Raw genomic sequence first — 230,686 nt, 5'->3', positions numbered from 1 at the left:
GTAGATGATATCCGCACGCTGCTGGCGATCATGAAGAAGCAGGTTGATCTCCATGGCTAGAGCGGTCGCCGCCTTCGGGGAAGTGATGATGCGGCTGCAGGTTCCCGGCTACGCCCTGCTGTCGCAGAGCGATACCCTGCAGGTCTCCTATTCCGGAACGGGGGTCAATGTCGTCTCGGCGCTGGCCCGGTTCGGGCATACCGGCTACCTCGTCACGACGCTGCCCGCCAATGCGATCGGTGACGCCGCGGTCGCCAATCTCAGCAAGCTGGGCATCCAGCCCGCCCAAATCCGGCGGGCTGGCGCGTATGTCGGCATGTATGTGCTGGAGAACGGCTTTGGACCCCGGGCGAGCCGCGTTACCTACACCAACCGGCAGGAGAGCAGCTTCAATACGGCCCCGGAAGGCGCCTATGATTTTGCAGCCGTCGCCCGGGAATCCGATATCGTCCATTTCTGCGGCATTTCGCTCGCGATGAACGACACGGTCCGGCGTCATGTGCTGGCCTTCGCAAGGGCCGTGAAAGCGGCCGGACGCCTCGTCGCCTTCGACTGCAACTACCGGCCTGCCCTTTGGGGCGAAGGCGGGTATGCCAAGGCCAAGCCATGGTATACTGAAATGCTCAGCCTTGCCGATATCGTTATGATGAACGAAATGGACGCCCTGCACATTCTGGGAATGCAGAGTGAACGGGAAACCCGGCGGGAGCAGCTGGAAGAGCTGATCCCACAGGTCTCCGCAGCTTACGACATCTCCGTCATCGCCGGCACGCACCGCACGGTGAATCCGGACAACACGCATTCCCTGCAAGGGTATATATATAAAAATGCCGCCTTCCTCTATTCGGACAAGCTAACCTTCCCGGTCTATGACCGAATCGGAGCCGGAGACGCCTATACTAGCGGAATCATCCACGGAGAGCTGGAAGGCCATTCGCCCGAGACGACCGTCCGTTTCGCCGCAGCGGCTGCGATGCTCGCGCATACGATACAAGGCGATACACCCCACTCTTCCGAAAGCGCCATTCTCCGGGCCATGGATGAAGGGAACGGCGATGTAGAAAGGTAGGAATCCACCATGAATCTGTCCCGCAACAAGCGGCCCTTATACCAGCAGATCAAAAACATAATCAAAGACCGGATTCTCCACGGCTTTTACCCGCTGGAAACCAACATCCCGTCCGAGCCGCTCCTTGAGGAAGAATTCGGCGTCAGCAAGATCACCGTCCGCAATGCGATCAAGGAACTGGTCCAGGAAGGATACCTGGAGACAAGCAGCGGCAAGGGCACCAAAGTTATCCGTAACACCAGCACCTCGAAGCGCTCCACCTGGAAACGGTTTACAGAGGTGCTGGTGGAAGAAGGGCATGTCATTCATAAAGTGCTGCTTAGCGCGGAGAGCGTTACCCATGAGGAGGGCAGAAAGCCGCACAGCCTGTTCGGGTCCTCCGGCCTGCGGATCGAGCGCCTCTATGTGCTGGATGATTCGCCCTACATCCATTACACCCACTACTTCCCCGCCTGGATCGGCGGGGTCGACCCGGCAGAGCTTGATGCGCAATCCCTGTACGGCTGGATGGAGGAGCGCAAGGTCACCATCGCCAAATTCCGAGATGAATTCGCGGTGGCGCCTCCGCCGCCCGGCGTCGAAGCGCTGCTGAAATGCGGTAAGGACACGCCGCTGCTCAAAAGATACCGTTACGCCTATGATGAATCGGGCAGCGTCGTCGAATACAGCGAGGGCTATTACCGCTCGGAGCTCCAGCCCTATGTCGTCAATTACGATGTCTAAGTGACTAGAGGCGCTCCCGCAGCGGGCAGCGGGCAGCTTCACGACTGAAGCATTCCCCTAGGGTAGATCATGATAGAATGGCAATTGTTAATGGGGCGCACTGTAGCCATTTTGGCTACAGTGCGCCCCAAAAATCTGCATTCCAAAAATCTGTTGCTACAGTTTGGCTGAAATTTGAGTCCTTACACGTAAAAAACCCGCTCTAAGAGCGGGTTTTTAGTATGGAGCCGAGGGGAGTCGAACCCCTGTCCGAAGATAACGCCACATAAGCTTCTACGAGTGTAGTGACAGATTTGATGTCACCCTAGAGACTCCCTGTCACCGGATTCCCTTCAGGTCAGCCTGATTATCTTCTTCCGTTGACCCCAGGCGGAGACCAAGCGGCGTATCCCACTAAAGTTGAGCCCCTAGTCCGCCACATGGGCGATGGAAGGTAGGAGCTAGCTCACAGGTTATTAAGCTGCGAAAGCTAAGTTGTTGTTTTGTTTGCCGTTTAATTGGCTTTAGCGTTGATGAAGCGGACGCGTCCCCACTACTCGCTACCCATGCTCGAACTACCCCCGTCGAATCCAAAAACGGCCCCTCATTAAAAGGGCTTCTTGGATCAAGCGGAACCGCCGGCAAGAGCGATCCGTATCCATTATCCTTGCCGCTTATCGCGAAAAGGTAATCTGAAGCATTTTGTCTTACATAAAAGAGTATATCATATTTTGCAGCATAATCATATAGATCTTGCAGGAAACAAAGGTGGGGTTTGGCAGTGTCTTATCTTGCGATCTTCTGCTTCTCCCGCAGTGCCCGCTGGATATCGCGCTGTGCATCGCGTTTGGCGGCGGAATCGCGTTTGTCGTATTGTTTCTTCCCTTTACCGATGCCCAGCAGCAGCTTGGCATAGCCGTTGCGGACGTATACTTTCAGCGGCACAATTGTGTACCCTTCCTGCTTGGAATGCCCGAGCAGCTTGCTGATCTGTTCTTTATGCAGCAGCAGCTTGCGTGTACGCGTTGGGTCGTCCGGGTTAGCCCGGTTGCCCTGATCAAATGGGCTGATATGCATATTATGCACAAAAATCTCGCCGCCGCGGATTGTGGCGAACGCATCACCGATATTCGCGCGGCCATTGCGCAGCGATTTGATCTCCGTACCCGTCAGCACCATGCCCGCCTCGTAGGTGTCCTCGATAAAATAATCATGGGAAGCCTTTTTGTTCTGGGCGAGCACTTTCCCGTCTGCTGTTTTACCCATGACAATCACTCCTTGAATCGTAAGTTACGGCGTCTCTTCTCTTGCTGTTTCTGCGTGCAAAGCAATTCGAACAGAAAACGTCTGACTCTTATTGTATCAAAATCGTTCCAGCAAACGCAAGGATCGATAAAGCGTTTGCTTCCACCGCATTTCTCTGATTGTAGATATAATAAAGTCAAAGACTACTGTTTTGACAACATGCTGTCAGTAACATAGGGTGTGATCTTTGAAATCACCAGCATATCATCGTAATAAAAAGCGCTGGGTACCCGTTACCGGGAACCTCAGCGCTTGGGTTGTCTTGAAACGTTTAGTCCGGCACTTTATTTTTTCTTCTTCCGCTTTCTTCCTTCACCGTTGCCGTTTTTGGAGCCGGAACCTACGGCGGCCTCCACGTTGCCCGGCGTTACGGAGCCGCCGATGAAGACCCCGCTCTTCGACTTCTTCTTGCGGCGGCCTTTACCTCCGGCGGCTTTGCTGCCGCCGTAGTCACCGCCGAGGTCCTCGCGTGCGCGGAGTTTCGTGTCGCCGCCGACGCCGGTGTACACGTCGCCGCGGCCGTTCGACCCGTTAGGCTGCGCGCCGTAGCCGCCCTTGCCGGAGCCAAAGCCGAAGCTGATGCCGCGTGAACCGGCATCTCCGGCTTCGCCTTTCCGGCTGCGCGCGCCAGCGGCGATAGCGCCGTCGCTTCTGCCGCGGCCAGCCTTCGCGTCGTCGCTGCGCCCCCGGCCGCTGCGCTCAGCGCCGCCGAGTGCCGCGCCGCCTCCGGCCTTGTCGGCGCCGTGCACGCGCCCGCGCTTGCCGCGGCCTCCCGCACCGGCGGCGGCTCCGCCCTTACCGCCGCCGCGGCCCTTGCCGCCAGCGGTCGGCGCGCCGTGGCCGCCTCTGCGGTCGCGGCCGCCTTTGCCGTTCCGGCCGCCACCGCCAAAGCCTCCGTTGCGGCGCTCGCCCGCCGCACGCGGTTTCATGTCGACCAGCTCGAAGTCGATCGTATGGTCGTCCATGTTCACCTTGGCGACGCGGATCTTCACCTCGTCGCCGATGCGGAACACCTTTGAGGTGCGCTCGCCGATGAGCGCCATATGACCCTCGTCGAAGTGGTAATAATCATCCGTCAGATGACTCAGACGGATCAGACCTTCGACGGTATTTTCTAGCTCGACGAACATGCCGAAGCTGGTCACGCTGCTGATCATCGCCTCGAATTCCTCGCCGACCTTGTCCAGCATGTACTCCGCTTTTTTCAGCTGCTCCGTGTCACGTTCCGCTTCCACCGCGACGCGTTCGCGCTCGGAGGACTGCTGGGCGATGTCCGGCATCCGGCTCGCCAGGTACTCATGGCGCTTCTCGCTGAGGGCACCGCTGCTCTCAAGCACCTCGCGTATGACCCGGTGAATAACCAGGTCGGGGTACCGCCGAATCGGTGACGTAAAGTGGGAATAATACTCCGCCGCTAGTCCAAAGTGACCCGTGCTCTCCGCGTCGTACTTCGCCTGCTTCATAGAGCGGAGCATCATCGTACTGATAACCGTCTGCTCCTTCGTCCCCTGAATATCCTCCAGCAGCTTTTGCAGCGCACGGGGATGCACGGAATTACCACGGCCCTTGACGTGATGGCCGAAATTGGCCGCGAACGCCATGAAGTTCTGCAGCTTCTCAGGGTCCGGGTCCTCGTGAATCCGGTACAGGAACGGCACTTTCAGCCAGTGAAAATGCTCGGCCACCGTCTCGTTCGCCGCCAGCATGAATTCCTCGATGATCTGCTCCGCGATCGAACGCTCCCTTTTTACGATATCTACAGCTTTGCCGTTCTCGTCGACGATGATTTTGCTTTCTTCGAAGTTGAAGTCAACGGCTCCCCGCTTCATCCGCGCATCCCGCAGTTTCATCGCAATTTCGCGCATCAGCCGGAAATCCTCAATCAGCGGAGCGTAGCGCTTCAGCAGCTCGGGCTCTTCATCCAGCAGAATTTTGCGCACATTGGTGTAAGTCATCCGTTCCTTAGTACGAATTACGCTGGTAAAAATATCATGCTTCACGACCTTCATATTCTCGTCGAATTCCATCTCGCAGGACATCGTCAGCCTGTCCACCTGCGGATTCAAAGAGCAGATGCCATTCGACAGGCGGTGCGGCAGCATCGGAATAACCCGGTCGACAAGATAGACGCTGCAGCCCCGGTCATATGCTTCTTTATCCAGCGCCGAGTTCTCGCGCACATAATAACTGACGTCGGCAATATGCACGCCAAGCTTGTAATGGCCGTTCTCCAGACGGGCGACGTTGACCGCGTCATCCAAGTCTTTGGCGTCTTCCCCGTCAATGGTAACAATATTCAAGCCCCGCAGGTCGCGGCGGCCCTGCTTTACAATTTCCTCTTCCGTGATGGAGTCCGGCGCGCCATTCGCTTCTTCCATGACTTCTTCAGGAAAAGCCTCCGGCAGCTGATGCTTGCGGATGACGGATAAAATATCGACGCCGGGATCGTCTTTATGTCCTAGGATCTCGATAATCTCCCCTTCCGCCGCCGCGCGTCCCTCCGGATAGTTTACAATGCGGACAACGACTTTTTCTCCGTCGACTGCACCGTTAAATGATTCCTTCGGGATAAAAATATCACGGTTAATCCGCTTATCATCCGGCAAAACAAAGCCGTAAGTCTCCAGATTCTGAAACACGCCGACAGTCTGCAGCACGCCCCTGCGGACGATACGCACGACTTCGCCTTCCATCCGGCCCCCGCCATGGCTTCGAGAGGTCACGCGGACAAGCACTATGTCGCCGTTCATGGCGCTTTTGATATCGTTGGCATGGATATATACGTCGGGATGCTCCCGGTCATCGGGTATCAGGAAGGCAAAGCCCTTCGCATGAGCCTGCAGGCGGCCGCGCAGCAAGTCCATCCGCTCCGGCACACCGTAGCGACCGGTACGGGTCAGTACGATCCGCCCATCCTGTTCCAGGGTGCTCAGCAGAACGTTAAACGCCTTCAGCTCCTCTTCTCCCGTAAAATGAAAGTGTTCAATCAGTTCCTCATATGTCATTGGTTTATAAGCGGTTTCCCGCATGAAGTCCAGCAAATTCTCTTGTGTTATCATCTTCGTCACCTCGGCCCACCGCGGCGCAGGCCGCCGGCTGGTATGTATGCTATCGTCTATACTACTTCATACCCTAGTATACACGAAATCAATCCTCGGCATCCCTTTCCGCCGATTACAAAAAAACCTCCGCTCCATCGTAAGAAGCGAAGGTTCCATTCGTCTATTTTAGTCAATTACAACTGCAACAATAATGGACAGAATAAAGAATCCCGCCGCGAGTCCTACCGTCACACGCTGGAGCACCAGCTCCATACCGCGCGCTTTCGTCTTACCGAACAGATGCTCAGCTCCGCCGGAGATGGCGCCCGCTAGGCCTGCGCTCTTGCCTTTTTGCAGCAGAACCACCGTAATCAGACCGACAGAAAAAATCAGAAGCAGCACTTTCAGAAAAATTTCCATTCATTCCACCTCCTACGCTAAGCATCACTATCTATGGAAATTTAATATTTGATATTCATAAACAGCATTTTTATTGTATCATACAGCCCGCAGCAATACAACTTAATTCGGCTGCAATGACCAATCACACCATATAGAAAAAAGACTGCCCCTCCATCATTAGCTGACCGGGAGGCAGTCTCTATAGCACTAGCTCTTCATAAGATTCGGGTGAATCTTATTATCTTTTCAGGTTGTAGAAGGATTTCAGGCCGTTGTATTGAGCCAGTTCGCCCAGTTCGTCTTCAATGCGAAGCAGTTGGTTGTACTTGGCGATACGGTCTGTACGGGAAGGTGCACCCGTTTTGATTTGGCCGGCGTTGGTAGCCACGGCGATATCGGCGATCGTGCTGTCTTCGGACTCACCGGAACGGTGGGATACAACAGCCGTGTAGCCTGCGCGTTTAGCCATTTCGATCGCGTCGAAAGTTTCAGTCAGCGTACCGATTTGGTTAACTTTGATCAGGATGGAGTTGCCGATGCCTTCTTCGATACCTTTGCCCAGACGCTCGGTGTTGGTTACGAACAGGTCGTCGCCAACGAGTTGGATTTTGTTGCCCAGTTTCTCGGTGAGCAGCTTCCAACCTTCCCAGTCGTCTTCGGAGCAGCCGTCTTCGATTGTGATAATCGGGTATTTGTCAACCCAGGAAGAGAGCAGGTCTACGAATTCCGCAGGAGTAAAGGATTTTCCTTCGCCTTCCAGGTGGTATTTGCCGTCTTTGAAGAACTCGGTGGAAGCAACGTCCATGCCCAGGAATACGTCAACGCCCGGTTTGTAGCCAGCTTTTTCAATGGCTTCCATGATGGAGGACAGTGCATCTTCGTTGGAAGTGAAGTTAGGAGCGAAGCCGCCTTCGTCGCCAACCGCAGTGTTCAGGCCTTTGCCTTTCAGTACGGATTTCAGGTTGTGGAAGATCTCAGCGCCAGTACGCAGAGCCTCTTTGAAGCTTGGTGCGCCTACAGGCAGAACCATGAACTCTTGCACGTCAACGTTGTTGTCGGCATGAGCGCCGCCGTTTACGATGTTCATCATTGGAACCGGAAGCTGCTTAGCGTTGAATCCGCCAAGGTATGTGTACAGAGGCACGTCCAAATCCTCCGCTGCAGCGCGGGCTACGGCCATGGAAACAGCCAGAATGGCGTTAGCGCCCAGTTTGCCTTTATTATGCGTTCCGTCCAGAGCGATCATGGCTTTGTCGATGCCCAGTTGGTCCAGAGCGTCCATACCGATGACTTCAGGAGCGATGATTTCGTTAACGTTCTTCACTGCGTTCAGAACGCCTTTGCCCAGGTAACGGGATTTGTCGTCGTCGCGAAGCTCAACGGCTTCGTGAGCGCCTGTGGAAGCGCCGGAAGGAACGATAGCACGGCCTTTGGCGCCGGATTCCAGGTAAACGTCAACCTCTACAGTTGGATTGCCGCGGGAGTCAAGTACCTCGCGTGCATATACATCGGAAATAATAGTCATTTGAGTCATTCTCCTTTATTAACAAAATTGGGTCTTGCTTAAAACATTGTCTTGAACCTTACAGTCTTACCCTGTTACTTGCGGCTTACGATCATGGATTGTCCGGTCATTTCCGCAGGCTGCGGAATTCCCATCAGATCGAGAATCGTCGGCGCCACATCCGCGAGAATGCCATGCTCACGAAGCACAACGTTCTCAGCGGTCACAATGAACGGAACCGGGTTGGTCGTATGCGCTGTAAACGGACGGCCTTCCTCGTCGAATACCATATCAGCGTTGCCGTGGTCAGCAATAATGATTGTTACGCCACCTTTGGCAAGAACTGCGTCTACCACTTTGCCTACACATTCGTCTGTTACTTCAACCGCTTTAATGGTCGGTTCCAGCATGCCGGAGTGGCCGACCATGTCGGGATTAGCGAAGTTCAGAATGATGGCATCATGTTTTTCCGCTTCGATCTCGGCCACGCAAGCCGCAGCCACCTCGTAGGCGCTCATCTCCGGCTGCAGGTCATAGGTTGCCACTTTCGGGGAGTTGATCAGAATACGGGTCTCTCCCGGCAGTTCCACGTCGCGGCCGCCGCTGAAGAAGAAGGTTACGTGCGGATACTTCTCGGTCTCCGCAATGCGCAGCTGCTTCTTGTTGTTCTGTACCAGAACCTCGCCCAGCGTGTTGTCCAGATTCTTCGGCTTGTAGGCGACATAGCCCTGCACCGTTTCACTGAATGTAGTCAGGCAGACAAAGTGAAGATCCTGCGGGAACAGCGGTCCACGATCAAAGCCGCGGAAATCAGCGTTCGTGAACACCTGGGACAGCTGAATAGCGCGGTCCGGACGGAAGTTCAGGAACACGACGGAATCGCCGCTTTCGACAGTCGTTACCGGCTTGCCTTCGCCGTCCACGATAACGCAAGGCTCAACGAATTCATCATACACGGAATTCTGGTACGAGGCTGTGATCGCCTGCAATGCATCCGAAAATTTCGGTCCTTCGCCATAAACCATTGCACGGTAGGCCTTCTCCACGCGATCCCAACGTTTGTCGCGGTCCATCGCGAAGTAACGTCCGGATACCGTAGCGATTTTGCCTACGCCAAGTTCCTCGATCTTGGAGATAAGAGCTTGAACGAATTGCTGGCCGCTGCTCGGCGGTACGTCGCGGCCGTCCATGAAGGCGTGGATGAACACGTCGTTCATCTCTTCCTTTTTGGCAAGCTCCAGCATAGCGAACAGGTGATTGATATGGCTGTGTACCCCTCCGTCGGATACAAGCGCGTACAGGTGAAGCTTTTTGCCAGTCGACTTGGCATGTCTTACCGCTTCCACCAAAGTTTCATTCTCAAAAAATTCTCCGTCGCGAATGGATTTATCAATACGGGTCAAATCTTGATATACGATCCGGCCCGCACCGATATTAAGATGCCCCACTTCGGAGTTACCCATTTGGCCTTCCGGAAGTCCTACGGCTTCGCCGGAGGCGGTAAGCGTTGTATTGGGATACTGCTTCAGGTAACGGTCGTAGTTGGGTTTGTTCGCCTGAGCGACGGCGTTGCCTTCCGCAGTATTACGCAGACCGAAACCGTCCATGATAATCAATGCTACGGGTCTTGGTGCTGACATTACTTCGCCCCCTCAACAAGTTGAACGAAGGAACCAGGCTGCAGGCTTGCACCGCCGACGAGAGCGCCGTCGATGTCGCTTTGGCCCATGTATTCGGTAACGTTCTCAGGCTTCACACTTCCGCCGTACTGAATGCGGATTGCTTCGGCAGTCGCTTCGTCGTACAAGTCCTTGATCAGGCTGCGGATGTAAGCGATAACCTCGTTGGCATCCGCCGAAGTGGAGGATTTGCCGGTACCGATAGCCCAGATTGGCTCATAGGCGATAACGGTTTGGGCTGCCTGCTCCGCGCTGAGACCTTGGAACGCGCCTTCGGTTTGCACTTTGCAAACTTCCTTCGTTTGGTCGGCTTCGCGCTCTTCGAGCTTCTCGCCTACGCATACGATTGGAGTAATACCGTGGCGGAATGCCGCGTGCATTTTCTTGTTCACGATTTCGTCCGTTTCGCCGAAATAAGCGCGGCGCTCGGAGTGGCCGAGAATGACATAGTCTACACCGAGATCCTTCAGCATAACACCGCTGATTTCACCCGTATAAGCGCCGTTGTCTTCGAAATGAAGGTTCTGTGCGCCGATTTTGATGCTTGTACCTTGAGCCGCTTTCGTCAGAGCCGGCAGGTTGGTGAACGGAGCGCAGATTACCGTTTCCACGCCATCCACTTCGGCCTTGCCCTTAACTTCGGCGAAAAAGCCTTCGGCTTCCGGAACGGTCTTGAACATTTTCCAGTTTCCGGCAATAATTGGTGTTCTACTCATAGCAGAGCTTGCCTCCCTCTATCGTCTTACTTATCGTTCAGCGCCACTACGCCAGGAAGAGCTTTGCCTTCCATGAATTCAAGCGATGCTCCGCCGCCGGTGGAGATATGGTCCATTTGATCGGCCAGCTTGAATTTTTCGGCTGCTGCAGCGGAGTCGCCGCCACCGATAACGGTATATCCTTCAGTCTTCGCGCAGGCTTCAGCCACCGCTTTCGTACCTTCAGCGAAAATATCGATTTCAAATACGCCCATCGGTCCGTTCCATACAACAAGTTTGGAGTTCTTGATAACGTCCGCATACAATGCAGCCGTTTTAGGACCGATATCCAGACCGAGCCAATCCGCAGGGATTTCGCTAATGTCAACAGTCTTGGTGTTGGCGTCGGCGCCGAACTTATCGGCTACTACAGCGTCAACCGGCAGCAGGAAGTTCTTGCCAAGTTTTTTTGCTTTTTCGATAAAGACAAGAGCGGTATCGATTTTTTCTTCGTCGAGCAGGGATTTTCCGACTTCGTAGCCTTGAGCTTTGGAGAACGTGTAAGACAGGCCTCCGCCGATCAGCACGTTGTCTGCCAGAGTCAGCAGGTTGTCGATAACATCAATCTTGTCTTTAACTTTCGAACCGCCGATAATCGCGGTGAAAGGACGCTCCGGATTGGAGAGGGCTTTGCCCAGTACGTTCAATTCTTTCTCCATCAGAAGTCCGGATACAGCCGGCAGGTAATGGGCGATGCCTTCGGTCGAAGCATGCGCACGGTGCGCCGCGCCGAATGCGTCATTGACGAACAGATCGGCCAGCTCGGCGAACTGCTTCGCAAGCTCCGGATCATTCTTCTCTTCGCCCGGATAGAAACGGACATTCTCAAGCACCAGAACGTCGCCGTCTTTCAGTTCGGCAATTTTTGCTTTTACCGCTTCGCCAACCGCTTCGTCCGCTTTGGCAACCGGTTTGCCGAGCAGCTCGGACAGGCGTTCTGCGGCTGGAGTCAGTCGCATGGAATCGACAAATTGGCCTTTCGGACGGCCCATATGGCTCGCTAGAATAAGTTTGGCCCCATTTTCGATCAAATATTTAATCGTAGGAAGCGTTTCGCGAATACGCGTATCGTCGGTAATTTTACCGTCTTCGAGCGGCACATTGAAATCCACGCGGACAAATACGCGTTTGCCTGTTACTTCTACATCACGGACACTTTTTTTGCTCATGACTATTTCCCTCCATACCCGAAATTGTTCCACTTTTGGAATTCTGGGCAAACGCACAGAGTTTGCATCAAGAAGAAACGGCTGCGTCATTCTAGTAGGAACGGCATCCGTTTTTCCGAAAAGGCTTATATCATAGGAATTGTTAATAGCTGCGATTATCTAATATTTCGGAAAAGAGCGGAAACAATAAACTGCTGTTTCCGCTCTATGGATGATGCTATATAAAATCTCGAATTATTTAGCCAGTTTTGCGAAGTGTTCGAGCGTACGAACGAGTTGAGCGGTGTAGGACATTTCATTGTCGTACCAAGCAACAGTCTTAACGAGCTGTTTGTCGCCAACAGTAATTACTTTGGTTTGTGTAGCGTCGAACAGGGATCCGAAAGTCAGACCCTTGATATCGGAGGATACGATTTCGTCTTCAGTGTATCCGTAAGTATCTGGATCGGAAGCTTCTTTCATTGCTGCGTTGATTTCGTCAGCCGTTACAGTCTTGTTCAGAACAGTAACCAGCTCAGTCAGGGAACCAGTAGGCACCGGTACGCGTTGAGCGGCACCGTCGAGTTTGCCTTTCAGCTCAGGAATAACCAGGCCGATCGCTTTGGCAGCGCCAGTCGTGTTAGGAACGATGTTCTCAGCTGCAGCGCGGGCGCGTCTGAAGTCGCCTTTAGCATGCGGAGCGTCCAGCGTGTTTTGGTCGCCGGTGTAAGCGTGGATTGTAGTCATCAGGCCTTCAATAATGCCGAACTTGTCGTTCAGGACTTTAGCCATTGGAGCCAGGCAGTTCGTTGTGCAGGAAGCGCCGGAAATAACTGTTTCGGAACCGTCAAGAATGTCGTGGTTAACGTTGTAAACAACAGTCTTCATGTCGCCGGTAGCCGGAGCGGAGATAACGACTTTTTTCGCTCCGCCTTTCAGGTGAAGCTCAGCTTTTTCTTTGGAAGTGAAGAATCCTGTGCACTCCAGAACGATATCTACGCCCAGGTCGCCCCAAGGCAGTTCTTCAGGGTTGCGGTTAGCCAGAACTTTAACTTCCTTGCCGTTCACTTTGAAGAATCCGTCGTGAACTTCAACGTCGCCTTGGAATTTGCCTTGCGATGTATCATATTTTAACAAGTGCGCCAGCATCTTGGCATCGGTAAGGTCATTGATCGCTACAACTTCGATTCCTTCCACGTCTTGAATACGGCGGAATGCGAGGCGGCCAATACGTCCAAATCCGTTAATACCTACTTTTACAGTCATTGAATAGTTCCTCCTAAAATTCATTTTTATTTATTCAAGACAAACCATAGGGTTTGTCAAGACAACACTAAGTATGAAGCATAATAATGCTAGTGCTCGCCATAATAGGAAGATTGCGGGGCTGCGGCATTCTGTTCGTCAATTTGCTTGACGATTTCGGCCGCGGCGGCTTCATCTATGACAAGTATGTCTTCTTGGCCGAACCGCAGCACAGCGTGAATGGCTTTGGCCTTCCGCTTGCCTCCGGCGATGCCAATTACAATTTCCGTCCGCACGATATCCTCTAGGCGCAGTCCCATAGTCAGCATGGAGTGCACCACTTCACCCTGCTCGTTAAAGTAGTGGCCGAAGGATTCGGCAACGGCGCCGGCGTTCTTGATCTTGGTGATCGTCTCCTCGTCAAGTCTACGGCGACGGGTCATTTCCAAGGCATCTCCGATTCCATGAACGATAATTCTTGAACGGCGGATAATCTGTACGATTTCTGAAATGTTCGGTTCATGGGCCAGCGATAGAAAGGCTTCCTCGCTGAGCAAGTCCGGCACATGCAGTAGGCGGTAATGTGCTCCAATCCGCTTGGCTACCGTCGAAGCGATGGTATTGGCCTGAAATTCCACGCTCTCACCAAGTCCTCCTCTGGCGGGCACGATCAAGGCGTCCCGATAGGACACGGACAAGGGTGTGGTCATCTGCTCAGCCAATTCGGACAGCGTCGAACCTCCGGTGACGGCAACCGTGTCATCGGCTCTCATTACGCCGAGCAACGCTCTCGCTCCTGCTCTTCCGAGTTCTCTCTTGGTAAACGGTGACACTTCGCAATCGCCCGGAACCACAATAACTTTCTTCAAACCGTAACTCAAACGAATTCTTTCTTCCAGATCCTCCAGGCCAAACAAACTCTTGGCGAGCGGCTCCAACAAGTCAAGCAGTTTCCGGCCGGCATCGCTGATCCGCATGCCTACGCTCTCGATCTCGATGAGCCCCTGCGATTTCAGAAGGTCCGTTTCCGCACGCAGAACCCGTTCGGTCATATCAAGCGAAGCGGCGAGCGTTCTGCGGCCGATAATATCGGACAACAGGATCTGATGAAGAATCGTATACCGTCGTTTGAGGGTTTCCATGAGATCAGGCAGAAGCTGCTTTTGGATTTCTAATAAGTCACGCATACTTTCACTCCTGCAACTTCGTCTTTCTCTTCTGACCCCTTCTCTATGGTCTTAAAACGTCCCGGGATAACTTTTTAAGTCCCACTAAGTATTCTACCCAAATATTCCCCTGAACGCAAGGGCTCCGAAAGTAGAATTCTCACCCTCTTTTCTTCTTATACATAAACCTGTACATTTCGGCGGCGAAGAGCCGGTCCCTATGACCTATATGATTAATAAGAGTTGCATTAGTCGAAATTTTATATTATAATAATTTCTGTTGCGCCCGTGGTCCAATGGATATGACGTAGGCCTCCGAAGCCTGAGATCCAAGTTCGATTCTTGGCGGGCGCGCCACATTATTTGTTTAACCAAACCTAGATTATTTAACACAGTGCGCCATGAATTGGCGCTTTTTTTTATGATGAGTTTGACTTTCTTTGACTTTTCGTTTGACTTTCTTTGACTTTTTGTTTGAATTTGTTTATCATGTGGGTAATACGGTAACAGTTAAGAAAAAACGCTATAACGAAATCCATTTTTGAAGATCTAATTTAAGGAGGTTTTCCACGTGAGTTACATTCCTATGGTCGTAGAACAAAGCAGCCGAGGCGAGCGGGCTTATGACATCTATTCCCGCCTGTTAAAGGACCGCATCATTTTCCTTGGAACTGAGGTCAATGACGTGGTAGCCAATTCCATCATCGCACAAATGCTTTTCCTGGCCGCCGAGGACCCGGAAAAAGATATTTCTTTGTACATTAACAGCCCGGGCGGATCCATCACCGCTGGCATGGCGATTTTTGATACGATGCAGTACATCAAGCCGGATGTATCCACAATCTGCGTCGGACTTGCCGCTTCCATGGGCGCCTTCCTGCTTAACGCCGGAGCGAAGGGCAAACGCTATGCGCTGCCGAACAGCGAGATTATGATTCACCAACCGCTGGGTGGTGCCCAAGGGCAGGCTACGGATATTGAAATTCGTGCCCGCCGCATCCTGAAAATGCGCGACAAACTGAACCGTATTTTGGCAGAACGCACCGGTCAGCCGCTTGAGCGCATCGAGAAGGACACGGACCGCGACTACTTCATGAGTGCCGCGGATGCCGCCGAATACGGCCTCGTTGATAAAGTTATTGAAAAACCGCAGTCTGTCAGTGTGTAACATACCCGGCAAACCTTCACAAACACGCAAACACCCCTTGCCCACTAATCGTGAGCAAGGGGTGTTTTTCGTCCTTAGTAGGTCCGGAGCAGATTGCCATATCCAAGCTTGTGCAGCCGTTCGGCAATGATACGGTACCCTTTTCCGTTCGGATGAAGATTATCGATAGAGAGCAGTTGCCGCTCATGTCCCGTAAACGCTCCGTAAATATCGGCAAAGCCGCATACCCGGTTATTATACTGAGCCATTTGGCGGTTGAACTGCTGCACCCATCCCGAAGCCTCTTCCATCTGAGGATAGGGATTGTATAATCCGATAATCCGGATAATGTAAGGCTTGCCCGCTCCAGCCTTTGCCTGATAAATCTGCCCCATGATACCCGCAAAATGCTGCCGGGATTCCTTCAGGGTAGTCTGAAAAATGGAAAATGGCGGACTAGAGTGTCTAGCCACCGCTTTGGCAGCATGGATCAAATCGTTGCCGCCGATCGAAATGGTGATAATATCCGCCTCACGAAGCGATTGGCGAAACAGCGAGTTATACCGGACACGCTGCTCTAGTTCGGCTGTAGTCATGCCGTTGATCCCCAGATTCGTATAGGCGACAAAATTGCGGAGCGATACCTCTGACATCCGCCTATACACGGGAACAAAGCCGCTGCCGGGCATCGCCCCGAAGCCGGTCGTCAGCGAATCGCCGATCGCCGTATAATTATAAACCATGGCATTCCCCCCTCTCGCGCTTATAGCTCGGTCACCATTCAGCATATGAACGGCATTTCGCGCGCGCTACGGGGAAATATCCGGTATCAGAAGACTATTTTATGCCAGCGAACGGACTGCTTCCATTCGGGAGCAGTTCTTTAAAGGTGAAGGTGAACTCTGGGAAGCCCTCGGCATATGGCGTATATTCATATAATTGAAAGAAGAGCACGACCCGGCCATCTTTAAGATAGAAATATTTCTCGGTATTCAGTCCGTTAAAGCCGCCAAAATAACCTGCATCCGCCTTAAGCTGCTTGCCTACCTTCTCGTTCAGCAGTTTTTTGTAGTTCGGATTGGCTCTGAACAAATCGCCCAATAGCAGACGCTTGCCGTCCTTGAGCGAGAAAGTAAACGCCTGGCGCAGAGTCATTCCGTGGGCGCCTCCGGTATAGCCATATTGGCTCATGACCAGGCTAAGCACGCCATCCTGGTTGTAGGTCACCACGTAATTCGAGTCGAATTCGTACGGGCGGTCCTGTTCGTTTTTTTCGGCAATCGCCTGGCCTGCGTCGGCTGCAAAGCTCATAGCGGCCTTTTTTAGCGTATCATTGATGCTCTGCTGTGCAGACGCGCTCACAAGTCCTGAAATTTGCGGATAATCCAGCTTGATGGCTGCGCCGTCCGTCTCCTTGGCATATGTAACCGTCGTTAATGTCAGCGCGTTCAGCGGTCTGTTCATCACGTTCAGCCTACCGGAGGAGGCGTTAAAGTCTCCACGATAGCCCAAATAATCGCTGAGCAAACCGAATGGAACGTAGAGATGATTATTAATATTGCGGCCTTCATACTCGTTGATGAAATAACCGTTAACTGCAAGTGAAATTCCGTATTCAGAGACCATCAGCTTAGTTTGACGGACTCCCTGCCCGATCGTATAGGTATTTTCCGCCTTATTGTAAGTGATCTGCATGCCCAGTACACTCTTCAGAAATGTTATTGGAATCCATACTTTTCCCTGTTGGTGAATGCCCTGTTGCGGGGTAATGGTTCCATTCCATTTCAAGGTAATCAGAGAATAGTCAGCCTGTGACTTAACCGGCGCCGCCAAGCCCGTCCCTCCAGGAAGAAACGTCCCTCCCAGCAGCATCCCAGCAGCGATCATTCCGGCTCCCCATTTGCGTGCAAGTCTGTTCGTCTTGTTCATTGAATGTTACTTCCTTTCTGCTCTAGGAGATTAGAAAAGAGGTCTTCTCCGCCCCGATGTTTTCGGGTAAAAGCCTCTCTTTCATTCATCTTTGGGCACGCTTCCCTGCTAGTTTAATTGATACATAACGCTAAGCTGCGTCGTAATCTTTACCTCTCCCGGCTGAACCGCGGTACCGCTTGCGCTGTCGGCGACATTGGCCATCGCTCTGGCATTCTCTTCATAAAGTACAGGGCTAGCGCCTCCGTCGTTCTGGCTGACGGTCAGCACCTGTCCGAGCGTTCTCTTGGCGGCTTTGGCAATCGCGGCCGCTTTCACGTCGGCGTTGGCCATCGCCTTTTCAATGACTTGCGCTTCAAAGGCCGAGGTATCCTCCACCGCAAAACGGGCATTGCCTATATTATTGGCCCCTGCTTCAGAAGCTGCATCCAGCAGCGCTCCTACCTTGGCCAGATCGCGGTATGCGACCCGCAGAACATGATGTGCGTTATAACCTTTAACCTGCTGGCCCTCTTTCTCGTTATACGTGTAATTCGGCTGGACGTAGAACTCCGCGGTTTGGATATCCTTCTCACTGATGCCCCAGGTATTCTTCAGCAGAGCCGTCAATTTTTGAATTTTCGCTCCGTTGGTCTTCTGCGCTTCCTGGGCGGTTGACGCCGAAGCATCGACTCCGATCGACAGATAGACGATATCCGGCTTCATCGACAATTCTCCCTTTCCTACGACACTGACTATATTTTTCTGCACCTCTTCAGCGTAGGCCTTCTGGGGCTTATCCAATGAACCGCTCACCGTCATCCCTCCTACCATTAAGCTTCCCGCAACAAACACCGCCAGGGCCGGCTTAATCCATCCCTTCATTTGTTCCATCCTCCTCTATAGGTTTTGCGTGATTACCATCATATCTACTAGACGGGAGGGCCTGGCAAATGTTGCATCGGTACGCAAAATAAAAAAGCCCTTAAGGGCTTTTTTGGTCATACCATAAATAGGGCTGCTGCGGATATTGTTATTGATTCTCCAGCTCTTCTTTGCTGACAAGACTCGTCAAAGCGGTTACGGCCTGATCGGCGTCCGCGCCTTCCGCGCTGATATAAATCTCCGTGCCGGAGCTGATAGCAAGGCTCATAATCCCCATGATACTTTTGGCGTTAACTTTTTTATCGTCTTTTTCAACGAAAATCTCTGATGAGAATTTGTTCGCTTCCTGTACGAACAGTGCTGCCGGCCGAGCATGGAGCCCCGTCTTCAACCGGACGACTACCGGGTGCTTTGTCATGAAACGCTTACCCCCTAATTAAGATCTGCCCAAAAATTTCACAGTAAATTTTATCATATTATATCATTATAACCTAAACGACACTAGAAAAAAATAAATCATTCGCCGCGGAGCTTCTCCGCCAGCTCGTCGATTTTGCGGAGCCGATGGTTAACGCCGGATTTACTGACGTTTCCCTTTAGCATCTCGCCGACTTCCTTCAGATTGATATCGGGATGGGCCAGCCGGACTTCCGCTACTTCCCTCAGCTTGTCTGGCAAGTTATCCAGGCCGATTTCCTTCTCCAGAAATTTGATGTTCTCAATCTGCCGCACCGCCGCGCTGATTGTCTTGTTAAGATTGGCGGTCTCGCAGTTCACGATCCGGTTGACGGAGTTCCGCATATCCCGCATAATCCGAACATCTTCAAATTTGAACAGCGCCTGATGGGCGCCGATCAGATTCAGGAACTCGATGATCTTCTCGCCTTCCTTGATGTAAAGGATGAACCCCTTCTTGCGCTCGATGCAGCGGGCGTTAAGATGAAACTCCCCAGCCAGCTCGACCAGCGCTTTGCAGTGTTCCTCATACATCGAGGCGATCTCCAGATGGTAGGACGAACCTTCCGGGTTGTTCACCGACCCTCCCGCCATAAAGGCGCCGCGCAGGTACGCGCGTTTGCAGCAATTTTTACGGACAATGCTTTCATCAATGCCGTCCGTAAACACGAAGCCCTCCGAGACGATTTTGAGATCGTTCAGAATTTCCTCGACGCGGGCGGGGATTCTGACGATATATACGTTATTTTTCTTCAAACGCATTTTTTTACGCACGAGAAGCTCTATATGAGCGTGGTAATATTTCTTAAGCAAGGAATAAATCCGCCTTGCAATCGCGGCATTTTCCGTTGAGATGTCGAGAATGATCCTCTTGTTTGAAAGCTGCACCGATCCGTTCATCCGAATCAGCGCCGACATTTCCGCTTTCTCGCAGCAGGGGCCGCTCTCGACCATCGTCAGTTCTTTTTTAGTCAGCGCCGCAAAAGACAAGGTTCTCACCTCTTTCGTGTTATCCAATCCTGAACCAACTGATAAATATGATGGCTCAGCTTATCCGTATCATGCCGCAAATAGGTGCGGAATAAAACCAGCTTGTCGGCAATCAGCTTATAGCACTGATCTTCCATGGCTTTCCTGTCCAGCTCGACCGGACGCGCCCCTTGTTCGGCGTATTTGCGCTGCACTTCAGGCGGAATTTCACCATTATTTACGATGACATAATCGAACAGGTGCATTCCGATATGATCATACACCGCCTGCAAATGATCGCTTACCGTATAGTTGTCGGTTTCCCCCGGCTGGGTCATCACGTTGCAGATGAACATCTTGACGGCGCTGGAGGAGACAACCGCCTGCGCCAACTTCGGCACAAGCAGATTCGGCAGAATGCTGGTATACAGGCTGCCGGGACCGAGCAGTATTGCATCGGCTGACCGGATCGCCTCCAGCGCCTCAGGCAGCGGCTCGACATCGGGCGGCTCCAGAAAGACCCGCTTGATCTTGCCTCCGGCTTCCGGAATTTTGGACTCTCCGGTCACGATGCGGCCATCTGTCATTTCCGCATTCAGCACGACCGCTTCCCCGGCCGCCGGAAGCACCCTTCCCCTTACAGCGAATACCCGGCTCAGTTCACGGACGGCAGTGACGAAATCGCCCGATATATCGGTAAGCGCGGCCAAAATCAGATTGCCAAGACTGTGTCCGGCAAGACCCTCCCCGCTGCTGAAGCGATACCTCATAATGTCCGCCATCAGCGGCTCGACATCGGCCATTGCGGTCAGCACGTTACGGATATCGCCCGGCGGCGGCATCTGCAGCTCGCTGCGGAGTATGCCCGAACTTCCCCCGTCATCGGCCACCGTTACGATGGCCGTAATATCAAGCGGCTTCTCTTTCAAGCCGCGAAGCATAACGGACAGTCCGGTTCCGCCGCCCATAACGACGATCCGCGGACGCTGTCCCGATTGTACAGCCACGATTATACCCCTTCTCTCCTAATGCCGGTCGCGTTCGGCATCCCGGTGGCTGACCGATACCGTTTCCGTCTCGCTGACCCCCAGCATTTTGCCCAAGTATTCCGAGATGGCCACCGAGCGATGCTTGCCTCCCGTGCAGCCGATGCCGATAATGATCTGGGCCTTGCCTTCCTTATGGTATTGGGGAATCAGAAATTGAAGCATATCCAGCAGCTTCTTCAGAAATGCCTGCGTCTCGGGCCACTTCATTACATATTCGTAAACATCGCTATCCTGTCCCGTATGAGGCCGGAGATGATCCACATAATGCGGATTTGGCAAAAAGCGTACATCAAACACGAGGTCCGCATCAATCGGAATGCCGTATTTGAAGCCAAATGAGGTAATGTTAACGGAGAGCGTACCTTTTCCAAGATGGGAGAAGCGTGAGACGATCTTCTCCTTCAGCTGGGCCGGCTTCATATTGCTGGTGTCAATAACCTGAGTAGCCGAATTCTTGAGCTCCTCCAGCATTTTGCGTTCGAGCCGAATGCCATCGAGCGGCAGGCCCTTCGGAGCAAGCGGATGCCGCCGCCGGCTTTCCTTGTAACGCTGCACCAGCACGGAATCGGTAGCATCTAGAAACAGAATCTCGCAGCCGATCGTAAAGTGATCTTTGATAAAACTCAGCGATTCCGACAGAGCGGTAAAAAACTCGCGGCCCCGCAGGTCAATAACAAGCGCTACCTTCGCAATTTTCCCCTTGGACTGCTCGATCAGCTCCGCGAACTTAGGAATCAGGACGGGCGGTAGATTGTCGACACAGAAAAATCCGAGATCTTCGAGACTTTGAACGGCGATGGTCTTGCCCGCTCCCGACATTCCGGTAATTATGATCAGGGTGGCCGCCGCCGACGGAGTATTCTCCTCTTCGGTCATCAAGCTTCCCCCTCCCTAGAATTAGTGTATGAATAATTTCCGTTTCCATTTCTTAAGAACGCAACAAAAGGCCGGCAGCGCCGACAATGCCTGCATCGTTTCCGAGCTGTGCGGGAATGATCTTCACATCTTTTTGCAACGGTTCAGGCGTAACCTGAGCGTACACACGGCGAATTTCTTCGAACAGAATTTCACCGGCCTTGGACACGCCGCCGCCGATAATGAATACCTCAGGGTTCAGCACAGCCGCGACTGCCGCCATAGATTTGCCGAGGTAAAATGCCGCCCGGTTCACGATCCGCAGCGCCACTTCGTCTCCGGCCTTAGCCGCATCGAACACTTCCTTGGCGGCGATTTTCTCCACTGTGGCAAGCGTTGTCCGGTCGCCCCGCGCTACCGCGTCATTTGCCATACGAATGATGCCCGTTGCCGAGGAAACGGTTTCCAAACAGCCCATCTTGCCGCACCCGCATTGAATCGCTTCCAGATCGGGAACCACGCAAATATGGCCAAGCTCGCCGGCAAGACCTGAGAAACCTTGATAAACTTTGCCGTTAATAATAATGCCGCCGCCGACGCCCGTTCCCAGCGTATAGCAGACACAGTTGTCCACGCCCCGCCCGGCCCCGCTCCAAGCTTCTCCAAGCGCCGCCACATTGGCGTCGTTATCTATTTTGACCGGCTTGTTCAATCGATTCTCCAGAATGGCGCGGATCGGCACGTCTCTGAATCCAATGTTAGGCGCAAGAATAATGATGCCTTCACGAATGTTCGTGAAGCCGGCGACTCCCGCTCCAACACCGACAAGCTGGTCCCATTCATATGGTGAATCGGCCACAATCTGACGCAAGTATTTTTCGATGTTGTCAATGACAGTATCGACACCGATCTCAGTTCCAGTAGGCCCTTCATAGGTATGCAGCAAATGGCCTTCACTATTACAGATGCCCACCTTAATGGCGGTTCCGCCCAAATCCACGCCTACGTAGATATTTTCCGACATGTAACAAGCCACCTTTTCCTGTGCTAAAATAGTAAATCCCACGATACCCACTATAATAGAAGCCTTCCCTGCGGTCAAGGCAAGACGGCACACCCGGGTATGATGCGCCGCTCGAAAGTTCTTGGAGGTGTGGTGAAAAGGAAAAAGGCGACTAAGTCTGCTGTGAAATCAACCCATAAAAAAACCGCCGGGGGCGGATGGTCGGGCTGCCCCCAATTCCGGGAGACCTATGCCAGCTCTTGCTTATTCCATTTTTATATATGATTCCGACAAATCCGCTTTTGGCCTTCAAGCGCCCGGAGCGGCGCGATATTCTGCGTGAATTCCAGCGCTCCCATGTAACGGCCGCTGTCATCGCGCACGGCAAAATAACGAATATGAATGAACGGGTCCCGGATATGAATCTCAGCAGCTAGAACTGTGTAGTATGCCTTTTCCGGTCACGTTATAACGTTCTGCGAATTCTTTTTAAAGCCAAGGACCATATGTTCCCTCTCTCTCGCTGCAATTGCCTGCTCTTCTCGTTCTCGGCAGCCTGTACTCTCCACTGTCTGTCCGCCAGACATTCAAGCTCTTTCCGGTTCTTCTCCACCAGCATTTCCGCTATTGCAGGATGAATCACAATCACAATGATCCCGCCCCTTTCTTTGCCGGACCTCACATCCGGATGTTATTTTTAGTATACCTTTTCCAAAAGGGGTAAAAAGGGTATAATCCGAATTATCCGCTTCACCTTTTCTGCTGAATGAAGGAGGTTTTCCCTTTGCTGGCCGCTCTGCAATTCTTTGAGCTTCGATCGTCTTACGTCGACCGCGAACTGAATATTCCCTTTCCCGCCACGGTTCAAACGCTGACCGATATATGGCACTGCACTCCGCGCAACGTTAAAATGGTCCTGCGCAAGCTGGCCGATCTTGGATGGATTAGCTGGCAGCCCGGGCTCGGGCGGGGGAATTCCTCCATGCTCGCTTTTCTCGCCGACGCGCAGGATATACTGCTTGAAGAAGCCATAGCTCAAACGAAAAAAGGCGATGTCAAAGGAGCGCTCGAACTGATCGACCGCTTCGGCGAGTCCATGCAGGTCAAGAACGGATTCCTGGAATGGCTCTCAGGCGGAATGGGCTTTACCCGGACTTTGGGTACTGACACCGTGCTGGATACGCTTAGGTTCCCGGTGCAGCGCTCCATTGTAACGCTCGACCCCGCTTCGATCTATTTTGCTTTCGACTCGCATATTATCGGGCATATTTACGATACGCTGGTCGACTTCGATCCGATTAGCGAAACCTTTCGCCCTTCCATTGCCCATTTCTGGGAGAGCTCGCCCGACTGCAGCGAATGGATCATCCACTTGAGAAAAGGCGTCAGCTTCCATCACGGCAGGGAAGTGACGGCCCAGGATGTCATCTATACCTTCGACCGGCTGCGGCTGAATCCGGAGCGCTATGAGCAGAGCTGGATGTTTACGGGAATATCCGATATCCGCATGCTTGACCGCAAAACGGTCCACATTACGCTCACAGGACCCAATTATCTCTTTCTCCACCTTCTTTCCGTCAAAGCGTCTTCCATCCTTCCCGCAGACCTGTGCGGGGCCGATGAAGCCGCCTTTATGAAGCAGCCGGTGGGAACCGGGTCGTTCAAGCTGGTCCGGCACGATGAAAGCATCTGCGTATTGGAGGCTTTTTCATCCCATTTCCGGGGAAGGCCGCACATCGACCGGGTCGAAATCATACACCTGTCCGAGCAGGATGCGGGGATGCTGAAGGAACCGGACTGGTCCGGCGCCTCCTGCACGGAGCAGAACGTCTACAATGGATATTTGCGAAAAAGCGCCGGCCCGGATGCCGAATGGCGCGAAGTGGAGACGATTTCACCGGGCTGCAGCATGCTGGTCTTTAACCAGCGCAAGGAAGGACCCCAGAGCAGCCTCGCCTTCCGGCGGGCGCTTGATCTGATCATTGACCGCAAGCAGATGATCGCCGATCTTGGGGAGAACCGAATTTATCCGGCGCGGGGATTTCGCACTCAGCGAGGCGAAGCCGCAGACCCTGCGGCTAAAATGGAACCGTCGCCGGATGCAGCGGATATTTACCGGCAATTAGAGCAAAGCGGTTACCGGGGAGAGACTGTACTGTTGTCCACCCGCAGCAACCATGTCGCCGACGCGCAGTGGATTCAGCAGCGCTGCCGCGGTTTCGGCATCCGCATAGAAATTCAGGTGCGCAAGGCAGAGGATATGGCCGGTCCGGGCTTTTCGGCGGAGGATGATTGCCAGCTGTATGAGGTCGTTCTCGGCAACGACGAAATCCAAGATTTGGAATTATATCTGCAAAAAGGATTTTTCCCATCAGCCTTGGCGGACGGCATCCGGGAGACTGTAGAAGCTTCGGCTCGCGCAGTGATGTCCGACTCCGACCAACACAGCCGCTGGCGCAGACTCTATGAGCTGGAGGAACTGCTGCGTCAATCGTGCAGCGTTCTCTTTCTGCTGCACAAGAAGAGTAACACTCGGTTCCATTCCTCTATCCAGGGAATCAATCTGAATTCATGCGGCTGGGTCGACTTCCGCACTGTCTGGTTCCAGCCGCATTCCCTCGCGTAGGAAATGGAGAAAATATCAGCTTTGGACATAGTGTTTTTCACGCAAAAAAGCCAAGCTTCCCGTTTCAAGTGAAGCTTGGCTTTTTTAACTTTCGGATTAGCACCGCTTTAAGATTATTTATCCAGCGTCTCGCTCCAGTCGTGCACCATTGTGCCCTCAAGGTATTTCTCGGCGTCCATCGCTGCCATACAGCCCGAACCCGCTGCTGAAATAGCCTGACGATACCGGGTATCCTGAACATCGCCGCAGGCAAATACACCGGGGATGTTCGTCTCCGTTGTACCCGGACGAACGACGATATAGCCGTTCGCGTCGGTTGTGATCTGACCGCCGAGAAAAGCGGTATTCGGCGTATGGCCAATCGCCACGAAGACGCCGTCGGCTTCAATGAGTTCTTCATTACCAGTCTCGTTATTGCGGGCAAGCAGTCCCTTCATTCCGGTCTCGCCTATCACGACTTCAAGCGGAGTGCGGCCCAGCGCCCATGAAATTTTGCTATTCTCTTTCGCCCGGTCCTGCATAATCTTGGACGCCCGGAGCTCCTCGCGGCGGTGCACCAGCGTAACGTTGCTTGCGAACCGCGTCAGGAAGCCCGCTTCCTCCATCGCGGAGTCGCCGCCGCCGACGACAATGATCTTCTTCCCGCGGAAGAAGAAGCCGTCGCAGGTAGCGCAGGTGCTGACTCCGCGCCCTACATTCTCCTGCTCTCCCGGTATGCCAAGGTACTTGGCCGAAGCGCCCGTCGAGATAATAACCGATTCCGCTTCCAGTACGCCCTGCCCATCCACCTTCACTTTAAAAGGCCGCTGCGAGAAGTCGACGGACTCTACCCAAGCGCTCTTGAATTCGGCTCCGAAGCGTTCTGCCTGCTTGCGCATATTGTCCATAAGATCCGGGCCCAGAATGCCTTCCGGGAATCCGGGGAAGTTCTCCACTTCCGTCGTCGTTGTCAATTGTCCGCCCGGCTGCAATCCTTCAATCACCAGCGGATTCAAATTCGCGCGCGCTAAATAAATAGCGGCGGTCAGACCGGCGGGGCCGGTTCCGATTACAATCGATTTATACATCTTGAGTGCCCTCCTCGCAAACGGATTATTATAAAGTTTGGCTGTATGCCCAGCTTGTTATCCCTATTATGCCCAAAGGCAACGATCCCGTGGCTCCGCACGGAACTGCTAGCCGCGCGGAAGCCTCTCTTTTCCTTCGGGGCGCGGTTCCTTCTCCGCCTCCATACCGATAAGTTTCTGCAGGCGGAGAAGACCGGCTTCCTCCTGCTTTCCGTCCTGCACCGACTCGTTAAGCAGTTCCTTGAGGACCCCGGCCATCTCCTCGTCGCCGATCCAACTCAGCGCTTCGGTGACCTGCCGCTTCAAGTTTGCATCTCCGTATCGCAGAGCCCAAAAGAAGGACGAACGCAGCAGCGGATTTACTCTAACCTGCTCCACAAAGCTGCCCTTGTTGGCCTTCCACTGCTTAAGCTGCTCCTGAAAGGGGAGCTGATAATTATAGCTGACGGCCGGCAGTTCCGAACCCTCCGCCGTAGACTGATGCAGCTGGTTCAAGAAGAACCGGGGCACCGCCGACTCCGGGTCCAGCTTGGCGGCTTGCCGCCAGCAGCGCTCGGCTTCCAGCAGCAGTCCGCTGTTGCAGGCTGCGGCTGCGCAGTAATGATACAGCCCGGCGTCACCGCTGATCTCCTCGTCTTTCAGCAGACGGCGGAAATGACCATAAGCAGCTCTGTGCCGGCCCAGAATCCCCATTGTCGTCGCAAGCTTGAAGACATGCTCCCGGTGGATCGGAACGGTGACCTCCAGCATGCGCAGCAACTCATCCATCGTGCTCCGGTCCCCTTCATACTGCAGGAAAATCGCCAAATTGCAGAGTGCGTGCAAATTGCCCGGCTCCTGCTCCAGCACACGCGCAATGCATTCTTTCGCCTTGGCAAACCGGCCCATATAAAAATACGCCAAAGCCAGATTATTATGCGCCGCCAAAAAATCGGGTGTTCCCTCTGTGATCTCCTCCAAGAGACGAACCGCCTCCGGAAATTTCCCTTCTTCCAGCAGGCCGCGGGCTCGGTCATGTTCTACCGCCCCTTCCCGGCTGCGGATCCGTTTCAGCGCAACGGGACGGTCGAGCTCATAGTGCAGCAGCTCCATCAGCTCCTCCGATTCCGCGAGGAACTCCCCGGTCGCATCCTCCTCAAGATACGTCACGAGCGATCGCTCGGCCTCCTCGAAGCTTTCCATATTGGCGAAGTTATTGGCCATATAGAAATGGCATTCCGTCATGGATGGGTCAACCTGTTCCAGTACGTGGGCTAGAATGGCGTTAGACGCCTCGTAATCTCCCATCTCCGACAGTATACCCGCCATATTGCAATGATTAACCGGATTTTCCGGTTCATATTCAACCGCTTTGCGGAAATTTTTCAGTGCTTTTTCATATTGAAAGCGATCCAGCGAACGGACAGCTCTTTCAAAGAAAAAATTAGCGTTCAGAGCGACGGGGATAACATTTCCTGTCCCGCCATCGATCTCTGAAATCTTTTCTATCATGGAAGCTGGCACCTCCTTGTAAGCTCCCTAACCCTCTTTCCAACAGGAGACGCGCTTGCCCGAGCGGTTCTCCAAACTTCACGTTTGCCGCTTCCAGGTTTGGTCCCGGCTGTCTTCACACAGTATACCATAAAACCGAAAGAGGTTTTCAAGTTGAACGGGTGCCTGATTCCGTATCCTATTTCATTCTTGAGATGAAAAAAGACGGGGGAATGTTATATTCCCGCGTCTCCAAGAAGCTTGTCTATAGAACCGCCCTCAATAATAATGCTTGTGGCCCTCGCCAACATTGGAGCGACCGAGAGAACGGTGAAGCGGCCGGAATGGTCGGCAGGCAGCTCGATCGAATCGGTTACCACCACTTCCTCAATTCCGGGGTGATCCAGCCGTTCGATCGCCGGACCGGAGAACAATCCATGCGTGGCGCAGACGATGCTGTTCTTGGCCCCTCTCTCCTTCAGTCCTTCGACAACGTTGACAATGGTAGTTCCCGTATCGATCAGATCTTCGATAATGACCGGGGTCCGTCCCTCCACATCGCCAATGACGTGGGTTATGACCGATTCGTTATGGGCCGGCCGTTTCTTGATCATAATGGCAAATGGCGAATCCAGCTTGCTTGCCAGCTTCTCGGCCGTGGAAGCACGCCCGGCATCGGGCGATACAACCACCACATCGGACAAATTCTTTGCCTTCAGATAGGCGCTGATCAGGTCAAGCGCCGTCAGGTGATCCACCGGAATGTTGAAGAAGCCCTGGATCGCCGCCGCATGCAGGTCGATGGTGAGTACGCGCGTAGCGCCGGCTGTCGTCAGCACGTCGGCAACCATTTTAGCGGAGATTGGCTCTCTTGGTGCGGACTTGCGCTCTTGACGGGCATAGCCGTAGTACGGAACGATAATATTGACCGTTCGGGCCGACGCCCGTTTGGCGGCATCAATCATCACCAGCAGCTCGACGAACAGCTCATTGATGGGATGGGAGAGAGATTGCAGCAAAAAGACGTCGCAATTCCGGATGCTTTCTTCATAATGCACATAAATCTCGCCGCTCTTGAAACGGGTCAGCTTGATCTTACCCAGCTCCACGCCAAGCCTTGAGGCAATATCCGCAGCCAGCTTTGGGTTGGACGAGCCGGAAAAAATACGCAATGTATGGTGCTGCATAGCGCCCTCCTTAGTTAAATTATTATCCTTCAAAAGAGACCATTTCCCGGCGGCGGTCTTCAAACACCGCGAGTTCACGGAATCCCGTATCCCAGAGCAGCCTGCGGGCATCCGCAAGGCCTTCGCCAAGCTTCGCCGGATCATGGGCGTCCGACCCCAGCGTCAGCGGGATGCCCAGCTCAAACGCTTGCTTCAGCACATGCGGAGCCGGAAACATCTCCGCACAGGGCTTGAACAGGCCGGAGGCGTTCAGCTCCATCGCGATTCCCGCATCCGCTATTCTCCGCAGCGCGCTTAGCTCTAGTTTCTTCACTTCCGCCCTGCCTTCGGCAGTATCCGGTCCGTAGCCGAATCTTTTGATGACATCCATATGCCCTATTATATCGTATAATCCCGAAGACGCCGCCTGGATAATCGCTTTATAATAACGCCGGTAGACCGCAAGGGGATCTTTGCCCTCCCAGCCGTGAACTTGCCGGAAGTCGGTAATATCCCACTCACCAAGAAAATGCACCGAGCCGATCAGGTAATCCCAAGGGTAAGGAGCGAGCAGTTCGCGGATTTCCTCTTCATAGCCTTCAATATAATCGGCTTCAAGCCCTACCCGGATATCAATGACTCCCCGGTAACGCTCCTTCAAGGCCAGACATTCCTCCACATAGCGGGGAAGCTCCTCAAGCGGCATAGCCATCTCCGGATAATACTGCGCCGGATCGACATGAATCAGCGGCAGATGATCCGACAGACCGAGCTGCTTAAGGCCGAGTTCGATGCCCCGGCGAACGTAATCTTCGAGCTTGCCTACGGCATGTCCGCAGCGCTCGTGATGGGTATGGTAATCGATATGCATGGGAGGCTCCCTTCTGTACTAATCGCGGCGGGGCCGCTCGTGGCGCGCGCTCAACTCTTCCATAATGTCGTCGAGCGGAAGCTTGCGCTCCTGCAGCAGGACGAGCAGATGATAGATCAGATCGCTGACTTCCAGCCGGAGCTCGGCATTATCCTTGTTTTTGGCCGCGATAATCGTTTCCGCCGTCTCTTCGCCGACCTTCTTCAGGATCTTGTCAACGCCTTTGTCGAACAGATACGTGGTGTAGGCTCCTTCCGGACGCTCCGCCTCTCTCTCGGCGATAACGCGCTCCAGTTCGGCCAGCACGGCAAAACGGGCCTCGGTTGACTGACTGCCGCCGCTATGCAATTCGTCCGCCAGCGGCTTGCCAGCCGCGGCCTTGCTCCCGAGCGGAAGCTCGCGGTAGAAGCATGACACCTGGCCCGTATGGCAGGCCGGACCCTCCGGTTTGACCTTCACAAGCAGAGTGTCGCTGTCACAGTCGTAGTGAATCGAGGTAATCGCCTGTGTGTTGCCCGAAGTGCCGCCTTTATGCCACAACTCCCCCCGCGAACGGCTCCAGAACCAGGTCTGTCCGCTCTCCAGGGACAGCTTCAGCGATTCCGGGTTCATGTATGCGAACATAAGCACTTCCAGGGTAGTATCATCCTGCACAATAGCCGGCAGAAGCCCGGCCTCATTCCAGCGTATTCCTTCCAAAATTTCCTGTTGCTCAGATGTCGCCTTGTTTTGCTGTTCGTTCATCGGATCTCCACACCCTTTTGTTTTAAGTCGGCCTTTAAATCGCCGATCGCAATTTCCTTATAATGAAAAATGGTCGCTGCAAGCCCGGCATCCGCCTTGCCCGCAGTGAACACATCGTAAAAATGCTCAATCTTTCCCGCTCCGCCCGACGCGATCACCGGAATATCCACCAGATCACTGACAGCAGATGTGAGTTTTATATCAAAGCCGTCCTTGGTGCCATCGGCATCCATGCTGGTGAGCAAAATCTCGCCCGCCCCCAGCCTCTCAGCCTCCTTCACCCACTCCAGCGCCTTGATTCCGGAAGGCTTGCGTCCTCCGTGGGTGTACACTTCCCACTCGCCCCAATTTTCATTATATTTGGCATCTACCGCCACTACAATACATTGGGAACCGAACCGCCGCGCTCCTTCGAGAATGAGCTGCGGATTGTTTACAGCCGCGGTGTTAATGCCGATTTTGTCGGCTCCGGCGCGCAAGATCGTCTTCATATGCTCGGGGGCCGATATGCCTCCCCCCACCGTGAACGGGATGGAGATTTCGCCTGCGGTCCTCCGCACGACCTCGACCATGGTCGCCCGGCCTTCCACTGATGCGGAAATATCCAGGAACACCAGCTCATCCGCGCCTTCCCGGTCGTAAATCGCCGCGAGTTCCACCGGATCGCCGGCATCCCGCAGGTTTACAAAGTTAACGCCTTTTACTACCCGGCCGTCCTTAACGTCCAGGCAGGGTATGATGCGTTTGGCCAGCATGTTTATACCTCCTTGTAAAAGCGTTTTCGATCCCCCTAAATCCCCCTTAGCCAAGGGGGACCCCAAGGGCTCCGCCCTCTGGACACCCGGAAGTTTGGCGGGGGCAGGGGCGAAGGCGCTCCTTAGTTTATTTTTGTGGTGCGACCGCTTATCCCTGCGGGACCGCTTGGACTGCGGCGCTCCTGCGGTAAAGGGCAAAACCCTAAAACCTTCGCGTCCCGCGGGTTTGGCCCCTTCGGGGCGGCGGGCTTGCCCCGCCTGCGAAACAGCTAAAACCCTAAACCTTCGCGTGCCGCTGTTTTGGCCCCTTCGGGGCGGCGGGCTTGCCCCGCCTGCGAAACAGCCAAACCCTAAACCTTCGCGTGCCGCGGTTTTGGCCCCTTCGGGGCGGCGGGCTCGCCCCGCCTGCGAAACAGCTAAAATCCTAAACCTTCGCGTCCCGCGTTTCAGGCCCATCGGGCCAGGCTTACTTCAGCGCCGCCAATGCTTCGGCAAGCTTGATATTGCCGGTATACAGCGCCTTGCCAACGATGGCGCCGCCGATACCACTGTTCTTATGCGCACTGAGGCGAAACAGATCGTCCTGGATGGTAACCCCGCCGGAGGCGATAACGCTCTTGCCGCTGGCCTGCGCCATGGCGAGAATGCCCTCCACGTTCGGGCCCTGCATCATCCCGTCGCGGGAGATATCCGTATAGATAAACGTTTCCGCTCCCTTGGACGCGAGCTCCTTCGCCAAATCCGTAGCCAGCACCTCGGACGTATTGAGCCAGCCATGAGTGGCGACATAGCCATTACGCGCATCGATGCCAATCGCGACTTTATCGCCGTATTTTGCCAATACGTTTTCGGTAAATTCCCGGTCATTGATGGCAGCGGTGCCGATGATGACGCGGCTGACGCCGAGCGACAGCAGCTTCTCCACGTCCTCCAGTGTGCGCAGTCCCCCGCCTACCTGAACCGGCACGTTCACGCCAGCGGCGATGGATCCGATAATGTCAACATTGACGGGATGCCCGGCTTTCGCGCCGTCCAGATCAACAAGATGGATGAACTCTCCGCCCTGTTCTTCCCATGATTTGGCCATATCGAGCGGGCTGTCGCCGTAGACCGTTTCCTGATTATAATCGCCCTGCAGCAGCCTGACGCATTTTCCGTTCCGGATATCAATAGCCGGATACACGATAAAAGAAGACATTTGGCCGTTCCCCGCTTTCCCGTTACTAAAATCATTTATTGAGTCGCGGTCACCAGCCCTCTGAAAATGCCGATGATGTCCGCACATGTTTGCTAATAGATAACGCCCGGTTAGATTTCCAGCTTCAAAAACTGCTCAAGCAGCTTCCTTCCCAGCTCCCCGCTCTTCTCGGGATGGAACTGCATGCCGAATACATTGCCCCGCCCGACGATAGCCGTAACTGGGTGTCCGTAATCCGTCACAGCCAGCAGATCGCTCTTCTGCTCGACCAGCGCATGATAGGAGTGAACAAAATAGACATGTCCATCCTCCAGCCCCTTGAGCAGAGGGTTCTCCGGCTGAAGGTACTGCAGCTTGTTCCAGCCCATATGCGGCACTTTATAGCCTTCTCTCGGCTCGAAGCGCACCACTGTTCCCGGCAAAAGATCAAGCCCCTCATGGCTGCCGTATTCCTCGCCGCGGGTGAACAGGAGCTGCATGCCAAGGCAGATGCCAAGCAGCGGCTGCCGTCCCGCAGCAGCAACCTCTTTGACAACCTTGTCCAGTCCGCTCTGCCGCAGATGGTCCATCGCGTCTCCGAACGCGCCGACGCCGGGCAGGATGACGCGGTCCGCCGCGAGAATCTCACCGGCTTCCCCGGTCACGAGCGGCTCATGGCCCAAACGCTCAATGGCCTTGCTGACGCTGTGCAGGTTGCCGATCCCGTAATCGACGATAGCAACGGTCATGGGTTACAGCACTCCTTTCGTGGATGGAACGCCCTTCACCCGGGGATCAATCGCCGTCGCCTCATCGAGCGCACGCCCGAGCGCCTTAAATACAGCTTCGATCATGTGATGCGTATTAAAGCCGTAATGCACGATGACATGCAGAGTCAGCCGGGCTTCCAGCGCAAATTTCCATAGGAATTCATGCACCATCTCTGTCGAGAAGCTGCCGACCTGCTGTGAAGGATACTCCGCGCGATATTCAAAATGTGGACGGTTGCTGATGTCGATAATAACCTGCGCCAGCGCTTCGTCCATCGGCACAAATACGCTCGCATAGCGCTTGATGCCCTTCTTGTCGCCGAGCGCTTCGCGCAGAGCCTGACCGAGACAGATGCCGATATCCTCTACCGTGTGGTGATCGTCAATCTCGATATCGCCGCGCGCCTGGACAGACAGATCGAACTGGCCGTGCTTCGTGAACAGATCAAGCATATGGTTCAGAAAAGGGACATCGGTCTCAAGCTCCGCCTGACCGCTTCCATCTACTGTCAGCGACAGCTTAATGTCCGTTTCATTCGTTTTGCGGGAAAGACCCGCCTGCCTGGTTGGTTGCCCGTTATTCTCCATCCGCTTCTCCACCCTTCGCTTCGTTCTCCAGTCTGATTTCCACCGCTCTGGCATGAGCCTCTAACCCTTCGCGGCGAGCCAGTTCAATGATCGTCTTGCCGTCGCGCAGGAGCGCCTCTTTGCTATAATAAATCAGGCTCGATTTCTTAATGAAATCGTCCACATCCACCGGCGACGAGAACCGCGCCGTTCCGTTCGTCGGAATAATATGGTTCGGGCCGGCAAAATAATCGCCTACCGGCTCCGAGCTGTACGGCCCGAGGAAAATCGCCCCGGCGTTCCGGACCGCCCCGGTTAGCGCCATCGGGTCCTGCGTCACGATTTCCAGATGCTCCGGCGCCAGCCGGTTGACTACGGAAATTCCTTCTTCCAGCGTCTCTACTACGATAATGGCGCCGTAATTGTCCACGGAAGCACGGGCGATTGCCTCACGCGGCAACACCCGAAGCTGCCGCTCCACCTCGGCGGCGACCGCCTCGGCCAGCGCCTGTGAAGGCGTCACAAGAATCGCCGAAGCCATCTCGTCATGCTCCGCCTGCGACAGCAGATCGGCAGCGATATAAGCCGGTTCGGCGGTGTCATCCGCCAGCACAACAATCTCGCTCGGTCCGGCGATGCTGTCGATGTCTACGGCGCCGTACACCTCGCGCTTGGCCAGCGCGACGTAAATATTACCCGGCCCGCAGATTTTATCGACCGGCGCGATAGACTCCGTGCCAAAGGCCAGCGCGGCGACGGCCTGAGCGCCGCCGACACGGTAGATCTCATTAACGCCGGCCTCGGCTGCGGCGACCAGAATGTAAGGATCAATGCCTTCCTTTCCGCCTGTTGCCGGCGGCGTTACCATCACGATCTCGGGAACGCCTGCGATCTGGGCGGGAATCACATTCATCAGCACGGAAGAAGGATAGGATGCCTTGCCTCCGGGAACGTATACGCCCACGCGCTGCAGCGGCCGGATGATCTGTCCCAGAATCGTGCCGTCGGGCTGCAGATCCATCCAGGAGTTGCGCTTCTGTCTGGCATGGAAGGCACGGATGTTATCCGCTGCGGCCCGGATCGCCGAGACAAAAGAGTCTTCAACATGCTTGTAAGCGGCCTGAAGCTCTTCCTGGGTTACCCGCACATTGTCACGGCTGAGCCGGGCTCCATCGAATTTTTCCGTATAGCGGAAAAGGGCGGCGTCGCCCTCCTGTTTGATGTCGGCCACAATTTGCTTAACGGCCTTATTTTGCTCAGGGGTACCGTAATCGACATCCCGCTGCAGCTTGAAATCCCTGCTGGATTGCACCTTCACTGGTTTTCCTCCTTATATATCGCCGGATTGCCCTCCTATGGACCACCCGCTTTACGCCTCTCGTTTCTTCGGTTCTTCTCAAAAAATTGCTAGGGTAAGGCCGCCTGACGGCCGCCGCTTATTGCGCATCTGATGGTGACCCGGCTTCCAAGCTGTCATTGTGTCCATGGTGTACACCGGAGCAGCATACGCATTAACGCAATTACCTGGACGGCTGAGCGATAACGCCCTGCAGCCGGTCGCACAACTGCTGGATTTCCGCATTCTTCATCCGATAGCTGACCCGATTGGCCACCAGCCGGCTGGTAATCCCGAAAATGCTCTGAAACTCAACCAGTCCGTTGTCGCGCAGGGTCTGTCCCGTTTCCACCATATCGACGATCCTTTCAGCAAGCCCGATGAGCGGCGCCAGCTCTATGGAGCCGTTCAGCTTGATGACTTCTACCTGCTGGCCCTGCTCCCGGAAATACCGGGAAGCAACATTCGGGTACTTGGTCGCCACGCGCTGGTGAATACCCGGCTCCCAGTTCGGCAATCCAATGATCGACATCCGGCAGCGGGCGATGCCAAGATCCAGCAGCTCGTACACATCCCGGTTCTCCTCCAGCAGAACATCCTTGCCGACGATGCCGATATCCGCCGCTCCGTATTCCACGTAGGTGGGCACATCCACCGGCTTCGCCAAAATAAACTCCATTCCCGCTTCAGGCAACGGAATGACCAGCTTGCGCGAAGCCTCGCCTTCCGGAGGAATCGGCAGTCCCGCAGCACGGAACAGCTCCGCGGCCTTGTTATAAATGCGGCCCTTCGGCATAGCCACTTTAAGTATCTCCGCCATTTGCTTATGTCCGCCTTTCTGTTCCTATAATTATTGTTCTTTAATATATATCCGTTACGCTTATGTGCCGCTGTCTTCAGCTGCGCTCTCTGACAAATGAAACAAATGTGTAAATCTCTCCATACCGCTTGCCGCCATCCGTACCTGCATCAGCCTCAGCTTCGACTGTCGTTAGATCTCCGGGCTCCGATACCAGCCGCGTTACCACGACATGGCCTTCGGCCCGCAGCCGCGTCGACTCCTCTAGTCCTTCCCTGCGCCGCAATGCATCATATTGAACGAGGGTGGGCAGCTCTTGTCTTTCCTCCGCTCCCCGAACGCCGTCGAGGATGCGATTCGTCTTCAGCGAGAAGCCCGTTGAAGGAACCGACCGTCCGAACTGCTGCAGCAGATTGTCATAACGTCCGCCGCTGCAAACCGGGAACCCGAGTTCCGCTGCATAGCCTTCGAACGTCATGCCCGTATAATAGGTGAAATCTCCGACCATGGTCAGATCGATCAGCACATGCTGGGATACTTCATAAGCCTCCAGCACCTCCCATACCTTGCACAGATGCTCAATCGAGGCGCGGGCGAGCGGATGCCGGCTAAGCTCCAGCGCCTGACCGCAGATTTCCTTGCCGCCGCGCAGCCGCAGCAGCCCGTCCATCTCTTCTTTTTGCTCTTCCGTCAGGTTCAGCCGGTCGAGTGCGTCACGGAAAGCGACATAATCGCGGTCCAGCAGATGATTCTTAAGCTCTTCCTGCACCTCCGGTAGTCCCGGCGCCACTTCCTGGAACAGACCGTTCAGGAAGCCGACATGGCCCATGGCGATCTTGAACGTTTCCACTCCCGCCGCCTGCAGCGAAGCAATGGCCAGAGCCACAACCTCCGCATCGGCTTCCGGAGAATCGTCACCCACCAGTTCGACACCAGTCTGATAAAATTCAGCCTCGCGTCCGGCCTCCTCCTCAATCGCCCGAAATACATTGGCATGATAGGACAAACGCAGCGGCAGCGGCTCATCCTTAAGCAGCGAAGAGACAACGCGGGCCACCGGAGCCGTCATCTCCGAACGCAGCACCAGCGCCTGGCCGCGGTTGTTCAGCAGCTTATACAGCTTTTGGTCCGACGTCGAACTTGCAACCCCTACTGTGTCGTAATATTCCAGCGTCGGCGTCATAATCTGGCGATAGCCCCATTGGTTCATGCAATTCAGTACATCATTCTCAATTTTGCGCAGTTTGCTCACGGCATGCGGGAGATAATCCCGAAAGCCAATGGGCTTCTCAAAGCCCTTCGGTTTGGACATATTGAAATTCACCTCATCGGTTAGTAGAAAGTCAAAACTATAGATATTGCGTAAAAGACGCCCCTTATACTTTATCATGGTAAAGTGGTAGTAAAGTAAAGCATTTCTGATATCGTACCATGACATGTTATTTTTCGTCAATTACAGCCTTTAAATCGACTCTTGTGCCCTTATTATAGTTTCCATTATATCTTTTTTTCGATCGGCCTACCTATTTAAAAAAAGAGAATCAGTAATCGCTTACAAATTTCTCTTTACAAATTTTTGCCCCGGGCGTATTATACAGACAGAAGTTGTATACAGGTATACTTGCATTAATGAAAACGGTTAAAGGGGTGATTCGAGATGAAATTGGGTCTGATTGGACTCGGCAAGATGGGCTATAATCTGACTTTGAATTTGCTGAATCATGAGCATGAGGTTATCGTAAGCGATCTCAATCCGGAGCCTGTCCGCCAGCTTGAAGGGCTTGGAGCCATCGCGGCCCCCAGCATAGCGGAATTAACTGCACAGCTTCCTCGCCCGCGCATCATATGGGTAATGGTTCCCGCAGGGGCGCCTGTCGACAGCGTTGTGAATACTCTTTCCGGTCTGCTGGATGAAGGCGACATTGTCATCGAAGGAGGCAACTCCCATTACAAGGATTCCATTGCCAGAGCGGAGAAGCTGAGCGAGTCCGGCATTCATTTTTTCGATGCAGGCACTTCAGGCGGAACCGAAGGCGCGGCTCAGGGCGCTTGCTTTATGATAGGAGGTAATCCTGAGATATTTGGCACTATCGAACCGCTGTTCCGCGATCTTGCGGTAGAGTATGGATATTTGTACGCCGGTCCCAGCGGCAGCGGCCACTTTTTAAAAATGATCCATAACGGCATTGAGTACGGGATGATGCAGGCGATTGCCGAAGGCTTTGAGCTTCTGGAGAAGAGCCCCTTCGATTTTAACTATGAGGATGTTGCCCGGGTATGGTCGAACGGTTCCGTCATTCGGGGCTGGCTGATGGAGCTTACCGAAAGCGCTTTTTCCAAAGATCCGAAGCTTTCCGGCATTCGCGGAGTCATGCAGAGCTCCGGGGAGGGCAAATGGACGGTGCAGACGGCGCTTGACCTTGAGGCCAGCACGCCGGTAATCGCGCTTTCCCTGCTGATGCGCTACCGGTCACTTGAGGAGAATACGTTCCACGGCAAAGTAGTCGCCGCTCTGCGCAATGAATTTGGCGGCCATGCCGTTGTAAAAGAAGAGTAACGTTCTCCCTGCGGCTGAAGCCTAACCCATGTACCGCATTTCATACATAGAACCCGGATGCGCATGTGTGCTAAAATCGTAAATAACGAATGTTCGCATACAGCAAAATCGTCCGCAGAGGAGTCGTGTGAAATGCAGTATCCTACCGCCTGGCTGCAGGGTGTCTCGCTTGGAGAGTCTATCGCCTGCAGGCTAAGGCTGCAAATTATAGATGAACAGCTGAAAGCCGGAGAGGTTCTTTCGGAGAACCGGATCGCCGAGGAATTCGGAACGAGCCGTTCCCCTGTCCGGGAAGCGCTTAAATTACTAGCCGCCGAAGGGTTGATCCGATTGGAACGGATGGGCGCCGTAATTGTCGGATTGAATCTAGAGAATGTAAAAGAGTTATACGACGTACGCTATCTTATTGAGAGCTTTGCCCAGCAGCGGCTTGCGGGAAGCCCGCAGGATGCGCTGATTCAGCAACTTGAGCAGACGATTGACAGGATGAAGCTGGCCGTCAAATATAACGACTACGTGGAATTTGCCTATCAGGATTTTTCTTTCCATGAGACGATTGTCCTTCAGGCCCGTCATACCCGGATTCTTCATTTATGGAACAGCATTCGCCAGATTGTCATGACCGTTATCCTGGTGACGACCGAACAGGGCTTCGCCGAAGGCGAGGAGCGAATGAATTGGGTCGCGGATAAACACCGGAGCATCGTTGACGGACTGCGGTCGCAGAATGCGGAAACGATCCGCCAGGTGGTTCAGAATTATTTTGCCGATTCGGTTCTGACGCTTGGGCACGCTCTTCCATAATCTTAAAAAATCATCTGCCGAAATATGTCTATTGTTCGCTTTTTCTTGTCGACAAGTATACCAATGAACAAAACAATTTGTTGAAAACGCTTTACAGTAAGAAAATAAAAAACATCGGATGCCGCTCCATTGCCTGGCATCTATTGATTAAGGGGGAGTATCATGAACAGTTTGTTCGGACTTAGCCATAATGCGACACTGCTGGTATGGACACTGCTTGTTATTGTGTTTCTGGTTACATTGATTGCCAAATACAAATGGAATCCGTTCGTCACCCTGCTTCTTTCCGCGCTGTCTCTGGGTCTGCTTGCCGGTATGGAATATCAGAAGCTGATCAAATCAATTACCGGCGGTCTCGGCGGCACCCTTGGCACAATCGCCATAGTCATCGGCCTTGGGACCATGCTGGGGAAAATGATGGCCGAATCCGGCGGCGCCGAGCGCATCGCCACTACACTCGTGGACCGGTTCGGGGAAAAGCGGGTTCACTGGGCCATGATGCTCGTCGGCTTTGTCGTTGGGATTCCCGTATTCTTCGAAGTTGGCCTCATCCTGCTTATTCCGGTCGTCTTCATGGTCGCCCGTAAAACCAAAATGTCGCTGCTGCAAATCGGAATTCCGGTACTCGCCGGTCTTTCCACCGTACATGGTCTTGTGCCGCCGCATCCCGCGCCGATGATTGCCATTGACGCTTACGGCGCAAATTTGGGCAAAACGATTCTGTATGCCATCATCGTCGGTCTTCCAACTGCTGTGATCGCCGGACCGTTGTTCGGTAAATTTATCGGCAAACGCATTCAGGTGCAGCCGCCGGCAGAGTTGGCCGAACAGTTTGCCACCAAGAGCGTTAAGGTTCTCCCAAACTTTGGAATTACACTTGTGACGATTCTGATGCCCGTTATTCTGATGCTGATCGGCTCCATTGCCGACATTCTTGATCCGGAAGCGGTACATGTATTTACGCCATTCGCCAAATTCATCGGACATGAAGTCATTGCCCTGCTGATCTCGGCTGTCTTCTCCTTCTTCTCGCTCGGCTTTGCCCGCGGCTTTAAGAAAGAGGAAATCTCCCGCTTCACAAGTGAATGTCTCGCGCCAACCGCTTCGATTATCCTGATTATCGGCGGAGGCGGGGCATTCAAGCAGGTGCTGATCGACAGCGGCGTCGGCGGAGCTATCGCTTCGCTTGCAACGCAGACCCATGTGAATCTGATCTTCTTCGCCTGGCTTGTAGCCGCGTTAATCCGCGTCGCTACCGGCTCCGCAACCGTGGCGATGACGACGGCGGCCGGGATCGTCGCCCCGGTTCTTGCCGTAAGCACCGGCGCTCCCATTGAGCTTATCGTTCTGGCGACGGGAGCCGGCTCGCTTATCCTCTCGCATGTCAATGACGCCGGCTTCTGGATGATCAAGGAATTCTTCGGCATGTCTGTCGTCCAGACTTTGAAGAGCTGGACAGTTATGGAAACGCTCTTGTCTGTCATAGGCCTCATCTTTATCTTGATTTTGAGCGTCTTCATATAATTCAATATAAGAAAAGCACTTACCCGAAGTCTTTGCGAAGATGCCGTTCTGATCCTTTCTTAGAGGCGGAGAATCAGTTCGGCCCCCTTTCGCATCATTTTTGGAAAGAAGGTCTGAGTTATGAGTACTCAATACATGATTGGTGTCGATATCGGGACTACGAGCACCAAGTCTGTGCTGTTCGCGGAGAACGGAACCATCCTAACCAAGGCGGATCACGGCTATCCGCTCTATACCCCCTCACCGTCCATCGCCGAGCAGGACCCTGAGGAAATCTTTCGGTCCGTCATGCATACCCTTTCGGCAGTTATCCGGCAGAGCAAGGTGGATGCCAAGGATGTCCTGTTTGTCTCATTCAGCACCGCTATGCACAGCGTCATTGCCGTCGACAAGGACGGACATCCGTTGACGAAATGCATTACATGGGCCGACAATCGCAGCGCCGAGCAGACGCTGCGATTGAAGAACGAGCTTGGCGGACATGAGCTTTATCTCCGCACAGGCACGCCGATTCACCCGATGTCGCCGATCACAAAGCTGATGTGGCTGCGCGAGGAGCAGCCCGAGCTGTTCGAAAGGACGCATAAATTCATCTCGATCAAGGAATATATCTTCTTAAAGCTGTTCGGGGATTATATCGTGGACCACTCCATCGCCTCTTCCACCGGCATGATGAATCTGGAACGGCTGGAATGGGATAAGGAAGCACTGAATATTGCCGGCATTGATGAAAGCCGCCTATCCCGCCTTGTGCCGACGACCTATACCGCACGTGGACTGCTGCTGGAAGCAGCCAAAGAAATCGGGCTCTTGCCGGATACTCCCTTTGTTATCGGCGCCAGCGACGGCGTTCTCTCCAATCTTGGTGTAGGCGCCATCGAACCGGGCGTCGTGGCCGCCACCATCGGCACGAGCGGAGCGATCCGCACACTGGCCGACCGGCCGATAGTCGATCCCAAAGGGCGGATCTTCTGTTACGCCCTGACCGAGAAGCACTGGGTTATCGGCGGTCCTGTCAACAATGGCGGCATGCTCTTCCGCTGGGTCAGGGATGAATTTGCCGCCTCCGAAGTAGAGACGGCCAAACGGCTTGGCATCGATCCTTACGATGTGCTCACCAGGATTGCCGAACATGTGCCGGCGGGAAGCGAAGGCCTGCTGTTCCATCCTTACCTGACCGGGGAGCGCGCTCCGCTGTGGAACTCCGATGCCAGAGGTTCCTTTTTCGGACTCACCATGAACCACCGCAAGGAGCATATGATCCGTTCCGTGCTGGAAGGCGTCATCTTCAATCTATACACCGTTATGCTGGCAGTAGAGGAGCAAATGGGGCGCCCGCAGCGGATTATGGCGACCGGCGGTTTTGCCCGTTCCGCCCTGTGGCGGCAGATGATGGCCGATATTTTCGACCAGGAGGTTGTGGTTCCGGAGAGCTTCGAAAGCTCCTGTCTGGGCGCAGCCGTCCTCGGTCTGTACGCGACCGGTCGAATCGACTCCCTGAGCGCCGTATTTAGCATGATTGGCACAACCCACCGTCATTTGCCGAACCAGACCGACGCAAGCGTATATAAGCAGTTGCTGCCCATTTTTATCTCGCTGTTCCGCAGCCTGGAAAGCAACTATGAGGCAATTGCCAAATTCCAACGCGAACAGGCCGGGGAATAAATTCCCTTATCCAAGTAGTATCATCACGTTCCTAAATGCCCAAAAAGGGGCGTTCACAGTCACCAATCATGACCGTGAACGCCCCTTCTTTTGTTCGTTGATCCCATTTCAGTCCATTGCTCTATATTCCTGCCGTAGATTCTGCTGCTGCTTCACAGGACGCCGCGGGGACGAGCCGAACAGAAACCAGGCGTACTTGATGTACCGGAAAGCTATCGCCACAATGATCCAGGAAACAATCAGCGCGGCAAGCCAGCCGCCGGCAATCGAGAGCGCATAGGCAAGATAGCCGCCGTGAAAGTCGATCTTCCGGTATAAATAAAGAACAGCCGGATGAATCAAGTAAATGCCGAACGAGCAAACGCCGGCTGAGATCAACAACCTGGACCAGAGTCTTAGGCCCGTGCCATACAACAAAAAGGAGAGCTGAAAGACGACCAGACAGGACAGCAGCGCGTGAGCATTCGCAGCTCCTTCGAACCAAAAACTGTTGATAACCGTTTTTTGCGTATAATTGCTGTTCCACAACTCCACGTTAGAGATACCTGCGGCGACCCAAAGTACCCATAGCAGCGCCCACAGCAGCCACTTGCCAGACCGTAATCCTTCACGTGACGGAATGAGCCACGGCTTCAGCGAAGAATAGAAGGCCGCGATCGCCGCCCCGAGCAGAAAATACGAGAAATAGGTGATTGCCAGACTGCCTTTGGACACCTGCCAGTAGCCGTGGTTGACCATATACTTGTTGAGCACCACGAACCCCCACTGAAGCGCTAGCCCGATAAGCGGCGCCCATGCCGCCAGACGGCGGCTTTTTTGCAGGCACCACAACAGCAGCGGAAACAGCACATAGAACTGGATAATGATAATAACGTAGTACAAATGCGTATAAGCCGTTCCGGTAAGCAAATATTTCGCCAGCTTGACTGCCATTTCCTGAGGCGGCATGCTCCACTGATTCCCCGCATACAGCTTAAGCACAAAATAAAGCAGCGAGAATACGACATAAGGCACGATAATGTAGATCAGTCTTCTGCTGTAGAATTTGCCCAGTGTCTTTCCGGTCAGCGGCCGGTCGATATAATTGTAAAACAGCACAAAGCCGCTTAAAAACACAAAGGAAGGCACGGCAAACTGGCTGAATTTATTAATGAACAAAAACGGGTGAAACAGCGGTGTATTCAATGTTTCCGCGAGCGTCCGCGAAGTCGCGTGGATCGCCAGTACGGCAAGGATGGAGATCGCTCTAAAAATATCCAACTGCGGAATGCGTTCTTTTTGTTCCATGTTCTCCTCCTGTAACTCCTCCGCCAATACAAAGACAATCTTCCTTCGATTCATCTTTCTCCCAGCTAGCGCGGTTCTTGTTACTGCTCCTCCGCCGTCTCCGAACAGCGGCTTCCCTTTAACTCCCGAAGCGGATTTCCGCCCACAAACATTCCCGCCGCCACATCCTTGTGCACGACCGAGCCTGCGGCCACAACCGCCCCGTCTCCGATCGTTACCCCAGGAAGAATCGTCGTATTGGCCCCAATCATCACATTCTCGCCGATAACGACTTCGCCCAGACGATACTCTTTGATTAGATATTCATGCGCCAGAATGGTCGTATTGTAGCCAATAACAGAATTTTCACCCACGGTAATCAGTTCCGGAAAAAAAACATCCACCATAGCCATCAGCCCGAAGGCTGTATGCTTGCCCACCTTCATTCCGAGCACACGGCGGTAGATCCAGTTCTTAAGCGGAAGAATCGGACAATAGCGGGCAATCTGAATAAAAATAAAATTTCTGACACCCTTCCACGGGCTGACCGTCCGGTAAATGTACCATAGCGAATTATGCCCTTCCACCGGATAGCTGGTCACCTTTCTGCTCACGGTCTCGCTGTTCCCCCGCCTACAATTTCATACAGGTCAGTCATATCCTGAATAATATAATCTGGCCCATATTTTCGAAGCGTAGCTTCACCCTTCAAGGACCATGCTACACCGGCAGCCAGCACACCGGCAGCTTTGGCCGATTGGATATCAACCCCGCTGTCGCCAACCATCAGCGTCTTCTCCGGGTCTGCGCCCAGATTGCGCACCGCTGTCAGCACAGGCTCCGGGTCGGGCTTGAGCTTAGTGACATCGTTAAGTGTTACAACCGTATCCATGTACTGCTGCAAATCGAACATCTCCAGCGCCCGAATCGTTGTGGGCCGGATCTTGGTCGTTACGACCCCAAGCTTGATCCCGCGGCTGCGCAGCTCTTCCAGCGCTTCATTCACGTTCGGAAAAGACCGAATCAGCTCGTCATGATGCTCGACTTGGTAGTGGCGGTAGGAAGCCTCCAGAGCCGAGATATCTTCGAGATTGGTAAACGCCTTGAGCTGGTCCGAGAGACTGGTTCCCATATGGGGGATCATCTGCTCCCTGGTAATCGCAGGCTGCGCATGATGCTGCAGCGCGTACATAAACGAGCTAATAATCAGTTCATTCGTATTGACGATCGTGCCGTCCAAATCAAATAAAACACATTCAATCATAAGTGACTACTCCTTTTTATTTTCCTCCAACGGCGGATGGTTTAGATCAGATGGGGGAACGGGGGCGTTCTGCTCCGGGGTACCCGGTTGTTCCGTTACTACAGGATCGACGGCATGCGTCTTGGAGGACTCGATCGGGTCCGAATACTGGTCTTTGGCCGCTCCTGTCGTCCGCCGGATAATAATGAGCAGCACCGCAGCAACGATAATTAGAAGCGACAGCAGCTGGGATATGCGAATATTCCCATAATTCGGGTCGAGGTAACCCTGCTCGAAGCCGAGTCCCTTCATCGGGCTCCATAAACCGTTGATGAACGAGGCAAGGCCGCTGCCCCCTTTGAACGCTAAACTATCCGTACGCAGCCCTTCAATAAAGAAACGTCCAATGGAATACCAAATGAAATACGACAGAAATAATTCTCCGGCGCGCATAAACCGCTGTCTGCGAAGCACCATAAGCAGTACAATGCCCACCAAGCTCCAGATAGACTCATATAAAAATGTCGGGTGATGATAGGCTTGATTCGCTTCTATGTACATCTGATTCACAATAAAATCCGGCAGATGCAGATTGTTCCGCAGAAAGGTCTCATGAACAGGGCCGCCATAGGCCTCCTGGTTCACAAAGTTGCCCCAGCGTCCGATCATTTGCCCTGCCAACAGTGAAGGAGCGCAGATATCGGCGATACGCCAAAAAGGATAGCCTTTATAGCGGAAATAAATGATGCCGCAAATAATGGCACTGATAAGCGCACCATAGATAGCGATGCCGCCGTTCCATATTTTGAAGACATCCAGGAGATTATTTCTGTATTCATCCCACTTAAAAGCTACAAAATAAATACGCGCGCCGATAATCGCTGAAGGGACACCGAGCAGCAGCATATCCATAAAGAATTCCTGCGGTATGCCAAATCGTTTGCCTTCGCGGATCACAAGATACAGGCCCACCAAAGCGCCGAATCCAAGAATCAGGCCATACCAGTGCACTCTTAAAGCACCGATTGAAAAGGCAATCGGATCTAAAGCCAACGGAAACATACTCTCATCCTCCTAGTCCAGATCATCCATGTCTTCGGATATGGTAGCCGTAAGCTTGTGGGTGAATTGCAGCGCGGCATTGAAGCCCATCTGCTTCAACCGGTAATTCATCGCCGCTACTTCGATGATAACGGCAAGGTTCCGTCCCGGGCGAACCGGAATGGTCACCAGCGGAACATCGGTGTCGATAATGCGCGTCGTCTCCTCGTCCAGTCCAAGCCGGTCATATTGCTTGTCCTGCTGCCATGCTTCCAGCCGGACAACAAGCGTAATCCGCTTGTGGTTGCGAATTGCTCCGGCGCCGAACAGCGTCATAACATTAATAATGCCGACCCCGCGAATTTCCAGCAGGTGCCGAATCAGTTCCGGTGCGGTCCCGTGCAGTTGGTTGTCCGAGGTCTGCCGGATTTCCACGGCATCGTCGGCAATTAACCGATGTCCACGCTTAACCAGTTCCAGGGCCGTCTCGCTCTTGCCAATGCCGCTGCTGCCGGTAATCAGCATGCCGACGCCATATACGTCGCACAGAACCCCGTGAATGGTTGCTGTCGGAGCCAGTCTGCCTTCCAAAAAGCTAGTCAAACGGCTGGAAAAAATCGTCGTCGCCATCGAGCTGCGCAGCACGGGAAGTCCTTTTTCATTACTAACATCAATCAGCTCTTGAGGAATATCCAGACTGCGTGTGATCACAATGCAGGGAGTCTGTTCGTCGCAAATCCTGCGAATCCGGCTGATGCGTTCCTCGGCAGGGAGCATTGAGAAGAAGGCCAACTCTGTTTTACCCAGCAGTTGTACCCGGTCTTCAGGATAATATTCGAAATATCCGGCCATCTCGAGGCCGGGGCGGTTCAGGTCATCGACCGTAATCAGCCTTTTCAGGCCTTCTTGTCCGGAAATGACTTCCAGTTGGAAATGCTGTACCAATTCCGATACTTTTACCTTCTTGGCCATATCTGTTTCTTCCTTTCATCTCCTGCGGTACATTTCCCGCTTGTCCTGCTTCCCTTGACCGGCAGCGTCTATATAATCTTCCTTCCGGCAGGTAATTCTCCTGCTATCTTAAAGGATAACAGAGTCGATTGCAATCATAATGCCGGGGAAGGCGGCTCTAGAGGCACAGTCTTTTTGCCAATATCGAGACCGTGAAGACTCTGCATAATCCGGGCCCGTGAGTTTTCCAGAGTTTGTCGGAATTTACTTTTTCATAAGAGCTGCGCTTGCCGAACCTGTATCTAATGAAAAAAGCCGCCCGAAAGGGCGGCCTCTCAAAGGACCAAAGCTGGCTCTTATCCCAGCAGAATGTTCAGTTCGGATTGTTTGTCAAATAGATGCACTTTGTTCATGTCGATAGCCAGTTTCGCCTTGCTGCCTTCACGGGTTGTCGAACGTCCGTCCACGCGGGCGATAACGGAATCTTTGCCTACACCGCTCAGGTACAGCAGCATTTCATGACCAAGGTTCTCGGTTACGTCTACCAATGCGGTAAAGATTGTATTCGGCGATGCTTCAAGGAATACCGGCTCTTCATGAATGTCTTCCGGGCGAACGCCCATGACGACTTCCTTGCCAATATAACCTTTGCTGCGGAGCAGCTGAGCTTTGCCACCCGGAACTTCAACGTCCAAATTATCAGCGATGAAACGGACAGATCCGCTAACTTCGGACAAAGTACCTGAAATAAAATTCATTGTCGGGGAGCCGATAAATCCGGCCACGAACAGGTTCTTTGGATTGTTGTACAATTCTTCAGGCGAAGCGGCTTGCTGGATGATGCCGTCTTGCATAACGACAATACGGTCGCCCATCGTCATAGCCTCAGTTTGGTCATGCGTTACGTAGATGCAAGTGGTTTCAAGACGTTTAACCAGCTTCGTGATTTCGGCGCGCATCTGTCCGCGCAGCTTAGCATCAAGGTTGGAAAGCGGTTCGTCCATCAGGAACACTTGAGGATCACGGACGATCGCGCGGCCCAGAGCGACACGCTGACGTTGGCCGCCGGAAAGCGCCTTCGGTTTACGTTCCAGCAGATGCTCGATATCGAGGATTTTGGCAGCTTCGCGCACTTTTCTGTCGATTTCGTCTTTTTTCACCTTGCGCAGCTTCAGACCGAACGCCATGTTCTGGTATACACTCATATGAGGATACAGGGCGTAGGATTGGAATACCATCGCGATGTCGCGGTCCTTAGGAGCTACGTCGTTGACGACGCGTTCGCCGATGAACAGCTTACCTTCGGAGATTTCTTCCAATCCTGCGATCATCCGCAAAGTGGTGGATTTACCGCAGCCGGAAGGTCCAACCAGTACGAGGAACTCCTTATCTTTAATGTCAAGATTGACATCGATTACCGTTGCTTTATCGGAACCCGGATATTTTTTGAATACATGCTCTAAACGTACGCCTGCCATTTGAATTTCCCCCTCGGATTAAGTAATAGAGTTCGGAAATAATTCCTGTCACTATCTTACCCCAGACCACCCAAGCTGGCTATTTGTAACGTTCACAAAAAACTTATTTCCTTTTCGTCACTTTATACAATAGCATAGTGAGCTTCATAATCGCGGCGTCTCCAAAGCTCCGTACATCCGCTCCCGTCTCCTGCTTAATCTTGTCCAAACGATAGAGCAAGGTGTTACGATGAATGTATAATTTCTTCGCCGTTTCACTGACATTGCAATCCATCTGAAAAAAAGTTTCCAGTGTCAGCAGCATCTCCTTCTCGGCCAGCACGGCCGTATAGTCACCAAACTGTCCAAGCAGCTGCCGGCGCCGCCCGTCGGGAATACTGTTGACCAGCCGCTCCAGCTGAAGCCCCCAAGGCAAATGAATATATTCTCCCACCTGAAAAATACGCCCAAGGCTGATCGTCTCCCTCAGCAGCGCGATCACTCCCGCCAAGCCTTTGACTGGAATGATTGAGGAGGACACGCTTACATGAAATACTCCGACCCATTCAGAGGCGATCAATTCGTGAAGCCCCATACAGGCCTGCGCTAATAGCTCCTCGTCATCGCTTTCCTCAAGCTCTTCCTTGTCTTCCGTTCCGGTCAGCAGCTCTTTACGGGTCAGGATCAGCCATTCTTTTTCCTGCAAAGGGATAAGCAGCGCCGAACTATCGAAATAACTGCGTATCAATTTCAGCAGCGACCGGTAAGCAATTTCGGAACCATGTGCATTTTCGCTGATCAGCAGGAAAGGAATCATGTCGGTAAACAGACGGCTCTTTAAAGCAATTTCATCGGGAATTTCGCCGGCGCCATCCTCGAGCTCAAGCTGAGTGTTCAACCATGCGCTAAGCTGCCGCGCTTCCGTTTCTCCTTCTTCCTTGAAGCCCGAAGCCTTCAGCGCGGCAGCATAGTTCTCAGCGGCGAACTGCGCTAGCTGCAGCTCTAACGGGGAAAGCCCCTCCTTCTCAATCCAAAGGGCGGTAACCCTGCCTTCGCTTTCATATAGGGGAACCCAAAGACTCCCCTCATATACTACCGACTGCTCTTGCGCTTCCTGTCCAGCACCAAAAAGGGAAGCCGACTGCTGCCTCCCAAACTGCTTGATTCCTGTCTTGTTACCGGTGAGCTGCTCTAATTTTTGCCGCAACGTTTCAGTGTCCATTGTCAACTTACTCCACCACTTTGCTCTTTTCGCCTATTCTATCATATTTGCCGGGCTCCGGAAAAAAAGTGCTTTTTTGCAACTTCCGATAAATTCAAATAGCAAAAAACCATCACCCTAAGGAGATGGTTAGTTTAAATCAGGATGAGCCATGAAGGACTCGAACCTTCGACACCCTGATTAAAAGTCAGGTGCTCTACCAACTGAGCTAATGGCTCAAATACTGGTGGAGGCTGATGGATTCGAACCACCGAACTCGTAAGAGAACAGATTTACAGTCTGCTGCGTTTGGCCACTTCGCTAAGCCTCCAAGAAAGTGGCTCGGGACGGAATCGAACCGCCGACACGAGGATTTTCAGTCCTCTGCTCTACCGACTGAGCTACCGAGCCATAAGTTGACATAAAAATGGCGGAACCGACGGGATTCGAACCCGCGATCTCCTGCGTGACAGGCAGGCATGTTAGGCCTCTACACCACGGTTCCGCATTTGTGACAATGGTGCCGGCGAGAGGACTTGAACCCCCAACCTACTGATTACAAGTCAGTTGCTCTACCAATTGAGCTACACCGGCAAGATGTCATATGTCAATATTAAATTATCAAATGGTGGAGGCTGAGGGGATCGAACCCCCGACCCTCTGCTTGTAAGGCAGATGCTCTCCCAGCTGAGCTAAGCCTCCGTATGTATGGTAGCGGCGGAGGGGATCGAACCCCCGACCTCACGGGTATGAACCGTACGCTCTAGCCAGCTGAGCTACGCCGCCATACTAATATTAATGAATTTGAAATGGCGGAGAGAGAGGGATTCGAACCCTCGCACCGCTTACGCAGTCTAACCCCTTAGCAGAGGGTCCCCTTATAGCCACTTGGGTATCTCTCCAAACAAATCTCTACGTTTCTTATTGCCGAACCGTTAAAGACGGGTCTTTCAAATTCATTCAGGCTTGATCGCCTGAAAACTGGATCGAAACGAAACATTGCGTTATTTTTGGATAAGCCCTCGACCGATTAGTATTGGTCAGCTCCATGCTTTGCAGCACTTCCACCTCCAACCTATCTACCTCGTCGTCTTCAAGGGGTCTTACTAAACTGGGAAATCTCATCTTGAGGGGGGCTTCACGCTTAGATGCTTTCAGCGCTTATCCCGTCCGTACGTAGCTACCCAGCCATGCTCCTGGCGGAACAACTGGTGCACCAGCGGTACGTCCATCCCGGTCCTCTCGTACTAAGGACAGCTCCTCTCAAATTTCCTGCGCCCACGACAGATAGGGACCGAACTGTCTCACGACGTTCTGAACCCAGCTCGCGTACCGCTTTAATGGGCGAACAGCCCAACCCTTGGGACCTACTTCAGCCCCAGGATGCGATGAGCCGACATCGAGGTGCCAAACCTCCCCGTCGATGTGGACTCTTGGGGGAGATAAGCCTGTTATCCCCAGGGTAGCTTTTATCCGTTGAGCGATGGCCCTTCCATGCGGTACCACCGGATCACTAAGCCCGACTTTCGTCCCTGCTCGACTTGTAGGTCTCGCAGTCAAGCTCCCTTCTGCCTTTGCACTCTTCGAATGATTTCCAACCATTCTGAGGGAACCTTGGGACGCCTCCGTTACTCTTTAGGAGGCGACCGCCCCAGTCAAACTGCCCGCCTGACACGGTCCCCGTACCCGCTTAGGGTACCAGGTTAGAACCTAGATACGATCAGGGTGGTATCCCAACGATGCCTCCACCGAAGCTGGCGCTCCGGCTTCCAAGGCTCCCACCTATCCTGTACAGATCGTACCCAAGTTCAATATCAAGCTGCAGTAAAGCTCCATGGGGTCTTTCCGTCTTGTCGCGGGTAACCTGCATCTTCACAGGTATTAAAATTTCACCGGATCTCTCGTTGAGACAGCGCCCAAGTCGTTACGCCATTCGTGCGGGTCAGAATTTACCTGACAAGGAATTTCGCTACCTTAGGACCGTTATAGTTACGGCCGCCGTTTACTGGGGCTTCGGTTCACAGCTTCGGATTGCTCCTAACCGCTCCCCTTAACCTTCCAGCACCGGGCAGGCGTCAGCCCGTATACTTCGCCTTGCGGCTTCGCACAGACCTGTGTTTTTGCTAAACAGTCGCTTGGGCCTTTTCACTGCGGCCCCCTCGGGCTATTCACCCTACCGAGGCACCCCTTCTCCCGAAGTTACGGGGTCATTTTGCCGAGTTCCTTAACGAGAGTTCTTCCGCGCGCCTTAGAATTCTCTTCTCGCCTACCTGTGTCGGTTTGCGGTACGGGCACCTTCTCCTGGCTAGAGGCTTTTCTTGGCAGTGTGAGATCATGACCTTCGCTACTACAATTTTCGCTCCCCATCACAGCCCAGCCTTATGGTGTACGGATTTGCCTATACACCAGCCTCGCTGCTTGGACGGACATCCATCAGTCCGCGTCACTACCCTCCTGCGTCCCCCCATTGCTCATAACGGATTATGGTGGTACAGGAATATCAACCTGTTGTCCTTCGACTACGCCTGTCGGCCTCGCCTTAGGTCCCGACTTACCCTGAGCGGACGAGCCTTCCTCAGGAAACCTTGGGCTTTCGGCGGATCAGATTCTCACTGATCTTTTCGTTACTCATACCGGCATTCTCACTTGTATGCAGTCCAGCTGTCCTTACAGTCAACCTTCAATCCGCATACAACGCTCCCCTACCCCTGATGCAAAGCATCAAGCCATAGCTTCGGTGGTGTGTTTAGCCCCGTTACATTTTCGGCGCAGAGTCACTCGACCAGTGAGCTATTACGCACTCTTTCAATGGTGGCTGCTTCTAAGCCAACATCCTGGTTGTCTGTGCAACTCCACATCCTTTCCCACTTAACACACACTTGGGGACCTTAGCTGATGGTCTGGGCTGTTTCCCTTTTGACAATGGATCTTAGCACTCACTGTCTGACTCCCGGACGCAAGTCCATGGCATTCGGAGTTTGACTGAGCTTGGTAACCCTTGCGGGCCCCGCACCCAATCAGTGCTCTACCTCCACGACTTCAAATCCGAGGCTAGCCCTAAAGCTATTTCGGGGAGAACCAGCTATCTCCGAGTTCGATTGGAATTTCTCCGCTACCCCCACCTCATCCCCGCACTTTTCAACGTGCGTGGGTTCGGGCCTCCAGTGCGTGTTACCGCACCTTCACCCTGGACAGGGGTAGATCACACGGTTTCGGGTCTACGCCCACGTACTTCGTCGCCCTATTCAGACTCGCTTTCGCTGCGGCTCCGGCTCCTCGCCTTAACCTTGCACGTTAAACGTAACTCGCCGGTTCATTCTACAAAAGGCACGCCATCACCCCTAAAATGGGCTCTGACTTCTTGTAAGCACACGGTTTCAGGTACTATTTCACTCCCCTTCCGGGGTGCTTTTCACCTTTCCCTCACGGTACTGTTTCACTATCGGTCGCCAGGGAGTATTTAGCCTTGGCAGATGGTCCTGCCGGATTCATACGGGGTTTCACGTGCCCCGCACTACTCGGGATCCGTCTCGGAGGGAACGATTTTTCAGCTACAGGGCTTTTACCTCTTCCAGCGGGCCTTTCCAGACCTCTTCGCTTAAACCGTTCCTTTGTAACTCCATGTGAGACGTCCCACAACCCCGAAGAGCAAGCTCTTCGGTTTAGGCTGTTCCGCGTTCGCTCGCCGCTACTGACGGAATCACTCTTGTTTTCTCTTCCTCAGGGTACTTAGATGTTTCAGTTCCCCTGGTCTGCCTCTACCTACCCTATGAATTCAGGCAGGAGTGACTGTGCATTACCACAGCCGGGTTTCCCCATTCGGACACCCCCGGATCCACGCTTGCTTACAGCTCCCCGAGGCCTTTTCGTTGTTCGCCACGTCCTTCTTCGGCTCCTGGCGCCTAGGCATCCTCCGTGTGCTCTTACTAGCTTAACCAACTAAGCACTTTGACTTCACTTGTTCAATCGCTTGACACAAGCTCAGCTAAAAGATGTTCTAAAACGCAATTTTCGTTTCGGTATCCAGTTTTCAAGGATCAAGATTCTTGCATGTTATACGATTGGTGGAGCCAAGGAGGATCGAACTCCTGACCTCCTGCTTGCAAGGCAGGCGCTCTCCCAGCTGAGCTATGGCCCCATAAAAGGGAATTAAATTTTAAGTGGTGGGCCTTAGTGGACTCGAACCACCGACCTCACCCTTATCAGGGGTGCGCTCTAACCAGCTGAGCTAAAGGCCCTTAATCTTGCATATACTCTTATGGAAACCCCATAAGGATGCGCTTGGCAGCGTCCTACTCTCCCAGGACCCTTCGGTCCAAGTACCATCGGCGCTGGAGGACTTAACGGTCGTGTTCGGGATGGGTACGCGTGGAACCCCTCCGCCATCGCCACCAAACGCTTAAGAAAGAGGTTTGCTCTCTCAAAACTGAGCAACGAGTGAGCGTTGCCGGAAGCTAAGCTTCCGATTTGAATGTTTCCGCTGCGGGAAACGATTCTCCATAGAAAGGAGGTGATCCAGCCGCACCTTCCGATACGGCTACCTTGTTACGACTTCACCCCAATCATCTACCCCACCTTCGGCGGCTGGCTCCCTTGCGGGTTACCCCACCGACTTCGGGTGTTGTAAACTCTCGTGGTGTGACGGGCGGTGTGTACAAGACCCGGGAACGTATTCACCGCGGCATGCTGATCCGCGATTACTAGCAATTCCGACTTCATGCAGGCGAGTTGCAGCCTGCAATCCGAACTGAGACCGGCTTTATAAGATTGGCTCCACCTCGCGGCTTCGCTTCCCGTTGTACCGGCCATTGTAGTACGTGTGTAGCCCAGGTCATAAGGGGCATGATGATTTGACGTCATCCCCACCTTCCTCCGGTTTGTCACCGGCAGTCACTCTAGAGTGCCCAGCTTCACCTGCTGGCAACTAAAGTCAAGGGTTGCGCTCGTTGCGGGACTTAACCCAACATCTCACGACACGAGCTGACGACAACCATGCACCACCTGTCTCCTCTGTCCCGAAGGCCGCGCCTATCTCTAGACGATTCAGAGGGATGTCAAGACCTGGTAAGGTTCTTCGCGTTGCTTCGAATTAAACCACATACTCCACTGCTTGTGCGGGTCCCCGTCAATTCCTTTGAGTTTCAGTCTTGCGACCGTACTCCCCAGGCGGAGTGCTTACTGTGTTAACTTCGGCACCAAGGGTATCGAAACCCCTAACACCTAGCACTCATCGTTTACGGCGTGGACTACCAGGGTATCTAATCCTGTTTGCTCCCCACGCTTTCGCGCCTCAGCGTCAGTTACAGCCCAGAAAGTCGCCTTCGCCACTGGTGTTCCTCCACATCTCTACGCATTTCACCGCTACACGTGGAATTCCACTTTCCTCTTCTGCACTCAAGCTGCCCAGTTTCCAGTGCGACCACAGGTTGAGCCCATGGTTTAAACACCAGACTTAAACAGCCGCCTGCGCGCGCTTTACGCCCAATAATTCCGGACAACGCTTGCCCCCTACGTATTACCGCGGCTGCTGGCACGTAGTTAGCCGGGGCTTTCTTCTCAGGTACCGTCACTCTTGTAGCAGTTACTCTACAAGACGTTCTTCCCTGGCAACAGAGCTTTACGATCCGAAAACCTTCATCACTCACGCGGCGTTGCTCCGTCAGGCTTTCGCCCATTGCGGAAGATTCCCTACTGCTGCCTCCCGTAGGAGTCTGGGCCGTGTCTCAGTCCCAGTGTGGCCGTTCACCCTCTCAGGTCGGCTACGCATCGTCGCCTTGGTGAGCCGTTACCCCACCAACTAGCTAATGCGCCGCAGGCCCATCCCTTGACAGCAGATTGCTCCGCCTTTCAGCCTCTTGGCAGGTGCCAAGAGGAATTATCCGGTATTAGCTACCGTTTCCGGTAGTTATCCCAGTTCAAGGGGCAGGTTGCCTACGTGTTACTCACCCGTCCGCCGCTAAGTATTTTTGAGAGCAAGCTCTCAAAAATACTCCGCTCGACTTGCATGTATTAGGCACGCCGCCAGCGTTCGTCCTGAGCCAGGATCAAACTCTCCAATAAGGTATTGAAAGAGCGATTAGCTCAATTTGAAACATCTGACGAGAATTTGCATTCTCATGATGGCCTTTCCAAAGCGTGAACCGCTGTGAAATCCATCTCTTTTGGAACTCGCTAGAAGCGAATTCCCACTCACTCGTTGTTCAGTTTTCAAAGATCAATGTCTCTCTCAGTGCATCACTACGTCTCACGCAGCGACCTTTATAATATATCACAGGTTGTTTGTTATCGTCAAGCGTTTTTTTGTTTTTCTTTTTCAAATCGTTTTTCGATAACTGACTGTTCGATATGTTGTCCGAAGAGCCGAATATTAATGTATCACATAACGCGAATCCGCGTCAACTACCCAAATAAGGTAATTTTTAAGCCTGCAAGCATGACCACTCCGGGAAGACCTAGAACGGATACGGTTCCTATCGTTGCCGGGTTCAGCGGAATATACACCGTTCCCGCCAATTGAGTGAAATCGACGATGTACAGCCCCACTGCAGCCAAGATCAGGTGGGAGCCGAAAAGGCCCAGCCACCCCCAACCCAATCTTTTTTTAAATACGACTGCTACCAGTAACACTGCGGATAGAATAAGTATGCCTGCTGCTATTGGTTTCATTGTCACTGCCTCCTCATCTTCGAACGGTTCTTATAACTGGTTGCTCTTTAAGCCGATTCTTTTGGCATGCTTCAGGTGAATTTGATACTTCCGCTCCGCGGCCTCCAAAATATAAATGGCATAATCAATCTGGTCCTGACCGACAGCTTCATCAAACATCAGATGAGCTCTTTCCCATTCCATTTGAGCCTTCCTCACATCGGTGAACACATTCCAACTCTCATCTTGATCCTCCCCCAGTCCATTGCCGTCCTTCCGGCGCCACCCGCTCAACCAGCCCATCCTCGATTCCTCCTTTGTAATGAATTGTCTGTGACGGATAAACTTCACTCCGTACATTCTCATTCATATCGGGACAAGGACAAACTTAGAACCAGGAAGTAGCGCGTTCTCATGGACAGATATCCGTTGCATCCAGGAATATAATTACCTAATAGAGGTTCGGATGTCTTAAAAACTGCATAAAAAAAGAAGCCCTTGACGGACTTCTGTCGCTAAATTGGGTTCTGTTGTTTTTAAAAAAGCTCGCGTCGTCCTTCCAGCGCTTTGGACAAGGTCACTTCATCCGCATATTCGAGATCGCCGCCAACAGGCAAACCATGGGCAATCCTTGTTACTTTGACTTCAAACGGACGGACGAGCCGGGAAATATACATCGCCGTCGCTTCTCCCTCGATATTGGGATTTGTAGCAAGAATAAGTTCCTGCACTCTTTCATCACTGAGCCTTGTGAGTAGTTCTTTTAACCGAATGTCATCGGGCCCGACGCCCTCCATTGGAGAGATAGCACCCTGCAGCACGTGATAATATCCATTGAATTCTTTGGTCCGCTCCATAGCGACAAGATCCTTGGAATCCTGCACCACGCAAATTACCGAAGCGTCGCGTGCTTTGTCCTGGCAAATCCGGCACGGGTCGGTATCGGTAATATTGCAGCAGACCGAACAATAGTGAAGATTGCGTTTTACGCTGACGAGCGCTTTGGCAAAATCAATCGTCTCGTCTTCTTTCATGTTCAGCACATGAAACGCAAGCCGTGCGGCCGTCTTGGGGCCGATTCCCGGCAAACGCGTAAAAGCATCGATCAGCTTGGCAAGCGGTTCGGGGTAATACAATAAGATATCTCCTTTATGTTTAACTTAAGCTTCAACTTATTAGAACAGGCCCGGAATTTTCATGCCTCCGGTAAATTTGCCCATATCCGAACTTGCCAGTTCTTCCGCTTTGGTTAAAGCGTCGTTCACTGCCGTAATTACCAAATCCTGCAGCATTTCCACATCTTCCGGGTCTACCGCTTCCGGCTTGATTTCGATGGACAGCAATTTCTTGTGTCCGTTAACTTGAACGGTTACAACTCCGCCGCCGGAGGAGCCTTCCACCGTCTTGCTGCCAAGCTCCTCTTGAGCTTTCAGCATCTGCTCCTGCATTTTTTTGACTTGTTTCATCATTTGGTTCATATTGTTCATTTCTTATCTCTCCTTGTAAATGCGCGCAACCTGCGCGATTGATATGCTGCGGGTCAATCTTTTATGACAACGAGGTCTTCACCAAAAAGCTGAATGGCCTCGTCAATCCAAGGTTCTTTGGCGGCTTCCCCGGCCTCATGTTCATGCTCCAGTCGAAGTTCTTCCTTGAGCGCAGGCTGCGCCGATTTCGCGGAGGCTTCATTCCAATCTCGAAGCATGACAGTGACCAAACGGTACGGCTTACCCAGACGAGTCTCCAGTACGCGCTCGATAACCTGCTTATTAGCCGGCTTCTCGGTGGTTTCCCGGTGTATCGTGTTCTTAAACGCCACGAGCACCGCGTCGTCGGTCATAGATACGGGTTCGCCGTCAACAAACCAGGCGTGGACCGTAACCTTCTCTTCCTTAACCGCCTGAAGCACCTGACTCCATTGTGTATATGCGTTCGCAAAATCCCCGCTGTCCTTGCCTGCTATGAATTTATCCATTTGCGGCGGAAGCTTGGAGGTGGAGGATACGCGCGGAGCGGCGGAAGCACGGCCGCCCGCCGGCTTCGAAGCAGTGCTCTCCCGGCCATTTCCAGACACACCGCCGGACTGAAGCGCTTGCTCCAGCTTCTTCTCCAGAGCGGCAATCTGCCGCTTGAGCACATCCAGCTCCCCATGATCGACCGGTGCGGCACCGCTGCTTATATGTGCCTGCACTCCAGAGCCGCTCTCATTCTCCTGTGGACTGCAGAGTTTCATAAGCGACACCTCGAACAACGTCTGTGGATGCGTGGCATATTTCATCTCGCCTAAATAACGGTTCAGCGTGTCTACAATGTCGAACAGCCGCTCACGCGAGAAGGCCGCAGCCATATCCTGGAATTCCGCCGGATTCAGCACTCTGTCGGTCAGCCCGGCCGAACCCGGCACCATCTTGATCATAAGCAGATCGCGGAAATAGTACAGCAAATTTTCGAGACATTTGTCGGCGCTCTTCCCTTCATGCATCAGCTGCTCGACCAATTCAAGCAGCCCACCCATATCGCTCTCCAATATGGCTTTGGCCAGGCGGGCAAATTGCTCCGCAGGTATACCGCCGGTCATGCCGAGCACCTGCTGATAGGTTACATGTCCGTCGGTAAACGAGGAGATTTGATCCAGGACGCTGAGCGCATCGCGCATCCCTCCGTCCGACAGGCGGGCAATATACTGCAGCGCGTCATCCTCGGCGGAAATGCCCTCCTTCTCGCAAATAACCTTCAGCCGATTTGTCTGTTCCTCCAGCGAAACTCTGCGAAAATCAAAGCGCTGACAGCGTGATATAATCGTCGCCGGCAGCTTATGAGGCTCGGTCGTCGCCAAAATAAACATAACATGCGCAGGCGGCTCCTCCAGCGTCTTCAGTAGGGCATTAAACGCCTCCGTAGTCAGCATATGCACTTCGTCAATAATATACACTTTACGCCGTACCTCGGTAGGGGCGTACTTCACTTTATCCCGCAGGTCGCGGATTTCCTCCACGCCCCGGTTAGACGCAGCGTCGATTTCCTGCACATCCATCACCGCGCCCGAAGCAATCCGCAAGCAGGAAGGACATTCATTACACGGTTCCGGTCCCGGGCCCCGCTCGCAATTGACTGCTTTGGCCAATACTTTGGCGGCACTCGTCTTGCCGGTACCCCGAGGGCCGCTGAACAGATAGGCATGTGAAACCCGCTGCTCGCGAATCGCGTTCTGAAGCGTCTGGATAATGTGCTGTTGTCCGACCATGTCCTGGAACGCCTGAGGCCGCCAGGCACGGTACAACGCGATGTGTTCCACTTAAGCATTACCCTCTTTCAACCGCCGCTTCCCGGGCGTTTATCGCTTCATTATTATACTATATTCTCCGCCTCAAGACCAAAAACAAAAAGCATCTCCGCTTGTCGCAAAGATGCTTGATATGATCATAATTTAAACCGCGCACCTGTTATTGATGACTGCGATCCGAGCGGCAACCCTACGCGGCTGCTCGGGCTAGGCTGCCCTCCGGCACAAGAGCAAACTTGCTTATGGCTGCTTCCTTCCGGACCTGACCAGGTTCACAAGCGCTCATTGCGGAGGACCCAACCGTCAACACAGCGCGTAGGGACCAAACCTCACATCGACAGCACCTCTAACAGGAATTCAACCTCGCTATAGCGGATTGCGAGTTACAGGGCACCGCTACCTCCCCGTCTAGCACGGCGAAGATAAGTATAGCCTACGCCAAAGCAAAAATCAACTGGATAAGAAAACCGACTTCGTCATCCTTATAAGGACGCAGCTCTCAGGTCTTCATTAGAAAAAAACAAAACCCTCCGCCATAAGGCGGAGGGCTTCCTACCGATCATTGCCGACCAGCGGCAAACCGGATTAGATTCCGTATTTCTTCTTGAATCTGTCGACGCGGCCGCCGGCATCCAAAAACTTCTGCTTGCCAGTAAAGAACGGATGGCATGCGGAGCAAATTTCGACGCGCAGATCCTGTTTCACAGAACCAGCTTCGAACGTGTTGCCGCAGGCGCAAGTTACGGTTACGACATTATATTTCGGTTGAATTGCAGTTTGCATTTAAATTTCACCTCTTTTGCCCTGAGCCTCAGGCGGACCCAGAGTTAATATAAGACATATAGATACAGTTTATCACGAACATAGCTTAGAAGCAATAGATTTCCCCTCGAATTAAATATTACGGCTTTGCGGCGAAACCTGCGCAACGGCCTTCTTAGGCCGTGCTTCCCCATCCGGAGGAACATGCGTATACGAGCCGATTACCACTTCCGGCAGTTCCTCACGAAAGATCTCAAGCATTGTCTTCATTCCCAGGATCTCGCCTCGGGCCGGCGGAATCAGCTCAAGATAGCTCTCCGGGTCAATATTAAGATTGCGCATCTGGATGAGCTTGAGGCCGGTACGCCTCACAAATTCCACCATCGCCTCAACCTCTTCCTCCCGGTCGGTGACCCCCGGAAATACCAAATAGTTGATGGAGGCGTAAACACCCTGCGACGCTGCATACTTTAGTGATTTCTCCACATTGGCCAGCGTGTAGCCGCGGGGCTTGTAATAGGCGTTGTAGTGATCATCCAGCGCACTAATGGTGCTAACGCGCATCAAATCGAGTCCGGCGTCGACAATCCCGCGGATATGATCGCTGAGGCCAGCGTTAGTATTAATATTGATATAACCCATATCGGTAACGGACCGGACTTCACGAATGGCTTCAATAATCAGCTTCGCCTGTGTAGAGGGTTCTCCCTCGCAGCCCTGGCCGAAGCTGATAATGGATTCCGGCGTCTTCAAATGCTCCAGCATAACTTCCACAATTTCTTCTACTCTCGGCTTGAAATTCATCCGCGTCTGCGGCGAGACAAAGCCGCTGTCATCCGGCTGTTCCGAAATGCAGCCGAAACACCCCGCATTGCATGAATAGGATACCGGGACGCCTCCCTCCCAGCGGCTCAGAAAGGTATTGGATGAGGTCAGACATTCATAGCCGAGCGCGCAATTGGAGAGATGCCCGTACAGGCGGTTCTCCGGATATTTGCCAGTCAGGCTGTTCACCCCGCTGCGCACCGCATCGCGGTCGCAGTTGAGCGGATTCCATTTGTAAGGATCATCGGTCTGCTCGGCGGCCACATAGAAGCCTCCGTCTTTCCATACGACAGCTGAATAACCGAACAGCGGGAGCTTATACGATTTATCAGTCTTGATGTACCCCGGCAAACAGAGACGGGTAAAGCCCTGCGGAAGCAGCGCTCCCACCGCATGCGAGCCTTCCGGCAGCGGCAGCATTTCACCGGTAGACGGATTCATTCCGACGGCTCTCGTATTCGGCAGTAGAGAAAGCGTTGCCCCTTCAGGCAGCGGAATTAACTCTTCCTCCAGCAGTTCGACAATCATATCCCCGCTGCGGGCCAGCCCGTGCAGTTCGGGATGATCGTATACGTTTCCTTGCCCATCGGCATATACCAGATGCATAGTATTCTCCTCTTGAACTTATTTCTTAGGTGGTAGTCGTTACGGAAGCAGTCTTTGTGCGTATCGGCCGCCGCGCGGAAGCCCCGCTGTTCGATGTGCCTCCGCCGCTTGCGGTAGCCGCCGCCGAATCCTTGCTGCCTGAAACGTCGAAGGAAGCCAGGAACTCGGCGTTCGTCTTGCTGTCGCGCAGCTTTTTAATAAAGCTCTCCACAAAGTCGTAGGAATCGTTCATACTTTTGCGGATCGCCCAAATGGTATCCAGCTCTTCCTTGCTCAGCAGCACTTCTTCGCGGCGCGTACCGGAACGGCGGATATCGATAGCCGGAAAAATGCGGCGCTCCGCAAGCTTGCGGTCGAGATGAAGCTCCATATTGCCCGTACCCTTGAACTCTTCATAAATAATATCATCCATCCGTGAGCCGGTATCAATCAGCGCCGTCGCGAGAATGGTCAGACTTCCGCCTTCCTCGACATTCCGTGCCGAACCGAAGAACCGCTTAGGCCGGTGGAATGCCGCCGGATCGATCCCGCCGCTAAGCGTCCGGCCCGAAGGAGGAACAACGAGATTGTAGGCGCGTGCAAGACGTGTGATACTGTCCAGCAGAATAACGACGTCTTTTTTGTGCTCGACGAGACGAAGCGCCCGCTGAAGCACCAGTTCCGCCACCTTGATATGATTTTCAGGAAGCTCGTCGAATGTTGAGGCAACCACTTCGCCTTTTACGGAACGCTGCATATCGGTTACTTCCTCGGGACGTTCGTCAATCAGCAGTACAAACAGTTCGATCTCAGGATTGTTCGTGGAGATGCTGTTGGCAATCTCTTTGAGCAGGAGCGTCTTCCCGGCTTTGGGAGGAGCGACGATCAATCCGCGCTGTCCCAAGCCTACTGGTGCAAGCAAATCCATGATGCGGGTGGACAAATGAGTAGGCGAGGCTTCAAGCGAGAGCTTGTCCTGGGGATATAACGGCGTAAGAGCCGGAAAATGAAGGCGTTCGGCCGCGCTGGCCGGATTCTCGCCGTTGACGGCATTGACCTGAAGCAGTCCGAAATAACGTTCATTCTCTTTGGGGGTCCGGCATTTGCCGGATACCAAATCTCCGGTACGGAGATCGAATTTGCGGATTTGTGAAGCCGAAATATAAATATCCTCAGCGCTTGGCAAGTAGTTGATCGGTCTAAGAAAACCGTAGCCCTCCGGCAATATTTCCAGAACGCCTTCCATAAACATCAGACCGCTCTGCTCCGCCTGTGCGCGCAGAATAGCAAAGATCAGTTCCCTCTTCTTCATCTGCCCATAATAAGGAATCTGATATTTTTTTGCCAACTTGTATAAGTCGGTCAGCTTCATTTCTTCCAAGTCGGAAATTTGAAGATCCATGTAATAACCACCTATTCAATTTAGATAAGTTCGAAAAAAGTATATAACTCAAAAAAACAACAAAGCAATCCTGGCGTTTCAGAAAAAATAGGTGACAGAGGGTGGATGAGCGGCAACTGGACGCGATGGGCGCCGGTGGATAACCGCAGGGACATTATGCTGACTACTAGCATATGTCTGAATTCAGAAGCGAGGAATCGGTTGCACAACATCATATGATAGCTGGTTTAGCTACAATATTTGATTTCGCTTAAATAGTTGCAGTTGTATGGCAAAAATCCTCATTAGGATAGCATTACCCAAAACGGAAGAAGATATGCAGGAAGTCAAAAAATTTATAAAAATCGGGGGATTCCTTTACGGGTTGGCATGGCGGCCGCCAATAACCATGATTGGTTATTGGCGGAACACCATGCACTCCGCTTCAGGTATAAAAGCTCTCGAGGATTACTCTTGCTCCCGCCACACCTCAGCACCCAGTTCACGGAGGTTGGGTACGAGATTATCATAACCGCGGTCGATATACTCGACGCCGGTCACTTCCGTTATGCCGTCTTCTACGGTCAGTCCGGCGATAACCAGCGCAGCACCGGCCCTAAGATCTGCCGCTTTAACTTTAGCCGCATTCAGCCTGCTGCCTTCAATAATGGCTGATCTTCCTTCAACGCGTATCTTCGCCCCCATGCGCAGCAGCTCCGGAACATGCTTGAAGCGGTTGCTGTAGACGAAGTCGCTAAGCACGCTTACGCCTTTCGCCTGCGTCAGCATACTGGTCATCGGCGATTGCAAATCGGTAGCAAACCCTGGGTAGATAAGCGCCTTGACATCGGCCGGCTCGTAAGCCATCTTGCCAATCACCCGGATGCTCTCATCCAGTTCCTCTACTTCAACGCCCATTTCAAGCAACTTGGCCGTTAGCGCCTCCAGATGCTTGGGAATAACATTGTCTATCAGCACATCGCCGCGCGTGGCTGCAGCCGCGATCATATAGGTTCCTGCCTGAATCCGGTCGGGAATAATGGAGTGACGGCAGCCGTGCATCTCCGTAACGCCTTCGATCCGGATGGTTTCGGTTCCGGCGCCCTTAATGACAGCGCCCATGGAATTAAGTAAAGTCGCTACATCTATAATCTCAGGCTCTTTAGCCGCATTTTCGATAATGGTAGAGCCTTTGGCCCGGGAAGCCGCCAGCATAATATTAATAGTCGCGCCTACGCTGGATACATCCAGATATATCTTTGCGCCGCGCAGCTCTTTGGCATATAAATGAATGGCGCCATGTTCGTTGGTTACGCTCGCGCCGAGCGCCTCGAATCCTTTGATATGCTGGTCGATAGGTCTTGGCTCGAAATTGCAGCCTCCGGGAAGCCCGATGGTGGCTTCTTTGAAGCGTCCCAGGAGCGCACCCATCATGTAATAAGACGCCCGAAGCTTCTTGACGGGCCCATTAGGCATAGGAATTGAAACGATCCGTGAAGGATCGATTCGCATCTGGCTGCCAGACCATGATACTTCAGCGCCAAGCTCTTGCAAGATTTCAGAATAGACGGCCACATCACTAAGGGAGGGCAAATTATCCAGAACAACTTCCGATTCAGCCAAAATCGCCGCAGGAATGAGCGCAATCGCGCTGTTCTTTGCACCGCTGATCGTCACCATGCCTTGCAGCGGACGCCCACCGCCAATCATTAATTTTTCCATCGAATATCTGGTTCCCCCTAGATGTATTGCAGTTGCTGTTGGCAATACGAACTGCGGCATGTTGAATAAATGACAGGAAGGCACGCGGAGCCGCCTGCAACACGGCCCCGCTGCCCGCCATACCGGATTAAAACCGAAAGGGTATAAGGCATTAATTTTCTGTATTTAAACGGAAAGACACCGGCTAAGCGGTGTACTCTCCATATGACGCTATTCAGTTCATTATAACCGAATCAAGCGGACTTGCCTATTATACACGATTTACGCTTTGTTGTTGGAACCGAATTCGCGGATTTTGCCGATTACCGTTTGTTTGATGGCTTCGCGGCCTGGTGCGATGAATGTACGAGGGTCATAAGCGTCCGGTTTGGCTGCCAGCACTTCGCGGACAACCTTGGCGAATGCGATTTGGTTCTCGGTGTTCACGTTGATTTTGGAAGTTCCCAGGGAGATTGCTTTGTCAATGTCATGTTTCGGGATGCCTGTACCGCCATGAAGAACAAGCGGAATTTTAACCGCGTCGCGGACTTCTTCCATTTCCTTAAATCCAAGGTTAGGCTCGCCGAGGTAAGGTCCATGTACGGAACCAAGCGCAGGAGCCAGGGCATCGACGCCGGTTTCTTTTACGATAGCTACGCATTCATCCAGTTTGGCGTACATAATGCCGCCAATAACGTCGTCTTCCTGTCCGCCAACCGTACCAACCTCGGCTTCTACGGAAACGCCTTTGGAATGAGCGTAGTTAACGACTTTCTTGGTCATCTCGATGTTCTCTTCGATCGGATGGTGCGAGCCGTCGATCATGACGGAAGTAAATCCGGCGTCGATGGCTTCTTTACACTTGTCGAAACTCGAACCATGGTCGAGGTGAATAGCTACCGGTACGGTAATTTTCATATCTTGAATCAGACCCTCTACCATTTTCACCACAGTGTTGAATCCGCCCATATGACGAGCTGCGCCTTCGGATACGCCAAGAATAACCGGGGATTTCTCTTCTTCAGCGGCACCCAGAATCGCTTGGGTCCACTCCAGGTTGTTGATGTTGTACTGACCAACTGCATATTTTCCTACAAGAGCTTTGTTCAACATGTCTGTCATCGATACCAATGGCATAATTCATCCTCCTAAAGATAGTTTCTAGCTATTTAAAATGAAGCCGACATCACATACAGGCCTATTATAGCACAACCTGTCTCAAATACTAAATAGGGTAGACAAAAAAATGTCCCGGTGGGACGAAATTCATCCACCCCCCTTAATATTACGACTTCGTCTTCTTTTTTATTCCCCTTTGCTAACCTCCGGCATACATCCCATCGTACTTCCCGTCGCTCAATCTGGAGTAAACGATACCCCCCTAAAAAGGGACTCCGCTCACCGCAGAGTCCCCACTTTAGCTGCACTGGTCGATAGATCCAGTACTTAAATGCAGATTAACCGCTACCCTCATTTCATCAATATCGAACGGTTTCGTGAAATGCATAAGCGCTCCCAGCTTCGTCGCTTCCTTGATCATATCCAGTTCGCCGTATGCGGTCATCATAATTACTTTAACCCCCGAATTGATCTCTTTGATATGTTTCAGAATTTCCAGTCCGTCCATTCCCGGGATTTTCATGTCGAGCAGAACCAGGTCGGGGCAGTCGCTGCGTACGATGTCTAAAGCTGCTTTTCCGTTAGCTGCCTGTAAAGTCGTGTATCCTTCGCTATTAAAAACCTCCATAAGCAGGATTCGAATCCCATTTTGGTCATCGACAATTAATACTTTCTTTTTCTCCATTCGTAACCCTCCCTGAGTATAACGCAGATTCACCACACCGCTCCGACGGTCCTTCTCATAAATCCGTTACGAAGAACTATAATTCGTGCTTGACCGCCAAAATCCTGCTAACTGGTAAAAATGCGTAATTATACGGCCTAAAACAGTACAAATGAAGGTTGCCGAGCCTAAGCCAAGAGCAGCCCTACGAAGCGTGTCCCTGACATCAGAAGCATGACTTAAGTACACTCGGGTACTTTTCGGAGGCCCCCCGAATACTCCATAAACATAAAAGAGCCTCCCGCAAGGGAAGCTCTTCTATGCTCCGGAGGTCCGGATAATGAGAGTTTAGACTGCTTCTTATAATTGCTCCGCATGGGTAAGCGAGGCTTTGACAAATTCACGGAACAGCGGCTGCGGACGGTTCGGACGGGAGGTGAACTCCGGATGGAACTGTACCGCCAGGAACCACGGATGCCCCGGGAGCTCCACGATTTCGACCAGACGTCCGTCCGGGGAAGTCCCGGAAATCAGCAGGCCGGCTTTTTCGATTTGATCGCGGTAAGAATTGTTGAACTCGTACCGATGACGGTGACGTTCATATACCAGCTCTTCCCCGTAGCAGGACATAGCCAGGGAATTCGGCTGAAGCTTGCAGGGATAAAGACCCAGGCGCATTGTGCCTCCAAGATCCTCGATATCCTTCTGCTCCGGCAGCAGGTCGATGACCGGATGCGGTGTTGCCTGATCGATCTCCGAGCTGTTGGCTCCCGTAAGTCCCAGGATGGAACGGCCATATTCAATAACGGATACCTGCATTCCCAGACAGATGCCGAAGAACGGAACACCCTGCTCGCGGGCATAGCGAATCGCGGAAATTTTGCCTTCGATGCCCCGGTCGCCAAAGCCGCCCGGAACCAGGATTCCGCCAACGCCGCGCAGCATTTCGGCCACATTCTCGTCCGTTAGTTCCTCAGCGTTCACCCAGCGGATGCTGACTTCGGAATTGGCGTCAAATCCCGCATGGGAGAGCGACTCCACTACGCTGAGGTAAGCGTCATGCAGCGCCACGTATTTGCCGACAATCGCAATCTCCACATTGCGCTCCAGCTTGTTGATGCGCGCAAGCATGGCTTCCCATTCGCGCATATCGGGCGCTGGCGTAGTCAGCTTCAGATGGTTGACGACAATCTCGTCAAGTCCTTCGTCGCGCAGATTAAGCGGAACCTCATACAGCGTCGAAGCATCGCGGCATTCCACAACCGCATTGGCGTCGATATCGCAGAACAGCGCAATCTTGGCCTTCATGTCCGCGGAAAGCTCATATTCCGTACGGCAGACAATCACATTCGGCTGGATCCCGATGCTGCGCAGTTCCTTGACGCTGTGCTGGGTCGGCTTTGTCTTCACTTCACCCGCAGCCTTAATATAAGGGATGAGGGTTACGTGGATATACATTACATTTTCACGGCCGATATCGCTCTTGATCTGACGGATAGCCTCCAGGAATGGCAAGCTTTCAATGTCGCCGACGGTGCCGCCGATCTCCGTGATGACAACGTCCGAACCGGTCTCACGGCCGGCGCGGAATACGCGCTCCTTGATTTCGTTCGTAATGTGGGGGATGACCTGAACGGTGCCGCCCAAGTACTCGCCGCGTCTTTCTTTGCTGATCACCGAGGAGTAGACTTTGCCTGTCGTCACGTTGCTGTTCTTGGACAGGTTGATGTCGATGAACCGCTCGTAGTGTCCAAGGTCGAGGTCAGTCTCCGCTCCGTCATCCGTAACGAATACTTCACCGTGCTGATACGGACTCATCGTTCCCGGGTCCACATTAATGTACGGATCGAATTTTTGAATCGTCACCTTGAGTCCCCTGTTTTTGAGCAGCCTGCCCAGAGAAGCGGCCGTGATTCCCTTACCCAGGGAGGACACCACGCCACCCGTTACAAAAATATACTTTGTCACTGCATAACCCTCCTAAATAAAATCCGTGTGATTCAGGCGACGTATGATGTTATCGTAACCCGTTTTCAGATCGTCAAAACGAATAAATTCAAAAGCCGCTGAGTCCTGCCCTAGAAAGCTCCCACCGTAATTCGAATAGCTGAAAAACGGCGTTTATCCGGCATCAAAATGCCATCTAAAAAACAAAAAAGTGACACCCGTAGAGCCGGGGCACTTTTTATTTTTGAAATATAGAATTACCTTTCACCATAAGCCCATCAAATAGTTTACTCTGTCGGCTTTATTGATGTCAAGAACGAATTATTAGATGGAGGTTTCTTAAAATTTGTCGTCGTCTTCCTCATCCGAGCCTTCTTCTTCGGTCTCTTCCTCGGACTCCTCGTCGTCCAAATCCTCTTCGTCCAGATCTTCATCATCCATGACGACCTCTTCATCAACTTCCTCTTCGCTGTCATCATCAGAGTACAAATCGTCGCGGTCCTCGTCGATCACGTCGAAGTCTTCTTCGTCGCCCGAGTAAGCATCTTCTTCCTCGGTAAAATCGTCATCGTCTATATCGTCGTCTTCATCATTAATGATGCGCGGACGTTTGGAATTGCCGATCGGATCGTCGGAGCGTTCCAGCGGATACCAGCGTTTCAGGCCCCACAGATTCGTTCCGACACAGGCAAAACGTCCGTCGATGTTAATTTCGGTATATAACTGGGCGATTGTATCGTTGATTTGTTCATCGGACATTCCGCGCAGCTTGGCCACCTCAGCCATCAGATCACGGTAATAGAACGGCGTATTGGCCGCCTTCAGAATTAGAAAAGCCAAGTCTACCATCGGCATTTCTTTGATTTTTTCAGGATCGAGCTTCAAATTAAGTGGCGTACTCACTTCTCAGGGACACTTCCTCTCACGCATTGTTCACGCTATGGCTTCATTCGGGCGTTATATCATTAATATCCATTGACAAACCTAAGTAAAACCTATTTGGGAACAAAATGCAAGTCAATTCGGCGCATACGGCGGACCCAGCTCCTTATAGAACGATGTCGGCCGTTTGGCAGAGATTTCTCGGGTAATTACCGGCAGCTCCGAGGAACTTGTCCAGCCGGACGGCGGGTATAGGCAGACATAAGAAGAAACGCCTGACGGCGTCTCAGGCTGTCGAGAAAGTCTCGACAGCTATTTTTAAGTTCTGATAATTTCACACGACACCGCGTTAATGTTGTATAATATAGGTAACACATATTTTAGAACGGATGGTGTTCTTTATGCTGCGATCTAACCGGGAAAAACAACAATCTTACGAATTCGTTTCTATCGAAGATTTGGTGCCTCAGGATCATCTGCTCCGCAAAGTGGATCAACATATCGATTTCTCTTTTATTGATGAAAAGGTCCGTCCTCTGTACTGCGCGGATAACGGGCGGCCGGCGATTGATCCGGTAGTACTGTTCAAGATGATTTTTCTCGGTTATTTCTACGGCATTCGTTCCGAACGTCAATTGGAACGGGAGATTCAGACTAATCTGGCGTACCGTTGGTTTTTGGGACTCGGACTGACCGACAAAGTGCCGGACCACACGACCATTAGTTGGAACCGGCGAACCCGGTTTAAGGATACGAGCATTTTTCAGGATATTTTTGATGAGATTGTTTTGCAGGCCATCTCGCACCGGATGGTGGGCGGCCGCGTCCTAATTACCGACTCGACTCACATCAAGGCGAACGCGAATAAACACCAGTACACTAAGCAGCAAGTACTGCAAAACACGAAAGATTATATCGGTGAACTCAATGCCGCCGTGGCGGAAGACCGGAAGGAAAACGGAAAAAAGCGCTAAAACCGAGAGAGGAAGTGACCGAGGAAAAGGAAATTAAAGTGAGCAAGACTGACCCAGACAGCGGGTATATGATTCGGGACGGCAAACCGGAAGGCTTCTTTTACTTGGACCACCGCACGGTGGATATGAAATTCAATATGATTACGGATGTGCATGTCACGCCGGGAAATGTCCATGATTCGGTTCCTTATTTGTCGCGTTTGGACCGGCAAAGAGAACGGTTTGGTTTTAAAGTCGAGGCTGTAGCGCTGGATTCGGGTTATTTGACGACACCGATTTGTAGAGGTCTGAAAAGTCGAAAAATCTTTGCGGTGATTGCTCACCGGAGATTTCATCCCAAGCAAGGACTGTTTCCGAAATGGAAGTTTACGTTTAACGCAGAGCGCAATCTGTACGTCTGCCCGGCGAGTCACGAACTGGTCTACCGTACAACGGACCGGAAAGGATACCGGCAGTATGCTTCTGATCCGGAGCACTGCAAGGCCTGTCCGCTGCTCGAAAAGTGTACGCATTCCCGAAACCACCGCAAGGTGGTGACCCGACATGTTTGGGAGGACAGCAAGGAGTGGGTACGGAACAACCGGCTGAGCCGGGACGGCAAACAGCTGTACCGCAAACGAAAAGAAACGATTGAGCGAAGCTTCGCGGACGCCAAAGAGCTCCATGGGTTTCGCTATTGCCGTTTGCGCGGGCTGGCCAACGTCAAGGAACAGGCCTTGATGACAGCAGCCGTACAGAACATGAAGAAGATGGCGATCCACCTGGATCGCCTGGAAAAGCGGGGGTAACCCCCTCGATTTTCACTTCTTCGCGTCCTAAAACAAAAAGAGAAACCCAGGGTCTTTGAGGAAGACCGGGTTTCTCGACAAGCTGAAACGCCTGACGGCGTCTTTTTAAGACGCAGGTACGTTTCTCGAAAAATATAAGACCAAACGATAGGCGCGAAGCTTATAAAGTCTTATATTTCAAGTAGAAACGGCTGCGCCGCTCTTTATGAGTCTTAAATGTTTTGAAAAAGGCGGAGGAAACTCCTCCGCACCTGACTGTATCCACGCCAAGAATTGGCTCCGCGGCGTTTGTTTCAAAGAGGGCTTTTGCCTCTTTCGATATTTTATGTGTCCCGCACTCTTTTGACACGCCAGACGGCCTATTTCAGCAAAAAAGGGCAAGTTCCCATGCGGGCCCCTCCGCTCCCACATAAAATATCGGAGCATGGCAACAGGAGGGGATGGCGAAAACAATGGACTTTTACGAATTTTGGCAAGCGATGCTTAAAGAAATAGCGACCGCTCCCGCAAACGAACAACGCCGCATCGTCACTTTTCACGATCCCCGTCAGTATGCCGGAGCGCTGTCGCAGTGGAAGTCTCTGAAGCCCAGCCGGCCCGGACTGCGTAAAGTCAAGGTTTCTCCGCTGATCCGAGCCTTTGTTGTACCTGCCGCCGGCGCCGCGAAGCTGATGCATAAATATGCCGGAGCTCTCACTATCGAAGAAGATTTGCGTATACAGATCCATTCGCCTGCCGCATCCTCCACCACGCGTAGGACTTCCCATTACCTGCCTTGGGGCGTAAAGGCGATCCGCGCTCCCCAAGCATGGTCGAGATCGACCGGCGTTCACATTAAAATCGGTGTCATCGATACCGGCGCGGATTTCCTCCATCCCGACCTTAAAGCTTCGCTCGCCTCCGGGGTGAATCTGCTGCACCGGGGCATTCTGCCGCTCGACGACAACGGGCACGGCACGCATATCGCCGGAACGCTCGCCGCGGCGGGCGGTACGCGGGGCATGATGGGCGTGGCGCCGCGCTCCCTGATCTATCCCGTCAAAGCCTTCGACCATACGGGTTCCGCCTATGTGTCCGACATTGTCCTCGGTATTGATTGGTGTGTACAGAACCGGATCGATCTCATCAATATGAGCTTCGGAATGAAGACCCGCAGCAAAGCGCTGCATGATGTTGTCATCAAAGCATACCGCGCCGGCATCCCGATTATCGCCTCATCGGGCAACGACGGCAAGCGGGGAGGCGATTACCCGGCCCGGTACAGCGAAACAATCGCCGTCGGAGCTATCGATAACAAGCGCCGAGTCGCCTCTTTCAGCAACCGCGGTTCGTATATTGACGTATACGGGCCGGGAGAAAATGTGCCTTCCTGCTGGCCAAAGGAAGGCTACAGAGAAATGAGCGGCACCTCCATGGCAACCTCGCATGTGACGGGAGCCGCCGCTCTGCTGCTCGCTCTATGCCCGGGCCTTACGCCCCGGCAGCTGAAGCTGCTGCTGCGCCGCACCTCATCGCCTCTGCGGCTGCGCAAGGGCCAACGCCGGGCTGCGCTGGGCGGCGGCGCCGTGGACGCGGTGCGCCTGCTGCGGGCACGGACGCGGGTCCGCCGGGAAGCTGCGGGCACAGGTCCTGCCTCTACGGGATGAGGCGCTTCAGGGTGCCGGCGGTGCCTGGAATGAGGCGGCCCAAGGTTCTGGCTGTGCCGCGTGGGGCTAAAGCCCTTCTCCGGCCTTAAGTGAACCGCCTCCGGCGATTAATCTTCGGGAACTTTGCAGAAATCCGACAAAAATTTCCCCGGCAATAAAAAGATGCCGCCCCGCAGGACGGCATCAAGTTTATGGTTTGCGCGGCAGACCGCGCGAGCAGCGTCCCTTCCGGGCGCTACATCCGTTCCGGCGCAGTCACACCGACAAGGCGCAGCACGTTCGCAATCGCTTGGCGAACGGCGCCCAGCAGCGCGAGGCGCGCCAGCGTCTGGGCGGCATCCTCGGTGATTACACGCTCGGCCTTGTAGTAGCTGTGGAAGATCGACGCCAGCTCGTACACATAGCGGATCAGGCGGTGCGGAGCATAGCCTTCTGCGGCCAGATCAATCTCGGCCGGCAGCTCGCCGACTTTGCGCAGCAGAGCGTATTCATGCTCTGCGGTCAGCTTAGAATAATCAATTCCGGCGATCTCCGGCAGGGTGATGCCCTGCTCCTCGGCTTGACGGAATACGCTGCAAATGCGCGCATGCGCATATTGTACATAGAACACCGGATTCTCGTTCGAGGTCGAGACGGCGAGATCCATGTCGAAGTCAAGATGGGAATCCATGCTGCGCATGGTGAAGAAGTAGCGGATCGCATCGACGCCGACTTCGTCCATCAGATCCTCCATGGTGACAGCTTTACCGGTCCGCTTGGACATTTTGACCTTCTCACCGTCCTGGAACAGGCTTACCATTTGGGCAATCAGCACAACCAGTTTGTCCGGATCATTGCCAAGCGACGCCATCGCGGCTTTCATCCGCGGAATATAGCCATGGTGGTCGGCGCCCCAAATATTGATCATTTTGTCATAGCCGCGTCCGTACTTATCGCTGTGATAAGCGATATCCGGCGTCAGGTAGGTATAGGTGCCGTCATTCTTAATCAGCACGCGGTCCTTGTCGTCCCCGTATTTCGTCGTCCGCAGCCATGTGGCGCCGTCCTGCTCGTACACTTCCCCGCGGTCCCGCAGCTCGTCAAGCGCCCGCAGCACTTCCCCGGTCTCATACAGCGAGGTCTCGCTGTACCAGATGTCGAAGGCGACGCGGAAGCGTCCCAGATCGCGTTTGATTTTGTCCAGCTCTTTCTCTAGCCCATAGGTACGGAAAAAGGCGGCGCGGTCGCCAGGCGACAGCTCCAGGAGCGAGTCGCCCTTATCAGCGACAAGCTCTTTGGCAAAGCCCTTGATGTCTTCACCGTAGTAGCCGTCCTCCGGCATTTCAGCCTGTTGGCCAAGCTCCTGCAAATACCGGACCTCGATCGATTGGCTCAGGTTGGAAACCTGATTGCCTGCGTCGTTGATATAGTATTCGCGCGTGACCTTGTAACCGGCGAAATCCAGCACATTACACAGCGCATCGCCGACGGCCGCTCCCCGGGCATGTCCCAGATGCAAGCTTCCCGTTGGGTTGGCGCTGACGAACTCAACCTCGACCTTTTGCCCTTGACCGGCGTCCGTCCGGCCGTAATCGGCGCCCTGCTCCAGGACAAGAGCGATGACCTGATAAAGATATGATTTGGACAGCGTAAAGTTGATGAAGCCGGGGCCGGCGATTTCCGCTTTTTCAATCGAGGCTTGGCTTAAATCCAGATGCTCAACGATCGCCTCGGCGATCTGGCGCGGATTACGCTTGGCAATTTTGGTAAGCTGCATTGCGGCGTTGGTCGCCAGATCGCCATGGGCTTTGTCTTTGGGCACTTCCAGCACGATTGCCGGAAGCTCTTCCCGCTGAACCAGGCCTGCGGCGACGACCGCATCGGCGATGGCTTCTTTCACCCTTTCATTAATGAGGGCAAGCGGATTTGGACTTTGTGTCATACTAAAGGTTCCTCCTGTATATGCAAACTAATGGCGAACTGTCCCGACAACTCGTCGTACACGTATAAATCGTATTCCCATTTCACTGTCAGGGAACGTTCTTGCCGCGAGATCCCCAGCATCCTTGTCTCGGTGGACAGATTAAACTGGGTATAGGGAGACCGGTAAAATCCGGGCAAACGCACACCGTTCCGGAAAGATTGCTCCGACTGGACGCCGCCGTGGCGGATAATCCGCAGCTCGTCATCCAGAATCTTGACCGTTGTCCGAACTGCCGCATCGGCGCCATCCGGTCCCTGACCGGGTTCCTCAAAACGAATATACAGCTGCGGTCCCTTTTGCGTGGCTTCGCCGCTTACGTTAAGAATGCTAGTCTCTCCTTCGTGCCGGCTTATGAGTGTGACGGAGACGCCGTATTTATGCATAGGGTTATCAGGCAACCTGGCACCTCCCATTCTGCCTGGTTCGTTTGGGCCTTGATTCCGGTATCTTTCCCATTGTACTACTATATCCAGTTCACCGGGCCAATTCAATCGCTGTATTTATGTAGAAGTTTAACACACCGGGGGGCAAAATCACATTGTCGCCCGGATTCTGCCCCCTAATGCTGTCCTATTTCGTCTTAAAAGAGAGCTTCAGCTTCCAGGTGAAGCCTCCGTCGTGCGTGGCATACAGCGAGGACCGTTCCAGTCCCCTGACGGCAAGCCAGCCTTCCTTCGCGCCGGTAAAAGAAATCACACCATCAAACCCCGGTATGCCGGGCAGATTGCTCCACTGCTTGCCGCCCGTATAGGAGCGGCCCACGCCGACCCGTGCTCCGGCCGGCGAGTAGCCGAGCAGGAAGGCTCCGCCGCCGGCCAGCTGCATATTGCCGGGCTTGCCGGAGACTGGGCCTTTGGCACGCCCCTCGCTGCCGCTGCCGGGGGCAGGCCCGCCGCCCGCCGTCGATTGGGCGATGACGCGCCGCCATTTCCCGCCGCCTTCGGCGCTGGCGTACAAGGAATACGAAGTCTGTGACATGCCGGATTCGCCGTACAGAACCGCCCACACCTGACTGCTGTCCGCGTAAATCTCGGCGCCAATCGAGTAGCTGAAGGCCGATTTCAGCTTGAGCGCCCAGCTCTTGCCCCCATCCGTGGTCTTCATAATCCGGTATCCGGCTCCTGGAGCAACCGTTACCGCCCAGCCGCTGCTCCTGCTGGTGAACACCGCTCCTCGGGTGTTGGGCGGCGTCGGAATTCTGCTCCAGCTCTCTCCTCCGTCCGCCGTGTAGTAGGCAAACTCCCGGTCGTACGCGAAGCCGTGCTTGCGGTCCGTAAACTGAATCTTCGTGAAGGATACAGGCCCGTTCGACAGCCGCTTCCAATGCGAGCCGCCGTCCGTCGTCCGGATCAAATAGACCGGCTGTCCTTCCTGGACGGACGCAAGCGCCCAGCCGTATACGTTGTCAGGAAATTCGATTTTACGAAACGACCACTGCCCCTCATAAATCGTCTGGAACGTGCAGCCGCCATCCGAAGTACCGATCATAAAGCCGTTCCCGGCGGCGCGGCCGGTTGCTGCGCTAAGAAACTGGATATCCGCAAAGGAAAGCGGCGAACTGCCGGCGTTCATGCGCTTTTGCTGAAGCTCCTTCAGCAGCCCGTGATCGCCCGACCCGCAGACGGGAGCGGACGCCGCCCAAGCCGGCGCTCCCCCCGTATTCCAGCCGGATACCGCCAGTATTGCCGCGAAGAGACACAGCAGCACTTTCGTTCGTATTATTTTTCGGCCAATTGCTCTTGTTAAGTTCATGTTCGCACCTCCGTGATCTGTTGCCGTAATAGGTCTTCTCCTTTCATTACCCTAATTTAGCCCTTCTCTGAATATCCGAACTCTTCCTTCCCCATAATGAGAAGAAGAACCCAATTACGATAAAGGAGCATGGTGTCATGGCGTTACAATCTTCTGACAAGCCTGTACGGAAAAAAAACCGCTGGCGCAGGGCCCTGCTGCTTCTGACCGGCCTAGTGGTCCTGCTGCTAATCTCCACAGGCACGCTGATCGGCTATTTATACCAGAAGGATCTGCCGCCGATTCCGGAAGATGCCCGCTCCAGACTGATGGACTCCCGCGGAAATGTGATCGCCGTCTTCTCTGCAGATGGGCGCAGCCATGATCCGGTGGGATTAAAGGATATATCACCTCTGCTGATTCAGGCGACGCTGGCAGTGGAAGACCGTAAATTCTACGAACATGCGGGCTTTAATATTAGGAGCATGGGCCGGGCGGTCCTGGTCAATCTGGAAAATGGCAGCCGCGCCCAAGGCGCCAGTACGCTGACCCAACAATTGGCGCGCAACCTGTATCTTTCCCATGAAAAAACGTGGACGCGCAAAGCGAAAGAAGCGATGTACACCTTGCAGCTGGAGATGAAGTACAGCAAGGATGACATTTTACGGATGTACCTTAATGAGATTTATTACGGTCACGGCGCATATGGCATCGAGGCGGCTTCCCGGATGTATTTCGGTAAATCTGCCGCTTCGCTCGACCTCGCGGAAAGCGCGCTCCTGGCCGGCATTCCGAAGGGACCGACGTATTATTCACCGTACAATCATCTGGACAACGCCAAAAAACGCCAGAAGATCATTTTGTCCTCCATGGTGGAGATGGGGGAGATTACGCAGGCGGAGGCCGACCGGGCAGCCGGGGAAACGCTGGCTTTGAAGCCCCGGGAGGAGCAGACGGCCGCGCTGACCGCTCCTTACTTTCGCGACTATGTCGGCGCCGCGGCGGCCAAGCTGCTCGGCATCAGCACCGATGAGCTGGAGCTGGAAGGACTGAGCGTGTACACCACGCTTGATCCGGATATGCAGCAGGCGGCGGAAGCAGCGGTGGCCCAAGGGATGGCAGGCGCGGGAGGTCTGGAGACGGCGCTCGTCTCCATCGACCCCCGTACCGGTTATATCAAAGCCATGGTCGGCGGCGTCAATTACCGGGCGAATCAGTTCAATCATGCACTCGCTACGACCCGGCAGCCCGGTTCCTCCTTCAAGCCGATTATGTACCTGACCGCGCTGTCTGAGAAGGAAATGACGGGGCTTTCCGTCTTCAACAGCCAGCCGACCCTGTTCCATTATGATAATAACCGCAAGACGTATCAGCCCCGGAACTTCGGGGACAAATACCTCGGCCAGATCAACATGCGGCAGGCGATTGCGGCCTCGGACAATATTTACGCGGTCAACACGATTATGAAGGTGGGGCCGGAAAAAGTGATCGAGACGGCGCGCAAGATGGGCATCGTCAGTCCGCTTGCGGACGTGCCTTCGCTGGCGCTGGGCACCTCGCCTGTCAGCCCGCTGGAAATGGCCGGAGCCTTCTCGGTTATCGGGGACGGCGGCGTCAAGATGCCGACAACCGCTATTCTTAAGATCACCGATGCCAAAGGGAACGTATTATACGAAGCTCCCAGGGCGGAAGGGGACAGCGTCGTCTCGCCGGCGGCCGCTTATGTGTTGACCCGGCTGATGGAAGGCGTATTCGAGACGGGCGGAACAGGCAACCGGGTAGCCTCGTTGATCAAACGTCCGGTTGCCGGCAAGACCGGAACCACGGATACCGATGCCTGGATGGTCGGCTTCACGCCGGAGCTGTCCACCGCCGTCTGGGTCGGCTATGATAAAGGGCGCGATATTACGACAACCGAAGGGAGACGGGCCGCGCCGATTTTTGCGCAGTATACGGAAAAGGCGCTGGAGAACGTCCCGCCGAAAATTTTCCCGATTCCGGACGGCGTCGTCAGCGTCTATATCAATCCGGAATCCGGCAAGCTGGCCACTGCGGCCTGTCCCGACAAGGTGCTGGAGACTTTTATCAGCGGCACCGAGCCGACCGCCTACTGCGATTTGCACGGCAACGGCAAAGAAGCGGAGCAGGCGGCGGGAAAAGACGCAAAACAGGGTGACAGCTCTGACAAGGATCATTCCTGGTGGAGTGACATCAAGCGTTGGTGGCTCAATTAACTCCCTGTGCTTGCACAGCGGGCCAAGGACCGGTACGATGATACTCATCGAGCGAACAAGCTGCTTCTATCCGCTCTAGTGAGGGAGGTGTTCTCTACCGTGGTATCCGTGAACAGAAATGACGGCGGCGGTCCGGCAAGGCCGCTGTCTTCCCTTTGGGCCCTGCCCGCGATCAAGGCGGCACCGCTGCTGCTCGGCCAGCATCTTGTCCGCCTTACGGAGGACGGGGAGATACGCTGCCTGATTGTGGAAACAGAGAGCTACGGCGGGGCGGAGGACAAAGGGAGCCATGCCTATGGCGGGAGACGGACCAAGCGCACCGACGTTATGTTTCACGCGGGCGGCACCGCTTATGTCTATCTTATCTACGGAATGTATCACTGCTTCAATATAGTTACAGCGGAGGAGAATGACCCCCACGCGGTGCTGATCCGCGCGGTGGAGCCGCTGACTCCCCGGGATGCGCAGCTTGGCCGCCTACCGGGGAACCGCCATCCGCAAGCCGTCCGACCTGTCGGGCGGACCGGGCAAGCTGTGCCGGGCGCTGCGCATCGACAAAAGTCTTAACGGGCTGCGTCTTGACCAGCCTGGCGGTTCGCTCCGGCTGGAGAGCGGCGACGATCCGCGCAGCCTTCCGATTGTTCAGGCTGCGCGCATCAACATTCCCTACGCGGAAGAGTATGCTGGCCTCCCCTGGCGCTTCTACATCAGGGATAACCCTTATGTTTCGGCACATGACAACAAGGCCGAGCCCTTTATCTGGACAGAGAGCCTGCCGTAATATTATGATTCCGAATAAGCCTCTCCTTTTGTAGGAACAAATGGAGAGGCTTATTCATTATGCAACCTTTTTTATGCTACGTACGTCCATTATCGCACAGCACTCCCAATAATTTGATGTTAAAGTGAATTATCGCCATTTTCAAAGAGAAAGAGGTTGTGTCATGAATACCCGAAGCAAAGCCTTCAGACGAACCGCCGCTCTGTTAGCCGCTTCCACTCTCACCACCCTGCTGTTTGCCGCCGCGCCGTTTGAGGCAGCTTTCGCCTCCAGCGCTTCCACTCCGCCCGCCGTCCCGTCCGCAGCGGAATCTGCCGTCCTGAACGATCTGACCTTGGAGCATCCCGGCTTTCAGGAGAACGGAACTACATACGTGCCTTTGAAAGACATCTCTACCTTTCTGGATCTTCAGTTGCTGTGGAATTCTGGCAAATCCAGCCTCGAAGTGACGGGACTTTATCAGGCCGTCAGCCTGAAGGCGGGCCAGCCGAAGGCCTATACCGCAGCTGGGAAGGTGATTATGCTGGGAGCAGAGACGCTGATTCGGGGCGGAGTGACCTATGTGCCGGATAAGCTGTTCTCCAAAGCTTTCGGCGTGCCGGTCGTCTGGAAAGGCGACAATCGATTTGCGGTCCCTTATGCGGCAAGGTATATCAAGACGTCGACGGGACGCGAGCTGTTCTGGCTGAACCGGGAGCAGGGCGTCCTGTACACCGGACAGAGCGGTAGAGTGCCCCTTCGCGCAGGTATAATCCGGGTTGCCGATCTCGATTGGGTGAGCATGTCCGCGCGCCGGATCAACTCGGCTAGCTATGCCGTCGAGATTGAGAATGCAAGCGGCGAGCCGCATATCAACAACACCCGCTGGCGCGCGCTTGTTTCAGACGGTTCCCTGGTGGACCAGGCAAAGACCCACTACCGGAATCCCCGCATGATCGGAATGAAGCGGGATATTTTCGCTTTTCAGGGCAATGTGGTCATGGTCGACGGGCAGACGCTGACGCTTGTGAATCCGGACGGGCACATTTTTAAAACCTATGATCTGCTTGAGATTACCGGCATTAATGACGCCTTCGCGGTGGAAGCCGTCGATACTGACTTTCTGCTGGTACGGCCCTTCCAAAAAGGCACGCTCATTCTGATCGACCGCCGCAGCGGCCAGAGCGTTCAGTTATATAAGCAGCTGCTTAGCGCGGACGACCAGGCCTGGTTGGAGGCATATCCCGACACCGAAATCGACTATCCCGGCGACAATCTTGAGTATACCGGACGCTCGGGGGACACGCTTTCTTTTGAATGGACATCCTTCACTGGAGGGCAAAAGGTTCATTTTACGTACACGCTTTCCCCTTTATCTTAAAATACATTTACTGTTATAATAATTAAATACCACCAAATCTGAAGATATAAATGAGGGACATGGAATGAAGGATACAGGTATGATCCGGAGTTTGGACAATCTTGGACGCATTGTGGTTCCCGTAGAAATCCGTATGACGCGCAATATTGATATCGGGGATCCGATTGAGTTTTTCATTTTGGATGATCATATTATTGTTCTGCGAAAATACACTTCAACGGAATGCACCTTCTGCAGGAGTCTAGACAATGTCACTTATTTCAAGGACCAATTTATCTGCAACAGTTGTCTTCAGGAGCTTGTGAATCCCGATCAGGGCGATCACGCACCGGAGCAGGAGCCGGGTGAGGAAGTCCATGTTCCCTCTTCGGATCTTGGCGCAGGCAAAAAGAAAACCAAATCGGACGAACTTCGCGAGCGGCTGGAACAAACGATGCTGGAACATCCAGGTGCTAATCAGAAGGAACTTGCCGGGATACTCGGCATCAGCCAGGCAAGAGTCAGCCAGCTTAAGCGAAAGTTCGCAAGCGGCCGGTAGACACGGCCCACGGTTCTTCATATATTTAAAGGCTTCGCCCTTCCTTTAAACCAAGGAAAGACGAAGCCTTTTTATGCCTGTAACGGGTATCCATACCCGTAAAACTCTTAACCTCCCGCCGCCGCTTTAGCCTTCGAGAGCCTGCTTCAATTCCTCGGGCGACGCATTCCACCAGTCCGCATTATGCGAGACGAGCAGCGATTGGAGTGCTGCCTTCTCCTGTGCGCCAAGCCCTTCTACAATGATCCGCCGTTTAAGCGCCGAATCCAGCTTATTCACATGATCGGCAAGGATCTTCCAGCCGCGCTTCGCCTCGCTGTCAATCCACATCTCGCATGCGGTCAGGCCGGCATAGTGCTGTCCCTCCGGCGTGCGTTCAACCGCCACCCACACAACCCACACTTGTCTGCCTTCCGGCACATCCTCACGATTCGCGGAGAACTTGATGCCCTTCTCCACCTTGCTCTTGGCATGCATGGCACCAATGTCGATGACCGCCTCACCGCCGTCGATAATCACAGGCGACACGTTGTTCAAATCGATTGAGCCCGCTCCGAAGCCTTTATGCTTGCTCTTGGCGTTCACAATATTCAAGGCAATCTGTTTCTTGCTGTCCGGCTGCTTGTTGTCCATGCCGCACTCCCTTCCCATGTACAAATTTAGTGATTTACAGGCTTCGCGCCTATCTTTTGCCCTATACTTCTACCAGAACCGAAAGACCGCCTGCAAAGGGCGGCACAGCCGTTTCTTCTTGAATAATTTAATTTTAGCTAATAAAACAGCGGATGCCAACATATACATCCCGTAGAAGCTTGTCAACGGGAGGAATTACAGTATGATGCGACGATTCCGCACAACCTTTATCTTCGCCGCCCTGGCCCTCTGTCTGCTGGGAGGAGTGCTATGGGCGCTATCCGGATTCCCTCCGGTCACCCGGTCCGCCGCCGCCCCGGAACCGGCCAAGTCCCCGGCTAGTACCCGCCAGGGGACGGCTGTAAAGCCGGCTCTACCCGCCCCGCCGGTAACGCCATCCACCCAGGCGCTCAGCCGGAGAGTCGCGGAGTATCACATCAGCGTGCAGCTTGCTCCGGATGAAAGACGGCTAACCGCCGCCGAGACGATAACTTGGACTCATCCCGGCAAGAAACCGGTAAGCGACCTGTATTTCCATCTCTATCCCAATGCCTTTGCCTCCGACAAGACGACATTCATGAAGGAATCCGGCGGCAAGCTGCGCGGCGACAGCATGCCTGAGGACGGATTCGGCTCCATGACACTGACCGATGTGCGCTCGGAAGACGGGGTGTCCCTTCTGCACCGGATGCAGTACGTTCAGCCCGACGACGGCAATCCGGGCGACCGGACGCTGATCAAAATCCATCTCCCGCAGCCGGTAAACGGCGGGGAAAGCGTTACGCTCAGGCTCCAGTATGAAGTGCAGCTGCCGAAAATCTTCGCCCGGATGGGCGAATCCGGAGATTTTGTCATGGCCGGCCAGTGGTTCCCCAAGCTTAGCGTCTACGAACCGGCCGGAACGCGCGGCGTGAAGGAAGAAGGCTGGAACCTTCACCAGTATCACGGCAATTCTGAATTTTACAGCGACTTCGGCATTTACAGCGCAGCTATTTCGGTTCCCGCAAATTATACGGTGGCCGCAACCGGATTCCCTGTCAAAAACCCCAGAATCGCAGAGGGACGCAAAATCTATCAGTTTTATGCCGACGATGTCCATGATTTCGCCTGGGCTGCTTCCCCTAACTTTATCTATGCGGAGGAAGCGTTCTCTGCGGCTGAAGTGCCCGGCGTACGGATCAAGCTGTATTTGGACCCTCTGCACAAAGATCTGAAGGAGCGCTATTTCCAGGCCGCCAAAGCCGCATTGACCGCTTTCAGCAAATGGTACGGCCCGTATCCCTATACAACGCTGTCTATCGTCGTACCGCCCAAAGAGGGCAACGGAGCAGGAGGCATGGAATATCCCACCCTGATTACCGCCTTCGCCGCGAATAGGGACACTGCCGACACCTCGCTCGAGCGGACGGTGATTCACGAAATCGGACACCAGTATTTTTACGGCATGGTTGCAAGCAATGAATTCGAGGAAGCCTGGCTTGATGAAAGCTTCACCTCCTATGCCGAGGACAGGCTGATGGAACAGGAGTATGGGATCGCCTCCAATCTTCCTTTGCAGGCCAGTCTCGTCACTGCTCCCAAGCCGCTGACTCTGAATGCATGGAAATACGGCGGAGCCAACGCCTACACCCAGAACGTCTACGTGCGGGGCAAGCTGGTGCTCAAGGATATCGAAAGACAGGTCGGCATGAAGACGATGGATTCCATTATGTCCTCCTATGCCCGCAAATATCGCTTTCACCATCCGGCCACTGCCGATTTTCAAAAAATGGTGGAAAAGGCGACTAAAAAGTCGTGGCAAGCATACTTCGAACATTACGTATACGGCGGGGATGCTCCCGACTTCTCCGTTGAGGGCATTACCGTCAGCAAGAACAAAAACGGCGGTTACGTGTCACTGACAACCATCGCTAATAAGGGCAGCCTATACCCCGGCGTAAACGTTAAGTTCACCTTCGCTGACGACCGGACGCTGCAGAAAACGTGGAACGGCCAAGGGGGCGAAGTCACGTTCCGGCTCACTTCTACGGCTCCTCTTGTTTCGGCCGAGGTGGACCCGGGTCACGAAATACTGCTGGAGAACAAGCATATGAACAACTTCAGAAAAGCGTCTCTCCCGGCCGCCTTCGTTTCCCGCTGGACCCTCAGCCTGACAAACGCAATCGAAACTGTGCTCGGAACTTTCGTCTGGTGAGGTGAGGTCAAATGAGAATTTGGATAACCCGCGGCTGGGGCAGCGTCAAGGAACAGCTGTATATTCTGATTCTGCTGTTTATCTACCGGCTGCTATGGGGGTACTTGATGTACCGTTTTGTGAGATCGGCGGTTGTCCCGGCGCTGCTTCGCTATCCGTCGGAAAATGCCGGCGGCAGCGCGATAGGCAGAATGCTGTACTATATCGAGGCTCAATTGAGTCTATCTGCCAATCCCGACGTGCGGCGCTGGCTGTGGACGCTGCTAATTCTGGCCGCCGTGCGCCTGCTGGCTGCGCCGTTCATCCGCGCCGGCCTGCTGCATGAGCTGCATCAGGAGAGCAAGGGAGAACGCGGGCTGTTCTTTTTTCCCGGAATGAAAAAGTACGGGCTGCCCGTTCTGCTCTTCAGCGTCGCCGAATGGGTTCTGACCCTTCTCCCCCTGTACTGGCTCCTGCCGAAAGGTTACAAGCTAATTCTGTCGTCCTACTGGGAACCGGCGCTGCTCTTGCGGATTCTTCCCTGGCTTCTCGCATGGCTGCTGTATGGATTTATTATCCGTCTGGTCCTGCTTTATATGCAGTTCGGTTATACCGGCGGCACCGGAGTATTCGCTTCTTTGCTGGTGGCCTTACGCTGCATCCTGCATGCTTCTGCATTGCAGGCTCTGCTGGGGGCAGGCGGTCTCCTGATCGCTCTGATCTGCGCAGTAACAGGCTGGCTCTGCCCCGGATTGCCCGCGCTGTTCATAAGGCAGCTAGCGCCCCTGCCCTCCACTCTGTTCGATATGTGGGGATTGTCGGCGCAGTATCATTTGTGGCACAGCAAAACAGCAGCATAAAAAGAAAACCCTTTTATTTGCGAAAAATGGAAAAAAGAGTTCAAATTCCGTGACAGGGATCTGAACTCTTTTTTATTTCTCAATCTCCGGCAGCCTGCCTGCCGAAAATAGTTTGCAAAACCGTAAAGCCTCTGATACAATGATGCTTGTGTTGAGGTAACAAGTTTGTAATCTTTCAAATTATTTTGTTATTTTGTCATATGATGTTGAATCGAGTCGATATGCTGGTGCACAACAAGCCAAATCCCCGGGCACCGGGGAGCGGGGGAACCATTTTTTGGGTGAATTGATCTAGTATCAAAGAGATCATAGGGAACCTTCAAACCGAATCCTTAAGCTAACCACGCAGGCATTTGGAAGGAGAACATAAGCTTTGAGAGGTCGACACATAAAGAAAAAACTTGCAGCTGCTGCATTGGGCCTTGTGATGGCTTTCACTTTAGGGTCCGGAAGCGCTTTCGCAGACTCTAAAATGGATACGGTTATTGCAAAAACATTGGGAACCTCATATAAAACAGGCGGAATGAGCACAGCCGGCTTTGATTGTTCCGGATTCACCAAATACGTGTATAAAAAGATGGGACTCACCCTGCCTCGTACTTCCAAAGCGCAATTCAAAGTAGGAACCTCCGTATCACGAAGCAAACTGCGTTCAGGGGATCTTGTATTCTTCAATACGCTCGGAAGCGGCGTCTCCCATGTGGGCATTTATGTCGGTAACGGCAAGTTCGCGCAGTCCTCTTCTTCGCGCGGCGTAACCATCAGTTCGTTGAGCCAGTCCTACTGGGCCAATCGTTATGTTGGCGCCAAGCGGGTCATGAGCACAAAAGCATACCAGACCGTAGCTTACGATTAATCTTAAATAATCGCCCGGAGCATGATTACATGTGTAATCAAGTTCCGGGTTTTCCTTTTCCCTATAGTTAAGCTGTACACATGTTTCGACAGCCTGAAACACTTTTTCAAAAATGAAAAAAGAAAATTTAGTTTCTTAAGCGTGAAAAAATGGCTTTTACCTATGTTCCATAAACGAATCTATTTGCTAATCTATAAGTGTAATCACTGGAAGATAGTATTTTACTATATTAAAAGTGATTGCCAATCAACAAAAGGTTTGTTACAATAATCGCAATGAGTTTTAAGTAACATTTTTGTAATCAGTGCCCCCGTTTTAACAAAAAAATTGTCATGATTAGTCACTATAATTCGAACCTATGCAAATGCCGAATTCCCTAACGATAGGGAAGCGGGGGAACCATCTTTGGGTGAATTGACCTCCTATTTCAAGAGGGGTCATAGGGGACCTTCTACCGAATCCTTAAGCTAACCTCGTAGGCATGTGGAAGGAGTCCAGTCCCTTGAAGAAGAAGTTGGCAGCAGCATTCCTGAGTTTGTCCATCATTCTCACGCTAGGAGCAGGCAGCGCATTCGCTGATTCCAAAATGGATAAAGTGATCGGCGGCGCCATTGGAACCAAATACGTATCCGGTGGTACGAGTACCAATGGATTTGATTGTTCTGGGTTTACGATGTATGTGTTCGACAAGATAGGCATTAATCTTCCGCATCAGTCAGGCTCTCAATACAAAATGGGAAAAACGGTATCACGCAGTGATTTGAGGTCCGGGGATCTTGTATTCTTTAACACTTCCGGACGAGGCATTTCCCATGTCGGCATTTATGTCGGTGACGGCAGATTTGCACATGCTTCCTCTTCGAAAGGCGTTACTGTCAGTTCCCTGAGCGACAGCTACTACGTTAACCGTTATGTTGGCGCCAAACGAGTTATGGGCTCCGATGCTTATCAAGAAACGACCGTTGATTCTCAAGACAATGATGATGTGCAATAGCACTTTCATATGAGACCCCTTCCCGGATAATACTTTCCGGCGAGGGGGTTTTGTTCGTTTATCCTTCTTTTACCCCCTCCGAAATTTGTTAAACACACCCACGGGGCTTATGCCCATTTTCCGAATATTTTCTTTGTTTGTTTCCAGTTTTTCCTCTATTGCAAAGTTTTTGCGTCGCTATCCCCTTTTTATGTATATAATTTAAGTATTAAGGTTCCTTGCGAGGAAAGGAGGTCGCTGAACGTATGATTAGCTCTCCCGTTATCTTTCACGTCGTTCCCATGACAACTGCGCATGCCAAGGACATATGCGTGTGGAATTACAAGGCGCCCTATAATATTTACGGCTGGCTGGCGTGGGATAAAATGGAGGCCCTTGGCATTGAATTCGGAGATCCGCGGATCCGGAGGGAGCAGTATGTTTCGGTACTGGATCAAAAGGACAATCTCTGCGGGTTTGCACAGCTCTTTCCGATGGAGGGGACAGTCCGGCTTGGTATCGGTATGCGTCCCGACCTATGCGGTCATGGCCTTGGCCATTTATTTGTAGGAGCGATTGTGAGGGAAGCGCTGAAGCGTTACCCTAGCCGTGAGGTGGATTTGGAAGTTCTGACCTGGAATCAAAGAGCGATTCGCGCTTACCGTAAATGCGGTTTCACTATTACCGATACGTATGAACGCCGCACGCCAAATGGCGAAAAACCCTTTTACTGTATGGTCTATGATAAGCCCTCTGCTAAAATTTGAATTAGGGTAACCGACGTTCATCTTTTTGACACAAACGCTATGATAACGCTTCACCATCCGTTATAATAAGTGCAGCAGCTTACACAGGGGGGACGAATGGGATGCAAAAATGGATCATGAGCGGTTTGTTTTTCGCTGCCTGCGCCTTCGCGGTTATCCTGATGTTCACACTTCCGGGCAGGGAACAAGTTGCCAAGCAGAATAATCCGACTATGCCGACTGTTGAGGCGGATCCCGCCAAAGCGGAACAGACCGTAAAAGCTAACTGTATTAGCTGCCACGGCGATCAGCTTCAGGGCGGGGTCGGACCGAATCTGCAGCAAGAAGGAAACAATCATAATGCCGATCAGATTTACAGCATCGTTTCCAAAGGACGGGGGCAAATGCCTTCCTTCAAGGATAAGTTGGCCCCGGAGGAAATCGCCAACGTCGCCATGTGGCTGTCCGAGAAAAAGTGACCCTAACCGACAATACGCCTCTGCGAGGGAAGGCTTAGCTTTCCAGACGCAGAGGCGTATTTTAAAAAAAATTCTTCCCTTATCGTAGTCGCAGAAATTAACGGGTCTTCTCGAATGCTTCGTTGAACTCGTGGGCTTCGCGCACGTCGAGCGCGGTAATGCCAATACCGTCTTCCTCACTTGTCGCAAGCCGCAGGATTACCGTTTTATAATCGATTGTAATATGCGGATGATGGTCGAACGCTTCCGAGATGGTGGCGACCTCGTCCACGAACGCAATGCCTTTCATGAAATCGCTAAACATATATTTGCGCACCATGGCCCCACTTTCCAGCCTCCAGCCTTCCAGCTTGCCTACCTGCTCACGCAGTTCTCCATCGGTTAATAGCACTGTTTGTTTCCTCCCTTGATAAGCAGCCCCGCGTTACCTTAGCCTTCGCTAAACAAAACATCCCTCAGGTTCTTTCGTCCAAGGGATGCGCCAGGATAAAGGTTTATTTTCGGTTTAATGTATTCTTGAATCCCGGCAATTATAACCTTGGGCACTATCAATTTTACCATGGACCGCAGACTCCGGGCAAATGGGCGACTGTTCCATCCGTTTTTCGGATTAAATAAGTTCAACCGATTCCATATCTTCATCGCCGACCAAAATATTGATTCGGTGCGCCTCCTTGTCATAAATGACGACTCCGCTGCCGACATAAATGACCGGCTCGTTCCCCAAGGCGAAGAATAAATCCTCAGCCAGCGCCTCCCATACCTCCAGCTTCGACTCCCGCGGCAGCTCCTGCCATTCTTCCGGCTCCATCTCAAAAAACAGATAACTGTCCGGTATACACTCCACCGCTCTCGTGAGATCGCGCAATATATCCCCATAATCTCTTCCGTGCTTCACGCCCATATCGCCATCACTCCGCTTCATAGACATATGAATATATCCTTTCCTCATTCATTATAGCCGAAATGCCTTCACAAAAAAGGGGAGGCTGACGATAAATAAGAATAGACGTTATTGTTCTCTGCCATTAGCCCGCCGCCATTCATGGATGATAGACGCGGCATAGCGAGATCATATTTAAAACTCATGGACGAGGTGTATCAATGCAAATTTCATCAATTATTGGCTTAGTGCTTGGTATCGTAGCAGTCGTTTTTGGTATGTATCTCAAAGGAGCGCCGATAATCGCCCTCAAAAACTACGCCGCCTTTACGATTATTTTGGTAGGTACCGCCGCTTCCATATTTATGGCCTTTCCAATGTCGGAAATCAAAAAGGTTCCGAAACTGTTCAGAATTTTGTTTCTCGGCGGAAAGAAGCTGATTGATAAAGGCGAGGTCATCACCATGTTCATGGATTGGGCCTCGATTACCCGGCGGGAGGGCTTGCTGGCGCTGGAGTCCAAGGTGGAAGATATTCAGGATGATTTTCTGCGGAGCGGCATGCGGATGATTATCGACGGCAACGACCAGGAGTTTGTCAGAGACGTGCTGCTCGAGGATATCCATGCTACCGAAGAACGCCATAAAGTCGGCGCGCTTATCTTCTCCCAGGCCGGCATGTACGCTCCTACTCTCGGGGTGCTTGGCGCCGTTATCGGCCTGATCGCCGCCCTGGCGGACATGAGCGAGATGGATAAACTGGCGCATGCGATCGGCGCGGCCTTTATCGCAACGCTGCTCGGTATCTTTACCGGTTATGTACTGTGGCATCCAATGTCCAATAAGCTCAAGCGGCTCTCTAAACAGGAAATCCAAATCAGAATGATGATGCTTGAGGGTCTCCTGTCTATCCAGTCGGGAGTATCCACCATTGCTATCAACCAGAAGCTTTCCGTGTTTCTGACACCTTTGGAGCGCGACAAGCTGAACAAGAAGGAAGGTGCTTCAGGTGAGCAAAAAGACTAGACACGAAGAGCATGAGGAGCATGCGGACGAATCATGGCTCCTTCCCTATTCCGATCTGATGACGCTCTTGGTTGCCCTGTTTCTTGTGCTGTATGCCATGAGTGCGACGGACGCGAAGAAATTCGAAGAGATGGCCCAAGCCTTCAGTAGTGCCCTTAACGGAGGGTCCGGCGTCCTGGATTATTCGTCAATGTCTCCTACGAACAGCAATCTGGATCAGGGCAAAGCTGATAAAATGGATAATGTTGTTGATAAGAGCATCGGCGAATCTGATATTGCCAAACTGCGCAAAAAGGAACAGGAAGATCTGGAGAAGCTCAAGCAGCAGTTCGACCAGTATATCCAGAAAAATGGCCTTACCAATTTGCTGAGCACGAAGCTGAACCAATCACAGCTTACGATTACGATCAGTGACAATGCTCTGTTCGCCTCCGGACAAGCTAGAGTCAAGCCGGAATCCCAGCAGCTTGCAAGAGCCATCTCGCAAATGCTGCAGCAGTTCCCCGATTATGATGTGATCGTTCAAGGATTTACAGATAATATTCCGATCTCCAACGGCGAATACTCTTCCAACTGGGACCTCAGTGCCAACCGCGCCCTGCAGTTCATGAAGATTTTGCTGGTGAATCCTTACCTGAATCCGGAGAAATTCAGCGTGATTGGCTATGGGGAATACCGTCCGATTGCCACCAACTCAACCGCCGTCGGACGGGCCAAGAACCGCCGGGTGGAAGTGGCCGTTATCCGCAAGTATCAGGAAAATACGGAAAATCCGCCATCCTCCAAATGATGATAAAGAGCTGTTCTCAATCACCGGTATCCGGGTTGAAAACAGCTCTTTATTTGTGTGCGTGTCATTGCTTAGCAGCAAGCGGCGCTCGGTTCTTTTACAGAAGCTTATAATTTAGCATGTCTCCAAGCTCCGCCTTCTCTGCCTTCGTTAGATCGCGCCACGCGCCTACCTGCAGGCTGCCCAAGCGGATATTCATAATTCGGATACGCTGCAGCCGCCGGACTTCATACCCCAAAGCGCTGCACATCCGGCGGATCTGCCGGTTCTTGCCTTCGGTCAGAACAATGCGGAATACCCGTTCCGTTATCCGGGTAACCTGGCAGGGCAGTGTCTTCGCTCCGAGAATCTTTATCCCGCTGGACATTCCAGCGATAAAGGAAGGCGTTATCGGGCGGTCGACGGTGACGACATATTCCTTCTCATGCCGGCCTTCGGCACGCAGTATTTTGTTGACAATATCCCCGTCGTTGGTCAGCAGGATCAATCCTTCCGAATCCTTATCCAGCCGTCCGATTGGGAAGATCCGTTCATGATGCCCGACAAAATCCACGATATTCCCTTTAATATGACTCTCAGTCGTGGAGGTAATGCCTACTGGCTTGTTCAGCGCGATATAGACGGTCTGGGATTCGCTCACCAGTCTTTTTCCATCTATGCGCACATCATCTCCCGCCTCAGCCTGGCTGCCGAGCACGGCACGTTCGCCATTAATGGTCACCCGGCCGCTTTCCACCAGCTTGTCCGCCTCACGCCGCGAACAGAAGCCGGTCTCGCTGATAAACTTGTTAATTCTCATGCTGGTATTGTCACTCCGTTTCTTTTCCTCCGCCGGTCTCCTCATTGATAGGTTCCGCGCTCTCTTTGGCAGCTGGCAGCACAATCGTTACCGAGGTTCCCCGCCCGACCTGACTTTCAATCTCCATCATTCCTTTATGCGCTTGGATAATCCGCTGGCTGATCATCAGGCCAAGTCCTGTTCCCGTCTCTTTATTCGAAAAGAACGGCTGACCGAGCTTCGGCAAAATATTCTCGGGTATGCCTTCCCCCTCATCGGAAATGACAATAACGATTGAGTCTCCGATCCGTTTCTGCTCTAACGTTATCGTTCCGCCGGAAGACATCGATTCAATCCCATTTTTGATAATATTGATGAATACCTGCTTCAGCTGGTTCTCTTCACAGTGTACCATTGCCGGACTTACTTCAAACCGGTCCTTAACTTCGATATTATGCAAATGAGCCTGACTGTCCAGCAAGGAAATCACATCATGCAGAACATGGCGGACGTCCTTTTGCTGAAACCGCACCGCCTGCGGCTTGGCCAATATAAGGAATTCGCTGACGATCAGATTGATCCGTTCCAGTTCTGAGAGCATCAAATCCACATGCAGGGGGACAAGCATATTTTTCTCCCTCTGCAGCTGTAAAAACCCCCGGAGCGTTGTCAGCGGATTCCTGATTTCATGCGCCACGCCAGCGGCAAGCTGGCCGACGGTAGTAAGCTTCTCGGATTGTCTTAATAGTTCTTCCATCCGGTTGCGCTCCGTCATATCGCGGGAAACATGTACGAAGGACACCGGCTTGCCCTCTTCGTCCCGTATGACCGAGGTGCTTACGCTGACTTCAACAACGGTCCCGTCCCGTTTCAAGCGAAGCGTCTCTGTCGGGGCCAGCTGTGCCCCCTTGATCAGCCACTGAAGCCGGGTCTCCTCTTCTTTGAGAACGGAGTCCGGAACGAGACGGATGGTACTTCCCACGACCTCCCGCTCCTTCCAGCCATACAGCTCTTCAAAAGCCCGGTTCACGCTAATCACCGTTCCGCTCATATCCGCCGTATGAATCGCATCGGAAGTGCCGTTAATTACCGACTCCAGATGCTCTTTTACCTTCCGATTCTCCTCCACTGTCTGTCTGAGCCGGCTTGTGTGCAGGGCCAGATTCCGCGTCATCGCGTTGATCCGCAGCGTCAGCTGCCCCAGTTCATCTCTGCTTCCAACCTCGAGCGGCGGCTCGAACTTTCCCCGGGACACATCCTGAACTTTGGTAAGTATCGCTTGAATGGGCCGAATAATAAAGCCTGCCAGGATGTAGCTTCCCACCAGGAAGACCGCAAGCAGCAGGAGAGAACTCCGGATGTTATTCCACAATTGTAGCTTGATAACCGACGAAATGACCGAGTAGTCGATCACCACACTAATGACATAGGTGCCTGAATCCGGCAAGGTAACGGGAATAAAGCTCTTGAGCACCCTTGCTCCGCGCACCATCGTATCCATCATGACGGGCTCTTGTTTAGCCAGAGCTTCCTGCACTGCATTTATATCCTGCTCTAAGTTGCCGAAACGATAGGTGCCGTACATGATCGGCCGGTTGCGCAGTTTGACATTTACGTTGTCTGTTCCGTCCGGAGCCATGGTGGAAGAACCGAAGGTGGAGGGATTGATGCCCGTAATCTCCAAAATATCAGGGTTGACTTCCATGGTTTGCTTCACAATTTCTTCCGGACTCATTATTCTGACATAGTCGCTGATTGAAGTGCTGCGAATATACGGGTCGATAATGTAATTGCTTCGCCCGTCATAGTAATAGCCCCACTTCTCGATAAACTCGGGATTGGAGGAAGAGTATTCAAAAGGACCGGACCAGAAATGCTCCATCCTCTGTCCTTTGGCTACCGATACCTCCCGTCTTTCGAACAGGTCGACAAAAGCCGTATACCAATATCCCCAGCCTTTTGTGGGTAAGCCGAGTTCTTTGGGGTCGGAGGACCTCTTCACCACAATGTTATCCTTGGCTCTGATAAGCAGCGATATATTGGAAACTCCCACTTTCGAGGCCAGTGTCTTCAATTCGGCATTCGAAACGTTCACTATATCCGGGTCCAGTTCTTGGGATATTAAAATAGCAGCCATCCGCAAATTTTGCGCGAGCAGCTGTTCTGCATAATTGGAGCTGTAATTGCTCTGTTCTACGGAAACCGCAATCTGCATGGCCGCCGTCTTCATATTTCTCTCGATCTCGCTTCGCATATTATTGCGAGTCGCATAGGAATTAAGGGTCAAATTCAACGCCAAAATGAGCAACACGGAGCCAAAAATAATTGCCGAAAGCTTCGTTTTTATGGACAAGCTTCTTATTCACCTCTTACAGGACTGGTAAATCAACTGATCACTCAATAAATATCATACCTTTTGCCCATCCATTTGAAAAGCATTTATATGAAGCTTTCCGTTTATCAAATATTGAAAATCGCCTTCTCTTTCTCTACAATAGGATAGAAACCGTCCACAAGTTATGCACATATAAACAAAATTAACATCCCTCATGTGTATAAAATTGTGGACAACAACCGGGTTTTCCACAGAGTTATTCACAATTTGTTAAGAACGAATACTCGTTCGTAGAACAATCCGGCCCGGAGCGGAAAGGAAGAGAAGCTTGGACAATTGCGAGAACGGAACATGCCTTGGGCAGCAGGAGGAACATGAGCGGTGGATGCGCGAGGCAATCGCGGAAGCCCGCAAAGCGGAGGCGCTGGGCGAAGTTCCGATCGGTGCGGTCATCGTCCGGCGGGGCGAAATTATCGGAAGAGGGTATAATTTGCGCGAAACGACAATGGATTCCACCGCCCATGCGGAAATGGTGGCGATTCGGGAAGCTAGCGCCGCGCTGAACTCTTGGCGCCTGCTGGAATGCACCTTATACGTTACACTCGAACCGTGTCCGATGTGCGCGGGAGCAATCGTGCAATCAAGGGTTCCGCTCACCGTGTACGGCACGCCTGATCCCAAGGCAGGCTGCGCAGGCACATTGATGAATCTGCTGGAGGAACCGCGGTTCAATCACCGGACCGAAGTCATATCCGGCATCATGCGGGAAGAATGCGCAGAGCTCCTCACCTCCTTCTTCCGCCGGTTGCGGCAAGTACGCCTACAAAAGAGCGCCAGGGAGGAATAAGCGGCAATGTCTTTCATTTTAACTGATCAATTGGTCGGCATTTATCTTGCTCCGATCCGGCCTCAGAGCGCGGAGAGCCTGCTGGAACTGCGCTTGCGCAACCGCAGCGTCCACAGCCGCTACGAGCCAAAGAGGGAAGAAAGCTTCTTTACACTGAATGGCCAGAAGCAGCTCATTCTTCAGCGGATGGAGGAAGAGGAACTGGACAGAGCGTACATGTTCGGAATCTATTCCTCTGAAGAGGAATGTTTGATCGGACAGATTACAATCAACAATATTGTACGCGGGGTGGGCCAATTCGCCGATCTCGGCTATTTTATTGATTATGCGCAGCAAGGACGGGGTTACATGACGGGAGCTGTCGGCCTGGCGGCGAACTATGCCTTTCAGTCACTCGGTCTGCACCGGCTGCAAGCTGCCATTCTCCTGCATAACGATGCCTCCAGAAGAGTCCTGGAGAAGAACGGCTTTCAGGCGGAAGGGATTGCCCGTCGTTTCCTTAAGATTGATGGACAGTGGCAGGATCACCGGACCTACGCTCTTTTGGCGGACGAGGTAACCTCCGAGGGGAATCGGACGATGTAGACAGCTGCTTCGGGCTTAAAGGTTGCCTTGAACCATAAAAAGCCCCGTACAAAGCTCTTACGCTTTATACGGGGCTTTTGGGGGTTCGGCGCCTCTTACTTAGTTGGAACCAAGTGTGCTGAACTGCTGCTGCAGTTCTTCCTCTGTAATAACGTCGCCGCCTTGCGGGATACCGATTTTGAATACCGGCTTCTCATTGATCTTGCTGTATTGATTGCTGCCGGTCAGCGACAGCCCTACCTTTGTGCCGTCATCCGGATTATTTACGTTGACGTCCATCGTCAGATCCTGATATACAGGGAAATCATCCTTGTTGATCGCGGTGTTGAAATGGAACTGATTTATGGTCAGATACTGGTCGAGCTTAGCCAGTTCTTTATCGAACTCCGCTTTCTTCTCGCTATTCTGCAGAGCAGCCTTGGCTTCATCCAACTGCTTCTGGTCGATCTGGAGCGTGTTCTTATACTCCTCCTTGGATAGAATATCAAGAATTTTCGGCAGCGCATTATTCACAAAGATGGTAGTGGCTTCCTTCACATTATCATTGGTGATCTGGAACTGAATCACCTGTTTGGCGTCAACACCTTCTGGAAGATTCGCATCTTTAGCATTAATGTCTTTAAAATACTTGCTTTCGTCATATTCAGCCAGCAGTGCGCTCAAAATCTCGTTGGATAGCTTCTGGGTCTTCTGCGTATCCAGCATACCGGGATTAAATTCGGCGCCTTCCTGTTCCGCAAGCTTCTTCAGATCAAGCATCACGTACTTGCCAACAATATTTTCCGGAATAGGAAGGAACGGAATGCTTGGAATCTTCACATACAGCTTCTCCGCCGTCATCACCATCGGAACGGTAAAGCTCATCGCCATATCGCCTTTTAAATTCAGCACCAGCGTCAATTCCGTCTGCATCGGATCTGCCTGGTACACGCCATCGACCGTAATCTCCGCGTTCTTGAGCATGCTCAGCACCTGCGTCGTCATTGTTGCAGAGGATTGTTCGGTTGGCGTATCGATCGTCAGATTATTGATAACTAGTTTGCTCTTCATTTCATACGAAGTCATTGCAGCCGCTTTGACGGCAGCACCCTGCAGCGCTTCCTTTGGCTCCTGCTTGTTTCCGCAACCCGGCAGGATTACGGCTGCCGCAAACAGCATCGCCGCTGCGGAAAGGCCCCATTTTTTAAACATTATTTCTCTCCTCTCCCAATTGACAGAAAATACTCCCCCTTCCCATGATAAACGATTTACTTTCGCAGATAAACCATTTCCAGTAAAATGTTATCCTTGTGGATTATTATGACTGACGTGATTCGCTTGCTTCACCTTTTTGGAGCCGGAAAGCGGCTCGGGACCGTCATGGTCATGACGCTGCTGTTCCCTATCCCTAGGCGGCTGTGTTCCGGGAACCTGGATCGTCTTCGGCTTGCTCATGTTCGCTTCCTCCTTAACATTAGGAATGGGTCAGGCCTTTCAGCTCTTGGGCGCACTCGTGAATCTGCCGCGTATACCGCTGCGCCAGCTGCTGCACGGCGTCGGTGCGTTCATCGGTATGCTGACCGGCCCGCTCGACGTCAATCAGATTTACCGCTACCTCCCGGCTGTCTACATACGTGCAGCGGAAGTCCAACGTGTAGTTCTGGCGTCCCGAGGCATTGAAATGAATAAGCAAGCTCTTCTGGTCGCCTTCATCAGCCTGTACGGTATAGCTGTCTCCTTCATTCATAAATGAGGGAAGACGTTCCTGCCAAGCGGATACGAGCTGCTGCTGGTCCAGTTGTAGTTGTTGATCCATAAATGTGATCCTCCTCCTTCCCTAATACATTGCGGAGAAAGCGGGATTTTTATTCTCTGCTTCCTGCATCCATGTCTGCTTTAACAAGGCTGCCTCTGCATATAAAAAAGCCGTCTCCCAAAGGAAACAGCTTATATTCTCAATTATTTAATGATAAAAGGATATGGCGGAGAGGATGGGATTCGAACCCATGTGAGCTTGCACTCTAACGGTTTTCAAGACCGCCCCGTTATGACCGCTTCGGTACCTCTCCATATGCAGCAAATATCACATGCATTAGAGATTGTACCATATTATCCTCTACGGAAGCAACTCCAATTATTGGTTCGATTTTGGCCGGATCACCTTAATATTGCCCATATAAGGCTGAAGACGTTCCGGAATGAGGACGCTGCCGTCCTCCTGCTGATAATTCTCCAGAATCGCGGCCACCGTGCGCCCTACCGCCAAAGCCGAGCCATTGAGCGTGTGCACGAATTCAGGCTTGGCTTTCGGTTCCTTACGGAAACGGATATTGGCCCGCCGGGCCTGGAAGTCCTCGGTGTTCGAGCAGGACGAGATTTCTCGGTACATGCCGCTTTCCGGCAGCCATACTTCGAGGTCGTAGGTTTTGGCCGCCGTAAAGCCCATATCGCCCGTACAGAGCGCAAGCACACGGTAAGGCAGCTCCAGCAGCTGCAGTACGCTTTCGGCGTCCGCCGTCATTTTCTCAAGCTCCTCATACGAAGATTCCGGCGATGTCAGCTTGACCAGCTCTACCTTATTAAATTGATGCTGGCGGATCAGTCCGCGGGTATCCCGTCCCGCCGAGCCTGCTTCCGAACGGAAGCAGGAGCTATAAGCAACAAAATATTTCGGCAAGTCGGAAGCGTTCAGAATCTCTTCCCGATAATAGTTCGTTACCGGCACCTCGGCCGTTGGAATCAGATAATATTCCGTGTCGCGCAGCTTGAACAGGTCTTCTTCGAATTTAGGAAGCTGTCCCGTGCCGTACAGACTGTCTTTGTTGACAATATATGGCGGCAGCATTTCCTCGTAATGATGCTCCCCGCTGTGCAGGTCCATCATAAAATTAATCACCGCGCGTTCCAGGCGGGCTCCAAGACCTTTATAAAATACGAAACGCGATCCCGTCACCTTGGCAGCAGCCTCGAAATCAAGGATATCCAGGTTTTGCGCCAGTTCCCAATGAGACTTGGGTGTGAAGCCGAACTCGCGCGGCTGCGACCAGCGGCGCACCTCTTTATTCTCTTCTTCGGATTTGCCGACCGGCACCGATTCATGGGGAATGTTCGGAATGCTCAGCATCAGCTCGGAGATTTGATTTTCCAGCTCGCGCACTTCATCGTCCAGTTCTTTGATCCGGTCGGATACATTTCGCATTTCGGCGATCAGTTCGTCGGCCGGCTCTCCGCTCTTTTTCCGCTTCGCAACCTCACCCGAGACAGTGTTCCGGCGATTCTTCAGGCTTTCGGTCTCCTGCAGCAATTCGCGGCGACGAAGATCCAGCGCCGGAAATCCGGAGATCAAATCCTGTGATTTGCCCCGTTTGTCGAGCGCCTGCTCCACCTTGGCATAATCGGTGCGCAATATTTTAACATCTAACACGACATTTCCCTCCTGAAACAGCCTTAACTCTTTCAAGCAGCCAGCGAAGGCTTTGAAAGAGTCAGGATGTTTATATACAGTTCTATTGTTCGGCTGTCCGGGTGGTCTGCACCATATCCGCAAAGTACTGGTGAAGCCGATAATCATCCGTTAATTCCGGGTGAAAAGAAGATACGAGCAGGTTACCCTCGCGCGCGGTAACAATCTCTCCGTTATAGACTGACAGCACCTCAACGCCCGGGCCCACCTTCTCAATGAGCGGAGCCCGAATAAATACCGCCCGAATCGGCTCCTCGATCCCTTTTACGTCCAGATCACATTCAAAGCTCTCCCGCTGTCTCCCAAAGGCATTCCGCGCCACGGTAATGTCCATCAGCTCAAGATGTGCAGGCTCTCCACCCGCAATTTCTTTGGCCAGCACAATAAGCCCGGCGCAGGTCCCGAAGACCGGCTTGCCCTTACCTGCAAACTCGCGAATTGCTTCAATAAAGCCGTATTTACGCATCAGCTTGCCGATGGTTGTGCTCTCGCCTCCTGGGATGATCAGTCCATCCACCTCGGCTAGCTCCTCAACCCGCTTGATTGGCGTTCCTTCGGCTCCAGTCTTGTCGATGCTTACAATATGTTCTGTTACGGCACCTTGAAGCGCCAATACTCCTATCTTCATTCCAAAGCCCTTCTCTCTATTACCAGCCACGCTCGGACATCCGCTCGGCAGCGGTCAGAGTTGCAATATCAATGCCTTTCATCGCCGTACCAAGGTTCTTGGATACTTCGGCGATCAGCTTATAATCAGTGTAGTGCGTAGTCGCCTCAACAATAGCGCGGGCGAATTTTTCAGGGTTGTCCGATTTGAAAATTCCGGAGCCTACGAATACGCCATCCGCTCCCAGATGCATCATTAGTGCGGCATCAGCTGGAGTGGCTACACCACCAGCAGCAAAGTTAACGACAGGCAGCTTGCCTAGCTCATGAACTTCGACCAGCAGGTCGTAAGACACGCCAAGATTTTTGGCTTCGGCATACAGCTCGTCCTTCGACATATTTTGAACCTTGCGAATTTGGCTGTTGATATAACGCATATGGCGCACAGCTTCTACGATGTTGCCGGTTCCTGGCTCGCCCTTGGTACGAATCATGGACGCGCCTTCGCTGATGCGGCGCAGCGCCTCTCCCAGATCCTTTGCACCGCAAACGAAAGGCACGGTGAATTCACGTTTGTCAATATGGAACACTTCATCGGCCGGTGTCAGCACTTCACTTTCGTCCAGGTAGTCAACACCCAGGGATTCCAGCACCTTGGCCTCTACATAATGGCCGATACGGGCCTTTGCCATAACGGGGATGCTTACGACCTTGATGACCTCTTCCACGATTGTAGGATCGGCCATACGGGCTACGCCGCCTGCCGCGCGAATATCAGAAGGTACACGCTCCAGTGCCATTACAGCTACAGCACCTGCGGCTTCGGCAATTTTTGCCTGCTCCGCATTCATGACGTCCATGATGACGCCGCCTTTTTGCATTTCCGCCATACCTCTTTTAACTCTAGATGTTCCTGTTTCCATATCTTCAAGCCTCCCGATAATCTATCTTAATCTAACTTTTTATTTTACCGCATGGCGGATAAATATACAAGCCATTTACTCGGAATTAAGTGCTTGTCCCTTAATTTTAGAATAAATTTTTAATCCCCGAAAAAATATCGCTAAAAAAGCTTCCGATTGCCCTGAAAAGCAGCTTGAACCATCCGGCTTTCTCTGCTTCCTCGGATGTTATCAGATTGACCGTTTTTTGCTGGGGCTGTAGGCCGTTAACTTTATACGTATAGGTTACTTTCCCCACCTTCGTACCCTGGGCGATCGGCGCAACCAACGTCGACGGATCATTAATCTGTACGGCTGTCGTAATCTGCGGAGAGGCCGTTCCCTTCGGAACGATGAAGGTGGCGCCTGCGTCAGTCACCACCGGCACTTCACTCTTCTTGCCCTTCTCAACAGGAACCGTTTCATTGCCGGCGACGGTCGCTTTGGCTGAGACCACCTGCTTGACTTCGAAATTGTTAAATCCGAAATCGAGCACCTTCCTCGTCTCCGTAAAGCGGTGGGCTTCGGAGTTCGCACCCATGACCACGCTGATCAGCCGCATGCCGTCCCGTACGGCAGTACCCGTGAAGCAATTTCCCGCGTCGGAGGTATGCCCCGTCTTCAACCCGTCGAGGCCCGGATAAGCATAAGCTTTGAAATTGGCGATATTTTTATTCGCTTCGAGCATCCAATTGTAGTTTATCATTGGCGCCGCATCACGTTCGCGGAACTTGTAGGATTGAATGGTCGTATACTTCGAGAAATCGGGATGATCTGTAACGATGTGCTGGGCAAGAATGGCCGCATCCATCGCCGACATCACCGTTTCTTTATCCGTATCCGGACGGAATTTGGCCGGCATATCATCACGGTTAAGCCCGGTGGAGTTGACAAAATAGGCGGTTTTCATACCCATCTTCTGTGCCGTCTCATTCATTAATTTAACGAATTCCTGTTCCGACCCGGAGAGGGTTTCGGCCAGAGCAACAGTGGCATCATTCGCTGAGCCAACGGCCATGGCTATGTACAGTTCTTCAATAGTATGTTGGTCTCCTTCGGCCAAAAAAATCCGTGAACCGATTTGCTTCGCCGCATTTTCGGCAACGGTTACTTTCTGATCCCAGGACAGTTTGCCGTTCTTGACAGCGTCCGCGATCAGATATTCCGTCATCATTTTCGTCATGCTGGCCGGAGGGAGCGGCAGATCCGCATTCAAGGACAACAGCACCTGACCAGTAGTAGGCTCAAGCAGTACGGCTGATTTCAGATTCAAACCGAGCGACTGGACCGATGGAATGGTTACAGCCGTTCCAGGTGCAGCAGGCGTCGCTGTGGCTATATCAGCCCCTGCAGGGGCCGGTGTCTGCACACTTTCGGCCATCGCCGGAATAGGAGATAACACAAGCATATTTAAAAGCAGACCTGCTGTTACTGTCTTCACTGCCATCTGTTTCACACTGGATTTACGCTTGAACTTCAATGGATTTAAACTCTCCTTATAATCATCATCTCATTTGCTTGTTCTATTCTAACACAGGGGTACCTCCAAAAAAAGACGGACCGGGCGAAATTCGTCCTGTCCGTCCATATTTTAAAATGATATATCGCTTATACCGAATAATTAGGGGCTTCCTTCGTAATCTGCACATCATGAGGATGGCTTTCACGAAGCCCTGCTCCGGTTATCCGGATAAAGGATGTGTCATCACGCAGTTCGGAGAGCATTCCCGTTCCACAGTAACCCATACCGGAACGTAAACCACCAATCAACTGATGCACCGTATCGGACATCGGACCCTTGAAAGCGACGCGGCCTTCGATACCTTCCGGTACGAGCTTCTTGTCGTCGTCTTGGAAGTAGCGATCCTTGCTGCCTTGCTTCATGGCGCTCATGCTGCCCATGCCGCGGTATACCTTGAACTTACGGCCCTGATAAATCTCGGACTCCCCAGGGCTTTCCTCCGTACCTGCAAAGAGGCTTCCCAGCATAACGGCGTGCGCGCCGGCTGCGATAGCTTTTGTAATCTCGCCAGAGTATTTGATGCCGCCGTCGGCGATAATCGGCACTCCGTATTCACGCGCAACAGATGCGCAGTCGTAAATGGCCGTAATCTGCGGAACGCCGATACCCGCTATGACCCGTGTTGTGCAGATCGAGCCAGGTCCAATGCCAACTTTGACTACGGAAGCCCCCGCTTCGATGAGATCGCGCGTAGCCTCGCCGGTCGCTACATTTCCCGCCACAATCGTCAAATCCGGATACAGCTCACGCAGCTTACGTACGGCTTCAATAATATTGATGTGATGGCCGTGAGCCGAATCGACGACAATCAGATCGACTCCGGCGTTAACCAACGCTTCAGCCCGTTCAAAGGTATCTTTGGATATGCCGATGGCTGCGCCAACCAGCAGACGGCCCTGAGCGTCCTTCGCACCGTTAGGGAACTGAATCGCCTTTTCGATATCTTTAATGGTAATAAGACCTTTGAGAATGTAGTTGTCATCAACAAGCGGAAGCTTCTCAATTTTATGGCGCTGCAGTAGAACCTCAGCCTCCGCAAGTGTCGTGCCGACAGGAGCAGTGACCAGATTTTCCTTAGACATGACTTCGCTGATCGGAATATTGAAATCATGGATAAACCGCAAATCCCGATTCGTAATAATCCCTACCAGTTTATTGTTATCATCTACAACCGGGACGCCGGAAATGCGGTATTTGCCCATTAGACGTTCAGCATCGGAAACCATATGATTCGCGGTAAGTGAAAAAGGATTGGTAATAACGCCGCTCTCAGAACGCTTAACACGGTCAACCTCTTCCGCTTGCTGTTCAACCGACATATTCTTATGGATAATACCAATACCGCCTTCGCGCGCCATGGCAATCGCCATAGCTGCCTCAGTGACCGTATCCATACCGGCGCTGATGAGCGGAATATTCAGCTTTACATTCTTGCTTAACACCGTGGACAGATCCACTTCCTTGGGCAACACTTCCGATTTACGCGGCACCAGCAGCACATCATCAAAAGTCAGTCCCTCTTTGCCAAACTTATCTTTCCACACCTGAGTCATTCCTCCTTGTATTCTTTGTTCTTACGGCCCGCAAACTTTATAAATAAAGAACAAACTTCATCTCAAGTCCATCCGTGGAAGACAGATGTTCTGAGCTGGCAGTATAATGGTTCTTATCTTCAAAGTAGGTTGGAGCGGCATGTCCAAAAATATATTATTGCCATCTTAGCAAAGGGTTTATATACTGTCAAGAACATAACATGAGCAAGAATCCCCCTAAAAAAAAGGGCTCGGCACAAGTATATCCCTGGATATTTGTCCATCAACAGCGCACAAATTCTTCTGTTATAGCGATAGGAATTTAGGGTTTACACGGATCGCATACAATATACAAAAAACCACTGCTGAAATCTCAGCAGTGGTTCATGTGCTTGGCGGCGTCCTACTCTCCCAGGACCCTTCGGTCCAAGTACCATCGGCGCTGGAGGGCTTAACGGTCGTGTTCGGGATGGGTACGCGTGGAACCCCTCCGCCATCGCCACCAAACGGGCATTTGTGAAACAAATGCTGCCGCGAGACATTCGGTCCTTCACCTTCCGGTGCGGATGAATGTTGCAGCGTTCTTCAGGCTTGATCGCCTGAAAACTGGATCGAAACGAAAGATTGCGTTATTTTGGATAAGCCCTCGACCGATTAGTATTGGTCAGCTCCATGCATTGCTGCACTTCCACCTCCAACCTATCTACCTCGTCGTCTTCAAGGGGTCTTACTAACTTGGGAAATCTCATCTTGAGGGGGGCTTCACGCTTAGATGCTTTCAGCGCTTATCCCGTCCGTACGTAGCTACCCAGCCATGCTCCTGGCGGAACAACTGGTGCACCAGCGGTACGTCCATCCCGGTCCTCTCGTACTAAGGACAGCTCCTCTCAAATTTCCTGCGCCCACGACAGATAGGGACCGAACTGTCTCACGACGTTCTGAACCCAGCTCGCGTACCGCTTTAATGGGCGAACAGCCCAACCCTTGGGACCTACTTCAGCCCCAGGATGCGATGAGCCGACATCGAGGTGCCAAACCTCCCCGTCGATGTGGACTCTTGGGGGAGATAAGCCTGTTATCCCCAGGGTAGCTTTTATCCGTTGAGCGATGGCCCTTCCATGCGGTACCACCGGATCACTAAGCCCGACTTTCGTCCCTGCTCGACTTGTAGGTCTCGCAGTCAAGCTCCCTTCTGCCTTTGCACTCTTCGAATGATTTCCAACCATTCTGAGGGAACCTTGGGACGCCTCCGTTACTCTTTAGGAGGCGACCGCCCCAGTCAAACTGCCCGCCTGACACGGTCCCCGTACCCGCTTAGGGTACCAGGTTAGAACCTAGATACGATCAGGGTGGTATCCCAACGATGCCTCCACCGAAGCTGGCGCTCCGGCTTCCAAGGCTCCCACCTATCCTGTACAGATCGTACCCAAGTTCAATATCAAGCTGCAGTAAAGCTCCATGGGGTCTTTCCGTCTTGTCGCGGGTAACCTGCATCTTCACAGGTATTAAAATTTCACCGGATCTCTCGTTGAGACAGCGCCCAAGTCGTTACGCCATTCGTGCGGGTCAGAATTTACCTGACAAGGAATTTCGCTACCTTAGGACCGTTATAGTTACGGCCGCCGTTTACTGGGGCTTCGGTTCACAGCTTCGGATTGCTCCTAACCGCTCCCCTTAACCTTCCAGCACCGGGCAGGCGTCAGCCCGTATACTTCGCCTTGCGGCTTCGCACAGACCTGTGTTTTTGCTAAACAGTCGCTTGGGCCTTTTCACTGCGGCCCCCTCGGGCTATTCACCCTACCGAGGCACCCCTTCTCCCGAAGTTACGGGGTCATTTTGCCGAGTTCCTTAACGAGAGTTCTTCCGCGCGCCTTAGAATTCTCTTCTCGCCTACCTGTGTCGGTTTGCGGTACGGGCACCTTCTCCTGGCTAGAGGCTTTTCTTGGCAGTGTGAGATCATGACCTTCGCTACTACAATTTTCGCTCCCCATCACAGCCCAGCCTTATGGTGTACGGATTTGCCTATACACCAGCCTCGCTGCTTGGACGGACATCCATCAGTCCGCGTCACTACCCTCCTGCGTCCCCCCATTGCTCATAACGGATTATGGTGGTACAGGAATATCAACCTGTTGTCCTTCGACTACGCCTGTCGGCCTCGCCTTAGGTCCCGACTTACCCTGAGCGGACGAGCCTTCCTCAGGAAACCTTGGGCTTTCGGCGGATCAGATTCTCACTGATCTTTTCGTTACTCATACCGGCATTCTCACTTGTATGCAGTCCAGCTGTCCTTACAGTCAACCTTCAACCCGCATACAACGCTCCCCTACCCCTGATGCAAAGCATCAAGCCATAGCTTCGGTGGTGTGTTTAGCCCCGTTACATTTTCGGCGCAGAGTCACTCGACCAGTGAGCTATTACGCACTCTTTCAATGGTGGCTGCTTCTAAGCCAACATCCTGGTTGTCTGTGCAACTCCACATCCTTTCCCACTTAACACACACTTGGGGACCTTAGCTGATGGTCTGGGCTGTTTCCCTTTTGACAATGGATCTTAGCACTCACTGTCTGACTCCCGGACGCAAGTCCATGGCATTCGGAGTTTGACTGAGCTTGGTAACCCTTGCGGGCCCCGCACCCAATCAGTGCTCTACCTCCACGACTTCAAATCCGAGGCTAGCCCTAAAGCTATTTCGGGGAGAACCAGCTATCTCCGAGTTCGATTGGAATTTCTCCGCTACCCCCACCTCATCCCCGCACTTTTCAACGTGCGTGGGTTCGGGCCTCCAGTGCGTGTTACCGCACCTTCACCCTGGACAGGGGTAGATCACACGGTTTCGGGTCTACGCCCACGTACTTCGTCGCCCTATTCAGACTCGCTTTCGCTGCGGCTCCGGCTCCTCGCCTTAACCTTGCACGTTAAACGTAACTCGCCGGTTCATTCTACAAAAGGCACGCCATCACCCCTAAAATGGGCTCTGACTTCTTGTAAGCACACGGTTTCAGGTACTGTTTCACTCCCCTTCCGGGGTGCTTTTCACCTTTCCCTCACGGTACTGTTTCACTATCGGTCGCCAGGGAGTATTTAGCCTTGGCAGATGGTCCTGCCGGATTCATACGGGGTTTCACGTGCCCCGCACTACTCGGGATCCGTCTCGGAGGGAACGATTTTTCAGCTACAGGGCTTTTACCTCTTCTAGCGGGCCTTTCCAGACCTCTTCGCTTAAACCGTTCCTTTGTAACTCCATGGGAGACGTCCCACAACCCCGAAGAGCAAGCTCTTCGGTTTAGGCTGTTCCGCGTTCGCTCGCCGCTACTGACGGAATCACTCTTGTTTTCTCTTCCTCAGGGTACTTAGATGTTTCAGTTCCCCTGGTCTGCCTCTACCTACCCTATGAATTCAGGTAGGAGTGACTGTGCATTACCACAGCCGGGTTTCCCCATTCGGACACCCCCGGATCCACGCTTGCTTACAGCTCCCCGAGGCCTTTTCGTTGTTCGCCACGTCCTTCTTCGGCTCCTGGCGCCTAGGCATCCTCCGTGTGCTCTTACTAGCTTAACCAACTAAGCACTTTCACTTCACTTGTTCAATCGCTTGACACAAGCTCAGCTAAAAGATGTTCTAAAACGCAATTTTCGTTTCGGTATCCAGTTTTCAAGGATCAAGTTCTTGCTTTTGAGAGTTTGAGCTCTCAAAACTGAGCAACGAGTGAGCAACAGGCCTAAACCTGAGTTTTGGAAGCTAAGCTTCCGATTTGAATGTTTCCGCTCGGGAAACGATTCTCCATAGAAAGGAGGTGATCCAGCCGCACCTTCCGATACGGCTACCTTGTTACGACTTCACCCCAATCATCTACCCCACCTTCGGCGGCTGGCTCCCTTGCGGGTTACCCCACCGACTTCGGGTGTTGTAAACTCTCGTGGTGTGACGGGCGGTGTGTACAAGACCCGGGAACGTATTCACCGCGGCATGCTGATCCGCGATTACTAGCAATTCCGACTTCATGCAGGCGAGTTGCAGCCTGCAATCCGAACTGAGACCGGCTTTATAAGATTGGCTCCGCCTCGCGGCTTCGCTTCCCGTTGTACCGGCCATTGTAGTACGTGTGTAGCCCAGGTCATAAGGGGCATGATGATTTGACGTCATCCCCACCTTCCTCCGGTTTGTCACCGGCAGTCACTCTAGAGTGCCCAGCCTTACCTGCTGGCAACTAAAGTCAAGGGTTGCGCTCGTTGCGGGACTTAACCCAACATCTCACGACACGAGCTGACGACAACCATGCACCACCTGTCTCCTCTGTCCCGAAGGCCTACGCTATCTCTAACGTATTCAGAGGGATGTCAAGACCTGGTAAGGTTCTTCGCGTTGCTTCGAATTAAACCACATACTCCACTGCTTGTGCGGGTCCCCGTCAATTCCTTTGAGTTTCAGTCTTGCGACCGTACTCCCCAGGCGGAGTGCTTACTGTGTTAACTTCGGCACCAAGGGTATCGAAACCCCTAACACCTAGCACTCATCGTTTACGGCGTGGACTACCAGGGTATCTAATCCTGTTTGCTCCCCACGCTTTCGCGCCTCAGCGTCAGTTACAGCCCAGAAAGTCGCCTTCGCCACTGGTGTTCCTCCACATCTCTACGCATTTCACCGCTACACGTGGAATTCCACTTTCCTCTTCTGCACTCAAGCTGCCCAGTTTCCAGTGCGACCACAGGTTGAGCCCATGGTTTAAACACCAGACTTAAACAGCCGCCTGCGCGCGCTTTACGCCCAATAATTCCGGACAACGCTTGCCCCCTACGTATTACCGCGGCTGCTGGCACGTAGTTAGCCGGGGCTTTCTTCTCAGGTACCGTCACTCTTGTAGCAGTTACTCTACAAGACGTTCTTCCCTGGCAACAGAGCTTTACGATCCGAAAACCTTCATCACTCACGCGGCGTTGCTCCGTCAGGCTTTCGCCCATTGCGGAAGATTCCCTACTGCTGCCTCCCGTAGGAGTCTGGGCCGTGTCTCAGTCCCAGTGTGGCCGTTCACCCTCTCAGGTCGGCTACGCATCGTCGCCTTGGTGAGCCGTTACCCCACCAACTAGCTAATGCGCCGCAGGCCCATCCCTTGACAGCAGATTGCTCCGCCTTTCAGCCTCCCAGCAGGTGCCAAGAGGAATTATCCGGTATTAGCTACCGTTTCCGGTAGTTATCCCAGTTCAAGGGGCAGGTTGCCTACGTGTTACTCACCCGTCCGCCGCTAAGTATTTTTGAGAGCAAGCTCTCAAAAATACTCCGCTCGACTTGCATGTATTAGGCACGCCGCCAGCGTTCGTCCTGAGCCAGGATCAAACTCTCCAATAAGGTTTTTTCGTGCGGTTACTTCCTCGAATCACTCCAAGAAAATAACCATCCGAAAAGTCTATCGATAGAGCGATTAGCTCATGTTGAAACATCTGACGAGAATTTGCATTCTCATGATGGCCTTTCCAAAGCGTGAACCACGCTGTGAAATCCATCTCTTTTGGAACTCGCTAGAAGCGAATCCCCACTCACTCGTTGTTCAGTTTTCAAAGATCAAACTTGTTTGCCGTTCAACTTAATGTCTCATCAGCAACTTTTATAATATATCATATCCGACCGTTTTATGCAAGCTCTTTTTTTAATTTCTTTTTGAAGAAGAACTCGTATTTCTTGGCCGGAATTAGAATATACCATATCTATATATACATTGCAATAGTATTTTTAAAATATCTAAAAACAAAACCCGGGAAAGCAAGCTTTCACCGCCCTCCCGGGTTATAAGGCTTCTAAAATACGAGGAAACGTGCTGCCTTATTCCCCCGCGCGGTTGCGCATATGCGGGAACAGCAGTACATCGCGGATGGATGCCGAGTCGGTCAGCAGCATAACCAGACGGTCGACGCCGATTCCAAGGCCGCCGGTCGGAGGCATGCCATATTCAAGCGCACGGATGAAGTCCTCATCCATTTCATGCGCTTCATCATTACCCTGCTCCTTCTCTTGAAGCTGAGCTTCAAACCGCTGGCGCTGGTCAATCGGGTCGTTCAACTCGCTGAACGCATTGGCATGCTCGCGGGCCACGATGAACAGCTCGAACCGGTCGGTAAACCGAGGATCATGATCGTTCTTCTTGGCGAGCGGCGAAATTTCGACAGGATGACCCGTTACAAATGTAGGCTGAATCAGTGTCTCTTCGACAAACTGTTCAAAGAAAGCATTAAGAATATGACCGAAAGTCATATGCTTCTCAACCGGCACACGGTGTTCCTTAGCAAGACGATGGGCTTCTTCGTCAGTCATATGCACACCGAAATCGACACCGGTTACTTCCTTGACCGCATCGACCATCGATACGCGGCGCCACTCCGGAGTTAAGTCGACTTCGTGGCCTTGATAGTTGATTTTTTGCGTACCGAGCACTTCCTGAGCAATATGGGCAATCAAGCTCTCGGTCAGACGCATGATATCCGTGTAATCGGCATAAGCCTCATAAAGTTCAATCATGGTGAACTCAGGGTTGTGGCGGGTGGAAATCCCCTCGTTGCGATAGACGCGGCCGATTTCGTATACTTTTTCCAGACCGCCGACGATGAGCCGCTTCAAATGCAGTTCGATAGCGATCCGCATGTAGAGTTCCATCTCCAGCGTGTTGTGGAAAGTAATGAACGGACGGGCCGCGGCACCGCCTGCAATGGCGTGAAGAGTCGGCGTCTCGACTTCCAGATAGCCAAGCGAATCCAGGTAACGGCGCATCGACTGAATAATCCGCGAACGGGTGATAAAAGTCTGCTGAACCTCAGGATTGATGATCAAATCGACATAACGCTGGCGGTAGCGCAGCTCAACATCCTTGAGGCCATTGTATTTATCAGGAAGCGGGAGCAGCGATTTGGACAGCACTTCAATCTCGCTTACCTTAATGGTAGTCTCTCCGGTCTTCGTCTTGAAGACGGTACCGGTCACGCCGATGATATCCCCGAGATCAAGCACGCCGAACGCCGCATATTGGACCTCCGGCACGCTATCTTGACGGACGTAAATTTGAATTTTTCCGCTAAGATCCTGAATGTGGGCAAAGCTCGCTTTGCCCATTGTCCGTTTGGCCATAATCCGACCTGCGACGCTTACTTGAACGGCCTTCTCATCCAGCTCTTCATGGGTCATTCCGTCATATTTGGCTACAATATTTCCGGCATTATGTGTACGCTGGTACTTTTTGCCGAACGGATCGATCCCCAGTCCTCGCAGCTCGTCCAATTTAGAACGACGAATCTGCAGCAGTTCGCTTAGCTCGCTCTCCGTACCCGCCTGATTACTGATTTCTTCACTCATTGCGTGTCATCCCTTCAAAACAGATTTGAACCTCTTTAGACGTAAGAAGAAACGGCTGTCTCCATATCGCTCTGACAGTACCGTTCCTTTGAACATATAACGATAATTACATTGCGGGTCATACCCAGTATAATCGGTTGCGGCGTTCGTTTCCCCCAGAAATCCAGGGCCAAAGCTAGGCGCACAGTTATACTTTCTTATATCCTGAAAAAAGCTTCCCTAAGGAAGCTTTTTTCAAACGGTTCCCCGCCTGCATGATCCGGTATGATCAATCCTCGCTGGCTTCGCAGTGTGATGCGACCTTGACTACTTAGGTCCAATCTTATTTCATTTTAATATCAATGATTTTATATTGAATAACGCCTGCGGGCACGGTGACGTCGACGACAGTACCTTTTTTCTTTCCGATAATTGCTTTGCCCACAGGGCTTTCGTTGGAAATCTTGTTATTGAGCGGATCCGATTCGGCCGACCCGACGATCGTATACTCCATGATATCCCCGAACTCCATATCTTCGACGGTAACGGTTACTCCGACACTGACGCTCTCGGTGTCAATTTCATCGCTGTTAATGATGCGGGCATTGCGGAGCATTTTCTCCAGGGTAATGATGCGGCCTTCGATAAAAGCCTGTTCATTCTTGGCATCTTCGTACTCCGAGTTCTCGCTTATATCTCCATACCCGATAGCCACTTTGATCCGCTCGGCCACTTCGCGGCGCTTGACGGATTTGAGGTTCTCTAGTTCCTCTTCCAGACGTTTCAAACCATCCGGAGTGAGAATGACTTCTTTGTCGCTCATCTTAACCGATTCTCCTGTCGTATACATTTATTGAAAACACCATAACTATATGCGAATCCAAAGGGATAAGAACCCCTCGCTGCATTGCTTCAAAATTTGGAACGGCGAATTTATACTGTGAAATTATATGGGAACCATTACAAAATGTCAATGACAGCCTTCGTATTGTCAGGTGGATTCAAATCAAGCGCGACAGCAGGCGTTATACCGCGGAAACGGACGCTTCAGCGCCCTCCGGATCACCCGTTTCTTCTTCTGAGACCCGGTCGACAAAATCATTTAAAATCCGTACCATTTCGTCACGTTTCGTTTCTTCCATAATAACATCTTTTACGCGGGCGGCGCCTTTCAGACCTTTCAGATACCAGGCCAGATGCTTGCGCATTTCGCGGACAGCAACCGCTTCGCCTTTCAAATCAACCAGACGGTCCATATGCAAAATGGCGACCGCGATTTTCTCCTTCGGTGACGGATCGGGCAGCAGTTCTCCGGTGCTGAGGTACTGGACGGTACGGTACAGCATCCACGGATTGCCGAGCGCACCCCGCCCAATCATCACGCCGTCGCATCCGGTCTGATCGAGCATAGCCCGGGCATCCTGCGGCGTCTGTACATCGCCGTTGCCGATAACCGGAATCGAGACCGCTTCCTTAGCCTGGCGGATGTAACTCCAATCGGCATGACCGGTGTATAGCTGCTCGCGGGTGCGGCCGTGCACACTGATGGCTTGGCCTCCGGCCCGTTCCACCGCGCGCGCGTTATCCACGACGAAAATATGCTCGCTATCCCAGCCGATCCGCATTTTGACGGTAACCGGCTTATCGACGGCGTCGACCACTGCGGAGACCATTTCGTATATTTTGTCAGGCTCAAGCAGCCAGCGCGCTCCAGCGTCGCATTTTGTAACCTTCGGCACCGGACAGCCCATGTTGATATCAATGATATCGGCGTTCGTTTCTTTATCGACTACCTTTGCCGCTTCCACCAGCGACTCGCGGTCCCCGCCAAAAATTTGCAGGCTGAGCGGTTTCTCCCGATCATCGACAAACAGCATTTCGCGCGTTCGCTTGTTGCCGTGCACAATCGCCTTGTCGCTTACCATTTCGGCGCAGACGAGGCCCGTCCCGAACTCCTTGGCGATAAGCCGGAAAGCCGGGTTGCATACGCCGGCCATAGGAGCAAGCACAACCTGATTTTTCATTTCGATGTTGCCTATTTTAAGCATGCTGTTCACTTCCTTTTATATTGAGGATGAGTCGGTCAATTCCTTGACCCCGACCTCCAAAACTATCGCAATTTTATCTAAAATTTGATCTTCCAAGCATCGGTTGCCCCGCTCTACCGCCCCAAGCACAGCGAGTGAAATGCCCGCGCGGTCCGCCAGTTCCTCCTGTGTATAGCCTTTTAGCTTGCGGAATGCCCGGATCCGTCTTCCCATACGCTTGTTGTCCACAACTTGATTCCTTCCCTTCCGTCTAACTTGCCCAGCGCTTTCGTCATCAACTCCAGTAGGCCGGACGGTTCATCTTGCGGCACAATATCGCGGAGCGGAAAAAGCACGAATGCGCGTTCCTGCATACGGGGATGCGGCAGAATCAAATGCGGAGTGTCCAGTACCTTTCCATCCATCCACAGCAAATCCAAATCTACCGTCCGGGGGCCGTTACGTATAGTCCTCACCCGCCCCAGCCGGTCCTCAATCTCCAGCATCACATTCAGCAGCGCTTCAGGCATCAGCGAGGTGCGCACAGCCGCTGCCATATTTAAAAAATTCGGTTGGTCTGCATAACCGACAGGCTCGGTCTCGTATACGCCGGAACAGCGCAAGACTTCAATATCGGCATGAGCATTAAGCAGGGTAAGGGCATCATTAAGACTTTTCTCGCGATCCCCCAAATTCGCCCCTAAAGCAATATAAGCCTCTGACTGCTCAGAGGTGGAATGATTACTCATAGATCGGTTCTCACTTTCTCGCTCTATGCAGTTCTACGGTCACTCCCTGGAAATGAACGTCGAACGGCGGATGCGGTTTGGTCACCTTCACAGTTACCGCGTTGATAATAGTATAAGTGTGAAGTATCGCAGATGCAATACGTTCACCCAAAGCTTCAATCAGCTTATAGGACTCCTGTTCGACAATATTTTTAACCAGAGCATGCGCTTCGGCGTAGTTTACCGTCTGCTGCAGATCGTCGCTTCGACCCGCTCGGCTTAAGTCAAGTTCGAACTCCAGATCAATGTAATAACGCTGGCCCAGCCTGCGCTCCTCTTCAAAAACGCCGTGATAGCCGTAGTATTCCATGCGGTGAAGCTTCATTTTGTCCATGGTCGATGCCACCTTTCATTATTTAACACCGGAGTAGAGCATGGCGTCGCACATCGTAACCGTCCGCTTTATCAGCCGCACATCATGTACGCGCACAATCTGACATCCCTGGGCGATGCCAAAAGCTACGGTTGCCGCCGTACCTTCGACAACATCGTCTACCGGCAGGTCAAGCGCTGTGCGGATAAAACGTTTGCGCGATGTGGCGAGCAGCACCGGATAGCCGAGCTCCGTTAATGCGTCCAGCGACATCATTGCCCGCAAATTCTCATGATAATCCTTGGCAAATCCGATGCCGGGATCGAGAATGATATGCTCTGTCCGAACTCCAGCCTGTAAGGCTAAATCGATGCTCTCACGCAGATCTGCGATCATATCAGCTTGCAAATCGGTGTAATCCCTGTCTTTTCTGTTATGCATCAAAATAATCGGACATTCGGCTTCAGCGGCAACCTTTGCCATGAGAGGATCGGCCTTGCAGCCCCAGATATCGTTGATGATATGCGCTCCGGCGGCAATCGCCTGCTTCGCCACCTCCGCCTTATATGTGTCGATCGATAGCGGAATTTGCGGTGCAGCGCAGTGAATTGCCTCAATAACGGGAAGAATACGTGATAGCTCCTCATCAGCGCTCACCGGTTCGTGACCGGGACGCGTCGATTCGCCTCCAATATCGATAATGTCGGCGCCCTCCTCCGCCATCTGCAAGGCATGCTGAACGGCAGCTTCGGGCTTGTCCCATAATCCGCCATCAGAGAACGAATCGGGCGTCACATTTAGGATGCCCATAATCAATGTCCGCGTGCCTAAGGTAAGCTCCATAGGACCGCTGGTATATTTTCGCGTATACAATATAGGCTTCATTGCTCTACTCCCGCTCTCTGTCTGTATTTCTTTAGAAGCATGGAAGTGACGGGACCCGCCGACCCGCTTCCGACTACCGTCCGTTCATTCTCTTCCCATAGAATCGTCACAGGCACAATCTCCTGAATCGAATTGGTCAAAAAAATTTCTTCCGCCCCCCTCAGCGTCTCCCAAGGGTATAATCCGGTTTGGCCTTTAAGACCTTCGCTTCGCGCAAGCTGCATCACCATTTCCCGGGTAATTCCCGGCAGTAGGCCGGTCGACTCATCCGGTGTGAACAAACGCCCTGCTTGTACAAAGAACACATTGCTGACAATGCCTTCCGCCACTTCGCCGCGCTCGGTTAACATCAGCCCTTCAGCGCCACGGGCAGCGGACGGGTGCAGTGACAGCTCTCTTTTGGCCAAAATATTGTTCATATAATGTAGCGACTTGAACCGTACCAGGCCTTCCGGCGTATTCCGGCGCAGCTTGAGCAGTTGAAGTTCTTTCCCCTCTGTATCCAATTCGATAGGGCGCGGCGGCAGCGCTTTGGCGAACAGCACCTGATTCGGACGAGTATAGTCTCCCGCCGGAAGGCCGAGAACATCCTCGCCGGCGGTTACAGTGTAACGAATGTAGGCTTCTTGCAGCCCGTTGCGCTTCATCAGCTCCGCGATCCATTCCGTTAGGCCGACAGGGTCGGGCTTATAAGGAATGCCGAGCTGAATGCATCCCTCCACCATGCGCTTTAAGTGGCGTTCCAGCAAAAACGGCCTGCCTCCGTACGTCCGGAACGTCTCGAACAGTCCGATGCCATACAAAAAGCCGTGATCCCTGACGGAAACCACGGCATCTCCGGCGTCTACGACGCCGCCATTAACTCCTATATAATTCATACTGTCTTTCCGGCTTTTCGCTTCAGGAAATTGCGGAGCATCGTATGGCCGTGATCGGTAATAATCGACTCCGGATGGAACTGGACGCCCTCAATCGGATATTCCTTGTGGCGGAGTCCCATAATTTCACCTTCCGCCGTTTCAGCGGTGATTTCCAGGCAGTCAGGCAAGCTCTCGCGCTCCACTAGCAGGGAATGGTACCGGGTCGCCGTAAACGGTGATTCCAGTCCTTCAAAGACAGAACCGCCTTTATGATGGATCGGCGAGGTTTTGCCATGCATCAGCCGCTCTGCGCGAATAACATTGCCGCCGAATGCCTGTCCGATCGCCTGATGGCCGAGGCACACACCGAAGATCGGGATCACTCCTTTAAAATGGTTGATCAGTTCGAGACTGATGCCCGCCTCATTCGGCGTACACGGTCCCGGAGAGATCAGGATATGATCCGGCGCCAGCTGTTCAATCTGTTCGATGCTGATTTCGTCGTTGCGATAAACCTTGACCTCTTCACCAAGTTCCCCCAAATACTGTACGAGATTATACGTAAAAGAGTCATAGTTGTCGATAACCAAAATCATGTTTGTTTTGCTCCCTCCGCGCCGCCGCCAGGCTGCGATTCCCTCATGGATTCACTGCAAAGAACCGCTTTTACGATGGCCTTGGCTTTATTGTGGCATTCCCGGTATTCACGGTAAGGATCGGAGTCGATCACGATTCCCGCGCCCGTCTGAATATAGCCCGTTCCGTCCTTTACAACTAACGTTCGTATAATAATATTTAATTCCATATTGCCGCCATAGTCAATCCAGCCCATCGAACCGGTATACGGACCGCGCCGGACAGGTTCCAATTCCTCAATGATCTCCATCGTCCTTACCTTCGGCGCACCGGTAATTGTCCCCCCTGGAAACAGGGACGCGATCACATCGTAGGCATCCTTGCCCTCCGCAATCCGCCCGTTGACCTGGGAAACCAGGTGCATGACATGCGAGTAGCGTTCCACCGTCATGAGCTCCGGTACGTTGACCGTACCATAAGCGGAGACGCGGCCGATGTCGTTGCGCTCCAGATCGACGAGCATAATGTGCTCGGCCGTCTCTTTGGCGCTCTCGCGCAGCTCCGCCTCCATGGCGGCGTCCTCCGCGGGAGTCAGGCCCCGGCGCCGGGTGCCGGCGATCGGCCGCGCGCTCACCTTGTCCCCATGCAGCTTGACCAACAGTTCCGGCGAAGCGCTGGACAGCGCGAAGCCGGGCGAGCGCAGCAGCCCCATGTACGGGGACGGGTTGAGCCTGCGCAGCCACTCGTACACCGCCTCCGGCGAGGAGGTAAGCGCTGCTTCCTGGCGCAGCGACAAATTTACCTGGAATACATCGCCTTGGCGGATGTATTCCTGGATATCCAGCACGGCCTGCTGGAACTTCTCTCTTGTAAATGCCGAGAACATCCCCGGCCATTCACCGGATTCGGCTGCCGCGGGGATATCCGGAACACTGGAAGTGTCCGATTCAGCTTCCTCAGCAGCTTCCGCCGCTTCGCACATATGCCGCCACTGCTTCAGCATCTCCTCTGCTTTCCCCAACGTCTCTTCATAGAGCGCTTTAATTTCTGCAGGGGAGACGTTGGCTGAGATCGAAGTATGCATCGCGCAATACAGCTGCTCTTTCTCGTGGTCGTAGATCCACATCTCATCCAGCCGCATCCAGAGATAATCAGGGAATCCCGGATGATCCTCCGAGGTAGAAGGCAGCCGTTCAAGCGAGCGGACCACATCGTACGACAGGAAGCCGACACAGCCCCCCGTGAACGGCGGAAGCCCGGAATCATCCAGCCGGGGTGCTTTAAAAGGCGCCATCCATTCGCGCAGCACCTCAAGCGGCGCGCCTTCCAGCGCCTCGGCCCCATCTCCGGCCGCACTGTCCGCTTCTGCCCCACTTCCGGCGGAAATCCGCTGTACCTTGGCATGGATATCCTTGCCTGTCAGCACGGAAGAAGGGCGAAGTCCGACGTACGTGTAGCGCCCTGCCTTTCCACTTTCCAGCACTACGGAATAAGGCGATGCCATTCCCCACGCCTTTTTCCAAGAGCGGGGAAGTCCGACCGGGCAACGCTGCGATCGTATGATCAGAGGCAGGATATTCCAGCCTTCGCCGGCCCACTGCTCCCATTCCTTCCAACCCGTAACGATCTCCAAGTTCATCCTCCTAAACGCCTCAATAGCTATTTGCCTGTCAGTATACTTTATTTTCAGCAATTTTGAAAAGTCTATCCGAAAAGTAGCGCTTATTTTTGCCTGGAATAAGAGGATTACTCAGCCAGGCTCTACCGAAATGCAATAAGAAACGGCTTCCTCCATCCTCGTAAAAGCTTATGCACAACGCAAAAAGCCTTTAACAACCGCTCAAAGGCGGAAGTCCAAGGCTCTTTTTCGTACAATTATAGTATTATTCTAAAAGAATAGGGTTTAAGCTTCGTAGTTGTACAGCGGTGTGCTGAGGTAACGTTCGCCGTTACTCGGAACGATTGCAACCACGCGTTTGCCAGCGCCCAGTTCTTTAGCCACTTTGATCGCTGCAAAAATCGCCGCTCCCGAAGAAATACCGGACAGGATTCCCTCTTCTTTCGCTACACGGCGCGCTGTATCAAACGCTTCGTCATTTTCAACATGAATAATTTCATCGTAAACATTTTGATTCAGAATATCAGGGATAAAGTTGGCTCCGATACCTTGAATTTTATGAGGTCCCGGTTTGCCGCCCGCAAGAATTGGCGAAGCCGCAGGCTCTACCGCATAAATCTTGATGTCCGGATATTTATCTTTCAGCACTTCGCCGGCGCCGGTAATCGTTCCGCCTGTGCCAATACCCGCGATGAAAGCGTCCAACGACCCGCCGATCGAATCGATCGCTTCCACGATTTCCGGTCCCGTCGTTTCGCGGTGAATCTTCACGTTGGCCGGATTCTTGAACTGCTCGGCAACAAAGTAGCTCGGATTCTCAGCCAGAATGGCTTCGGCTTTCTTAACTGCGCCGTTCATGCCTTCTGATCCCGGAGTCAGAACCAATTCCGCACCATAAGCGCGAAGCAGGTTGCGGCGCTCCAAGCTCATCGTCTCAGGCATAACGATAATGGCTTTGTATCCTTTAGCCGCAGCTACCATAGCCAGACCGATACCCGTATTGCCGCTGGTTGCCTCCAGGATCGTATCTCCCGGTTTCAGACGGCCTTCCTTCTCGGCTTCTTCCACAATGCTGACCGCAATCCGGTCCTTAACGCTGGAGCCCGGGTTCTGGTATTCGAGCTTCACATAGATTTCCGCAGCGCCTTCCGGCACGATCCGGTTCAGACGTACAAGCGGGGTACCTCCAATTAGTTCGGTTACATTGTTGACCACTTTAGACATGAGCAAAAACCTCCTTAGAATAATGAACGAGATAGAAGATAGCGTAACTTGTGACATAAGTCTTCAGCATTTGCCCCTTGGGTCATCAGCGGCCGCCTTCAATTTAACATGGTCATACCGGATCTGCCCCCGAAAGTTCCAGGAAACGCCGCACGCCAAGCCGCGCGCTGCACAGTGGGGATACAAGCTGCCGTGCTATTCCGACTAAATCAGTAGGTTTTACGTTAATCTCATCTTATCAATCTTGAAGTCCCTTGTCAATATCTATTGCGGCACCATATTTGGCGCGGAGATCATTCTCGACCTTTTGCAGCGGCGGAGCCTGTTCCAGGGCAAGTTCCATGCGGACCTGCTCTCTTATTTCCCGTTCACTCGGCATCTTCGGAACGTTTACTTTGTCTGTCCGGATAACGGCATAACCGCCTTCTACCAGAAACGGACCAGCAACAGCGCCGGGGTCCAGCTCCGCCGCTGTCTTAAGCAGTTCCTGCGGCCAAAAAGGATTGTCTTCCTCCACTGTACCGATCCGGCCTCCGCGAAGCCTGCTGTCTTCATCAATTGAAAGCTCCTCTGCCAAATCGGTAAAATCCTCACCATCTTCCAATCGGTCCAGTACCCGTTCCGCTTCCCTTTCGGAATTTACCTTGATGATTGACAGCTCGATCTCCTTGACCGGGCGAAGAAGGTCCGGATCCTGCTGCAAATACTCATCGATTTCCTTGTCTCCGATTACAATTCCAGTCGTTGCCACTGCTTGCAGCAGGAGTCTGTAGCCAGTTTCTTCCCTGACTTCCTCCTTGGACAAGCCAAGCTCCGTTTCCATCTGCGAGTAATACAGCTCCTCCGAGCCGTATCCGGAAGCCGCTGCTTGCAATTCCCGGTCGATTTCCTGCTCCGAGACGGAGATCCCGAGTTTCTTGGCTTCCTTCTCAAGCGCGATCCGGTTAAGCATGGCAAGCAGTACTTCATCGCCATGTCTCTTTTGAAGCTCATCTCTCCACTGCCGCAGCGAGATGGATTGGCCGGCAACCTTCGCTATTATTTTTCCGTCTTCGTCGTTCCCTTCCGTCCCTTTTCCCTTGCGCCATTCCCATATGAGAAGGGCGGAAAGAAGCAGGACGAACCCAGCCAGAATAATAACGGATTTGCGCAGAGCGCGTTCCTGTCTTGTCATTCCCACACGATCCTATTTCGCTTGATTGAGAATTTCCTGCAGTTCCGCCTTGTTAAAAGAATAGGCTTCATTGCAGAAATGGCATACCACTTCGGCCTGACCGTCTTCCTCGATGATCTGCTCCAGTTCATGCATCCCGAGGCTTACCAGAGTCTGCTCCACTTTCTCGCGGGAGCAATGACACTTAAAGCTGATTTCCATTTCGTCCAGCACTTCCGTATCGGGCAAAATGCGGCTCAGCATCTCCTCCGGTTCCATACCCTGATCGAGCAGCGCTGTAACCGAAGGTGTCGAGCTTAAGTTTTGTTCGATTTCCGTAATCTCCTCGTCGCTCAGGCCCGGCAGCAGTTGAATAATAAATCCGCCAGCCACCTTGACGCTGTTATCCGTATCAACCAGTACACCTAGTCCTACCGCAGAGTTCGTCTGCTCGGAAACGGCAAAGTAATACGTAAAATCGTCGCCGAGCTCGCCGGAAACAATCGGCACACTGCCGCGGTAAGGCTCCTTCAGACCGAGATCCTTGATGACATGCATAAAGCCATCGGTTCCGACCGCCCCTGCCACGTCCAGCTTGCCAAGACTATTGCTCGGCAGATGGACATGAGGATTCTGGACATAGCCGCGAACCTCACCCTCCGCATTAGCCTCTGCGACAATCTGTCCGATCGGACCGCCGCCTTTGATCTGTATATTGATCATTTCCTTGCCTTTGAGCATAGCGCCCATCATGGCGGCTGCGGTGACCGTACGTCCGAGCGCAGCCGTAGCCGTCGGATAAGTATCATGCCTCCGCTGAAGCTCGGCTGTAAGCTCTGTCGTGCGAACCGCAAAAGCCCGTACCCTGCCGCCAAGTGCTGTTCCCCGTACCAACCGGTCTTTTTTATTTTGCATAGGTGCCTAGCCCTCCTGTCATAAATTGAATCCCAATGTTATTGATTTCGATCGTAAATAATGCGCAGCCCCTCCAGCGTGAGCATCGAATTGACCTCGTCAATGCAGTCCGTCTCACCAGCTATCATCGGCGCCAGTCCTCCTGTCGCGATGACCTTCAGTCTTGGTGCGTTCATCTCTGCCTTAATGCGCCTTACAATGCCTTCTACTTGCCCCGCATAGCCGAAAATAATCCCGGCCTGCATCGCATGCACGGTATTTCGGCCGATTACTTTCTTGGGCTTCTCCAGTTCGATTCTCGGGAGCTTGGACGCCCGCTGATATAACGCCTCGGTGGAAATGCCGATACCCGGCACAATGGCGCCTCCAAGATAATTGGCGCTTCCGTCAATGCAGTCGAATGTTGTGGCGGTTCCAAAGTCGACGACGACAAGCGGACATTGATAACGCTCTATGGCGGCCACGGCATTCACAATACGGTCCGCGCCGACCTCCCGAGGGTTCTCGTAACGCAGATTGAGCCCGGTCTTGATTCCGGGCCCCACTACCAGCGGCTCTTTGCCGATATATTTGACACACATTTCCACGAATACATGCACGAGCGGAGGTACGACGGAAGAAATGATGACTCCTTCTACATTTTTAACGGACAGACCCGACATATTAAACAAATTGTGAATCAAAATCCCGTACTCATCCGTAGTCGATTGCCTCGCCGTGCTCAGCCGGAAATGGTGCAGGAGTTCCCGCTGCCGGTATACCCCAAGCACAATATTCGTATTGCCGATATCCACGGCCAGCATCATGACAAGCCGCCCTCCTTCTTCTCATTCAGATCCAGACTGATATCCAAACTGGAAAAGGAATAAGTGAGCCGTCCAACGGAGATAACATCGACGCCCGTTTCTGCGATGCCGCGCACCGTTTCCAGCGATACATTTCCCGAAGCCTCCGTCTTAATATGCGGCGCCTTCGTCTTAATTTTGCGCACAGCCTCTGTCATTAATTCAAGAGACATGTTATCCAGCATAATAATATCCGCGCCTGCGGCCAGCGCCTCTTCCACCTGTTCCAGGCTTTCCGTTTCCACTTCAATCGTCATGGTATGCGGAATGTTGGCCCGGGCTCTGCTGACAGCCTTCTGAATACCCCCCGCACCTTTTATATGATTATCCTTGATCATAACGGCATCGTATAAGCCGAAACGGTGATTGGCGCCTCCGCCGACGCGCACCGCGTATTTCTCCAGCATCCGGTGTCCGGGCGTAGTCTTGCGCGTATCCACCAGCTTCGCCGGCAGCCCATCCAGCGCCTGCACGAACGAAGCTGTCCGCGTCGCCACTCCCGAAAGCCGCTGCATTAAATTCAGAGCAAGCCGCTCTCCGGTCAAAATCGAGTGGGTGCTGCCCTCCACTTCTGCAATCACGGTTCCCTTCGCCACACGTTCGCCTTCCTTTACGAATGAGGTAAAGGACAGACCGGGATCGACGACCTCGAATACCAGCTCCGCGACGGGAATGCCGCAGACCACGCCTTCTTCTTTTGCATGAATAATCCCTTTGGACTGATGTCCGGGCGCAATCGTCGTCAGTGTGGTCACATCACCGGAGCCGACATCTTCCTTTAGCCAGTTCTTGATGGATTGCACCAGCTGTTCGTTATATCCGTTAAACATCATCGCTTGTCTCCTCCACTATGCCCAGTTCGCGAATCTGGAGCAAATGCTTACGCCAATACTCATCATCCCGCTGCGGAAAATCTTCGCGGTAATGGGCTCCCCTGCTCTCCTCGCGTGTCAACGCCGATTCCGTGACAAGCAGGCTGCAGGTCAGCATATTGGCAAATTCATATTCTTCGCGCTTGGTCAGCGCCGCCCCAAAAATCGGCAGCTGCCGCTTCAGCTCTTCGAGCCCTTTGGACAGCATCTCCTCATTCCGCCGCAGTCCGACATAGCGGACCATGATCTTCTGCAGCTTCAGGCGGCGTTCGACGATTGCCTGCGTCGGATGTTCATGGCGGCCCAAATCACAGCCCGCGGATAGATCTCTCTCATCGAGTTTCGGCAGGCTGCGGATCCGCTCAACAATACGCTGTCCGAAGACGACCGCTTCCGAGAGCGAGTTGCTTGCCAGCCGGTTCGCGCCATGCACGCCTGTGGACGATACCTCGCCGCAGGCAAAAAGCCTTGGAATACTGCTCTCCCCGTTCAGGTCGGTCTTGATGCCCCCCATCAAATAGTGGGCAGCCGGAGCCACAGGAATCCAGTCGCTTGTAATGTCCAGACCATAGCCGATGCAGGTCTCATATATCGTCGGGAACCGGCGCTTCACCATTTCCGCGGATTCATGAGTAATGTCCAAGTAGACAAAAGTCGATTTCGTCTCTTCCATCTCGCTGACAATCGCCCGGGCGACGATATCGCGCGGCGCAAGCTCCAGCAGCTCATGATACCGCTCCATAAAACGTTCGCCCCGGATATTGCGCAGGACAGCTCCTTCGCCCCGCACCGCCTCCGAAATCAGAAACCGGGGGGCGCCGGGATAACTGAGCGCCGTCGGGTGGAACTGAATAAATTCCATATCGCGGATATGCGCTCCCGCCCGGTAAGCAATCGCTACCCCGTCGCCTGTCGCGACCTCGGGATTGGTCGTATAGCGGTACAGCTGACCCGCTCCGCCTGAACAGAGAATTGTCGCGGCCCCCTTCAGAAAGAGGCGCTCTCCGTTCGGTTTTTGTACAAGCGCTCCGACGCACTCACCGTCTTCCGTAACCAGGTCGATCACATAGTGATCATCCCACACCTCAATATTGTGGTGTTCCAATACCTGCTGAACCAGCGCTCGTACAATTTCATAGCCGGTTGCATCTCCGTTGGCGTGCAGAATCCGCCGGTGGCTGTGCGCTCCTTCCTGCGTCAGCGCCAAAACGCCGTTCTCCTTGTCAAAAAGGGTTCCTAGCCGGATCAGTTCACGCACGCCATACGGACCTTCATTGACGAGTGCATCTACAGCAGCCGAGGAACACAGTCCGGCCCCGGCCATCAGAGTATCCTGCCGATGATACAGCGGGGAATCGTCTTCCGAGATTACAGCGGCGATGCCTCCCTGGGCATAACGCGTGTTGCTCTCCATCAGCGATTTCTTCGTAATCATTATGACCCGCCGATCCTCGCTGGCTTTGATCGCTGTGAACAGTCCGGCGATGCCGGAACCGATGACAATGCAATCCGTCTCGACGGTGGGAAGCTCCCGCAGGTCGAAATCAACCAAATACTGTGGAATCATGACCACTTTTCACCTGTTTCAATGAAAGAGTAGCGCATGCTACTTGACTTGTAGCATGCGCTCTAGGGATTGTCTGGCTTTGTCTGCGATAGTTGGCGGCACATAAATCTGCGGCTTCATCGTCTCCAGACATTTTACCAATTTTTTGAGATTGTTAACTTTCATATTAGGACAAACCAGGAACTTAGAAGCAAAATGGAAGTCTTTATCCGGACTGTCCTTACGCAGCTGGTAGCCTGTCCCGTCTTCGGTTCCCACAATAAATTCCCGGCAGTCCGATTTCTTGCAGTAATCGATAATGGCGGTAGTGCTGCCGACAAAGTCACCCATAGCCACGACCTCCGGACGGCATTCAGGATGAACCACGAACTGGGCTTTCGGGTATTTGGCCTTCATTTCCACGACATCCTTGACGGTAAGCATATCATGCGTGTTGCAGTAGCCTTCCCAAATAATCAGCTTTTTGCCGGTTTTCTCCTGAACATAATGCCCCAGATTCTTATCCGGAACCCAAATGATCTCTTCCGCGTCCAGCGACTCAATGACCCGAACGGCATTGGCAGAGGTACAGCATATATCCGTCTCCGCTTTAATCTCGGCAGAGGAATTGATATAGGTAACCACCTTGGCATTAGGATGCTTCGCTTTCAGCTTGCGAAGGCCTTCTACATTGACCATGTCGGCCATAGGGCAGCCGGCACGCTCGTCGGGGATAAGAACCGTCTTGTCCGGAGCCAAGATTTTAGCACTTTCACCCATAAAATGAACGCCGCAGAATACGATAACTTCCGCTTCCGTTGCAGCGGCCTTTTGAGCCAGCAAAAAAGAGTCGCCGCGAAAATCGGCAACTTCCTGAATTTCATCGCGCTGATAATAGTGAGCCAAAATGATGGCATTCCGTTCCTTCTTAAGCTGTTCGAGACGTTCACGCAGTTGACGGTTTTGTTCTTGCTTGCGCTCCAGCGCCAGAGCTTCCACGGTACACGTTCCCCCTTATGTTTAACGGTATAGTCACCGGCGTATCAAATCTGAAATGAGGCAGATTGTAAGAAGATATTCAGCATCATGTAAACGATATATAGTTCGTAATATTTATCACTAATGTACACAACGTTCCTTGCCGTGTCAATCTAATGGATACGCTCTTACAGAAGCGGCTATTTCCGGCAGCTTGCTTCTTCACTATCAAGAAGAAACGGCTACGCCGTCCTTTTAGGGACGGTACCGTTTCTCGTAGAAATATAAGACCAAAGGATAAGCGCGCAGCTTATACTATCTTATATTTAAAAAAATCCGGAGAACAAATTCGTTCTCCGGATTTTATTGATCCCTGCTCTGCGGCAGAATATCGGACTAGCTCATGCTTGCTCCGCCGCCCTTATTCTCGTCATTTCCACTCTCTCCATCTTGCTGTGGATTGTTTGGAATATCTTTGGGCGAATCTCCCAGCGTAGCCTGAGGCTCATCAGTCTTACCCTGAATGCGGACTTTTACATCGCCGATCGAATCAATAACCGGCTCCGCACCTTCATTCGCAAGACTTTGGCCGTCAACCGGCTTGCCGTCTTCGGTCAGATAGCCCTGCTCGATCAGTTCCTTGATCTGTTCAAGCTCAAGCGTCTCTTTCTCCAGCAGTGTGCCTGCGATGAGATGCATTTCCTTCGAGTGCTTCTTCAGCAGCTCTCTGCATCGCTCATAGCATTCCGAGATGAAACGCTGCATTTCCTGGTCAATCTCGTAAGCGATCGAATCACTGTAATTCTGCTCGTGCCCGATATCGCGGCCCAGGAATACCTGGCCTTGGGAAGTGCCGAACTGCATCGGACCGAGCTTCTCGCTCATGCCGTATTCCATAATCATGCTTCGGACAATGCGCGTAGCCTGCTGGAAGTCGCTGTATGCGCCCGTGCCGATCTCGCCGATAAACATTTCCTCGGCTACCCGGCCTCCGAGCAGCCCGGTTACCTTGTCGAGCAGCTCCTGCTTCGTAACAAGCATGCGGTCTTCCTTCGGAAGCATAATGACATATCCGCCTGCGCGTCCGCGCGGGATGATCGTCACCTTGTGAACCATATCGGCATGCTCCAGGAAGTATCCGGCGATCGTATGCCCGGCTTCATGATAAGCGACGATCCGCTTCTCGCGGTCGCTGATCACGCGGCTGCGCTTCTCGGTGCCGACGATGACGCGGTCAATTGCCTCATCCACTTCCCGCATGGAGATGTCCTTGCGGTTGCGGCGGGCGGCGAGCAGCGCCGCTTCATTCAGCAGGTTCTCCAGATCCGCGCCGGTAAAACCGGTTGTGCGCTTGGCGATGACGTCAAGCTTCACGTCCTTGGTCAGCGGCTTATTGCGGGAGTGAACCTTCAGTACGGCCTCGCGTCCCTTCACGTCAGGGCGGTCAACCGTGATCTGACGGTCAAAGCGTCCTGGACGGAGCAGGGCGGGGTCAAGAATATCGGCGCGGTTGGTAGCCGCGACGATGATAATGCCTTCGTTGCCGCCGAAACCGTCCATCTCAACGAGCAATTGGTTAAGCGTCTGCTCGCGTTCATCATGCCCGCCGCCAAGTCCAGCGCCGCGCTGACGGCCAACGGCGTCGATTTCGTCGATAAAGATGATGCAAGGCGCATTCTTTTTCGCGTTCTCGAACAGGTCGCGTACCCGCGAAGCGCCGACGCCGACGAACATTTCCACGAAGTCGGAACCGGAGATGCTGAAGAACGGAACTCCGGCTTCGCCTGCCACCGCACGGGCAAGCAGTGTTTTACCTGTACCCGGAGGACCTACGAGCAAGACCCCTTTAGGGATACGCGCGCCCACGGCAGCGAATTTCCGCGGGTCTTTCAGGAATTCCACGACTTCGACAAGCTCCTGCTTCTCTTCGTCGGCCCCGGCTACGTCTTCAAAGGTGACCCGCTTCTTCTCTTCATTGTAAAGACGGGCTTTACTCTTGCCGAAATTCATCACCTTGCCGCCGCCACCCTGCGCCTGATTGAACAGGAAGAAGAACAGGATGAACATAATAACAAGCGGAATGATCGAAGACAGGAAGGTCAGCCAGATGCTGTCGCCCTCCATTTTCTTCTGGATGAACGGTATGTTGTTATTCTGACTGGCCGCAGTCAGTTCTTCGATAGCCGCGTCCGTAGGAGGAATATATGTGGAAAAGCTTTGCGATTTAGCCCATTCCGGCTTCTCTTTATAAGAGCCGGTTACATTAAAGGCGTTGCCTTCGAACTGAACCGTCAAATCCTTCACATTGTTACTCTTAAGCTCCTGCCGTAACTGGTCATATCTGGGGAAATCGGCGGCTTCATTTCCATTGCTGACGAATTGGACAATGCCCACCACGACTAGAAATAAAATCAAATAAAAACCAGAATTTCGGATGAACCGATTCATCCCCTACCTCCTCTCGCAACACTTAAGTTATTGTACCATAGCCTGTCGGAGCACCTCAAACGCGAGGCGGCTTCAGGTAAATAATCCGGAAGACCAAGGCTGTGAATGAACTATTTAGAGTAGATCTCCGGCTTCAATACCCCGATGTAAGGGAGATTCCGATACTTTTCGGCATAGTCTAGTCCGTATCCTACAATAAATTCGTCTGGAATGACAAAACCGGTATAATCCGCCTCAAGGCTTACGGTACGACCCGCCGGTTTATCGAACAGAGTCACGACGGAAATCGATGCGGCGTTGCGGTTGCGAAGCAGCTCAATCAGATAACTCAGCGTAAGACCGCTGTCGATAATATCCTCAACGATCAGCACATGGCGGCCATCGACCGGAACGTCCAGATCCTTGATAATTTTCACTACGCCCGAAGATTTGGTTGTCGCGCCGTAGCTGGATACCGCCATGAAGTCCATCTCGACCGGCACCGTTATGACTTTAACCAAATCGGCCATAAAAATAAACGCACCTTTCAGCACGCAAATGACCAACGGGTTGCGCCCCTCATATGCATCGCTCAGCTTGGCGCCAAGCTCTTTGACTCTCTGTTGAATTTCCTCTTCGCTGATCAAAATCTCCTGGATATCGTTCTGCAACCTGCGAACCTCCTAAGTTATACTATGAAAAACTGCCTGCGGCCATTACGGTTATCCTCTACAAGTCTTCAATCGACAGCAGCAGAACCGAAGCCGTATGATCCCCGACGGCGGCATGGACCGAACGGCGAATGCCCGGAATCCAGACAATGTTTCCGAGTCCGTCGCATACAAGGGGAATGCGTGAACGCTCGGTAGAAGGTATTTTGTCATCAATGTAAATATCTTTTACCTTTTTGCTTCCGTTTAATCCCATGACTTTAATGGTATCTCCAGGCAATCTGGAACGAATCGTGAGCGGGAAGACCAGCTCTTTATAATCGAACCGGGCTGACTGCCTGCTGCCTTCTCCCCTCAGAACCGCCTCATTCCCTCTCTCCGCCAGCGTCATTACGAGCGCCTTACCAATCTCGTTAAGCTCAAGACGAGGCTGGGGCAGAGGCAGACGATAGACGTAGCTTGCCTGATGATCCAAAGGAGCGGACAAGAAATAAATGGTATTATACTGCCGCAAACAGGTTAAGCCGCGCCCCAAATCGAGACTCCAGGCGGTAGGCATATCTTGCAGTATTCCCCGCCGCACAGCTTCAACCTTCGGAAAATCGATTTCCGGCATATCCGCCGACAGATAATTTAATATTAGTTTAATCAAACGCCGTTGTAAAGCGGAGGGCACGGCGGCAAAAGCCGCTCTGTCCAGCATGCATTTACCCTGTTCTTGCCGAACGGTCTCAGCAAAGCACTTAGCGGCCGCATCTTCCATAAAATCATCTTCAGCGCCGGCGATTTCCGCCAGCTGCGTCAGCGAGCGGCTCAGTCTCGGACTGTAGCGCGTCAAAAAAGGAAGCACTTCCAGCCTGATCGCGTTGCGCCTGTACTTGGTCTGCGAGTTGCTGGGATCTTCGGCATAAAGATAGCCTCGCCGCCGGCATACATCCACGAGCGCCGCTTTGTTAATACGAAGGAATGGACGGATAAGTTCCACGTTTTTTTCAGTTCTTATCCAGCGCATTCCCGCAAGCCCTGACAGGGCGCTGCCCCGCAAGAGTCGCATCAGAACCGTCTCGGCCTGGTCGTCGGCATGATGGGCCAGTGCGACGGAACGTGCACCCCGGCGCTGCGCCGTATCAATTAGAAAGCGGTAACGCTTCTCCCTGGCCGCTTCCTGCGGGCCGAGCCCGCTTTCCTTCATAAAGGAAGGAATATCGAACTCAGCGAGTTCAAAGGGTATTCCGAGCTCTTCGGCCATTCGGCGCACAAGCTCCGCCTCCTGCGCCGATTCGGCGCGGAAACCGTGGTTCACATGGGCGCAAATCAGTGTAAGCGGCATCCGGCTCAGGGATATTTCATGCAGAACATGCAAAAGAGCCACAGAATCCGGCCCTCCGGACACTGCGACTACAATGGCGTCTCCCGGCTCCCACAGCCTGTGTTCTGCCGCGGCTTCCATCACCGAATCCACCAGTTCATTCCACTCGACCATATCCGGCTTCCTTTCCTGCCCGGCCGCGGCTGTCCGCAGCTTGATGACAGCATGAATCGACATGCCGTCCGTATGTATAATCATAGAATATTAAAAATGATAAATCCAGTAGACGGTAAAAGCCAGCAGGCAAAGCGACAGCGCAAAGGCGCCGGTCAACCAACGCGGGGTCGCCATCGGCTCCGGCTTGCGGGGCCGTGATGTGTAAACATGGCTCTTCCACATGTCCCTGGCTTCCGCCGAAGTGGAAAACCCGCCCTTCAGCGCGAGCCTCAGCCAAGAGGCGAGCTTTTTATCGGGAAGCTGGCCCGTAAGCTTGATCAAATCGTCTCCGCTTCTTGTCTGCGGGAGCTGCCGCGACGCATTCTGAAGTCCGGTCTCGTCAAGAAGCCGCAAGCAGAGCACGGCGAAGGCGAACAGATCATAGCCTTCATCCCCGATCCGGCTGCCGGCATTCCAGTAGCCGCGGTCATGCCATTCCGTGAACTGCTTCACGCTGCGGCCGATGGGACCCGCTCCTCCGAAATCGATCAGCTCAGCTTCGCCGTACTCCGATACCATGACATTTTCCGGCTTCAGATCACCAAAGATAAACCCGCATTCATGCAATCCGCATAGTCTGTCCAGCAGCTGCAATCCAATCAGACCAAGCCAGGAGGAGCCTTTACGGGACAGAAAATAATGGAGCGGCGCACCTTGAACATAGCGCATGACGTAAAAAGGAAATCCGCCCTCCGAAGCGTCGTCCGATTCCAGAAAGTAGGCAGACATCGGCGATGCCCCCCTGGAGCGTTGATCCCGCCGCACGCGGCAGGATTGAAGCGAGGTCAGCACGTTGATCTCCGACTGAAGATCGAGCGCGTCGTATCCGATTTTGAGCGCATACTTCTCCCTTCTCCCCTGCCGGTTGACCAGATATACCGTACCGTTTGCGCCTTTTCCAAGCAGCCGGTTCACGATATAACGGTTGCCCCGCCACTTGCCGACAATGACTTCCCCCGGAGAACGGGGCGGATTAGACGACGTACCCACCAGGCATCCCTTCTCCTTCATCTGAATAAGCCGCCATGCGGCCTTGATGTTCATTTAGTGTATCATACCCGAAATGTTCAAGCACCTTGAAAATCGCCGGACCTGTCGGCGTCGCCCCCTTCATTCGGATTTTGCCGAACAGCGTACGGATGTCTGACACATTTCTGCTCCAATCCATATCAAGCACGGCCGGCTCACTGGATGAGCCCGGAAAATGGAACACGGAAATTTCGCTGCTGCCCTCCCGCGCTTCAAGGCTGAGCGCCAGATCACGGATCGCATCCTCCACCGCCGCGAGCTTCGGCTTCATGCTTGCGCTGGCGTCGATCAGAAGCGCCAGGCGCAGCGGAGTTGTCTCGCTGAGTTCATCCACCACCGTTACGACCTGCGAGCGTTTGGCCGGTGGCAGATCCTCCAGGGAGCCTTCGCCCAGAATTTTTTTTACCTCCTTATTAACCGCCTGCTGAATCGTCTGAACCACCGTCTTACGGGTCATCATCTGCATGGTCTGCGCCAGCTGCGGCGTGCCGACGATCCGGCTGAGTCCGCCGCCCGCTTTGGCGATGTCATCGATCTCCCTGCTCCCCAGCTCACCGATCGTCCCATAGTCGATGACCCCGATCACATTCACCGTTATCCCATCCTGACGGGCGTGCGCCGCCGCCATTACCGGGCTTTCTCCTACATTGGAGCATCCGTCCGTTATGAGCAAAATTTGCTTCATCTCTTTTTCCTCCCGTCTCATAAATGAATTCTCTCTTCCCTAGTATGATCCGGATTGAGAGATTCCAAACGTGGCGAATGCGGAAGAAAAAAGGATGAGAACGAGAATGGCGGTCAGCTCACCGTGCGCGGCCGTTCCATCCGGGAGAGTCCCGGCACATGCAGCGTGGACCATTCCGGCTGAAAGTGATCGACACGGCTGACCACAATGGTCATGTCGTCATGAATCTCATTGCCTTGGTAACGGATGACCTTCTCCAAGAGACTGTCTGCAATCTCCTGCGGATCGCTGGTTTCCAGCTCCTGGATCATCCGCTTCATCCATATTTCCTTGTTGACGGCATAGCCGGGCGCATCGTAAATACCGTCGGTCATCATGATCAGAATATCGCCCGCCTGCATCTGCATCGTTACGAATTCGACCTCGATATCCTGAATAATGCCGATCGGCAGGTTACTTGCCGTGATCGGTATGACCTCGCTTCCCCGCTTGATAAAGCTGGGGGCCGAGGCAATCTTCATAAAGGTGGTCTGCGCCGAGTATTGGTCAATCAGCGCCATGTCCACGGTAGCGTAGAATTCCTCAGGCGAGCGCAGCAGCAGAATCGAATTCACGGACTTCACTGCCAGCTTCTCATCCATGCCGGATTGCAGCAGCTTCTCCAGCATACCAAGCGCCGCGCTGCTCTCCATCCGGGCCCGCTCCCCGTTGCCCATTCCATCACTGATCGAAACCGCAAATGTTCCGTTGCCCAGCTCTACCGTACTGAAGCTGTCCCCCGACATCATGTCTCCGCCTTTGGCCGCGCCGGCCACGCCCGTGCTGACTTCATAAGCCTTCGCTGAGCCGAAGGTAACGGTCGACAGTCCGTCGCGGCTGTGCATCGCCGTCTCGCTCTTCACCGCAATATTTTCTCCCAATATGTCGGACAGCATGGGGGCGATCATTTTGCGGCATTCGTCAAAGCCACGGTTGTAAGCGTGAACGACTTCGATTTCCACGTGTCCGGGATCGAGGCTGACAATATCGATGCCGTGGATAGACAGGCCGAGCTTTTCCAGCGCTTCGCGAATTTGCGCTTCCTGCCGGTAGAGCGCCTGCCCTTCGCGTTTGATCTCCCTTGCCAGATCCTCCATAACCTGCGATACGCCGGAGAGCTGCTCGGCCACAAATTTGCGGCTGTCGTATATTTGCCGCTTCCAGCGCATATCATGCTCGTAAAGATAATATTGGCTTCGCATTACTTCGAGTACTTCATCCGTCTTGCCGCAGATCCGGGCCCACTCCGCAGGCAGCCTCGACGCCCGGATGTCCGGATTCTCCTCGACGGCGGTCATCATATCAGTCATGTATTTATAAGTCTGGTAGAACTTCGAATCCCAGCAGTGGGAGCGGCGGATGCAGTTCGAGCAGGTCTCCTCTGTGACCGCATTCATAAAATGCTCCATTTCCCGGTTCGATTTGCCCGCTTCGCTTGCGGACGGAATCTGTCCGAAGCTGGTGGAGAGCTGCCGGAACACCTGGGAGAACTGGGTCACCCGATCTGCGGTAATGTCGCGCACTCTCCGCGCATACTCATGCTGGGAACGGCTGTGATCCGTCGTGCCGGGCACATATTTGGCAATAGCCTTAATGATGCCGCGAGGGGTTGCAAGGAACAGCACCACTGCCGCGCAGGTCTCCCAAGTAGAGGTCATCATATCACCCGGCCCGCTGAAATAGACGGACAGAATACTGGAGCCGAGCAGCATACCGAGAGCAACCGCGCCTTTACGCCCGCCCTGGAGCATGCCCGCCAGCATGCCGGAGAACGCGAGCAGACTCATCTGATAGATCGCTCCAATGTCGGCCAGACTGAGAATCAGGCCCGTCACGACTCCGACCGCCGCTCCCAGGGGAGCCCCGCCCGCCATGGCGAACAGCAGAATCAGGTAGCGCGACAGAATATGTTCCAGCGATAGCCCGCCTACTTTCCAGCCTACCAGACCGGTCATAATGGAAGCCAGCATAATGATAAGACATAATATCTCCTCATTTCGCAGTACGCGGCTTTTTTGTTTATAGGTAAGCACGGGCAGAGCCTGCAGGAAGACGAGCGTCAGCACAAAAGAGAGCAGAGCATTCAGCGTTGTCATCATTAGCGGATACCAGGAGAGCGATGGACCGATAATCGTCTGAAAGAGCCCGACCATAAAAGAGGAGACGAACACCATGACCGGCGCATAGGCCAGATCGATTCGCTGGAAGGCCTCCATCCCTTTATAGAGAAGAATAAAGACGATTAGTTCGGCCGTAATCATCAGTACGCCGGGGAACGGAGTATACAGGCTGCCCGCAAGAATCGCCGCTCCGACCGGAAGGGTGCAATCTTTGCGCATAAAAACAATAATGGCGAAAAAAGCGGCGGCAAACGGAGACAGCTCGTCCAATATCATCGCTCTTCCCAGCAGAAAACCCATGCAGCTCAGCAGCAGCATCCATTTTCTCGTATCCAGCATACGAAGAATACGCTGACGCTTCCCCCAGGCCTTGAACCGCTCTCCCCATGGTGCCTTCTCTTCCTCAGCGCCATCTTCCACTCTTGTCCACTCCGGAAAATTCACCACATTGCTTTTACCCATAATGATTAGCACCACCCGTATAAATGTAAAACATAAGACCTTATAAGCTGCGCTCTTATCATAGGCCTTATATTTCCACGAGAAACGGTTGCCTGAAAGCGATACGGTTATATCGCTGACCTCGAAAGCATAAGCTTCGAAAGGACGGTGAAGCCGTTTCTTCTTGTGGTACTCATTATAAGCTCGGCCAAATTGGAAAGTTTGTCAGAACAAGAGGGCCGGCCATAAGAAATTTCCGACAAAAAAAGGCGCCCGCCCAAGCAGCCGCAAAACCGCTTTTTCCCTTGCGCGGCGGTCTGTAAATCGGTTAACATTCCAATTTTTTCCACAATCAGTAGGTTTCGATTCGTCAGCAAATGCTCCAAGCTTTAGCGGAAATCTCAAAGATGCTGTCGCAAATTTCCATCCGCCCGACAAAATATTAGGTATACCGGGGTAGGCTGAGGATGCCCTTTCAATAATCAGCAAAAAACATCCCTCCGATAAGAACACTACGGCGGGCTTGGGTCCAGAGCAACGTCCGGGCAGGCACAGAAAAAAACCGCATAAGGATCGACCCCTGCGGTTATTTGAACGATTGTAGTATGACGTTATACGCGTTTGGCTCCACGGCCGCCGCGCTTGCCTTCCGTATTCTTCTTGAGAGAAGAGATACGTTCTTCGCTGTCTTTAAGGAAGCGTGACATTTTATCCTCAAATGAAGGTTTACCGGCTGCAGGCTTGAATGGACGCCCTCCCCGTTCACGATTGTAGCCTCCGCCACCACCACCGCCGCCGAAACGGTCTCCACCGCTTGGACGATCCGGTCTTGGGGCTCTTGGCGGACGAACTTCCGATGCCGGCTTGTCGACAGCTTGCTTGATGGAAAGTCCGATCTTGCCGTCCTTGTCGACATTGATCACCTTAACAGTTACCACGTCATTAATCTTCAGATGATCGTTGACATCCTTGACGTAATTATCGGCGATTTCCGAGATGTGAACGAGACCTGTGACACCTCCTGACAGATCTACAAACGCTCCAAAATGCGTAATGCCTGTCACCTTGCCCTCTAACTTGGTGCCCACTTCAATTGCCATAGAATAAAATGATCCTCCCTTAAAAATATACAGACAAAGATGTCAAGATCCAGTCTGCGGTGATTTGATTATACAGTAAAGAGCAAAGCAAGGCAACAGAGTGAAAAGCCCCTTTTTGCCGGCTTACTGCTCAGGGTTGCTCTGTCCGGATAGGAACTTCGCCTTTAGGGTATATGTTAAACCATTTGCGTGCGAGCTGTCCGATATACTCGTTGTCGTTCAGACGGGACACCTCGTATTTCAGCTGGTTCAGCGAGTCATTCACTTGCTTGCTGCTCTGCTGCTTCCGGGCCAGTTCCTGACTCTTGTCCGAAATCAAGGCGCTTTGAGCGAAGAAAATATATCCCGCCCAGCTGAAAAATATCACCATCAGGGCGATCCAGATCAGCTTTCTTCTCTTTGCGCCCGCGGCAGCGGACCTTCCGCCAGCCTGTTTCTCTTCCGGGGAAAATCTGTTCATGCAAGCGTTCCTCCCGTTTCACGGTCAGCGTTTTCTTCTTGCGGTAATAAAATTGGTGAATTTGGTAAATGGAGCGCTGCGCAGCAGCCGATGATAGGCCGGGGACAACCATCTGACCGGAAAAATCCAGAGCGGCTTGGTCAGCCGAAGCAGCAGCTTCAGCGTAAAGCCCAAGATACGGCCAAGCAAACGCAGAATTCCCCACGCCAGCTTCCATATCCACAGCAGCGGCATTCCGATCAGTATTCCCAGCAGCTTCATCAGCAGCTTCCATATCCATTCCACCGTCTGAATTAACATTACCACAAATTTCTGCACCGTGACACTGAAGATTAAAAAATATGCCCACACGCCTACAAATAATCCAAGAAAAGCGTAAAAGCGCAGCTGCCCCTGGTTACCTGCGTACAGCAAACGAAACACTATTAGGGCGGACGCCAGCCAATAGAGGAGATCGAGAACCGCGTTCAGCCATCCGGGAAACCGCAGCTTCAGCGACAGTACCCGGTAGCTGTCGAAGGCCAGTCCCATCGCCGCTCCGGCCACGATCATGTACAGCAGCGTGATCCACTGGACGGCCGGATTCATTTGAACAGCTTGCCGAGCAGCCCTTTATTATTCCCCTTCGCCCCCGGATCAAGATAAATCAGGGAATGGACGTTGCCCTCCACCGACAACAGCCCGTTCTCCAGACTGAGGTTCTTGATATGTAAATGGGTTCCGCGAATGACCAGAATTCCAAGCTCCGTCTGGAGCTTAAATTCCTCGCTGTCAAAGCTCTCCACATTTTGCACGCCCGTTAAATCCACCGCCTTACGGCTTCGCATATGCAAATCATGCTGCTTTACGTTTTTTCCAGGTTCGATCATGGCATGTACCCCTCCTTCTAGTCCTAATCTATGGCGGGGACGGGAGCTTTAGAACATCACCGGGAGCTCAATTAACAAAAAAGCGCACCCCTGCTGAATGCAGGGGAACGCTCTGATGACAAAGTTAAGGCGCCTCTTACCAATCAAGACCGTTGCTCTTGGCAATCGGCTCCTCGCGAAGCAGCGTATACATACCGGCCGCTTCGTCCTTGCGGGTCGTTTCGACCAGCTTCTCCACGCGGACCGTTACCAGCTTCTGACCGAATTGAACCGTAATTTCGTCGCCGATTTTCACACTGCTGCTCGGCTTCGATTCCTTCCCGTTAATCAGCACCCGGCCTTGTTCGGACACATCCTTGGCCACCGTACGGCGCTTGATTAGACGGGATACTTTCAAAAATTTGTCCAGACGCATTAGTTGACGGCTTCTTTAAGCTTGTTGCCCGCTTTGAATGCCGGAACAGTCGATTCTGGAATTTCGATGGTTGTGCCCGTTTGCGGATTGCGGCCGGTGCGTCCGGAGCGCTTGCGCGTTTCGAAGGTGCCAAAGCCGATCAGCTGTACTTTGTCGCCACTGGCCAGCGCCTCGGTAATTTCGCCAAGGAGTCCGCTCAGCACAAGCTCCACGTCCTTTTTGGCCAATCCGTGCTTCTCGGATATGTTGTTGATCAGGTCTGTTTTGTTCATAGTCTAGTGTTCCTCCCAGGAATAAGAAAAGTAATGAAACGCGTTCTGGCAGACAATATTTTCCGCGAACCGCCGTTTCATCTTACTGGTATTCTGGATACGTTGTCAAATCCCTGCCGTACTGCCGTTTTAATATGACGCGCAAAGCAGCGGCATCGGCTACTGCCTTCCGCGTTCTTCAGCCTTGGCTTCCTGCCATAAAGCTTCCATCTCCTCAAGACTGCTGTCCTTTGGCCTGATTCCTTTGTCGTGCAGACGGCGTTCGATGTACTGGAACCGTTCGACAAATTTGCGGTTGGTGCGGGTCAGCGCTTCCTCCGGATCGGCTTCGATAAACCGGGCCGCGTTGGTCGCCGCGAACAGCAGGTCGCCGAGTTCCAGCATCTGCTCCTCCGCCGGAGCATCGGTATCGATCGCTTCCTTCAGCTCATCCAGCTCCTCGCCGATCTTGGCGAGCACATCTTGGACATTGTCCCAGTCGAAGCCGACTTTCGACGCTTTTTTCTGCAGCTTGTACGCCTTCATAAGCGCCGGCAGATCTCGGGGAACGCCGCTGAGCGCGGACTCCGCTTCCGGCTTGATGCCTTTGCGCCGCTTCTCTTCAGCTTTCATGCCTTCCCAGTTCTGCAGCGCAGCTTCCGCATCCTGGGCGTCCTTGTCGCCGAAGACATGCGGATGGCGGAAGATCAGCTTGCCGTTCAGTCCCTCAATGACATCGAACACGGTGAATGCGCCAAGCTCTTCCTCCATCTGGGAGTGCAGCAAAATTTGCAGCAGCAGGTCGCCCAGCTCCTCCTTCATATGCTCGGGATCGTCCTCGTCAATCGTTTCAAGCACCTCGTAGGTCTCTTCGATCAGATTTTTGCGGAGCGAATCATGGGTCTGCTCGCGGTCCCAGGGACAGCCCTCCGGACTGCGCAGGATGCCGACAATTTCATGCAGGCGGTCAAAGGTGCGGTTCCGCAAGCTTTCGGAGCGGTCTGCCGGAATGTAGATGAGCGACAGGTTGCCGTAGCCCTCCTGGCGGTCCAGTTCGTATAGAGGCACTTTGACGATTCGCTCCTCGCCCGCCACGCCGAGCGCATGGCCGACCGTCACCTCGTATTCAGACGGATACAGTTCCATCAGGCACAGCTTTGCCTCGGAGGCTGTAAAGGTGTCATAGACCTGTCCGATCAGCGTATGCAGCTCGGGACGAAGCTGCGAGCGCGAGATCCCGGAGGCGTCCAGCAATTGAAAGCCTTCGATCGGATCGAAGCCAAGCCGCACGAATGCCTCGTCAAGAAAGCTCTCTCCTCCAAGAATGTTTAAGCGGATTCCCTCCTCCGCGCAGCGCAGGCGAAGCTTGGAAACCGCGGATTCCGCAACCATCGGGTGTCCGGGTACGGCATAGACGATTTCCGTATCCTCATCGCCAGAACGCGCTTCTTCGAGCAGCTTCTGGGTTATCGCTTCATAAACTTCGGGAAAAGAGGAGAAGGACTCGTACAGTGTGTCGAAAGACTGCGACTCCACGCCGAGCTCCTCCAAAGCCTGCATCGCGGGATGCTCCTTGGTGCGCACGTAGACTTTGGAAGCCGTCCGCAGCTTGTTCACTATGCCAAGCGTCAGCCGGTCCGGATTGCCGGAGCCGAGGCCAACTACCGTTAATATTGCGCTCATGCCTTTACTCTCCTTATGCCGCTCTCTATACGGGAATGTCTTAAAATCGGGAATAGGGACAGTTTGCCTTGTCAGATTCCCCGGTACAGACCCGAGACTGCGGACGGCAGATGCCATTTCTGCCCCGCAGCTTCTCAAAGAGGCGGCTATATAATCTTCAAACCTGAATGAGTAAGGTTTAGTATATCAATCCCGGGGCCCGGAGCCTTACGGAAACAGGCCCAGCTTCCGGATCGCCCGGGCCAGTTTCGGGCCGAGCCCGGGCAGCTGGCGCAGCTCGTCCTCGTCCAGCAGCCGCAGCCGCACGGCAAGTGCGGCAAAGACGAGGCAGCCTGCGGCCACGCCGAGCAGGCTCTGCGCCAGCGCCAGGGTGCGGCCGGTAAGTCCAGCCGCACCCAGCAGAGCGCCGCCGCCCCACCCGGCGGCGGCTGCCGCTGCCGCAAGGCCCGCGATTAGCAGCGCGGGCCGCGCCAGCCAGTCTGCGGGGCGAAGCCGCAGACCGGCGGTCTTGCTCAGCAGCCGGACGTTCAGTGCGGCTGCAAGGAATTGCGCGGCGACGGCGGCGATGGCCGCGCCGGCAATGCCCTGCTGCGGGATAAGCAGCAGGTTGAGGGCCGCCTTCAGCGCAGCGGCGGCCAGGAAGTGCAACGCCGGGGCGCGCACACAGCCCAGGCCCTGGAGCAGCGCGGCGGAGATGATGCCGACCGTACCGCCGGCCGCGGTGAAGGCCAGCCAGCGGATCGTGCCGCTGCCGGAAGCGTCGCCGTACAAGGCGATGTTGACCGGCACGGCGAGTACGGCAAGGCCTGCCGCGGCGGCGAGGCCGAGCAGCCAGAACCAGCGCAGCGACAGGCGGCAGCGGCTCTCGATCTCGCTTAAGTTCCCGCGAAATTTGGACTCGGCCAAGGCGGGAATGAACAGGGCGGAGAGCGAGCCCGCCAGCATCGTTACAAGCTGGACAAGCGGAAGTCCACGGTTGTAGACGCCGAACTGCACCATAGCCTGTGCCTCGCCGCCGGCGGAAGCCAGCAGACGGGGCATGGTAAAGACATCCACCAGGCTGATCAGCGGAGCCGCCAGCGTCCCCAGCATGACCGGCACGCCGTAAGCGAGCAGCTTCCGTATGCTGCGGCTCTCCGCCCTGCGTACCCTAGAAGCGGCCTCATAGAAGAACCCCGCGGGGTTTGGCGTCACAAATTCCGACGCCGCCGAGATTTCCGAGGCCACGTCAGCCTTGGCTTTGCGGTGGCGGCGCCAGTACAGCAGCATGACGGCAAGTCCAGCCAGGCCGCCGCCGGCCGATCCCAGCATTGCTCCTGCAGCAATGCTCTCCGCATTTGCCCCATGATTGCTCAGAAAGAGCAGCAGTGCAATCATCACAGCGACCCGGGCCGATTGCTCGAACATTTGCGACACTGCGGTTGGCATCATATTGTGCAGCCCTTGAAAATACCCCCGGAACGAGGCCATTAACGGCACAATGGCAAGTCCCCAGGCTGCCGTACGCAGCGCTGTGACGACACGGCCGCTGCCGATAAAGCCGGCAATCAGCGGCGCGCCCGCATACGTCGCGGCGGCCAGGAGCAGCCCTGCCGTGCTGCTGACAATCGATGCCCGCAGCAGCACCGCCCGGCCCTCGCCCGGGCTTCCCTCGGCCTCCGCCTCTGCCACAATCTTGGATATGGCGGACGGCAGTCCGAGCATTGCAACAGTTACGAGCAGAGTATAGATCGGATAGACCGTGTTGTAAATGCCGAATACGGCATCTCCGCCCAAGTTTTGCAGCGGGATTTTTTGCAGCGCCCCAATCAGCTTGGACAGCAGAGCGGCGGCGCTTAAGATAAAAGCGCCCTGCAGCAGTTTCGAACCCGTCGCTTGTGATTTCATGAGATACCTGCTTTATAAGGTTTGGATAGAATGAATTTCTATATTATACCGCAACATCGCCCAGCACAACAAAATCCCGCTATCGGCATTCGCCCTGCGGCGAAATGGAAAGCGGGAATAAAAGGGGAGAGTAATTACTGCTCCATCTGTTTGCCCAAAAAACCGGCGGCCGTTTCAGCCATTTTAATTTCCATCTGCGACATTTTAACCGATTCGTCCTTATTCATCAGGACCACGGCTCCAATCGGATCTCCGCCGGAAATAATGGGCGAAACCACATAGGATGAAAGCGCATCCTGATGATCCTTCGTTATTTCGTACAAGCCGCTGTCCACTTCGAGTATCGTCTTGCGGCTATCCATGCATTTCTCCAGCAGAGCGCCGACCTGCTTGTCCAGATAATCCTTTTTGGAGCCTCCGGCCAGTGCAATGAAGGTGTCGCGGTCGGATATAAGCGTAATATGGCCCGTACTCTCATACAGTGATTCCGCGTACTCCTTCGCAAAGTCCCCCAGCTCGCCGATCGGCGAGTACTTTTTCAGAATAACCTCGCCGTCCCGGTCCACAAAAATCTCCAGCGGATCTCCCTCGCGGATGCGGAGAGTCCGTCTTATTTCTTTGGGAATGACAACCCGTCCAAGGTCATCAATGCGTCGTACAATACCAGTAGCTTTCATTCACATGTTGCCCCGCTTTCTAAAGAAGTATTTTGCCAACTACTGCTCGGGAAGGGATCGGATAACCCCAGCGATTGATCGTGATTGTCTGACCATAGTATTCATCTGTTCCCAGTTCCTTATACATGATGCCGACCGCTGTCCGCCTGATTTGCAGCATTTCCCTTTTCTTGCCGCATACATTGCCTTAGCGAGCCGACAGCAGCAGAAAAGAAACGATACCGCCCGGCTGGGACGGTATCGTTAAATCTGTTATCCCTCCTTATTTCCGGGATAACATAACGGGCCTATTGGTTTTACTGAGCGCTTTGCGTTGCCGCCGGAGAGGCGCTAGGCGATGCTGCCGGAGCGGATGCGCTTGGCGAAGCCGCCGCGCTAGCGGCCGGAGAGGCACTGCTCTTCGGCAGATCGATTTTTTCAATAATGCCATCGAGATCCTTCTCCATGAACTCCTGCAGCTTGTTCGAAGCAACCGTGCTCTTGAGCGTTTCCTTCTCTGCGTCCGTCAATTGGTCGAACGTCTTCTCCGTCCGCGACTCCACCTTCATGACATGGTAGCCGTAAGTCGTCTCGATCGGATCGCTGATCGCGTTCAGCGGCAGCGTCTGAGCAGCTTTTTTGAACTCTTCCACATAGGTTCCGAGCGTCTTGTCCGCATACAGTCCGCCGCTGTCCTTGGAACTGGGATCGTCTGAATACTCCTTGGCTACTGCCGCGAAGTCCGCTCCGCCGTCCAGCTTCGCCTGCACTTCTTTGGCACGCTTCAGCGCGTCCTCTTTACTGCGTTCTTTATTGTTCGCATCGGTAAAGCCAACGAGCACATGGCGCAGCGTAGCGACCGTGAAGTCTCCCTTTGTCGCTTCAAACTGCTTCTTGACTTCATCGTCCGTCACTTTAAGCAGCATGTCCTGATACACCGTCAGCACGCGCACCATATAGCTGTGGATTTGATCCTCCGTAATGCCCTGTTCCTTCAGTGAGCTTGCATAAGTATTGCCAAGTCCCTGCTTATAGGTATCAAGCTGCTTATCCGCCTGCTTCTTCGCTTCTTCTTCTGCCTTGTCGGAAGCTTGTCCGGCCAAATATTCGAAGGCAACCTCCTGCTTGAGGATCGTTTCTTTAAAACCATCCAGCTCCAGGTACTGCGCCTGCTCCGGCGAGAGGAATTTCATCACCTTCACATCGGTGTCGAATTCCTTCTGCGTTACCGCCCCGCCTTTATAAGTGGCAATAGCTTTACTGTTATCTTCGGCACCATTCTTACTATTGCTGCTGCACCCAGCCAGCATGGAGAACGAAAGGGCCGCCGTCAGCGAGACAAACAGCACCTTCCATGATTTACTTGACCGCATTGTGTAATTCTCCCTTCGATTTAAAAGACGGCTTGACTTCCTCCAGGAATCGCTCAAGCAAGCCAAGCAATTCCTTATCGTCAAGGTCTTTGGTCTTTATGCGAATGGCCGCTTTAGCATCCTTATCAAATTGTACACGTCTTTCAAAGCCTTTTCCAATCTTGGCGAGCTTGCCTGTATCGATCAATGCAATCCGGTCCTCGTAAAAATTCAGCAGCACTTCGTCGCCGCGCCGGTTCAAGGAGTCAATCCCGAACATTTTGCCGTATATTTTAAGCCGCGCCACGGATAAAAGATTGACAACCGCCTCGGGAAGCTCGCCGAACCGGTCGAGAAGCTCGTCTTCCAGCTCTGCCGCATCCTCGAAAGTAGAGACCGCCGCCACCTTCTTATAGATTTCAATCTTTTGCACACTGTCGTAAATATACTCGGAAGGCAGGTACGCATCAATTGCCAAATCAATGACGGTATTTCCTTCCTTGAGGGAATGATCTTCCTCGCCCAGGACGCTGACCTTCCGTTTACGGATCTCCTCCGCGAGCATTTGCGAGTACAGATCAAAGCCTACGGACGCGATGAATCCGTGCTGCTCCGCGCCCAGCAGATTGCCGGCGCCGCGGATCGAAAGGTCGCGCATGGCGATTTTGAAGCCGGAACCCAGCTCCGTGAACTCTTTGATCGACTGCAGGCGCTTCTCGGCTACCTCGGTCAGCACCTTATCGCGCTGGTAAGTGAAATAAGCATAAGCAATCCGGTTGGACCGTCCGACCCGCCCGCGCAGCTGATACAGCTGGGATAGGCCCATTTTGTCCGCATCATGCACAATAAGCGTATTGACGTTCGGAATATCCACGCCAGTCTCGATAATGCTGGTACTTACCAGTACGTCATACTCGCCGTCCAGGAAATCAAGAATCGTCTTCTCCAGCTCCGATTCCGACATCTGGCCATGTCCGATACCGACCCGCGCCTCGGGAACGAGCATCTGAATCTGGGACGCCATTTCCTGGATGCCCTGCACCCGGTTATACAGGTAATAGACCTGTCCTCCGCGCCCAAGTTCGCGTTCCACAGCTTCACGTACGAGCGTCTGACTGTATTCCACAACATAGGTTTGCACAGGAAAGCGGTTCTCCGGGGGCGTCTCAATAACCGACAGATCACGGACGCCCAGCATTGACATATGCAGTGTGCGGGGGATCGGCGTCGCCGTCAGGGTGAGCACGTCCACATTTGTCTTCAGCTTCTTCAATTTCTCCTTATGCGTAACGCCGAAACGCTGCTCCTCATCGACAATAAGCAGACCAAGATCCTTAAACACAAGATCCTGGGACAGCAGCCGGTGTGTACCGATTACAATGTCCACCGTTCCCTGCCGGACGCCCTTGATCGTCTCGTTCTGCTCCTTGCGGCTGCGGAAACGGCTGAGCACCTGGATGTTGATCGGATACGAGGAAAAACGTTCCCGGAACGTCTCGTAATGCTGCTGGGCGAGTATCGTTGTCGGCACCAGCACCGCCACCTGCTTGCCCTCGATCGCCGCCTTGAAGGCGGCGCGGATCGCTACTTCGGTCTTGCCGTAGCCGACATCGCCGCAGAGCAGCCGGTCCATGGGGCGGTTCTGCTCCATGTCCTTCTTGATTTCGCCGATGGCCCGGATCTGGTCCCGCGTCTCTTCGTAAGGGAACATCTCCTCAAATTCCTGCTGCTCCGGCGTGTCCTTATCAAAACCATAGCCCGGAGCGCTCTGCCGCTCGGCATACAGCTTAATCAGGTCATCCGCAATATCCTGAACCGAAGAACGGACTTTATTCGTTACCCGTGTCCATTCATTGCCGCCAAGCTTGTATATTTTCGGCTCCTTGTCTTCCGAACCGACATACTTCTGAATAAGGTCGATCTGCTCGATCGGCACCGATAGCTTGTCGCCGCCGGCGTACAAGATGTGCATATAGTCCCGGTGGATGCCGCTGACCTCCAGCGTGCCGATGCCCATATATTTGCCGATGCCGTGATTCTGATGAACAACGTAATCACCGATTTTCAGCTCGGTGTAGCTTTTGATGCGCTCCGCGTTATCCATATTTTTGGACGTTTTACGCGCTTTGCGCTGTTTCTGGGAGAACAACTCGCCTTCTGATATGACGGCGAGATGAACCGAAGGCAGTTCAAAGCCCGACCCCAAGCTCCCTTGGACAATGGCCGGTTCTTCAATCCCATAGTCGAGCAGTACCCGGCGAATCCGCTCCATGCGGTCCTCGCTGCCGGCAAGCATGACGACTTGGACGCCTGACTTGTGCCAGCGCTCCATTTCCGATTTCAGCACATTCATCTGCCCATGGAAATCCTGCATGCTCCGGCTGATAAAGCCGACAATATTCTGCGGCTGAACATGCGGTACCTGACGCAAAAAGATGGACATGAACACGCTTTGAAACGGACGTTGGTACATGACCGTGTCGCTGTCGACGGATAAATGCAGGTCAGGCAGCGTTTTGCCGTTCTGCAGCAGATGCAGGTTCCATTCCGATTCATCACGTTCCAGCTGCTTGGCCGTTTCCAGCAGACGGGCCGGCTCATCGAGGATCAGCAGGGTATCCCGTTCCATATAGTCGTATAGATGCGAGCGTTCCGGATGAAGCAGCGAAATATATTTATAAATCTCCGAAAAATAAGTCCCTTCGCGCAAATGTTCAATCTCCCGCCCGATTTCCTCGCGCAGACGTATTTTGGCCTGCCGATCGGCCGTCTTCTCCATTTGTCGCTCCAGCATGACGGACGCCTTATCCGCCGCAGCCTCCAGCTGCGATTTACCCGCGATAATTTCTTTGGCAGGTGTAATGGTCACACTCCGAACCTTGTCGATGGAGCGCTGATCGGACGGATCGAATGTCCGGATAGAGTCGATCTCGTCGTCGAACAGCTCCACCCGGTATGCGAGTTCGGTATTCATGGGATAGAAATCGAGAATGCCGCCGCGAACGCTCAGCTCACCGCGGTTCTCCACCCGTTCGACGCGCTCGTAACCCATTTCAATCATAGTTTTCAAGAAATTCTCAAGCTGGATGTTCCCGTCCTGGGAGACGGTTATCTGCGCTGCCGCCATAGCCTGCGGCACGGGCAGCAGCCGGCGAACGCCCGAATAAGGCGCGACCACAATGCCGCGGAAGCCCCGCGAGCATTTGTTCAGCACCTCGATACGCTGAGCAACCGTCTCCGGACTGGATACGGCCGTTTCAGCTGCGACCAATTCATTGGCCGGATACAGCAGCACCCGATCAGTAGAAAGCGCTTCCTGCAGATCATCGGCAATTTTTTGCGCCGAAAACATGTTATGCGTCACAATTAATATGGGACGGGATGTCTCCTCGTGAAGCGCGGCCAGCATTATCTGCCTGGCTGAACCGGACAATCCGGAGATCAACTGCTCTTTCATTCCGGCGGCGACGCCTCGGGTTACCGACTGGAAATCGGAATCTTTGGAAAAAGCCTCAATAAGACCTTGTAACAAAAGGCGCACCTCACTTACTGAATCGCTTCTAGCGAAATTTCCCTTAACGCTGTAGAAGCACAAAATAGTAACCTGTTTCAAGACGAAACGGCCGCGCCGCCTTACTTAAGGACGGTACCGTTTCTCGTAGAAATATAAGACTAACGGTAATCGCAGCTCATAAGTTTTAAACTCTTATATTTTAAAATAAGCCTCAGCTTTTGAGGCCAAGGCTTGCGGGTGACGATAGAAGCAGCGCCGCTTCACCTATTGAAGCGGACTGGCCAGAAGACTGAGTTCCGGATTGTTGTCCAAGGCCTCCTTGCAGTAATTGCAGGTAACCTTAACCGTAATTTCGCCGTCTGAATCATACGCTATTATATCTCTGCGTTCCGCGGGGGTCAAGGAATGAAGGCCGAGCTGCATCTCGGTAGCAGCGCTTCTGCGGATGCTTCCGAGAAAAGTTCGGCAGTGTCTACATACATAGTGTATTGCCATTTATATGCCTCCTGAAGGTAAAGTATACCTTCAGTATATCCCGTTCAGGCATCGGTTAGCCCCGGTAGGATCATAGCCGTTGCCCGGATGTCTTCAGAATCATGTTCCTCTGGACCTTTTTACCCGTTGAATTTAGCCATGGTCTGTTCAAAGGTATGGTCCAGACTATACTCAAGTGCGTCGCAGGTGCTGCCTACCATTGAGCCCAGCCTGTCGCCTTCCTTCTTCGGAAAACTGCCGAGTACATAATCAACGATCGCGTAACCGGGCTCAGGGCGCGAAATCCCCATCCTTACCCTGTTGAAAGTTTGGGTTCCCGTATGCTGTATAATCGACTTAATCCCATTATGGCCTCCGGCGCTGCCCTGATACCGCAGCCGGATCTTGCCGACCTCGGTGTCCAGGTCGTCGTATACGACAATCATATCTTCCAGGGAAACTTTATAGTAATCCATATAGGCGCGGACCGCTTCCCCGGACAAATTCATGTACGTCATCGGTTTGATAAGCACGGTCTTGATTCCGCCGATAACGCCTTCGCCGATAACGGATTTGCACTTGTTCTGATTAAAGACGATTCCATGTCTGCGCGCCAGTTCGTCCAAAGCCATAAAACCGACATTATGCCTTGTCTTGGCGTACTGCGGCCCAGGGTTGCCCAAACCGACCATCCATTTCATTTGTAAACCTTCCCTTTCTTGATACAATAGAAGCATAAGCGTTCCCGGAATGTCTATCCTAATTCCAAAGAAACGTCTATCCCATTCCAAAAGACAGGTGATGTTAATATGCTGCAGCAGGGCGAGCCTCTGACGCTTCACCGCCACTTTCAGTATCATCTACAATATGCCATACCTGTCGAGGTGTACCGCGGCGATGTACATGTTGACATCGGCGTACTTACCGCCGTAGACGCAAGCTTTGCGGAGCTGCAGGGAACGCTCTACAACCGCAGCCTGTTCACCTTTATCTCGCGACCGGGCTATTGATTAACTAAAGCTACGGTGCTGCCAGCAAGCCGACAAGGGTTACATCTCCTGGAAAAGGAGCTGTAACCCTGCCTTCGAAATATAAGGCATAAGCCGCGCGCTTGTCCATCGGCCTTATATTTCTACGAGTAACGGACGCCTTAGCATCGCCTTAATTAAAGGGAGCGGAGCCGTTTTTCTTGTATATCGCTATTCGATCTCGAACAGCTTGCTGATGGACAACTCCTCATGCACCCGGATAATCGCCTCGCCAAGCAGAGGAGCCACGGAAAGCACCTTCAGCTTGGAAGTGGGGTTCTCGCTGCGGATGGGAATCGAATCGGTAACCACAACTTCTTTAATCGGAGAATTCTCCAGACGCTCATGCGCCGGACCAGAGAGTACCGGATGCGTACAGCATGCATATACCTCTTTGGCGCCGCCTTCCTTCAAAGCATTGGCCCCCAGTACGATTGTACCCGCTGTATCGATGATATCGTCGATAACGATCGCCGTCTTCCCTTCGATGTTCCCGATAATATTCATAACCTCACTGACATTCGGTTCCGGACGGCGCTTGTCGATAATAGCGAGCGGAGCGTTCAGGAAATCAGCAAGCTTTCTCGCCCGAACCACACCGCCGTGGTCCGGAGATACGACGACCGGGTTCTGGATCTGCTTGGAACGGAAATATTGGGCCAGAATCGGTACGCCGAGCATATGATCGACCGGAATGTTGAAGAAGCCCTGAATCTGCATCGCATGCAGGTCCATAGTAATCACGCGCTGCGCACCCGCACGTTCGATCAGGTCCGCCACGAGCTTCGCCGTAATCGGATCACGCGAGCGGGCCTTGCGGTCCTGGCGGGCATAGCCGTAATACGGGATAACCACATTAATACTCTTGGCCGAGGCGCGCTTCAGCGCGTCAACCATGACAAGCATTTCCATCAGGTTATCATTGACAGGACCGCAAGTCGATTGAACGATGTAGACGTGACAGCCGCGTACGCTCTCCGACAGCTTGACCTGAATTTCTCCATCGCTGAAGCTTGTCGTATGCGACTCGCCCATTGGAATCCCGATGTAGTCGGCAATTTGGTGAGCAAGCTTGGGATTAGAGTTACAGGTGAAAATTTTCAACTTAGAATCAAGATAAGCCATAAAAGTTAAACCCTCCGTGATCGGTTCAATTGAATTTAGCTGTCCAAATGCGCCATACGCGGAAAATATCCGGCGTCAGGGCGCATCATGCGCACTTACGATGGATGAGACTGGCCCTTTTTCGCTTTTGCCCGGGATCGGATTTTATCCGCATAGCCCGGCTTGTTCTCCTGACGCTGTCTGGCAATAGCCAAATCCCCCTCAGAGACGGACCTGGTAATGGTGGAGCCGGCCACAACATATGCGCCTTTGCCCACCGTGACGGGAGCAATCAGGTTGACATTGCTGCCGATAAAAGCGTCGTCTCCGATTTCGGTTATCGATTTATTAAATCCGTCGTAGTTGACCGTGATCGCCCCGCAGCCCACATTCACGTTCTTGCCGACGGAAGCGTCTCCGACATAGCTTAAATGCGACACTTTCGAGCCGTCGCCGATGGTAGCTTTTTTGATTTCCACAAAATCGCCGATCTTGACATCTTCGCCAAGCACGCTTCCCGGACGCAAATAGGCAAAAGGCCCAACGGAAGTCCGTGCGCCGACCTCAGCGTCGTTAAGTACGGAATGCTTGACCTGGGCTCCGTCCATAATCCGGCTGTTTTCAATTTCACTGGAGGGGCCGATGACGCAATTTTCGCCAATTACGGTATTGCCCTTTAAAAGCGTTCCCGGATAAATTACCGTGTCCGCTCCGATGGTAACTTCGGCTCCTATATAAGTAGATGCTGGATCTATAATCGTTACGCCGCCGAGCATATGACGACGGGCGATGCGCTGGCGCATATGGTGCTCCGCTTCTGACAGTGCCACACGATCATTCACACCGATCGACTCTACGGCATCGTCCGTTTGGAAGGCAAGCACAATCTCTCCTTGCTCACGCAGAATACCGATGACATCGGTCAAATAGTACTCCTGCTGGGCATTATGGTTCGTCACCTTGTCCAAGGCAGCGAACATCTTGGCATTGTCAAAGCAATAAATTCCGGTATTGATTTCGCGTATGGCATCCTCGGCGGGCGTGCAGTCCTTCTGCTCCACAATCTTCAGCAGCTCCCCATCCTCGGTGCGTATAATCCGTCCAAGTCCCGCAGGGTCTTCCATAACGGCCGTCAAAATAGTGGCCGCCGCCTTGCGTTCCTCGTGCAGCGTCATCAGCTTGGTTAGTGTTTCCGGGGTAATGAGCGGCGTATCACCGTATGCGACAATCAGCGTACCTTCTTCCCCGCCCAGCAAATCCTTGGCCTGCTTTACGGCGTGGCCCGTTCCGAGCTGAGTTTCCTGCAGCACGTATTCTGCAGAATCGCCCAAATAAGCTTGGACCGCCTCAGCGCCATGTCCGACAACGACAATGCTCCGCTGGCAGCCGGTTGCTTTTACTGTATCAAGCACGTGCCCAACCATCGGCTTTCCGCAAACGGGATGCAGCACTTTGTATAACTTTGATTTCATGCGCTTGCCCTGGCCTGCGGCTAGAACAACAGCCATTCTCTTCAAGAATGCCAACCTCCTACTCCTAAACTCATTACTGAATATATCTCATTCCGGGCAAAAAGAAAAGAGAACCATCCAAAGGATCGTTCTCTTTTCTTCGAACCCCAATTCGAATTGCATATCCGAAACCTCTGCCCGATAATGAGAGCTGTAAACCAAGGAGACGTTTCTTATGCTCCTTCTTCAATCACTTCTTCTTCCGTTGCCGCGCGATCGTATTCTGCAAGAACCGCGGTTTGGATCTTCTCACGCGTTCCGGAAGAAATCGGATGCGCGATATCACGGAATTCCCCATCCGGCGTGCGTTTGCTGGGCATTGCAACGAACATTCCATTGTTGCCATCAATGACGCGAATGTCATGAACAACAAACTCGTTGTCGATGGTAATGGATGCGATTGCTTTCATTCTCCCCTCAGAGTTGACGCGGCGGAGTCTGACATCCGTAATTTGCATGTGTGTGTTCACCACCTTTTTCCATCAGAGACTTGGGTGTATAATTCCACACAGTTATGCAAACTCCTTCTTTTCCGCTCCATAAAATCCCCTACAGAGTAGATAAATTTGACAAAACAGTGTTTTCTACACTTTTCTGCCGAATTCCCATGGTTTTCTCACGAAATCGACATATTTCCCTGTCCCTAAACGGAAAATAAATTACCGGGATACGCCGATATGCGCCGCTCTTTCGAATCGACCTCGCCAAGTCTGACCAAGGAGACATAGTCATGCAGCAGACGTTCCTCAGTCCCTACCGCATCGGATTCCACAAGAACCCCCACGCCGGCCACTTCCGCGTTGAATTCGCCGAGCAGATCAACCATCCCGCCAACCGTTCCGCCCGCCTTCATGAAATCATCGACAATCAGCACACGCGACTTCTCCTTAAGCGCGCGTCTGGACAGTGACATCGTATGAATGCTCTTATGCGAGCCCGACACATAATTGATGCTGACCGCCGAGCCTTCCGTTACTTTATGATCCCGGCGCACCAGCACAACCGGCAGCCCCAGCTGCGCGGCCGTCGCGTAAGCGAGCGGAATCCCTTTCGTTTCCACCGTCATCACGGTATCGATCGGGACACCGTAGAATGCGGTGGCAATAATCTTGCCCGCCTGCTCCATAAGGGACGGTTGTCCGAGCAGGTCCGACATATATAAATATCCTCCAGGCAGAATCCGGTCGCTATGCTCCAGCTCGCTTATAAGCCCGCGGACAAAAGACAGTGCCATCTCCATAGGCATACGGGGGATGAACTTCACTCCTCCAGCTGCTCCCGCATGAGTCTGCAGCTCGCCCATGCCTTCGCCCTCGAACACCTCTTTAATAATCGCCAGGTCCTCGCTGATTGAGGACTTGGCTGCTCCGTACCGCTCGGCAAAGGTGGACAGAGGCAGAAGGTCATGCGGCTTTTCAAGCAAAAATTGGGTCATATCCACTAAACGCTGACTTCTTTTAAGTTTCTTCACGGGAGGCTCCTCGTCAAAACCGAATATTATAGAGAAATATATCACTTTTGTACGGGTTTACACAAGGGAAGCGGTTATAATTAGTTCCAGCCCCGTCAAGTCAGCGAACGGACGGCATAGACTTCCTTGCAAAATCCGCGCAGCCCGTTATAAATTCTAGCCACCTTGGACTGCTTGGACACAAGCCCGAATACGGTCGGGCCGCTGCCGGACATCAGCACGCCGTCGGCGCCGAGCCGGATCATCGCTTCTTTGAGCTGCTGCACCTCAGGATGCAGCTTCAAGGTTACCTCTTCCAGCACGTTGCCGAGCCGGCCGCACACCGCCTGGAAATCCCCGGCCTCAACCGCCTCCTGCATAAGCCGTGCGGAAGGATGAACGGCAATGCGGTCCGCCCGGAGCTTGCCGTAGACCTCTGCCGTCGATACATTAATCGGCGGCTTCGCCAGCACTACCCAGCACTGGGGCATGCTTGCGATAGGCGTAAGCTTCTCACCCCTGCCCGTTGCCAGGGCAGTTCCTCCGGTGACGCAGAAGGGCACGTCCGAGCCAAGCTCGGCGCCAAGCTCCTGGAGCTCTTCGCTTGACAAGCCGAGCTGCCAGAGCCGGTTCAGACCGCGCAGCGCAGCCGCGGCGTCGCTGCTCCCGCCAGCCAATCCGGCGGCCACCGGTATTTTTTTGTCCAGATGAATATGTACGCCCTGCTTCACCCCATAACGCTCTTTCAACAGCTTCGCCGCCTGAAAGGCCAGGTTCTTCTCGTCCAGCGGAATATAACCCGCCTGGCTTGATATAATAATGGTATCCCGCCGCAGCTCGGACATCTCGAGCCGATCCGCAAGGTCCACCATAGTCATAATCATTTCCACCTCGTGAAATCCATCCGGCCGCTTGTGCAGCACATCCAGCATCAGATTGATTTTGGCCGGCGCTTTCTCATACATTTTCAAGGCGTTCACCCTACTCTCATTTTTCCCCTAAAATAACTTAACATATTATATGAAAATCTTGTTACGAAGTCCATTCCGAGTTAATCTCTTTGAAGAAAGCGCTATAATCAAGAAGAAACGGCTGCGCCGTCCCCGTAGGAGGAGGGCATCCGTTTCTCGTAGAAATATAAGGACATCTATAAGTGTAAAACTTATAGATGTCCTTATATTTTAAGGCAAAACAGGGACGCCCTGCTCGGGACGCCCCCGCCTTCCTTGCCACTTTTCGGCTATTTCTTGCCTAAGATTTGCGTGCAGCCTGCTCGGCAAGCTGAATCGCTCTTTTCACCATGTTCCCGGCATCCTTCGCCCGGATTCCTCCCCAGCCCTCGCGCTCCACGGTGTCATAGAAGCCGAGCTCTTTTGCCAGCTCAGCCTTCAGCTCTTCGGACATCATGCTACGTCTTCTGCGGCTCATGCGGCATCCTCCTTGTGGGTTATAATGATGAGTTAATGCCCTCTTAGTATGGATTGCCTCTCCCCTGAACATACGCTTTCTGCTCTTTCACCTGAGAAGGCGCTCTCCGTTTTATAAAACAAAAACAGCCTTCCCTAAACGAGGAAAGGCTGTTTATGAATAAAGAGTTACGCTTTGGCATGCATGAGCGGCATTCGCACATCATCCTCACATACCGTAATCTCCACGGACTCGGTAAGAATATCGGCATAGCTGTAGGAGACGCGCTTGAATGACTGCTGCTCCTGATCCAGTTTGACAATAAATACAGAAGGGTACGTTTCTTCCAGGACACCGGTGCGCTCGACTGTCTTGCGTCGACCACCGTTTGCTCGTAACGTAATCTTAGAACCGACATGAGCTTCGAGACTGCGTTTAATTTCCAACAGCGCGTTATTAGCCATTGCCTGAAGACCACCTCTTTCCTTGTCCATTATAACCTCTTTAATACAATATGTCAAATCAAACAAATTATTATAGTAGATGCCAGTTATGTTTGTCAACGATATTTTTAGGGGCGAATGGACAAGCAAAAGGTCTCAGGCTCCGGGCCTTTTATATGGCGGAAGGCGTTACTTTCAGCGTAGATAAATCCTGCAGCCGCGGCATGCCGATCCGCAAGCTCCCTCGGGTTTCAATCCCGCCCAGTCCTTGGCTGCCGCTGATTGTATGGTTCAGCACGTCGCTTAAGTTGATCGTTTCCCTTATGGAAGTAAGAGCGGCCTTTGCCGCGATATACACCGGGTCCAGAGCATGAATCAGAATGCGTCCTGGAGAACTGGCAAAATTCGCGCCGGCCCCAAGCAGCGCTTCAAAATGCGACTGGCATGCGCCGGCGATAATCGTCAGCGCGTCATAGTGGCGTTCGTAATCCCTGGCTACCCGAATAGCGGCAACGAAGTTTTGCGAATTCTTATAACTGCTTAAGCTGTGCAGATCGTAAGATGGCAGCGACTTAAGCACACCGTCATGACCAGTAAGCACCACAATATTGGGACGGACACTGGGCAGCAGCCGGTACAGCACGGAGGCCATCTCCGCTTCCCGCACATGATGACCTTCGGCCGGAATGAGCAGCTGCTCATACAGGCTGAGGCTTTTATTCAAATAAGCCGGGTCACCGTCAAGATGCAGCACTTTACCGGGCAGCTCAAAGTAAGAAGCTTCCTTCGGCGCCTGCTCCCAAATCCCTGCCGGACTCAAGGCGCCAAGCCTATTCTGCTCCTGCCGGTCTTTCCTCAGCTCCGTAAGCGATTCAGCCGCTTTGATCCGTGCGCGTTGTCCCCGTTCCGTCATAGCCTCGGCAGGCACCTGAACCAGATCGTCCAGCGGAGAGTCCGCGAGCAGCCGAAATTCGGTTCCTTTGATGATGGCCTGATTTCGCACTATATGCTCCACCCGAAAAGTCACATCACCACCATAAGATTTTCGAACGACCAAGTCTCCCAAATTCATCAGAACATCACCTCTAACCCATCGTATGGGCTAAGGTCACGGATGGTTCATCTTTTGCCCGCTTAAGTTCTATGAAATGCCTGCCGCAAGCAGCACGTCGCTTAGACGGGCATACTCTGCCAGACTCAGCGTCTCGCCGCGGCGCGAAGGCTGAATTCCTGCCTCACTGAGCAGCGCCTCCAGCCGTTCCCTTCCCTCACCAGGAAAGAAGCGGGCTTTCAAATTATTGGATATGGTTTTACGCCGCTGTGTAAAGGAGGCACGCACCACTTCAAAAAAATGCTGCTCATCCTTCACCTCGACGGGCGGGCGCTCTCTGACCTTCAGCCGGATCACGGCCGACTCCACATTCGGCTGGGGGATAAATACGGTGTGCGGCACCGTGCAGATCAGCTCCGGCTCGCTGAAATACTGCACGGCAATGCTCAGGCTGCCGTATTCCTTGCCTCCCGGCGACGCCGCCATCCGCTCGGCGACCTCTTTTTGAATCATCACGACAATGTTCGCTAGCGGCAGCTTTTCCTCCAGCAGTTTCATCAGAATCGGAGTCGTCACATAATAAGGCAAATTAGCGACTACGCTGACCTTGGCCACTTCCGCGAAATCCTCGCCGAACAGTTCATGCAGGTCCACATTTAACACATCGGCATGCCGTATCTTGACATGCGGATACGGAGACAGCACCTCCTGCAGAATCGGAATCAGCCGCTGGTCGATCTCTACGGCCGTAACAGCCCCAGCCGCCTGCGCCAGACGTTCAGTAAGCGCGCCGATGCCGGGACCGATCTCAAGAGCACCAGTATCCTTATCCAGACCGGCGGCGTCTACAATTTTGTTTAAGATATTTTGGTCGATCAAAAAGTTCTGGCCCAAGCTTTTCTTGAACGAAAATCCGTGAGCCGCAATAATCTCCTTGGTACGTCTCGGGGACGAAATTTCTTCCCTTCCGCTCATGAGGATAGACCTCCCTGCTCAATTTGCGCAACCGCATTTGCAAACTCTTCAGGCGTAATGCCGAACATAGACAAGCGCTTGTACAGCTGCTTGCCGTTACAGTAACCGATGCCAAGTATATTGCCAAGCGCCATTCTCCGCTGTGCGGCTTTGGGATGCACAATCATACCTGCAGCCATGAGGTCTTCCATCCCAATCAGAATCGGCGCTCCCTCGAAGGATGTATGCACATTCTCCAGCGCATAGCGGATCGCTTCCGGTGAGGCGTTCTCGACACCGATATCTCCCTTTAATGTTGCGTCCTCCTCCGGAATGAAGGCGTGCTTGCATCCCGGCACCTTCGACGAGACAATCTTGCGTATCCTCTCTCCCGCATGATCCGGATCGGTCAGGATAATGACGCCCCGCCGCTCAACCGCAAGAGCGATCTTGGCGATTACCCGTCTATCCACCGCCGAACCGCCGGTTTCAATCGTGTCGGCATCAACCGCTCTTTTGACAGCGGCGGTATCGCTTTTGCCTTCCACGACAATCAATTCTTTAATCATTGTTTAGCGTTCCTCCCACAGCGGCCGCAGGGCCGCCTTTACCCCAAAAATAAAGCAAAAAGAAGAGGATTCGCTCCCCTTCTTTTTGGCTGAGAACTATATAAGTGATGAGCTTACATCAATATAGCGTATTGCCGCTGAATTTGCAAAATAAATACGGTTATTAATCCAGCTCCGGTTTAACCGGACCGATGACGTAAACGGCACGCGATTTGCGGCCGAAACTGCGCGCATGGCTCAATGAATCATAATAAACGTCAATCTTATTGCCTCTTATAGCGCCTCCGGTATCCTCTGCACGACGGAATCCCAGTCCCTCGATATATACCCACCAACCGATTGGAATCACACGAGGATCCACTGCTATGGTCCGGCCTTCTGTTACGCGTGTTCCGGAAGCTGTACGCGTGCCAATCCCCGGTTCTTCTGAAGAATATGCGGTCATCGAAACGTTCTTGATCATTTTTTTGTATTCGAAGTATACGTCGGCTTGGCTGGAGGAAGAAGTTTTCGCGGCTGCGGGTTTGGGAGCGGCTTTCGTACCTACGGCGATTACCTTATCCTTGGTCACCGTCTGTACTTCTTTGCCAACCATGCGCATTGAGACCAGCTTACCGTCCTGATAAGTTTTCTCAATATGCTGGATTATAACACCCGGCTTGCCGGCTTGCGCTACTCGTACTTTCCCTGTGGTGAGGGAGGGGTCCGCCGTCTTGATCACCCGGAAAGGCAAGTTTTTCGTCCGCTTCACAACCTGCTTGTTGATGCGGATAACCTTGACTTCCGTTCTGGCGGCAATTGCGGTGTCTAGCGAAGGAAATACCTTGTCGTGAGCACCCAGCGTGATGCCCAGGCTGCTAATCGCCTGACCGATTGTATCTTCGGTCGTATACAGTGTCTTTGTCTTTCCGCCTTCGGTCAGAATTAACTCCTGTGCCCGGTCAATGACAATCCGGTCGCCGTCTTCGATTTCGTCGCTAAGGCCCGCCGAAATTTTGTCATACGGTTTGAGCGGGATCGGTTGTTGGGCCAGGACTTCACCCAGAAGCGCTTCACGCGTCTCCAGAGTGTGAACCTTCCCGTCTATCTCTAAAATGATTTGTTTGCTGCTTTGAGAGCGTATATACAGCATAATAAGCAGCGCGATTGCTATCCCGATCACGCCCGCCAGTGACCACACGCGCAAAGACCATTCGCGTATATTCACTTGCTCCCACCATAACCTAAATGCATTAGACCTGCTGGATGATTGCGAATCATGGGATACTTCTGGTTGGAATACGCCCATCTTCTACATCCTCCTTACATAGTCCGCCTGAATTGTAAATCGCAATACTGTACCAAGGCGAAGCTAATAGAGATTGTAACAGAACGCGATACGATTCAAGTATGTTCGCATCCTGCTCATAAATCGCCTGCCCGACATGGCATGCATCCGCCTGTTATATAACAGTTCACAGGCAGAGCTCGTTTATTCCAAACAAAAAGAAGCCTAAAAAAGAGTCTTGATTAGAGGACTCTTTCGTGGCTTCCGGAAATGTCCGAATAAACGGCCAACGCACGAGGTTTCCTCTCTTACTTGCGCTTACGGGGTTAGCTGTCGGGTTTGGACGAAAGAGAGACGCCCTATCTCAGGTCAACCGCTCATGGCGGCTGCCTTCAAATTCACCCCAAAGACCACGTGAAGAAATCAAATACAGCCTGCGACGCCAACTTCTTGTGTCCAATGTACGGCCTAAGAGGCATTCGGCAAGGCGATATCGGTTCCCCCGTTCTCCATACGGAGACTCAGCGAGACGATTTATGATCAGTGGCTGTCACTGTAACAACAGCTCACTGCACTGAAAAGATGATATCCTGTTTCGATGCATGTTGTAAAGCGTCAATCAACCAGATTTACGCAAAAAATTGGTTAAATTATTGTAATAAACAACCGTTTTTTCGTTAAAAAACTTTAATCCTTCGCTCATCCTCACTTTTTTGGCTAGTTTTCTCCCGTTTTCAGTTAATGCCAAATAGTACCAGTGCGTTCGCGTACGTAATTTCAGCCAATTTTTCCACTTCAACGCCCTTAATTTCAGCTGCAGCTTCTGCCACCAATCTAACATGAGCACTCTCATTTCGCTTGCCCCGGTAGGGGTGGGGCGTCAGGTAAGGGGAGTCCGTTTCGATCAGCAGACGGTCCAGCGGAACCTGAGCCAGAACCTCTTTCGGCACCCGGGCGTTCTTGAACGTAATCGGTCCGCCAAAGGAAAGGTGAAAGCCGAGATCCAGGCACATTTTGGCTGTCTCCCAGCTGCCCGAGAAGGAGTGCATGATCCCGCCGATTTCCGCTGCCTTTTCTTCCCGGAGAATGCGGACAACATCCTCGTGAGCATCCCGGTTATGAATGACAATCGGCATATTCAGCTCTCTCGCGAGGCCAATCTGACGCCGGAACACGGTATGCTGGACCTCCTTGGGCGAAGTATCCCAGTAATAATCGAGTCCTATTTCTCCTATGGCGACAACCTTTTCATGGCTGCACAGCGAAGCAATCCAATCGAGGTCTCCGTCTTTCATATCAATCGCATCCGTCGGATGCCAGCCTACCGCCGCATAAATAAAATCATAGGATTCGGCGAGCTTCATTGTGGACGGAATCGTTTCCCGGTTAAAGCCAACATTGACCATTTTGGAGACTCCCGCCTCTACGGCACGGGCGATTGTCTCTTCGCGGTCGCCGTCGAATTGTAGCGCATCCAAATGGGTATGAGTGTCGAAAAGCTGCATATCCGCTTCCTCCTTTTTTTGCGGTTTTTGGCGTATATTTCTTAGCGTAAATCAAATAATTCCTTAATGGATTCCGGCAGCAGTGTCAGCGCTTTTTCCAGCTTATCCTGCGGATAATAGAGATGGTAACGGCCGCGGTGAATCCCGCTTATAGAGCGGACGATGTCCGACACCTCGGAGATTTCGCGAAGTCTTTCCTGACGATCGAGCAGGAGAATCTGCTTGCCGTGAAAGCCCTCTTCCGGACGAAATACATCGTAGGGCAAATCTGTCGGAAAATCAACTTCCAGGTCGTATTCCGGGTTCAGTCCAGCCGAGGCGAAACTGCGGCGAATGTCATCAATTGTCTCCATGTCGAGACTTTCCATTGCTACATATTTATACAGTTTACGATGAATGAAGCGGCTGCACAAGTCGCTCAGCAGTTCGTCCTGTTCCGAGGTCCACTGCATAAACGTTGCCTGCACGAGTGCTTCATCCAGCTGCAAATACTGCTGCACACTCACCTCGCCGCGAAATAAATCAGTCAGCGGTTCAACCATAAACCGGAAGGAGTAGCCCTCGTGGAACAGCTGCTTGGCCCGGCGGAATACCTGGCGCAAAATAATTTCCGAGCTGCGCGTTACCGGATGAAAATAGACCTGCCAATACATTTGGTACCGCGACATTAAATAATCTTCAATCGCATGCATCCCCGATTCCTTCACAACTACCCGTCCGTGATAAGGGCGAAGCACTCGCAAAATACGGTCGATGTCGATCGTGCCGTAGTTAACCCCTGTGTAATAAGCGTCGCGCAGCAGATAATCCATCCGGTCGGCATCAAGCGGACTCGACACCAAATTGACAACAATGTCATGCTCATACTTTTTGCGGATGACCGAAGCTACTTTTTGCGGAAAATCTTTCTCCACTTCCTTCAAAATCTCAGTAATTCCGGTATTCTCCAATATAATGCGGCAGGTCCAGTCTTCATGATTCATTTGAAAAGCTTCTTCTATAGAATGGGAGAAAGGGCCGTGTCCCAAATCATGCAAAAGCGCCGCGCACAGCGCAACCAGCCTTTCTTCGGGGAACCAGTCTTTATACCCGCTGCGTTCAAATTGGGAGATAATGCGCCGCGTAATTTCATATACCCCAAGCGAATGTGAGAACCGGCTGTGCTCGGCTCCATGGAAGGTCAGGTAGGTCGTCCCAAGCTGGCGGATGCGGCGCAGACGTTGAAATTCCTTCGTATTAATCAGGCGCCAAATAACTGTATCCTGTACATGAATATAGTTATGAACCGGGTCTTTAAATACTTTTTCTTCAGTGAGCGGCTGCTGCATGTAATCAGCTCCTTTATCCTTAACATCGAATTTTCTGATATTCTTTATGAAAAAAAGTTTTATCGTCATATTTTGTCGAAAAAAGTAGATTTTCTGGTTTCCAATTCGACAATCTTATTATATATTATGAATAGTTATCCAACAGATTGAAGTACAGCCATTCCAGAAAGCCAGTCATCGCTTAAAAATAATTCACCCGCTAAAAAGAGGTTGACTGTTTTGGGAATGGTTGGTATTATATGTATCATAAAACAGAGAAGATTGTCGAATCGTGACATTTTTTGATTATTTGAGAGGAGCAACGATTGTTATGATGAAATCAACGGGCATTGTAAGAAAAGTAGACGAACTGGGACGGGTTGTTATTCCGATCGAGCTGCGCCGTACGCTGGGTATTGGAGAGAAAGATGCTCTCGAGATTTATGTCGACGGTGAACGGATCATGCTGAAAAAATACGAGCCTGCCTGCATTTTCTGCGGCAATGCTGAGAACGTCACATACTTCAAAGGGAAAATTGTTTGCCATGAATGTATTTCAGCTATCCCTGCCCCTGTGACAAATTAAAATAAATCAGTTATAATAGGACTAATCAAATTGTTAATTCTAACCTTTTTTATATCTCCTTGGCCTCCCGTGAATACGGGGGGCACCTTTTTTTATGTGGGGGGGCCCCTCCTAAATCCTCCCCAAAGGGGAGGACCCCAAGGGCCGCGCCCTCTGGACACCCGCAATTGTTGGATAGGTGCAGCAGTTGGCGGGATCTAGCGGCTTGGGGCGGTGGAGCGGCCCTTCTCGGCCGGGTTCCTTGCGGAACCGGCCTCGGGGCCTTTCATGCGTGACTGACGGCGCTCCAACTGAAGAAAGGCGGAGACCCCGCTCTCCCTTCGGGAATCGCTTTACTTCGGCGCTCGAGTGCGGACTGCTGCTTCAGCGTGCTTCCGCGCTCTCCCTTTGGGATTCGCTTCACTTCGGCGCTTAGTGCGACTTGCTCGACTGCTACTCCGACGTGCTTCCGCGCTCTCCCTTCGGGATTCGCTTCACTTCGGCGCTTAATGCGACTGGCGTAGACTGCTGCTCCGGCGTGCTTCCTCGCTCTCCCTTCGGGATCCGCTTCACTTCGGCGCTTAATGCGACTGGCGCAGACTGCTACTCCGGCGTGCTTCCTCGCTCTCCCTTCGGGATTCGCTTTCTTCCGTGCTTGGTGCGACTATTCCTCCAGCAGCGCGTTATAAATATCACGCTTGGCGACGCCGCGATCGGACGCGGCTTTTTTCATAGCGTCCTTGCGGGTGGAGCCGGCAGCTTCGTAGTGGGCGACATGCTCCTCAATACTGAGCGGTCGCCACCAAGCGGAATCGGCTTCCTGCGCCTCTTCTTTACTCTCTCCCTCGACAACGATAACATATTCGCCCAGCGGCGGATGTTCCGCCAGCCATTCTGCGCATTCCAGGATGGTTCCGCGCAGGAATTCTTCGTAACGTTTCGTCAGCTCGCGGGCCATAACAATTCGCCGGTTGCCGAAAGCCTCCTGCAAATGGGCCAACGTTTTCACTACCCGGTGCGGCGATTCATAGAAGAGCAGCGTGCCCTGGGCAGCGCGCAGCGGGGTAAGCACAGCGCGGATATCCTTGCGCTCACGAGGCAAGAAACCGACGAAAGTAAACGTGGTGGTCGGTAAGCCGGAAGCGATGAGTGCGGACAATGCAGCGTTCGCTCCGGGTACGGGCACAACCGGGATTCCCTCGTCCACCGCGAGCGCCACCAGATCGGCGCCGGGGTCGGAAATGGCAGGTAAACCGGCGTCGCTGACCAGCGCTAGATTTTTACCTTCTATTATATAGCGGATTAATTCCGGTCCACTCGCTGCCTTATTATGCTCATGGTAACTGAACAGCTGGCCGGGAGAAATGTCGAAATGGCTGAGCAGCTTGCGCGTCTGCCGAGTATCCTCAGCTGCGATAATATCGCATTCCTTCAACGTCCGGACAGCCCGGAACGTCATATCCTCCAGGTTGCCGATTGGTGTCGCCACCAGAAATAAGGTACCAGTCTTCTGCTGAATGTCCGCTTCCTTATTTTGAAAGCTGCTTTGGCATTGAATCGTCATGGCTTTACCTCTTTTGAACCGTAATAGATGTCCATAATCTCCGGACAATATTCATTATCTTCATTGTATACGATCAGCGGCGGCTGTATCCGCACTTCCGGTTTACCGTCCCGCGCAGCCTCGATCAAGACCATGTTTGCCTCCAGATGCGCACGCGGATGCACAAAGCGGATCGACTTCGGCTCCAGCCTGTACTGGCGCATCAAGCTGATGATATCGGCCAGCCGCTGCGGCCTGTGAACCATGCTGACCTTCCCGCCGGTGCGGACAAGCCGGACGCATGCCTGAATAACCTCCTCCAGTGTACAGCCGATTTCATGGCGAGCCATTGCCTGATGAGTGTTCAGCTTGAGGTCGCTTCCGTTCAGCGGCATATACGGCGGATTTACTGTAATAACATCGTATACCCCATATCCTGCCGCAAGATGCAGCGTCCGCAAATCTCCTTCATAAATGGTGATCTTTTCCTGAAGCGCATTCATCACCACGCTTCGACGGGCCATATCGGCCAGACGGGGCTGGATTTCGATCCCTTCGATGACTGCAGCCGTACGTGTCGTCAGCAGCAGCGGAATCACCCCGTTGCCTGTGCATAAATCCAGCACCCGGCCGCGCGGAGGTACGGAGGCGAATCGGGCCAGCAAAACGGCATCCATGGAGAAGCTGAATACCTCATCACTCTGAATAATATGCAGATTATGCGTAAGCAGATCGTCCACGCGCTCCGAAGGAAGCAGCGGAACCTCATTCAAACGGTTGCTCATGATTAGTCCCCTATTCCAAAATTCAAAAAAACCGTAGGTGGCGTCCTCCTACGGCTGAATATTCTCATTTATTAAGGAAAGACAGGCAGAACAGACAGTCACCTTCCGTACGCAGATGTCCAAAATTCACATTGCAGATATGAAATCCCTCATGATACAGCCGAGCCAGATTATCATAGCCCTCGCCGACAACCTCATCCTGACCGCCTTCGTTCGGGACGGGAAGCTTCCCGGGATTCTGTTTCTCCGAAGAAGGACCTGGCGGAGCTTTTCTCTTCAAAATCTTGCGCAGCTGCTCATTTTCCAGCGTCAGACGCTGGTTCGCTTCCATCAATTCTTTAACTGTCTGCTTCCAATCTCCAAGATTAAGGCGCATCGTTTCCATTTGCGCTTCTATCTCCTGAATGTGTGCGAATATATTTTTCTTTTCCAAGTTTCCACCCCGAAAGTAACCTTAATGGTCTACTTGACGACAACATCATCCATTGGAAGTTCTTTTACTTTGCCCATTTCAAACAACTGGACATGCACCGAGCGGGTACCCGCATTGAAACCGACCACCTTGCCTTCACCCAGCGAAGTGATTACCAGCTTGCCTACCGCAGGCATTTCTTCTTTAACGCTTTCGTAATTATCATGCTCAAATTTCAGACAGCACATCAATCTTCCACAAAGTCCGGATATTTTGGTCGGATTAAGCGATAGGTTCTGATCCTTAGCCATCTTGATCGACACCGGCTCGAAATCCCCCAGCCATGAAGAGCAGCAGAGCACCCTTCCACATGGTCCAAGGCCGCCAAGCATCTTGGCTTCGTCGCGGACACCGATTTGGCGAAGCTCGATGCGAGTACGGAAGATACTGGCCAAATCCTTAACCAACTCCCGAAAATCAACCCGGCCTTCCGCAGTGAAGTAGAAAATGATCTTGTTGCGGTCAAACGTAAATTCCACATCCACCAGCTTCATTTTGAGGCCATGATCGCGGATTTTATTTAAACAGGTTGTAAAAGCGTCTTTGGCCGCCTGCTTGTTCTCCTCTACCACGCGCGCGTCAACATCTCCGGCGATACGCATGACTTTCTTAAGCGGCAGCACGACATCAGCTTCCTGAACCTCTTTTCTGCCTACAACGACCCTGCCATATTCAACCCCTCGCGCAGTCTCGACGATCACACACTGCTCACATTCAATCGGAAAGTCTAAAGGATCGAAATAATATATTTTACCCGCCTTTTTGAAGCGGACACCGACTACGCTGTACAACAAAATTAACCTCCTTGTCTGCCGGTGAAGGAACCCCCAGCAAGTCCGCTCCATGATGTTCCATGCTTGTTCTTCCTTAACCGTTAGCGCAAGAAGAAACAACTGCACCAACTTTAGCAAAGCAAATGCTTTCGTAGATAAGCGTACAGCTTATCCTTATATTTTGAGCAATATCAGGCTAAACTTGCTTTCTTGAAGGCTACTTCGCAGAAAGCATAAACAGACGGTATCCCTCAGCTTTCCAGACGTATCAAAAACTGCTCCAGACATAACTGGGCATTGACATTGAACCGCAGCTTCTTCTTGCTCTCAGCGGCATAATCCATATAGGCTACCCACTGAGAAGAAGTACGCATTCTGGCGTAATTGGAAATAAGGTCCAATTGATCTATAAAAACGATGCTTTCGTGTTTTCGGTACAGGAAGTAGAGCATGTCTTTAAACCATAGATGGAACATACTGAAACAGGTATCCAAGTGCTCACCAAGCCCGGTCTTGAACAGCTTCTGACCTGCGGTCGCCACCGCAGAGCCGTTCTTGCCCAAAGACTCCTTCGCTAATTGTAACACTAGATTTCTTATTTCTGCAAACCAATTCTGTTCCAAAAGCTCTCTGCATCCTTCCAATCCTGATGTCAAAGATGCCGCGCAGCGTGCAAGGGGAGCAGAGACCCCCTCATTTGACAATACCTGCATCATCATCTCCGGGGACAGTGGAGCAAACGGGATGCGCTGTGTCCGCGACTGAATGGTCGGCAGCAACGATTGGTTGTTATCGGCAATAAGAATAGCTACGGCAGGCACTGGAGGCTCTTCCAAAAATTTAAGCAGACTGTTGGCTGCCTGGACGGTCATTTTTCCCGCTTCGTCTATAATGTATACCTTGGGGTGGCCGCCCTCCGCCCGATAGGAAAAGACCCGCTGCAGGTCGCGGATCTGATCGATTTTGATGCTGTTGCCTTCCGGCGACAGTATCTTGAGATCCGGATGGTTGCCATGCTCCACTTTGCGGCATTCCAGACACTCGCCGCAGGCGTCATCCTCGAGTGCCGTACAAAAAATCGCTTGGGCCAATGTAACTGCCGTCTTCATCTGACCGCTGCCCGCTGGACCGCTGAACAAATAAGCATGACCGAGCGTACCTTTACGCAGCGAATTTTGCAAAATACGCTTGGCGGTTGTCTGTCCCAATATATCACCAAAAGGCATAATATCCTCCTATAGCCATCAAAAAGAAAGGTTGATCAGCATCCCGCGGATTTCTCCAACCTTGCTCAGCAGATTTATCCGCCCCTGCTCGCTCTCCAGCAGTTCGTCCGCAAGGGTCAGTAAAGCGGCATCGATTTCCTCCAGCAGCTTGTATCTTTTGCCCCGTCCTCTCCGGTCCCAGCCCTTTGTTTCTTTGAGCGTTACGCCCCGGCGCGCCGTTTCTTCCAGGAATTTTTTGACCATTACCCGGTAAATCGCCAGCTCGCGTATCGTCATGGATTTAGAGAGGCGCTCACCCTGAGCTTGAATCTCCTGAATCCGGCGGGTTATTTCATCCCGGGTCGCCTGTTCGCCATGCTGCTGAAACACATCGGAGAACGTTTTTTGCTGAACCGGCTTATTCATATTTTCGTTCAAAGGCAGTTCGTTCTTCAATGGCCTGAAGTTCGGATTAATCTTCAATGGTTCGCCTACCGCCTTTCATTGCAATTCCTAATCTATGGACATAAAATCTTACAGGAAACGGCCGCCGTCTTAAGGGACGGTCTGGCCATTTCTTCTGTTCTTTAATAGTGTTCGAACCGGTCGACAGGCAGCACGAACACGGTCGCTCCACCCACTTGAACCTCGACAGGAAGCGGAAGATAGGAATCCGTAGTTCCGCTCATCGGGGTTACGGGCGTAACCAGTTGTTCACGAACCTTGCAGCTATTGCGGATAACGCCGAGTACAGCTTCAACCTGACTGTCTTCCACCCCGATCATAAAGGTGGTATTTCCCGCCCGCAAAAATCCGCCCGTACTTGCCAGCTTGGTTGCACGGAAATTGGCCTTGACCAGTTCGCTGGACAGACGGTTGCTGTCCTTGTCTTGGATAATTGCAACAATCAGTTTCATCTTTCCATCTCCTCTTTGCGTTATTGTTAATCGGCAAAACGGCTGGTTTAATACATTATATTAGACAAAGATCCTATAAGTCCTTTAACAGCTTATCTTCAAGTTTACTTACAAGCTCACGCTCTACAACATGCAGCGGCCGATTGGCATCCAAAGTCACAATTCGTTCAGGGTCCGCTTTTGCGATCATCTGATACCCATCTCTTACTTTCTGGTGAAAAGCTAAGCTCTCCATATCGAGCCGGTTGATTTCCCGCTCTCCGTTTGCGGAAATTCTCGCTAGGCCTACCTCCGGCTCGATATCCAGATAGAAGGTGAGATCCGGCATTCGACCGCCGGTAGCAAACTGATTAATCGCCCGTACTTCTTCCATACCCAGCCCTCTGGCATAGCCCTGATATACAAGGCTGCTGTCCACAAAGCGGTCGCACAGTACGATAAGTCCTTCCTTCAGTGCCGGCTCTACTCTTTCGGCCAAATGCTGGCTTCTAGATGCTGCATAGAGCAGCGCTTCAGTGCGCGCGTCCATCGCCGTATGAGCAGGGTCCAGAATTATGGAGCGGATCTTTTCGGCAATCTCAATGCCACCCGGTTCGCGGGTAATCAGATAAGGGAGGGAGCGGTTCTGCAAATAAGCGGCCAGCCTGCCCATAATCGTCGTTTTTCCCGATCCTTCTCCGCCTTCAAGTGTAATAAAAAATCCTTTCCGGCCCAATTACGCTTCTCCGCCTTTCTTTCATCCAAAATTCAATAGTTCTTCGGGGTCCACGTAAAGTACCTGAATAGACTTCGCAGCCAAACCTTCACTTTGTGGAGTTGTTTAAATCTCTTCTTGAATTAAATATACTTGTATCATCCGCAAAGTCGGATCCGAAGCGGCCTGAAATCTGGCACCGGCAGCCGCCAAGCTCTGCAGCCTCTGGCTTATTTCCCCGGTAATAACTTCGCCTGGATACAGCAGCGGTATACCCGGAGGATAAGGAACAACCATCTCAGCAGCGATTCTGCCTTCGCTCATCCCAAGCATGATACGTTCTGTCTCTTCCTCCCGGACGGGTCTTAAAGAAAACTTTACCGGCTCCGAAATGAAGCTGTTGTCTAAATTGTTCCACGTGGAAACATGGACGGAAGCGGAGGGGATCGGTCCCGGAGGGAATTCCCTGTCAATCTCCCCCAGCGCCGTAAGCAGCCGGTTGGCATCTTCCACCCTCGAGCCAAGGCTAAACAGCAGTACCACATGCCGTTCATCGCTCATTTCTGGCACGCAGTCTCTCTTCTCGAGCTCTGCCTGCAGCTCGAATCCGCTCAGGACCCCGGTGGCGTCATATATGACGGCTTTGAAGGGGTCCTGCGTCCGGTAGGCGCCGCTCGTGCTTCGCGGCGCCAGCCCTGAGGCGGAGGCTTTCGCTTCGCCTCCGCCGGTCTGCAGCTGCGGCGGCTCCGGCCGCAGCAGCTTAAAGCGCGGCAGCTCCGCCAAGCCGCGCCGCAGCTTTTCCACGGCGGCCAGCCCCGCCGTGAAGGCATCGGCGCGCCGCGTGTGAAGCAGCCGGCGCGCCAGATCGAGCGAAGCCATCACGGGGTATGATGGGCTGGAGCTCTGCACCATGGCGAGCCGCTGCCGCAGCAGGGCGCGGTCGAGCCGCGGTCCTTGGACATGCAGCATGGCGCCCATGGTCATCGCCGCAAGCATCTTGTGCGTGGACTGCACGACGCCGTCCGCGCCGCAGCTTAAGGCACCCGGGGGCAGCTCCGGGTGCTGCCCATAGTGCGCCCCATGCGCCTCGTCGACCAGCAGCGGCACGCCGCTGTCGTGACAGGCCCGCGCGAGGGGCGCCAGGTCGCTTCCCATGCCGTAGTAATTCGGCATGGTCACCAGTAGGCCGGCGGCCTCCGGCCAGGCCGCCAGTGCCTTGCGCACCGTCTCTAAGGGCGGTGCGACCGCCAGGCCGCTGGCGTCATCCATCTGCGGTTCAAGGAATACCGCACGCGCTCCCGCCAGCATCAGCCCATGAATAACCGATTTATGCACGTTGCGCTGCACCAAGAGCACGGTGCCCGGTTCGGCGCATACCGTCAGGATCAGCGCAAGGTTCCCGGCTGTACTGCCGCCTACGAGCAGGAAGCTTTCCTCAGCCCCGAAACAATCCGCCGCAAGCTTCTGCGCTTCCAGAATGACGCCGTCAGGATGATGCAGATCATCGCTCCCCGAAATTTCGGTAATATCCGCCGTCATGACCTCATCCAACAAGCCGGCGCTTCCTTCCAACTTATATGCCTGCCCATTTTTATGACCCGGCACATGAAAAGAGCTCTTTCCTCCCGCTTTATAACGTTCCAGCATTTCATATAATGGCGCGCCTGCACGCTCTGTCTCTTTCATTGATTGCAATTCCTTCCACACCGGCTTATCTCTATTTTACCCCATAACCGCTTCTCCGCCTATGCCTTGAATTTACCGCCTGTACGCGCAGCAAAACGGCTTCACCCTACTTCTATGCAAGGGAAAGCCGCTGCGTTAAAAACCTGTATAAGCGAAGACAACCTTGTAACATCATCGGCAAAAACAGTTTACGGCAAATCGGCGGCTATTAAGCGTTCTTTTGCAGACCAATTTTTTTCATTCTTCCGATAAAAAAGCGGTATTTGGCATCCTCTGCCTCAGTCCTTACCATTTCCTCCTCGCAATCCTCGCAAATAAACTGCGAAACGATGCGAATTCCTTCTTCCTTTTCCTGCCCGCATATAATGCAGACTTCCGCCTTCGCATGATCTTGTTCCATAGTAATCCCACCTTGGCCCTTTTAAGAACAGTATGCTTCACTTCCTATCATTTTAAACCCTTTCATAGTTTTTTCATATCCTTGAATCCCTTTTCCTTCGCGGTTTGTCAGCCTCGAGCGATCTAGACTTATATGATTAAATGAATTCATCAAGAATGCCGATAGTATGGATATGAGATATGATATAAGCCCAAAGCCTGGAGGGAAGGTATGGAACCGACTATTAAAGGAGCGACTTTTTATCAATATAAACTTCTCAAAAAAATAAGCATATCCGTCAATGCTTTGCGGATTTATGCAGCGATTCCTATTCTGTTTATTCTATTGGAAACCGTTTTCGTTTCCCCTGCCAGTTTATTATTTTTTCTAATTGCTGTTCCGGTTATCTTTTGGGTTCAATATGTCGTCTCCCGCTCCGTCCTCTTAATTGCGGGTTACCCGGTCGCCAAACGTTGGCGCAACTCCTTCAGGCTTCCGTGGCTCGGCTTTATGCCGGATCAATACATCAGCTGCAGTCTTTTCCGCAGGGTACAACTTCATAGTCTCTGGATTGGTCTTTCCTTTACAGCATTATTTGTCGTATTATCCCCGTACGCCTTTACTCTCTCCTTAGCCTTTCTGCATTTATGGCTGCTGTTTCCGAGATTTTACGCTCTGCTGCGGACAGGTTGGAAGAGACAGGATGACATGCTGAAATTTAATCCGGCGGACGTCTCCTGTTATTCGCAATAACCACTTTGCATATCCCTGCTGTTCATCATTGAATCCTACTTACTTCCTTGTACGCGGCCTGTGTCCCTGAACAATAAAATCGCCATCCATCAAGATGGCGATTTTATTGCTATTGGCTGTTGAGGCTTTTGGCGCCCACCTTTTTATCCTTTGGAACCATAATAATGAAATAGCCGTCATGAATAGTTAAATGAACAATAAGCTGATCCTTCTGGAATATATGCGAACTAGCCGTGTTTTCTGCAAGCAGTTCATTCCAGCCCCAAGCTTGTATGGCTTCAGAATAGGGCTCCGGAATATTGTCATTCTCCTTTAACCCAGGCAGTGAATAACGCACGTAGTCCATAGCTGTGTTCGTTGTCGTCCGATCTGGCGAGTTTGCTTCCTTGGGTACGGGAAAGCTCTTCTCGTTAAGGGCACCCTCGAACGATTCCCATGAAGGTTCCTTCGAGGCGCATCCGGCCAGCAATACAGTTACAATACATAAAATAAGGAGCGTCCACAACGTTCGGGCTCGCTTCATACCTTAAATCCTCCTTACCCTCCACCCTGCAACTAAAGACACAGGAACAAATTCAACATATGAATTTTATGAGTAGTTCATTCGTATTAAGGTTATGCTTAATTTTGCACTTTTCTATTATACTTATATCTATTGCCCCGTCGGTAACAAAAATGTCATTCAATTGATGCCGGTTTTCACAATCCCTTCACTAATGCATTAATCAGATTAAGGTCCGGATTTCGCATATATACCTGATCAATCGGTCCTTTGCGTTCTCTTCGTGTTCATTGTGACCCAGGATTTAAAAAGAAACACAAAAAACCACTGCTGAAATCTCAGCAGTGGTTCATTGTGCTTGGCGGCGTCCTACTCTCCCAGGACCCTTCGGTCCAAGTACCATCGGCGCTGGAGGGCTTAACGGTCGTGTTCGGGATGGGTACGCGTGGAACCCCTCCGCCATCGCCACCAAACGGGCATTTGTGAAACAAATGCTGCCGCGAGACATTCGGTCCTTCACCTTCCGGTGCGGATGAATGTTGCAGCGTTCTTCAGGCTTGATCGCCTGAAAACTGGATCGAAACGAAAGATTGCGTTATTTTGGATAAGCCCTCGACCGATTAGTATTGGTCAGCTCCATGCATTGCTGCACTTCCACCTCCAACCTATCTACCTCGTCGTCTTCAAGGGGTCTTACTAACTTGGGAAATCTCATCTTGAGGGGGGCTTCACGCTTAGATGCTTTCAGCGCTTATCCCGTCCGTACGTAGCTACCCAGCCATGCTCCTGGCGGAACAACTGGTGCACCAGCGGTACGTCCATCCCGGTCCTCTCGTACTAAGGACAGCTCCTCTCAAATTTCCTGCGCCCACGACAGATAGGGACCGAACTGTCTCACGACGTTCTGAACCCAGCTCGCGTACCGCTTTAATGGGCGAACAGCCCAACCCTTGGGACCTACTTCAGCCCCAGGATGCGATGAGCCGACATCGAGGTGCCAAACCTCCCCGTCGATGTGGACTCTTGGGGGAGATAAGCCTGTTATCCCCAGGGTAGCTTTTATCCGTTGAGCGATGGCCCTTCCATGCGGTACCACCGGATCACTAAGCCCGACTTTCGTCCCTGCTCGACTTGTAGGTCTCGCAGTCAAGCTCCCTTCTGCCTTTGCACTCTTCGAATGATTTCCAACCATTCTGAGGGAACCTTGGGACGCCTCCGTTACTCTTTAGGAGGCGACCGCCCCAGTCAAACTGCCCGCCTGACACGGTCCCCGTACCCGCTTAGGGTACCAGGTTAGAACCTAGATACGATCAGGGTGGTATCCCAACGATGCCTCCACCGAAGCTGGCGCTCCGGCTTCCAAGGCTCCCACCTATCCTGTACAGATCGTACCCAAGTTCAATATCAAGCTGCAGTAAAGCTCCATGGGGTCTTTCCGTCTTGTCGCGGGTAACCTGCATCTTCACAGGTATTAAAATTTCACCGGATCTCTCGTTGAGACAGCGCCCAAGTCGTTACGCCATTCGTGCGGGTCAGAATTTACCTGACAAGGAATTTCGCTACCTTAGGACCGTTATAGTTACGGCCGCCGTTTACTGGGGCTTCGGTTCACAGCTTCGGGTTTAACCCCTAACCGCTCCCCTTAACCTTCCAGCACCGGGCAGGCGTCAGCCCGTATACTTCGCCTTGCGGCTTCGCACAGACCTGTGTTTTTGCTAAACAGTCGCTTGGGCCTTTTCACTGCGGCCCCCTCGGGCTATTCACCCTACCGAGGCACCCCTTCTCCCGAAGTTACGGGGTCATTTTGCCGAGTTCCTTAACGAGAGTTCTTCCGCGCGCCTTAGAATTCTCTTCTCGCCTACCTGTGTCGGTTTGCGGTACGGGCACCTTCTCCTGGCTAGAGGCTTTTCTTGGCAGTGTGAGATCATGACCTTCGCTACTACAATTTTCGCTCCCCATCACAGCCCAGCCTTATCGGTGTACGGATTTGCCTATACACCAGCCTCGCTGCTTGGACGGACATCCATCAGTCCGCGTCACTACCCTCCTGCGTCCCCCCATTGCTCATCACGGATTATGGTGGTACAGGAATATCAACCTGTTGTCCTTCGACTACGCCTGTCGGCCTCGCCTTAGGTCCCGACTTACCCTGAGCGGACGAGCCTTCCTCAGGAAACCTTGGGCTTTCGGCGGATCAGATTCTCACTGATCTTTTCGTTACTCATACCGGCATTCTCACTTGTATGCAGTCCAGCTGTCCTTACAGTCAACCTTCAACCCGCATACAACGCTCCCCTACCCCTGATGCAAAGCATCAAGCCATAGCTTCGGTGGTGTGTTTAGCCCCGTTACATTTTCGGCGCAGAGTCACTCGACCAGTGAGCTATTACGCACTCTTTCAATGGTGGCTGCTTCTAAGCCAACATCCTGGTTGTCTGTGCAACTCCACATCCTTTCCCACTTAACACACACTTGGGGACCTTAGCTGATGGTCTGGGCTGTTTCCCTTTTGACAATGGATCTTAGCACTCACTGTCTGACTCCCGGACGCAAGTCCATGGCATTCGGAGTTTGACTGAGCTTGGTAACCCTTGCGGGCCCCGCACCCAATCAGTGCTCTACCTCCACGACTTCAAATCCGAGGCTAGCCCTAAAGCTATTTCGGGGAGAACCAGCTATCTCCGAGTTCGATTGGAATTTCTCCGCTACCCCCACCTCATCCCCGCACTTTTCAACGTGCGTGGGTTCGGGCCTCCAGTGCGTGTTACCGCACCTTCACCCTGGACAGGGGTAGATCACACGGTTTCGGGTCTACGCCCACGTACTTAGTCGCCCTATTCAGACTCGCTTTCGCTGCGGCTCCGGCTTCTCGCCTTAACCTTGCACGTTAAACGTAACTCGCCGGTTCATTCTACAAAAGGCACGCCATCACCCCTAAAATGGGCTCTGACTTCTTGTAAGCACACGGTTTCAGGTACTATTTCACTCCCCTTCCGGGGTGCTTTTCACCTTTCCCTCACGGTACTGTTTCACTATCGGTCGCCAGGGAGTATTTAGCCTTGGCAGATGGTCCTGCCGGATTCATACGGGGTTTCACGTGCCCCGCACTACTCGGGATCCGTCTCGGAGGGAACAGAATTTCAATTACAGGGCTTTTACCTTTTCCAGCGGGCCTTTCCAGACCTCTTCATTTACCCTATTCCTTTGTAACTCCATGTGAGACGTCCCACAACCCCGAAGAGCAAGCTCTTCGGTTTAGGCTGTTCCGCGTTCGCTCGCCGCTACTGACGGAATCACTCTTGTTTTCTCTTCCTCAGGGTACTTAGATGTTTCAGTTCCCCTGGTCTGCCTCTACCTACCCTATGAATTCAGGTAGGAGTGACTGTGCATTACCACAGCCGGGTTTCCCCATTCGGACACCCCCGGATCCACGCTTGCTTACAGCTCCCCGAGGCCTTTTCGTTGTTCGCCACGTCCTTCTTCGGCTCCTGGCGCCTAGGCATCCTCCGTGTGCTCTTACTAGCTTAACCAACGCTCCGATTTGGATTCGCACCCAAATCTTCGCTCTCAGCTAATAACTATTTCAACTTGCTTGGACACAAGTTTCAGCTAAAAGATGTTCTAAAACGCAATTTTCGTTTCGGTATCCAGTTTTCAAGGATCAAGATTGAGAGTTTGAGCTCTCAAAACTGAGCAACGAGTGAGCAACAGGCCTAAACCTGAGTTTTGGAAGCTAAGCTTCCGATTTGAATGTTTCCGCTGCGGGAAACGATTCTCCATAGAAAGGAGGTGATCCAGCCGCACCTTCCGATACGGCTACCTTGTTACGACTTCACCCCAATCATCTACCCCACCTTCGGCGGCTGGCTCCCTTGCGGGTTACCCCACCGACTTCGGGTGTTGTAAACTCTCGTGGTGTGACGGGCGGTGTGTACAAGACCCGGGAACGTATTCACCGCGGCATGCTGATCCGCGATTACTAGCAATTCCGACTTCATGCAGGCGAGTTGCAGCCTGCAATCCGAACTGAGACCGGCTTTATAAGATTGGCTCCACCTCGCGGCTTCGCTTCCCGTTGTACCGGCCATTGTAGTACGTGTGTAGCCCAGGTCATAAGGGGCATGATGATTTGACGTCATCCCCACCTTCCTCCGGTTTGTCACCGGCAGTCACTCTAGAGTGCCCAGCCTTACCTGCTGGCAACTAAAGTCAAGGGTTGCGCTCGTTGCGGGACTTAACCCAACATCTCACGACACGAGCTGACGACAACCATGCACCACCTGTCTCCTCTGTCCCGAAGGCCGCGCCTATCTCTAGACGATTCAGAGGGATGTCAAGACCTGGTAAGGTTCTTCGCGTTGCTTCGAATTAAACCACATACTCCACTGCTTGTGCGGGTCCCCGTCAATTCCTTTGAGTTTCAGTCTTGCGACCGTACTCCCCAGGCGGAGTGCTTACTGTGTTAACTTCGGCACCAAGGGTATCGAAACCCCTAACACCTAGCACTCATCGTTTACGGCGTGGACTACCAGGGTATCTAATCCTGTTTGCTCCCCACGCTTTCGCGCCTCAGCGTCAGTTACAGCCCAGAAAGTCGCCTTCGCCACTGGTGTTCCTCCACATCTCTACGCATTTCACCGCTACACGTGGAATTCCACTTTCCTCTTCTGCACTCAAGCTGCCCAGTTTCCAGTGCGACCACAGGTTGAGCCCATGGTTTAAACACCAGACTTAAACAGCCGCCTGCGCGCGCTTTACGCCCAATAATTCCGGACAACGCTTGCCCCCTACGTATTACCGCGGCTGCTGGCACGTAGTTAGCCGGGGCTTTCTTCTCAGGTACCGTCACTCTTGTAGCAGTTACTCTACAAGACGTTCTTCCCTGGCAACAGAGCTTTACGATCCGAAAACCTTCATCACTCACGCGGCGTTGCTCCGTCAGGCTTTCGCCCATTGCGGAAGATTCCCTACTGCTGCCTCCCGTAGGAGTCTGGGCCGTGTCTCAGTCCCAGTGTGGCCGTTCACCCTCTCAGGTCGGCTACGCATCGTCGCCTTGGTAAGCCGTTACCCCACCAACTAGCTAATGCGCCGCAGGCCCATCCCTTGATAGCAGATTGCTCCGCCTTTCAGCCTCCCAGCAGGTGCCAAGAGGAATTATCCGGTATTAGCTACCGTTTCCGGTAGTTATCCCAGTTCAAGGGGCAGGTTGCCTACGTGTTACTCACCCGTCCGCCGCTAAGTATTTTTGAGAGCAAGCTCTCAAAAGTACTCCGCTCGACTTGCATGTATTAGGCACGCCGCCAGCGTTCGTCCTGAGCCAGGATCAAACTCTCCAATAAGGTATTGAAAGAGCGATTAGCTCATGTTGAAACATCTGACGAGAATTTGCATTCTCATGATGGCCTTTCCAAAGCGTGAACCACGCTGTGAAATCCATCTTTTTTGGAACTCGCTAGAAGCGAATTCCCACTCACTCGTTGTTCAGTTTTCAAAGATCAAACTTGTTTGCCGTTCAACTTAATGTCTCATCAGCAACTTTTATAATATATCATATCCGACCGTTTTATGCAAGCTCTTTTTTTAATTTCTTTTTGAAGAAGAACTCGTATTTCTTGGCCGGAATTAGAATATACCATGTTTGATTCTTATATGCAACACTTTTTTTATTAATTCATTGAAATTCTGCCCTTACGTCAAAATTTCCTGGATATAGAGATGACGTGAGTGTACCAAATTGATGATTTTACCTTCTACGCTTACTAATGGGCGTGTAGGATTGCTCCGATCAGAGAAGATGATTTCCCCATTCCGGCCATCATTTAGACGTATCTTCGTTCCATTGTGCAATTCTGTCGTCTTATGTATGAAGGTCTGTACAATGGATGGTTCCAGTTGGCCGAACCCTTCTTTTTGAATTTCCTCCAAAACCAGATATGGCGACTGCGCCTTCTTGTATATCCGCTTCAGCGTCATTGCATGGAAAATATCCGCCACAGCGACAATCTTCGCGTATAAATGAATTTGACTCCCCCGCAGCCGAAGCGGATAACCCGATCCGTCAATTTTTTCATGATGCTGCAAAGCCGCAAGCCGGACCCCTTCGTTAATAGCCGTTACTTTTCGCAAAATCTGATATCCATACGTTGTATGCTTTCGCACTTCATTTCTTTCGGTCATCGTAAGCGGCTGGGGCTTCTGCATAATCGAACTGTCAATCTTTGCATTTCCGATATCATGCAGCAAACCGGCAAAAGCCACTTGGAGCCACTCTTTCTGCGGATAGCCACACCACTGGGCAATCTTATAAGATGTGAGCGCAGAGAGCACTGCGTTATGATAAATGTAATCCTGCTCGTTAAGCGTGCGCGGGGAAAAATCGAGAACATGATAATCCTTGATATGGGCGAGCATGGCCTCCAGCCCGCTGCGCAGTTCATAGATCGGCAGAACTGCCGCGTCAGCCGAGCTGTAACATTTTTTGATGAGCGCCAGCATATGATCGTATTCCTCATGCAGCTGAGAACCGCTCTTGGCCAGCGCAGAAGCTGTAATGACCGATCCGGCTTTAACCGCACCCTTAGAAGGAGTTTTGGACGGCTCCATGGCTTGGGCGTCCTCCTCGGAGCCTTCAATATCCACCTGCTGAATCAGAAAAGCCTCCAGAATCTCCATATCTCGCGGCAGCAGTATTTTTCCTTTGACAAATAACATGCCTCCCAAGGGCGTAATAACGTCCTTACTCACTTTTGAACCCGGCCTTATTTCCGCCACCGATATACTCGGCATACGCTCAACTCCTTTACTCTCCCCCTATTCATGACAAATAGGTACTATTTACCTAATTATATTATGGATAAGGACAAGCGACTAGTATGAAAGCAATAAGACTTATATTTTTTTGAACAAAAAAGAGAGCGCCCACCAGAAATTAGTCTAGCGGCACTCTCTCTTTACATTACACTATTCCAAAGCTTCTCCGTCATTTTCCGTATCAGACTCGGCAGAATCAGCAGTCTCATTCACTTTCGCAATTTCGTTCGGCTCCTGATTGACTTCCGTAGTCTCATCAGACAGCGTATTCTCATCTCCGTCTTCGCTCTTATCGGTGCGGCAGACGGTAGATACAGCATCCTCATCGCGGATATTGATCAGCTTCACGCCCTGCGCATAACGTCCCATGGTCGAAATGCCGTCCATGCTCATGCGGATCAGAGTTCCGCCCGTCGTAATGATCATCAGGTCCTCTTCCTGCTTAACGACCTTGAGGCTGACTACAGGGCCGTTCTTTTCCGTAAGATTGATGGTCTTGATCCCCTTGCCTCCACGGGTCTGCAGACGGTAATCACCGGCAGGCGTACGTTTGCCGTAACCCTTGGTCGTGACGATGAGCACATCCAGGTTCTGGTCGATGCAATCCATGCCGATAACATGATCCTCTTCGTCCAGGGTAATGCCTTTGACCCCTGTCGCGCTCCGGCCCATTGAACGGACATCCTCCTCGGAGAAGGTAATGGACATTCCATCCGCCGTGCCCAAAATAAGCTTCTGCTTGCCGTCGGTAAGCTTCACATCAATCAGCTCATCTTCTTCCCGCAGATTGATTGCGATGAGACCGCCTTTACGGATATTGTTGTAATCCTCGAGCGGCGTCTTTTTCACAATTCCTTCGCGGGTGGCAAAGAACAGATATTTATCGATGTCGGTTTCCTCAATCTGGATAACGGCGCTAATCTTCTCTCCCTGCTCAATCTGGAGCAGATTAATAATCGGTGTCCCGCGCGCCGTCCGTCCAAGCTCCGGAATCTCGTAAGCCTTGATGCGATATACTTTCCCTTTGTCGGTAAAGAACATCAGATAGTTATGGGAGTTGCTGACGAAGAGATGCTCGACAAAATCCTCATCCTTCGTGTCCATGCCCACTACGCCGCGTCCGCCGCGTTTTTGACTGCGGTAAGTGCTTACCGGAAGCCGCTTAATGTAGCCGGTATGCGAAACTGTAATGACAACCTCTTCGCGTGGGATAAGATCCTCGTCAAGAATGCTCTCTTCGCCGATGGTAATCTCCGTCCGCCGCTCGTCGGCGTACCGATCCCGCAGCTCCTGCAATTCATTGCTGATAATTTCAAGCACAAGCGATTCATCAGCCAGGATGGCCTTGTACTCAGCTATTTTGGCCAGCAGCTCGTTGTACTCGTTCTCGATCTTGTCGCGTTCCAGACCGGTCAGACGCTGCATCCGCATGTCCAGAATCGCCTGAGCCTGCTCCACGCTGAGACTAAACGTCTCAATCAAGCCTTCACGCGCAATATCAACCGTACGCGAAGCGCGGATCAGCGCGATGACTTCATCCAGGTTATCCAGCGCGATGCGCAATCCTTCCAAAATATGCGCCCGGGCTTCCGCCTTCTTCAGTTCAAATTCCGTCCGGCGGCGGATAACCTCGATCTGATGATGCAAATAGTGGTACAGCACGTCGCGCAGATTCAGCACCTTCGGCTCATTGCCGACAATGGCCAGCATATTGATGCCGAATGAAGACTGCATTGAAGTGTGCTTGTACAGATTATTAAGCACTACATTCGCGTTAACATCCCGCCTAACTTCGATAACGATGCGCATTCCGTTGCGGTCCGACTCATCCCGCAGATCGGTGATGCCTTCAATCCGTTTCTCACGCACCAGCTCGGCAATTTTCTCCACTAACCGCGCTTTGTTAACCTGATAAGGCAGCTCGTTAACAACGATCCGCGCCTTGCCGTTATTCTCTTCCTCAATCAAAGCCTTTGCGCGCATCGTGACCGAACCGCGTCCCGTACGATACGCCTGGCGGATGCCTTCGCGGCCCAAAATATAACCGGCCGTAGGAAAATCCGGCCCCTTGATATATTCCATGAGCTCCATCGGCGTAATTTCGGGATTACGGATCATAGCCTGTACACCGTCAATGACTTCGCCCAAATTATGCGGCGGAATATTGGTAGCCATCCCTACGGCGATACCGGATACCCCGTTAACCAGCAGATTGGGGAAACGTGAAGGCAGAACGGCGGGTTCATGCTCTTCGCCGTCATAGTTAGGTATAAAATCGACCGTTTCTTTGTTCAGATCGCGCAGCATTTCCATGGCAATCTTGGAAAGTCTGGCTTCGGTATACCGCATCGCCGCGGCCATATCGCCGTCAATCGAGCCGAAATTGCCATGCCCGTCGACCAGCATGTAGCGCATGGAGAAATCTTGGGCCATCCGGACCATCGTTTCATAAACGGCCGAGTCGCCGTGCGGATGGTATTTACCGATTACCTCACCGACGATTCTCGCCGATTTCTTATATGGCTTATCCGGTGACATTCCGAGCTCCGACATCGCAAACAAAATGCGCCGGTGCACCGGCTTAAGTCCGTCCCTTACGTCCGGCAAAGCCCGGCTTACAATGATGCTCATTGCGTAATCCATGAAAGAATCACGCATTTCCACACCGATGTCCCGGTCCCTGATTTGCGGGTTATTTTGTTCAGCCATGAGTTGCTGGACCTCCTTCAGTTAAAAAACCGCTACCCTATATTATATTCCTTTCACAAAAACTGCACAATTAAACGTACTAGCTCAACTATTCATATAAGAGATTTTCTTTCCTGGTGCCCGGGTATTAGCCCTGTCCGCATATGATCACGGCTCATAGACTGTATGGAGTAACACTGCCTAACCGCCCCAAACTCTCGCCCAAGATATCATCCCATATCCTTCGATTATACCATTGTTTAGAACACTTGTCCTTATATTTCAGCAGTGTACAAGGAGGAATAACATGAGAATTCAACGGGTTCCCAGCAAATGGGCCAAGACCGAAGTCATACTGCTAAACCGCTCCTTGATGCCTTATATTCCCGATACCCGTAAATATGATCCTGCAGCGCTCAGCGAGATGCTTGGCCTGTATGAAACCGTCTATATCAAACCGGACCGTGGAACCTACGGAAGCGGGGTTATGCGAGCTGAGCGGCGGAGCTTGAACTTAACCCCAAGCGGCACGGAAAAGTCCGGAGGAAACGAAGAGGAAGGCTCCCATTCCAGTATTCTGTATATTCTCCGTTATGGCACAAAAGCACAGGCGTATCGTTCAATTGAGGAATTGCATCAAGCGATAGCCGAACGAACTCAGGAACGTTTCTATTTGATTCAAAAAGGTATCGGCCTGCTGTGCTACAAGAAACTTCCATTCGATCTGCGTGTGCTTGTCCAAAAAAGCCCCGAAGGACGCTGGGAAACGACCGGACTTTTAGGCAGAGTGGCGGCTCCGCAAAAAATTGTGACCAACTATCATAACGGAGGCCGCGTTTTATCAGTCGAACCGCTGCTGGCGGAACATATGAAGCATAATGAACTCTTAGCAATGATCACCCATCTGAAAAATCTTGGTGCAGATACGGGACGTCAGTTGGAAACGGCTTTTCCGGGGATGAAAGAAATCGGTCTGGATGTCGCCATGGACGATCATCACGATCTATGGATTCTTGAGGTCAATACACTGCCCTCTCTCGTGGTGTTTAAAATGTTTGAAGATAAAGCCATTTATCGAAAAATCCGCCGTTATGCCGCCGCCTACGGCCGTGCCGGCTTTGGAAGCCCGGGCATAGCCTCACGCCGAAAGCCCCTTGCACGCAGCCATTAATCCTTAGATCTCTTCATAATCATCCACCATACTTAAAAAAGCAGCCCCGAAGTCGCTCGCCCGCTGGGCGGCAACCGGAGGCTGCTAACAAGTGGATACTGGCATGGGCCAGTGCAGAATAACTAAATATCCAGATTTTTTACCGACTTGGCATGCTCTTGGATAAAATCACGCCGCGGCTCTACATTATCTCCCATCAGGGTATCGAAAATGCTGTCGGCCAGAATGGCGTCTTCAATCGTTACCTGCAGCATACTGCGGCTCTCGGGGTCCATCGTCGTCTCCCAAAGCTGAGTGGCATTCATCTCACCAAGGCCTTTATATCGTTGAACATTAAACTTGGCGTTCTCGCCGAAGGTGGCGATAATTTCATCCCGTTCCTTCTCAGATCCGGCGTAGCGGACAACCTTATTACGCTCTACCTTGAACAGCGGCGGCTGGGCGATGTAGATAAAGCCCGCTTCAACGATTTTGCGCATGTACCGGTAAAAGAAGGTCAGAAGCAGAGTACGGATATGGGCGCCGTCGACATCCGCATCCGTCATGATGACAACCTTATGATAACGGGCCTTGGACAAATCAAAGTCGTCTCCAATCCCCGTTCCCAGAGCGGTAATAATCGCGCGGATTTCGGCATTGGACAGAATACGGTCCAGGCGCGCCTTCTCCACGTTCAGAATTTTACCGCGCAGCGGCAAAATCGCCTGAAAATGCCGGTCGCGTCCCTGCTTGGCTGAACCGCCGGCGGAGTCGCCTTCGACGATGAACAGTTCGCTGATGGAAGCGTCCTTGGACGAGCAGTCCGCCAGCTTGCCTGGCAGCGAGCTGACTTCAAGAGCACTCTTACGCCGCGTCAGCTCGCGGGCTTTACGCGCCGCCTCCCGCGCGCGGGAGGCCTGCAGCGACTTCTCCAGCACGCGCCGGGAAATCGCAGGATTCTCTTCAAGAAACTCCTGCAGCTTCTCACCGAACAGCGATTCCACAATTCCGCGTACCTCGCTGTTGCCGAGCTTTGTCTTCGTCTGGCCTTCGAACTGCGGCTCGGGGATCTTCACGGAAATGATTGCCGTCAGTCCCTCACGGACATCGTCTCCCGTCAGGTTGGAGCTGTTATCCTTGATGATGCCGCTTTTGCGCGCATAATCGTTGATAATCCGCGTCAAGGCGCTCTTGAATCCGGATTCATGCGTGCCGCCCTCGTGGGTATGAATGTTATTGGCGAATGAGTAAATATTCTCGGTGTATGAATCGTTGTATTGAAGAGCAACCTCGACCTGAATCATGTCGCGCGAACCGCCAACATAGATGGGTTCCTCGTGCAGCACTTCTTTTTTCTCGTTCAGATACTTCACATATTCGATAATACCGCCATCATATTTGAATGTGTTCGCCGCACCGGTCCGCTCATCCGTAAGCGAGATTTCGATCCCCTTGTTCAAAAAGGCCAGCTCGCGAATCCGGGTAAGCAGCGTATTATAGTCATATACGGTCGTTTCGGTAAAAATCTCCGGGTCCGGATGGAAGGTCGTCTTGGTGCCCGTTTCATCGGTATCGCCAACCGTCCTAATATCATACTGAGGCACGCCCCGGCGGTATTCCTGCTGGTACGCATGTCCCTCGCGCTTGACGGTAACAATAACCTTTTCCGAGAGAGCATTTACTACCGAAATACCTACCCCGTGCAATCCGCCCGAAACTTTATATCCGCCGCCGCCGAACTTGCCCCCTGCATGCAGAACGGTCATAACGACTTCAAGCGTCGATTTCTTCAGCTTCGGATTCTCTCCGACAGGAATTCCCCGTCCGTTATCGATGACAGTGATGCTGTTGTCTTCATGCACAATAACCTGGATTTTGTCGCAATAACCGGCCAGCGCTTCGTCAATACTATTATCGACAACTTCCCATACGAGATGGTGCAAGCCCTTTACGCTGGTCGAACCAATGTACATGCCCGGACGCTTACGGACTGCTTCCAGCCCTTCAAGCACCTGAATCTGGCTCTCATCATATGTCGGTTGATTCATTGACATGCCTTCACCTACTTCTTTCAGATTATCACTTGTGCCCGCACGGGGCCTTAACTTTCAAGCAGCATTCTGGATCGTTTTTTGAGTGTGGAAGAAGAAATGGGGGAATAATACACAACGTTCTGAGTAACGACAATAGATTTGGCTTCTTCTTCGCCGATACGCTCCAGTCTTTTGTCATTTAAAGCGGCGGCTACGAACTGTTTGGACAGTTTGGAGGATTTCTCAATCGAAATATCAAATATGGCAATCAGTTCCGAAGACCGGATAATCTTTTCCCCGCCCAAATGAATATACATGGTCTTCCTCCGCTCGTTTAAGACTCTATGACCCCGCTGTGGACCCTATACTGGGTTGCACCTTTTAATTTATCAGCATTCAGGCTTTCAATTCCGGTGGCCGTTATGAAAGTCTGCACTTTGCTTTGAAAAGTTTCGATCAGCTGCGTTTGACGGTACGGATCAAGCTCGGACAGGACATCGTCAAGCAGCAGGACGGGATATTCGCCAATTTCCTCATGGATCAGTTCGATTTCGGCCAGCTTAAGCGAAAGGGCGGTTGTGCGCTGCTGCCCCTGCGATCCGTAGACGGAAGCTTCCCTATCGTTGATAAAAAAGGACAGATCGTCCCGATGGGGACCTGTCAGTGTCATTCCTCGCCGAATTTCCTGTTCACGTGTTTGTGATAACTTTAACATAAATTTGTCTAATAAGACAGCTTCATCTTCCTCCTCCCGCTCTCCGAAAGAAGGAACATAGGCTAGTTTCAGTTCTTCACCGCCGTTTGTAATCCCTTTATGGATCTCTTCAGCCCATATTTGCAGCTTCTTTATGAATTGTTTCCTTTTTTTGACGATTTTAACACCATGCTCCACAAGCTGGGCGTCCCATATTTCCAGCATATCCCCGCCTGCCGCATTTTTTGCCCACAGCTGCTTCAGCAGATTGCTTCTTTGGAGGAGCACCTTCTGGTACTGCTGCAGATGAAACAGGTAGCTTGGCTGAACCTGACCGATTTCCATGTCCAAAAAACGGCGCCGCACACCGGGTGTTCCCTTGACGATCTCCAGATCCTCCGGCGCAAACATAACGACATTCAGCGAACCGACAAACTCGCTCAGACGCCGCTGCTCCAGACCGTTAATTTTCGCTTTCTTCCCCTGCGGGGACAGTGACAGCTCGAGTTTCAGATTTCCGTATTTCCGCTGAACCTCCGCCTCGATATGAGCTGCGCCGTCCGGAGCATCAAAAGAGATCAACTCGCGGTCTTTGGAGGTCCGGTGGCTCTTGGTCATGGCAAGGCAATAGAGCGCCTCAACGAGATTCGTCTTGCCCTGGGCATTTTGTCCGAGGATCAGATTCACATCTCCCAGGCCCTCGAGCAGCAGCGATCCGTAGTTGCGGTAATGCCGCAGGCTGATTCTGTTAACAAACACGAAAGCGTTCCTCCCAAGAAGAAACGACTTCACCGTCCTATAAGGGCGGCATCGTTTCCCGTAGAAACTTAATGTATAGCAAACTACGCTTGTTCTTCTCCGCCGGCTACCTCGAATAGGCCTTCCCCTTTTACTTCGACTTTGTCACCCGGATACAGCTTTCTGCCCCGGCGATCCTCAGGTTCTCCATTCACGAGCACATGGCTCTCCTGCAGCAGAGCCTTCGCCATCCCGCCTGTGGATACGCAGTCCGAAAGCTTCAAAAATTGATCTAGTTTAATATATCCACTGTGGATAACTATTTTTTTCATGATTTCTTTCCTCTCCGCCATTTATCCACAAGAGGGAATTATGGCGTTAGTTGGTCGTACGATAAGGCAATATGACGTACAGAGCCTTGCTTGCATCCAGCGGCTTCAGAATAATCGGGCTCATCATGCCGGTAAAAGCGATCGTCAGCTGCTCGCTGTCGACCACTTTCAGCACATCCAGCATATATTTGGAGTTGAACGATATTTTCAGCGCTTCTCCTTTGAAATCTATAACTTCAAGCTCTTCCCGCACTTTGCCAAGCTCCGAAGAACTGGAGGATATTTCGATCCCCCCATGTTCGAGCGTCTGCAGGCGGACGATGTTCGTCTTCTCTTCGCGGGACAGCAAATAAGCCCGGTCGATCGATTCGCTTAATTTTTTTGTTTCCAGGGTCAGTTCTGTTTTGTAGACACTCGGAATAATTCTAGAAGTATCCGGATATACGCCGTCGAGAATGCGGGTGTAGAAAAGAACGCGGTCCAGCTTGAAAAGTACCTGATTATCGGCTACGACAATATCAACGAGCATGTTCTGGTCGGGAATGATTTTGCTCAGCTCATTCAGCGTTTTGCCGGCGATGACGACATTGGTAAATCGGACATCCTCCGTTCCTTCCAGCTTGGCCGCTCTTGTCGCCAGACGATGGCGGTCCGTTGCGGTGAACTTGAACTCACCGTCGGACAGATTCCATAGTATACCTGTTAAAATCGGCGTTGTCTCCTGGGTGGAGATGGAAAACGCCGTTTGCTTGATCATATTTTTCAGTAAATCTCCGGGTAAAGAGATCGTTTCATTGCCTTCAACATTCGGTAGGACAGGAAATTCCTCCGGATCAAGACCGACCATTTGAATCTCCGTCGCTCCTGAAGAAATGAAAGTCTGAAAGCCTTCCTTAACCTCCATGTGAATCTCTGTGGACGGAAGCTTCTTTATAATTTCAACGAAAAATTTGGCTGGAAGCACTACGCTTCCCGGCTGCTCCACCTTTACGATCTGCGTGCTGTCATTTTCTGCGGGAATGAACGATTGGATGGAAATATCAGTGTCGCTTGCGGTTAGCGTAACGCCCTGATAGCTGACTTCCAATTTGATGCCTGTCAGAATGGGAATCGTTGTTCTGCTGGATATCGCTTTGGATACGTGTTGGATGGATTCGTTGAGCTCATTTTTAAGAATGCTGATTTTCATAGTTTCACTCCTAGCTGAAAAATGGGGAAGCGTTAGATGAAGATTATTTAAAGATTTTAAATAGTATTAGTAGTAGGGGCGCGGGATATGTGGATAAGCTGCCCGGATCGCATAAAATTAAGCCTACGCACATGTGAATAGATTGTGTATAGGCTTGTTTATTCCTTCTGCTATGAAGGATTTTTTATTTTCTCTGAAATATTGTTTACCACTTTGTACAGCTCTTGGTCGATTTTGAGCGATTGACTTATTTTTTCGTGAGCATGAATGACGGTCGTATGATCCCGGCCTCCGAAGGCTTCGCCAATCTTGGGCAGTGAGTAATCGGTCAGCTCACGGGAGAGATACATGGCAATCTGTCTTGGAAAAGCGACGGCTTTCGTCCGCTTGCGCGCTTTGAAATCCTCCATCCGTAAGTTGTAATATTCACCGACTTTTTGTTGAATATCCTGTATCGTAATCATCTTCGGCCGGCTGGACGGGATGATATCCTTCAGCGCTTCGGCCGCTAAATGTGTCGTTACGTCCTGATTGGTCAGGGATGAGTAGGCAACCACCCGGATGAGAGCGCCTTCCAGCTCACGGATGTTCGTATCGATCTGATTGGCGATATACATCATTGCTTCATTTGGAATGTCAAGGTTCTCGGCTTTGGCCTTCTTGCGCAGAATTGCAATTCTCGTTTCCAGATCCGGCGGCTGAATGTCCGTTATCAGTCCCCACTCAAACCGGGAGCGCAGCCTCTCTTCCAGAGTCGGAATTTCTTTGGGCGGCCGGTCGCTGGAGATTATAATCTGCTTGCGTTCCTCATGCAGCGCATTGAATGTATGGAAAAATTCCTCCTGCGTTGATTCTTTGCCGGCCAGGAATTGAATATCGTCGATCAGCAGGATGTCGACATTGCGGTACTTGTTGCGAAAGCTTTCGCCGCGGTTGTCACGGATGGAATTGATGAACTCGTTGGTAAATTTCTCGGATGAAATATAAATTACCTTGTTGCTCGGATTATGTTCCAGTATATAATGACCGATCGCATGCATCAGATGAGTTTTGCCGAGTCCCACCCCTCCGTATAAGAACAAGGGATTGTATGCTTTGGCCGGCGCTTCCGCAACGGCAAGCGACGCCGCGTGAGCAAACCGGTTGCCGGAACCGATGACAAACGTATCGAACGTATATTTGGGATTCAGCATATGCGTCTGGGCTTCTTCACGGGATACAGCGGGCGGCCCGGACGAAATCTGCACGACAGGTTCCGCAGGTTTGTTCTCTTCTATAACAAACTTGACGTCTACCTGCTTCCCGGTCATTTCGAGAACCGTAGCTCCGACCAGCTTCGTATACCTGCTCTCAAGCCATTCGACAGCGAACGTCGTTGGCGCCGAAATAACAAGCGATTGGGAACTGAACGAGATCGCTTTGGTCGCCTTAAACCAGGTGTCGAAACTTGGCTTGCTTAGTTTGGTCTGAATAATCGATAAAATTTGCTGCCATAGTTCGGAAGTATGGCTGTCCACACACTGTCACTCCTTTAAATCTTCCAAATGTGGCTAAAGCCATGAAGTGGAAATATCGAAGAAAATAAGGTGATGGGGAGATATTATCCCCAATACGCAGGAAGAGAAGACAAAAAAATATGGATAAACTTGAATTGTTCACAACTTTATCCACAGCTTGTTGATAATATGGAGGACATTCAAATCTATTCACAATCAAAAGTAATACCATCATAGCAAAACTCCCCTTGATTTTCAATGAACCCACGGATTTTATCCACAAATTCAACCACTTGTGTATAATTAATAGCCACAATACTACATATTGTTGATAATTTGTTTAGCATTCGACATGATCCGGCAATCATTTATTTTTTTATGCACAGGTTGTCCTTGTGCCAAGGGCTTTTTCGTCGCTTGTTGGGCACAGGTGGATAACTTTGAGGAATTGTGGATTATTAAATTTGCCTTGGGCGCTGTGGATAAAACGTTAATTAGGAGAGGGAAAAGAGGGAGTAGGATTTCGGTTGACTTTTACTTCCGATTTATGCTTTAATATATAAAGGTGTTTTCTGTGAGGTAACTTCTCAGATAAATGAAAATGATGATCTTGTAGATACTGTCCTACCTGGGACGGCCAAGCCGTTTATAGACAGTCCATTAAGTTCCTGCAAGGGAGGTGCAACAATGAGACCGACGTTCAAACCGAATGTGAGCAAGCGCAAGAAGGTGCACGGGTTTCGCGCTAGAATGAGCACGAAAAACGGCCGCAAAGTGCTGGCTGCCCGCCGTCTGAAAGGCAGAAAAGTTCTGAGTGCGTAAGTCAGGCCAATAAGACCACTACGGTGGTCTTTTTTTACATATAAGAGGATAAGCTGCGCGCTTATCCTCTTATATGTCTGCGAGAAACGGGTGGCGTTCCTAAAAGGACAGCTTAGCCGTTTCTTCTTGCATAAATAGGAGGAATAACGAGTTGCTGTGGTGGGGAAGGCGCTTTAAGCCTGTTGATCTGCCATCGTTTAATGAAGTCCTCCGGTGACTATAATAATAAGAAGAAAAATTTTGGAGGCCCTTTCCGGCCTTTGAAACAAGGAGATTCCCGTGCATAAAAGCTTGCGTTTACGAAACCGCGCCGATTTCAGCCGCGTATACAGACATGGGAAGTCGTTTGCGAACCATCAGTTTGTGGTGTACTGGTTCAGCCGAAAGCAGGTCGAGCGGTTCCGGGTTGGCGTATCGGTCAGCAAAAAGGTAGGAAACGCCGTTGTCCGGAACCGGATGAGAAGACTCGTGAAGGAGATCGTGCGTCATCATGAAGCTGAGATCGCCAGCGGGCTGGATATGGTGTTCATCGTAAGAAAAGGAGCCCTGGACATGAGCTATGCGGAGCTTGAAAAAAGCGTGCTGCATGTGCTGCGCAAAGCCAAGCTGCTCAAGGCTTCGCGCAAATAGACTGGATGGCGGGGCTTGTTTATTTGTCTTCATAATTATGGTATGATTTACGGTGCAATTGAATGTTTAAGAGAGGGGTTATGAAGTGTCTCTATTGAAGACTAAACGAGGAAAATGGCTTCTCCTCATCGCCGTAATGGTCATGATGGTGGCCGTTCTGTCTGGCTGCGGTCAATCGGCCACGGTTACGCATACAACAGAGGATTTGAAGAACGGGAATTTTTGGGAAAAAAATGTTGTTTTTTATTTTGCCGAGGCGCTGGAATTATTTGCGAGATGGTTTAACGGAGAGTATGCGCTGGCCGTCCTTGCAATGGTGATTATTGTCCGCACGCTTATTCTCCCGCTGACAATGAAGCAGGTGAAGAGCTCCCGGGCTATGCAGGCCATTCAGCCGGAGCTTCAAAAAATCCAGAAAAAATATAAAGACAATCCCGAAAAGGTTCAGCAGGAAACCATGCGGCTGTTCCAGGAGAACAAAGTCAATCCGATGGCCGGCTGTCTGCCGCTGGTCGTACAAATGCCGATCTTTATCGCTCTCTACAACTCTATTTATTACAATCCCCATCTGCGGGAGCATTCGTTCCTTTGGCTGCAGCTCGGAAAGCCTGACCATTTGTTCATCCTGCCGGCACTTGCCGCGATAACGACATTCTTGCAAACGAAGATGATGTCGTCGATGAACCCGGTACAGCAGCAAGGCCCGATGCAGTTCATGCTGATGGTTTATCCGGTTCTGATCTTTATTATGTCTTACAACTTCCCGTCCGCACTGCCGCTTTACTGGGTATTCAGCAACCTGTACACAATCGGTCAGAATTATTTCCTATACCGGGGAAAGAATACTCCCCAACCTGCAGTCGCCGACTCTGACAGCAGCGGTAAGGCAGCGAAGTTGAAGGAGGCTAAAAAGTCGAAATGAACAAAGTCGTCGCGACAGGGAAAACCATTGAAGAAGCTGTGAAGCGCGGACTTGCCCAGTTGGCAGCCGAAAAGGACAAGGTCACGGTCACCGTGCTTGAACAGCCCTCAAAAGGATTCCTGGGATTAATCGGTGCGAAGGATGCGAAGGTGGAGCTCACCTTACTTCCTGAACCAGCACCGGTGCCAGCGGCGAGTGCTCCGTCACTGCCTCAGCAGAACGAAACAGAGACGACACAAGAGGCGATCGGGGGCACGCCCCGCCAGGATTCCGAAGAACCGGTAGAGGAAGCTTATCAGGAGGCCATTTGTTTTATTGTGGATGTCGCCCGGAGCATGGGACTCCACGTAGATGTAGAAGTCATTCACTCCAAGGATGCCGATACACTGCAAATCTCCGGTCCGGATTTGGGGCTGCTGATTGGCAGAAGAGGACAAACTCTCGATGCATTGCAATACTTGGCCAATATCGTTGCCAATCGTTATTCCGACAGCTTTATCCGTCTTGTGCTGGATGCGGAGAATTTCCGTGAACGGCGCAAGAAGACGCTTGAGGATCTGGCAGATCGTCTCGCGGGCAGGGTCATTCGTACTCGTAAAGAAGTTGTGCTGGAGCCCATGCCGCCGCAAGAGCGGAAGATTATCCATTCCAGACTTCAGGATCACCGGCAGGTGAACACCTACAGCAAAGGCGAAGAGCCAAATCGCCGTGTCGTTATTACATTGAAGTAGAGATTATAGCCGCAATGACTCCTTGACACTGAAAGGGGTCATTGTTTTTTTAACGTATATATGGTGCTTGATTATATCATGAGGAAAGGTGAAGGTAGACATGCTCAGTGATACAATCGCCGCTGTTTCGACGGCGGTGGGCGAGGGAGGAATCGCAATTATCCGGGTAAGTGGACCGGGCAGCATCACTCAGGTAGCATCTTTGTTCCGCAGCCGGATTCCACTGACGGAAGCAGAGAGTCACACCGTTCACTATGGACATATCATAAGTCCCGACAATGGTGAAATTATGGAAGAAGTACTCGTCACTGTCATGAGGGCCCCGCGTTCTTTTACGACTGAAGACGTGGTGGAGATCAGTACGCACGGGGGTGTCATCTCGGTGCGAAGAGTGATGGATGTACTGCTACAGCAGCAGATCCGCCTGGCGGAGCCCGGGGAATTTACCAAGCGGGCATTTCTCGGAGGCCGAATCGATTTGTCCCAGGCTGAGGCGGTAATTGACCTCATTCGCTCAAAGTCCGATCGGGCTTTTTCCGTCGCTTTGAAGCAGGTGGGAGGCTCATTGTCACAGCGGATCGGGAATCTCAGACAAAGTCTGCTGGAACTGCTCGCTCACATTGAGGTCAATATCGACTATCCTGAGCATGACGTGGAGCTGCTAACGGCGGAATATGTCAAAGACAAGAGCTGTGAAATTATGGAAGGGATTGACAAGCTTCTTAAGACAGCAACTCAAGGCAAAATTTTGCGCGAAGGGATTACGACCGCTATTATCGGCCGCCCCAATGTTGGGAAATCGTCGCTCCTTAATGCGCTGGCCCGAGAAAATAAAGCGATTGTGACGGATATTCCCGGAACGACCCGGGATGTCATTGAAGAATTCGTCACGATAAACAACATTCCGCTTAAGCTGCTGGATACGGCTGGTATCCGTGAAACGATGGATGTGGTGGAGAAAATTGGGGTGGAACGCTCCAAAGCCGCCGTCAGTGAGGCCGATCTTATTCTGCTTGTACTGAATGCCAGTGAGCCTCTCCATGAGGACGAATTAACTTTAATGGAACAAATCCACGGTAGACAAGTTTTATGTATCATGAATAAAATGGACTTACCATCGAAATTGGACAAAGGTGTTCTGTTTCAATATTTCGACGAATCCGCTATCGTTCCGATGTCCGTGTTGGAAGAGGAAGGTCTCGACCGGCTGGAGGAAGCCATTTCCGAGCTCTTTTTCGGAGGCAAGCTGGAGTCCGGCGATTTGACCTATGTCAGCAATGTACGTCATATCGCGCTGTTAAAGAAAGCGCATAAGTCGCTTCAAGATGCATACGAAGCAGCGGAACAGCTGATACCGATCGACATGATCCAGATTGACGTCAGGCTTGCCTGGGAACAGCTTGGAGAGATTGTCGGTGATACAGCGGCCGATTCGCTGCTTGACCAGATTTTTTCGCAGTTTTGCTTAGGAAAATAAGGCATACGGCGTTAAAGAGCCGTATTTAATATAAAGGAGGAAATGTAATGAGTTATGAAGGAGGAAGCTATGACGTGATCGTCATCGGCGCGGGCCACGCGGGCAGCGAAGCCGCCCTTGCCGCCGCCCGCATGGGCTGCAGCACCCTAATGGTGACGATCAATTTGGATATGATTGCGTTCATGCCCTGCAACCCGTCGATCGGAGGACCGGCTAAAGGCCATGTCGTCCGTGAAATCGATGCTTTGGGCGGTGAAATGGGCCGCAATATTGACAAGACTTTCATTCAGCTTCGTATGCTTAATACCGGAAAGGGACCAGCCGTTCACGCGCTTCGCGCTCAGGCCGATAAGTTTCTGTATCAGCATACAATGAAGGAAACGATGGAGAAGACGCCGAATCTGACGCTGCGTCAGGGAATGGTGGAACGCCTGGTTGTAGAGAATGGCGTTTGTGCCGGAGTAGTCACCAAGACCGGAACGATATACCGCAGTAAAACCGTTATTTTGACTACGGGCACTTATCTGCGTGGAAAGGTGATTATGGGCGAGACCACTTACGAGAGCGGTCCGAACAATCAACAGCCTTCGGTTAAGCTCTCGGAGCACTTGCGCGAGCTGGGCTTTGAACTGGTGCGTTTCAAGACCGGCACTCCGCCGCGTGTGCACAAGGATACGATTGACTTCTCCAAGACGGAAATCCAGCCCGGTGACGAGCATCCGAAATTCTTCTCCTACGAGACGAAATCGTCGGACAACGAGCAGCTTCCTTGCTGGCTGACGTATACGTCGGAGGAGACCCATGCGATTATCAATAGCAATCTGCATCGCGCTCCGATGTTTACCGGTATTATTGAAGGAACTGGACCGCGTTATTGCCCATCCATCGAGGACAAGGTAGTTCGTTTCAGCGACAAGCCAAAACACCAGATTTTCCTTGAACCGGAAGGGAAAAACACGGCAGAATATTATGTTCAAGGCCTGTCTACCAGCTTGCCGGAAGATGTCCAACTCTCAATTCTACGCTCGATTCCGGGGCTGGAAAAAGTAGAAATGATGCGTAACGGATACGCCATTGAATATGATGCCATGGTGCCTACCCAACTGTGGCCGAGCCTGGAAACGAAGCGTTTGCCAGGTCTGTTCACGGCTGGACAGATCAACGGCACTTCCGGGTATGAGGAAGCGGCGGGACAGGGAGTGATGGCCGGCATTAATGCCGCCCGCAAGGCGCAAGGTAAAGACCCAGTTATTTTGGATCGGTCCCAGGGCTATATTGGTGTGCTGATTGACGACCTTGTGACAAAGGGTACGAACGAGCCCTACCGTCTACTTACCTCCCGGGCAGAGTACCGACTGCTGCTTCGTCATGACAATGCCGACCTTCGTCTGACCCCGATTGGTTATGAAATCGGACTGATTTCCGAAGAACGTTATGCGGCTTTTATTGATAAGAAGCAGAAGGTGGAGCAGGAAATTCAAAGATTGCAGGATACAAAGGTCAAACCATCCGAAGTAAATTCCGTCTTGGAAGAAAAAGGATCGTCGCCGATTGTCGACGGCAGCAATCTGCTTATCCTGATGCGCCGCCCAGAAGTGGATTATGCATTTGTTGAGCGGATTTCTCCGCCACTGGTCCCATTGGATGGGGAAATGAAGGAGCAGGTTGAAATTCAAATCAAGTATGCCGGTTATATCGAGAAGCAACTTCAGCATGTGGAGCGGCTGCAAAAGATGGAGCAGAAAAAGCTTCCGGATGACATCGATTACAGCGATATTCATGGATTGGCCATCGAAGCCCGGCAAAAGCTGGCCAAGATTCGCCCGATTTCTATCGGTCAGGCATCCCGCATCTCCGGCGTGACACCAGCTGATATCTCTATCCTGCTGGTTCATTTGGAACACTATAACCGGGTGACCGCGGCGAAAGGATAAGAGACCGTTATGGATACAGTTCAAGATCAGTTTGCCCGGCGGCTGGAAGAGCGGGGGATTTCAATTTCCTCCGAGCTGGATCAGTTTGAGAGTTATTACCGGGAGCTTATCACTTGGAATGAAAAGATGAATCTTACTGGCATTACCGATCGCGAACAGGTATATACAAAGCATTTTTATGATTCCCTGTCACTTGCCTTTTTTGTAGATATGACTGCAGTTGAACGGATGGCAGATATTGGATCTGGAGCAGGATTTCCGGGTATTCCGCTTAAAATTGCATTTCCTCATATAAAGCTGACCATTGTTGATTCACTCAGCAAGCGTATCTCCTTCCTCCAGCATGTCTGCGACGAGCTTAAGCTGGAAGGGGTGGAGTTGATTCACGGCCGGGCAGAGGACATTGCAAGGCAAGCTTCGCATCGGGATCAATATGACTTGGTAACGGCGCGCGCGGTTGCAAGGATGGCTCTGCTGAATGAGTTCTGCTTGCCTTTTGTCCGTAAGGACGGTATTTTCGCTGCTATGAAAGGCAGTGATCCTATGGAGGAAATAAGCGAGTCCAAGTTCAGTCTTAAAGAACTGCGTGCTCAATTGGAAAAGGTGGAATCGTTCAGTTTGCCGATAGAGGATTCAGCCAGGCACATCGTTATCATCCGCAAGACCGGCGCTACACCGGTTAAATATCCACGTAAAGCAGGTATACCCGCTAAAACTCCGCTTCTCTAATTGTTTCACGTGAAACATTTGGAAACAGGATTTTGGCAATTATAGGAGGCCGTCTTCCTCAAGGGAGGCGGCTTAATGTAATTATAAGCACAGTTAAGCTAGTGCCTACAAAATGATCTTCTTTTTTGACGAGATAAGATGCACCTTTATAAGAAATATGGGAATAAGGACAACGCAGGCGCTTTCTATCCTCTTAATTGGACTAGTACTATAGTACGCTCGTAATTGAAGTTAGTTATCGGCTCATAAGCATTTGCTGTTAGGTTGTGGAGGGAAGAGAAAACTTTAAATGCCATTATTACGAAAGTGAATGGATCCGATACGCAGTTTGGAAAAGAAAATATTTTACATAACTTTATAAGACAGTGTTGAAAAATAACATCAGGGTAGGGAGTAGTGAATGGGAAGTTTGGAAATGTAGGAGCAATCGCGACCACCTGAAAGCTTTCCAGAGGAAAGCTCGCTTCTAGAGCATAGTCTGTCTCCGGATACCATCCACGAACATCGGTTAATTCAAGAAAACTGCTAAATGGGTAGCGGTCCGAAATCCAAAGAGTACTCGTAGTTACGACTGATATCTGGTGGCGAAATGTGAAGTTCATTTTAATTGAAGGAAAATAGGTCTATACGAAGAATAGGATTATGGACAGAAAAGTGATAGAATAATATAGTAACAATGCGGTGCCAAAAGCGCCGCCTAGGCACGTTGATGTTTTTTCATTCTTGCAGCATTATGTCACAGAACCGAACTGTACCTCATAGTTATTCGTCAATTACAAGGGTAATTAGAGGAGCATTTCGCCCGGCATAGAGCTGAGTTGTGCCTGAACCGCATAAAGTTTTTTGATTTGTACGATTGTTTTTCCGAATTGAGGTCAAGATCGTACTATAATGAAATTAGGTGGTAATGAACGGAATGAAAGAACAATTCACCAGACTGTTTGGATTTACCGAGCGAAGCAGCGGAGAAGAAATTAAGCAAATCCCGGTCAATGATGTAGTCAGCAGTCCTTATCAGCCTCGTACAATTTTTGATGATGAGAAGATTGATGAACTATGCCAGACGATTAAAACTCATGGAGTGATTCAACCGATTGTCGTTCGCATGAAAGATTCCCACTATGAGATTATTGCGGGTGAGCGGCGCTGGCGTGCGGTTAAAAAGCTGGGAATGGAGACTATTCCGGCAATCGTACGCGATTTCAACAATTCGCAAGCTGCATCAATTGCTCTTATTGAGAATTTGCAGCGGGAGAATCTCACTTCCATTGAAGAAGCAATTGCCTATCAGAAACTGATTGATTTACATCAATTGACCCAGGAGAGTCTCGCGCAGCGGCTCGGCAAAAGCCAATCCACCATTGCCAACAAAATCCGGTTGCTCCAACTGCCGGAAGAAGTTAAAGCCGCTTTGATGGAAAGGCAAATCACAGAAAGACATGCGCGGTCGCTATTATCGCTGGATAACGAGGAAATGCAGCTTAAAGTGCTTGGGGAAATTATATCCAAAGGATTGAACGTAAAGCAGACTGAAGCGCGAATTGCCTTTTATAAGGAAGCTTCCAAAATCAAAAAAACAAAACGAATCTCTTATACAAAAGATGTTCGGTTGGCTCTCAACACGATTCGCCAATCAATTGATATGGTAACCGGTTCGGGAATGGAAATAAAAACTTCTGAAAACGATCGCGGCGACCACTATGAGATCGTTATACAAATTCCAAAAAGATAAAATGATTGCATAGCTGAAGGCGGCCCTGAGGTGAATGGCCGCCTTTTCTGCGACTTATCCTGGAAGGTATGGTTTTTCAAAAAGAAATGCAATCTATCTCATCAATGTGAAACGACTACAAGATTTTTCCCAACTATTCGAGGTGAAATAAGTGTCCAAAATTATAGCCATAGCAAATCAAAAAGGCGGTGTCGGTAAAACAACGACTTCTGTGAACCTGGGAGCCGGTCTGGCTACTTTGGGCAAAAGGGTACTGCTTGTTGATATTGATCCGCAGGGTAATACCACAAGCGGCGTAGGCATTAATAAGGCAGATGTAGAGAATTGTATATATAATATTCTGATTGATGACATTCCTCCACATGATGCTATTCTAGAGACAAAAATTGATGGTCTTAACATCATACCGGCCACTATCCAGCTGGCAGGCGCGGAAATTGAATTGGTATCGACCATATCAAGAGAATTGCGGCTCAAGAAAGCGCTCGGTATTGTTAAGCAGAATTATGATTACATTATTATCGATTGTCCGCCGTCACTGGGCATTCTGACGATCAATTCGCTGACTGCGGCCGACTCCGTTATTATTCCAATTCAATGTGAATATTACGCGCTGGAAGGTTTAAGTCAGCTCTTAAATACTGTCAGGCTGGTACAGAAAAATTTAAATCCTCATTTGCAAATTGAGGGAGTCCTGCTAACCATGTTAGATGCCCGGACCAATCTCGGGATACAGGTTATTGAAGAAGTGAAAAAGTATTTTCAGGAAAAAGTGTACCGGACGATTATCCCACGTAACATCAGGCTAAGTGAAGCGCCATCTCACGGACAATCCATTATCACTTATGATCGGCGCTCCAAAGGTGCGGAAGTGTATTATGAGTTGGCAAAGGAAGTGTTATCTTATGAGTAAGCGTTTGGGTAAAGGGTTGGATGCCTTAATCCCATCCTTGTCCATTAATGAAGATGATAAAGTGGTGGAAATTCCTCTTTCACAGCTTCGTGCCAATCCTTACCAGCCTCGTAAAGACTTTAATGAAGAGAGCATTCAGGAATTGGCCGAATCCATTCGCCAGCATGGGGTTATTCAGCCGATTATCGTGCGAAGCGTACTTAAAGGCTATGAGATTATCGCTGGTGAACGCAGATTCCGTGCATCGCAGTACTGCGGAAAAGCAACGATTCCGGCTGTTGTACGCAGCTTTAGTGATCAGCAGGTTACTGAAATAGCACTGATTGAAAATCTGCAACGTGAGGATTTGAACGCTATGGAGGTAGCTGTTGCCTATCAAGGACTGATGGATCAGTTTTCACTTACACAGGAAGAACTATCCTTGAAGGTTGGGAAATCCCGCCCGCATATTGCTAACTTTCTGAGGTTGCTGTCGCTTCCGGAAGAAGTGAAGGAATTTGTTTCACGTGGAACAATTTCGATGGGACATGCGCGTGCAATTGTAGGTTTGAAAGAACCGGAACTGATCAAGCAGTTAGCTCAGCAATGTGTGGATCAGCAATGGAGTGTAAGGGAACTGGAAGAAGCGGTGAAAAACCTGGACCGTAAACCTTCCGGCGTGGTGAAGACTAAGATCGTTAAACGCGACCCGTACATCGATAATGTGGAAGAAATTTTGCGTGAACGGTTCAAGACAACGGTGAAAATTAAACAGGGCAAGGATAAAGGCAAAATCGAATTAAATTATTACAGTGCTCAGGATTTGGAACGTCTGCTGGAACTGCTCGGAAATTAATGAATACTACCTGGAAAACATATCCTGATCTATCCGTAAAGGATAATGATGGATATGTTTTTTGCACGAAAGAACGGTATGTTCAAAAATTAAGGAGGCGAGAACTTGAAGGAATTTGTCTATTTAGATCATGCTGCAACCTCATGGCCTAAACCTCCGGAGGTTGTGCAGGCAATGATGGATGCTCTGCAGCATGCTGGAGCCAATGCCGGAAGAGGGAACTACTCACTTGCTATGGGAACCGGAAGGGTGCTGGTTCGGGCGAGAATGGCACTAGCAGAATTGTTCGGAGTAACCAATGCGCAGGATATCGCGTTTACGCATAATACGACGATGTCGCTTAATATGGCGATTCAAGGTACACTCCGTTCGGGTGATCATGTCATTTCAACGATGACTGAGCATAATTCGGTTCGCCGCCCACTGGAATATTTGCGGAGGACCAAAGGGATTGAGGTTGATTATTTAAATGTCGACTTTCAAGGACAGCTTGATCTGCAGGAATTGAAAAAAACATTCAAGTCCAATACTAAAATGGTTATCTGCAGCCACAGCTCAAATTTGCTTGGAAGCATTCTGCCTATTGGCGAAATAGGGGATATTGCCAAAACGTATGGAGCCGTATTTTTAGTGGATGCCGCTCAAAGCGCCGGTTCACTGGATATCGATGTAGGCAAAATGAATATCGACCTTCTTGCCTTTCCCGGCCATAAGGGTCTTCTTGGGCCGCAGGGAACAGGGGGGCTGTATATTTCGCCGGAACTTGATTTGGAGCCGCTTATGCACGGAGGCACGGGAAGCCAATCAGAGAATAGTGAGCAGCCAAACGTAAGACCGGATAAATATGAAGCGGGAACGCAAAATACAGTAGGGATTGCGGGATTGCTTGCAGGAGTACAGAAAGTACAATCACTGGGTACGGAAAATATACGCAGGCATGAATGGAACCTTATTCAATCCCTAATGGAGGGGATGAGAGATATTTCGGGGGTAAGATTTCTTGGCCCGGCCGAAGGCGTTCTGCGAACGGGACTTTTGTCGTTTGTCATAGAGGGTGAAGAATCGGCACAAATTGCCCATCGTCTTGACAGGGAGTATGGCATTGCCGTACGGGCAGGGATGCATTGTACGCCTCTGGCGCATAAAGCTGCCGGTACGCTGCAGAGCGGCGCGGTACGAGTGAGCGTAGGTGTGGATACGACAGAACAAGATGTCGGTATGATGCTGCATGCAATGAGGGAACTCTATAGCGGGCGGCGCAGCAGATAAAGAAAAAGGACGGTCTTATCGATGTCAGAAATGAACCAGTTTATAGGCGATCAACTGCAATGGTTTATCCCGGGGATTGCCATTCTCTTGCTCGTGATGTTTATTCTTATTCTTGCGCAGGGAAGTAAACTGCGGTCCATGCGGCGGAAGTATGATGCCATGATGTCAGGTTCGGGAATTGAAGATTTGGAAAGCCTGTTGGTCGATTTGAAAACTCAGAACGACCTGCTGGAAGAAACCCAACAGCTGCAAAAGAACGCGATAGAAGCGCTCCAGTTAAAGTTACAGGGCATAAAGGGACATGTTGCTCTTAAACGCTATAATGCTTTTGGAGAGCGCGGGAATGACCTCAGTTTCTCGCTGGCCATTCTCGATGACCGCCGAACCGGTATGGTGCTTACCAGCCTGCACAGCCGTGACAACTCCTATATTTACGCCAAGACGCTTCAAGAAGGCGAACCGCAATATCCGCTTTCACCTGAGGAACAAGAAGTGGTTACTCTTGCGCTGCAGCGGATTTAGCGTGCACATGCCACTGCTTCATAGCCGAAAAGAGGCTGGAAGCGATAATTTCCGATAACTTCATGACAAGGCTAAGCCGTGTGTTTTGCAATACGAAATATTCCATAAAGCCGCCGACGTTAACGATGCCAGTTAAATGGATATCGCCTACCGGCGGCAGTTGTTTGTTTACACCCGCTCCAGGGCGGAGAGGACCCTCAACGACCTGAATCGAACCGACGCTTGTGGAATGACCCAGACAGGCATCTATGCCAATTATGTAGGGCTTGTCATGGCGTTCACGGATCAGGTTCAGCGTCTCCTCCAAATTGACGGCATGCACCGGATTATCGAGCGTCCCATATAGAGAGAACAGCGGGCTGTGAAAGCGGGCCAGGGCGGTGCCTACAAGCGGTCCGAGCGCATCTCCGGTCGAACGGTCGGTGCCGATGCAGACAACGACGATGTGAGCGCCGGCACGGGCACGGGAGAAATGAAATAGCAGCCGGTGAATGATTGCAGAATAGATTTCAGGGTCCGTATGTGATATTTTTAAACAAGACATTTCTTGCAATGGCATTGGATTAGAGGAATAATACATATAATCTTCCTTTCTAGGACATTTCTACTTGATGCTAGCTAGTATATGGATAGAAGGGCAGTTTTATACTTCAGGAAAAAGAGATGAGCCCTGAAGCCTATGAGGAGTGTGACCAATGAACGAGGAACTGTTGATAGCGTTTGACTCTACCCAGCAGGCACTGCGCGCCGAGATGCTGCTGGAATATGCAGAAATTGAGATTGACACCTGTCCAACGCCAAAAGATATTACCGCCGGCTGCGCCATGTCGATTCAATTTTTTCGCCGCGAGCTTGCTAAGGTTGAACAGATTATAAAGGAAGAGACAATCGAAATCCGTGGCATATACGGCAGGGATGACCATGAAGGCGGGTACAGATTAATTTCAGAGTGAGGAGGAGGAGGGAATGCGTCATTGGCAGGGCTGGCTGCTGAGTGCCGGCACCACGGAAGGGACAGTGGATCAGGCGGTAAATAAGGCGGTTCAATTTAGGGATAAAATATGGAACTGGGTAACCGATGCGGATATGTGGGCTAATGTTTTGTTTGCGGGACTGCGCATAATATTTCTATTCATTCTGACGCGCATATTGATTAAGGTTGTATACGGCGTTATTGATCGTTCATTAGACCGAAAGAGCAGCAGAGGGATGCTGGCAAATACGCGGCGCTTCTCAACGGTTGGCGAGCTGCTGAAGAATACGGTTACGATTGTCTGCAATTTTATCATGATTCTGCTCATATTATCAGAGTTTAATTTTAAGCTGGCTCCGCTGCTGGCGAGTGCGAGCGTACTCGGTCTTGCCATCGGTTTTGGCGCACAGAGTTTGGTGAAAGATGTAATTACCGGCTTTTTCATTATCCTGGAGGATCAATTTGCGGTAGGCGATGTGATTGCAACTGGCGGATTCAAAGGCACCGTTGAAATGATCGGGCTGCGTACGACCAAACTGCTTGGCAGTAATGGCGAAATGTATATCATTCCAAACGGTACGATAGCGAACGTGACGAATTACTCGATGGCTAACGCCTTGGCCGTTGTCGATGTTCCGGTAAAAATCGAACAGAGTCTTGAAGAAACGCTGGGTGTCATCCGTCAAGCTCTTGAAGGCATTGAAGAACGCAATAATAATGTTGTGGCATTTCCGAACGTTCTGGGGATACAGTCGATGAGCACTTCAGAGTATGTGGTTCGAGTAACCGCCAATACGCTGCCGAATAAAAGGGAAGTCGCACAGCGTCAGATTCAGAGCGATATTAAAAAGGCGCTTGAGCAGCAGGCTGTGAAGGAAGCGGAGCGGGCTGAACATGAACAGGCAGAGGCTGAAGCCAAGGCTCAACCCGAATCAGAAACGCAGTCAGGAGCTAAGGCGTTAGCCGATGAGGAACTGTCTGTGCCAGCTTCGGAGCAGCAAACCGCGCGTCAGGCGGCAAGAACGGGATTGCTGGAGCAGGCGGCTGGTGAAGTCAAAGAAAAGAGGGAGAAGCCTGATGGAACGTAAAAGCTTTCAGTTGGGTGATATCGTGCAGATGAAGAAGCCCCATCCATGCGGAACAAATGAAATGGAAGTCATCCGCATGGGGATGGATATCCGAATTAAATGTACAGGCTGTCAACACAGTGTACTGATTCCCCGGGCTAAATTTGAGAAGAACTTAAAAAAGGTGCTTAGATCGGCTGAGAATAAAGTGGATAATAATTAAGCTTGCAATTACCTTGGTTGGATGATACAATAAATCTTGCTGCGGAGAGGTACCCAAGAGGCCCAAGGGGGCTGACTCGAAATCAGCTAGGCGTGTCAAAGCGTGCGTGGGTTCGAATCCCACTCTCTCCGCCACTAAAGCCAAAGCTTAATAAATGCGATGAAATTAACCTTCTGCCTTGTATAGGCGGGAGGTTTTTTTGTCATAAATTTATAAGTTCTGGAGCTCCCGGATCTTAATAATTCTGGTAAGTTTATACTATGAAACGAACATGTTGAAAGCAACTTTTCAATAAGGCTGGGTGTGAGCGGGACTAATATAACCTGTCAGCCTGCCGGGGAAATTATTGCGGGAGGAAACGTTGTTGCAGCATCGCATATTGTTGGTCGAGGATGACGAAGCCATCAGTGAGATGGTTCGCTCGTATTTAGTGAAAGAGGGCTACCAGGTCGAGAGCGCCTTTGACGGAGAGGCGGGGGAGCATGCTTTTCGCGATAAAGGTCCCTTTGACCTTGTTCTGCTGGACCTGATGCTGCCGAATCGGAGCGGAATGGATATTCTTCAGAGTATCCGTAAATCCAGCCTGGTACCCGTGATGATTGTGTCCGCCAAGGATACAGATGTCGACAAGGCGCTGGGACTAGGCTTCGGAGCGGATGACTATATCAGCAAGCCGTTCTCCATGATTGAGCTTGCGGCGCGGGTGAAGGCGGCTATCCGCCGGGCGGAATATGCCTCAAGCCGCGGCCTGTCCGAAGAGACAGCCAATCAGAAGCACAGCATCACCCTGCGCGGACTTACGGTGGATTTTGATAGTTTCTCGGCGTTGAAGAATGGAGAAGAGGTGAAGCTGACAGCCAAAGAATTTCATATCCTGAAGCTGTTTATGACTCATCCGGGACGGGTGTTCACCAAAGCGCAGATTTACGTGATGGTATGGGAGGAAGAATATTATGGGGACGAGAATGTGATTAACGTACATATGAGAAGGCTGTGGGAGAAGATTGAAGACGATCCCTCCCACCCTGAGTATATCAAAACATTATGGGGCATCGGATACAAGCTGGGAGATGCGGTTCAATGACTGCGGTGCTTGGAGCTGTGATTGGTCTGCTTCTGTTGGGTCTTGTGATGCAGCATCGGAGGTCCCGTCATCATTCGCGCCAGTTTACATATATCCACGATAAACTGGACCAGATCATTTCACAGAGTACACAGGAACGATTGCTGATGTTCAGCAGCTCGCCCGAACTGCAAACGCTGCTGACCGATGTGAATCGGCTGCTGGATATCAACCATGAAGGCATCGCCCGGAGAAATAAACTGCAGAAATCAATGCGCCAGATGCTGGCGAATGTGTCGCATGACCTGAAGACGCCCCTGACCGTCGTCCTCGGGTATATTGAAACGCTGCTGCAGGACGGTGAAATGGACGCCGAAGAACGGGAGCGGCTGCTGAGGATGATACACCAGAAGGCCGGGGAGGTAATCACGCTGATGAATACCTTTTTTGACTTGGCTAAGCTGGAATCGGGAGATCATGAGCTTTCACTGTCAAGGGTAGAGGCCGGTGAAGTGTGCCGCAGAAATATCTTGGCCTTTTACGATATCCTAAGCGCGAAAGGTATGGATGTAGCGATTGAGATTCCTGATGAAGCCTGTTACATACGGGCGAATAATGAGGCGCTGGACCGCATTCTGTCCAATCTGTTGTCCAATGCGATCAGGTACGGGGCCGCCGGAGGGGTGGTTGGGTTAAAGCTTGATAGTGGTACGGACACCGTAAATATTGAAATTTGGGACCGGGGAAAGGGGATTTCCGAGGACCATCAGGATAAAGTGTTCGAGCGCCTGTACACTCTGGAGGATTCACGGAACCGGGTCTATCAGGGAAGCGGCCTCGGACTGACGATCACAAAAAGACTAACGGAACAGATGAACGGTAAGATTTCGCTGGTGAGTCAGCCTTGTGTCAGAACGGCCTTTACGGTCTCCTTCCCCAGAATAAATCTTTGAGTCGGCCGCCGGGTTTAGGTGATATCGGTCCTGGAGCCGCCTTCTTAAGATTTTCGTAAGATTACGTTAATAAAAAAGAAAATTCCGCTCTGTACAATAAAAACAAGGAACAGAAAGAGAAATCCGAAGGGAGCAGCGGAAATGACAGTAATTCTCCGGACACGAAATTTAAGCAAAATGTACAAGGGGAAAAATAGCGTAAGCAGCGTAAACATGACAATTAGGCAGGGTGAAATCTACGGCTTTCTGGGCCCGAACGGCGCGGGCAAAACAACCGTGATGAAGATGATTACGAATCTCGTAAAGCCGACGGAAGGCGAAATTGAATTTTTCGGTGAACCTATGACCAGCCGTTCCTATGAGATGCTAAAACGAATGGGCAGTATTATCGAGTATCCGGTTTTTTATGACCGGCTGACCGCCCGTGAAAATCTGCTGCTGCACGGTGAATATATGGGCTACTACAACCGTCAGGCGATTGCCGATGTGTTGGAACTTGTAAAGCTGACGGGAGTGGAAAAGAAGCCGGTGAAGGAGTTCTCGCTTGGCATGAAGCAGCGTCTGGGTATTGCCAGGGCTGTCATGACCAAACCCGAGCTGCTTATCCTGGATGAGCCGATTAACGGCCTGGATCCAGTCGGCATTAAGGAACTGCGCGATGTGTTTCGGATGCTCAGCCGGGAATATGGAATGACGCTGCTAATCTCCAGCCACATTCTTGGAGAAATTGAGCAGATTGCCGATACGATCGGTGTTATTCGCGAGGGTGTGCTGCTTGAGGAGATGGCGATGGATTCCATCCTCAGCCGAAACACGGAATATATCGAGCTTGTGACAAGTTCGGTCAGCAAAGCGGTTTATGTGTTGGAGTACATACTGCACTTGTCCAATTTTAAAGTGATGGACTCCGGAACAATCCGGATTTATGATGAAGGGGTTTCGCAGCATGAGCTGAATAAGGCGCTAGTGATGGAGGATGTGGAAATAGTCAGCGTCAGTAAAAATAAGCACACACTGGAAGATCATTTTTTAAGCCTGATCGGGGGTGAGGGCATTGCGTAAGCTTATTTCTCTGGAAATCCGCAAGCATAAGCTGGCTGGAATGCTGAAAGGTGTACTCATCGCCAATCTGGCAATCCTCGCCTTCATGATTCTGGTCGTATTCATTGACGGGAGTGAATTTACAACCTATCCTGAGGTTTTTGAAGGGCTGTATATCTCTATCAGGGGTACATTCATTATCTATGCTTCCGCCCTGCTTAGCAGGTTAATTATTGACGAGTATAAGAACAACTCGATAACCCTGCTGTTTACGTATCCTATTTCGCGGATGAAGCTGATGTATGCGAAGCTCATCATTGTGCTGCTGTTCACTTTCGTTAATATTGTGGTGTCGAATATCGTGCTCGGGGTGATCATAGTAGGCATCAATAGCTTCGTCAACGCCATTCCCGGCGAGATCACTGCAGATCTGCTGATTTCAGAGTTAATCAAGACGGGAGCCAGTGCCATATACGCGGCGGGTATAGGTCTGATCCCTCTCTATGTAGGAATGCGTAAAAAATCGGTGCCGGCAACCATAGTCAGCGCGGTGTTAATCGTCTCGCTTATCTCTTCCGGATTCGGCGAGTTCCGATTGGGAGATCTGGCACTTGTCTCGGTAGCCCTCGGCTTGCTCGGAATAGCCATCGCTTATCAATCCATTCGCAGGGTAGAACAGGATGATGTCGCTTGACGGCTTGCCTGAAGGATCTAATTTATGATAAGATGACAAAAGTGTATTTTATGCGGCAGTGGAGAGGTACCCAAGAGGCCCAAGGGGGCTGACTCGAAATCAGCTAGACGTGTCAAAGCGTGCGTGGGTTCGAATCCCACCTTCTCCGCCACTACCACTTGCATCAGCTTATTAATCCTTCGTCCAATGGGCGGAGGATTTTTTTAATATCAGGTCAAGGACAAGAAGAGCGTACAGCCGTTTCTTCTTACATGCATGCGGGAATGCTTGCTGAACACAGCAAAGAAGGACCCTTGCGGGCCCTTCCGAGGCAGCACTTGAATGATTTTTGGAATTTCTCTGTAAAAAGCTGCTAAAGCGAGTAAGGAACACTAAAGGCTTCGGTCTAAAAAGACTTTGCCGTCAGCACTCTCCTATGCCAACAATAGTTGCTGCAACAGAATTCCTGTGATTTTGTTCGACTGCATTGTCCAACGGAACCACACCTCTCTCTTGTGCTGCCTGATTATAATATGGGCCAAGGCATCTTGTTTTATTCATGACCGCTAAAAAAAATTAATGCACGCGCGCTTTCTCGACTTTTTTCCACTTGCGGTTTTTGTTCGTGGTCTCCGGAAATGTGTCGCCTCTTTTCATTTTAATCGACTTCGGGTTCTGAATCTCCGTATGAAAGCTTCGCGCCTCGCCTACCTCTGTATAGATTCCGGGATTCGGGGCTTTTTGGCCTTCTTCAAATTCGGTTTGTTCACCCATTTTTGTCTCCTCCTTTCCGCATTAAAAATGGATTGCAGTTCTATTCTGCACACTGCACTGCAGCTTCATGTAACGAAGGGCGGTCCATAATCAGACAGGACAAAAAGGAATAGAGCTTGCATCGGGTCCGCAGATTTGGTATATTATTATAGTTCGAGTTTGTGCTCGATCCTTGCTCCTGACCCGATCAGGGGCCTTAGACCATAAGGAGGTGAAAGTTATGCGCAAATACGAAGTGATGTACATTATTCGTCCTGACATTGAACAAGAAGCCGTTCAAGCTGCAGTCGAAAAATTCCAAGGCATCATCTCCAACGGCGGGGAAATTACGAAGCACGATGTGCAAGGTAAGAAACGTCTTGCGTATGAGATCAAGAAATTCCGTGATGGCGTTTATGTTCTGGTTAACTTCAATGCAGAGCCTGCAGTAGTTTCCGAATTGGAACGTCTCATGAAAATTTCCGACGAAGTTATTCGTTATCTCATCACGAACGACGTTGCCTAAGAGCACGAAGTTCGCTTTGTAAGGAAATCGCTCCAAGGAGGGGACCAAAGATGTTGAACCGTGTCATACTGATCGGCCGATTGACCCGCGATCCTGAGCTGCGCTATACGCCTGCCGGCGTTGCCGTAACCCAGTTTACGCTTGCCGTAGACCGGCCTTTTACAAGCCAAGGCGGCGAACGTGAAGCGGATTTCATTCCGGTCGTAACCTGGAGACAGCTGGCGGAGACCTGTGCCAATTACTTGCGTAAAGGTCGGCTGACGGCGGTAGAGGGACGTATCCAAGTACGGAATTACGAGAATAACGAAGGCAAACGTGTATACGTAACCGAAGTTATTGCCGATAATGTCCGGTTCCTGGAATCTTCCCAGAGCCGTGAGGGCGGAAACGCATCCGGCGGGGGGAATATGCCCGAGCCACCTTCATACGGCGGCGGCGGACGCGGAAACAGCGGAAATAGCGGTTTCTCGCGCAACAATAATCAGGATCCCTTTTCGGGCGACGGTAAGCCGATTGATATATCGGACGATGATTTGCCATTTTAATACGGAAGGACTGAAGAGACAATGGCTTTTAAACAAAGAGAAGGCGGAGACAACGACAAAAGACCTCCACGCCGTGGTGGCCGCAACAAACGTCGTAAAGTATGTTTTTTCACTGTGAACAAAATTACTCACATTGATTATAAAGATACGGAACTGCTGAAGAAATTCATCAGTGAGCGCGGTAAAATTTTGCCTCGCCGTGTAACCGGCACGAGCGCAAAATACCAACGCGCCCTGACGATCGCAATCAAACGCTCGCGTCAAATTGCGCTTCTGCCTTACACTACTGAATAAGACAGGCCCAGAGACAGCCGGTAACCCGGCTGTCTTTTTTGCTGCCGTAAATCTTTAAAGGTGGAACAGGCACTGGCCAACGGCCGCAGCTGGCGGATTGACGCAGCCAACCAAATGTAGTAAATTTAAACCATCCTATAACGAAGGGGAAATTTTGATGTCGGTGAGCGTTCTTAACTAAGCAATTTCATATCACCTAAAAGGCAGAACGGCGGCTGTTATTGAGCCGCTGAACCGCATGCTTATTCAAGTGCGCCCAAAGCGCATGATAACATGTGTTCCTGATACAGCTCAGCTGTGCCGTGCCTATGGTGAATGATTTAGTTAAGAACACGCGACGCGTCAATGGCCTCTTTACGGCTGTTATCCCGTCTAAACAAACAAACCGTGCTCTTGGAGCACGGTTTGTTTGTTTACCTTGGGAAAGGGCTATAAGCCCGGACCAACGATAGGGACCAGTGTAAGGATTTGGGCAAGGAATGCCGCTGTGGCATTCTTTGCCCTTTTTTGCGTTACGGATCAATCAAGGACGAAGCACCAAATCCAAAGAGGAGGAAAAAACATGCATTTACAAAGCCGGCAAACGCTCGAATATAATCTGATCAAGGAAGAACTGGGACGGTATGCCGTCTCCTATGTCGGCAGGAATCTCATTGCGGAGCTAGCGCCGATGACTGAAATTACGGCGATTCACAGAGCGGTGGAAGAGACCGCAGAGGCGAAGGAATTAATAATGAGAGGATCTAGTGTGCCGATACCCTCATTGGAGGGGATCGAATGGGTAATGTCGCTGCTGGGAACGGGATATCTGTTCAATGAGCAGGATTTTACTTCCGTAGGCGTATTCCTGAACAGCTGCAACCAGCTGCGCAAGTATATGGCTTCCAAAGAAACAGCGCCGCGGATCGGTGCGTACGCATCTTCGCTGGCGGAACTGAAGACGGTCAAAGCGGAAATCGAACGATGTATCCGGTTCGGCGTAATTGACGACGGCGCAAGCAAGGGGCTGGAGAAGGTGCGCAAACGGCTGAGAGTAACCAAAGAACGACTGCTCAAGAAAATCGAGAGCGTGATGTCGCGCCACCAGTCCATTTTGCAGGAGAATCTATACAGCCTGCGGGGAGGACGTTATGTGATTCCGGTTAAGCGCGAGTATCATAAGCAGGTGAAGGGTTCGGTGCTCGATCAGTCCACAAGCGGACAGACGGTGTATGTTGAACCGGAGGAAGTAGCCGCTCTTCAAGGGGAACTGGAAATGCTGTCGGCCGAGGAAGCACGGGAGGAGGGCATGATCTTAAGCATGCTGACCGGGCTGATCGAACGGGAGCAGGATGCCCTGCGGCTGAATATCGAAATTACAGGTGTGTATGATTTTATTTTTGCCAAGGCGAAATATGCCGCTGCGATAGGGGCGGAAGCCGTAACCTTCAATGACCGGGGGGATATGCGGCTCTGCGGAGCCAGACATCCGATGCTTGCTGGGATGATTCCGATCCATGTGGAATTCGGGAGGGGTTATCGGTCGCTGGTAATCACCGGCCCGAATACAGGCGGAAAGACGGTTGTGCTGAAGACGGTGGGGCTGCTTGTACTGATGGCTCAGTCGGGGCTCTTGATTCCGGCGGACAAAGAGAGCCGGCTTCCCGTTTTTGCCGATGTAATGAGCGTGATCGGAGACGGGCAAAGCCTGGCGCAGTCACTGAGCACGTTCTCCGCACAGATGAAGGCGATCGACGAGATGCTGCGCGCCGCAGGACCGAATGTTCTGCTGCTGATTGATGAGCTGGCGGCGGGCACGGACCCGGGTGAGGGAATCGCTCTGTCGATCGCCATCTTAGAGGAGCTGAGCCGCAAAGGAGCCAATCTCATTGTCACGACACATTTTAATGAGTTAAAAGTATTTGCCTCGGCCGCCCCGCAGTTCCAAAATGCGCGAATGGAATTTGACTCGGTTACGCTTCGCCCGCTCTATAAGCTGACAATAGGGGAAGCGGGGCACAGCTATGCGCTGCAAATTGCCGAGAAGCTGGGGATCGACGCCAAAGTCATCGAACGCTCGCGTCAAATTGCCGGCGGTCAAATCCGGGAACAGCTGGGCGAACAAGAAATGCGGCTGGGGTATGGTAAAAAAGGAAGACAAGAAGAGATTGAAACGGCAGAAATGGTAGAAGGCAAGCGGCAGCATGCAGAGGAAGAGCTTAAGGATCGCCCGGCACAGCCGCATGCTTTTGAAGTCGGCGACGCGGTCTATGTCAGTTCGCTCGGCAGGACGGGAATCGTATACGAGAAACGGAATGCAAGAGGCATAGTAGGCGTCATGGTACAAAAGCATAAAATGCAGATCAACCATAAACGCCTGAAGCCCTATCTATCCAAAGATGAGCTGTACCCTGACGATTATGATCTGGATATTGTGCTGGAAACGAAAGAAGACCGGAAGAAACGGAAGTTGATGCGGCGCAAACATGTGGAAGGTTTAATGATCATCAAAGAAAAGGAGAGGAATGATTGAGAGTAACAAATAATATTGACGCAATTTATATTGCATTGTATGATGTTTAAAATTTTGTTGAAGAAAAAAATGGGTATATCCGTCTATAAATCTGATTTGAATTGACCGATGGTTTATTTATTGACCGCTGGATGAGAAAGCGTTCGCAGAAATTTTAGAAGAAGGGAAGGAATACATGAACAACCGATCTATAATTAGGGTCCTTGCTCTGCTGCTCTTCGTGGCGATGCTGTTATCGGCCTGCGGCGGGACGGGTGCTCCCGACAATCGCAGCGGGAATGAGCCTTCCTCGCTTGCAACGGGTAATGGAGGCGAACCGAGAGCGGGAGGAACGGTGACTTACGGTTTTCCTTCTCCGTTTAAGGGGTTGTTTGAACCGGCTTTTTATGAAGGAGAAGATGATCTCCGCGTTCTGGAGTTCATAACGGAACCGCTGTTTACGGTCAAGGATGATTTAACTACTGTTCCCGGTATTGCAAGCTGGCAGGAGTCAGCCGATCATAAAACATTCACTTTCAAAATAAAGCAGGGTGTGCACTGGCAGAACGGCGATGAACTGACGGTTGAGGACTGGAAGTTCGCGCTTGAGGTCATTGCCGCCCCGAACTATACCGGACCGCGCTATTACAGTGTAGAAATGATTGAAGGCGCCGATGCCTATCACACTGGAAAGGCGAAGCAAATATCAGGCATCCGGGTTATCGATCCCTATACCATGGAGCTTAAGGTAACGGCCGCGCGCGTCAACACGATTGATAACCTATGGGCTTATCCGATGAATAAGAGATATTTTGCAGGAGTAGCGGTAAAAGATATGCCGAATAGTGATCAGGTGCGCACAGCTCCCATCGGTATCGGGCCGTTCCAGGTTACGAACATCCAGCCGGGAGAATTTGTTGAAATGTCCCGCTTTGACAATTACTACAAAGGCAAACCGCTGCTGGACGGAGTGCTGTATAAGGTATTTGACGATAAGATGATTACGAGCCTGTTCGAGCAGGGTGTGATTGATATTGAGCAGGCGCCGCGGGATGCTTACGAAAATCTGAACAAGCTTGACAATATCACGCTGATGCAATCACCGGATTTGTCTTACGAGTATATAGGCTTTAAGTTCGGACATTGGGACGACAAGGCGCAGAAGATCGTTATGGATAACCCCAAGTTCAGCGATAAACGGCTGCGGCAGGCGATGTACTACGCTCTGGACCGCCAAGGGATTATAGACGGCTTCTCTTATGGGCTGGGGAAGCTGGCGGAAACGCCGATTTCCAGCGAAAGCTGGGCCAAAATTCCGGAAGACCAAATCAACCGGTACCCGTACGATCCCGAGAAGGCCAATGAGCTGCTGGATGAAGCGGGTTATAAGGATTTGGACGGGGACGGTTTGCGGGAAGATCCCAAGGGAGCGAAGCTCGTGATTCATTTCGACAGCATGGTTGGCGGTGTCAACGATGAGCCGCGCACCGAGGCAATGCTGCAGAACTGGAGAGATGTTGGTCTAGACGTCAGGCTGAACGGCGGAGCGCTGAAAGAAATGAACACCTTCTATACGATGGTGGAAGAGGATGATCCGTCGGTGGAGCTGTTTAACGGTGTCTGGGGATTATCCAATGATCCGGACCCTACCGGACTATGGAGGGAGAATGATCTGTGGAACTACCCGCGGTGGTCCTCCAAGGAGAATGAGCAATTGATCCGCGACGGGATAAGCCTGAAGGCATATGACCGCGATTACCGCAAGCAGGTGTATTACGACTGGCAGAAATTAATAAATGAAGAAGTGCCTATGATTTTCTTTGCGGAGCGCGAGACGATTACTGCGGTAAACAAACGGCTGCAGGGAGTGAAGATCAATGCGCTTAGCCCAATAATCGATCCTTATAAGTGGTGGATAAAAGACAGCGAATAGGGAGGCCATTGGCATAGTGCTGAAATTTGCGCTTCGCAGACTGGCGGGCACGGTGCCGCTGCTGCTGCTGATCTCCGTCTTGGTGTTCGCGCTGGCCAAGCAGATGCCGGGCGACGGTCTTGGCGGAGGACTGAATCCGGGCAATAAAGATCCCCGGTATATTACGGAAATGCGCAAGAAGCTGGGGTACGACGACCCCCTGGCCATTCAGTATATCCGCTGGCTTAAAGATGCAGCTGCAGGTAATTTCGGACAATCCTTCTTGTACAAAATGCCTGTCGGCGAACTCATCGGCCAGCGTCTGCCCGCAACTTTGCTGCTGACCGCACTCTCGCTTCTCATTACTTATGGAAGTTCTCTGGCTCTGGGAATGATCGCCGGACGCAATCCGGGAAGCCGGCTCGACCGCTTGATCCGGACGGCTGCTTATGTTACCTATGCGATTCCGACCTTTATTGCAGCCATCTTCGCTATTTATATATTTGCGGTTATGCTGCATTGGGTGCCTCTCGGCGGCACGGTATCGGTTGTAACTTCGAGAGGAATGTCATCGCTGGGAGACAGGGTCGTCCATGCCCTGCTGCCCGCGGCTGTGCTGGGACTGTTCAATACGGCGGCCTACACGCAGTTTTTGCGTAATGAAATCGTGGAGAACAGCGATAAAAATTATGTGCGCACGGCTGTGGCTAAAGGCATATCCAGGTCCTCGGTATATAATAGGCATATTCTGCGCAATTCGCTCATTCCGCTCGTTACCTTTCTGGGAATGGATATAGGAGGCCTTTTGGGAGGCTCGGTTGTCATCGAAAATCTGTTCGCCTATCCGGGTATCGGAACGCTGTTTGTGGCTGCGGTGTCCGGCAGGGATTACGCGGTAATGATGGCGATTACGCTAATGACGGGCTTCATGATCGTCGCCGGGAATGTTGTGGCGGATGTGTTGTACGGATGGCTCGATCCCCGCATACGCGCGGGTTACAATGGAGGAAGATCATGATGCACAAGAACGCGCCTGTAACGCTCATTGGCGCCGCCGCCCGAAAATTTGCCGCGAATCGGTTAGCTGCCATTTCGCTGCTGTTTCTTCTCGCTGTGTTGGCGCTGTGTCTGCTTGCTCCTTGGCTTACAGCTTACGACCCAGTGAAGATCAATCTGCGGGGCCTGAATGAAGGTCCGAGCGCCGAACATTGGCTTGGCACCGACAAGGGAGGGCGGGATATTATCTCCCGTCTGTTATTTGGGGGCCGGACGACGCTGTGGATCAGTCTGTGCGTGTCCGCAATCATAGCCGGTACGGGAACCGTGGTGGGGGTTCTGGCCGGCTATTTTGGCGGCTCGGCGGATTCGCTGCTGATGCGGATCACCGACGTTGTTCTGTCGTTTCCTTTTATAATTCTCATAATTGTTGTAAAAAGTATCTATCAAGGCGACGGCATCCCCTCGCTAATCTGGACGGTGGGGCTGCTGGGCTGGGGCGGATTCGCCCGGATCATCCGGGCAAAGACGCTGGCCGAGAAAGAAAATGAATATATGCTGGCCGCGAGCGCACTGGGAGCCGGGACGCTGCGGATATTGACGCGCCATCTGCTGCCAGGCCTGCTGAGTGTCTTTATTATGAATCTGATGTGGACGGCAGCGGCCATGATCGGGGTTGAAGCGAGCCTCAGCTTTCTGGGTTTCGGCGTACCCATCGGACAGCCAAGCTGGGGAAATATGCTGGCGGACGCGCTTTCTCCGGAAGTAATCAGGGAGCAGTGGTGGGTATGGCTTCCTGCAGGGCTGTTGATTACCGGAGTCATCCTTTCGATCAATTTTATCGGAGAAGGGGTAAAAGAAGCGTTCAGGGTTCAAGAGAGACATTTATGATTATTAAGATTTTGTGAAGAGTCGAATCAAAATGCCGTTACCTTCGTCTATATAGCTGTGGAAGACGGCGAAATAAATATATTTTTTACCAAGTATGTCGTTTTTTGTTGTTTCTTTTTAACTTCAGAGTGATTACAATAGAGTTTGTATTTGTATAAGCTGCCGTGGAAAGGAGGACCGCGCTGCAACAGCCAAGGGTCAAGCGCCGGTGAAGAGCCAGTCTGCCCGTAGACCGCAGGACCAAGTCATGACCGCTCCATCCATTTGTCCGGACGGCCATTCCAATATATAGCAAAGCTGTTAACTCTAATCTATTGTAAAAAAAGGAGTCAATTGTGAGAAAAAAGTGGAAAAAAAGATATATTGCCTTAATTGTACTTTTGGTCATTATCGCCGGAGGGTTTTTGTTCCGTAAGCCGCTGACCGTTCTGGCCTTCGATCTGTTCCTGTCGGACAGGGTAGAAAGTACGCTGGCACAGAAATCCTACCAGCCGCTGACGACGAATGAAGATAATTCCGTAAAGCCTGAACCGATAGCCTATAAGAGCGATCCTTTCTCTGTGATGCTTCTTGGCACCGACCAACGAAAGACGGAAACGGCCCGGTCCGATACGATGATCTACGCGGTGGTAAGGCCCGAGGATTACAAAGTGCTGCTTATTTCAATCCCCCGCGACACCTATACCGAAATTATCGGCCATGACGGGGACAAGAAGGACAAGATTACGCACGCATACGCTTTTGGCGGTCAGCAGATGGCGAAGGATACGCTGGAAGCACTGCTTGGGCATGATATTCAATACTATGCGACCATTAACTTTCAGGGCCTGAAGGATACCGTCGACGCCTTGGGCGGACTGCCGCTGCCGATTAAGAAGACAATCGAGAACAAAGGCAAGGACCATGAGAAATTTACGATTGTGGGCGGGAAGTCTCTTTATAACGGCGAGGAGTCGCTTAATTATGTCCGCTACCGTGAAGACAGCGACTTTAACCGCACGAAACGCCAGCAGGTATTCCTGGATGTGCTTGCGAACAAAATGCTGTCGCTTAACCAAATCGGCAATGTGACGGAGCTGCTGAACATACTGGGTGAAAATTTCAAGACCGACATGGAGCCTACGATGATTACCGACCTGGCCAAGAAGTTTCTGGGCGGCAAAGAGATGGACATTTCCAGCTTCACCGTTATGGGCGAGGGTACCCGCATTGACGGCGTTTATTATGATGTTGTAAACGAAGAGGATCTGAACGAAGCGAAGGCGATGATTGACAACTGGATGAATGCAGGAACGCCGGTTGATCAGTTGATCGAGCCGGGAAAAGCGGGCGACGCGCTGGAAGCCAAGGCGACATCGGCCGCCCACTAAGACGCTTCGGACCGCTATTTACTGTAAGAAAACGACAGCAGCAGCACTGGTAAGCAGTTACCGGCTGCTGCTTGTTGTTCCTATGGTATACTATTATTGGAACTGCGGATTCAGCCTATACGTATAAACAAAACGGACCCCTTAGGCCAAGACTGGGGAGAACCGTTATTCCTTGGGGACTTTTTGAGGAGGACCAAGAAGATGAATATTGCGTTTTTTTTGCTTCCGAAGCAGGAGGTGGCCTGCGTTACGCTGGATTCCACCCTGCGCCAGACGCTTGAGCGAATGGAGCATCACAGATACACCGCCATTCCGATCCTGAACAGGAATGGTGAGTACGCCGGTACAGTGACAGAAGGAGATCTGCTCTGGTACATGAAGGATTCGCACGGGAAGGTCACGTTCGACAATGCGTCGAAATTTTTGCTGAAGGATGTTCCGCTGCGGATGAACAACAAGCCGGTGTCCATAGAGGCGGATATGGAAGATCTGATTAATCTGGCCAAGGCTCAGAATTTTGTGCCGGTTGTTGACGACATGAACCGCTTCATTGGGATTGTCCGCCGCAGCCAAATTATCGAGTACTGCGAGAAGTATGTATCCCGTCAATCGTTGGAATCTTTGTAAGCGGGATCACCCCGGTACAAAAGATGCGATGGTATGGCCTGTATTCCGGCAAAAGGGAATGCGGGCCTTTTTAAATCACAGCGGCGGCAGGCAAAGGTGTTCCGGCTACGGGGGGGGCCGTGTTGCGAATGGGCATTTATGCTATAATGGAGAATAAAGCTTTTTCCCGGAGGTAGAGAGACGTGTCCAATATGCCGAAGGATTTGGATGTAGCCAAGCGTGCCAAGGTCATCGAATGGCTGAAGACCGAAGTCATAGACCAGGTTTCTAGGCTGTTTAAAGCACTGTGGGAAGGCAGTACCGCCCGTGTCAGCGACAGCTTGGCGAGTTTGATTATGAGCTCTTATATTCTGGGCCGCAGGCTTGGCATTTCGTACCGTGATTTGGACGAGGCGCTGCTGGAGAAGCTGAGAAAGCACCGGCAGGAAGGCCATCAGCTGGAAGATTGGTATCAGGATATATCTGCGTTAGAAGAACATATGCGTAAGAGGTGAACATTGTTGAAATATCGCTGGACATCCGTGGCCTGGAGTATTGCATACCTGCTCCTGCTGTTATCCCTGTCAACCCCTTTTCTCATCATCACGACACTGTTTATGATTATTCCGGCCGCCCTGCTGTTCACTACGCTGAATACAAGGCAGTTTATTTTAACGATTGTGCCCGTATGGCTTGTGCTGGGGCTGATCAGCCCGATTTATATACTGATAGCCGCATATCTGGTTGTTCCCGCGCTCGTAATGGGACGGCGATATAAGAAAAAAGCCACAGCCTCTTCGACGATACTTGCCGGCACGATTACCCTTCTCGGGGAATTTCTGCTCCTCCTCCTTCTGGGAAAGACTCTTTTTCAGTTCGATCTGTATAGTTATGTATACGATGTGCTGAATGAGATGCGGACGATGGCGCTGTCCCCGATGCAGGAATTCGGTATGGGGAGCTTTCTGGGAGGAAGTTCAGAGGACCTCAGCAACAACAGCCGCGCGTTCATTCAGGTGATTCCGATGGCGCTGATTATGTCTTCATTCGTAATTACTGTGATCACACACTCGATTGTCCGGCCGATTCTGAACAGCATGGGATATGCTGTACCCAAGCTGAAGCCTGCGCGAGATTGGAGAATTCCCAAATCGTTTATTTGGTACTATTTAATTGCTACAGTGATTCAACTGCTCTTTTTAAAATCGGATAACAGCTTTATGGTAATGATTACGGCCAACTTGGTTCCACTGCTGCGGGTTTGCTTTATAATCCAGACGATTGGTTTCTTCTTCTTTATCGCCCATGAACGGAATTGGAACAGGATTATTCCGGTTATACTGGCGGTAATGGCCATTATGCTGCCGCCGCTGTGGATTGTCGGGATTATTGACCTGGTGGTTCCGCTGCGGGAAATGCTGGCCAAATCGAAACGATAGGGTGAGAGCTCATGCCAAAATTTCTGCAAAGACGCTGGCACGGCTATCACACCGTCTGGGCGTTCTTGCTGCTGCTGGTCCTTATTATCATAGTCAGCGTTTATAACTGGGTCCTGGGTGTCGTCAGCCTATTTCTGGCCGGGACGTTGTGCTTCACAATGCTTAAGGCCGAAATATCGTTTCGGCGTAATCTTGTGGAATACATTAACGGCCTCTCTTTCCGCATCAAGCGGGTGGAAGGGGAAGCAATTGGAACGCTGCCGCTGGGCATCATTCTATACGGCGAGGACCGCTCGGTGGAGTGGAACAACCGCTATGCCGGGAGTGTTTTTGCGCGTAAATCGCTGGTGAACGAGCCGCTCCAGGAACTGCTGCCGGATTTGGTGCCCATCGCCGGCGGCGGGGCTCCTGCGAAACGGGAAGCGGGCAAGGAGGGAGTTCAGAAGGAACTCCGCGCGGAAATCAAGGTTGACGAACGCTATTACCAGGCTGTCGTTATCCCAAGTGAGAGGCTTCTGTATTTGTATGAAATCACCGAGCTGATTGATCTGCGGCAGCGGTACGAGGAGGAGAAGCTGGCTCTTGGCATTCTGCTGATGGATAACCTTGATGAGGCCGCGCAGGGAATGGACGATCAGCAGCGGACTTCGCTGATCGCCAAGGTAACGAGCGAAATTACCGAATGGGCTAAGCAGTTTGAGGTTTATCTGCGCCGCCTTTCCTCGGAGCGTTATATGATGCTGCTGAATTACCGCAGCCTGCAGGCGCTGGAAGAGAGCCGGTTCGTTATTCTGGACGAAGTTCGGGAAATGACGGCCGATCTGAAGGTACCGATGACGCTGAGCATCGGTCTGGCGTTCGGAGCGGAGTCGGCGAGCGAGCTCGGTGCTCTGGCTCAGTCGAGTCTGGATATGGCTCTCGGAAGAGGCGGTGATCAGGCGGCTGTTAAGGCGGGCCAGCGACTGTCATTCTACGGGGGCAAGACCAATGCGGCGGAGAAGCGCACACGGGTGCGGGCGCGCGTAATCGCTCATGCCCTGCGCGATTTGATTCAGGAAAGCGACCGGGTCATCATTATGGGACACCGCAATCCCGATATCGACGCCGTGGGAGCCTCTATCGGCCTGCTCCGTGCAGCTCAGATGTATAACGTGGAAGCCGATATCGTGCTCGAAGGGCCGAATCCGTCCATTACGCGCATGCTCGAGCAGCTCCGCAGAGACGAAGAGCTGTACAGCTCTTTCATCACGACAGAGCAGGCGCTGCAGATGATGACTGAGCATACGCTGCTGATCGTAGTCGATACGCACAAGGCTTCGATGACCATGGAGCCGCGGCTTGTTCAATACGCCAGCCGGATTGTCGTTGTCGATCATCACCGGCGGGGCGAGGAGTTCATTAACGAAGCGGTGCTTGTCTATTTGGAGCCGTATGCGTCTTCCACCTGCGAATTAGTGACGGAGCTGCTGCAATACATCCATGAGAAGGTCAAACTCAGCACACTGGAAGCGACGATGCTGCTCGCCGGTATTACTGTGGACACAAAGCATTTTGCCCTTCATACGGGGTCGCGGACATTCGAGGCTGCGGGCTTCTTGCGCCGGCTTGGGGCCGATACCATTCTAATTCAGCGGATGCTGAAGGAAGATTTACAGGAGTACATCTCGAAAGCGGAAATTATTAAGCACGCCCGCATGGTCTATGATCATATTGCGCTGGTGGTCACGGCGCCCGGAATGAAAATACCGCAGCTCCTGATCGCTCAGACGGCGGATACGCTGCTGGGAATGACGAATGTGCTCGCCTCCTTTGTCATCAGCGAGCGTCCGGACGGCCTGATTGGCATAAGCGCCCGTTCCCTTGGGCGGATGAATGTGCAGGTCGTCATGGAGAAGCTGGGCGGCGGTGGGCATTTGACTAATGCGGCCGTACAGCTTGAAGGAACAAGCAAGGAAGCAGAGGCCAGACTGCTGGAGGTGCTGGCGGAAATCGAAGCGAAAGAGGGTCTGTTCGAATGAAAGTTATATTCATTAAAGACGTTAAAGGTCAAGGCAAGAAGGGCCAAATTAAAGAGGTATCGGAAGGCTATGCCACTAACTTCCTGCTGCCGCGGGGCATGGCCCGTCCGGCAACCGAAGGGAATATGAAGACGCTGGAAAATCAGGCGGCTGCCGAGCAGCGCCGCAAGGAACAGGAGAAAGAGGAAGCGCAACAGCTTGGAGAGAAGCTGAGCGGTCTGGAACTTACGATGAAAGCGAAAGCGGGAGAGGGCGGCCGGCTGTTCGGCGCCATTACGAGCAAACAGATTGCCGAAGCGCTGGCGAAGGCTAACGGCATCACCATCGACAAGCGCAAAATCGAGCTGGATGAACCGATCCGCCATCTCGGTACAACGCAGGTTCATGTGAAGCTCCATACGGAAGTCAAGGCTGTGCTGAAGGTTCAGGTAACGGAGGAATAGTATGGGCGGAGATCTCTTTTTCGATCGGGTTCCCCCGCAGAATCTGGAAGCGGAGCAGGCGGTAATCGGCGCTATCCTGCTGCAGGATGAAGCGCTGATTACCGCCATGGAGCGGGTGAATACCGAAGATTTCTACGACAAGCCGCATCAAATGATCTTTGAGGCGATGATACAGCTCGGAGAAGAGAACCAGCCGATTGATTTGGTTACCCTGACGGCCAAGCTTCAGGATAAAGGAGAGCTTGAAGATATTGGCGGGGTCAGCTATCTAGCCAAGCTCGCGCACGCTGTTCCTACGGCGGCCAATGTAGATTATTACGCGCAGATCATTGAAGAGAAAGCGATGCTGCGCAGGCTGATCCGAACCGCGACACAGATCGTAAGCGAAGGCTACACCGGCGGCGAGGATGTCGCCGACATGCTAAGCGACGCCGAGCGGCGCATACTGGAAATCTCCAACCGGCGCAGCGGCAGCGGGTTCATCGCCATCCGTGACGTGTTGATGGAAGTGTTCGACCGGGTGGAGATGCTCCACCAGAATAAAGGCGGCACGTCCGGAATTCCTTCCGGCTTCGCCGATCTCGACCGGATGACCAACGGCTTCCAGCGTAATGACCTCATTATCGTCGCCGCCCGTCCGTCCGTAGGCAAGACGGCCTTTGCGTTGAACATCGCCCAGAATGTGGCGGTGCGCGCGCGAGAGACGGTAGCCATCTTCAGTCTCGAAATGTCGGCCGCCCAGCTTGTGCAGCGGATGATCTGCGCCGAAGCGAATCTGGATGCGAACATTATGCGTACCGGCGACTTCAAGAGCGATGATGACTGGTCGAAGCTGACGATGGGCATTGCCTCGCTTTCGGAATCCGAAATCTATATTGACGACACGCCGGGTGTAACCGTCGCCGATATCCGCGCTAAATGCCGGAGGCTCAAGAAAGAAAAAGGGCTGGGTATGATCGTGATCGACTACCTCCAGCTCATTCAGGGCCGCGGCAAGGGCGGAGAGAACCGCCAGCAAGAGGTATCGGATATTTCGCGGACGCTGAAGCAAATCGCGCGGGAGTTGGATGTGCCGGTAATCGCCCTGTCCCAGCTCAGCCGGGGCGTGGAGCAGCGTCAAGACAAGCGGCCGATGATGTCGGACCTTCGGGAATCGGGCTCGATCGAGCAGGACGCCGATATTGTCGCGTTCTTGTACCGGGATGATTACTATAATCAGGAGACCGAGAAGAAGAACATCATCGAGATTATTATCGCCAAACAGCGTAACGGTCCTGTCGGTACGGTGGAGCTTGTATTTCTGAAAAATTTCAACAAGTTCGTCAACTACGAGCGCGCTCACTCCGAACCATTTGCAGGCTAAGGATAATCATGACAATTTCCGAACGATTGTACATTTCTTAGTGCAATCGTTCGTTTTTGTTTGACTTTAAAAAAGACGGCTGGTACACTGATAATTGTGCTTTAGCGGAATAAACCGTCTAAAGCGTCCGTCAGGGCTGCGTACATAGCGGTAAAGTACAGAGCCCTATAAGAAAAATAATGGTGCTCAGAGCAGCACCTACGGAGGAATGAACATGTCAACGGTAGTCGTTGTGGGAACACAATGGGGAGACGAAGGCAAAGGCAAAATCACGGACTTTCTGGCAGAGAGCGCAGATGTGGTCGCCCGTTATCAAGGGGGCAACAATGCCGGCCACACGATTCTGATTGACGGCAAGAAATTCAAGCTCAGCCTGATTCCGTCGGGCGTCTTCTATAAAGAAAAGACTTGTGTCATCGGTAACGGCATGGTAATCAACCCGGCCGCCTTGATTGAAGAAATCAATTACATCCACGAGAACGGATTCGATACGGACAACCTGGTTATCAGCGACCGCGCCCATGTCATCATGCCTTATCACATGGTACTGGATGCGCTCGAGGAAGACCGCAAGGGGCCGAACAAAATCGGCACAACCCGTAAAGGAATCGGCCCGGCCTACATGGACAAAGCGGCTCGTAACGGCATTCGGATCGCCGATCTGATGGATGCGGAAGAATTCGAGCTCAAGCTGCGGCATTTGATGAATGAGAAGAATCAGGTCATCACTCAAGTGTACGGCGGAGAGCCGCTTGATGTGGAAGAGGCGCTGAAGCAGTATCTGGAATATGCGGAAGTGCTGCGCCGCTATGTAACGGACACTTCGGTGGTGCTGAATGACGCCATCGACACGGACAGCAAGGTGCTGTTCGAAGGCGCTCAAGGCGTTATGCTCGACATCGACCAAGGAACCTATCCGTTCGTAACGTCCTCCAATCCGTCCGCAGGCGGTGTCTGCATCGGCTCCGGCGTAGGGCCTTCGAAGATTAAGCAGGTCATCGGGGTGGCCAAATCGTATACGACGCGTGTCGGCGACGGTCCGTTCCCGACCGAACTGAACGATGAGATCGGCGATTTGATCCGCGAGACCGGCCATGAATACGGCACCGTTACCGGACGTCCGCGCCGGGTCGGCTGGTTCGACAGCGTCGTTGTCCGCCATGCCCGCCGTGTCAGCGGCCTGACCGGGCTGTCCCTGAACTCGCTGGACGTGCTGAGCGGCCTGAAGACGGTTAAGATTTGCACCGGCTATAAATACCGCGGGGAAGTTATTTCCCACTACCCTGCAAGCCTGAAGATGCTGGCTGAATGCGAAGCGGTCTACGAAGAGATGCCGGGCTGGGACGAGGATATCACCTCAGCCAAGACGCTGGACGATTTGCCGGAGAACACGCGCAAGTACGTGGAGCGCGTATCCGAGCTGACCGGTATTCCGATTGCGATCTTCTCAGTCGGACGCAACCGCGACCAGACAAACCAAGTTCTGCCGATTTACGAATAATAGGCGATATATCCCATATATTGTACGTATTTAAGAACCGCAGAGAGCCTGTAATGGCTGTCTGCGGTTCTTTCTGCGTGTGCCCATTTCCCGCTTGGTGGCCCATTTGTCACGGCACAACTTCCCCAAATAAGCGTCCGGACGTTTCCCGGAGCCCATATTAGTCAATAATGGAAAAAGAGCAAGCGGACGCATTGATTCAAGGGAGAGATGGGAATGAAATTTGTTAAACGTGCGCTGGGCATATGCCTGATCGTGGTGCTGGCCAGCAGTCTGTCCATACTGACAACAGGCGTTATCGTAAATGCGTATGTTCAATCGGTAATGTCAGGGCTCGGCCTGAAAGTGGATACGCCGACTCCGGGCTTCGGTGGAATGCTGAGCAGCCTTATGGGCACAAGCGGTAAGCCAACCTCTAAAGACACGGTGAAAGACGATGATAGCTCTGCGGCAGCCGATAGCTCAAAGGTGAAGGAGCCGTCCGGTGCGGGCGGCAACAGCGAGACCGTTCCTGCGGCGACGGCTGGCACCGGAGGAGACACTGAGGAAGACAAGGCGCCGGACAACGCGCTGCCCGTCATGGGTGCGGCATCAACCGAGGAGCAGAGCGGGAGCGCGCAGGATCAGCAGCTGGTCGTGACTCCGGAAGCGATGAAGGATTTGAAGGACAATTTACCGTCCGAGGAAAAAGTCAGTGTGTTCAACATTCTGATGAACAAGGTTCCTCAGGATGAGATGCAGAAAATATCCGCAGCCATGGAGGACGGGTTGACGGAGCAGGAAGTCACGGAGGTTCAGTCGATTATTTCCAAGTACGTAACGCAGGAGGAATACGACAAGCTGATGAAGATACTGACTTCCGGCACGGGCGGACAATAAGCGCGCATAACAACTGCATAATTCGGGAAAAAGGGCTGCCCAACGCCTCTGCAGACGGTGAGGGATGGCCTTTTTGCATGGAACCGCCATTAGGAGGCCGGCACTGCTGCTTCATCTTGAAGCTAAAGTTGAAATTTTTCCGCAGGCTGTGGTAAAGTAAACAGGGACCGAAATTGGTTAATTTTTTGTAACCTTTTGCCATATCAATCCAATAAAATTTTCAGTTCGTACGCAGGATACATTCCATCGGCAAAATATAGATTAGGCGGTCTTACCAAAGTTCCGGCTGCACGGCGATACTACAAAGGACAGACTGAAAGGGAGAGTTTTGTGAAAGGATTGAAGTTGATACGCGGGTTGAAGAAGCAGCAAGGTCAAGCTTCCATGCCTGTGGCTGAGCGGAATGATGCCGGGGAAGGCATGATGTCCGCTCCAATAATTACAAGATCGCGGCGGCGCCTGCTTCTGACATGGCTCGCGGCATCCGCTGGCGTTGCGCTGCTGACGGTCTCGTTCATCGGGGCGCATAAGTATTACGTGGAAGCGAATACGGAGGTCTATTACCGGGTTCTACTGCATGGCAAGGAAATCGGGACGCTTTCCGACAAGGAGCATCTGAAGGCTTTGTTTGAGGAGAAGCGCCAGGAGTATCAGAATAAATACCCGAACGAGGTAATGGTTCTGCAAACGGACGGCATCGCCACCGAGGCGGCCAGCGGCTATAAGCCGGTGATCGACAACGAGGGAACGCTGGATAAGCTGGATGGTCTGCTTAAAGCGTACGCCGTAGGCGTTCAACTGGTCGTGGATGGTAAAGCCGTCGGTATCGTTAAAGACCAGGAAACGGCCGGGGCTGTGCTTCAGGGAGTAAAAGCCTACTACATATCCGGGGAGAAGGAAGCATCCGGTGTTCCGCAATTGACCAAGACGGCGGCGTCATCGGCCTCAGCTTCCTCTGGAGACAAGGTAGAGTCAGCGGATATACGCGAACAAATATCCATCGAGCCGGTAAAGGCCGACCCGAACAAGGTGCTGGATGTGCAGGAGGCAGTCAAGCTGCTTACCGAAGGTGTGGAGGCGCCGCTCGTATATACGGTGCATGAAGGAGACACGATCTCCAGTATTGCCAGCCGATATGAAATTACGCAGCAGGAAATTTTCCAGAACAACCGGGACGTAAAGGAACTGACGCTGCAGATCGGAGACGAGCTTAAGCTGACGGTGCCGCAGCCGCCGGTTACCGTAGTAACGACGGAGAAGGCGACTGAGCAAATCGTGACGGAACCCGAAGTGATTGTGCGCACCAGTGATCTTCTGCCCAAAGGCAAATCGAAGGTGGTACGCCCGGGCCAGACGGGGCTGAAGGAAATGGAGTACCGTCTGACCAAGGAGAACGGGGAGGTCGTCAAGGAAGAATGGCTCGGCCAGACGGTTCTCAATGCTCCGCTGCCTGAGGTCGTATACAGCGGCACCAAAGTGGCTTATGAAGCTTCCGGATCATTCGCCTGGCCGGTTAGCGGTGCAATCATTTCCAGCAGCTTCGGCGAACGCTGGGGACGGCTGCATAAAGGGGTGGATCTCGTATCCGGCAACCGGACGATTATGGCTGCGGACGCTGGAACGGTAACTTTTGCCGGAGTACAAAACGGTTACGGTAATGTTGTCATTATCGACCACGGCAACGGATATGAAACGTACTATGGCCATTTAAGCAAAATCTCCGTTTCCGTCGGCCAGAAGCTGGAGCAGGGCTCCGCGATCGGAATCATGGGCAATACCGGGCGATCCACAGGCACTCATTTGCATTTTGAAATCCGCAAGAGCGGCACAGCCATGAATCCGCTCAAATATTTGCAATAATTAATCATGACTCATACAGGCCGCTCGGGTAATTCCCGGACGGCTTCATTATTATAGGAAAAAGTATCCATTTTTGCCGCTTGAGGGCCTGCCTGCGTACTTCGTAGGATGTGGCGCGCGGACAGGTATGCTAAAATAATATTACGAAGTTTACAAGTGAGATAGAAGGGTGAAACGGTGGATTATGGGGATGGGAACGATTTTGGTAGTGGACGATGAACAGCCTATTGCCGATATTTTAAAGTTCAATTTGGAAAAAGAAGGGTATGAGGTCGTTTGCGCTTTTGACGGTATAAGCGCCGTGGACCTGGCCTTGTCCAAACGGCCCGATCTCATGCTGCTTGATCTCATGCTGCCCGGCAAGGACGGTATGGATGTATGCCGCGAGGTGCGGTCCGCCCATCTGGATATTCCAATCATCATGCTGACCGCCAAAGATGGGGAAATCGACAAGGTGCTGGGCCTTGAGCTTGGGGCGGACGATTATGTAACCAAGCCGTTCAGCACCCGCGAGCTGCTTGCCCGGGTCAAAGCGCAGATGCGGCGCCAGCACAAGCCGGCTCCAGCCGAGACGCAGAGCGACCCGGATGAAGGCAAGCAAGGCGTTCACCATTTCGATTTGTTTATAGATACCGACATGTATACGGTCTACAAGGGCGGGGAACCGCTCGATCTGACGCACCGCGAGTACGAACTGCTCTATTATATGGTCCGCAATGCCGGGAAGGTCATGACAAGGGAGCATTTGCTCCAGGCGGTATGGGGATTTGAATATTTCGGAGACGTGCGGACGGTCGATGTGACGATCCGGCGGCTAAGAGAGAAAATCGAAGAGAATCCGAGCAAGCCGGAGTATATATTTACCCGGCGCGGTCTTGGATATTTGATGCACAGTCCCAAAAACGGAGGATTGTGATGAAGGCCATGTCCTTTTTCCGGACAATTCAGGCGAAGCTGATTATTATTTACGTGCTGCTGATTCTGATCGCGATGCAGCTGATCGGCGTATATTTTGTGAGTTCGATGAAGACTTCGCTGACCGATAACTTCACGAAGGATTTGAAGGCACGGGCGGAAATGCTGTCTATTCTGACGGCCGATAAATTCAGCAGCGAAGCTGGCGGAACGAGCGAAGACTCATCGGTGGACAGCCTGCGCGGCATGGTCAACAATCTGTACATCAGCGGCGCGGAAATTCAGGTGCTTGATGCGAGCGGCAAAATCATCACCACCTCGGTGCCGTCGCAGAGCGACTATGTCGGGCGGCGCAATACACAGACAGTGGTCAGCCGCGCGCTGCAGGGCATCAGCGACAACGAAGAGTATATTATCGGTGACGATAATGTGCGGAAGAAGGTCGTGGCCAAGCCGGTATGGTCGGGCGGGAAGGTTGTTGGCGCCATCTACATCGCGGCCGATATGAAGGATCTGTATGCGACCATGGGCCGGATCAACAGCGTATTCATCTCCGGACTTCTCATCGCGCTGGCCCTGACTGCGGTGCTCGGCGTCATCCTTGCCCATACGATTACGCAGCCGATCAAGGAGATGACGCGGCACGCCACGGCGGTGGCCGAAGGAAGCTTCGACCGGAAAATGCCGATCTTCGGCAATGATGAAATCGGGCAGCTGAGCAAAGCTTTTAATTATATGACCGGAAGGCTGCGGGACGCGCTGTCCCAGAACGAGGAAGAGAAGGAGAAGCTCGCCTCCATTCTGACGAATATGAGCGACGGCGTAGTGGCGACGGATGAAGCCGGCCGCGTCATTCTGATGAACCGCAGGGCATCGCTGATGCTTGGGGCGGAGGAACCGCTGCCCAGGGGGCTTGCGCTGGACGGGCTGCTCGGCCTGGAGGGCGACCAGATTCTTGCGTTGTCCGGCGGTACAGCACAGTCCACGATGCTGAGGCTTAAATCTTCCGAAGAGGAGGATCCGAACATCGTGCGGGTAACGTTCACGCCGATTCACCGCCGCGAGGGCGGAATCGCCGGAACGATCGCGGTGCTGCAGGACGTCACCGAGCAGGAGAACCTGGAAGCGTCACGCCGCGAATTCGTGGCAAATGTATCGCATGAGCTGCGCACGCCGCTGACGACCATCAAGAGCTATGCGGAAGCGCTGGATGACGGCGCGATGGAAGATCCGCAGCTGGCCGGCCGTTTTGTCGGCGTAATCCGCAGCGAGACGGAGCGGATGATCCGGCTCGTTACCGATCTGCTGCATCTGTCGCGGCTGGACTCCAGAGAAGCGCAGCTGCGGTATCAGGAGACCGACATTGCCGAGATGCTGGAGGATGTAGCCGACCGCTTCTCCTTCCAAATCCGGCAGAAGCGGATTTCTATCCGCACCATCGTCCGCCGGGACATCTCGACGGCTTGGCTCGACAGGGATCAGATCGACCAGGTGCTCGGCAATCTGGTGTCCAATGCCCTGAAATATACGTCGGAGGGTGGAAGCATCGAGATCGAGGCGGGACGCAATTCCGAAGGAATGCTGGAGATTTCCGTCCGTGATTCCGGGATCGGTATTCCGAAGAAGGATATTGAGCGCATTTTCGAGCGCTTTTACCGGGTGGACAAGGCGCGTTCGCGGAATATGGGCGGAACCGGACTCGGACTTTCCATTGCCCGGGAAATTGTAAAGGCGCATGGTGGCGCTATATCGCTGCAATCTGAACTGAACAAAGGCTCTAAGGTTACCTTTACGCTGCCTCTGGAGAAGCAAAGGAGGGATGGAGCGTGAAGGAACGGATCAAGTCCTGGATTCTGGCGCTGCTCGTCCTGGGCAGCCTGGTGGAGAGTTATTATTTGATCTATCGTCTGCCGGGCAGCGATTCAGCGGTTTTCTCGGAGAATTTATATGTGAAGACAGACAATATGGGCCCTGAGGGAAAAGTTGAGAATTTGCTATTTCCTGATAAAATGATCATTCATCTGGGAAACAACAAACACACGCTGTTTTACCCAAGTTCGACCTTCTACAATCTGATTCTCACCCGGTTAAAGGGACGAAGCTTCGAGAGCTTCCAGCGCCGCTCCGTCCAGAGTTTCAACTGGGACAAGATCCGCAGCGAGAATCCCGGAATTGAGCTGTCGTTTCGTTCGGGCATTCCCGTAGCGCTGCTGCAGCGGGTGATGCAGCTATCCCCCGATTCTCTGTTCGCCGGAGAGAGCGTCGACCGGATCTGGATATACAGCGGGAAGAACGATTCGAAGGCGCATGCCGTTTTCTTCAGTACAAGGGGAGACATCGTGTATGAAGCGGCCAAAGCAGATCTTACCGTGCAGGATGTACAGCAGCATGTTGATTTCGGTAAATCCTGGACGCCTTACACAACGTCAAACGGCAGTTACTATGTTCCGGAGAGCAATCTGTCGCTCATGGCGGCAGAGCTGCCCTCCAAGCTGTATACGGTTGAGCAAATGCAGAGCAGCCTGTTCTTCGATAGCGGGAGCACCCGGTATATTCGGGAAAAGGACGGTTCTGAAATCTATACCGACAGCAAGCGCAGCCTCCAAGTGGATCAGGAACATAACTGGATGAGCTACAGCGATCCTACGGCGCTGCCGGCGGGCGAGAGCACCAATGCCAAGGATGTGCTGGAGGCGGTTGATTTTGTCAATCAACATGGAGGATGGAACGGGACGTACAAGCTGGAAGCGGCGGAGGAGAGCGATCAGGACCGGCTTGTTTCCTTCCAGCAGTACTATGGCTCCTATCCATACGGGGCGTACCCGGTTCTGGATCAGCCGAAGCTGCATTACGGGCTTATCGGTTTGCGGCTGCAGCAGGGAACGGTCACGGCCTACGAACGGTCATTGATGTACAGCGAGGATGATAAAGGTTCGAAAAAGATCGTGGAGCTTCCCGGAGGGGATACTCTGCGGCGGCAGCTCGCGGGGATCAGCCAATCTGTGGCGATTCGCGACCTGTACCCGGTCTATTTGCCGGTGGTCAAAGGAGACAAACTCGAGCTGACCCCCGTCTGGAGGGTCGACTTTAGTGACGGAAGCTCGCTTACGCTGAAGTAATACTACATGGTTATAAGGAGGAAGGGCATGGACTGGGGTAGAGCAAAAAATGTGCTGATCTATTCATTTCTGCTGCTGAATCTGCTGCTGTGCTACCAGCTGTGGATGGACCTGCGGGAGCAGGTCAGCGCCAATCTTGACTTCACCTCGCTTTCCGGCTCAACTCAGCAAATCATGGAGCAGAAGGATATCCGCATTCTGTGCCCCATTCCGGCGGCAACGCCAGAGCTTCCCGATATTACGTACCGCTATTCGGCCGGTGAGGGGGATGGAACGGTTCAGCTTACCCGGCCGGTTGACAGCAAACTGATTTTTTCCTTCATTGAGCTGAGCAGGGAGTTGGAGAGCCAGATCCCCGATATCGGAAGTTACCGGTTCGATCCTTTGGAAAGCGAGGTCGGCAAATTCGTACTGCATCCTTTGGTCGACGGGAAATGGCCTCTGTTCAGCGTAAGGCTGGAGCTGGTCTACAGCAATCAGAGAATCGTCGCCTACCGCCGGCCGCAGATTGATATCGGGGAAGGCGGAAAAGGTGACGCGCAGAAGGTGCTGCCGGCATCGAAGGCGCTGGGCAGTCTGAT

Annotated in this window: 208 protein-coding genes, 14 tRNA genes, 9 rRNA genes, 2 other RNA genes and 3 riboswitches (2 of these 236 cut by a window edge); of the genes, 74 read left to right on the top strand and 159 right to left on the bottom strand. The window is 52.3% G+C overall.

Translation table 11 applies throughout. The features are described 5' to 3' along the window. The 3 genes in view from dagF to KP014_RS04185 are tightly spaced (at most 9 nt apart) and all read left to right on the top strand, a layout consistent with a single transcriptional unit that may run on beyond the window. Nucleotides 1-60, top strand: partial view of a 2-dehydro-3-deoxy-phosphogluconate aldolase gene (dagF, locus tag KP014_RS04195; RefSeq protein ID WP_036590832.1) — the 3' portion only. 705 nt of this gene lie to the left of the window's left edge; only the last 60 of its 765 coding nucleotides appear in the window; the start codon falls outside the window, past its left edge; its stop codon occupies nt 58-60. After that, nucleotides 53-1,069: a sugar kinase gene (locus KP014_RS04190; protein WP_036590831.1), complete on the top strand. Its 1,017-nt coding sequence runs from the start codon at nt 53-55 to the stop codon at nt 1,067-1,069. The genes dagF and KP014_RS04190 overlap by 8 nt, the downstream gene beginning before the upstream one ends. 9 nt (nt 1,070-1,078) lie before the next feature. Continuing rightward, nucleotides 1,079-1,792: a GntR family transcriptional regulator gene (locus KP014_RS04185; RefSeq protein ID WP_090834209.1), complete on the top strand. Its 714-nt coding sequence runs from the start codon at nt 1,079-1,081 to the stop codon at nt 1,790-1,792. 219 nt (nt 1,793-2,011) lie between these two features. On the opposite strand, the gene ssrA is transcribed toward KP014_RS04185, so the two are convergent. The 10 genes from ssrA to KP014_RS04135 all read right to left on the bottom strand — a co-directional run bounded on the left by ssrA (nt 2,012) and on the right by KP014_RS04135 (nt 14,037). After that, nucleotides 2,012-2,375: a transfer-messenger RNA gene (gene ssrA, locus KP014_RS04180) on the bottom strand. Nucleotides 2,376-2,557: 182 nt separating this feature from the next. Then, complete coding sequence (gene smpB, locus KP014_RS04175) at nt 2,558-3,037, bottom strand: SsrA-binding protein SmpB (RefSeq protein WP_036595862.1); 480 nt, start codon at nt 3,035-3,037, stop codon at nt 2,558-2,560. A 323-nt stretch (nt 3,038-3,360) separates the two neighbouring features. Beyond that, nucleotides 3,361-6,135 carry a ribonuclease R gene (rnr, locus tag KP014_RS04170; protein WP_090834208.1) on the bottom strand — a complete coding sequence of 925 codons (2,775 nt, stop codon included), beginning with the start codon at nt 6,133-6,135 and terminating at the stop codon, nt 3,361-3,363. A 168-nt stretch (nt 6,136-6,303) separates the two neighbouring features. Further along, nucleotides 6,304-6,537 (bottom strand): preprotein translocase subunit SecG, encoded by a 234-nt coding sequence (secG, locus tag KP014_RS04165; protein ID WP_036592987.1) that lies wholly within the window; start codon nt 6,535-6,537, stop codon nt 6,304-6,306. Nucleotides 6,538-6,757: 220 nt separating this feature from the next. After that, nucleotides 6,758-8,044 carry a phosphopyruvate hydratase gene (gene eno / locus KP014_RS04160; protein WP_036592985.1) on the bottom strand — a complete coding sequence of 429 codons (1,287 nt, stop codon included), beginning with the start codon at nt 8,042-8,044 and terminating at the stop codon, nt 6,758-6,760. 74 nt (nt 8,045-8,118) lie between these two features. Further along, nucleotides 8,119-9,663, bottom strand: coding sequence for a 2,3-bisphosphoglycerate-independent phosphoglycerate mutase (gpmI, locus tag KP014_RS04155; protein ID WP_036592984.1), 1,545 nt, complete (start codon nt 9,661-9,663; stop codon nt 8,119-8,121). Further along, on the bottom strand, nt 9,663-10,418 hold the full coding sequence (gene tpiA, locus KP014_RS04150; protein ID WP_025690096.1) for a triose-phosphate isomerase: 756 nt from the start codon (nt 10,416-10,418) through the stop codon (nt 9,663-9,665). Before tpiA ends, gpmI begins: the two co-directional genes overlap by 1 nt. Before the next feature lie 26 nt (nt 10,419-10,444). Next, nucleotides 10,445-11,626 (bottom strand): phosphoglycerate kinase, encoded by a 1,182-nt coding sequence (locus KP014_RS04145; RefSeq protein ID WP_036592983.1) that lies wholly within the window; start codon nt 11,624-11,626, stop codon nt 10,445-10,447. Between the two features lie 234 nt (nt 11,627-11,860). Next, nucleotides 11,861-12,871 carry a type I glyceraldehyde-3-phosphate dehydrogenase gene (gap, locus tag KP014_RS04140; RefSeq protein WP_036592981.1) on the bottom strand — a complete coding sequence of 337 codons (1,011 nt, stop codon included), beginning with the start codon at nt 12,869-12,871 and terminating at the stop codon, nt 11,861-11,863. A gap of 89 nt (nt 12,872-12,960) precedes the next feature. After that, the gene (locus KP014_RS04135; protein WP_036592979.1) at nt 12,961-14,037 is read right to left on the bottom strand and encodes a sugar-binding transcriptional regulator; all 1,077 of its coding nucleotides are present in this window, start codon (nt 14,035-14,037) and stop codon (nt 12,961-12,963) included. A gap of 261 nt (nt 14,038-14,298) precedes the next feature. Here KP014_RS04135 and KP014_RS04130 point away from each other — a divergent pair. Both KP014_RS04130 and clpP read left to right on the top strand, forming a co-directional pair. Continuing rightward, nucleotides 14,299-14,373: transfer RNA gene (locus KP014_RS04130), tRNA-Arg, on the top strand. 214 nt (nt 14,374-14,587) lie between these two features. Further along, entirely contained in the window at nt 14,588-15,184 is a 597-nt protein-coding gene (gene clpP, locus KP014_RS04125; RefSeq protein WP_025690091.1) for an ATP-dependent Clp endopeptidase proteolytic subunit ClpP, read from the top strand. 74 nt (nt 15,185-15,258) lie between these two features. Here the strand turns inward: clpP and KP014_RS04120 are convergent, their stop codons facing one another. The 8 genes from KP014_RS04120 to KP014_RS04085 form a co-directional block, all read right to left on the bottom strand. Further along, nucleotides 15,259-15,906 carry a GDSL-type esterase/lipase family protein gene (locus KP014_RS04120; protein WP_036592978.1) on the bottom strand — a complete coding sequence of 216 codons (648 nt, stop codon included), beginning with the start codon at nt 15,904-15,906 and terminating at the stop codon, nt 15,259-15,261. A 94-nt stretch (nt 15,907-16,000) separates the two neighbouring features. Next, entirely contained in the window at nt 16,001-17,092 is a 1,092-nt protein-coding gene (locus tag KP014_RS04115; RefSeq protein WP_036592977.1) for a DUF3298 and DUF4163 domain-containing protein, read from the bottom strand. Nucleotides 17,093-17,200: 108 nt separating this feature from the next. Further along, nucleotides 17,201-17,956 carry an SIMPL domain-containing protein gene (locus KP014_RS04110; RefSeq protein ID WP_036592976.1) on the bottom strand — a complete coding sequence of 252 codons (756 nt, stop codon included), beginning with the start codon at nt 17,954-17,956 and terminating at the stop codon, nt 17,201-17,203. Between the two features lie 148 nt (nt 17,957-18,104). Further along, nucleotides 18,105-18,374 carry an HPr family phosphocarrier protein gene (locus tag KP014_RS04105; RefSeq protein ID WP_025332700.1) on the bottom strand — a complete coding sequence of 90 codons (270 nt, stop codon included), beginning with the start codon at nt 18,372-18,374 and terminating at the stop codon, nt 18,105-18,107. A 98-nt stretch (nt 18,375-18,472) separates the two neighbouring features. Beyond that, a complete protein-coding gene (gene whiA / locus KP014_RS04100) occupies nt 18,473-19,402 on the bottom strand; it encodes a DNA-binding protein WhiA (RefSeq protein WP_036592974.1) in 930 nt (309 codons plus the stop codon). Between the two features lie 5 nt (nt 19,403-19,407). Continuing rightward, entirely contained in the window at nt 19,408-20,349 is a 942-nt protein-coding gene (locus KP014_RS04095; protein ID WP_175491869.1) for a gluconeogenesis factor YvcK family protein, read from the bottom strand. 57 nt (nt 20,350-20,406) lie between these two features. Continuing rightward, nucleotides 20,407-21,306 (bottom strand): RNase adapter RapZ, encoded by a 900-nt coding sequence (rapZ, locus tag KP014_RS04090; protein WP_036592972.1) that lies wholly within the window; start codon nt 21,304-21,306, stop codon nt 20,407-20,409. Between the two features lie 52 nt (nt 21,307-21,358). Continuing rightward, complete coding sequence (locus KP014_RS04085; RefSeq protein ID WP_036592971.1) at nt 21,359-22,309, bottom strand: ROK family glucokinase; 951 nt, start codon at nt 22,307-22,309, stop codon at nt 21,359-21,361. Nucleotides 22,310-22,569: 260 nt separating this feature from the next. Here KP014_RS04085 and KP014_RS04080 point away from each other — a divergent pair, with 260 nt between their 5' ends. Further along, nucleotides 22,570-22,725, top strand: a complete 156-nt coding sequence (locus KP014_RS04080) for a hypothetical protein (RefSeq protein WP_216700452.1) — start codon at nt 22,570-22,572, stop codon at nt 22,723-22,725. 29 nt (nt 22,726-22,754) lie between these two features. On the opposite strand, the gene KP014_RS04075 is transcribed toward KP014_RS04080, so the two are convergent. Beyond that, nucleotides 22,755-22,937, bottom strand: coding sequence for a hypothetical protein (locus KP014_RS04075; RefSeq protein WP_036592969.1), 183 nt, complete (start codon nt 22,935-22,937; stop codon nt 22,755-22,757). A gap of 135 nt (nt 22,938-23,072) precedes the next feature. On the opposite strand from KP014_RS04075, the gene KP014_RS04070 reads away from it, so the two are divergent. Continuing rightward, complete coding sequence (locus tag KP014_RS04070; protein ID WP_175491860.1) at nt 23,073-24,914, top strand: ABC transporter substrate-binding protein; 1,842 nt, start codon at nt 23,073-23,075, stop codon at nt 24,912-24,914. 113 nt (nt 24,915-25,027) lie between these two features. Here KP014_RS04070 and trxB read toward each other — a convergent pair whose 3' ends face one another. The 12 genes from trxB to KP014_RS04010 form a co-directional block, all read right to left on the bottom strand. Next, complete coding sequence (gene trxB, locus KP014_RS04065) at nt 25,028-25,981, bottom strand: thioredoxin-disulfide reductase (RefSeq protein WP_036595475.1); 954 nt, start codon at nt 25,979-25,981, stop codon at nt 25,028-25,030. Nucleotides 25,982-26,089: 108 nt separating this feature from the next. Next, on the bottom strand, nt 26,090-27,472 hold the full coding sequence (locus KP014_RS04060; protein WP_343223047.1) for a tetratricopeptide repeat protein: 1,383 nt from the start codon (nt 27,470-27,472) through the stop codon (nt 26,090-26,092). 215 nt (nt 27,473-27,687) lie between these two features. Beyond that, nucleotides 27,688-28,638, bottom strand: a complete 951-nt coding sequence (locus tag KP014_RS04055; RefSeq protein WP_036599069.1) for a ribose-phosphate diphosphokinase — start codon at nt 28,636-28,638, stop codon at nt 27,688-27,690. Nucleotides 28,639-28,660: 22 nt separating this feature from the next. Further along, the gene (hisJ, locus tag KP014_RS04050; protein WP_036599072.1) at nt 28,661-29,488 is read right to left on the bottom strand and encodes a histidinol-phosphatase HisJ; all 828 of its coding nucleotides are present in this window, start codon (nt 29,486-29,488) and stop codon (nt 28,661-28,663) included. 18 nt (nt 29,489-29,506) lie between these two features. Then, nucleotides 29,507-30,232 carry a bifunctional phosphoribosyl-AMP cyclohydrolase/phosphoribosyl-ATP diphosphatase HisIE gene (gene hisIE / locus KP014_RS04045; protein ID WP_090834206.1) on the bottom strand — a complete coding sequence of 242 codons (726 nt, stop codon included), beginning with the start codon at nt 30,230-30,232 and terminating at the stop codon, nt 29,507-29,509. Further along, on the bottom strand, nt 30,229-30,987 hold the full coding sequence (gene hisF / locus KP014_RS04040) for an imidazole glycerol phosphate synthase subunit HisF (protein WP_036595318.1): 759 nt from the start codon (nt 30,985-30,987) through the stop codon (nt 30,229-30,231). The genes hisIE and hisF overlap by 4 nt, the downstream gene beginning before the upstream one ends. A gap of 466 nt (nt 30,988-31,453) precedes the next feature. Continuing rightward, the gene (hisA, locus tag KP014_RS04035) at nt 31,454-32,185 is read right to left on the bottom strand and encodes a 1-(5-phosphoribosyl)-5-[(5-phosphoribosylamino)methylideneamino]imidazole-4-carboxamide isomerase (protein WP_036589537.1); all 732 of its coding nucleotides are present in this window, start codon (nt 32,183-32,185) and stop codon (nt 31,454-31,456) included. Between the two features lie 110 nt (nt 32,186-32,295). Continuing rightward, entirely contained in the window at nt 32,296-32,913 is a 618-nt protein-coding gene (hisH, locus tag KP014_RS04030; RefSeq protein WP_090834205.1) for an imidazole glycerol phosphate synthase subunit HisH, read from the bottom strand. 3 nt (nt 32,914-32,916) lie between these two features. Continuing rightward, nucleotides 32,917-33,522 carry an imidazoleglycerol-phosphate dehydratase HisB gene (gene hisB / locus KP014_RS04025; RefSeq protein WP_036599079.1) on the bottom strand — a complete coding sequence of 202 codons (606 nt, stop codon included), beginning with the start codon at nt 33,520-33,522 and terminating at the stop codon, nt 32,917-32,919. Further along, nucleotides 33,512-34,819: a histidinol dehydrogenase gene (gene hisD / locus KP014_RS04020; RefSeq protein ID WP_090834204.1), complete on the bottom strand. Its 1,308-nt coding sequence runs from the start codon at nt 34,817-34,819 to the stop codon at nt 33,512-33,514. Before hisD ends, hisB begins: the two co-directional genes overlap by 11 nt. Before the next feature lie 202 nt (nt 34,820-35,021). Further along, nucleotides 35,022-35,657: an ATP phosphoribosyltransferase gene (hisG, locus tag KP014_RS04015; protein ID WP_036589909.1), complete on the bottom strand. Its 636-nt coding sequence runs from the start codon at nt 35,655-35,657 to the stop codon at nt 35,022-35,024. A 76-nt stretch (nt 35,658-35,733) separates the two neighbouring features. Continuing rightward, nucleotides 35,734-36,948: an ATP phosphoribosyltransferase regulatory subunit gene (locus KP014_RS04010; protein WP_036589910.1), complete on the bottom strand. Its 1,215-nt coding sequence runs from the start codon at nt 36,946-36,948 to the stop codon at nt 35,734-35,736. A 345-nt stretch (nt 36,949-37,293) separates the two neighbouring features. On the opposite strand from KP014_RS04010, the gene gnd reads away from it, so the two are divergent. The 4 genes from gnd to gntK all read left to right on the top strand — a co-directional run bounded on the left by gnd (nt 37,294) and on the right by gntK (nt 42,186). Next, nucleotides 37,294-38,193, top strand: coding sequence for a phosphogluconate dehydrogenase (NAD(+)-dependent, decarboxylating) (gene gnd, locus KP014_RS04005; protein WP_036589911.1), 900 nt, complete (start codon nt 37,294-37,296; stop codon nt 38,191-38,193). Between the two features lie 132 nt (nt 38,194-38,325). Beyond that, nucleotides 38,326-38,997: a GntR family transcriptional regulator gene (locus tag KP014_RS04000; protein WP_036589912.1), complete on the top strand. Its 672-nt coding sequence runs from the start codon at nt 38,326-38,328 to the stop codon at nt 38,995-38,997. A gap of 162 nt (nt 38,998-39,159) precedes the next feature. After that, nucleotides 39,160-40,521, top strand: a complete 1,362-nt coding sequence (locus KP014_RS03995) for a GntT/GntP/DsdX family permease (RefSeq protein ID WP_036589913.1) — start codon at nt 39,160-39,162, stop codon at nt 40,519-40,521. Nucleotides 40,522-40,641: 120 nt separating this feature from the next. Further along, on the top strand, nt 40,642-42,186 hold the full coding sequence (gntK, locus tag KP014_RS03990; RefSeq protein ID WP_090834203.1) for a gluconokinase: 1,545 nt from the start codon (nt 40,642-40,644) through the stop codon (nt 42,184-42,186). A gap of 108 nt (nt 42,187-42,294) precedes the next feature. Here gntK and KP014_RS03985 read toward each other — a convergent pair whose 3' ends face one another. The 34 genes from KP014_RS03985 to rpoE all read right to left on the bottom strand — a co-directional run bounded on the left by KP014_RS03985 (nt 42,295) and on the right by rpoE (nt 69,160). Then, complete coding sequence (locus tag KP014_RS03985; RefSeq protein WP_036590562.1) at nt 42,295-43,473, bottom strand: acyltransferase; 1,179 nt, start codon at nt 43,471-43,473, stop codon at nt 42,295-42,297. An 80-nt stretch (nt 43,474-43,553) separates the two neighbouring features. Further along, entirely contained in the window at nt 43,554-44,066 is a 513-nt protein-coding gene (locus KP014_RS03980) for an acyltransferase (protein WP_036590560.1), read from the bottom strand. After that, nucleotides 44,063-44,716 carry a pyrophosphatase PpaX gene (gene ppaX / locus KP014_RS03975; RefSeq protein ID WP_036590559.1) on the bottom strand — a complete coding sequence of 218 codons (654 nt, stop codon included), beginning with the start codon at nt 44,714-44,716 and terminating at the stop codon, nt 44,063-44,065. Before ppaX ends, KP014_RS03980 begins: the two co-directional genes overlap by 4 nt. A gap of 6 nt (nt 44,717-44,722) precedes the next feature. Then, nucleotides 44,723-45,757 (bottom strand): prolipoprotein diacylglyceryl transferase, encoded by a 1,035-nt coding sequence (gene lgt, locus KP014_RS03970; RefSeq protein WP_036590556.1) that lies wholly within the window; start codon nt 45,755-45,757, stop codon nt 44,723-44,725. A 12-nt stretch (nt 45,758-45,769) separates the two neighbouring features. Beyond that, nucleotides 45,770-46,708 carry an HPr(Ser) kinase/phosphatase gene (gene hprK, locus KP014_RS03965; protein ID WP_036590553.1) on the bottom strand — a complete coding sequence of 313 codons (939 nt, stop codon included), beginning with the start codon at nt 46,706-46,708 and terminating at the stop codon, nt 45,770-45,772. A gap of 335 nt (nt 46,709-47,043) precedes the next feature. After that, complete coding sequence (locus tag KP014_RS03960) at nt 47,044-48,165, bottom strand: ABC transporter ATP-binding protein (RefSeq protein ID WP_036590551.1); 1,122 nt, start codon at nt 48,163-48,165, stop codon at nt 47,044-47,046. 103 nt (nt 48,166-48,268) lie between these two features. Further along, nucleotides 48,269-49,366, bottom strand: coding sequence for a PucR family transcriptional regulator (locus KP014_RS03955; protein WP_036590549.1), 1,098 nt, complete (start codon nt 49,364-49,366; stop codon nt 48,269-48,271). A 145-nt stretch (nt 49,367-49,511) separates the two neighbouring features. Continuing rightward, nucleotides 49,512-49,584, bottom strand: a tRNA-Lys gene (locus KP014_RS03950). Nucleotides 49,585-49,590: 6 nt separating this feature from the next. Next, a tRNA-Tyr gene (locus KP014_RS03945) sits at nt 49,591-49,676 on the bottom strand. A gap of 7 nt (nt 49,677-49,683) precedes the next feature. Then, a tRNA-Phe gene (locus KP014_RS03940) sits at nt 49,684-49,756 on the bottom strand. Between the two features lie 17 nt (nt 49,757-49,773). Beyond that, nucleotides 49,774-49,850 (bottom strand) — tRNA-Asp (locus KP014_RS03935). A gap of 13 nt (nt 49,851-49,863) precedes the next feature. Next, nucleotides 49,864-49,939, bottom strand: a tRNA-Thr gene (locus KP014_RS03930). A 32-nt stretch (nt 49,940-49,971) separates the two neighbouring features. After that, a tRNA-Val gene (locus KP014_RS03925) sits at nt 49,972-50,047 on the bottom strand. Between the two features lie 7 nt (nt 50,048-50,054). After that, nucleotides 50,055-50,131: transfer RNA gene (locus KP014_RS03920), tRNA-Met, on the bottom strand. Between the two features lie 24 nt (nt 50,132-50,155). Further along, a tRNA-Ser gene (locus tag KP014_RS03915) sits at nt 50,156-50,247 on the bottom strand. Between the two features lie 108 nt (nt 50,248-50,355). Then, nucleotides 50,356-53,282, bottom strand: a 23S ribosomal RNA gene (locus KP014_RS03910). Nucleotides 53,283-53,407: 125 nt separating this feature from the next. Continuing rightward, nucleotides 53,408-53,483 (bottom strand) — tRNA-Ala (locus KP014_RS03905). Nucleotides 53,484-53,506: 23 nt separating this feature from the next. Beyond that, a tRNA-Ile gene (locus tag KP014_RS03900) sits at nt 53,507-53,583 on the bottom strand. A gap of 41 nt (nt 53,584-53,624) precedes the next feature. Further along, nucleotides 53,625-53,741, bottom strand: a 5S ribosomal RNA gene (gene rrf / locus KP014_RS03895). A gap of 107 nt (nt 53,742-53,848) precedes the next feature. Continuing rightward, nucleotides 53,849-55,405 (bottom strand): 16S ribosomal RNA (locus tag KP014_RS03890). The 16S, 23S and 5S rRNA genes sit together here with 10 tRNA genes alongside, the layout of an rRNA operon. A gap of 339 nt (nt 55,406-55,744) precedes the next feature. Next, the gene (locus tag KP014_RS03885; RefSeq protein WP_036592371.1) at nt 55,745-56,011 is read right to left on the bottom strand and encodes a pro-sigmaK processing inhibitor BofA family protein; all 267 of its coding nucleotides are present in this window, start codon (nt 56,009-56,011) and stop codon (nt 55,745-55,747) included. Nucleotides 56,012-56,041: 30 nt separating this feature from the next. Beyond that, the gene (locus KP014_RS03880; RefSeq protein WP_036592373.1) at nt 56,042-56,293 is read right to left on the bottom strand and encodes a DUF2508 family protein; all 252 of its coding nucleotides are present in this window, start codon (nt 56,291-56,293) and stop codon (nt 56,042-56,044) included. A gap of 233 nt (nt 56,294-56,526) precedes the next feature. Then, on the bottom strand, nt 56,527-57,126 hold the full coding sequence (recR, locus tag KP014_RS03875) for a recombination mediator RecR (protein ID WP_025702379.1): 600 nt from the start codon (nt 57,124-57,126) through the stop codon (nt 56,527-56,529). Nucleotides 57,127-57,165: 39 nt separating this feature from the next. Then, the gene (locus KP014_RS03870; protein ID WP_036592377.1) at nt 57,166-57,477 is read right to left on the bottom strand and encodes a YbaB/EbfC family nucleoid-associated protein; all 312 of its coding nucleotides are present in this window, start codon (nt 57,475-57,477) and stop codon (nt 57,166-57,168) included. A gap of 53 nt (nt 57,478-57,530) precedes the next feature. Beyond that, a complete protein-coding gene (gene dnaX, locus KP014_RS03865) occupies nt 57,531-59,285 on the bottom strand; it encodes a DNA polymerase III subunit gamma/tau (protein WP_036592379.1) in 1,755 nt (584 codons plus the stop codon). Nucleotides 59,286-59,422: 137 nt separating this feature from the next. Further along, nucleotides 59,423-59,690, bottom strand: an RNA gene (gene ffs, locus KP014_RS03860) — signal recognition particle sRNA large type. Between the two features lie 168 nt (nt 59,691-59,858). Beyond that, the gene (gene rpmE / locus KP014_RS03855) at nt 59,859-60,056 is read right to left on the bottom strand and encodes a 50S ribosomal protein L31 (RefSeq protein ID WP_025695904.1); all 198 of its coding nucleotides are present in this window, start codon (nt 60,054-60,056) and stop codon (nt 59,859-59,861) included. 111 nt (nt 60,057-60,167) lie between these two features. Further along, nucleotides 60,168-61,466 (bottom strand): radical SAM family protein, encoded by a 1,299-nt coding sequence (locus tag KP014_RS03850; protein ID WP_036592382.1) that lies wholly within the window; start codon nt 61,464-61,466, stop codon nt 60,168-60,170. Between the two features lie 25 nt (nt 61,467-61,491). Next, the gene (gene rho / locus KP014_RS03845) at nt 61,492-62,847 is read right to left on the bottom strand and encodes a transcription termination factor Rho (protein WP_090834830.1); all 1,356 of its coding nucleotides are present in this window, start codon (nt 62,845-62,847) and stop codon (nt 61,492-61,494) included. Nucleotides 62,848-63,294: 447 nt separating this feature from the next. Continuing rightward, nucleotides 63,295-64,548, bottom strand: a complete 1,254-nt coding sequence (locus tag KP014_RS03840) for a UDP-N-acetylglucosamine 1-carboxyvinyltransferase (protein ID WP_036598431.1) — start codon at nt 64,546-64,548, stop codon at nt 63,295-63,297. A gap of 261 nt (nt 64,549-64,809) precedes the next feature. Then, nucleotides 64,810-65,664 (bottom strand): class II fructose-1,6-bisphosphate aldolase, encoded by an 855-nt coding sequence (gene fba, locus KP014_RS03835; protein WP_036598430.1) that lies wholly within the window; start codon nt 65,662-65,664, stop codon nt 64,810-64,812. Nucleotides 65,665-65,944: 280 nt separating this feature from the next. Then, nucleotides 65,945-66,331, bottom strand: a complete 387-nt coding sequence (locus KP014_RS03830) for a response regulator (protein WP_036598429.1) — start codon at nt 66,329-66,331, stop codon at nt 65,945-65,947. A 339-nt stretch (nt 66,332-66,670) separates the two neighbouring features. Continuing rightward, nucleotides 66,671-68,278: a CTP synthase gene (gene pyrG / locus KP014_RS03825; protein ID WP_036598428.1), complete on the bottom strand. Its 1,608-nt coding sequence runs from the start codon at nt 68,276-68,278 to the stop codon at nt 66,671-66,673. 318 nt (nt 68,279-68,596) lie between these two features. Next, complete coding sequence (gene rpoE, locus KP014_RS03820) at nt 68,597-69,160, bottom strand: DNA-directed RNA polymerase subunit delta (RefSeq protein ID WP_036598427.1); 564 nt, start codon at nt 69,158-69,160, stop codon at nt 68,597-68,599. A gap of 380 nt (nt 69,161-69,540) precedes the next feature. On the opposite strand from rpoE, the gene KP014_RS03815 reads away from it, so the two are divergent. Then, a protein-coding gene (locus KP014_RS03815) for an IS1182 family transposase (protein WP_216700361.1) occupies nt 69,541-70,901 on the top strand; the annotation gives its coding sequence in 2 pieces (ribosomal slippage) (nt 69,541-70,108 and nt 70,108-70,901; 1,362 coding nt in all). 452 nt (nt 70,902-71,353) lie between these two features. Next, complete coding sequence (locus tag KP014_RS03810) at nt 71,354-72,547, top strand: S8 family peptidase (protein WP_090834809.1); 1,194 nt, start codon at nt 71,354-71,356, stop codon at nt 72,545-72,547. Between the two features lie 235 nt (nt 72,548-72,782). Here KP014_RS03810 and argS read toward each other — a convergent pair whose 3' ends face one another. The 3 genes from argS to KP014_RS03795 form a co-directional block, all read right to left on the bottom strand. After that, a complete protein-coding gene (gene argS / locus KP014_RS03805; RefSeq protein ID WP_036590634.1) occupies nt 72,783-74,468 on the bottom strand; it encodes an arginine--tRNA ligase in 1,686 nt (561 codons plus the stop codon). After that, nucleotides 74,465-74,893, bottom strand: a complete 429-nt coding sequence (locus tag KP014_RS03800; RefSeq protein ID WP_036590643.1) for a YwiB family protein — start codon at nt 74,891-74,893, stop codon at nt 74,465-74,467. The genes argS and KP014_RS03800 overlap by 4 nt, the downstream gene beginning before the upstream one ends. A gap of 187 nt (nt 74,894-75,080) precedes the next feature. Further along, the gene (locus tag KP014_RS03795) at nt 75,081-76,262 is read right to left on the bottom strand and encodes a beta propeller repeat protein (RefSeq protein ID WP_051499545.1); all 1,182 of its coding nucleotides are present in this window, start codon (nt 76,260-76,262) and stop codon (nt 75,081-75,083) included. Between the two features lie 137 nt (nt 76,263-76,399). On the opposite strand from KP014_RS03795, the gene KP014_RS03790 reads away from it, so the two are divergent. The 5 genes from KP014_RS03790 to KP014_RS03775 all read left to right on the top strand — a co-directional run bounded on the left by KP014_RS03790 (nt 76,400) and on the right by KP014_RS03775 (nt 81,154). Then, nucleotides 76,400-78,475, top strand: a complete 2,076-nt coding sequence (locus KP014_RS03790; protein ID WP_036590631.1) for a transglycosylase domain-containing protein — start codon at nt 76,400-76,402, stop codon at nt 78,473-78,475. A gap of 6 nt (nt 78,476-78,481) precedes the next feature. Beyond that, the gene (locus KP014_RS29210; RefSeq protein WP_343223046.1) at nt 78,482-79,042 is read left to right on the top strand and encodes a DNA-3-methyladenine glycosylase; all 561 of its coding nucleotides are present in this window, start codon (nt 78,482-78,484) and stop codon (nt 79,040-79,042) included. Then, on the top strand, nt 78,945-79,256 hold the full coding sequence (locus KP014_RS29205; RefSeq protein WP_343223045.1) for a DNA-3-methyladenine glycosylase: 312 nt from the start codon (nt 78,945-78,947) through the stop codon (nt 79,254-79,256). The genes KP014_RS29210 and KP014_RS29205 overlap by 98 nt, the downstream gene beginning before the upstream one ends. A 163-nt stretch (nt 79,257-79,419) precedes the next feature. Continuing rightward, entirely contained in the window at nt 79,420-80,616 is a 1,197-nt protein-coding gene (locus KP014_RS03780; protein ID WP_036590628.1) for a copper amine oxidase N-terminal domain-containing protein, read from the top strand. A gap of 64 nt (nt 80,617-80,680) precedes the next feature. Continuing rightward, on the top strand, nt 80,681-81,154 hold the full coding sequence (locus KP014_RS03775; protein WP_036590625.1) for an AbrB/MazE/SpoVT family DNA-binding domain-containing protein: 474 nt from the start codon (nt 80,681-80,683) through the stop codon (nt 81,152-81,154). A 126-nt stretch (nt 81,155-81,280) separates the two neighbouring features. Here the strand turns inward: KP014_RS03775 and KP014_RS03770 are convergent, their stop codons facing one another. After that, complete coding sequence (locus KP014_RS03770) at nt 81,281-81,787, bottom strand: YwhD family protein (protein ID WP_036590622.1); 507 nt, start codon at nt 81,785-81,787, stop codon at nt 81,281-81,283. Between the two features lie 202 nt (nt 81,788-81,989). On the opposite strand from KP014_RS03770, the gene KP014_RS03765 reads away from it, so the two are divergent. The 6 genes from KP014_RS03765 to KP014_RS03740 all read left to right on the top strand — a co-directional run bounded on the left by KP014_RS03765 (nt 81,990) and on the right by KP014_RS03740 (nt 87,874). After that, entirely contained in the window at nt 81,990-83,981 is a 1,992-nt protein-coding gene (locus KP014_RS03765) for a M1 family metallopeptidase (RefSeq protein WP_036590619.1), read from the top strand. Nucleotides 83,982-83,992: 11 nt separating this feature from the next. After that, nucleotides 83,993-84,820 (top strand): hypothetical protein, encoded by an 828-nt coding sequence (locus KP014_RS03760; protein WP_090834807.1) that lies wholly within the window; start codon nt 83,993-83,995, stop codon nt 84,818-84,820. Between the two features lie 227 nt (nt 84,821-85,047). Next, nucleotides 85,048-85,187: riboswitch (cyclic di-AMP (ydaO/yuaA leader) on the top strand. Nucleotides 85,188-85,208: 21 nt separating this feature from the next. Next, nucleotides 85,209-85,676: a C40 family peptidase gene (locus KP014_RS03755; protein ID WP_036600016.1), complete on the top strand. Its 468-nt coding sequence runs from the start codon at nt 85,209-85,211 to the stop codon at nt 85,674-85,676. A gap of 355 nt (nt 85,677-86,031) precedes the next feature. Beyond that, nucleotides 86,032-86,173, top strand: a riboswitch (cyclic di-AMP (ydaO/yuaA leader). Nucleotides 86,174-86,178: 5 nt separating this feature from the next. Next, complete coding sequence (locus KP014_RS03750; protein WP_036600011.1) at nt 86,179-86,670, top strand: C40 family peptidase; 492 nt, start codon at nt 86,179-86,181, stop codon at nt 86,668-86,670. A 245-nt stretch (nt 86,671-86,915) separates the two neighbouring features. Then, nucleotides 86,916-87,416, top strand: coding sequence for a GNAT family N-acetyltransferase (locus tag KP014_RS03745; RefSeq protein WP_036600008.1), 501 nt, complete (start codon nt 86,916-86,918; stop codon nt 87,414-87,416). A gap of 101 nt (nt 87,417-87,517) precedes the next feature. Continuing rightward, nucleotides 87,518-87,874 carry a c-type cytochrome gene (locus tag KP014_RS03740; protein WP_036600005.1) on the top strand — a complete coding sequence of 119 codons (357 nt, stop codon included), beginning with the start codon at nt 87,518-87,520 and terminating at the stop codon, nt 87,872-87,874. 97 nt (nt 87,875-87,971) lie between these two features. Here the strand turns inward: KP014_RS03740 and KP014_RS03735 are convergent, their stop codons facing one another. Then, entirely contained in the window at nt 87,972-88,265 is a 294-nt protein-coding gene (locus KP014_RS03735; RefSeq protein WP_036600002.1) for a 4a-hydroxytetrahydrobiopterin dehydratase, read from the bottom strand. Nucleotides 88,266-88,484: 219 nt separating this feature from the next. Beyond that, nucleotides 88,485-88,778: a hypothetical protein gene (locus KP014_RS03730; protein ID WP_036600013.1), complete on the bottom strand. Its 294-nt coding sequence runs from the start codon at nt 88,776-88,778 to the stop codon at nt 88,485-88,487. Between the two features lie 200 nt (nt 88,779-88,978). Between KP014_RS03730 and motA the strand changes: the two genes are divergently transcribed. Both motA and motB read left to right on the top strand, forming a co-directional pair. Continuing rightward, complete coding sequence (motA, locus tag KP014_RS03725) at nt 88,979-89,782, top strand: flagellar motor stator protein MotA (RefSeq protein ID WP_036600000.1); 804 nt, start codon at nt 88,979-88,981, stop codon at nt 89,780-89,782. Further along, on the top strand, nt 89,766-90,572 hold the full coding sequence (gene motB / locus KP014_RS03720) for a flagellar motor protein MotB (protein ID WP_036599997.1): 807 nt from the start codon (nt 89,766-89,768) through the stop codon (nt 90,570-90,572). The genes motA and motB overlap by 17 nt, the downstream gene beginning before the upstream one ends. A 97-nt stretch (nt 90,573-90,669) precedes the next feature. Here motB and rluF read toward each other — a convergent pair whose 3' ends face one another. Both rluF and KP014_RS03710 read right to left on the bottom strand, forming a co-directional pair. Further along, nucleotides 90,670-91,371 carry a 23S rRNA pseudouridine(2604) synthase RluF gene (gene rluF, locus KP014_RS03715; RefSeq protein ID WP_036599995.1) on the bottom strand — a complete coding sequence of 234 codons (702 nt, stop codon included), beginning with the start codon at nt 91,369-91,371 and terminating at the stop codon, nt 90,670-90,672. Between the two features lie 10 nt (nt 91,372-91,381). Next, entirely contained in the window at nt 91,382-93,703 is a 2,322-nt protein-coding gene (locus KP014_RS03710; RefSeq protein WP_036599993.1) for an ATP-binding protein, read from the bottom strand. 310 nt (nt 93,704-94,013) lie between these two features. Between KP014_RS03710 and tadA the strand changes: the two genes are divergently transcribed. Together tadA and KP014_RS03700 are read left to right on the top strand one after the other, a co-directional pair. After that, nucleotides 94,014-94,532 (top strand): tRNA adenosine(34) deaminase TadA, encoded by a 519-nt coding sequence (gene tadA, locus KP014_RS03705; RefSeq protein WP_281426447.1) that lies wholly within the window; start codon nt 94,014-94,016, stop codon nt 94,530-94,532. Between the two features lie 6 nt (nt 94,533-94,538). Then, nucleotides 94,539-95,117, top strand: coding sequence for a GNAT family N-acetyltransferase (locus KP014_RS03700; protein ID WP_036599989.1), 579 nt, complete (start codon nt 94,539-94,541; stop codon nt 95,115-95,117). A gap of 99 nt (nt 95,118-95,216) precedes the next feature. Here the strand turns inward: KP014_RS03700 and KP014_RS03695 are convergent, their stop codons facing one another. The 49 genes from KP014_RS03695 to pth form a co-directional block, all read right to left on the bottom strand. Then, a complete protein-coding gene (locus KP014_RS03695) occupies nt 95,217-96,308 on the bottom strand; it encodes a hypothetical protein (RefSeq protein WP_036599987.1) in 1,092 nt (363 codons plus the stop codon). A gap of 90 nt (nt 96,309-96,398) precedes the next feature. Next, entirely contained in the window at nt 96,399-96,551 is a 153-nt protein-coding gene (locus tag KP014_RS03690; RefSeq protein ID WP_036599985.1) for a small acid-soluble spore protein P, read from the bottom strand. 19 nt (nt 96,552-96,570) lie between these two features. Continuing rightward, complete coding sequence (locus KP014_RS03685; RefSeq protein WP_036599983.1) at nt 96,571-96,912, bottom strand: hypothetical protein; 342 nt, start codon at nt 96,910-96,912, stop codon at nt 96,571-96,573. 164 nt (nt 96,913-97,076) lie between these two features. Beyond that, nucleotides 97,077-97,165 (bottom strand) — tRNA-Ser (locus KP014_RS03680). 65 nt (nt 97,166-97,230) lie between these two features. Next, nucleotides 97,231-98,520, bottom strand: a complete 1,290-nt coding sequence (gene serS, locus KP014_RS03675; RefSeq protein WP_036599980.1) for a serine--tRNA ligase — start codon at nt 98,518-98,520, stop codon at nt 97,231-97,233. An 82-nt stretch (nt 98,521-98,602) separates the two neighbouring features. Continuing rightward, the gene (pdxT, locus tag KP014_RS03670; protein ID WP_036599978.1) at nt 98,603-99,187 is read right to left on the bottom strand and encodes a pyridoxal 5'-phosphate synthase glutaminase subunit PdxT; all 585 of its coding nucleotides are present in this window, start codon (nt 99,185-99,187) and stop codon (nt 98,603-98,605) included. A gap of 19 nt (nt 99,188-99,206) precedes the next feature. Further along, complete coding sequence (pdxS, locus tag KP014_RS03665; RefSeq protein WP_036599976.1) at nt 99,207-100,088, bottom strand: pyridoxal 5'-phosphate synthase lyase subunit PdxS; 882 nt, start codon at nt 100,086-100,088, stop codon at nt 99,207-99,209. A gap of 106 nt (nt 100,089-100,194) precedes the next feature. After that, a complete protein-coding gene (locus KP014_RS03660) occupies nt 100,195-101,553 on the bottom strand; it encodes a D-alanyl-D-alanine carboxypeptidase family protein (RefSeq protein WP_051500407.1) in 1,359 nt (452 codons plus the stop codon). Nucleotides 101,554-101,714: 161 nt separating this feature from the next. Then, nucleotides 101,715-103,172: an IMP dehydrogenase gene (gene guaB, locus KP014_RS03655; protein ID WP_036599972.1), complete on the bottom strand. Its 1,458-nt coding sequence runs from the start codon at nt 103,170-103,172 to the stop codon at nt 101,715-101,717. A gap of 378 nt (nt 103,173-103,550) precedes the next feature. After that, a 5S ribosomal RNA gene (gene rrf / locus KP014_RS03650) occupies nt 103,551-103,667 on the bottom strand. 127 nt (nt 103,668-103,794) lie between these two features. Then, nucleotides 103,795-106,721 (bottom strand): 23S ribosomal RNA (locus tag KP014_RS03645). Between the two features lie 228 nt (nt 106,722-106,949). Next, a 16S ribosomal RNA gene (locus KP014_RS03640) occupies nt 106,950-108,506 on the bottom strand. Between the two features lie 471 nt (nt 108,507-108,977). Then, nucleotides 108,978-110,498 carry a lysine--tRNA ligase gene (lysS, locus tag KP014_RS03635; protein ID WP_036592568.1) on the bottom strand — a complete coding sequence of 507 codons (1,521 nt, stop codon included), beginning with the start codon at nt 110,496-110,498 and terminating at the stop codon, nt 108,978-108,980. 322 nt (nt 110,499-110,820) lie between these two features. After that, nucleotides 110,821-111,300, bottom strand: a complete 480-nt coding sequence (gene greA / locus KP014_RS03630) for a transcription elongation factor GreA (RefSeq protein WP_036592570.1) — start codon at nt 111,298-111,300, stop codon at nt 110,821-110,823. 202 nt (nt 111,301-111,502) lie between these two features. Further along, nucleotides 111,503-112,525, bottom strand: coding sequence for a tRNA dihydrouridine synthase DusB (gene dusB / locus KP014_RS03625; RefSeq protein WP_036592573.1), 1,023 nt, complete (start codon nt 112,523-112,525; stop codon nt 111,503-111,505). A 15-nt stretch (nt 112,526-112,540) separates the two neighbouring features. Next, nucleotides 112,541-112,738 carry a helix-turn-helix domain-containing protein gene (locus KP014_RS03620; RefSeq protein WP_425517250.1) on the bottom strand — a complete coding sequence of 66 codons (198 nt, stop codon included), beginning with the start codon at nt 112,736-112,738 and terminating at the stop codon, nt 112,541-112,543. After that, nucleotides 112,705-113,253 carry a 2-amino-4-hydroxy-6-hydroxymethyldihydropteridine diphosphokinase gene (folK, locus tag KP014_RS03615; RefSeq protein WP_036592577.1) on the bottom strand — a complete coding sequence of 183 codons (549 nt, stop codon included), beginning with the start codon at nt 113,251-113,253 and terminating at the stop codon, nt 112,705-112,707. The genes KP014_RS03620 and folK overlap by 34 nt, the downstream gene beginning before the upstream one ends. 10 nt (nt 113,254-113,263) lie before the next feature. After that, on the bottom strand, nt 113,264-113,626 hold the full coding sequence (folB, locus tag KP014_RS03610) for a dihydroneopterin aldolase (RefSeq protein WP_036592579.1): 363 nt from the start codon (nt 113,624-113,626) through the stop codon (nt 113,264-113,266). A gap of 18 nt (nt 113,627-113,644) precedes the next feature. Continuing rightward, nucleotides 113,645-114,490 (bottom strand): dihydropteroate synthase, encoded by an 846-nt coding sequence (folP, locus tag KP014_RS03605; protein ID WP_090834694.1) that lies wholly within the window; start codon nt 114,488-114,490, stop codon nt 113,645-113,647. Further along, entirely contained in the window at nt 114,487-115,368 is an 882-nt protein-coding gene (locus KP014_RS03600) for an aminotransferase class IV (RefSeq protein ID WP_036598558.1), read from the bottom strand. Before KP014_RS03600 ends, folP begins: the two co-directional genes overlap by 4 nt. After that, the gene (gene pabA, locus KP014_RS03595; protein WP_036598559.1) at nt 115,365-115,946 is read right to left on the bottom strand and encodes an aminodeoxychorismate/anthranilate synthase component II; all 582 of its coding nucleotides are present in this window, start codon (nt 115,944-115,946) and stop codon (nt 115,365-115,367) included. The genes KP014_RS03600 and pabA overlap by 4 nt, the downstream gene beginning before the upstream one ends. Continuing rightward, nucleotides 115,943-117,565: an anthranilate synthase component I family protein gene (locus KP014_RS03590; RefSeq protein WP_036598561.1), complete on the bottom strand. Its 1,623-nt coding sequence runs from the start codon at nt 117,563-117,565 to the stop codon at nt 115,943-115,945. The genes pabA and KP014_RS03590 overlap by 4 nt, the downstream gene beginning before the upstream one ends. Before the next feature lie 264 nt (nt 117,566-117,829). After that, entirely contained in the window at nt 117,830-118,768 is a 939-nt protein-coding gene (gene cysK / locus KP014_RS03585) for a cysteine synthase A (protein ID WP_036598564.1), read from the bottom strand. Nucleotides 118,769-119,006: 238 nt separating this feature from the next. Then, nucleotides 119,007-119,942, bottom strand: a complete 936-nt coding sequence (locus KP014_RS03580) for a peptidylprolyl isomerase (protein WP_036598567.1) — start codon at nt 119,940-119,942, stop codon at nt 119,007-119,009. A 12-nt stretch (nt 119,943-119,954) separates the two neighbouring features. Beyond that, nucleotides 119,955-120,836, bottom strand: coding sequence for an Hsp33 family molecular chaperone HslO (gene hslO, locus KP014_RS03575; RefSeq protein WP_036598570.1), 882 nt, complete (start codon nt 120,834-120,836; stop codon nt 119,955-119,957). 38 nt (nt 120,837-120,874) lie between these two features. Then, a complete protein-coding gene (locus KP014_RS03570) occupies nt 120,875-121,642 on the bottom strand; it encodes a type III pantothenate kinase (protein ID WP_036598573.1) in 768 nt (255 codons plus the stop codon). Further along, a complete protein-coding gene (gene nadC / locus KP014_RS03565) occupies nt 121,639-122,514 on the bottom strand; it encodes a carboxylating nicotinate-nucleotide diphosphorylase (protein WP_036598576.1) in 876 nt (291 codons plus the stop codon). The genes KP014_RS03570 and nadC overlap by 4 nt, the downstream gene beginning before the upstream one ends. Further along, nucleotides 122,504-124,120, bottom strand: coding sequence for an L-aspartate oxidase (gene nadB, locus KP014_RS03560; RefSeq protein ID WP_090834692.1), 1,617 nt, complete (start codon nt 124,118-124,120; stop codon nt 122,504-122,506). The genes nadC and nadB overlap by 11 nt, the downstream gene beginning before the upstream one ends. A gap of 39 nt (nt 124,121-124,159) precedes the next feature. Continuing rightward, nucleotides 124,160-125,098, bottom strand: coding sequence for a quinolinate synthase NadA (gene nadA, locus KP014_RS03555; RefSeq protein ID WP_036599050.1), 939 nt, complete (start codon nt 125,096-125,098; stop codon nt 124,160-124,162). Between the two features lie 375 nt (nt 125,099-125,473). Then, complete coding sequence (gene ftsH / locus KP014_RS03550) at nt 125,474-127,525, bottom strand: ATP-dependent zinc metalloprotease FtsH (protein ID WP_036599047.1); 2,052 nt, start codon at nt 127,523-127,525, stop codon at nt 125,474-125,476. Nucleotides 127,526-127,635: 110 nt separating this feature from the next. Beyond that, nucleotides 127,636-128,175 carry a hypoxanthine phosphoribosyltransferase gene (gene hpt, locus KP014_RS03545; RefSeq protein ID WP_036599044.1) on the bottom strand — a complete coding sequence of 180 codons (540 nt, stop codon included), beginning with the start codon at nt 128,173-128,175 and terminating at the stop codon, nt 127,636-127,638. A gap of 58 nt (nt 128,176-128,233) precedes the next feature. Next, a complete protein-coding gene (tilS, locus tag KP014_RS03540; protein WP_036599056.1) occupies nt 128,234-129,658 on the bottom strand; it encodes a tRNA lysidine(34) synthetase TilS in 1,425 nt (474 codons plus the stop codon). Between the two features lie 90 nt (nt 129,659-129,748). Next, nucleotides 129,749-130,744, bottom strand: a complete 996-nt coding sequence (locus tag KP014_RS03535) for a serine/threonine protein kinase (protein WP_246590635.1) — start codon at nt 130,742-130,744, stop codon at nt 129,749-129,751. Continuing rightward, a complete protein-coding gene (locus KP014_RS03530) occupies nt 130,674-131,414 on the bottom strand; it encodes a vWA domain-containing protein (protein ID WP_036599054.1) in 741 nt (246 codons plus the stop codon). Before KP014_RS03530 ends, KP014_RS03535 begins: the two co-directional genes overlap by 71 nt. 113 nt (nt 131,415-131,527) lie before the next feature. Beyond that, on the bottom strand, nt 131,528-134,035 hold the full coding sequence (gene spoIIE / locus KP014_RS03525) for a stage II sporulation protein E (protein ID WP_036599041.1): 2,508 nt from the start codon (nt 134,033-134,035) through the stop codon (nt 131,528-131,530). A gap of 204 nt (nt 134,036-134,239) precedes the next feature. Then, nucleotides 134,240-134,503, bottom strand: coding sequence for a hypothetical protein (locus tag KP014_RS03520; RefSeq protein WP_036599040.1), 264 nt, complete (start codon nt 134,501-134,503; stop codon nt 134,240-134,242). Between the two features lie 122 nt (nt 134,504-134,625). Next, the gene (locus KP014_RS03515) at nt 134,626-135,114 is read right to left on the bottom strand and encodes a S1 domain-containing RNA-binding protein (RefSeq protein WP_025700127.1); all 489 of its coding nucleotides are present in this window, start codon (nt 135,112-135,114) and stop codon (nt 134,626-134,628) included. Between the two features lie 130 nt (nt 135,115-135,244). After that, the gene (locus tag KP014_RS03510) at nt 135,245-135,574 is read right to left on the bottom strand and encodes an FtsB family cell division protein (protein ID WP_036599037.1); all 330 of its coding nucleotides are present in this window, start codon (nt 135,572-135,574) and stop codon (nt 135,245-135,247) included. Between the two features lie 24 nt (nt 135,575-135,598). Further along, nucleotides 135,599-136,162, bottom strand: coding sequence for a spore cortex biosynthesis protein YabQ (yabQ, locus tag KP014_RS03505; RefSeq protein WP_036599035.1), 564 nt, complete (start codon nt 136,160-136,162; stop codon nt 135,599-135,601). Beyond that, nucleotides 136,159-136,443: a sporulation protein YabP gene (yabP, locus tag KP014_RS03500; RefSeq protein WP_025693282.1), complete on the bottom strand. Its 285-nt coding sequence runs from the start codon at nt 136,441-136,443 to the stop codon at nt 136,159-136,161. The genes yabQ and yabP overlap by 4 nt, the downstream gene beginning before the upstream one ends. 136 nt (nt 136,444-136,579) lie before the next feature. Then, a complete protein-coding gene (locus KP014_RS03495; RefSeq protein WP_025693281.1) occupies nt 136,580-136,858 on the bottom strand; it encodes an RNA-binding S4 domain-containing protein in 279 nt (92 codons plus the stop codon). After that, nucleotides 136,858-137,130 carry an HU family DNA-binding protein gene (locus KP014_RS03490; RefSeq protein WP_036599034.1) on the bottom strand — a complete coding sequence of 91 codons (273 nt, stop codon included), beginning with the start codon at nt 137,128-137,130 and terminating at the stop codon, nt 136,858-136,860. Before KP014_RS03490 ends, KP014_RS03495 begins: the two co-directional genes overlap by 1 nt. A gap of 159 nt (nt 137,131-137,289) precedes the next feature. Beyond that, nucleotides 137,290-138,792, bottom strand: a complete 1,503-nt coding sequence (yabN, locus tag KP014_RS03485; protein ID WP_036599032.1) for a bifunctional methyltransferase/pyrophosphohydrolase YabN — start codon at nt 138,790-138,792, stop codon at nt 137,290-137,292. A 207-nt stretch (nt 138,793-138,999) separates the two neighbouring features. Next, nucleotides 139,000-140,679 carry a putative polysaccharide biosynthesis protein gene (locus tag KP014_RS03480; protein ID WP_090834691.1) on the bottom strand — a complete coding sequence of 560 codons (1,680 nt, stop codon included), beginning with the start codon at nt 140,677-140,679 and terminating at the stop codon, nt 139,000-139,002. A 134-nt stretch (nt 140,680-140,813) separates the two neighbouring features. Continuing rightward, nucleotides 140,814-141,356: a stage V sporulation protein T gene (gene spoVT, locus KP014_RS03475; protein WP_036590780.1), complete on the bottom strand. Its 543-nt coding sequence runs from the start codon at nt 141,354-141,356 to the stop codon at nt 140,814-140,816. A gap of 296 nt (nt 141,357-141,652) precedes the next feature. Continuing rightward, nucleotides 141,653-142,708 carry a peptidylprolyl isomerase gene (locus KP014_RS03470; RefSeq protein ID WP_036590778.1) on the bottom strand — a complete coding sequence of 352 codons (1,056 nt, stop codon included), beginning with the start codon at nt 142,706-142,708 and terminating at the stop codon, nt 141,653-141,655. Beyond that, nucleotides 142,695-146,219 (bottom strand): transcription-repair coupling factor, encoded by a 3,525-nt coding sequence (gene mfd, locus KP014_RS03465; protein ID WP_036590776.1) that lies wholly within the window; start codon nt 146,217-146,219, stop codon nt 142,695-142,697. The genes KP014_RS03470 and mfd overlap by 14 nt, the downstream gene beginning before the upstream one ends. A 246-nt stretch (nt 146,220-146,465) precedes the next feature. Next, entirely contained in the window at nt 146,466-146,696 is a 231-nt protein-coding gene (locus KP014_RS03460; RefSeq protein ID WP_036590773.1) for an anti-sigma-F factor Fin family protein, read from the bottom strand. Between the two features lie 119 nt (nt 146,697-146,815). Beyond that, nucleotides 146,816-147,376, bottom strand: coding sequence for an aminoacyl-tRNA hydrolase (gene pth / locus KP014_RS03455; protein WP_036590770.1), 561 nt, complete (start codon nt 147,374-147,376; stop codon nt 146,816-146,818). 108 nt (nt 147,377-147,484) lie between these two features. Here pth and KP014_RS03450 point away from each other — a divergent pair, with 108 nt between their 5' ends. Continuing rightward, the gene (locus tag KP014_RS03450; RefSeq protein WP_036590767.1) at nt 147,485-147,685 is read left to right on the top strand and encodes a hypothetical protein; all 201 of its coding nucleotides are present in this window, start codon (nt 147,485-147,487) and stop codon (nt 147,683-147,685) included. A 189-nt stretch (nt 147,686-147,874) separates the two neighbouring features. Here KP014_RS03450 and KP014_RS03445 read toward each other — a convergent pair whose 3' ends face one another. The 13 genes from KP014_RS03445 to KP014_RS03385 all read right to left on the bottom strand — a co-directional run bounded on the left by KP014_RS03445 (nt 147,875) and on the right by KP014_RS03385 (nt 160,292). Next, nucleotides 147,875-148,828: a ribose-phosphate diphosphokinase gene (locus tag KP014_RS03445; RefSeq protein WP_036590766.1), complete on the bottom strand. Its 954-nt coding sequence runs from the start codon at nt 148,826-148,828 to the stop codon at nt 147,875-147,877. Between the two features lie 95 nt (nt 148,829-148,923). After that, nucleotides 148,924-150,324: a bifunctional UDP-N-acetylglucosamine diphosphorylase/glucosamine-1-phosphate N-acetyltransferase GlmU gene (gene glmU, locus KP014_RS03440; RefSeq protein ID WP_036590765.1), complete on the bottom strand. Its 1,401-nt coding sequence runs from the start codon at nt 150,322-150,324 to the stop codon at nt 148,924-148,926. 167 nt (nt 150,325-150,491) lie between these two features. Beyond that, nucleotides 150,492-150,776 (bottom strand): septation regulator SpoVG, encoded by a 285-nt coding sequence (gene spoVG, locus KP014_RS03435; protein WP_025332586.1) that lies wholly within the window; start codon nt 150,774-150,776, stop codon nt 150,492-150,494. A gap of 185 nt (nt 150,777-150,961) precedes the next feature. Continuing rightward, nucleotides 150,962-151,789 (bottom strand): pur operon repressor, encoded by an 828-nt coding sequence (purR, locus tag KP014_RS03430; RefSeq protein ID WP_036590764.1) that lies wholly within the window; start codon nt 151,787-151,789, stop codon nt 150,962-150,964. A gap of 95 nt (nt 151,790-151,884) precedes the next feature. Next, nucleotides 151,885-152,739, bottom strand: coding sequence for a 4-(cytidine 5'-diphospho)-2-C-methyl-D-erythritol kinase (gene ispE / locus KP014_RS03425; RefSeq protein ID WP_036590790.1), 855 nt, complete (start codon nt 152,737-152,739; stop codon nt 151,885-151,887). A gap of 280 nt (nt 152,740-153,019) precedes the next feature. Next, entirely contained in the window at nt 153,020-153,196 is a 177-nt protein-coding gene (locus KP014_RS03420; RefSeq protein ID WP_036590763.1) for a small, acid-soluble spore protein, alpha/beta type, read from the bottom strand. Nucleotides 153,197-153,363: 167 nt separating this feature from the next. Further along, nucleotides 153,364-153,639, bottom strand: a complete 276-nt coding sequence (gene veg, locus KP014_RS03415) for a biofilm formation stimulator Veg (protein ID WP_036590787.1) — start codon at nt 153,637-153,639, stop codon at nt 153,364-153,366. 151 nt (nt 153,640-153,790) lie between these two features. Continuing rightward, complete coding sequence (yabG, locus tag KP014_RS03410; RefSeq protein WP_036590762.1) at nt 153,791-154,690, bottom strand: sporulation peptidase YabG; 900 nt, start codon at nt 154,688-154,690, stop codon at nt 153,791-153,793. Between the two features lie 69 nt (nt 154,691-154,759). Continuing rightward, entirely contained in the window at nt 154,760-155,644 is an 885-nt protein-coding gene (gene rsmA / locus KP014_RS03405; protein ID WP_036590761.1) for a 16S rRNA (adenine(1518)-N(6)/adenine(1519)-N(6))-dimethyltransferase RsmA, read from the bottom strand. Further along, entirely contained in the window at nt 155,641-156,192 is a 552-nt protein-coding gene (gene rnmV, locus KP014_RS03400) for a ribonuclease M5 (RefSeq protein WP_036590760.1), read from the bottom strand. The genes rsmA and rnmV overlap by 4 nt, the downstream gene beginning before the upstream one ends. A 163-nt stretch (nt 156,193-156,355) precedes the next feature. Beyond that, entirely contained in the window at nt 156,356-157,480 is a 1,125-nt protein-coding gene (locus KP014_RS03395; protein ID WP_036590759.1) for a resuscitation-promoting factor, read from the bottom strand. Nucleotides 157,481-157,759: 279 nt separating this feature from the next. Further along, nucleotides 157,760-157,996: riboswitch (cyclic di-AMP (ydaO/yuaA leader) on the bottom strand. A gap of 197 nt (nt 157,997-158,193) precedes the next feature. Then, the gene (locus KP014_RS03390) at nt 158,194-158,964 is read right to left on the bottom strand and encodes a TatD family hydrolase (protein WP_036590757.1); all 771 of its coding nucleotides are present in this window, start codon (nt 158,962-158,964) and stop codon (nt 158,194-158,196) included. A 41-nt stretch (nt 158,965-159,005) separates the two neighbouring features. Further along, nucleotides 159,006-160,292: an HD domain-containing protein gene (locus KP014_RS03385; RefSeq protein ID WP_036590755.1), complete on the bottom strand. Its 1,287-nt coding sequence runs from the start codon at nt 160,290-160,292 to the stop codon at nt 159,006-159,008. A 310-nt stretch (nt 160,293-160,602) separates the two neighbouring features. Between KP014_RS03385 and KP014_RS03380 the strand changes: the two genes are divergently transcribed. Further along, nucleotides 160,603-160,857, top strand: a complete 255-nt coding sequence (locus tag KP014_RS03380) for an AbrB/MazE/SpoVT family DNA-binding domain-containing protein (RefSeq protein ID WP_025332575.1) — start codon at nt 160,603-160,605, stop codon at nt 160,855-160,857. Between the two features lie 643 nt (nt 160,858-161,500). On the opposite strand, the gene rsmI is transcribed toward KP014_RS03380, so the two are convergent. From rsmI to KP014_RS03330, 10 genes are all read right to left on the bottom strand, one after another. Then, entirely contained in the window at nt 161,501-162,400 is a 900-nt protein-coding gene (rsmI, locus tag KP014_RS03375; protein WP_036590750.1) for a 16S rRNA (cytidine(1402)-2'-O)-methyltransferase, read from the bottom strand. Next, complete coding sequence (locus tag KP014_RS03370; protein WP_036590747.1) at nt 162,397-163,164, bottom strand: tRNA1(Val) (adenine(37)-N6)-methyltransferase; 768 nt, start codon at nt 163,162-163,164, stop codon at nt 162,397-162,399. Before KP014_RS03370 ends, rsmI begins: the two co-directional genes overlap by 4 nt. 64 nt (nt 163,165-163,228) lie before the next feature. After that, on the bottom strand, nt 163,229-163,597 hold the full coding sequence (gene yabA / locus KP014_RS03365; RefSeq protein ID WP_036590745.1) for a DNA replication initiation control protein YabA: 369 nt from the start codon (nt 163,595-163,597) through the stop codon (nt 163,229-163,231). A 29-nt stretch (nt 163,598-163,626) separates the two neighbouring features. Next, entirely contained in the window at nt 163,627-164,427 is an 801-nt protein-coding gene (locus tag KP014_RS03360) for a PSP1 domain-containing protein (protein ID WP_036590784.1), read from the bottom strand. Nucleotides 164,428-164,660: 233 nt separating this feature from the next. Beyond that, complete coding sequence (gene holB, locus KP014_RS03355) at nt 164,661-165,635, bottom strand: DNA polymerase III subunit delta' (RefSeq protein ID WP_036590741.1); 975 nt, start codon at nt 165,633-165,635, stop codon at nt 164,661-164,663. An 18-nt stretch (nt 165,636-165,653) separates the two neighbouring features. Beyond that, nucleotides 165,654-166,097, bottom strand: coding sequence for a YaaR family protein (locus tag KP014_RS03350; protein ID WP_036590738.1), 444 nt, complete (start codon nt 166,095-166,097; stop codon nt 165,654-165,656). A gap of 104 nt (nt 166,098-166,201) precedes the next feature. After that, a complete protein-coding gene (locus KP014_RS03345) occupies nt 166,202-166,531 on the bottom strand; it encodes a cyclic-di-AMP receptor (RefSeq protein WP_025691745.1) in 330 nt (109 codons plus the stop codon). 73 nt (nt 166,532-166,604) lie between these two features. After that, the gene (gene tmk / locus KP014_RS03340) at nt 166,605-167,246 is read right to left on the bottom strand and encodes a dTMP kinase (protein ID WP_036590734.1); all 642 of its coding nucleotides are present in this window, start codon (nt 167,244-167,246) and stop codon (nt 166,605-166,607) included. Between the two features lie 105 nt (nt 167,247-167,351). Next, on the bottom strand, nt 167,352-168,911 hold the full coding sequence (locus KP014_RS03335; protein ID WP_090834689.1) for an aminotransferase class I/II-fold pyridoxal phosphate-dependent enzyme: 1,560 nt from the start codon (nt 168,909-168,911) through the stop codon (nt 167,352-167,354). A gap of 208 nt (nt 168,912-169,119) precedes the next feature. Beyond that, complete coding sequence (locus KP014_RS03330) at nt 169,120-169,311, bottom strand: sigma factor G inhibitor Gin (protein WP_036597854.1); 192 nt, start codon at nt 169,309-169,311, stop codon at nt 169,120-169,122. A gap of 210 nt (nt 169,312-169,521) precedes the next feature. Here KP014_RS03330 and KP014_RS03325 point away from each other — a divergent pair, with 210 nt between their 5' ends. Further along, nucleotides 169,522-170,043 (top strand): hypothetical protein, encoded by a 522-nt coding sequence (locus KP014_RS03325; protein WP_036597855.1) that lies wholly within the window; start codon nt 169,522-169,524, stop codon nt 170,041-170,043. 109 nt (nt 170,044-170,152) lie between these two features. On the opposite strand, the gene KP014_RS03320 is transcribed toward KP014_RS03325, so the two are convergent. From KP014_RS03320 to gyrA, 6 genes are all read right to left on the bottom strand, one after another. Then, nucleotides 170,153-170,566, bottom strand: coding sequence for a hypothetical protein (locus KP014_RS03320; protein ID WP_036597857.1), 414 nt, complete (start codon nt 170,564-170,566; stop codon nt 170,153-170,155). Nucleotides 170,567-170,901: 335 nt separating this feature from the next. Then, nucleotides 170,902-171,018 (bottom strand): 5S ribosomal RNA (gene rrf, locus KP014_RS03315). 127 nt (nt 171,019-171,145) lie between these two features. Further along, nucleotides 171,146-174,075 (bottom strand): 23S ribosomal RNA (locus tag KP014_RS03310). Between the two features lie 252 nt (nt 174,076-174,327). Continuing rightward, a 16S ribosomal RNA gene (locus tag KP014_RS03305) occupies nt 174,328-175,884 on the bottom strand. 349 nt (nt 175,885-176,233) lie between these two features. Continuing rightward, nucleotides 176,234-177,331, bottom strand: coding sequence for an HD-GYP domain-containing protein (locus tag KP014_RS03300; protein WP_036591381.1), 1,098 nt, complete (start codon nt 177,329-177,331; stop codon nt 176,234-176,236). A gap of 174 nt (nt 177,332-177,505) precedes the next feature. After that, a complete protein-coding gene (gene gyrA / locus KP014_RS03295; protein WP_036591379.1) occupies nt 177,506-180,064 on the bottom strand; it encodes a DNA gyrase subunit A in 2,559 nt (852 codons plus the stop codon). A gap of 286 nt (nt 180,065-180,350) precedes the next feature. Here gyrA and KP014_RS03290 point away from each other — a divergent pair, with 286 nt between their 5' ends. Continuing rightward, nucleotides 180,351-181,214, top strand: coding sequence for a YheC/YheD family protein (locus KP014_RS03290; RefSeq protein ID WP_036591377.1), 864 nt, complete (start codon nt 180,351-180,353; stop codon nt 181,212-181,214). 122 nt (nt 181,215-181,336) lie between these two features. Here the strand turns inward: KP014_RS03290 and gyrB are convergent, their stop codons facing one another. From gyrB to dnaA, 6 genes are all read right to left on the bottom strand, one after another. Next, a complete protein-coding gene (gene gyrB, locus KP014_RS03285; RefSeq protein ID WP_036591374.1) occupies nt 181,337-183,247 on the bottom strand; it encodes a DNA topoisomerase (ATP-hydrolyzing) subunit B in 1,911 nt (636 codons plus the stop codon). A gap of 47 nt (nt 183,248-183,294) precedes the next feature. Next, entirely contained in the window at nt 183,295-183,543 is a 249-nt protein-coding gene (gene remB, locus KP014_RS03280) for an extracellular matrix regulator RemB (protein WP_025691500.1), read from the bottom strand. Nucleotides 183,544-183,560: 17 nt separating this feature from the next. Next, the gene (gene recF, locus KP014_RS03275; RefSeq protein ID WP_036591370.1) at nt 183,561-184,679 is read right to left on the bottom strand and encodes a DNA replication/repair protein RecF; all 1,119 of its coding nucleotides are present in this window, start codon (nt 184,677-184,679) and stop codon (nt 183,561-183,563) included. 83 nt (nt 184,680-184,762) lie between these two features. Beyond that, on the bottom strand, nt 184,763-184,990 hold the full coding sequence (gene yaaA / locus KP014_RS03270; protein WP_036591367.1) for a S4 domain-containing protein YaaA: 228 nt from the start codon (nt 184,988-184,990) through the stop codon (nt 184,763-184,765). Nucleotides 184,991-185,036: 46 nt separating this feature from the next. After that, nucleotides 185,037-186,179 carry a DNA polymerase III subunit beta gene (gene dnaN, locus KP014_RS03265; protein WP_036591365.1) on the bottom strand — a complete coding sequence of 381 codons (1,143 nt, stop codon included), beginning with the start codon at nt 186,177-186,179 and terminating at the stop codon, nt 185,037-185,039. Between the two features lie 170 nt (nt 186,180-186,349). Further along, nucleotides 186,350-187,696 (bottom strand): chromosomal replication initiator protein DnaA, encoded by a 1,347-nt coding sequence (gene dnaA, locus KP014_RS03260; protein WP_036591363.1) that lies wholly within the window; start codon nt 187,694-187,696, stop codon nt 186,350-186,352. A 666-nt stretch (nt 187,697-188,362) separates the two neighbouring features. Between dnaA and rpmH the strand changes: the two genes are divergently transcribed. From rpmH to KP014_RS03200, 12 genes are all read left to right on the top strand, one after another. Further along, on the top strand, nt 188,363-188,497 hold the full coding sequence (rpmH, locus tag KP014_RS03255) for a 50S ribosomal protein L34 (protein ID WP_025337168.1): 135 nt from the start codon (nt 188,363-188,365) through the stop codon (nt 188,495-188,497). A 279-nt stretch (nt 188,498-188,776) separates the two neighbouring features. Beyond that, nucleotides 188,777-189,127, top strand: a complete 351-nt coding sequence (gene rnpA, locus KP014_RS03250; protein ID WP_036591360.1) for a ribonuclease P protein component — start codon at nt 188,777-188,779, stop codon at nt 189,125-189,127. A gap of 85 nt (nt 189,128-189,212) precedes the next feature. Beyond that, a complete protein-coding gene (locus KP014_RS03245; protein ID WP_036591357.1) occupies nt 189,213-190,049 on the top strand; it encodes a YidC/Oxa1 family membrane protein insertase in 837 nt (278 codons plus the stop codon). Continuing rightward, on the top strand, nt 190,046-190,780 hold the full coding sequence (jag, locus tag KP014_RS03240; RefSeq protein WP_036591355.1) for an RNA-binding cell elongation regulator Jag/EloR: 735 nt from the start codon (nt 190,046-190,048) through the stop codon (nt 190,778-190,780). Before KP014_RS03245 ends, jag begins: the two co-directional genes overlap by 4 nt. A 100-nt stretch (nt 190,781-190,880) precedes the next feature. Then, complete coding sequence (gene mnmE / locus KP014_RS03235; RefSeq protein WP_036591354.1) at nt 190,881-192,257, top strand: tRNA uridine-5-carboxymethylaminomethyl(34) synthesis GTPase MnmE; 1,377 nt, start codon at nt 190,881-190,883, stop codon at nt 192,255-192,257. A 47-nt stretch (nt 192,258-192,304) separates the two neighbouring features. Next, nucleotides 192,305-194,191 (top strand): tRNA uridine-5-carboxymethylaminomethyl(34) synthesis enzyme MnmG, encoded by a 1,887-nt coding sequence (gene mnmG / locus KP014_RS03230; RefSeq protein ID WP_036591353.1) that lies wholly within the window; start codon nt 192,305-192,307, stop codon nt 194,189-194,191. A gap of 9 nt (nt 194,192-194,200) precedes the next feature. After that, entirely contained in the window at nt 194,201-194,920 is a 720-nt protein-coding gene (gene rsmG / locus KP014_RS03225; protein WP_036591351.1) for a 16S rRNA (guanine(527)-N(7))-methyltransferase RsmG, read from the top strand. Between the two features lie 916 nt (nt 194,921-195,836). Further along, a complete protein-coding gene (noc, locus tag KP014_RS03220; RefSeq protein WP_036591349.1) occupies nt 195,837-196,652 on the top strand; it encodes a nucleoid occlusion protein in 816 nt (271 codons plus the stop codon). A gap of 151 nt (nt 196,653-196,803) precedes the next feature. Beyond that, on the top strand, nt 196,804-197,565 hold the full coding sequence (locus KP014_RS03215) for a ParA family protein (RefSeq protein ID WP_036591347.1): 762 nt from the start codon (nt 196,804-196,806) through the stop codon (nt 197,563-197,565). Next, nucleotides 197,558-198,400, top strand: a complete 843-nt coding sequence (locus tag KP014_RS03210; protein WP_036591346.1) for a ParB/RepB/Spo0J family partition protein — start codon at nt 197,558-197,560, stop codon at nt 198,398-198,400. Before KP014_RS03215 ends, KP014_RS03210 begins: the two co-directional genes overlap by 8 nt. Nucleotides 198,401-198,505: 105 nt before the next feature. Then, on the top strand, nt 198,506-199,669 hold the full coding sequence (locus tag KP014_RS03205; protein WP_036596581.1) for an aminotransferase class V-fold PLP-dependent enzyme: 1,164 nt from the start codon (nt 198,506-198,508) through the stop codon (nt 199,667-199,669). A 21-nt stretch (nt 199,670-199,690) separates the two neighbouring features. Then, nucleotides 199,691-200,191, top strand: coding sequence for a DUF4446 family protein (locus KP014_RS03200; protein WP_036596579.1), 501 nt, complete (start codon nt 199,691-199,693; stop codon nt 200,189-200,191). On the opposite strand, the gene yyaC is transcribed toward KP014_RS03200, so the two are convergent. Next, the gene (gene yyaC, locus KP014_RS03195; protein WP_036596578.1) at nt 200,166-200,771 is read right to left on the bottom strand and encodes a spore protease YyaC; all 606 of its coding nucleotides are present in this window, start codon (nt 200,769-200,771) and stop codon (nt 200,166-200,168) included. The genes KP014_RS03200 and yyaC overlap by 26 nt on opposite strands. A 115-nt stretch (nt 200,772-200,886) precedes the next feature. On the opposite strand from yyaC, the gene KP014_RS03190 reads away from it, so the two are divergent. The 9 genes from KP014_RS03190 to KP014_RS03150 all read left to right on the top strand — a co-directional run bounded on the left by KP014_RS03190 (nt 200,887) and on the right by KP014_RS03150 (nt 206,356). Beyond that, entirely contained in the window at nt 200,887-201,144 is a 258-nt protein-coding gene (locus KP014_RS03190; protein WP_025694534.1) for a putative Se/S carrier protein, read from the top strand. Between the two features lie 13 nt (nt 201,145-201,157). Further along, on the top strand, nt 201,158-202,252 hold the full coding sequence (locus KP014_RS03185; RefSeq protein WP_063619498.1) for a mechanosensitive ion channel family protein: 1,095 nt from the start codon (nt 201,158-201,160) through the stop codon (nt 202,250-202,252). Further along, nucleotides 202,242-202,454 (top strand): DUF951 domain-containing protein, encoded by a 213-nt coding sequence (locus KP014_RS03180; RefSeq protein ID WP_036596576.1) that lies wholly within the window; start codon nt 202,242-202,244, stop codon nt 202,452-202,454. The genes KP014_RS03185 and KP014_RS03180 overlap by 11 nt, the downstream gene beginning before the upstream one ends. A 43-nt stretch (nt 202,455-202,497) precedes the next feature. Further along, nucleotides 202,498-202,588: transfer RNA gene (locus tag KP014_RS03175), tRNA-Ser, on the top strand. 230 nt (nt 202,589-202,818) lie between these two features. Beyond that, nucleotides 202,819-203,538, top strand: a complete 720-nt coding sequence (locus KP014_RS03170) for a response regulator transcription factor (protein WP_036589187.1) — start codon at nt 202,819-202,821, stop codon at nt 203,536-203,538. Further along, the gene (locus tag KP014_RS03165) at nt 203,535-204,470 is read left to right on the top strand and encodes a sensor histidine kinase (protein WP_036589184.1); all 936 of its coding nucleotides are present in this window, start codon (nt 203,535-203,537) and stop codon (nt 204,468-204,470) included. Before KP014_RS03170 ends, KP014_RS03165 begins: the two co-directional genes overlap by 4 nt. A gap of 141 nt (nt 204,471-204,611) precedes the next feature. Then, nucleotides 204,612-205,532: an ABC transporter ATP-binding protein gene (locus KP014_RS03160; protein ID WP_036589181.1), complete on the top strand. Its 921-nt coding sequence runs from the start codon at nt 204,612-204,614 to the stop codon at nt 205,530-205,532. Next, nucleotides 205,525-206,205 (top strand): ABC transporter permease, encoded by a 681-nt coding sequence (locus tag KP014_RS03155; protein ID WP_036589178.1) that lies wholly within the window; start codon nt 205,525-205,527, stop codon nt 206,203-206,205. The genes KP014_RS03160 and KP014_RS03155 overlap by 8 nt, the downstream gene beginning before the upstream one ends. 60 nt (nt 206,206-206,265) lie before the next feature. Continuing rightward, nucleotides 206,266-206,356, top strand: a tRNA-Ser gene (locus tag KP014_RS03150). A 404-nt stretch (nt 206,357-206,760) separates the two neighbouring features. Here the strand turns inward: KP014_RS03150 and KP014_RS03145 are convergent. After that, nucleotides 206,761-206,958: a YjzC family protein gene (locus KP014_RS03145; RefSeq protein WP_036598019.1), complete on the bottom strand. Its 198-nt coding sequence runs from the start codon at nt 206,956-206,958 to the stop codon at nt 206,761-206,763. Nucleotides 206,959-207,178: 220 nt separating this feature from the next. Between KP014_RS03145 and rpsF the strand changes: the two genes are divergently transcribed. From rpsF to yycI, 21 genes are all read left to right on the top strand, one after another. Beyond that, nucleotides 207,179-207,463, top strand: a complete 285-nt coding sequence (rpsF, locus tag KP014_RS03140) for a 30S ribosomal protein S6 (protein WP_036598021.1) — start codon at nt 207,179-207,181, stop codon at nt 207,461-207,463. Between the two features lie 50 nt (nt 207,464-207,513). Next, nucleotides 207,514-208,008: a single-stranded DNA-binding protein gene (gene ssb, locus KP014_RS03135; protein ID WP_036598023.1), complete on the top strand. Its 495-nt coding sequence runs from the start codon at nt 207,514-207,516 to the stop codon at nt 208,006-208,008. A 21-nt stretch (nt 208,009-208,029) separates the two neighbouring features. Continuing rightward, entirely contained in the window at nt 208,030-208,302 is a 273-nt protein-coding gene (gene rpsR / locus KP014_RS03130; protein WP_025692516.1) for a 30S ribosomal protein S18, read from the top strand. A 562-nt stretch (nt 208,303-208,864) separates the two neighbouring features. Next, entirely contained in the window at nt 208,865-210,814 is a 1,950-nt protein-coding gene (locus tag KP014_RS03125) for an endonuclease MutS2 (RefSeq protein ID WP_036598025.1), read from the top strand. 175 nt (nt 210,815-210,989) lie between these two features. Then, complete coding sequence (gene opp4A, locus KP014_RS03120) at nt 210,990-212,726, top strand: oligopeptide ABC transporter substrate-binding protein (RefSeq protein ID WP_036598027.1); 1,737 nt, start codon at nt 210,990-210,992, stop codon at nt 212,724-212,726. 16 nt (nt 212,727-212,742) lie between these two features. Beyond that, nucleotides 212,743-213,723 (top strand): ABC transporter permease, encoded by a 981-nt coding sequence (locus KP014_RS03115; RefSeq protein ID WP_036598029.1) that lies wholly within the window; start codon nt 212,743-212,745, stop codon nt 213,721-213,723. Then, complete coding sequence (locus KP014_RS03110) at nt 213,720-214,592, top strand: ABC transporter permease (protein ID WP_090834538.1); 873 nt, start codon at nt 213,720-213,722, stop codon at nt 214,590-214,592. The genes KP014_RS03115 and KP014_RS03110 overlap by 4 nt, the downstream gene beginning before the upstream one ends. Nucleotides 214,593-214,927: 335 nt before the next feature. Beyond that, nucleotides 214,928-215,962, top strand: a complete 1,035-nt coding sequence (locus tag KP014_RS03105) for an LCP family protein (protein WP_090834537.1) — start codon at nt 214,928-214,930, stop codon at nt 215,960-215,962. Nucleotides 215,963-216,163: 201 nt separating this feature from the next. Beyond that, nucleotides 216,164-216,589, top strand: a complete 426-nt coding sequence (locus KP014_RS03100) for a CBS domain-containing protein (RefSeq protein WP_036598280.1) — start codon at nt 216,164-216,166, stop codon at nt 216,587-216,589. 191 nt (nt 216,590-216,780) lie between these two features. Beyond that, nucleotides 216,781-217,083: a MazG-like family protein gene (locus KP014_RS03095; RefSeq protein ID WP_175491928.1), complete on the top strand. Its 303-nt coding sequence runs from the start codon at nt 216,781-216,783 to the stop codon at nt 217,081-217,083. A gap of 6 nt (nt 217,084-217,089) precedes the next feature. After that, a complete protein-coding gene (locus KP014_RS03090; protein WP_036598285.1) occupies nt 217,090-218,007 on the top strand; it encodes a DUF2232 domain-containing protein in 918 nt (305 codons plus the stop codon). A gap of 11 nt (nt 218,008-218,018) precedes the next feature. Continuing rightward, complete coding sequence (locus KP014_RS03085) at nt 218,019-220,025, top strand: DHH family phosphoesterase (protein ID WP_036598282.1); 2,007 nt, start codon at nt 218,019-218,021, stop codon at nt 220,023-220,025. Beyond that, nucleotides 220,022-220,468 (top strand): 50S ribosomal protein L9, encoded by a 447-nt coding sequence (gene rplI / locus KP014_RS03080; RefSeq protein ID WP_036598283.1) that lies wholly within the window; start codon nt 220,022-220,024, stop codon nt 220,466-220,468. The genes KP014_RS03085 and rplI overlap by 4 nt, the downstream gene beginning before the upstream one ends. Nucleotide 220,469: 1 nt before the next feature. After that, complete coding sequence (gene dnaB / locus KP014_RS03075; protein ID WP_090834536.1) at nt 220,470-221,831, top strand: replicative DNA helicase; 1,362 nt, start codon at nt 220,470-220,472, stop codon at nt 221,829-221,831. A gap of 214 nt (nt 221,832-222,045) precedes the next feature. After that, nucleotides 222,046-223,332, top strand: a complete 1,287-nt coding sequence (locus KP014_RS03070) for an adenylosuccinate synthase (RefSeq protein ID WP_036592624.1) — start codon at nt 222,046-222,048, stop codon at nt 223,330-223,332. A gap of 216 nt (nt 223,333-223,548) precedes the next feature. Continuing rightward, the gene (locus KP014_RS03065; protein WP_036592625.1) at nt 223,549-224,211 is read left to right on the top strand and encodes a hypothetical protein; all 663 of its coding nucleotides are present in this window, start codon (nt 223,549-223,551) and stop codon (nt 224,209-224,211) included. A gap of 357 nt (nt 224,212-224,568) precedes the next feature. After that, the gene (locus tag KP014_RS03060) at nt 224,569-226,071 is read left to right on the top strand and encodes a M23 family metallopeptidase (protein ID WP_246590634.1); all 1,503 of its coding nucleotides are present in this window, start codon (nt 224,569-224,571) and stop codon (nt 226,069-226,071) included. Between the two features lie 184 nt (nt 226,072-226,255). Further along, nucleotides 226,256-226,987, top strand: a complete 732-nt coding sequence (gene yycF / locus KP014_RS03055) for a response regulator YycF (protein WP_036592627.1) — start codon at nt 226,256-226,258, stop codon at nt 226,985-226,987. Continuing rightward, the gene (walK, locus tag KP014_RS03050) at nt 226,987-228,816 is read left to right on the top strand and encodes a cell wall metabolism sensor histidine kinase WalK (RefSeq protein WP_036592628.1); all 1,830 of its coding nucleotides are present in this window, start codon (nt 226,987-226,989) and stop codon (nt 228,814-228,816) included. The genes yycF and walK overlap by 1 nt, the downstream gene beginning before the upstream one ends. Further along, nucleotides 228,813-230,105, top strand: coding sequence for a YycH family regulatory protein (locus KP014_RS03045; protein ID WP_090834535.1), 1,293 nt, complete (start codon nt 228,813-228,815; stop codon nt 230,103-230,105). Before walK ends, KP014_RS03045 begins: the two co-directional genes overlap by 4 nt. A 27-nt stretch (nt 230,106-230,132) precedes the next feature. Next, nucleotides 230,133-230,686 carry the 5' portion of a two-component system regulatory protein YycI gene (gene yycI, locus KP014_RS03040; RefSeq protein ID WP_036592602.1) on the top strand. 178 nt of this gene lie beyond the right edge of the window, so only the first 554 of its 732 coding nucleotides appear in the window; it begins with the start codon at nt 230,133-230,135; the stop codon falls past the right edge of the window.

The organism is Paenibacillus sophorae, assembly GCF_018966525.1.
Lineage (GTDB): Bacteria > Bacillota > Bacilli > Paenibacillales > Paenibacillaceae > Paenibacillus_AQ > Paenibacillus_AQ sophorae.
This window is presented reverse-complemented; position numbering and strand designations above follow the sequence as displayed.

What these genes read in the sequence shown, in the direction of transcription:
- KP014_RS04190 (WP_036590831.1), top strand. Translation starts at nt 53, where the DNA reads ATGGCTAGAGCGGTCGCCGCCTTCGGGGAAGTGATGATGCGGCTGCAG.
- KP014_RS04185 (WP_090834209.1), top strand. Translation starts at nt 1,079, where the DNA reads ATGAATCTGTCCCGCAACAAGCGGCCCTTATACCAGCAGATCAAAAAC.
- smpB (WP_036595862.1), bottom strand. Translation starts at nt 3,037, where the DNA reads ATGGGTAAAACAGCAGACGGGAAAGTGCTCGCCCAGAACAAAAAGGCT.
- rnr (WP_090834208.1), bottom strand. Translation starts at nt 6,135, where the DNA reads ATGATAACACAAGAGAATTTGCTGGACTTCATGCGGGAAACCGCTTAT.
- secG (WP_036592987.1), bottom strand. Translation starts at nt 6,537, where the DNA reads ATGGAAATTTTTCTGAAAGTGCTGCTTCTGATTTTTTCTGTCGGTCTG.
- eno (WP_036592985.1), bottom strand. Translation starts at nt 8,044, where the DNA reads ATGACTATTATTTCCGATGTATATGCACGCGAGGTACTTGACTCCCGC.
- gpmI (WP_036592984.1), bottom strand. Translation starts at nt 9,663, where the DNA reads ATGTCAGCACCAAGACCCGTAGCATTGATTATCATGGACGGTTTCGGT.
- tpiA (WP_025690096.1), bottom strand. Translation starts at nt 10,418, where the DNA reads ATGAGTAGAACACCAATTATTGCCGGAAACTGGAAAATGTTCAAGACC.
- KP014_RS04145 (WP_036592983.1), bottom strand. Translation starts at nt 11,626, where the DNA reads ATGAGCAAAAAAAGTGTCCGTGATGTAGAAGTAACAGGCAAACGCGTA.
- gap (WP_036592981.1), bottom strand. Translation starts at nt 12,871, where the DNA reads ATGACTGTAAAAGTAGGTATTAACGGATTTGGACGTATTGGCCGCCTC.
- KP014_RS04135 (WP_036592979.1), bottom strand. Translation starts at nt 14,037, where the DNA reads ATGCGTGACTTATTAGAAATCCAAAAGCAGCTTCTGCCTGATCTCATG.
- KP014_RS04120 (WP_036592978.1), bottom strand. Translation starts at nt 15,906, where the DNA reads ATGGTTTATAATTATACGGCGATCGGCGATTCGCTGACGACCGGCTTC.
- KP014_RS04115 (WP_036592977.1), bottom strand. Translation starts at nt 17,092, where the DNA reads ATGAACAAGACGAACAGACTTGCACGCAAATGGGGAGCCGGAATGATC.
- KP014_RS04110 (WP_036592976.1), bottom strand. Translation starts at nt 17,956, where the DNA reads ATGAAGGGATGGATTAAGCCGGCCCTGGCGGTGTTTGTTGCGGGAAGC.
- KP014_RS04105 (WP_025332700.1), bottom strand. Translation starts at nt 18,374, where the DNA reads ATGACAAAGCACCCGGTAGTCGTCCGGTTGAAGACGGGGCTCCATGCT.
- KP014_RS04095 (WP_175491869.1), bottom strand. Translation starts at nt 20,349, where the DNA reads ATGGGCGGCGGAACCGGACTGTCCGTTATGCTTCGCGGCTTGAAAGAG.
- rapZ (WP_036592972.1), bottom strand. Translation starts at nt 21,306, where the DNA reads ATGACCGAAGAGGAGAATACTCCGTCGGCGGCGGCCACCCTGATCATA.
- KP014_RS04085 (WP_036592971.1), bottom strand. Translation starts at nt 22,309, where the DNA reads ATGTCGGAAAATATCTACGTAGGCGTGGATTTGGGCGGAACCGCCATT.
- KP014_RS04080 (WP_216700452.1), top strand. Translation starts at nt 22,570, where the DNA reads ATGATTCCGACAAATCCGCTTTTGGCCTTCAAGCGCCCGGAGCGGCGC.
- trxB (WP_036595475.1), bottom strand. Translation starts at nt 25,981, where the DNA reads ATGTATAAATCGATTGTAATCGGAACCGGCCCCGCCGGTCTGACCGCC.
- KP014_RS04060 (WP_343223047.1), bottom strand. Translation starts at nt 27,472, where the DNA reads ATGATAGAAAAGATTTCAGAGATCGATGGCGGGACAGGAAATGTTATC.
- KP014_RS04055 (WP_036599069.1), bottom strand. Translation starts at nt 28,638, where the DNA reads ATGCAGCACCATACATTGCGTATTTTTTCCGGCTCGTCCAACCCAAAG.
- hisJ (WP_036599072.1), bottom strand. Translation starts at nt 29,488, where the DNA reads ATGCATATCGATTACCATACCCATCACGAGCGCTGCGGACATGCCGTA.
- hisIE (WP_090834206.1), bottom strand. Translation starts at nt 30,232, where the DNA reads ATGAACGAACAGCAAAACAAGGCGACATCTGAGCAACAGGAAATTTTG.
- hisF (WP_036595318.1), bottom strand. Translation starts at nt 30,987, where the DNA reads ATGCTGGCCAAACGCATCATACCCTGCCTGGACGTTAAGGACGGCCGG.
- hisA (WP_036589537.1), bottom strand. Translation starts at nt 32,185, where the DNA reads ATGTCTTCTTTTATCGTGTATCCGGCTATTGATATCCGGAACGGAAAA.
- hisH (WP_090834205.1), bottom strand. Translation starts at nt 32,913, where the DNA reads ATGACCGTTGCTATCGTCGATTACGGGATCGGCAACCTGCACAGCGTC.
- hisB (WP_036599079.1), bottom strand. Translation starts at nt 33,522, where the DNA reads ATGGAGAATAACGGGCAACCAACCAGGCAGGCGGGTCTTTCCCGCAAA.
- hisG (WP_036589909.1), bottom strand. Translation starts at nt 35,657, where the DNA reads ATGGCGGAGATACTTAAAGTGGCTATGCCGAAGGGCCGCATTTATAAC.
- KP014_RS04010 (WP_036589910.1), bottom strand. Translation starts at nt 36,948, where the DNA reads ATGTCCAAACCGAAGGGCTTTGAGAAGCCCATTGGCTTTCGGGATTAT.
- gnd (WP_036589911.1), top strand. Translation starts at nt 37,294, where the DNA reads ATGAAATTGGGTCTGATTGGACTCGGCAAGATGGGCTATAATCTGACT.
- KP014_RS04000 (WP_036589912.1), top strand. Translation starts at nt 38,326, where the DNA reads ATGCAGTATCCTACCGCCTGGCTGCAGGGTGTCTCGCTTGGAGAGTCT.
- KP014_RS03995 (WP_036589913.1), top strand. Translation starts at nt 39,160, where the DNA reads ATGAACAGTTTGTTCGGACTTAGCCATAATGCGACACTGCTGGTATGG.
- gntK (WP_090834203.1), top strand. Translation starts at nt 40,642, where the DNA reads ATGAGTACTCAATACATGATTGGTGTCGATATCGGGACTACGAGCACC.
- KP014_RS03985 (WP_036590562.1), bottom strand. Translation starts at nt 43,473, where the DNA reads ATGGAACAAAAAGAACGCATTCCGCAGTTGGATATTTTTAGAGCGATC.
- ppaX (WP_036590559.1), bottom strand. Translation starts at nt 44,716, where the DNA reads ATGATTGAATGTGTTTTATTTGATTTGGACGGCACGATCGTCAATACG.
- lgt (WP_036590556.1), bottom strand. Translation starts at nt 45,757, where the DNA reads ATGTTTCCGTTGGCTTTAGATCCGATTGCCTTTTCAATCGGTGCTTTA.
- hprK (WP_036590553.1), bottom strand. Translation starts at nt 46,708, where the DNA reads ATGGCCAAGAAGGTAAAAGTATCGGAATTGGTACAGCATTTCCAACTG.
- KP014_RS03960 (WP_036590551.1), bottom strand. Translation starts at nt 48,165, where the DNA reads ATGGCAGGCGTACGTTTAGAGCATGTATTCAAAAAATATCCGGGTTCC.
- KP014_RS03955 (WP_036590549.1), bottom strand. Translation starts at nt 49,366, where the DNA reads ATGGACACTGAAACGTTGCGGCAAAAATTAGAGCAGCTCACCGGTAAC.
- KP014_RS03885 (WP_036592371.1), bottom strand. Translation starts at nt 56,011, where the DNA reads ATGAAACCAATAGCAGCAGGCATACTTATTCTATCCGCAGTGTTACTG.
- KP014_RS03880 (WP_036592373.1), bottom strand. Translation starts at nt 56,293, where the DNA reads ATGGGCTGGTTGAGCGGGTGGCGCCGGAAGGACGGCAATGGACTGGGG.
- KP014_RS03870 (WP_036592377.1), bottom strand. Translation starts at nt 57,477, where the DNA reads ATGAACAATATGAACCAAATGATGAAACAAGTCAAAAAAATGCAGGAG.
- rpmE (WP_025695904.1), bottom strand. Translation starts at nt 60,056, where the DNA reads ATGCAAACTGCAATTCAACCGAAATATAATGTCGTAACCGTAACTTGC.
- KP014_RS03850 (WP_036592382.1), bottom strand. Translation starts at nt 61,466, where the DNA reads ATGCATCTGGTATATGCCGATGGGCAAGGAAACGTATACGATCATCCC.
- rho (WP_090834830.1), bottom strand. Translation starts at nt 62,847, where the DNA reads ATGGATCTTCAAATTTCCGACTTGGAAGAAATGAAGCTGACCGACTTA.
- KP014_RS03840 (WP_036598431.1), bottom strand. Translation starts at nt 64,548, where the DNA reads ATGGAAAAATTAATGATTGGCGGTGGGCGTCCGCTGCAAGGCATGGTG.
- fba (WP_036598430.1), bottom strand. Translation starts at nt 65,664, where the DNA reads ATGCCATTGGTATCGATGACAGACATGTTGAACAAAGCTCTTGTAGGA.
- KP014_RS03830 (WP_036598429.1), bottom strand. Translation starts at nt 66,331, where the DNA reads ATGGAGAAAAAGAAAGTATTAATTGTCGATGACCAAAATGGGATTCGA.
- KP014_RS03810 (WP_090834809.1), top strand. Translation starts at nt 71,354, where the DNA reads ATGGACTTTTACGAATTTTGGCAAGCGATGCTTAAAGAAATAGCGACC.
- argS (WP_036590634.1), bottom strand. Translation starts at nt 74,468, where the DNA reads ATGACACAAAGTCCAAATCCGCTTGCCCTCATTAATGAAAGGGTGAAA.
- KP014_RS03800 (WP_036590643.1), bottom strand. Translation starts at nt 74,893, where the DNA reads ATGCATAAATACGGCGTCTCCGTCACACTCATAAGCCGGCACGAAGGA.
- KP014_RS03795 (WP_051499545.1), bottom strand. Translation starts at nt 76,262, where the DNA reads ATGAACTTAACAAGAGCAATTGGCCGAAAAATAATACGAACGAAAGTG.
- KP014_RS03790 (WP_036590631.1), top strand. Translation starts at nt 76,400, where the DNA reads ATGGCGTTACAATCTTCTGACAAGCCTGTACGGAAAAAAAACCGCTGG.
- KP014_RS03780 (WP_036590628.1), top strand. Translation starts at nt 79,420, where the DNA reads ATGAATACCCGAAGCAAAGCCTTCAGACGAACCGCCGCTCTGTTAGCC.
- KP014_RS03775 (WP_036590625.1), top strand. Translation starts at nt 80,681, where the DNA reads ATGAAGGATACAGGTATGATCCGGAGTTTGGACAATCTTGGACGCATT.
- KP014_RS03770 (WP_036590622.1), bottom strand. Translation starts at nt 81,787, where the DNA reads ATGGACAACAAGCAGCCGGACAGCAAGAAACAGATTGCCTTGAATATT.
- KP014_RS03765 (WP_036590619.1), top strand. Translation starts at nt 81,990, where the DNA reads ATGATGCGACGATTCCGCACAACCTTTATCTTCGCCGCCCTGGCCCTC.
- KP014_RS03760 (WP_090834807.1), top strand. Translation starts at nt 83,993, where the DNA reads ATGAGAATTTGGATAACCCGCGGCTGGGGCAGCGTCAAGGAACAGCTG.
- KP014_RS03745 (WP_036600008.1), top strand. Translation starts at nt 86,916, where the DNA reads ATGATTAGCTCTCCCGTTATCTTTCACGTCGTTCCCATGACAACTGCG.
- KP014_RS03740 (WP_036600005.1), top strand. Translation starts at nt 87,518, where the DNA reads ATGCAAAAATGGATCATGAGCGGTTTGTTTTTCGCTGCCTGCGCCTTC.
- KP014_RS03730 (WP_036600013.1), bottom strand. Translation starts at nt 88,778, where the DNA reads ATGGGCGTGAAGCACGGAAGAGATTATGGGGATATATTGCGCGATCTC.
- motA (WP_036600000.1), top strand. Translation starts at nt 88,979, where the DNA reads ATGCAAATTTCATCAATTATTGGCTTAGTGCTTGGTATCGTAGCAGTC.
- rluF (WP_036599995.1), bottom strand. Translation starts at nt 91,371, where the DNA reads ATGAGAATTAACAAGTTTATCAGCGAGACCGGCTTCTGTTCGCGGCGT.
- KP014_RS03700 (WP_036599989.1), top strand. Translation starts at nt 94,539, where the DNA reads ATGTCTTTCATTTTAACTGATCAATTGGTCGGCATTTATCTTGCTCCG.
- KP014_RS03695 (WP_036599987.1), bottom strand. Translation starts at nt 96,308, where the DNA reads ATGTTTAAAAAATGGGGCCTTTCCGCAGCGGCGATGCTGTTTGCGGCA.
- KP014_RS03690 (WP_036599985.1), bottom strand. Translation starts at nt 96,551, where the DNA reads ATGAGCAAGCCGAAGACGATCCAGGTTCCCGGAACACAGCCGCCTAGG.
- KP014_RS03685 (WP_036599983.1), bottom strand. Translation starts at nt 96,912, where the DNA reads ATGGATCAACAACTACAACTGGACCAGCAGCAGCTCGTATCCGCTTGG.
- pdxT (WP_036599978.1), bottom strand. Translation starts at nt 99,187, where the DNA reads ATGAAGATAGGAGTATTGGCGCTTCAAGGTGCCGTAACAGAACATATT.
- pdxS (WP_036599976.1), bottom strand. Translation starts at nt 100,088, where the DNA reads ATGGAAACAGGAACATCTAGAGTTAAAAGAGGTATGGCGGAAATGCAA.
- KP014_RS03660 (WP_051500407.1), bottom strand. Translation starts at nt 101,553, where the DNA reads ATGGCAGTGAAGACAGTAACAGCAGGTCTGCTTTTAAATATGCTTGTG.
- lysS (WP_036592568.1), bottom strand. Translation starts at nt 110,498, where the DNA reads ATGAGTGAAGAAATCAGTAATCAGGCGGGTACGGAGAGCGAGCTAAGC.
- greA (WP_036592570.1), bottom strand. Translation starts at nt 111,300, where the DNA reads ATGAGCGACAAAGAAGTCATTCTCACTCCGGATGGTTTGAAACGTCTG.
- dusB (WP_036592573.1), bottom strand. Translation starts at nt 112,525, where the DNA reads ATGCTTAAAATAGGCAACATCGAAATGAAAAATCAGGTTGTGCTTGCT.
- KP014_RS03620 (WP_425517250.1), bottom strand. Translation starts at nt 112,738, where the DNA reads ATGGGAAGACGGATCCGGGCATTCCGCAAGCTAAAAGGCTATACACAG.
- folK (WP_036592577.1), bottom strand. Translation starts at nt 113,253, where the DNA reads ATGAGTAATCATTCCACCTCTGAGCAGTCAGAGGCTTATATTGCTTTA.
- folB (WP_036592579.1), bottom strand. Translation starts at nt 113,626, where the DNA reads ATGGACAAAATGAAGCTTCACCGCATGGAATACTACGGCTATCACGGC.
- folP (WP_090834694.1), bottom strand. Translation starts at nt 114,490, where the DNA reads ATGAAGCCTATATTGTATACGCGAAAATATACCAGCGGTCCTATGGAG.
- KP014_RS03600 (WP_036598558.1), bottom strand. Translation starts at nt 115,368, where the DNA reads ATGAATTATATAGGAGTTAATGGCGGCGTCGTAGACGCCGGAGATGCC.
- pabA (WP_036598559.1), bottom strand. Translation starts at nt 115,946, where the DNA reads ATGATTTTGGTTATCGACAACTATGACTCTTTTACGTATAATCTCGTA.
- KP014_RS03590 (WP_036598561.1), bottom strand. Translation starts at nt 117,565, where the DNA reads ATGAACTTGGAGATCGTTACGGGTTGGAAGGAATGGGAGCAGTGGGCC.
- cysK (WP_036598564.1), bottom strand. Translation starts at nt 118,768, where the DNA reads ATGTCTAAAGTGGTCAACAATGTAACCGAACTAATTGGAGGTACCCCG.
- KP014_RS03580 (WP_036598567.1), bottom strand. Translation starts at nt 119,942, where the DNA reads ATGACAAGACAGGAACGCGCTCTGCGCAAATCCGTTATTATTCTGGCT.
- hslO (WP_036598570.1), bottom strand. Translation starts at nt 120,836, where the DNA reads ATGCAAAATAAAAAAGACCGGTTGGTACGGGGAACAGCACTTGGCGGC.
- KP014_RS03570 (WP_036598573.1), bottom strand. Translation starts at nt 121,642, where the DNA reads ATGATGCTGGCCGTGGATATCGGCAATACGAATATTGTGCTTGGGGTA.
- nadC (WP_036598576.1), bottom strand. Translation starts at nt 122,514, where the DNA reads ATGATGTTTAACGGATATAACGAACAGCTGGTGCAATCCATCAAGAAC.
- nadB (WP_090834692.1), bottom strand. Translation starts at nt 124,120, where the DNA reads ATGATTCCACAGTATTTGGTTGATTTCGACCTGCGGGAGCTTCCCACC.
- ftsH (WP_036599047.1), bottom strand. Translation starts at nt 127,525, where the DNA reads ATGAATCGGTTCATCCGAAATTCTGGTTTTTATTTGATTTTATTTCTA.
- tilS (WP_036599056.1), bottom strand. Translation starts at nt 129,658, where the DNA reads ATGGTCGAGTGGAATGAACTGGTGGATTCGGTGATGGAAGCCGCGGCA.
- KP014_RS03535 (WP_246590635.1), bottom strand. Translation starts at nt 130,744, where the DNA reads ATGAACATCAAGGCCGCATGGCGGCTTATTCAGATGAAGGAGAAGGGA.
- KP014_RS03530 (WP_036599054.1), bottom strand. Translation starts at nt 131,414, where the DNA reads ATGAAGCAAATTTTGCTCATAACGGACGGATGCTCCAATGTAGGAGAA.
- spoIIE (WP_036599041.1), bottom strand. Translation starts at nt 134,035, where the DNA reads ATGGGTAAAAGCAATGTGGTGAATTTTCCGGAGTGGACAAGAGTGGAA.
- KP014_RS03515 (WP_025700127.1), bottom strand. Translation starts at nt 135,114, where the DNA reads ATGGCAATTGAAGTGGGCACCAAGTTAGAGGGCAAGGTGACAGGCATT.
- KP014_RS03510 (WP_036599037.1), bottom strand. Translation starts at nt 135,574, where the DNA reads ATGAACAGATTTTCCCCGGAAGAGAAACAGGCTGGCGGAAGGTCCGCT.
- yabQ (WP_036599035.1), bottom strand. Translation starts at nt 136,162, where the DNA reads ATGAATCCGGCCGTCCAGTGGATCACGCTGCTGTACATGATCGTGGCC.
- yabP (WP_025693282.1), bottom strand. Translation starts at nt 136,443, where the DNA reads ATGATCGAACCTGGAAAAAACGTAAAGCAGCATGATTTGCATATGCGA.
- KP014_RS03495 (WP_025693281.1), bottom strand. Translation starts at nt 136,858, where the DNA reads ATGCGTCTGGACAAATTTTTGAAAGTATCCCGTCTAATCAAGCGCCGT.
- KP014_RS03490 (WP_036599034.1), bottom strand. Translation starts at nt 137,130, where the DNA reads ATGAACAAAACAGACCTGATCAACAACATATCCGAGAAGCACGGATTG.
- yabN (WP_036599032.1), bottom strand. Translation starts at nt 138,792, where the DNA reads ATGAGCGCAATATTAACGGTAGTTGGCCTCGGCTCCGGCAATCCGGAC.
- KP014_RS03480 (WP_090834691.1), bottom strand. Translation starts at nt 140,679, where the DNA reads ATGAAATCACAAGCGACGGGTTCGAAACTGCTGCAGGGCGCTTTTATC.
- spoVT (WP_036590780.1), bottom strand. Translation starts at nt 141,356, where the DNA reads ATGAAAGCTACTGGTATTGTACGACGCATTGATGACCTTGGACGGGTT.
- KP014_RS03470 (WP_036590778.1), bottom strand. Translation starts at nt 142,708, where the DNA reads ATGCGGTCAAGTAAATCATGGAAGGTGCTGTTTGTCTCGCTGACGGCG.
- KP014_RS03460 (WP_036590773.1), bottom strand. Translation starts at nt 146,696, where the DNA reads ATGGCAATACACTATGTATGTAGACACTGCCGAACTTTTCTCGGAAGC.
- pth (WP_036590770.1), bottom strand. Translation starts at nt 147,376, where the DNA reads ATGAAATGGATGGTCGGTTTGGGCAACCCTGGGCCGCAGTACGCCAAG.
- KP014_RS03450 (WP_036590767.1), top strand. Translation starts at nt 147,485, where the DNA reads ATGCTGCAGCAGGGCGAGCCTCTGACGCTTCACCGCCACTTTCAGTAT.
- KP014_RS03445 (WP_036590766.1), bottom strand. Translation starts at nt 148,828, where the DNA reads ATGGCTTATCTTGATTCTAAGTTGAAAATTTTCACCTGTAACTCTAAT.
- spoVG (WP_025332586.1), bottom strand. Translation starts at nt 150,776, where the DNA reads ATGCAAATTACGGATGTCAGACTCCGCCGCGTCAACTCTGAGGGGAGA.
- KP014_RS03420 (WP_036590763.1), bottom strand. Translation starts at nt 153,196, where the DNA reads ATGAGCCGCAGAAGACGTAGCATGATGTCCGAAGAGCTGAAGGCTGAG.
- veg (WP_036590787.1), bottom strand. Translation starts at nt 153,639, where the DNA reads ATGGCTAATAACGCGCTGTTGGAAATTAAACGCAGTCTCGAAGCTCAT.
- yabG (WP_036590762.1), bottom strand. Translation starts at nt 154,690, where the DNA reads ATGAATTTGGGAGACTTGGTCGTTCGAAAATCTTATGGTGGTGATGTG.
- rsmA (WP_036590761.1), bottom strand. Translation starts at nt 155,644, where the DNA reads ATGAGCGGAAGGGAAGAAATTTCGTCCCCGAGACGTACCAAGGAGATT.
- rnmV (WP_036590760.1), bottom strand. Translation starts at nt 156,192, where the DNA reads ATGATTAAAGAATTGATTGTCGTGGAAGGCAAAAGCGATACCGCCGCT.
- KP014_RS03395 (WP_036590759.1), bottom strand. Translation starts at nt 157,480, where the DNA reads ATGGGCGTATTCCAACCAGAAGTATCCCATGATTCGCAATCATCCAGC.
- KP014_RS03390 (WP_036590757.1), bottom strand. Translation starts at nt 158,964, where the DNA reads ATGCAGCTTTTCGACACTCATACCCATTTGGATGCGCTACAATTCGAC.
- KP014_RS03385 (WP_036590755.1), bottom strand. Translation starts at nt 160,292, where the DNA reads ATGCAGCAGCCGCTCACTGAAGAAAAAGTATTTAAAGACCCGGTTCAT.
- KP014_RS03380 (WP_025332575.1), top strand. Translation starts at nt 160,603, where the DNA reads ATGATGAAATCAACGGGCATTGTAAGAAAAGTAGACGAACTGGGACGG.
- rsmI (WP_036590750.1), bottom strand. Translation starts at nt 162,400, where the DNA reads ATGACGATTCAATGCCAAAGCAGCTTTCAAAATAAGGAAGCGGACATT.
- KP014_RS03370 (WP_036590747.1), bottom strand. Translation starts at nt 163,164, where the DNA reads ATGAGCAACCGTTTGAATGAGGTTCCGCTGCTTCCTTCGGAGCGCGTG.
- holB (WP_036590741.1), bottom strand. Translation starts at nt 165,635, where the DNA reads ATGCCTTTTGGTGATATATTGGGACAGACAACCGCCAAGCGTATTTTG.
- KP014_RS03345 (WP_025691745.1), bottom strand. Translation starts at nt 166,531, where the DNA reads ATGAAACTGATTGTTGCAATTATCCAAGACAAGGACAGCAACCGTCTG.
- KP014_RS03335 (WP_090834689.1), bottom strand. Translation starts at nt 168,911, where the DNA reads ATGAAAGAGACAGAGCGTGCAGGCGCGCCATTATATGAAATGCTGGAA.
- KP014_RS03330 (WP_036597854.1), bottom strand. Translation starts at nt 169,311, where the DNA reads ATGGAACAAGATCATGCGAAGGCGGAAGTCTGCATTATATGCGGGCAG.
- KP014_RS03325 (WP_036597855.1), top strand. Translation starts at nt 169,522, where the DNA reads ATGGAACCGACTATTAAAGGAGCGACTTTTTATCAATATAAACTTCTC.
- KP014_RS03320 (WP_036597857.1), bottom strand. Translation starts at nt 170,566, where the DNA reads ATGAAGCGAGCCCGAACGTTGTGGACGCTCCTTATTTTATGTATTGTA.
- KP014_RS03300 (WP_036591381.1), bottom strand. Translation starts at nt 177,331, where the DNA reads ATGCCGAGTATATCGGTGGCGGAAATAAGGCCGGGTTCAAAAGTGAGT.
- gyrA (WP_036591379.1), bottom strand. Translation starts at nt 180,064, where the DNA reads ATGGCTGAACAAAATAACCCGCAAATCAGGGACCGGGACATCGGTGTG.
- KP014_RS03290 (WP_036591377.1), top strand. Translation starts at nt 180,351, where the DNA reads ATGAGAATTCAACGGGTTCCCAGCAAATGGGCCAAGACCGAAGTCATA.
- gyrB (WP_036591374.1), bottom strand. Translation starts at nt 183,247, where the DNA reads ATGTCAATGAATCAACCGACATATGATGAGAGCCAGATTCAGGTGCTT.
- remB (WP_025691500.1), bottom strand. Translation starts at nt 183,543, where the DNA reads ATGTATATTCATTTGGGCGGGGAAAAGATTATCCGGTCTTCGGAACTG.
- yaaA (WP_036591367.1), bottom strand. Translation starts at nt 184,990, where the DNA reads ATGAAAAAAATAGTTATCCACAGTGGATATATTAAACTAGATCAATTT.
- dnaN (WP_036591365.1), bottom strand. Translation starts at nt 186,179, where the DNA reads ATGAAAATCAGCATTCTTAAAAATGAGCTCAACGAATCCATCCAACAC.
- rpmH (WP_025337168.1), top strand. Translation starts at nt 188,363, where the DNA reads ATGAGACCGACGTTCAAACCGAATGTGAGCAAGCGCAAGAAGGTGCAC.
- jag (WP_036591355.1), top strand. Translation starts at nt 190,046, where the DNA reads ATGAACAAAGTCGTCGCGACAGGGAAAACCATTGAAGAAGCTGTGAAG.
- mnmE (WP_036591354.1), top strand. Translation starts at nt 190,881, where the DNA reads ATGCTCAGTGATACAATCGCCGCTGTTTCGACGGCGGTGGGCGAGGGA.
- mnmG (WP_036591353.1), top strand. Translation starts at nt 192,305, where the DNA reads ATGAGTTATGAAGGAGGAAGCTATGACGTGATCGTCATCGGCGCGGGC.
- rsmG (WP_036591351.1), top strand. Translation starts at nt 194,201, where the DNA reads ATGGATACAGTTCAAGATCAGTTTGCCCGGCGGCTGGAAGAGCGGGGG.
- noc (WP_036591349.1), top strand. Translation starts at nt 195,837, where the DNA reads ATGAAAGAACAATTCACCAGACTGTTTGGATTTACCGAGCGAAGCAGC.
- KP014_RS03210 (WP_036591346.1), top strand. Translation starts at nt 197,558, where the DNA reads ATGAGTAAGCGTTTGGGTAAAGGGTTGGATGCCTTAATCCCATCCTTG.
- KP014_RS03200 (WP_036596579.1), top strand. Translation starts at nt 199,691, where the DNA reads ATGTCAGAAATGAACCAGTTTATAGGCGATCAACTGCAATGGTTTATC.
- yyaC (WP_036596578.1), bottom strand. Translation starts at nt 200,771, where the DNA reads ATGTATTATTCCTCTAATCCAATGCCATTGCAAGAAATGTCTTGTTTA.
- KP014_RS03190 (WP_025694534.1), top strand. Translation starts at nt 200,887, where the DNA reads ATGAACGAGGAACTGTTGATAGCGTTTGACTCTACCCAGCAGGCACTG.
- KP014_RS03185 (WP_063619498.1), top strand. Translation starts at nt 201,158, where the DNA reads ATGCGTCATTGGCAGGGCTGGCTGCTGAGTGCCGGCACCACGGAAGGG.
- KP014_RS03180 (WP_036596576.1), top strand. Translation starts at nt 202,242, where the DNA reads ATGGAACGTAAAAGCTTTCAGTTGGGTGATATCGTGCAGATGAAGAAG.
- KP014_RS03165 (WP_036589184.1), top strand. Translation starts at nt 203,535, where the DNA reads ATGACTGCGGTGCTTGGAGCTGTGATTGGTCTGCTTCTGTTGGGTCTT.
- KP014_RS03160 (WP_036589181.1), top strand. Translation starts at nt 204,612, where the DNA reads ATGACAGTAATTCTCCGGACACGAAATTTAAGCAAAATGTACAAGGGG.
- KP014_RS03145 (WP_036598019.1), bottom strand. Translation starts at nt 206,958, where the DNA reads ATGGGTGAACAAACCGAATTTGAAGAAGGCCAAAAAGCCCCGAATCCC.
- rpsF (WP_036598021.1), top strand. Translation starts at nt 207,179, where the DNA reads ATGCGCAAATACGAAGTGATGTACATTATTCGTCCTGACATTGAACAA.
- ssb (WP_036598023.1), top strand. Translation starts at nt 207,514, where the DNA reads ATGTTGAACCGTGTCATACTGATCGGCCGATTGACCCGCGATCCTGAG.
- rpsR (WP_025692516.1), top strand. Translation starts at nt 208,030, where the DNA reads ATGGCTTTTAAACAAAGAGAAGGCGGAGACAACGACAAAAGACCTCCA.
- KP014_RS03125 (WP_036598025.1), top strand. Translation starts at nt 208,865, where the DNA reads ATGCATTTACAAAGCCGGCAAACGCTCGAATATAATCTGATCAAGGAA.
- opp4A (WP_036598027.1), top strand. Translation starts at nt 210,990, where the DNA reads ATGAACAACCGATCTATAATTAGGGTCCTTGCTCTGCTGCTCTTCGTG.
- KP014_RS03110 (WP_090834538.1), top strand. Translation starts at nt 213,720, where the DNA reads ATGATGCACAAGAACGCGCCTGTAACGCTCATTGGCGCCGCCGCCCGA.
- KP014_RS03100 (WP_036598280.1), top strand. Translation starts at nt 216,164, where the DNA reads ATGAATATTGCGTTTTTTTTGCTTCCGAAGCAGGAGGTGGCCTGCGTT.
- KP014_RS03095 (WP_175491928.1), top strand. Translation starts at nt 216,781, where the DNA reads ATGCCGAAGGATTTGGATGTAGCCAAGCGTGCCAAGGTCATCGAATGG.
- KP014_RS03085 (WP_036598282.1), top strand. Translation starts at nt 218,019, where the DNA reads ATGCCAAAATTTCTGCAAAGACGCTGGCACGGCTATCACACCGTCTGG.
- rplI (WP_036598283.1), top strand. Translation starts at nt 220,022, where the DNA reads ATGAAAGTTATATTCATTAAAGACGTTAAAGGTCAAGGCAAGAAGGGC.
- dnaB (WP_090834536.1), top strand. Translation starts at nt 220,470, where the DNA reads ATGGGCGGAGATCTCTTTTTCGATCGGGTTCCCCCGCAGAATCTGGAA.
- KP014_RS03070 (WP_036592624.1), top strand. Translation starts at nt 222,046, where the DNA reads ATGTCAACGGTAGTCGTTGTGGGAACACAATGGGGAGACGAAGGCAAA.
- KP014_RS03065 (WP_036592625.1), top strand. Translation starts at nt 223,549, where the DNA reads ATGAAATTTGTTAAACGTGCGCTGGGCATATGCCTGATCGTGGTGCTG.
- yycF (WP_036592627.1), top strand. Translation starts at nt 226,256, where the DNA reads ATGGGGATGGGAACGATTTTGGTAGTGGACGATGAACAGCCTATTGCC.
- walK (WP_036592628.1), top strand. Translation starts at nt 226,987, where the DNA reads ATGAAGGCCATGTCCTTTTTCCGGACAATTCAGGCGAAGCTGATTATT.